We start from the raw sequence: 181,889 nt of genomic DNA, 5'->3' as shown, positions 1-181,889 counted from the left end.
CTCGAGCGGCTCGTCCCTGAGCCGGCGCTCCAGATTGACCAGCTTGCCCTCGGCGCGGCGGCGGCCAAGCTCGCCCTTCTCGATGGTGGCGACGCCGGCCGAGTCATAGCCGCGATATTCGAGCCGCTTCAGTGCATCGACGATGAGCGGCGCAACCTGCGAATGGCCGATGATTCCAACGATACCGCACATGCAGACAGTCCCCGATTCCCCATGGAAAACCAGCGCTATTTAGGGATGGCCGGCCTGCCGCGGAAGTCACATTGCATTTCGTCCGCTGTAACGGACGCTCCTGCACGCATGCACCATGACAGACCGCTCTTGCAATCCGGTTACTGCAATCGTTCGGTTTTTCGATTGCTTCGACAAGGAGCAAATCCGCCGACCAATCGCTAATGGTCGGCGTTGGCTGCCTTTTTCTTCGCAGCCGCGGCCGAGGCAAAGCGCTCGCGCAATTCCTTGCCCTTGCCGGGGATGGTCTTCTGGCGAGCACGGCCGAAGGCCAGCGCATCGTCCGGCACGCTTTCGGTGATGACGCTGCCGGAAGCGATGTAGCCGCCGTTGCCGATCGTGACGGGTGCCACCAGGGAAGAATTCGAGCCGATGAAGGCGCCCTCGCCGATATCGGTGAAGTGCTTCAGATAGCCATCATAATTGCAGGTGATGGTGCCGGCGCCGATATTGGCGCCCGCTCCCACACGGGCATCGCCGATATAGGTCAGATGGTTGACCTTCGCGCCCTCCTCGATGACAGCCTGCTTGACCTCGCAGAAATTGCCGACCTTGGCTTTCTGCCTGAGATCGGCGCCAGGCCGCAGCCGCGCGAACGGCCCGACATCGCAATTGGAAGCGATGGTGGCGCCTTCAATATGGCTGAAGGCATGGATCTTGGCGCCGCTCGCGATCGTCACGCCCGGACCGAACCAGACATTGGGCTCGACGATCGTGTCGGCGCCAATTTCGGTGTCGTACGAGAAATACACCGTCTCGGGCGCAAGCAGCGTCACGCCGGACAGCATCGCCTCCTGGCGCCGACGCTGCTGCCAGATGCCCTCGGCCTGCGCCAGTTCGGCGCGGTTGTTGATGCCGAGCGCGTTCTCGAAACTGGCTTCGGTGGCGACGACATCGAGGCCTTGCGCGCCCGCGATCTCGACGATGTCGGTCAGATAATATTCGCCCTTGGCGTTCTTGTTGCCGACCGCGTCGAGCAGCTTCAGCGCATGGACGCCGGCCACCGCCATCATGCCGGCATTGCAGAAGCCGATCTTCTTCTCCGCCTCGGAGCAGTCCTTTTCCTCGCGGATGGCGATCAGCTTGCCGCCTTTTTCGACCAGCCTGCCATAACCGTTTGGATTGGGCGTTCGGAAGCCGATCACCGCGACGGCCGCGCCTTCGGCGAGTTTCAGCCGCGCGAGGGTCAGAGCCTCGGCATCGATCAGCGGCGTGTCGCCGAACATCACAAGGATGTCGTCATAACCCCTTGATATCGCTTCACGCGCGGCAAGGACGGCATGCGCCGTACCCAAGCGCTCTTCTTGCACGAAGGTCTCTGTCTTCGGTGCAAACTTCGTCACCGCCTTGCGCATCTCTTCCGCGCCATGGCCGATGACGATCGCCTCGCTGCTTGCACCGGCGGCTTCAGCGGCCTTCACCACATGCGCGACCATCGGTAGCCCGGCGATCTGGTGCAGCACCTTCGGCAGCGCGCTCTTCATGCGCGTGCCTTCGCCGGCGGCGAGAATGACGGACAGGCAGGATCTCTGGCTCATGGATGGACAACCATATGAAAAGCGTTGGGAATCAAATCATGCTAGCAGTGGCGCCATGCTGCACCAATGCGGTTAAATTCCGGTGAGATGGGCCGGAGCAGTTGACTCTTAATCAGCGGGTCCACAGCCCAATCTTACACATGCAATGCTGCGCCGTGACGCCTACCCCAGTCGCCCCAGCACCGGAAAATTCTCCAGCAGCCAGTAGGACACCGCCTGAACGCCACCGGTCAGGAAAAACACGCCGGCGACGACCAGCAGCGCGCCGATGGCCTTTTCGACGCGGCCGAGATGGACGCGGAATTTGCTGAGGAAGCGCATGAAGGCGCCGGAGAACAAGGCGGCGATCAGGAACGGGATGCCGAGGCCGAGCGAATAGGCGGCCAGCAGCAGCGCGCCCTCGCCCACGGTTTCACGGCCACCGGCCAGCGTCAGGATCGGCCCCAGCACCGGGCCGATGCACGGCGTCCAGCCGAAGGCGAAGGCCAGTCCCATGACATAGGCGGCAACGACGCTTGCGGGCTTGCCCTGCGACTGGAAGCGGGCCTCGCGCGACAACAGCGGGATGCGCAGGATGCCGAGGAAATTCAAGCCCATCAGGATGATCAGCACGCCGGCGCCCATCGCCAGCGGCTCCTGCCAGACGCGCAGCAGCCGGCCGATGGTCGATGCGCCGGCACCGAGCGCCACGAACACGGTCGAGAAACCGAGCACGAAGGCGATAGAGGAATAAAGCAGCGCGCCGCGTATGCCTTCACGTGCCGTCACGCCGGCATTGCCGCGAAAATCATCGACCGAGACGCCGGCCATGTAGCAGAGATAGGGCGGCACCAGCGGCAGCACGCAAGGCGACAGGAACGAGATGGCGCCCGCCCCGACCGCGCTGACATAGCCGATGTCCAATGCCATTCCCTGAGCTCCGACCGTTTGGCGACGATATAACGGCAGGCGGGTTTGTCCGCCAATCACCATCGTGTGGCAAGTCATCGCGGCCGGGAAGAAAGCACCTTTGCACGGCGTTGACATAACGAGGCCGCGGTTTCCCGTGCGTCTCCGCATATCAGCCAGGGAGATTTCCATGAAAACGATAGCCACAGGGCTGGCCGCACTGCTGCTCAGCACCGCCGCATCCTTCGCCGCCGAGGCGTGGAAGGAAGCCGATGTCGGTGGCACCAAGATCTACACCGACGCCAAGGGCATGACGCTTTACACTTATGACAAGGACAGCAAGGGGGAGTCGAACTGCTACGACAAATGCGCCGCCAACTGGCCGCCGCTCAAGGCCGCGGCCGGCGCCAAGGGGGACCACGAATGGAGCGTTGTCAAACGCACCGACGGCACCAAGATGTGGGCCTATGACGGCAAGCCGGTCTACACCTTCATCAAGGACAAGAAGGCTGGCGACATGAGCGGTGACGGTGTCGGCGGCGTCTGGCACGTCGTCAAGGCCGATTGATTGAGCCTCCTTCCTGCCCGCTGGCGGGACATCAGCTGGCCGCCGGCGCCCTTCAGGCAATGGCGGCCAGCTTTTTTGCGCTGCGTGGCACGGCCAGGGTCCGGCACGCAACGCAATTCCTCGACTCACCTGAAAGAAGGCGGTCGTTTCGTCGCCTGGCGGTCATCATCTCCCCTGATCGAAATTCTGTGATCTTCTCCATACACTCTAAGAGTGTATTGCTGCCGGCGGCCTCGCAATTTGGGGCGCTTCCCCTTGACCGGATGCAAAAGCGCGGCCATGTGAGCGACAAACAGAAACGAGATTTCGTCGCGCGCAGCGGAATTCTTCTGGCGCATCACAGCAGATAAGAGACCTCATGGACGTCGTCGTCGTCGAATCGCCGGCCAAAGCGAAGACAATCAACAAATACCTCGGCAGGAACTACAAGGTTCTGGCCTCGTTCGGCCATGTCCGCGATTTGCCGGCCAAGGACGGCTCGGTGCGTCCGGATGAAGATTTCGCCATGTCCTGGGCGGTTGACACCGCCTCGGGCAAGCGGCTCGCCGACATCGCCAAGGCGGTCAAGGATGCCGACGGCCTGATCCTCGCCACCGACCCGGATCGCGAGGGCGAGGCCATATCCTGGCACGTGCTGGAAGTGCTGAAGCAGAAACGCGCGCTGAAGGACAAGCCGGTCAGCCGCGTCGTCTTCAATGCCATCACCAAGTCGTCGGTGCTGGAAGCCATGGCCAATCCGCGCCAGATCGATGCGCCGCTGGTCGATGCCTATCTGGCACGCCGGGCGCTGGACTATCTCGTCGGCTTCACGCTGTCGCCCGTGCTGTGGCGCAAATTGCCCGGCGCCCGCTCCGCCGGCCGCGTTCAATCCGTGGCATTGCGTCTGGTCTGCGACCGCGAATCCGAAATCGAACGCTTCATCCGCGAGGAATACTGGCAGATCGCCGCAATCCTCGGCACGCCGCGCAACGAGACCTTCGAAGCGCGGCTGACCGCGTTCGAGCGCAAGAGGCTGCAGAAGCTCGACATCGCCAACAAGGCGCAGGCCGACGACATCAAGGCAATGCTCGAGGGCGCGATCTTCAAGGCGCTGTCAGTCGAAGCCAAGCCCACCAAGCGCAATCCAGGCCCGCCCTTCACAACTTCGACGCTCCAGCAGGCCGCCTCGTCGGGCCTCGGTTTTTCGGCCACCCGCACCATGCAGGTGGCGCAGCGACTCTATGAGGGCATGGACATTGGCGGCGAGACCGCCGGTCTGATCACCTATATGCGAACCGACGGCGTGCAGATGGCACCGGAGGCGATCTCGGGTGCCCGTGACGCCATCGCCAAGGAATTCGGCCCAAAGTACCTGCCCGAAAAGCCGCGCCAATACACCGCCAAGGCCAAGAACGCCCAGGAGGCGCACGAAGCGATCCGTCCGACGGATTTCATGCGCACCCCGGCATCGGTCAGGCAATATCTCGATGCCGACCAGGCGCGGCTCTATGAACTGATCTGGAAGCGCGCTATCGCCAGCCAGATGCAGCCGGCCGAAATCGAGCGCACCACCGTCGAGATCGAGGCAGTCAACGGCGCCCGCACCGCCGAACTCCGCGCCATCGGTTCGGTCGTCCGTTTCGACGGTTTCATCGCCGCCTACACCGATCAGAAGGAAGACGATGCGGAAGACGAGGAAAACCGTCGTCTGCCGGAAATCCGCGCCGGCGAGCAGCTTGCCCGCAAGGCGATCAATGCCACCCAGCACACGACCGAGCCGCCGCCGCGCTATTCCGAGGCGACGTTGATCAAGAAGCTGGAAGAGCTCGGCATCGGCCGCCCCTCGACCTACACCGCTATCCTGAAGACGCTCGAGGACCGCGATTACGTCACCATCGACAAGCGCCGGCTGGTGCCGCAGGCCAAGGGTCGCCTGCTATCGGCATTCCTGGAAAGCTTCTTCGAGCGCTATGTCGAATACGACTTCACCGCCTCGCTCGAGGAAAAGCTCGACGAGATTTCCGACGGTAAGCTCGCCTGGAAGGACGTGCTGCGCGATTTCTGGAAGGATTTTTCCGGCGCCGTCGCCGACATCAAGGAACTGCGCGTCACCGACGTGCTCGATGCGCTCAACGAGGAACTGGCGCCGCTGGTGTTCCCCGCGCGCGAGGATGGTTCGAACCCGCGCATCTGCCCGAAATGCGGCACCGGCAATCTGTCGCTGAAGCTCGGCAAGTTCGGCGCCTTCGTCGGCTGCTCGAATTATCCGGAATGCTCCTTCACCCGCCAGCTCGGCGACGCCGCCAATCCCAACGGGGAGAATGGCGGCGGCGATGACGGCACCAAGGTGCTCGGCAAGGACCCCTACACGGCGGAGGAAATCACCCTGCGCAGCGGCCGCTTCGGCCCCTACATCCAGCGCGGCGACGGCAAGGAAGCCAAGCGTTCGAGCCTGCCCAAGGGCTGGACGCCGGAATCCATCGACCACGAGAAGGCGCTCGCCTTGCTGGGGCTGCCACGCGACGTGGGAAAACATCCCGAATCCGGCAAGATGATCTCGGCCGGGCTCGGCCGTTACGGCCCGTTCGTGCTGCATGATGGCACCTACGCCAATCTCGACAGCATCGAGGATGTGTTCTCGATCGGCCTCAACCGCGCCGTCACGGTGATTGCCGAGAAGCAGTCGAAGGGCAAAGGCGGCCGCAATGGCGGCACGCCGGCAGCCCTGAAGGAGCTTGGCGATCATCCGGATGGCGGTGGTAAGATCGTCGTGCGCGACGGCAAATACGGGCCTTACGTCAATTTCGGCAAGGTCAATGCCACGCTGCCCAAGGGCAAGGATCCGCAATCGGTGACCATCGAAGATGCGCTAGCGCTGATTGCCGAGAAGGAAGCCAAGGGCGGCGGCGGCAAGAAGCCGTTCCGCAAGGCGGCGGCAGCGGCCAAGACCCCAGCGGCCAAGAAAACAGCGGCCAAAAAGTCGGCCGCGAAGAAAAAAGGGTAGGACGGCGTGGCGCGCAGGACGACCGGAAGAAAGCACGGCGATCCGCGCACCGCCGACACCAGGGCCAAGGTCAAGGACGACTACCGGCCGTCCCGCGACGAAATCCTGCGCTACATAGCCGAAAATCCCGACCACGCGGGAAAACGCGATATCGCCAAGGCATTCGCACTGCGCGGCAACGACCGCATCTGGCTGAAGGATCTGCTGCGCGACCTGCAGGATGAGGGTGTCCTGACCAAGGAGCGCAAGCGGCTGGCCCGCGTCGGTGCCCTGCCCCATGTCGCGGTCCTCGATATTTTCGACCGTGACGCCGATGGCGTGCTGCTGGCGCGCCCCACCGAACACGGCCCCAACGGTCCGCCACCCATTGTTTCCATCCGCCTTTCGCGCAGTGGCAGTGGCCCGGCGCCTGGCATCGGCGACCGCGTGCTGGCCAAGACTTTTCCTGCCGACGAGACCAATGTCGCCCTGGGTGGCCCCGCCTATACCGGCCGGGTGATGAAGATCTTCGAGAAACGCAGCGAAGCGGTTCTCGGCGTCTTTCGCGTGCTCCAGGACGGCACCTTTCGCATCGAGCCGGTGGAACGTCGTCAGCCCGAACTGATCGTCGACAAGGAATTCCAGAACGGCGCCAGAAACGGCGACCTGGTCGAGGTCGAGCCAGCGCGCGCCTCGCGCTACGGTCTGCCCCACGCCAAAGTGCTCAACGTGGTGGGTTCGTTGACCAGCGAGAAGGCGGTCTCGATGATCGCCATCCATGCGCACGACATTCCGCACATTTTCCCGGCCGATGTCATCGCCGAATCCGAGGCCGTCAAACCAGCGACGCTTGACCATCGCGAGGACTGGCGCGACCTGCCGCTGGTCACCATCGATCCGGCCGACGCCAAGGACCATGACGACGCCGTCTTCGCCACGCCCGACCTCGACGAGAAGAACCCGGGCGGCATGATCGCCACCGTCGCGATCGCCGATGTCGCAGCCTATGTCCGCTATGGCACCGCGCTTGACCGCGAAGCGCTGAAGCGCGGCAATTCGGTCTATTTTCCGGATCGCGTCGTGCCGATGCTGCCGGAGCGTATTTCCAACGATCTCTGTTCGCTGCGCGAGGGCCAGGATCGGCCGGCGCTGGCGGTGCGCATGACCTTCTCCGCCGATGGCCACAAGATCAGGCATTCCTTCCATCGCATCATGATGAAGTCGGCGGCGAAGCTCGCCTACCCGCAGGCGCAGGCGGCGATCGACGGCGTGCCGGACGACAAGACCAGCCCGATCCTGGACACGGTGCTGAAGCCGCTGTGGGATGCCTATGCGATCCTCAAGCGCGGACGCGATGGCCGCCAGCCGCTCGAGCTCGACCTGCCGGAGCGCAAGATCCTGCTCAAGCCGGATGGCACGGTCGACCGCGTCACCGTGCCGGAGCGGCTCGATGCCCACAAACTGATCGAAGAATTCATGATCCAGGCCAATGTCGCCGCCGCCGAGTCGCTGGAGGCGAGGAAGCAGGCGCTGGTCTACCGCATCCATGACGCGCCGTCGCTCGCCAAGCAGGAATCGCTGCGCGAATTCCTGCAGACGCTTGGCCTATCGCTGGCGCGCGGCGCGCAGATGCGGCCCAGCCAGTTCAACGGCATTCTGGAGCGTGTGCGTGGCGCCGATAATGAGGGGTTGGTCAACGAAGTGGTGCTGCGTTCGCAAAGCCAGGCCGAATATTCGCCTGGGAATATCGGTCATTTCGGCCTCAATCTGAGGCGCTACGCGCATTTCACCTCGCCGATCCGCCGCTACGCTGACCTGATCGTCCATCGCGGGCTTATCGGCGCCCTTGGCCTCGGTCCGGGCGGGCTGACGCAGGACGAGGAGGCTCGGCTTGAAGACGTCGCGGTGCTCATCTCCGGCACCGAACGGCGCGCCATGGCGGCCGAGCGAGACACGGTTGACCGACTGATCGCCGCCTACCTCGCCGAGCGCATCGACGACCGCTTCGACGCCCGCATCTCCGGCGTCACCAAATCAGGACTCTTTGTCCAATTGCCGCAATATGGCGCCGATGGTTTCATCCCGGTGTCAACTCTGGGCGGCGACTACTATATATACGACGAAACCGCCCGCTCCCTGTTCGGAGAACGCTCGGGCAAAGGCTATCAACTGGCTGACCGCGTCGAGGTCCGGCTCGTCGAGGTGGCGCCGATGGCCGGCGCGATGCGCTTCGAGATGTTGACCGACCCGAAGCCCCTGCCAGGCTCTGTCAGGTCGTTTCACAAGGCTAAGGGCCGCGCCCGTGCGTCGCAATCGCGACCGGGTTCGCGCGGCAGGAGACGATGATGGAACAACAGGCTTTTGGCGGCGAACATCACACGGGCCGCATTGCCCGCCCCTTGTGGACGGCGATGAAGCGCGGCCTGCTGGGCCGATGCCCGAATTGCGGTGAAGGCAAGCTGTTCCGCGGCTTCACCAAGACCGTCGAGACCTGCAGCGTCTGCGGCGAGGAGATGCATCACCATCGCGCCGACGACCTGCCGGCCTACCTGGTCATCGTCATAGTCGGCCACATCGTTCTCGGTGCCTTCATGGCTGTGGAAGCGACGTCGACCTTGTCCACCTGGCAACACATCCTGATCTGGGTGCCCCTGACCATCATTTTGTCGGTTGCGCTGCTGCAGCCTGTCAAAGGCGCCGTCATCGGACTGCAATGGGCATTCTATATGCACGGATTCGGTGGCGAAAAGGATGTAGTAGAGCCGCATCCCGGGGCCTGAGGTGCTGGCTGGCGCAATATGCCAATCGTCAAGGCCACTTTCACATGCAAGAAGTTTCCGCTAGGTCCAGCGCATGGATGGTATGACCAAGGCGGAAGTCGACAGGATCGAGCGGAGCATGGTCGCTCATAGCGATCGGCCCATGCGCCCACGCGACGCGGCGACCCTGATCCTTCTCGACCACAAGGGCGATGAGGTGCAGGTGCTGATGGGCCGCCGTCACGCCGGCCACGCCTTCATGCCTGGGAAATTCGTCTTCCCCGGAGGCCGTACCGACCCCGCCGACAGCCGCATCCCGATCGCCGCCCCCCTGCACCCGGAACAGGAAGCAAAGCTCGTTGCCGGCCCCGGCCGGACCAGCGCCGCGCGAGCCCGCGCCATCGCGCTGTCGGCGATCCGCGAGACCTATGAGGAGGCGGGGCTGCTGATCGGCCGCAAGGGTGCCTTCGCCACCGCGAGGCGCGACTGGCAAGGCTTCGCCGATCACGGCGTGCAGCCCTCGCTGGACATGCTGCGCTTCATCGCGCGGGCCATCACTCCGCCCAACCGGGTGCGCCGCTTCGACACCCGCTTCTTCAGCGCCTGGCGCAGCGACGTCGCCGTCGAACTGCCCGGCGGAGGCCCGACCAACGAACTTGAGGAACTGGTCTGGCTGCCGCTTGCCAAGGCAAGGGAAGCCGACATTCCCGACATCACCCGTATGATCCTGGACGAGCTCGAAAAGCGTCTCGCCCACGATCCGCAGTTGCGTCCGGGCAGCCCCGTGCCCTTCTACCGGCTGATCCGCAATCGCTTCACCCGCGAAATTTTGTAAAACATCGAGTACTCAGACATCCCATGACGGTCGATACCCAACAACAGGGCGACGAATGCGTACACTGGTTGCCGATGGTCGCGGCGATCTCGTCGATCAGCGTCGTCGGCATTGCGATCGGCCTCGGCATGCCGCTGCTCAGCGTCATCCTGGAGACACGCGGGCATTCGGCCTCGATGATCGGCCTCAACACGGCGGTCGCCGGCCTGGCCTCGATCGCCGGTGCGCCGCTCGCCACGCCGCTCGCCATGCGCTTCGGCGTGGCCTGGACCATGATCGCCATGATCGCCGCCGGTGCGCTAGCCTTCGTCGGCTTCCATTTCGCACCCGACTTCTGGATGTGGTTCCCGCTGCGCATCGTGCTCCACATAGCGCTGACCGTACTGTTCATCCTGTCGGAATTCTGGATCAGCACCTCGGCGCCGCCGCACCGGCGCGGCCTTGTCCTCGGCATCTATGCCACCGTCCTGTCGCTCGGTTTTGCCGCAGGGCCGTGGCTGTTTGCCCATCTCGGCAGTTCCGGCTTCAGGCCGTTCGGCGTCATCATCGCACTGGTGGCGCTGGCTGCTATACCGGTGCTGGCCGCGCGCAACGAAAGCCCCACCATTGTAGCGGATGGCGAGACCAGCAATTTCCTGCGCTACATCTGGCTGGTGCCGTCGGCGACCGCCGCCGTGCTGGTGTTCGGTGCGGTCGAAACCGGCGGTTTCGCGCTGTTCCCTATCTACGGCAACCGCATCGGCTATTCCGAAGCCGACGCCGCATTGCTGCTCACCATGATCGGACTTGGCAACGTGCTGCTGCAGATCCCGATCGGCATGATCAGTGACCGCGTCAGCGATCGCCGCTATCTGCTGCTTGCCTGCGCCACAGTCGGCCTCGCCGGCACGGCATTCATGCCCTTCTTTGCGGCGAACTGGCACCTGATGGCCGCTCTGCTTTTCGTCTGGGGTGGCGTGGTCGCCGCCATGTACACGATCGGCCTTGCCCATCTCGGCTCGCAGCTTTCCGGCCATGAACTGGCGTCAGCCAACGCCGCCTTCGTGCTGTGCTATGGCGTCGGCATGGTGCTTGGCCCGCAGGCGATCGGCATCGGTATGGATGCGTTCGGTCCGTCCGGTTTCGGCTGGTCGCTCGGCCTGTTCTTCGGCGCCTACATGGCGCTGGTCAGTCTCAGGCTCGTCCGCAAGATCCTGCTGTAGCGCGCAACGAGCCCTTTATCGCCGCGGTGCGGCAGCAGGCTGCTGACAGAACCATGTCAGCAGCCCCGCGTTAAAAAGGGTGTCCCAAAACATCAGACGTTGAGGACACTCCCATGATCGACAGCGGCTTTGAAACCACATCCCTCCGAATGACGCTTCTGCTGCTTGTGACCTTCCAGGTCCCGGCCGCGGATGTCGACCGCATCATGGACGCCGTGGTGGCGATCGCCCCGCTTGTCATGGGCAAATATGACCGCAACGCCTATCAGTCGGCGCATGGCATCGAACGCTACCGGCCGCTTGAAGGGGCCGCGGCCGGCGCTGAAACCGAATTGCGCCGCCGCCCTGGCACGGTCGAGGTTTCATTCGAACTGCCCGATGACCAGGCGCTGGCCAGCCGCGTCGTCGAGGCGATTTTCCAGGCACACTCCTATCAGGAGCCGGTGATCCGCATCCAGCCGATCCTTGCCAGCCGCTCCAAGGGGCTGGACGACCGCGCCAATCCGAATCGCTGGTGGAACACGACCGGAGATTGGAAGAAGGTTGCGACAATTAAGGAAGAAGCATAGATCGGCCTTCCCTTCTGGGCCCCCTGCGGGAGAAGGAAGAGACGGTGGTGCTGCCGGGCTTGACTTTCCAGGCACGTTCTTTATGTGTCGCGGCAAGTTTCCCGCGTCCGGGTGTTTTCCCCGTGCTCCAGCGGCCAAAACTCCACGAACAAACGGACTGATACCATGGCCAAAGCCGCAAACATCAAGATCAAGCTTCTGTCGACCGCCGACACCGGTTTCTTCTACGTGACCAGCAAGAACAGCCGTACCAAGACCGACAAGCTGTCGTTCCGCAAGTACGACCCCGTCGCCAAGAAGCACGTCGAATTCAAGGAAACCAAGATCAAGTAATCTGGGTTTTCCCTTTGCAAACAAAAGTGCCGCCCATCGGGCGGCACTTTTGTTTGCAAGGTAGAAGCCCCAGCTGAATTTCCTTCAACCGATCCGATCGCCGCTTGTCGGATCGAACAGATGCAGCGACACCGGGTCGGCTGCCAGCCGCACGATGTCGCCGGGCTTCACGCCAGCGCGCCCCATGGCAAAGACGCAAAGCTGCTGGGCGGCCAGTTTGACATAGAACTGCGTCGAAAGGCCGAGCGGCTCCACAACCCCCACTTCGCCCTGCAGCGCACCGTCGTCGGCCAGCCGGATATGCTCTGGCCGCAGACCGATGGTAATCGCATCGCCGCCCTTGAGCGGCAGTCCGTCCGGCAGCTGCAGCGCCTGGCCATCGGACAGCACCGCTTCCAACACACCGTTCTTGCGGACCGTGGCCGGCAAAAAGTTCATGCCCGGTGAACCGATGAAACCGGCAACGAACATGTTGGCCGGACGGTCATAGAGATCGAGCGGCGCACCGACCTGCTGGATCAGCCCGTCATGCATGACAACGATGCGGTCGGCCATGGTCATGGCCTCGATCTGATCGTGGGTGACGTAGACAGAGGTGGTCTTCAATTGCTGGTGCAGCGCCTTGATCTCGGCGCGCATATGGACACGCAGCTGGGCGTCGAGGTTGGACAGCGGCTCGTCGAACAGGAAGACCTTGGGATCGCGTACGATGGCGCGGCCCATGGCGACCCGCTGGCGCTGGCCGCCGGACAGTTGGCGCGGCAGGCGTTGCAGATACCTGTCCAAGCCCAGCCGTTTGGCGGCACCGTCCACCCGCGCGTCGATTTCCGGCTTCTCGGCTTTGCGCAGCATCAGGCTGAAGCCCATGTTCTTCGACACGTCCATATGCGGATAAAGCGCGTAGGACTGGAATACCATGGCGATGTCGCGGTCCTTGGGCGCGACGTCGTTGACCAGCCGCTCGCCGATTCGGATCTCGCCGCCGGAAGCTTCCTCCAGCCCGGCGATCATGCGCAAAAGCGTGGACTTGCCGCAGCCGGACGGACCGACCAGGACGACGAACTCGCCATCGGCGATTTCAAGGTCGACCGCGTGCAGCACGCGGACGGCGCCATAATCCTTGCGGACCTTTTCGAGCGTAACTGAGGCCATCGATCTATCCTTTGACGGCGCCGGCGGTCAGGCCGGTGACGAGATAGCGTTGCAGGAAGGCGAAGAAGATGCAGACCGGGATCAGCGCCAGGATGGACGCCGCCATCATCTGTCCCCAGTCGACGGCGAATTTGCCGATGAAGGTGAGCAGGCCGACGGCGAAGGTCTTCTGGTCGTCGCTGGAAATCAGCATCAGGGCGAACAGAAGCTCGCTCCAGGCGGCGGTGAAGACGAAGCCGAGCGTAGCGCCCATGCCGGGTAACGTCAGCGGCACGATCACGCGGCGCATCGCCTGCGCCCGCGTGCAGCCGTCGATCATCGCCGCTTCCTCCAGGTCCCTGGGAATGCCATCGAAGAAGGATTGCATCAGGAAGGTGGCGAAGGCCGTGTTGAAGGCGGTGTAGATGATGATCAGCCCGGTCAGGCTGTTGATCAGGCCGATCTGCCCCATGACGCGGTAGATCGGCGGAATGACCATCACCAGCGGGAAGGTCTGGGTCAGAAGCAGCATCAGCGCCAGTGTCGCCTTGCCGCGAAAGGTGAAGCGCGACATGGCGTAGCCGGCGAGCGTGGCAATGACTGTCACCAATGCGGCCGTCGACACCGAAACGATGACGCTGTTGAGGAAATAGCGCGGGAAATCGGTGGCCTCGAGCACGGTGACGAAATTCTGCAACGTCATGTGCGACGGCCAAAAGGTAATGCCTTCGGAATAGAGCAGCCGCTCCGGCGTCACCGAGATCTTCAGAGTCCAGTAGATCGGGAACAAGGCGAAGACCACATAGGCCGCGATTGCCGCGTAAAGACCGACACCGCCGAAAAACCGTTGTGAAGCAGAGCGTCCCGCGATCATCAGACGTGCCTCACAAGAGAGCGACGGATGGCGATCAGCGCGATCGCATAGGCGATCAGCAGGACCAGCAGCAACACGGCCACCGCCGAGGCATAGCCCTTGTCCAGCGACTTGAAGGCACTGACATAGATGTAGACCGGCACCGTGTTGGTCGAGCCGGCCGGCCCGCCCTCGGTCATGACGAAGATCAGGTCGGCGAAGGTGGCGATCCAGATGGTGCGCAGCATCACCGTGATGGCGATCGTCGGCGCCAGGAACGGCAGCGTCACCTTGGTGAAGCGCTGCCAGGGCGAAGCGCCGTCGATCGCCGCCGCCTCATGCAGTTCCGACGGAATCGACTTCAGCGCCGCCAGAAGCGTGATGGCGAAGAACGGAATGCCGAACCAGACATTGGCAATGATCGGCCCCCACATCGCAGTCGCGGGGTCGGAGAGCACATTGGTCGGCTCCGCCTTCAGCCCCAGCGCGAACAACCAGTGCGGCAGCGGCCCGACAATCGGGTTGAACAGCCAGGCCCAGGTCAGGCCGGACAGGAAGGACGGCACTGCCCAGGGCAGAAACACCAGCGCCTGGACAAGCTTGCGACCCCAGAACGGCTTGTCGAGCAGCAGCGCCAGACCAAGGCCGAGGAAGAACTGAAAGAACAGGCTGGCGACGGTCCACCATAGCGTGTTGACCAGCGCCTGCCCCAGCACCTGGTCCGACAGCATCGCCTGATACTGGCCGAGCCCGATATATTCCGACTTGAAGGCCGAGAATTTGCGGAAGGAGTAGCTGATGCCGATGACCAGCGGCACGAGCAGCACGACGACCAGCAGGATGATCGCCGGGCTGAGATAAAGCCAAGGCTCGATCGCGGCATGCGACAGCCGCTTGCGACGCGGCTTGCCGGCGGATCTTATTTCGGACACGGCGTAGGTCATTGACTGTGGACGGCTCCAGGAGGCAGCGGATGGGCAATGAGCGTCCTTCTCCCCGTTCACGGGGAGAAGATGCCGGTCCACCCTCCGAAGCTGCAGCGCAGCTGCTGCGGAGGACGGGCAGGCAGATGAGGGGCAGCGCGAACCTATCGAGGCATGGCGCCGCCCCTCATCCGTCACTTCGTGACACCTTGTCCCCGTGAACGGGGAGAAGGGAAGAAAAACTACTTCTTGTTCTTCGCCATCCAGTCCTGCTGTTCCTTGGTCAGGAAGGCAGCCCATTGGTCTGCGACTTCCTTGGCCGTCTTCTGGCCAAGCAGCACTTCCTGAAAATTCTTGATCGCCACCTGGTCGACGAAATTGCCGAGGTTCTCCAGATGCGTCGGCGGGGTCACCATTTCATATTTGGAGGTGTCGCTGAGCTCCGTGAACCAGCCCTTGAACTGCTCGGTCTTGAAGTGGGGATCCTGGTCGGCGCCTTTGTGGATCGGGACGACGCCGACTTCCTTGGCCCATTCGAGATTGTCCTTGGGCGACAAAAGGGTCGACATCAGCTTCCAGGCGTCGTCCTTGTGCTGGGAATTGGCGAACATCGCCCAGCCGGCATAACCCAGCGTCGGATAGGATTTGCCGCTCGGACCAACCGGCAGCGGCGCGACGGCGAAGTCGTCGGCGCTCATTTTGTCGGCGATGCCGAGCAGCGCGTCCGGATCCTGGTTGAGCATGGCGCAGGTGCCGGAATAGAAACCGGTGACCGTCTCGTTGAAGCCCCAGCCTACCGCGTCCTTAGGCGCCAAGCCTTCCTTATACATGTCGGCCAGCATCTGCAGGCCCTTGACCGAGCCCTCCTCATTGATGGTCGAGGTGCCGTCCTCGTTGAAGTAGCCGCCCTTCCCGGCCGCAATGTTCATGAACATGTGCATGCCGTTGAAGGCGCCGGGACCGCCGCGCAGGCAGTAGCCATACTTGCCCGGAATGGCCGAGATTTTCTTGGAGTCGGCGACGAACTCGTCGAGCGTGGCCGGCGGGCCGTCGAGGCCGGCTTGCTTGAACAGCTTCTTGTTCCAGAACAGCGCATTCACATAGTAGCCATAGGGGATCATGAACTGGGTGTTGTTGACCGTCGAGCCGAACTGCTTGGCGCGGTCGCCGAGCGTCTTGGCATCGTCCCATTTAGCCATGTAGGGACCGAGATCCTCGAGCTGGGCGTTGTTGGCGTAGAGGCCCATCCAGCGTTCCGGCATCTCGACGACGTCGGGCGTATCGCCGGCCTGCACCATGGTCAGGAATTTCTCGAACGCCTGACCCCAGGGCAGCGAGATCAGTTCCACTTTGACGCCGGGATTGGCCGCCTCGAACTCGGCGATCTGCTTTTTCAGGAACTCGGTGCGCGGCGGGCTGGTGATGACTTCGACCATCTTGAGGGTCGAATCGGCCAGCGCGCTCCCGGCGGAAATCGCCAGCCCCGCGACGGTGGCAAGCATGACGGTCAGTTTCTTCATGTTCAAGACTCCCATTTTGAACCCGCTTGTTATTTTCTGGCTTTTTCGAAGGCCTGGGCCACGTCGGCCCACAGGTCTTCGACACTTTCCAATCCGACATTGAAGCGGATGGTTCGGGGGCTGACGCCGAAGCGCGCCATCGAATTCAGTCCCGGCGTCTGCTCCAGCGACGCCTTGGCCGGTACCACCAAGCTCTCGTGCCCGCCCCAGCTGACGCCGATGCGGAAATATTTCAGCGCGTCGACGAAGACGGGGATGTCGATATCCTCCGTCACCTCGAAGGAGAACAAACCGGCATAGCCGGCCAGCGTCGCCTTGCCCGGATGGTTCGAATAGACAGGATGGTTGACCCGCTCGACACTGGCATGCGCCTTCAGCCGCTCGGCGATGATGAGGCCGCTTTTCATATGATGCGGCAGGCGCAGCGGCAGCGTGCGCAGGCCGCGCAGCAACAGCCAGGCCTCGAAAGGCGACAGCTTGCCGCCAAGATAGGAATAGGTCTGCTCGTTTATGTGCTTGATATGAGCGGCCGAGCCCGCCACCACGCCGGCGACAGTGTCGCTGTGGCCGCCGAGATATTTCGAGGCCGAGTGCAGCACCAGATCGACGCCGTGCATGATCGGCTTCTGGAACACCGGCGTCGCCCAGGAATTGTCGATGGTGGTGACGATGCCCTGCTCCTTGGCCAGCCGGGTCAGATGCGGCAGGTCCTGCAGCTCGAACAGCATCGAGGTCGGGCTTTCCAGGTAAAGCAGCTTGGCGCCGGGTAAGGCCGCGGCGACCGCATCCGGGTCTGAGCCGTCGACATAGTCGACCTTGATGTTGAGCCGCGGCAGGAGCCGCTCGAACAGCCGGTAGGCATCGCCGTAGCAGTTACGCACCGCAACGATGCGCTCGCCGGCACCGACAAAGGCAAGCACCGTGGCGCTGATCGCCGCCATGCCGCTGGAAAAGCCGCGTGCGGCCTCGGCGCCCTCCAGTGCGGCGACGCGGGCCTCGAACTCCATCACCGTCGGATTGTCGCCGCGCGAATAGATCGGCTGCTTTCGCTTGCCGGCAAAAGTATCGGCCATTTCGGCATAATTGGCGAAGGTGAACAGCGAAGTCTGGTAGATCGGCGGCACCACGGCGCCGCCTGGGAACGGTTCGTCATGCGCCAAGAGCGTCGCCGCCTCGGCGAGATAGTCGTAATCGAAACCTGATGGGTGCTCGTTCATGTCTGGCTCGAAAGTTTGAGTTTGGCGGCACCGCGCTTCAAATCGTCCTCGACGGTGGCGATCAGCTTCAGCGCCTCGGCGCGGGCACCTTGCGGGTCGCGCGCGGCGATGCATTCGTAGATGGTGCGATGGTAGGGGAAGCTAGCGTGGCCGAAATCGCGCACACCGAGCGGATGCTCCCAGAAGCGGTGGAACAGTTCGTGCATGGCGGCGATGATCTGTTCGAACAGCGGATTGCCGGAGACCCGGTAGATCGCCTGGTGGAACTCCCAGTCCTCTTCCGACGACATGCCGTCACGGGTGCGAAACGCCTGCTCCATGATGTCGAGCTTGCGCTCGATCTCGGCGACGTCGGCCGGGCTTGCACGCTCGGCACAAAGCGCCGCGGCCTCCGCTTCCAGGGCCCGGCGGATTTCCAGTGTCTGCATCAGGCTGGTGAAATCATTGCCGCCCGCAAACGTCAGCGGCATGTGCAGCATGTCGGGTGACACGGCCGCCTTGAGATAGGTGCCGCTGCCTTGCCGACGCTCGACGAGACCAAGCCCCTCCCAGCGCGTCAGCGCCTCGCGCACCGTGTTGCGGCTGACCTTCAGGCGCTCGGCCAGAATGCGTTCGGTCGGAAGCCGCTCGCCCGGCTGCAGGGCTTCGGCACGAACAAAGCCCACCAACGCCTTCAGCACGGCGTCATCGCGCGCCGTCGTCTGAATGGGTGGCAGGCTGTTCTGGTCCACACTTCCTCCCGACGTTGCGCAAGTGGTCCAATGGTCCAACCAATTTCTGCACGGATGGAAACTCCTGTCAATCGCCTGTCAGGAGATCACCCGTCCTCAAGCTGTTGAGGATCGCGACGTAATGTGTTGCAGGGTCGGGCCAACCAGCTTCGAACCGGTCGGCAATTCCACGTTGATCGAGCACCTCTATGGTGCGTGCGTGCAGACCACCCGCGCGCAAGCCGATCAGCTGCTGGGTCGCCAGCATCAACCCCGTCGGGCCACCTCCGGCAATCACCACCGCATGATCTCGTCGCGATCCGTCTACTGGCGATACGATACGCATTCTCATCACTCCCGTTTCCGCTGGCTTGGCCCGCGGTTCTACGGGAGGTACCGGGCCTTGAAGCAAGTCCCCTGTGCGCCATATGTATGAAGTGGAGGGGGGCACCTTCTCCAGATGGCCGATTGCAAGGGCCACTGCCTAGCAGCGTGCAGAGCCCAATTAGCGGGCAGGCGTCGCGCAAAATCCGTTACGCGGCTATTCCGATCTCAGCACATGAAAAGAAAAAACCCCGAACTTCGGGGGCTTGGCACGGAATCCTGATGTCATCTGAGACAAAGGGGGCCGGTCGGCGTTTGGCAGCGGTACGAGGAGGCCACTATGTGCCAGCGCCGGCCGGCCGACCCCACGGACCCAGGAGATGCGGCGGACCTGAGCATCATGGGGTATTCCCAGGATCGAGCCGGCTATCTACCCTCGTGCCGGCTTCGTCTTGCCAAGCACATTTGCGCAAGAGCTTTTGGAAATCAACAGTTTCTTAACCAAGGCTCGTGAATCGCTTGGATTAAGGTAAACGGGTAACCCTGTCGGATTGACAGAATAATCGTGGCTTGACGGTCAAGCGGCCTTGGCGACGACACGATTGCGACCGCCACTCTTGGCTTCGTAGAGTGCCAGATCGGCGCGCTTCATCAGGGCCGCCACCGTATCCACGCCCTTCAGCACCGACGACACGCCAACGCTGACGGTCACCTCGATCGTCTTGCCGTCCTGGCCGATGGCGAAAGGCGCCTGGGCGATTTCGACACGGATGCGTTCGGCCACCTTCTCCGCCACGGCGCCATCGGTGTCGGGCATGACCACCACGAATTCCTCGCCGCCGAACCGGCAGGCAAGATCGATGCCGCGAACATTCTTGCGCAGCCGCCGCGCGAATTCCCGCAACACCTCGTCGCCGCCGTCATGGCCGTGCGCATCATTGATCGACTTGAAACGGTCGAGATCGGTGATCATCACCGACAGCGGCCTGCGCCGCGCAACGGCGCGGTCGAACAGCGTCTGCAGATGGCTGTCGAGATAGCGGCGGTTGTGCAGCCCGGTCAGGCCATCGGTCACCGCCATTTCTATGGTCTGGGTGACACTGGCGCGCAATTGGTCGTTGTAACGCTTGCGGCGCACCTGGGTACGCAGCCGCGCCGTCAGTTCCTGCTGGTCGATCGGCCGCATCAGATAGTCGTTGATGCCGAGTTCGAGGCCGCGGATGATGCGCTCCTCCTCGCCCTCCTCCGCCAAAAGGATGATCGGCACGAAGCGGGTGCGGTCGAGCGAACGCAGCTGCGAGCAGAGCCTGAGCGGATCGAAATCGGCGAACGCCGTCGAGATCATCACGCATTCATAGGACGTCTCGGCGGCCTGGAAAAAACCGGCATGCGGATCGCTGTTGACGTCGAGGTCGGCGCGGTCGCGCAGCATCTTCTGGATGCGCTCCACGGACGATTTGCGCTCGTCGATCAAAAGCACTTTCGGCGCGGTGTCCTCGGACGCGAAATTGCGGCTGAGCAGCTCCTCGATGCCGATGTTGCGCGTAGTCGAGGCGCGCAGCCTGAGTTCGTCGGTAAGGGACTTCAACCGGACCAGACTCTTGACGCGCGTCATCAGCTGCAGGTCGTTGACCGGCTTGGTCAGGAAATCGTCGGCGCCGGCCTCGAGCCCGCGCACGCGGTCGGACACCTGGTCGAGTGCGGTGATCATCACCACCGGAATGTGCGACGTCGCTGGATCGCTTTTCAACCGCCGGCATACCTCGAACCCGTCCATATCGGGCATCATCACGTCAAGCAGCACGACGTCGACCTTGCCGTTCTCGCAGGTCTCGATCGCGTCTGGCCCGTTGGTGGCGGTCAGCACCTCGAAATACTCGGCTAGCAGCCGCACCTCCAGCAGCCTCACATTGGCAGGGATGTCGTCGACGACGAGGATCCGCGCGGTCATTTCACAAGGCTCCGGCTCGGCTGGAAAGGCACATCAGGCATCGCCCAGGTAGGATTTGATGGTTTCGATGAAACGCGGCACCGAGATCGGCTTCGAAATATAGGCCTCGCAGCCGCCCTGGCGAATGCGCTCCTCATCGCCCTTCATCGCGAAGGCGGTCACCGCGATGACCGGAATGACGTGTAGATCGTCGTCCTCTTTCAGCCATTTGGTCACTTCCAGCCCCGATACCTCGGGCAACTGGATATCCATCAGGATGAGATCGGGCCGGTGCTGACGCGCCAAGTCGAGCGCCTCAAGACCGTTACGGGTGCGCACTGTCTCGTAACCGCTGGCTTCGATGAGGTCCCGAAAGAGCTTCATATTGAGCTCATTGTCCTCGACGATCATGACCTTCTTAGGCATCGATATCCCGTCCCGGCCGGCCCTCCGCTCGAAGGCGGCCGTCATGCGCTCTTCCCTAGACGCACCAAACCCTGCTTCACTATACGGCAATATGATTGACGAAACGGAAACCACGGCTGGGAAAGCAGCACGAATTCCACCTCGCCTCACTGCGCGTCCAAAAGGCGCGCCGCGCTGTAGAGGCTTGCCGCAAGCAACTCTTGCCATTACTGCGGAAGAGACTCATTCCGCATACCGAAGGTAGTGATGGCAAACGCGGCGTCAATGCGCGAAGAGGCGGAAACCCTTGCCGTGAAGGCCCTGGGCTTCGTCGCCTCCGATCCGGAGCTGTTGCCGCGTTTTCTGGCGATCACCGGAATAGAAGCGCATTCGATCCGCAAGGCCGCCGGCGAGCCGGGTTTCCTGGCCGGCGTCCTGCAGTTCATTCTCGCCCACGAGCCGACCCTGCTGCGCTTTGCCGAGGAAACCGGCACGCCGCCGGCAGCCGTCGGCAGGGCATTGCGCGCCTTGCCGCTCGGCGACGACGACCATGAGCATTCCATATGAGCGATGATCCGGAGACCGCGCGCCAGATCGAGGAACTGGCGGCCGATGACAGGCCATTGCTGGTGCTCGACGTCGACGACGTGGTGCTCGAATTCATCCGCCCGTTTCCGCATTTCCTCAAGGCGCGCGGCTATGGCCTGACGCTGGCCTCCTTTCGCCTGACCGGCAACATTGCCGAAATGGCCAGCGGCCGCCTGATCGAACAGCCCGAAGTCACAGCACTCCTGGGCGAGTTTTTTGACGCGCAAGCCGATTGGCAGAGCGTTACCGACGGGGCCGCGGAAGCCCTGGCAGGGCTTGGGAACCGCGCGGAAATCATATTGCTCACGGCCATGCCGCACAGGCATCGTGCCGTGCGCCGGGCCCATCTCGATGCCCTGGGCCTGCATTACCCGCTGCTGACCACCGAGATGGCCAAGGGACCGGCAGTGGCCACGCTGCGCGGAAATAGCGGCCGGCCGGTGGTCTTCGTCGACGATCAGCCGCACAATCTGGCGTCGGTGCGGGAATCGGTGGCCGACGCAGGTCTTTTCCACCTGATAGCCGACAATTCGCTGCGCGCGTTCCTCCCAGCGGTCCCGGACGATGTCATTGTCGTCCAGGACTGGCACGAAGCTGCACCGAAGATCGCCGGCGCGCTGGGGCTCTGATTTAGACGTTTTGACGCAATTCCGGACGGAAAACCGCTCTATGCATTCCGGGAATTGCTCGAGGTCTGAACCCTCATGGATTCAGTTTCGCCCCTGACCCGCCATTATCGCTACCGCCGTCGTCGCCACCACCGCTAGCGCCACCATTGTCACCGCCACCGCTAGCGCCGCCATTGTCACCGCCACCATTGTCACCGCCACCACTAGCGCCGCCGCCGTCGTCCCCGCCGTCACCATCGTCGACGCTGTCGTCCACCGCCGGATCGGCGGGCTTCAACATGACACCATTGACGGCGACGGAGCCGTCGGCCTTAGTGTTGACCACCCATTCGAGGCGACCGTCCGAAAGCGTCTTGGCAAAACCCTTCACGACGAGAGCAACAGGCACGTACTGAGCGATTTCGGGTTCGGACTTTGCCGCTTCCTGCAGGCTCGCGACCATCTTGTCGAAACCGGCGACATCGACCGTGAGATTTGCGTCGGGCTTCTGGCCGAAGCTCGTCATCTCACCTTCCAGCGCGATTTCCATGTCCTTGTTCTTCACGGTGCTGTGGCCGATGACGACCTTCGGCCCCTTGGCCAGGAAGTCGGCTTTGAGCTGATCGCCGAACTCGGCCGACAGCGGCGGATTCTGATGGAGATCAAAGGCTTCGATTGCCTTCTTCGCCATGCTGTCGAGATCGATGTTGGCGCCGCCGAAATTCAGGTCGATATCGGTGGGCAGCAATGCCACGCTCCAGCTCGGCAAAAGCTGCTGCGGCACGGTCAGCCCCGTGGCCTTGATGCCATAGCTGACCTTGCCGCTCTGGGCGACGCCGTCGCTGCCGAACGCGGTGCTGAGCTGGGTCGCCCCGAAAGTGCCGATCGGGCTCTCGACCGCGAAATCCTTGAAGGCGTAGGTGCCGTCGATGCGTTCCCACACCGGAAGCGCGGCGAGCAGAAGCGACTTGAGCTGCGCCTGGTTTGCCTTCAGCGTTGTCTCATCTTCATTGGCAACGGCAAACGCCAGGAGATCGAGCAGTGGCTTGGTCTGCACACCCTTGCCGCTGGCCTCCACTGAAAATTCAGGCGACCTGACGGTGACCGGGAAGTTCAGCCCGCTCTCGGGATCGTCGAATTTGATCGCTTCGACAAAGTTGGATATTTTCTGCGACGTCGTGAAATCGACGCCGCCATTGGCGGCTTTGGTGCCGACCAAGGTCGCGGTCGCAGCGCCGGCGCTCATATCCAGGCGCTGCTTGGCGTCCTGCGACGACATCGTCATCCCGGCCATCGAGCTTGTGCCGCTGGTGAAGGCCGCCAGCTTCGGATCGTAGACGCCACTGCCCTTGCCGTCCTTGATCGAAAACTGCGTGCTTTGCTGCCCTTCAGGCCCCTTGAACTCGAAGGAGGCGCTTTGCGAAAAATCCATCGAGACATCCCAGGATCCGTCGCTGCGCGGCTTCACCAGCAGGGCGTAGGGCGCAAAGTCGAATTTCACCAGCTTCTGGTCGGGAAAGGTCCCGGCCAGCGCCTTCAAATCAAACACGATCTTGTAGGCGTTGCCTTCGACCGAAACCTTCAGGATGCCCTTGTCGAGCGCCTGCCTGCCGACATAGCGGGACAGATCATTGGACAATTGCTTCGCGCCCTGGCTGTCGACGGTCTGGCCGAAGGCGGGCGCGCTGAGCAGGAGCGCGGTAAGGGCAATTGGCAACATACGGGTCACGGGAACTCTCCGTTGGGTCGAAAGGCAAAAAACTTTTCACACTTCTGGTAGGGAAATACCATCGCAACTGCAAGATGATGACGGTCAGGCAACCGGCTTCAGCACCAGCCGCATCAGCGGCCGCCCCGCCTTGCGCTCCACCAGCCTCTCGAAACCGGCCTTCTCGAAAACCGCCGACGAGCCGACGAACAGACCGATCGAGCGCGAATCGCGGGACAGGTCGATCGGGCAGGCCTCGACAAGCCGTGCCCCGTTCTTGCGGGCGAAATCGATGCCGCCTTCGACGAGCCGATGCGTGATGCCCCTGCCGCGCGCCTTGGCGCGGATGAAAAAGCAGGAAATCGCCCAAACGGCCGGGTCGGCAGCGTCGGCGGGATCGATCGGCGCCGAGCCCCTGCCCTTGTTGTTCCATTCGGGCACGTCGGCGCGCGGTCCGATCTGCATCCAGCCAATCGCCTTGCCGTCCTCGAATGCCAGCACGCCGGGCGGCGGGCCGGCTTCGATACGCGCCTTGATGTGGTCCTTGTTGCGTTCCCGGCTGCTCTCGCGCCGCGCCGCCGGGGCCAGCCGGAAATGCGTGCACCAGCAGCCGTAGCAGGCGCCCTGCTTGCCGAAAAGGTCCTCGAATTCAGGCCAAAGCTCAGGCGCCAGCGGCACTATGGTCGTGCTCATAAGGTTCTCCCCAGGCCCAGCTTGTCGCTGGCCCTGCACTGTCGTACCATTGCTTCTGTTCTCTTTATGTTCGCAGCGATGGCGGCCCCTGTCAACAATCCCGATCACGGTTTTTGCCGTGACTGCCTGAGCTTTCAGCGCAGTGAAACGCGCCGCTGCGAACGCTGCGGCAGCCCTCGCCTTGCCCGCCATCCAGAGCTTTACCGGCTGCATCTGGCTCATATCGATTGCGATGCCTTCTATGCGGCGATCGAAAAGCGTGACAATCCGGCGCTCAAGGACAAGCCGCTGATCGTCGGCGGCGGCAAACGCGGGGTCGTCTCCACCGCATGCTACATCGCCCGCATCCGGGGCGTGCGCTCCGCCATGCCGATGTTCAAAGCGCTCGAGGCCTGCCCCGAGGCGGTCGTGATCCCGCCCAACATGGAAAAATACGTGCGCGTCGGTCGCGAGGTGCGCGCCATGATGCAGGCGCTGACGCCGCTGGTCGAGCCGCTGTCGATCGACGAGGCGTTTCTCGACCTCGCCGGCACCGAACGCTTGCACGGACTGCCGCCGGCCGTGGTGCTGGCGCGCTTTGCGCTCGCCGTCGAAAAGGAGATCGGCATCACCGTTTCGGCCGGCCTCTCCTATTGCAAATTCCTCGCCAAGATAGCGTCGGACTTCCGCAAGCCGCGCGGTTTTTCGGTCATCGGCGAGGCCGAGGCGGTCGATTTCCTGGCGGCGCAGCCGGTGACCATGATCTGGGGCGTCGGCAAAGCGTTCAACGCCACGCTGGAACGCGACGGCATCCGCACCATTGGCCAGCTACAGAAGATGGAGCGCGCCGACCTGATGCGCCGCTATGGCGTGATGGGCGACCGGCTCTACCGGCTATCACGCGGTGAGGATGTCCGCCGCGTCGACCCCGACCAGGACGCCAAGAGCGTATCGGCCGAAACCACTTTCGACACCGACATCGCGTCGCTGGAAGAGCTCGTCTCCGTGCTGAGAGGTCTTTCGGAAAAAGTCTCGGCGCGGCTGAAAAAATCAGGCATTGCCGGGCGCACCGTGGTGCTGAAGCTGAAGACCCAGGATTTCAAGCTGCGCACGCGCAACCGCCAGCTCGGCGACCCGACCAGGCTCGCGGACCGGATCTTTTCGACCGGCGTGGAACTTTTGCGCAAGGAAACGGACGGAACAAAATTTCGATTGCTCGGCATCGGCGTCAGTGACCTCTCCGATGACGACAAGGCCGACCCGCCGGATCTGGTCGACATCCAGTCGCGCAAGCGCGCCATGGCCGAAGGCGCCATCGATGCGTTGCGCGACAAGTTCGGCCGCAAGGCGGTGGAAACCGGCTACACCTTCGGCAGGGGCCGAGATGCCCACCCACCGGAGCCACTCGAAGACTGATCTCCGTCAGCTGGGCTTGGTGCGCTGCAGATCGATCCGGCTCAGCACCACGTTCTTGCCGGTTTTCAGGTCGGTGTCAGTGACTGTCAGCCGGATCTGGTTCTCGCCCCTCTTCTCGACCGTCATCCGCGCCTTTCGATCGCCGTTGACGTCCTTCGCCCAGCCGATGCCGAGGTTGATCGCATTGCCCGAGCGGCTGCCGTTCAGCCGCGCCGGGCCGGTGCGGGATCCGATGTAGGTGCCGCTGTATTTTGCGCCGGTGACCTTCAGGTCGGCACTGACAGCGCGCGTCATCACGATGAGACCACGGCAATTGCCGTCGAGCGACAGAGACGTCGACGTCGCGTTCGACTTGAACGTGCAGGACACATTCACAGTTGGCGCCTCTGTTGTCACTTTGAGGATGCCTTGGCCGGCGAAATTGCCTTTGAACGATTGGAGAAAGTTGGCCTCGTCTGCATGTGCTATCCCTGCAGCAATCGACAGACAGCCGGCAAGCAAGAGTGGAGCAAATGATTTCATCGAAGCTCTCCTTGTCGATGTTGGGATGTTCTGCAAAGCCCGGCTGAACATGAATTCAACGCCCCTTGCCGCATCGGGTTCCTCCGCCAAACCAACAGTTCCGTAACGCTGCCGTTTCAACTGGCCCAGAAGAATGAAGCAGCTAGTGATTGCGGCAAAAGCCGAGGCCTGTGAGATAAAGGACATGGCACCCACCCCTTCCATCCCCAAGGCAGCGTTCTGGATGGCGCTATCGATCGCCTCGTTCCTCGCGATGTCGGTCGCCGGCCGCGCCACGACCGCCGAACTCAACGTCTTCCAGGTGCTGGAACTGCGCTCGGTGATCGGCTTCTTCATTCTCTTGCCGCTGGTGCTGACGAGCGGCGGCTTCGCCGGGATGCGTACGCAGCGCCCCCTCGCCCATATCGCCCGCAACGTCGTCCACTATAGTGGCCAGGCGGCATGGCTCTACGCCTTGACGCTGATCCCGCTGGCAGTGCTGATCTCGATCGAATTCACCACCCCCATCTGGACCGCGATCCTGGCGGTGACGTTTCTGGGCGAAAGATTGAGCCGGCCGAAAGTGGCGGCAGTCGTGCTCGGGCTGATCGGCGTGGTGGTCATCGTGCGTCCGGGCGTTGGCGCGGTCGATCCGGGACATCTGGTCGTGCTGGGCGCCGCGGTCTGTTTCGGCGTCTCGGTGGTCCTGGTCAAGTCGCTGACGCGCACCGACAGCGTCGTGCGCATCATCTTCTGGATGCTGATCATCCAGTCGGCGTTGGGCCTGATCCCTGCGCTCTACGAATGGCGCACCCCATCGATCGAACTCTGGCCATGGATCGTACTGATCGCCTTCACCGGCATGTCGTCTCATTTCTGCATGGCCCGCGCGCTCACCTATGCCGACGCAACCGTCATTTCGCCCATGGATTTCCTGCGCGTGCCTTTGTCGGCGCTGATCGGCTGGCTGCTGTATCAGGAGCAGATCGACGCCTTCACCGCCGGGGGCGCGCTGCTCATCCTGATGGGCAATCTGCTCAATCTGCAGCGCAAGCCGGCAAGGCCGGACGAAGTGGCGGCATCGTAGCGCACCGGCTGGGCGTATTGAGATTCAGGTCAGGCCGAGTGCCGCTGCAGCCCTTCATGCGGCTTGCGGGAGCGGCAACTGCCGCCAGGCGAATCGCCAAAATCCGGCAATCGCGATGATCACACCAACTCCACTTCAACCACGCCGGGCACGGCGCGCATCGCCGAGGCGATCTGCGGCGAGATGCGATAGCCGCCCTGCAAGGCGATCTCGACCTCGCCCTGCGCCTCCTCCTTGATGACGATGATGCTCACCTGGCTTTCGCCGCGCTGGGTGAGTTGGGATTGGATTATCGAGGCTGGTCCATCGTTCCTGACGAAAATGCGCAGGGCCTTCTGGATGCGGCTTGCCTCGTCCTCCAGCGACTGCACGGAGTTGATACGCAAATTGACGCCCTCGGGCCTATCCTCGGCGGCGACGGTGATGACGACGGAGCGGCCGGCTTCCAGGAGGTCACGATATTGCGCCAACCCTTCCGAAAACAGCACGGCCTCGTACTGGCCGGAGGTGTCGGAAAACGCCACCACGCCCATCTTGTTGCCAGTGCGCGTCTTGCGCTCCTGCTTGCTGGTCACCGTGCCGGCAAGCCGGCCAGCGGTGGCGCCCCGCTTGACGGCGGCCGAGAACTCGCCCCAGTTCTGCACCCGCATCTTTTGCAGGGCCGCCTTGTATTCGTCGAGCGGATGGGCCGAGAGATAGAAGCCGACGACCTGGAATTCGCGGTGCAGCCGGTCGGCCGCAAGCCACGGATCGGTTGCCGGCAGGTTGAGCGCCTGAGACTGGGCGCCGAGCGAGGCGCCGAAGATATCGGCTTGGCCGGAAACGGCGTTCTGCTGGGCGAGTGAAGCCAGCCCCATCATCCGTTCGACGCCGGCCAGCATCGCTGCGCGGTCGTGGCCGAAGCAATCGAGCGCGCCGGCCATGATCAAGCTTTCGAAGACACGCTTGCCGACGATCTTGGGATCGACCCGCTCGCAGAAATCGGCGAGGTTCTTGAACGGTTTTTCGCCCCGCACAGCGACGATGTGCTCGACCGCCGCGTCGCCGACGCCCTTGAGAGCGGCCATCGAATAATAAATGCGGTTCTCTCCGACCTCGAAAGCACGGAAGCTTGTCATCACCGATGGCGCCAGCACCTCGATGCCGAGGCGCAGCGCATCCTGGCGGAAATCGGCGAGCTTGTCGGTGTTGCCCATGTCGAGCGTCATCGACGCCGCCAGGAATTCGACCGGATAATGGGCCTTGAGATAAGCGGTCTGGTAAGAGACGACAGCGTAGGCGGCGGCGTGCGACTTGTTGAAACCATAGTCGGCGAACTTGGCCAGCAGATCGAAAATGAAGTCGGCTTGCGGCTTGGCCACGCCGCGCTCGACCGCGCCGGAGACGAAGCGTTCGCGCTGCTTGTCCATCTCGGCGCGGATTTTCTTGCCCATGGCGCGGCGCAGAAGGTCGGCTTCGCCGAGCGAATAGCCGGACAGTTCCTGCGCGATCTGCATCACCTGTTCCTGGTAGACGATGACGCCTTGCGTCTCCTTTACCAGATGATCGATCTTGGGGTGGATCGATGCCATCTCCTCCTCGCCATGCTTTCTGGCGTTGTATGTCGGGATGTTCTCCATCGGGCCCGGCCGGTAGAGCGCGACCAGCGCGATGATATCCTCGATGCAGTCGGGCCGCATGCCAATCAGCGCCTTGCGCATGCCCGCGCTTTCCACCTGGAACACGCCGACCACCTCGCCGCGCGACAGCATGGCGTAGGTGTCGGGATCATCGAGCGGTATCGTCGCCAGATCGATCTCGATGCCGCGGCGGCGGATCAGTTTCACCGCGGTTTCGAGCACCGTCAGCGTCTTCAGGCCGAGGAAGTCGAACTTCACCAGCCCGGCCTGCTCGACATATTTCATGTTGAACTGGGTGACCGGCATGTCCGAGCGCGGATCGCGGTACATCGGCACCAGTTCCGACAGCGGCCGGTCACCGATGACGATGCCGGCGGCGTGCGTGGACGCATGGCGGTAAAGCCCCTCCAGCTTCTGCGCCATGTCGAGCAGCGTCTGGACGATCGGCTCCTTCTCGGCCTCCTCGGCAAAGCGCGGCTCGTTGGCGATGGCGTCGGCGAGCTTCACCGGATTGGCTGGGTTCTGCGGCACCATCTTGGACAGCTTGTCGACCTGGCCATAGGGCATCTGCAGCACGCGGCCGACGTCGCGCAGCACCGCGCGGGCCTGCAACGTTCCGAACGTAATGATCTGGCCGACCTGGTCGCGGCCATATTTCTGCTGGACATAGCGGATCACCTCCTCGCGGCGATCCTGGCAGAAGTCGATGTCGAAGTCGGGCATCGACACGCGGTCCGGATTGAGGAAGCGTTCGAACAGCAGCGAGAAGCGCAGCGGATCGATGTCGGTGATCGTCGTCGAATAGGCGACCAGCGAACCGGCGCCCGAACCGCGGCCGGGCCCGACCGGAATGCCTTGAGCCTTGGCCCATTTGATGAAGTCGGCAACGATCAGGAAATAGCCCGGGAATTTCATCTTCTCGATGATGCCGAGCTCGAATTCGAGCCGCTCGCGATATTGCTCGACCGTGTAGCCGGGGGTCGGCCCGTGCAGAGCGAGCCGCGCCTCGAGGCCCTCGCGCGCCTGGCGGGCCAACTCCTCGGCCTCGGCCTTTTCGGCGGCGTCCTTGTCGGTGATATCGCCGCCTGTGAAGCGCGGCAGGATCGGACTGCGGGTTTTTGGATAGTAGGAGCAGCGCAGCGCGATCTCGACCGTGTTGTCGATCGCTTCCGGCAGGTCGGCGAAAAGCTGCGCCATATCGGCCTGACTGCGCAGGAAATTGTCCGGCGACAGCCGGCGGCGGGTATCAACGGCGACGACCGAGCCCTCGGCGATCGCGATCAGCGCGTCGTGCGCCTCATAATCGTCGCGCGACGAGAAGAATGCCTCATTGGTGGCGACCAGCGGAAGTTCGTGCGCATAGGCGAGATCGATCATCGAGTGCTCGATGATCCGATCGTAGCCCGCAACCCGCTCCAGCTCGACATAGAGCCGATCGCCGAACAGCGCTTTCAAGATCAATAGCCGCGTCTCGGCCAGATCGCGGCGATCCTCCTTCAAGGCGTTGCCGATCGGGCCGCGCGGCCCGCCGCTGAGGCAGATCAGTCCGTCGGAGTGACCGCCCAACATCTCGGTGGTCAGGTGCACGGCTTCGCCGGGCAATGTTTCCAGGTAGACGCGGCTCACCAGCCTGACCAGATTGGAATAGCCGGCTTCGGTCGCGGCGATCAGCACGACTGGCCGCATCTCCGGACCTTGCCGCCGGCGGTCGCGCTGGCCGTCGCTGTTTTCGCCGGAAAAGGCGAGCGCGATCTGGCAGCCGATGATCGGCTGAATGCCGTCCTTGACCGCCTTCTGCGCGAACTCAAGCGCACCGAAGAGATTGTTGGTGTCGGTGACGGCGATGGCCGGAGCTTCGTCTTTCACGGCGTGGCCGACGATCTTGCCAAGCTGAAGCGCGCCCTCGAGCAGCGAATAGGCCGAATGCACGCGCAAATGGACGAAGGGCCGCGCCGGTACCTCCGGGCGCGCGGCCGCGATCGCGGCTTCGCGCTTCAGGGGATCGCGTGGAAGTCTGTCATCCGCCATGGTTTCTCGCGCTGCCTAAGGCCTTGAGTCGATGGAGATGTATTGTCCGGGACAGCGCGATACCAGTCCAGCACAAACGACCGCCGACCACAGGCTTCCAGCCTGCTCAGGCGAATTCCATGATCACCGCATCCACCGCCAGGCTGTCGCCCGGCTTGGCGTTGAGCTTCGACACGACGAGATCGCGCTCGGCGCGCAGCACGTTTTCCATTTTCATCGCCTCGACCACGGCCAAAGTCTCGCCGGCCTTGACCTCCTGGCCCTCGGCAACGGCGATCGACACGACGAGGCCGGGCATCGGACAGAGCAGCAGTTTCGACGTGTCGGGCGCCACCTTCTCCGGCATCAGCCGTTCCAGCTCGGCGGTGCGCGGCAGCATGGCGCGCGCGGTCACCGACATGCCTTTCCAGGCAATGCGAAGGCCATTGGCGACCGGCCGGATCTGGGCGGCAACCCTGCGCTTGCCGACCCTTCCCCGCCAGATCAGGTCGCCCGGCCGCCAGTCGGATGAAACGGTCAGCGCCTTGCCGCCATCGACCGACAGATCGATCTCCATCGGGATCGAAATCATGCCCTCAAGAATTGACGCCGACAGATAATCCTCGCCGATCTTCACCACCCAGTCGCGCTTGAGCGCCCCCGAATGCGGCGCCAGCCGCCCGCCGAGCCGGTCGAGCCGGTCGCGGCGCAGCAGTTCCACTGCGGTCACGATCGAAGCCAGAACGGCCTTTTCCTCGCTGTTCGGAACGATTGGCGCAAAACCGTCGGGATATTCCTCCGCAATGAACCCGGTCGATATCAGCCCTTCCCGCCAGCGCGGATGCTGCATCAGCGCCGCCAGGAACGGAATGTTGTGCTCGATGCCGTCGACCACGAAACTGTCCAGCGCTTCCGACATGGCGTCGATGGCTGCGAGCCGCGTCGGCGCCCAGGTGCACAGCTTGGCGAGCATCGGATCGTAGAACATCGAAATCTCCGAGCCCTCGGTGACGCCGGTGTCGTTGCGGATGACGATATCGCCGAACCGTCCTTCCTCCGGTGGCCGATAGCGTGTCAGCCGGCCGATCGACGGCAGGAAATTGCGATAGGGATCCTCGGCGTAAAGCCGGCTTTCCACTGCCCAGCCGTTCAACTTGATATCGCCCTGCTTCAAGGCGAGTTTTTCGCCGGCGGCGACGCGGATCATCTGTTCGACCAGATCGATGCCGGTGACGAGCTCGGTTACCGGGTGCTCGACCTGCAATCGTGTATTCATTTCAAGGAAATAGAAGTTCTTGTCCTTGTCGACGATGAATTCGACGGTTCCGGCGCTCTGGTAGTCGACGGCCCTGGCCAGCGCCACCGACTGCTCGCCCATGGCCTTGCGCGTCTTGGCATCGAGGAACGGCGACGGCGCCTCTTCGGCGACCTTCTGGTTGCGACGCTGGATCGAGCATTCGCGTTCACCGAGATAGAGCGCATTGCCATGCGCGTCGGCCAGCACCTGGATCTCGATATGACGCGGATCGACGACGAATTTTTCGATGAACACGCGGTCGTCGCCGAACGAGCTCTTGGCCTCGGAGCGCGCCCGATCGAAACCATCGCGCACTTCCGACTGGTTCCAGGCGATGCGCATGCCCTTGCCGCCGCCGCCGGCCGAGGCCTTGATCATCACGGGGTAGCCGATCTCGCCGGCGATCTTCTCCGCATGATCTGCATTCTCGATGACACCGAGCCAGCCGGGCACAGTGGAAACCTTGGCGGCGTTGGCGAACTTCTTCGATTCGATCTTGTCGCCCATCGCCTTGATCGCTTTGGGCTTCGGGCCGATAAAGATGATGCCTTCCTTCTCCAAAGCTTCGCAGAAGGCTGCCCGCTCGGACAGAAAGCCATAGCCTGGGTGCACGGCCTGAGCCCCCGTTTCCTTGCAGGCGGCGATGATCTTTTCAGGCACGAGATAGCTCTGCGCGGCGGGTGAAGGGCCGATATGCACCGCCTCGTCGGCCATCTCGACATGCACGGCATCGCGATCGGCATCGGAATAGACGGCGACCGTGGCGATCCCCATCTTGCGCGCCGTCTTGATGACGCGGCAGGCGATCTCGCCACGGTTGGCGATCAGGATTTTCGTGAACATGCGGACGACATTCCCCTCCGGCGGAAGGCTCAGTTCTATGAATTATGCAGCCATGTCTCAAGTGCCGGGGTGAGCGACACGCCGGTCGCTTCGCCGGAGACCTCCCTGCACCGCGTCGGGTGCGCTCAGGGGTATGCTATCTGCGTCAAGAAAGCCGCTATTTCGTCTCATCTGACGGTTGATGAGCAGGCCAAAACCTGAAAGCTTGAGCAAAAAATAGCCTTTGGAGGAATTGCCCGATGAAAACCCGCGCCGCAGTCGCCGTCGCCGCCGGAAAGCCGCTGGAGATCGTGGAGGTCGACCTCGACGGGCCGCGCGAGGGCGAGGTGCTGGTCGAGATCAAGGCGACCGGCATTTGCCACACCGACGAATTCACCCTGTCGGGTGCTGATCCCGAAGGCCTGTTTCCGGCGATCCTCGGCCATGAGGGTGCCGGCGTGGTGGTCGATGTCGGCAAGGGCGTCACCTCGGTCAAGAAGGGCGACCATGTCATCCCACTCTATACGCCGGAATGCCGGCAGTGCCCGTCCTGCCTGTCGCGCAAGACGAACCTGTGCACCGCGATCCGCGCCACGCAGGGCCAAGGGCTGATGCCGGACGGCTCGTCGCGGTTTTCGATCGGCAAGGACAAGATCTTTCACTACATGGGCTGCTCGACCTTCTCCAACTTTACGGTCTTGCCCGAGATCGCCGTCGCCAAAGTCAATCCCGACGCCCCCTTCGACAAGATCTGCTACATCGGCTGCGGGGTGACGACCGGCATCGGCGCCGTGATCAACACCGCCAAGGTCGAGCAGGGCGCCACCGCGGTCGTCTTCGGCCTCGGCGGCATTGGCTTGAATGTCATCCAGGGGCTGAAGCTAGCCGGCGCCGACATGATCATCGGTGTCGACCTGAACAACGACAAGAAGGAATGGGGCGAGCGGTTCGGCATGACGCATTTCGTCAATCCGAAGGAGATCGACGGCGACATCGTGCCTTACCTCGTCAACATGACCAAGCGCGGCGCCGACCAGATCGGCGGTGCTGACTATACATTCGACTGCACCGGCAACACCAAGGTGATGCGCCAGGCGCTGGAAGCCTCGCATCGCGGCTGGGGCAAGTCGGTGGTCATCGGCGTCGCCGGCGCCGGCCAGGAGATCTCGACCCGGCCGTTCCAGCTGGTCACCGGGCGGAGCTGGATGGGCACCGCCTTCGGCGGCGCGCGCGGCCGCACCGACGTGCCGCGGATCGTCGACTGGTACATGGACGGCAAGATCGAGATCGACCCGATGATCACCCATACGCTGAAGCTGGAAGACATCAACAAGGGGTTCGATCTCATGCATGAGGGCAAGTCGATCAGGAGCGTGGTGGTTTACTGAGGAAGATCATACGCCGCCGGCCGACCGGCCTGCGGCCTCTGTGGTCCAAACAAGGGAGGAGAAAAGAATGGCAGAGAAACTGCATCCAAAAATCGACAATGGCCTGCCCAGGGAAAGCGCGAGCTTTGCCGGCGGCACGCTGGTCTGCGCCTGCACCAGCAATCCGGTCAAGGTGAAGGTGAAGGGCCAGATAGCCCACAACCATGCCTGCGGCTGCACCAAATGCTGGAAGCCGGAAGGCGCGATCTTCTCGGTGGTTGCCGTGGCCGGCACCGGCGACGTCACCGTCACCGAGAACGGCGACAAGCTGAAAGTCGTCGATCCCAGTGCCCTCATCCAGCGCCATGCCTGCACCGGCTGCGGCGTCCACATGCATGGACCGGTCGAGCGCGACCATGCGTTCAAGGGCCTGAGCTTCATTCATCCGGAGCGTTTCGTCGAGGATGGCTGGTCTCCTCCTGGCTTCACCGCGTTCGTATCGTCGATCATCGAATCGGGTGTCGATCCGAAGCGAATGGACGGCATTCGTGCCCAATTGAAGGGAATCGGGCTGGAACCCTATGACTGCCTCAATCCCGGCCTGATGGACTATATCGCCACCTGGACCGCCAAGAGGTCCGGGGCCTTGCCGGCCTGACAGCTGTAAGATTTCAGGGTTGGGGCCGGACATGTTTCCGGCCCCTGTCCATTTTGGAGAGACAATGCAGGCACCCGCCATTTACGTCGACGCCGACGCCTGCCCGGTCAAGGCCGAGGTTGAAAAGGTCGCCGAGCGTCATGGCGTCGTCGTCACCTACGTCTCCAATGGCGGCTTGCGGCCTTCGCGCGACCCGATGATCCGCAATGTCGTGGTGTCCAAGGGCGCCGACGCCGCCGATGACTGGATCGTCGAAAACGCCAAATCCAATGACATCGTGATCACCGCGGACATACCGCTTGCCGCCCGCGCGGTGGCGCTCGGCGCGCATGTGCTTGGCCCCACCGGGCGCCCGTTCACGCCGGAAACGATTGGCATGGCGGTGGCCATGCGCGACCTCAAGCAGCATTTGCGCGAGACCGGTGAAAGCAAGGGCTACAATGCCAGCTTCGCGCCGCAGGACCGTTCGCGTTTCCTCGGCGAACTCGACCGTATCTTGCGGCGCGCCCTGAAATCCGCCACACCGGGCTAGCAACAAAAGCGCCGTCCAGGTGGAGACCGCCATGGCCGCCGAAGCCCCGATCGAGAAACCCATCCACCGCCATAGGCTGTTCGCGGTGTCGGCGTGTCTCGGTGTCTTTGCGCTCCTCGTGGCGTTGCTGCTCCACGCCCCGCTCGCCTATTCGATCGGCGCCAACGCATTCTTTGCCGCTTACGTCATTCTCGTCGTCTCTCAGATGCCAAAGTTCACCGGCAGGTATCTGAGCAAGAATGCGCGCGACACCGACCAGCCTGTGCTGGTCATCTTCGCCGTAACGCTCGTCGTCGTCATTGTTGCCATTATCTCATTGTTCCTGCTGATCAATCAGAAGGACAAAGGCCACCCAATCGAGCTCGCTTTCGCGCTGCTGTCGATCCCGTTGGGCTGGTTCACCATCCACGCCATGGCAGCGCTCCATTATGCCCATGTCTACTGGATGGACGGCGACGAAGTCGATGCCGGCACCAAGAAGAAAATTCCGGTCGGCGGACTGCTGTTTCCCGGCGACAAGCGGCCGGAAGGCTGGGACTTCCTCTACTTCTCAACGGTTATCGGCATGACGGCGCAGACCGCGGACACCAACATCTCGACGACCCATATGCGCCGTGTCGTGCTTGTCCATTCGATCCTGTCGTTCTTTTTCAACACGGTGATCGTTGCTGCCGCCGTCAATCTCGCCGTCAGCCTGGGCGGCCCATAATAATTCCGTGATCGGGTGAAACATTGGTTTGGATCGCGACGTATCAGGAGGACAATGAACGCGCAGGCCAAGCCGCCAGGCCGGGAGACGAGACAAGATGGAATCCGTTGCCAGAAGCCAATCCGCGACCGGACCGGATGCTCCGGCGAGCGAAAGAACATTGATCTACCGGCAGTCGCGCTGGACGCGCCTGACGCATTGGCTTTGGGCCATTTCCTTGTTTTTCATGCTGCTTTCCGGCCTGCAGATCTTCAATGCCCGCCCGCAGCTCTACATCGGCAAGCAGTCGGGCTTCGGCTACAACAACACCATCTTTGAAATCGGCGCCGAGAACACGAATGCCGGACCGCGCGGCTACACCGAAATCTTCGGGCATCGCTTCGATACGACCGGCGTGCTCGGCTGGTCAGGCCCGGCAGGCAACGAGACGGCGCGCGGCTTTCCATCCTGGGCGACCATCCCGTCCTACTACGACCTCGGCACCGCCCGCGTCATCCATTTCTTCTTTGCCTGGATACTGACGACGACCCTGCTCGTCTGGCTGGTTGCCAGCCTGATCAACGGCCATATCCGCCGCGATCTCGCCCCGCGCCTTGATGACCTCAAACGCCTGCCGCGGGACATCGTCGACCACGCCAAGCTGAAATTCCACCACACCCGTGAGTATAACACGCTGCAGAAGATGGCCTATGGCGGGGTGCTGTTCGTGCTCTTGCCGCTGATGATCATCACCGGCCTTGCCATGTCACCCAGCATGGATTCGGTGCTGCCGTTCCTCAACGAATTGCTTGGCGGCCGGCAGACGGCACGCACCATCCATTTCACCGTCATGGTGCTGCTGGTCGCCTTCTTCGTCATCCATATACTGATGATCCTTGCCGCCGGCCCGATCAACGAACTGCGCTCGATCATCACCGGCTGGTACCGCATCGACCCTCCCAGTCATGACGACAAAGCCGCCGAGAGGAGTGCGTGACATGGCCAAATTCGAAATCAGCCGCCGCAAGTTCCTGACCGCCGCCAGCCTCGGCGCCTCCGGCATCATGCTGTCGGGCTGCGACGCCTTCGACAACCAGTTGAGCATCGGCAGCGGCCTGCGCGGTTTCCTCGAAAACGCCAACGGCCTGACCTACCGCGCGCAGCGCCTGCTCGCCGGCCGTGATGCGCTGGCGCCAGAATTCACCGAAGCCGACATCCGCCAGCCGCAGCGTCCGAACGGTGTGACGGCGCCGGACGACGATGTCTACAAGGGTCTGCTTGCCAACAATTTCGCCGACTGGCGGCTGGAGGTTTCAGGCCTCGTCGAAAAGCCGCTGTCGCTCAGCCGCGAGCAGTTGATGAACATGCCGAGCCGCACCCAGATCACCCGCCATGACTGCGTCGAAGGCTGGAGCTGCATCGCCAAATGGACCGGCACGCCGCTGTCGCTGGTGCTGGACCAGGCGGTGGTCAAGCCGCAGGCGCGCTACGTCATGTTCCATTGCCTCGACACGATCGACCGCAGCCTGTCCGGCGACGTCAAATATTACGGCAGCATCGACCTCATCGATGCCCGCCACCCGCAGACAATCCTGGCCTATGGCCTGAACGGCAAGCCGCTGCCGGTCGAGAACGGCGCACCGCTGCGCGTCCGCGTCGAGCGCCAGCTCGGCTACAAGATGCCGAAATATCTCTACAAGATCGAGCTTGTCGACGGCTTCGCCAATGTCGGCGGCGGTCGCGGTGGCTATTGGGAAGACAATGGCTACGACTGGTACGGCGGCATTTGATGGCCATTCGGATGGAGGCTGAGCACGACCTGTCGCCCGTCGAGCTGAGTGCGCTGGAGGATCATCTGTACAACGAGAACCGGCGCCTCACAGCCCGTGACGATGACCGGGGACTAGCCTTCGTCATCCGCGACGATGCCGGGCGGGCAATTGGCGTAGCGGCCGGCCATTCCTGGGCAGGCACGTCAGAACTCAAATTGATGTGGGTTGACGGGGCCTATCGAGGTCGAGGCCACGCAGGGCAGTTGCTCGATGCTTTTGTCGCGGAGGCTGCCAGTCGCGGCGCCCGTCGGATATGGGTATCGAGCCACGACTTCCAGGCGCCGGGCCTATACGAAAAGGCCGGCTTCGAGCGCATGGCTGAGTTTGCAGGATGGCCTGAAGGCCATTCCAACATCATCCTCTGCAAAACGATCGCAGCGAACAGCTCAGCCTAGGCAACCTTGTCGAGCAGCGGCTTGAGGGCCGGATGGATCTCCGGCGAGGCGTGCTTGATCAAGGTCAGCAGCGCGCGTTCGTTCTCGTATAAAGGCCTGTTGGTGCCGATATGCTCGACCAGCCATTTGGCTTCTCCGGCATCAATCGTCTCGGCACGACGGGCGAGTGCTTCGGCTGCCCTGTTCCTGGCTTCCCACTCGGTCTCGACATCGTCCGGGGACCGGTAGGCCTCGATGATGCCGGCGAGGCCACCGGAGACCATGCGGCTGAAGAAGCCGCCGATTTCCGGATCGGCGTGATCGAGGAAGGTTTCCTGGCGCAGCGCCACATCGCGGGTCGGGGCTTCATAACCGGCCGAGCACATGACGAAATTGGCGATCGCCTTGACGAACAGGTCGTTCCAGGACGGATCGTTCTTGGCCTGGCCGGTCCGTTCATTGATCCTGAACAGCACCTCGGCCTCGCCGCGGGTGATGGCGATATTCCCCTCGCCGCCATGGGCATGGAGGATGCGGCGCAGCAGCTCGACCTCCGCCTTGGCGATCAGTCCGGGCACCAGCGCACCGCCCAGCATCAGCGGCCCTTTGCCGTCGATGACAGCGTGGGCGACCTGCTCCAGCGCATAGGCGCAAAGCCGGTTTGGCGAGGATTTCGCCTCTTCCAGCACATGGACCAGCAATTCGAGTTCGGTCCGGCTGTCGACCATGCCGTCACGCGAGATCGTGCGGATCAGCCAGTCGGCGTTTTCCTGCGAGATATAACCCGAGGGCTTTTCCTGATGGACGATATAGTCGGTGACCGCCTCGACGAAGAACGGCGCCCAGTCCGCGCATTTCTCTCGCGCCGTCTGGTCGAGCGCGAACAAGGCCTCGGCCTCGCCTCGGGTCACCACGCCGTCGGCGAACACGTCGCGGCGCAGCATCACCACATCTTCCGGAGCAATGCGATTTTTCGACGTCAGCCCCGCCACCGGCGCGCTCATGATCAATTCGCCCATTTGTCGTCCCCATCCGCCGGCAAGCACCGCCCCAAAACGTCACATCAGCCTGCTATATCAGGAGTGTCTTGAAAAACCGGCAAACGGCGTGGTTAGCGAAGACTTGTCGCGCGGCGCTCTTTAGGTGTGTTGAGATTCAGGTCAGGCCGAGTCGAAAATGGTGGGTTCCGAGAACCGGAGCGAAGCGTACTTAAAGTACGTGAGCACCGGAAGCGCAGGAATCCGCCATTTGCAGGCCGGCATCACCTGAATATCAATGCACCTTTGATGTCGCTGGGAGGTGACAAGGTGTCGCCGACGGGCTATGGATGGCGCGTCGAGGGCTCAAGCTTTGAGTCCTACCTGTTTGCGGGAGAGAGCAGCGAGAGCTGCCGCCGAAGGGGAAATCGCCCGAAATCTCTCAGGCAAAAGAACCGTAGACGGGAAAGACACTCTGGAAAGTCGGGGCTTGCCCCCGCGCCGAAGGTGTAAGCGCCGCTGACAGAGTTCCGGCTGCGCGAGTCTCTCAGGCTTCAGACAGAGGGGCACGGACTGGTCGCCATTCGCGGCCGATTGCGTGCGACTCTGGAGACGACATGACGGGCGACGACAGCAAACACCTTCCCCTCGAAGATATCCACGCAGCCGCCGGCGCGCGCTTCGGCGCCTTTGCCGGCTGGTCGATGCCGCTGACCTATCCGGCCGGCGTCATGAAGGAACACCTTCACACCCGCGAACATGCGGGTCTCTTCGACATCTCTCACATGAAGCTGTTCGAGATCAGCGGGCCGCAAGCGGTCGCGCTGCTTAACCGCGCCTGCCCTCTGGATGCCGGCGCGCTCGAGGTTTCGCAATCCAAACTGACGTTCTTCCTCAACGAAGCCGGCGGCATTCTGGACGATTTGATCGTCACCCGGCTCGGCGAAGAGCGTTTCATGGTGGTCGCCAATGCCGGCAATGCCGTCACCGACGAAAAGCATCTGCGTGAGCTGGCAGCCGATTTCGACGCCAAGGTCGAGCCGCTCGACCGTGTCTTCCTGGCCATCCAGGGGCCCGAAGCCTGGGCTGTGCTGTCCCGTGCCGGCATCGAGACCGGCTCGCTGCTGTTCATGCACGGTGTCGAACCGCGCAGGAACTGGTTCATGAGCCGGTCGGGCTATACCGGCGAGGACGGCTTCGAGATCGGCCTGCCGGAGGCCGATGCGCGGGATTTGGTCACGAAGCTACTCGAAGATGAGCGCGTGCTCTTGATCGGCCTAGCCGCCCGCGACAGCCTGCGGCTGGAGGCGGGACTGTGCCTGCATGGCCAGGACATCACGCCGGAAATAGACCCGGCCGCGGCAGCGCTGATGTGGGCGATCCCCAAGGATATCAGGGCCGCCGGCGCTTTCATCGGCGCCGATGCCTTGCGCGCCGCCGTGGAGCGGGGCCCGGCGCAAAAGCGCGTCGGGCTGAAGCCGGAAGGCCGCCAGCCGGTGCGCGCCGGCGCCGCGCTCTTTGACGACGACGGCAATCCCGCCGGCCATGTCACGTCGGGCGGCTTCGGGCCCTCGGCCGGCCATCCGGTCGCCATGGGCTATGTCGCCGCATCGCTGGCAAAACAGGGAATAAGGGTTTTCGCCGATGTGCGCGGCACGAAAATTCCCGTCGATATCAGTTCCCTGCCCTTCACCCCTCATCGCTACCGCAAAGGATGATCTCCATGGCAACAACCTATTTCACATCAGATCACGAATGGCTGCGCGTCGAGGGCGGCATCGCAACTGTCGGCATCACCGACTATGCGCAGGAGCAGCTCGGCGACCTCGTCTTCGTGGAACTGCCCGAGAAGGGAAAGAAGCTCGCCAAGGGCGACACCGCCGTCGTGGTCGAATCCGTCAAGGCCGCCTCCGACGTCTATGCGCCGGTCGACGGTGAGATCACCGAGGCCAACGGCACGCTGTCCTCGGACCCATCGCTGGTCAACTCGGCGGCGACCGGCGCCGGCTGGCTGTGGAAGATGAAGCTGGCTGACGAAAGCCAGCTCGCCGGCCTCATGGATGAGGCTGCCTACAAAGCTCATATCGGCTGAAATCAGGACTTAAAGACGATGACCACAGCACTCACTCCCTTCTCGGCCCGTCATATCGGTCCTGATGTCAACGATGTCAGGGCCATGCTTGCGGTGATCGGCGTTCCATCTGTTGAGACGCTGATCAGCCAGGCGGTGCCGAGATCGATCCGCCTCGACACGCCGCTGACCCTGCCCGCACCGGCCAGCGAAGCCGAAGCGTTGGCCGAATTGTCGGAGATCATGGCGAAGAATACGGTGCTGAAGAGCTTCATCGGCGCCGGTTATCACGGCGTCCACGTGCCGCCGGTCATCCAGCGCAATTTGTTCGAGAATCCGGCCTGGTACACGGCCTATACGCCCTATCAGGCCGAGATCAGCCAGGGCCGGCTCGAAATGCTGTTCAATTTCCAGACGTTGGTCACCGAACTGACCGGCCTGCCGGTGGCATCGGCCTCGTTGCTTGATGAGGCAACCGCGGTCGCCGAAGCGGTCGGCATTGCGCTGCGCCACCACCGCGACAAGCGCACCAAGGTGGCTCTTGCCGGCACGCCGCACCCGCAGACGCTGGATGTCGTGCGTACCCGCGCCGAGCCGCTCGGCATCGAGATCGACGGCGAGGAGATCGACGGCAACACGGCCGCTTTGCTGGTCTCCTGGCCGGACACGTTTGGCGTCTATGGCGACCACAAGGCGGCGATCGACAAGGCCCGGGCGACTGGCGCGCTGGTCGTCTTCATCGCCGATCCGCTTGGCCTGACGCTGACCGACGCCCCGGCAAAGCTCGGCGCCGACATCGCTGTCGGCCCGATGCAGCGCTTTGGCGTGCCGATGGGTTTTGGCGGCCCGCATGCCGCCTATTGCGCCGTCTCCGACAGACTGACCCGGCTGATGCCCGGCCGCTTGGTCGGCCAGTCGACCGACAGCAAGGGCCGACCAGGCTACAGGCTCGCCTTGCAGACGCGCGAGCAGCATATCCGCCGCGACAAGGCGACTTCCAACATCTGCACGGCGCAGGCGCTGCTCGCCAACATGGCGACGGCCTATGCCATCTGGCACGGCCCAGTCGGGCTGCAGGCGATTGCCGGCCGCATCCACGCGCTGGCCAACCGTCTGGCAAGCGGCCTCAAGGCCGCAGGTGTTTCAGTGCTCGGCGCCAGCCGTTTCGACACAGTGACAGTGGAGACGAAGGGCAAGGCCGCGCAGATCGCAGCCGCCGCCGAAAAGAGCGGCCGACTGCTGCGCGTCATCGATGCCGACCATGTCGGCATCAGCTTCGACGAGACTTCGACCGATGCCGATCTGGATGCGATCGCGGCCCTGTTCGGCGCCAAGGCTGCTCCCTCGGCCGACAGGGCAGCCCCCGGCAAGCCGCGTGGAAAAGAGTTTCTGACCCAGCCGGTTTTCCATGAGAACAAGTCGGAAACCGACATGATGCGCTTCCTGCGCCGGCTGGCCGACAAGGACCTGGCGCTCGACCGCACCATGATCCCGCTGGGCTCCTGCACCATGAAGCTCAATGCCGCAGCCGAAATGATGCCGGTGAGCTGGCCTGAAATCGCCAATTTGCATCCCTTCGCACCGGCCGCGCATTCGGCCGGTTACCGCGCCATGATCGGCGAACTCGAAGGCTGGCTATCGGAGATCACCGGCTTCGACGCGGTCAGCCTGCAGCCCAATGCCGGCAGCCAGGGCGAATATGCCGGTCTGCTCGCCATCCGCGCCTATCACCGTGCGCGCGGCGAAGGCCATCGCACCGTCTGCCTGATTCCCTCCTCGGCGCATGGCACCAATCCTGCGAGTGCGGCAATGGCTGGCATGAGCGTTGTCGTCGTGCGCTGCCTGGAGGACGGCAACATCGACATGGACGATATGAGGGCCAAGGCCAACGAGCATTCCAAAGATCTCGCGGCGCTGATGTTCACCTATCCGTCGACGCATGGCGTCTACGAGGAAGGCGCGCGGCACCTCTGCGCCCTCATTCATGAGCATGGCGGCCAGGTCTATTTCGACGGTGCCAACCTCAACGCGCTGGTCGCCCTTGCCCGCCCCGCCGACATCGGCGCCGATGTCTGCCACATGAACCTGCACAAGACCTTCTGCATTCCGCATGGCGGCGGTGGTCCAGGCGTTGGTCCGATCGGCGTCAAGGCCCACCTGAAGCCCCATCTGCCGGGCCATGTCACCGAGGGCTCGGCGCACGCCGTTTCGGCTGCCCCATTCGGCAGCGCCTCCATCCTGCCGATCACCTGGATGTACATTCGCATGATGGGCGCTGCTGGCCTGAAGCAGGCGACGGAGACTGCCATCATCTCGGCCAACTATGTGGCGACACGGCTCGCGCCCTACTTCCCGCTCCTCTACAAGGGTCGGCACGATCGCATCGCGCATGAATGCATCCTCGACACCCGCGTGCTCAAGGAGAGCGCCGGCATCAGTGTCGACGATATCGCCAAGCGCCTGATCGACTATGGCTTCCATGCGCCGACAATGTCGTTCCCGGTCGCCGGCACGCTGATGGTCGAGCCGACCGAATCCGAGCCCAAGCGCGAACTCGACCGCTTCTGCGAGGCGATGATTGCGATCGCGGGCGAAGCGGCGAAAGTCGCCAAGGGCGAATGGCCTTTGGCCGACAATCCGCTGGTCAACGCACCGCACACCGCCGCCGAGGCGCTGGCCGGTCAGTGGACCCATCCCTATTCGCGCCTGGAGGCAGCCTATCCCGCCGGCGACGCCGACACAGCGGCAAAGTACTGGCCGCCGGTGTCGCGCATCGACAATGTCGCCGGCGACCGCAACCTGGTCTGCTCCTGCCCGCCGTTGTCGGATTATTTGGGTGCCGCGGAATAATTACGCTGAGCGCAAGGCCGGCTTCACCGGTTCGGCCTTGCCCATCCTCTTGCGGCTGATGACGCAATTCCGGCCGGCGCGCTTGGCGGCGTAGAGTGCCGCGTCCGCCTCGGCCAGCACCTCGTCGAGGCTGCTGCCGTCGGCGCCGCCAAAGCCGATGCCGCCGCTGACCGTGCTGCGCAAGGGACCGTGCGGGGTGGCAACGACTTCGGTGCCGAAGGCAACACCGATCTTGCTGGCGAGATCATAGGCTCGCTCTTCCGTCATCCGCGACATGACGATGGCGAACTCCTCGCCGCCCAGGCGAAAGGCATCGACGCCGGTCCTGGCATATTTCCTGATCACGGCGGCGAAGCGGCACAGCACCTGGTCCCCGACGGGATGACCATAGATGTCGTTCGTCCTCTTGAAATGATCGAGGTCGAACATGACGATCGCCATGAAGGGACCGAAGGGCCGCTCGCCATGGAGCGACGTCAACCCGCGACGGTTCATCAGCCCGGTCAACGGATCGGTCATCGTCTCGGCCTTCAGCTCGATCTGCGCCTGCAGATGGTGAAGGGAGAGCGTAAGGGCGCCGAGACCGGTCATGCAGGCCACCGCCACGACCGAATTCAGGCGCTCGGCCCAGTTGTCGGGCGCCGCCCCGAGTGTCCATTGCCCCTTGGCCAGCAGAACCACGCCGCACAGCACAAACGACACCGCACAGGTGCCGCTCAGGAACGAAACCACCAGCAGGATCCGGCGATCGTGACTGCCATTGACCCAGAACATGACTCCGATCGTGGAGAGCAGTGCGGTGACCGTCGCGTAGGTGACGACGAAGCCGACGCCGTCCAGGCCAAGGAAGGTAACGGCCGCGCAGACAGCCATGACGGCAAGCGTCGGCACAACCACGCGCCTATGGTCCGGCACGCCGAGATACTGCATGGCCGAGATGCATAGGATCAGGAAGCCCAGGCTGAGCAGCGCAAGCGCGATCTGGCAAAGCAGCGGATCAGGGTCCCTGGTGTATCGCCAGAACAGGATCACATGCGCGACAAGCACGAGAATGCCGCACGCCACCGTCAGCACGAAGCCCGCTCGCGGCGCGGTGAACCAGATGGCAAACATGGTGCCGGCCAGGCAGGTACCCGACAACGCGGCTGCGAGCAGGAGCGAACTGAAATCCAACATATCGGGCGGCGGCCTCTCGAGCGTCGGCGGTTGCTCTGCATTCTAGGTCAGCGGCAGCCCTCGAACATGGTTTTCAGCCGATCTTTCGACCCAAGCTGCGGTTACGGTTTACAAAGCGTCGATACCACCTGTCCCGAAACCGCACCCTGGCCGGCGCGAGGATCAAACGGGCATCAACCCTTGTCGAGCAAGGCGAGATTGGCGTTGACGACCGTGGGGTCGGACATGCCGGCCCTCGCCTCGAGCAGCAGCGCCCTGGCCTTCTTCTTGTTGCCGCGCAACAGTTGCGAATAGCCCATATTGTTGACGATCTGCGGTTTGCGGCCGGCGACCTTCAGGAGCTGGCCGTAGGCGCGGTCGGCAAAGTCGAAGCGGCCGAGCTCGTCATAGGATGCGGCGAGCCCCATCCAGGCCTCCGCATTGTCGGCCTTCATCTCGACGGCCTTGCGGAAATGCTGTTCGGCGAGACCATAATTGGCGTCGCGAAACTGCGCCTTTCCTTCCGCCAGATCAGAGGTGTCGACGTTTTTTGCCACCGGCGGAATGGCCGTGGTCTTGGTCGTGTCGACGCTGCTGTTCGTCGTGCACCCGGTGATCGTCAAGACGGCCGCCATCATGGCCACCGCCGCAAATTTCGTCTGACGCATGCCCTGCCCCGTCGCCCGATTTGTCGGGTCGTTCTTCAGCAAAGACAATACAGCACAGCGATTAAGCTTCGGTGCCGAAATGCATCTAAGATTTGGTTTCCGGTATACCTGCCATTAACCATGGGCTGCAACACCTCCATCCGGCAGACGCAAGTGCATCCTCACGGCTCCAGGGCCTTGAGCTCGTCCGGAACCGGATAGCGGCCGCCGTCATAGCGCAGCCGGTAGGTCCGGCTCACGGACTTGCCGGGATGGGACTGGCACTCCCCATTCTTGTCGACAGATGGGTCGTCCGTATCCGACCGCTCGACCACGACAATGTCGTGATAGCCATGGTGGCTCGCCGGGCTCATCGTCAGGCTGACCTGGCTCGAATGAAAGGATCCAGCGCAATTGGTGTCGCCTTCACCGCCATAGTCGGCCACCACAAGGCCGTCGAGCACCGCATGAAGGGCGCCGCCGGCAATGGCGTAGAGCCTCAGATCGGTTTCGCTGAACGGATCGGGCTGCGAGTGATTTGCCATGTCGATACGCAGCCCAAACGCGGTGACACCGGACGCCAGGACATAGCGGCCAGTATCGAATTCGATCTTGCGGATCGCGATGGCATCATCGTTCATCAGCCTGGGCTGAAGCAGGCGCTGGTGCACCTGCAGGGTCTTCCTGTCGACGACCAGAAGCTCGATATCGCCATAATGCTCGTCGTCGCTGGATTTGGCGCTATCGATCAGCGGCACGGAGACCAGCAGCAGATCGTCATGAGAGGGCCAGACCTTGCAGACCACGCCCGGCGTATCATCCAGCGGGAGCAGGACAATGCTGGTATGGGGGTCGAGTGTGAACGAGGCACCGTCGGTGCTCTTTCGAGCCTTGGGATAGGCCTGCTGCACCATGGCGGCGGCATCGCCGCAATCGCCGGCCGCGTGGGCGGGCCATAGGCTGGCGGCGAGAGCGAGGGAGACGGCACACAGCAGTATTCGCATGGAGTTCTTCACGATGGCGGCACCCTCGGTCTGCGAATTCGGCACGTGAACAAAATGCCGGCGCGTGACACGCCTGCCTGGGACGAACTCATACCCTAGCTTTCTCACTTCTTTCGAAATGGGAAGAATTGATTCACGATTATAAGTATGACCATCAGGATTCCCGAAACGATCAACACGTATCGGAAAATTGATATTACCTCCATCTGCCATGGAGTTATGTAAACAACAATACCCTTGACGCTATATGGCATGACAAGATGCCTGACAGAGTCAGGCTCCCTAGGATACCCCACATATGTATTGTCAAGGATGGCATTCGAAAAGCTAGCGGAAATCCAAGTTGCAGCGATTGCTACGACGACGAAATCCCGAAACCTTTTGAGCATGATTCACTCTTATTCGAAGGATCGTAGACGTACGTATAGGTCCCTGCGGCCCCAGTCTAAAAGATGCTCCCGCTGCGGCCCCTAGTGTTACTCCCCCACCTGTCACCGGACCATGAGGACTCGGAATTACGGTGACAGTGCACTTTAACCCCTCGTTGGAAGCAGGCATTATTCCAGGCACGCTGGCGCATCTTAATGCGCGCCCGTCATTTTGACGATGATCGGAATGATCGCGATCATCAGCACCACCGGCAGGATGCACACGGTCACAGGTATCGACATCTTGGCCGGCAGAGCATGTGCCTTCTCCTCGGCCAGCGACATGCGCTTGTGGCGCATCTCGTCGGAGAATACGCGCAGCGCTCCTGACAGGCTGGTGCCGAGTTCCTTGGATTGCTGCAACAGCGTGGCAAAGGAACGAACCTCGTCCAGGCTGAGGCGGTCCGCGAGCGCCTTCAGCGCATCGTCGAGGCTGCGCCCTGCCCTCAGTTCCAGCGATACCAACTGCAGGTTCTGGCTGAGTGCCGGATAGGTCTTGGCGAGTTCCTTGGAAACGCGCTCGATGCCGGCCTCCATGCTCATGCCCGCATCCGAGCAGACGATCATCAGGTCCATGAAATCGGGAAAGCCGTTGCGGTATTCACGCATCTTCTCCCGCGTCTTCTGGGTCAGCACCAGGCCGGGCAGGAAGTAGCCGGCCACGCCCGACAGGATGACGAACGCCCAGCGGCTGGTCATCGTCGCGTCGGCACTGGCCAGCCACTGGTTGAGGACGAAAGCGCCAAAGGCGCCGCCGATCAGCGCCGAGAAGCGGATGATGAAGAACATGCCGACGGCGCGCGGCTCCATGTAGCCGGCCTGGATCAGCTTCATGCGCAGCCGGGCGACATTTTCCGGATCGCTCTTGGCGTAGAATTCCTGCGCCCGCTTCACCGCCTTCTCGCGCACGACATCGGAATTCTTCTTCTGCACCGGCTCGGGTTTGGCGGCCACCGGACCATGGTCGACCTTGAGCCGGCGCTTCACTTCATTACGGTCGCCCTTCGCCGCCACCATCGGCCAGCCGACCGCGACGGTGCCCAGGGCCAAAAGCAGGATGGCCACCGGCATCAATGAAGTCGGTGCGAGCGAGGCAAGGAACTCGATGAAGCCCTGCATGTCAGAACCTGAAATTCGACATTTTGAACATCATCAGATTACCCAGCATCAGCCAGGTGACCGACCCACCGATCAAATACCAGGTTTTCGGCTCGCCCCAGACATCGCGATAGAAGCCCGGCATCAGCGCCATGATGGCGGCGAACAGCAGCGCCGGTATCGCCGTCAGGATGTAGGCCGACATGCGGCCTTCGGTCGAGATGGCGCGGACCTTGCGGCGCAGCTTGCCCCGATCGCGGATCGTCAACGCCAGGCCGTCGAGGATCTCGCGCAGATTGCCGCCCGAACTGGACTGGATCGAGACGGCGGTGATGAACAGCGGCAGGTCCTCATGGCCGACCCGCTCGAACAGCGAATTCAGTGCCGAGACCAGATCGGAACCATAGGTCACCTCATCGGCGATGACACCGAATTCAGTGCCGATCGGATCGGGCATTTCGCGCGACACCATGGCAATGGCCACCGGCACCGGGTGACCGGCCTTGAGGCCGCGCGTGATCAGCTCCAGCGCCTCGGGCAGCTGCATGCCGAAACGCTTGAGCCGACGCTTGCGCATGAACCGCATCGCCATCACCGGCACCAGCGGCACCAGCACGACGAACAGGATGAGCCCCATCAGCAGCGGCAAGCCGTACCAGATGGCGAACAGGGTGATGGCAATCGCCACGCCTGAGGTAATCATCAGGAATTTCGGCAGCGGCATGATCATGCCCGACTGCGTGCGCAGTGCCCGGAACCGGTCCGGCGAGAACAGCGAGGTGCCCGCATCGAGGCCGCGTTCCTTGCGCAGCTGGATCAGCACCTGCTCCTGGCTGATCTTGTTTTCCTGCAGCTTCATGCGCCGGTTGATGGCGGTTCGCTTGTCGCTGCGGCCGGCGTAGAGGAGATAGCAAGCTTCGGCGATCATGATGCCGGTCAGCGCGGCTCCGGCATAGACGACATAGATCGCGCTCAGCCCGTCGAACACCTGGCTACTCCTGCGGCCGGCCGGGTTCGAAATATCGTCCGGGAAACTCGATGCCCATGGCGCGCAGATCCTCCAGGAAGCGCGGCCGAATGCCGGTCGCTTCGAAATAGCCGAGAATCCCGCCATCGGCGTCCATGCCGGTGCGCACGAAGCGGAAGATCTCCTGCATCTGGATGACGTCGCCTTCCATGCCCGTCACCTCGGCGACGCTTGTCACCTTGCGCTTGCCGTCGGACAGCCGGGTCAGCTGGACGATAAGGTCGATGGCACTGGCGATCTGGCTGCGGATCGACTGCACCGTCATCGGCATGCCGGTCATGCCCAGCATCTGCTCGAGGCGCGAAATGGCGTCGCGCGGCGTGTTGGCATGGATGGTCGCCATCGACCCTTCGTGGCCGGTGTTCATCGCCTGCAGCATGTCGAACGCTTCCTCGCCGCGGCACTCGCCAAGAATGACGCGGTCGGGGCGCATGCGCAGCGCGTTCTTGACGAGATCGCGCTGCTTCAGTTCGCCATGGCCCTCGATATTGGCGGGCCGCGTCTCCATGCGCGCGACATGCGGCTGCTGCAGCTGAAGTTCGGCCGCGTCCTCGATGGTGATCAACCGCTCATCTTCGGGAATGAAGGCCGACAGCGCGTTGAGCATCGTCGTCTTGCCGGTGCCTGTGCCGCCCGAGATGATCGTCGTCTTGCGGGCATGCACCGCCGCCGCCAGCACTTCGGCCATGTTCTGGGTGATGGCCCCGAACTCGACCAGTCTGTGCAGGCCGAGCTTGTTCTTGGAGAATTTGCGGATCGACACCAGCGGCCCGTCGACGGCCACCGGGCGGATGGCGGCGTTGAAGCGCGAGCCGTCGAGCATGCGCGCGTCGACCATCGGCTGCGATTCGTCGACGCGGCGGCCGACGGCGGCGACGATCTTGTTGACGATCCTAAGCAGATGCGCCTCATCCTTGAACGGAATATGGACCTGCTGCAGCTTGCCCTTCTTTTCGACGAAGCAGTTCTGGTGGCCGTTGATCAGGATGTCGTTGATATCAGGATCCTTGAGCAATGGCTCGAGCGGACCGAGGCCGACCATCTCGTCGACGATATCGTCGACCAGCGCATCGAGTTCGGCGGCGTTGATCGCCATCCGCTCCTGCTTGGTCTTTTCCGATACGAAATCATGCACTTGCCGGCGCATCTCATCCTTGGGCAAGCGCTCTAGCGCGACCAGATTGATCTCTTCGAGCAACAACCGGTGGATGCGCACCCGGGCATCGAGCACCTTGTTGGCATTCTTTGCGGCTGGCGCTTCCGGCTTTGCCGGCAAAGCCTTTCGGCTGGTCGGAATGACGACCGCGTGATGCGCGACGGTCGTTGATTCCGCTGCACGCTGCGGGCGCGCGTCGCGGTTCTGCAGGGTCGAAAAACGGCTGGTCATCCGGCCTTCCTCTTCAACAGGCCCCTACCGAGGCCGAACAGCGACTTCGACTTGGCTCCAGTCGCGGCCGCCTCCTCCGGAAGGATGATCTTCTTCAGGTCGTTGACGACATTGGCATTGGGATCGATCTCGTGCAGCGGCACGCCACGGTCGACCGCCTCGCGCACGAGCCGGTAGTTGTTGGCGATGCCGCCGACGAAATGCTCGCCCAGGATTTCCTGGACGTCCGCCTGCTTGATGCCGTTGTCGAACATCTTCTGCTCGAAACGGTTGACGATGACGTTCGGCTTCACTTCCTTGCCCGCGGTCTCGTAGACCGCCTGGATCAGCCTTTGCGTGTGGCGCAGGCACGGCACCGTCATTTCGGCGACGATATAGAGCTTGTTGGAGCCGAGCAGCACGGTCTCCGTCCATGGAAACCAGGTGCGCGGCATGTCGATGACGACATTGTCGAAATAGGCCGAGACGAGGTCCAGCATGCGCACCACGACATCGGTCTTGAACGAGCGCATCTCCGAGGGATGTGTCGGCGCCGCCAGCACGCAAAGCCCGCTGGCATGCTTGGACAGCATGACATCGAGCAGTTGCCGGTCGAGGCGTTCTGGCTGGTTCTCGATCTCGGTGATGTCGAAACGCGGCTCGAGGTCGAGATATTCGGCGCAGGCGCCCTGCTGGAAATTGAGGTCGACCACGCAGGTCGAGGCGCCGCGCGTCACCGAGTGGTGCAGCTGGAACGCGGTCTGCAGCGCTAGTGTCGTGGTGCCGACGCCGCCGGCTGCCGGCATGAAGGTGTAGATCTGCGACTCGGTGTTTTCCTCACGCCCCGGCCCTTGCAGGGCACGCACGACCGAGCGCACCAGATCGGCCGTGGTGATGGGCTTGACCAGGAAGTCCGCGACCTTGAGCTGCACCAGGATGCGCACGGCGGCGGCATTGAACTCCTGGGTGACCACGACCACCGGCGCCTTGCCCTCCAGCCGGCGCATGATGCGCTGCAGCGACTCGACCTCCTCCAGCTTCGCCGCGTCCATGTCGACGATGATGGCGCCGAAATCGGTCTCCTGGACCTCGCCGCGCAATTCGGTGACATTCTTTTCCACCGTCGACAGCTGGATGATCTCGGAGGCGGCGAACGCGGTCCGCGTATCCTGCGCGAAGGTCCTGTCCGTCGATACGAGCAGGATCTTCCTGGTCTTGATGCCGTTTGCCATTCTCGCCGCCTGTAGGTCGATCGCCTTCGATCAGTTGCCCTTTTGGATCAGTTACTTGAGCTTGTCTGCGATGCCTTCGCGCCCGCCGCTTGATCGGGTGTGACGGGTCCGGCATCGCCGCGCTTGGCGGGCACCAGAAGCCTGGTGTTCTGGACACCGTACTTCCACGGGTCGACCATCTGCATGACGGTGTTGGCGGCCTGGGCCTCGCCCGCGCCCGGCGTCACCCCTTCGCTGCGCACATAATCGTCGCTGGTGCAGCCGCCGGCCAAACCGGCAAGAAGCAAGGCGATGCTCGATCTCAGGACCAGACGACGCATGGCTTCAGTCCTTCGGCAGGTCGAGGAAATGCCCGACCGTGGTGGCGGGAGCGACCCGTGCGGCACTGCCATCGGCCAGCGCCAGTGCGCGGTTGGTGTCCGGCCCCTTCACTTCCTCGGTGTTGTTGAGGAAATAGTCGACGTTGCTGGCCGGCTGCGTGCCGTTGGTCGGCTCGGCCATCTTCTTCGACGGATCGACCGGCTTGACCAGATAGGGCGTGACAATGATGACCAGGTCGGTCTCGCGCCGCTGGTAGGATTTCGACGAGAACAGGGCCCCGAGCACCGGCATCTTGCCGAGGCCGGGAATGCGCGACGTGGTGATGTCGTTTTGCGACTGCAGCAGCCCGGCGATCATGAAGCTCTGGCCGTTCTTCAAGTCGACCGAGGTCTTGGCGCGGCGCACGATGAAACCGGGCACCGAAATGTTGCCGATGTTGTAGGAGGCCGACGCGTCGATGGAAGACACTTCCGGCGCGATGTCGAGGCTGACCAACCCGTCCTTGAGCACTGTCGGCGTGAAGTCCAGGCTGACACCGTATTTCTTGTAGCTGACCGAGATCTTGCCGTTTTCCTCCGAAACCGGGATCGGGAATTCGCCGCCGGCTAGGAAGCTCGCCGTCTCGCCGGACCGGGCGATCAGGTTCGGCTCGGCCAGCCGACGGGCCAGGCCACGTTCTTCCAGCGCCTTGATGGCGATATCGATCGACACACCATTCGAAAGCAGCCGGCCGATGATCTCGCCGGTCCCGGCCCCAGGCACGGTTCCCGGATCGATGGTGACGTCGCGCCCGCCAAGGCCGTAGGCGAAATTGGCGCTGTATTTGGCGCCGAGATCCTGGCCTGCCTGGCGGTTGATCTCGACGAAGCGGACATTGAGCTGGACCTGCTGCGAGGACGAGATGTTGACCGAGTTGATCACCTCCTCGTTGCCGGAAAAGCGGGTGGCGATCTTGTTTGCCTTTTCGGCGGCGACCGCGTCATCCGCCTCGCCCGACAGCACGACGCGGCCATTGGCCGAGCCGACCTTGATCTTGGCATCCGGCACGCTGGCGCGGATTGTGCTGGCCAGTTGGTCGGTGTCGAGCGTCACCTCGATGTCGATGGTGCCGACAAGCTGCTTTTTGTCGTCGAACAGCGCGATGCCAGTGGTGCCGAGATTGTTACCGAGCACATAGAAGGATTTGTCGGTCAAAGGGTTGACGTTGGCGATCTCCGGATCGCCGATGACGATCTGGTAGAAGGCGGCGCTCGTCACGATCGTCTTGGGCTTGCCCTTGGCGACCTTGATCGACGCATTTCTGGTCGACGAGACATAGACCACTTCGTTGTCGGCCTTGGCAGCGCCAGGCAAAGCGAGCATCCCGCTCGTGGCCAGTGCAACCGTCATTGCCAGGGCGCGCACAAAGCGCGACCGGTCCGTCATTCGAAATAGGCTACGCATCGGCATTGTCCCGTCCCGCCTGGTCCCCACCGGCTTTACTTCTGGTCCTTCGAAGGAACCTGATATTCCTCGGCTGTCGTCCCACGTGTCACGATGACCGTCCTGAACTTCGGCTTCTCAGGCTCCTTGATCACCGCATCGAACAGCGAGCCGGCCGCGGCCTGGGCTTTGCCCGCGACCGATCCGCCGAAGGAAGAGATGGTGGTGACGCCGTTCTTGCCGTCGCCGCCTTCGCTGGCGGAGCGCAGCGACAACGACAGCGTGCCGACCGTGCGGGCAAGCGCCACTTTCTGCGCGCCCTCGGTCGTCACCTCGAGGGTCACGGAATTGGCCACCTGCGGCGTGGTCTGGCGCACGTCGGCGCCCTGGCCGACGCTCAGCACCTTGGCGTCGGCGACGACGATTTCGGAGGTGATGGTCGAGCCGGCTGCCCCTTGCGCGTTCTTGGCGACTTCCTGGATTTCACCGGCATCGCGTGTCAGCACGACATCGACGCGGTCGCCCGGCGTGACGAAACCTCCGACGCCGGCGATCTCGTCGGTGCGGATTGTGACCGCCCGCATTCCGGGCGTCAGCATGTTGGAGAGCGTCGCGCGGCCGTTAGGCCCCGACAGCTTTGTCAGCAGCACCGGTTCGTTGACCTCGATCGGCGACAGCACAACGCGGCCACCATCGCCGAGCAATCCATCGATGGTGGCAAAGGCACCCTGCGGCAGCGAATCCTGCGGCCAGGGGATTTGGATCAGCTTGGCGCGGTCGAGTTCCATGCCATAGCGCAACGGCGCGCTCGCCACCACGATGGTCTTGAACTCGATCCTGGGCGCGGCCGGAGCAGCGATCGAAGCCGTTTTCTCCCCGGCATCGGCCTTGGCCTGGCTCTTGACCCAGAAATCCGCGGCAAAGATCGAGATCGCGCCGAAAACGGCGGCGATACCGATCATCGTTATGGCCTTGCCCCTCACGCCGAAACCCCTGCTGCCCGTCGTTTTCTTGTTATGTTGGGCTCACGCTAGGCGTCATTGTTAAAGAATCAGGAATCTTGCGCGGCGGCATTTGACCTATTTCGGCCGCCTTGGTTATCGAATGGTTTTAAGATAAGAGGGTTCAGATCCCCGAACGTAACAGGAACCTCCGTCGCTTGGCGCTGAAAAGCGTGGCAGTATCGGCGAGTGATTCGCAGCACCGGACTTATGGCAGGCATGGACGACAGCAACGACCTTTTCCGAGATCTGGACAAGCAGCCGCAGCCGGTTCGGGCGGCGGCGCGCCCGGCCGATCCACTGGTGAAGGCGGCGGCCAGGCGCCCCGCCGCAAGTCGTGACGGCTCGGAAGGCTACAGTGCCGCCGACATCGAGGTGCTCGAAGGGCTGGAGCCGGTGCGCCGCCGGCCGGGCATGTATATTGGCGGCACCGACGACAAGGCGATGCACCATCTGTTCGCCGAGGTCATCGACAATTCGATGGACGAGGCAGTCGCCGGTCATGCCACCTTCATCGATGTCGAACTCTCGGCCGACGGCTATCTCTCTGTCACCGACAATGGCCGCGGCATCCCGGTCGATCCGCATCCGAAATTCAAGAAGCCCGCGCTCGAAGTGATCATGACGACGCTGCATTCGGGCGGCAAGTTCGATTCCAAGGTCTACGAAACATCAGGCGGCCTGCACGGCGTGGGCGTGTCCGTGGTCAACGCCCTGTCGGACCATCTCGAGGTCGAAGTCGCGCGGGGCCGTCAATTATACCGTCAGCGCTTCTCGCGCGGCGTTCCGGTAAGCGGCCTGGAGCAGCTTGGCGAAATCCACAACCGGCGCGGCACCAAGATCCGCTTCCATCCGGACGAGCAGATCTTCGGCAAGGGCGCCGCATTCGAGCCGGCGCGGCTTTACCGCATGACGCGCTCGAAGGCGTATCTGTTCGGCGGCGTCGAGATCCGCTGGACCTGCGATCCCTCGCTGATCAAGGAAAAGGACCAGACGCCGGCGAAGGCGGAGTTCCATTTCCCTGGCGGCTTGAAGGACTATCTCAAGGCATCGCTGGGCGACGATTTCCAGGTGACGCGCGAAATCTTCGCCGGCAAGAGCGAGAAGCAGGGCGGCCATGGTTCGCTTGAATGGGCGGTGACCTGGTTCGGCGGCGACGGCTTCATCAATTCCTACTGCAACACCATCCCGACCGGCGAAGGCGGCACCCACGAAGCCGGCTTCCGCAACGTGCTGACGCGCGGTTTGCGCGCCTATGCCGACCTCGTCGGCAACAAGCGCGCCTCGATCGTCACCTCGGAAGACGTCATGATCTCGGCGGCGGGCATGCTGTCGGTGTTCATCCGCGAACCTGAATTCGTCGGCCAGACCAAGGACCGGTTGGCGACGATCGAGGCCATTCGGATTGTCGAGACCGCGATCCGCGATCCGTTCGACCATTGGCTGGCCGACAATCCGCAAGAGGCCTCGAAGCTGCTCGAATGGGTGATCGCGCGCGCCGACGAGAGGGTGCGCCGCCGCCAGGAAAAAGAAGTGTCGCGCAAGAGCGCCGTGCGCAAATTGCGCCTGCCGGGCAAGCTCGCCGACTGCACGCAGAACGCCGCTGCCGGCGCCGAACTCTTCATCGTCGAAGGCGACTCGGCCGGCGGCTCGGCCAAGCAGGCGCGCGACCGTGCCAGCCAGGCGGTGCTGCCGCTGCGCGGAAAAATCCTCAATGTCGCCAGCGCCGGCAACGACAAGCTGGCTGCCAACCAGCAGATATCGGACCTGATCCAGGCGCTCGGCTGCGGCACGCGCTCTAAGTACCGCGACGAGGATTTGCGCTACGACCGCGTGATCATCATGACCGACGCCGACGTCGACGGCGCCCACATCGCCTCGCTGCTGATCACCTTCTTCTACCAGGAGATGCCGGCGCTGGTGCGTGGCGGCCATCTCTATCTGGCAGTGCCGCCACTTTACTCGATCAGGCAAGGCGGCAAGGTCGCCTACGCCCGCGACGATGCCCACAAGGACGAGCTCCTGCGCACCGAATTCACCGGGCGCGGCAAGGTCGAGCTTGGCCGTTTCAAGGGCCTGGGCGAGATGATGGCGGCGCAGCTCAAGGAGACCACCATGGACCCGAGGAAGCGCACGCTGCTCAGGGTCGACGTGATCGACGCCGAGGCCGCGACCAAGGACGCGGTCGATGCGCTGATGGGCACCAAGCCGGAAGCCCGCTTCCGTTTCATCCAGGAACGCGCCGAATTCGCGGAGACGGAAGTGCTGGATATCTAGCGGCCAGCCGGTCCATAACACAGGCTCCAGTTGCGGAGACGAGTATGTGACCTGGGTGCGGCTGAAGGGCTACTTCGAGGCGAGTTTAGCCGGATTGACGCTGCCGACGCGTTCGGACTGGATTTTCGCGCTTCGCACTGTTTCGGCCGGCCTGATCGCACTTCTGGCTGCCTACGCCCTCAAGCTCGACCACCCGCAATGGGCGATGATGACGGTGTTCATCGTCGCCCAACCGGTCGCCGGCATGGTGCTGGCCAAGGGTTTTTACCGGTTGCTCGGCACGCTTGCCGGCGGCGTTGCGGCCATAGGGATCACCACCGTGTTCGGCACCAATCCATGGCTGCTGGTGACGGTGCTCGCCGTCTGGATCGGTATCTGCACCCTCGTCTCGTCGCTGCTGCGCAATCCCGAAGCCTATGGTGCGGCGCTTGCCGGTTACACCGCCATGATCATCGGCCTGCCCGCCTTCGGGCAGCCGCATCTGGTCGTCGACCTTGCCGTCGCGCGTTGCGCGGAGATCGCGCTCGGTATCGTCTGCGCCGGCCTGACCAGCCGCCTGATCCTACCGAAACTGGCCAGTGACGCCATTATTTCGCGGCTGAAACGCTGCATTCTCGATCTCGCTACCTATGCCGGCGGCGCGTTCTCCGGCGGCGATCCGGCAACGCTTTCCGGCCTGCACCGGAAGCTGGTCGCCGACACCCAGACGCTTGGCGAGATGCGCGCCTATGCCAGGCTCGAGGCACCGAGCTTCGCGCCCCGCGCCCACCCGGTGCGGCGCACCATCGGACAATTGCTCTCGGCGCTGTCGGCGGCACGCGCCCTGCATTCGCACGCAGCGCCAAAGAACGCGGCACTCATCCCGGTACGCGGCGAACTGCACACACTTGTCAGCGAACTGGCGGCCAAGCCCGGCGCGCTGGACGACACTGCCCCCTGGGTGGCACGGCTCGACGCGATTTCGGCGAAGGCCCGGCAAATGCCCGATGCCTCGACCGACCAGGGCGACGACAGGGTTGGCACCATCACCCGCCTCACAATCGCCGCGGATTTCGCCGAGGCGCTGAAGCAGGCGCTGCGCGGGCTCGATGCCCTACGCGCGCCGGTAACGCGCCGTCCGCGCCCCGGCAGCCGGCAGCCCGCGCTGGTGGTGCATCGCGACTATCCCGGCGCGGTGCGCAACGCCATCCGCGCCGCCCTTGCCACGCTGCTGGTCGCGGCGTTCTGGCTGACGACGAAATGGTCGGAGGCGGCCGGCACCGTCATTCTCGTTGCCGTCGTGTCGAGCCTGTTTGCCTCTCGCCCCGACCCTGTGCAGGTGTCCTGGGGTTTCTTCAAGGGAACACTGCTCGCTCTGCCCTTTGCCTTCCTCGTCGGCCAGATCGCGCTTCCCGCTTTGCCCGGCTTCGGCTGGTTCACGCTTTTTGTCGTGCCGATCCTGGTGCCGGCGGCGCTCGCCATGGCCAATCCGCGCTACGTTGGCGTGGCAACGGCCTTCGCCATCAACTTCCTCGCCTTCCTCAGTCCGCATCAGGCGATGACCTACGATCCCGGCCCCTTCCTCGCCGGCTCGGCATCCATCCTGGTCGGTATCCTGCTGGCGATCGGTGTCTTCATCATCGTGCTGCCTGCCGACCCATGGCTTGCGGCCAACCGCATCGTGCGGGCCATGCGCGAGGATTTGGCGAGGCTTTGCCTGCACGAGCGCGTGCCGAGACGTTCTGCCTTCGAGAGCCTCGCCTATGACCGGATCAACCAGCTGATGCCGCTGGTGCAGAATTCCGGCAGGACGGGCGAGGCGGTCCTGGGCGGCGGTGTGGCGGCAGTCACGGTCGGTCTCGAAATCCTGCGGCTGCGCGGTGCGAGCCGGAGCCACTCCATCCCGCCCGAGACCGCGCTTTCAATCGCCAACTTCCTGAGGGGATTGGCGCGCGAACTGCTCTTCCGCGCGCCCGGCGATCCAAGGACATCCACCGTCGCCGTCGCCCGGCATTACGCGGCAGGCATCGCCCAGCGAAACGCCACCGGCGAATTGCTGCAGGTCGCGGCATCGCTGCGCATTATAGCCGCCGCAATGGAAGATTTTCCGGATTTTTTTGCGAGAGATAAGGCTTAGGCCGCCGCGATCGCCAGCGCGTGGCCGCGCGCGTTCTCGCGCAGTGCGTCGAGATGGATCGACTTAACCAGAGCGGCAAGATCGCCTTCCGCGGATTGCCCGCCCAAGTCCTTGAGCATCAGCCAGCTGACTTCCTGCACGCCGGCGACGCGCTTGCCATTGGCGACCTCCCGCCAGATTTTCAGCGCACGCAGGATGATCGCATGTGTGGCGGCAGCCAGGCCGGCGCTGCGGAACAGCGCCTGCAAGGCGACATCGTGCCCGCCGGCCAGCAGCGCTCTCACCCGCTGCTCGGATTGCTGGCCGAGCGCCACCAGCGTCGAGCCGAAGAAGTCGACCTTGCCATGCGCAATGGTGCGGATGAGGAAGCTGGCGGTGAGATCGCCGCGCAGCCTGAGATGTTCGATCAGCGCCGCGTGTTCTTCCTGGCGCGTGCCTTCGATCAGCGTCACGGAAGCCTTGACGCAGGCGTCCCGCATGACGCGATCGGCACGCGCTGCTCCCATCAAAGCCATGACCAGCGGCGATGTCTTCAATGTCTCGCCGAGTTTGATGAGCAGCATATGACGGCAGTCGGCCGGCAGCCTGATATCCGATATCAGCGCCTCGCGCACCAGGGGGAGATGCCCGTGGCGTTCGGCCATGCGGCGGAAGCTCAGCGAAGCGATCGCGGCACCGCTGTTGGCCAGCAGAACCGCGCAGGCTTCCGCCTCGCCGATCTCGGCGATGGCCGCCGACAACGCCATCGAGACGAGCGGACGGTCGGCGATCAGCTTCTGCGTCGCCTTCTGGCTCGCCGCCACGCGGCTGATCAGATCGGCGTCGGTAAGCAGCGGCGAGCGCGCCAGCACCACACCGGCGACCTCCGGCTGGTCCGACGCCAGCGCACTGATGATCTGGAGCGGCGCGTGGTGGCTCATCGAGAGCGCTTCGGCCATTGCCAGCCGCACCTTCGACGAGGCATCGTCGAGCAGCAGCGTCAGCGCCGCCTCGGCGGCGCAGCGGTCCTCGAACGGCAATTCGGAATTGACATAGGCCCGGGCCAGTGCGCTTGCCGCGGCTGCGCGCTCCGACACCCTGGCCGTGTAGATCCATTTCAGGAAATGCGAAACAACTACCATGCCCGTCTGCTAACGCCCCTTGCCGGAAGGTTTCCGGCCCCGTTGGAGACGGTAGGCAGAAATGGTTTACGAACGGTTCACCATGTTCATTAACTGGCTTGCGAGCGCCAGATGCAGCGCCTATCAACCGTCGATCAATGGAGGAAACAGAAAATGGCCGGGCTTTATCTCGAAGAGTTCGTCGTCGGCCATGTCTTTCAGCACACGCTGCGCAAGACCGTGACCGAGAGCGACAACATGCTGTTTTCGGTGATGACGCTGAACCCGCAACCTCTCCATATCGACTTCGATTTCGCCGCTAAGAGCGAGTGGGGCAAGCCGCTCGTCAACTCGCTGTTCACGCTGGGCCTGATGATCGGCATTTCGGTCAATGACATCACCGTCGGCACGACGGTCGCCAATCTCGGCATGAAGGAAACCGTGTTTCCGCATCCGGTCTTCCATGGCGACACCATCCGCGTCGAGACCACAGTCATCTCGGCAAGGGAATCGAAATCGAAGCCGGATCGTGGCATCGTCGAATTCGAGCACCGCGCCTACAACCAGCATGGCGACCTCGTCGCCAAATGCGTCAGGCAAGCGATGATGCTGAAGAAGGCCGCCTGATGCGCTCGATGCTGTTTGTCCCCGGCGATTCCGAGCGGAAGCTGGAGAAAGGCTTTGGCGCCGGTGCCGACGTGATCATCGTCGATCTCGAAGACTCCGTGGCGCCGCAGAACAAGGCAACGGCGCGCGAAATCGCGGCACGCTTCATCATCGAACGCAGGGGCCAGACCAGCCCGGCAATCTATATCAGAGTCAACGACCTCTCGACCGGGTTGACGGACGAGGATCTTGCCGCGCTCGTTCCGGCGAAGCCGCACGGCATCATGCTGCCGAAGTCGAACAGCGGCCAGGATGTGCAGCACCTCTCGGCAAAGCTCCGCGTTCACGAGGCTGAAAGCGGCCTGACCGACGGAACGATCAAAATCCTGCCGATCATCACCGAAACCCCCGCGGGCGCGCTGGCCGCCGCCACCTATGCCGGCGCAAGCACACGGCTCGCCGGCGTCACGTGGGGTGCGGAAGACCTGTCGGCGGCGATCGGCGCTCGCGCCGCCCGCGACGAGCATGGCCGCTACACCGACGTCTTCCGCTTCGCCCGCACCATGACCATCCTTGCGGCCGGCGCCGCGGAGGTGGCGGCAATCGACACGGTGTTTCCGAATTTTCGAGACATGGCGGCCTTCTCCGCTGAGTGTGCCGAGGCCGAGCGGGATGGCTTCACCGGCAAGATGGCGATCCATCCCAACCAGGTGCCGGTCATCAACAAGGCCTTCACACCGTCGATCGAAGCCGTGAGGCAATCGGCGGCCATCGTCGCCGCCTTCGAGGCGGCGGGAAATCCCGGCGTCGTCGGCATCGACGGCAAGATGTATGACCGGCCGCATCTGCGGTTGGCCGAACGGCTTCTGGCGCGCGCCAAGGCCGCAGGGATTTCCGGCTAGACTTCGGAATCGCTACCAGACCATCGGGATCAGGCGGTAGCGAACATTGGCTGCGTAGTCGTCATAGCCGCGCAGGCCAGTGCGAAGCGTGTTCTCTTCGATGAAGATGCGGATGGCCAGGAGAACGATGAATACGAGCACCAATGCCAGTCCCCACCAGGAGCCAAGCAGGAGTGCCGTGCCGGCGAAGAAGAGAATGGCGCCGGCATACATCGGATGGCGGACGTAGCTGTACGGACCCGTGCTGATCACGTGCTGTCCACGCTCATCCTGGATCTTCACGACGGGCGCCGCGAAGCTGTTCTCCAGCATGGTCAGGTAGCAGATCCAGATTCCGATCAGCAGGATCAGCGCGCCGACAACCTGCGCCCAGACGGGAACCGGCGACCAGCCGAAACGGAAATCGAATCCCATGAAGATCTGCCACCCAAAAATGGCGAGCAGAAGTATGGACAGCAGGACCTTGTCGGCAGCGGTCTGATTCTTCTGGATGGGAGAACTCAGCCGCTCATTCATCAGGCCAGGATCGCGCCGCGCCATCGTCACGCCCAAGGTGAAACTGAGCCCGACCATCACGACCAGATAGACCCACGCCGCCGGCCAAGCAAGCGTGCCGGCCGACAGGAAGAGCAAGGCGCCCATGACGCCGAACCAGATGAATGTCTGAAGGACCAATTTCGCGATCATGATCGACCTTCCACGATATGCCCCCCGCAGGCATAGACCAGTAGTCTAGTGCGGGCCGTCATGATCGCCAGGCGGCGAACAAACGCCGGCAAGGCCGGACGAGTGCGGAGCCCTTATTCCTCGCCCCAGCGCGGCCGGCGCATCGAAAAGACCTCGTTGACGCTGGCATAGTCCATATAGCCGAGACGAGCCACGTTGCCGGCCTTGGTGATGTCGAACAGCCCCTCCGTCAGGAAGGCATCGTCAATGTGCACGCCGACCACTTCGCCGGCGACGACGACGGCACTGGTTGGCGTTCCGTCCAGCGCCTTTGGGCGAAAGACTTCCGTCACCCGCCATTCGAGCGCGGCAGGCGCTGCCGCCACGCGCGGCGGCCTGACGAGGCGCGAAGGCGCCATGGCGAGGTCGGCATAGACGAACTCGTTGACGCCGCGCGGCGCGTTGACGGACGTGTAATTCATCTTCTCCGCAAGGTCGCGGCTGACCAGATTGGCGACGAACTCGCCGGTCTCCTGGGCAAAGGTCGCGCTGTCCTTCTCGCCCTCCGAGGAGAACCAGACGATGAAGGGGCGCGTCGAAACCGCATTGAAGAAGGAGTATGGTGCGAGATTGATCTCGCCCGCTCTGTTCAGCGTCGATATCCAGCCGATAGGGCGCGGCGCCACGATCGCCTTCGACGGATCATGCGGCAGCCCGTGGCCCTTGGACGGCTCGTAGAACATTCAGCCGGCCCAGGGCCCCGAGTAATCCGCGTAGAGCTTTGCCGGATCAGGCCGTGGCCGCTCAGGCGCCGGGCCGGCATAAGATCCGATATGGATGAAACCGATAACGCGCTCCTGCGGCGCCAGTCCGAGCACCGCCCTGCCCTCCGGCACGTCGGAATACCAGTTGCTGATCATGTTGGTGCCATAGCCCAGCGCATTGGCAGCAAGCATCAGGTTCATCGCCGCCATGCCGCCTGACAGGAACATCTCCCATTGCGGGATTTTTGGGTTGTCCTTCGGCACCGAAACGACGCCGATCACCAGCGGCGCGCGCGAGAACCGAGCCAGTTCCTGGTTGCGGCGGCCCTCGGGCAGCGGCCCTTCCCGCCGTTCGGCAAGCTCCGCCAGCTTCCTGCCGATCTCGACGCGGGCATCGCCGCGATAGAGGATGAAGCGCCAGGGCTCGAGCCGGCCATGATCGGGCACGCGCGTGGCGGCGGCAATCATCATTGCGATATCGGCATCGCTGGGCGCCGGCTCCTTGAGATCTGGAATCGGGGCTGAATTTCGGGTCAGCAGGAAGTCGATGATCGGCGACGCCATGGACGCAAGTCTCCTAGACACTCTGTTTTGAGCTGAAGCGCACCATCGCGAAGTCGGGCGGCTCGGGCAAAGGCGCGCAAGCGCCAGCTGAAGAGTCACGGATCGGACTCTTAAGCCTTGAAATTGCCACCGCCATGGGCTTCAACGCAAGGCATGTTTGAGGGGCGACTGCGTCTTTTCCTGGTCCGGCTCTGCGCCGCGCTGTTCCTGCTGCCGGTCTCCATGGCTGTCGCGCAGGAAAAGGACGGCGTCAGCGACCTGAAACTTCCCGGAATTTCGAGCTATGCGACGCCCAAGAGCGAAACGTCGCTTGCGCTAAGCGGCGGCGGCGCCATCACGCTTTCTGCCCAGCTGACCGACAAGGGCGCCGACATCACCCGCGGCCTCGTCTGGCGTGTCTTCAAGCCCGAAGCCGTCAACGGCAAATTACCGATGGTGGCGTCCGCGCATGGCGGCACGGCCGTCTTCCAGCTCGAACCCGGCAGCTATCTGGTTCATGCCTCCTATGGCCGCGCCGGCGCCACCAAGCGCATCACAGTCGGCAAGGATACCAAACGAGAAAGCGTCGTGCTCGACGCCGGCGGCCTGAAGCTCGACGCGGTTCTGTCCGGCGGCGTGCGCATACCGCCGAAGAAACTGCGCTTCTCGATCTATGAAGGCCATGCCGAGCCCAATGGCGATCGTGCCCTGATCATTCCGGACGTCGAACCCAACAGCGTCGTACGGCTCAATGCCGGCATCTATCACGTCGTCTCGACCTATGGCGCGGTCAACGCGGTCATCCGCTCCGACATCCGCGTCGAGGCCGGCAAGCTGACTGAAGCCACCGTCGAGCATCACGCCGCCGAGATCACGATGAAGCTGGTGCGCGAAGCCGGCGGCGAAGCGATCGCCGACACGTCGTGGTCGCTGCTCAACGAATCCGGCGATCCGATCAAAGAGACCGTCGGCGCCTTCGCCTCGATGGTGCTTGCCGAAGGCGACTACACCATCATCGCCAAGAACCGCGACCGCATCTACCAAAAGGATTTCACGGTCGTGGGCGGACAGAACCAGGAAATCGAGGTTCTGGCGACCGAGGCGGCGGCGATGGATCCTGAGGAAGGCGCGGACTAGCCTCAGGCAGCCAGCTTGATCCGCGCCGGCAGGAATCGGAGCCGGCGGCGCGGCAGGGCCGGCGCCAGATCGAACACCCCGCGGTAAAGGCGATCGAGCAACGCCTTGCGCTCGCGCAGCGGCTCAAGCTCGCTCCAGCTCAGCACGTCGCCGACGCGCACGTCGATCGCCTTGCCGGACAGCCGTGCGAATTCTCGGATCAGCAGTGACGTGCGCAAGGTCAACGACGCCTTGCCGACAAACCTCGCCACGCGTCCGTCGCGCTCAGCCATGTTCATAGGCCCGCTGACCAGATGGAACAGCCTGCCGTTCTGTCCGGAAAAATGCATGGGAACGACCGACGCCTTCGCCTCTTGGACGAGACGGGCCGGAAACATCTTCCATGGCAGATCGCGCGCCCGGCCAAAGCCCTTTGGCGCGGTGGCGACGCCGCCAGCCGGAAACACCACGATGGTGACGCCTTCCCTAAGCAGCCGCACCGCTTCATGGCGCACGGCCATGTTGTTCCTCAGCGCGTCCTTGGTCTCGGAAAAGTCGATCGGCAGCGAATAGGGTTCCATCTCACGGATCTTCAGCAGATCCTTGTGGATCATCACCCGGAACGGCCGCCCGAGCTGCTCGGCGAGCGAGAGGACGGCGATGCCGTCGCCAATGCCGAAGGGATGATTGGCGACGATCACAAGCGGGGTATCAGGCAGTTGTGCGGGCGGCCATTGGTCGGGAGTTCGCACCCCGACATCGATCAGTTCGAGCATGCGGCTGAACACGCACTCGCCGGTCGGCACGACCTGGCGGCGCCAGAAATCATAGAGCGCGGCAAAGCGATCGCGGCCCGAAAGGCCTTCGACCGAATGAATGAACCAACGCGTCAACGCCGGCTGGCGCGGATTGGCATAGGAAAGCTCGGGAAAGGGTCGTTCGCGCAATTTCAGCTTGAGCATGGGGGCTCGTTACAAGGTTGGCGTGACAGGGATATGAAAATGGCGGTGGATCGCTCCACCGCCATTCGATCGAAAACGTATTGAATCAGGCCGCGCGCTTGCGCCGGCGATCGGGTGTGACCGCTTCTTCGGCCAGCCGTTCGACCGCCTGGGCGAGGCCAAGCGACTCCTGGTCACGCGATCCCAGGCGGCGCATGTTGACCGTCTGCTCCTCCGCCTCGCGCTTGCCGCAGACGAGGATGACCGGAACCTTGGCCAGCGAATGTTCGCGCACCTTGTAGTTGATCTTCTCGTTGCGCAGATCCGCTTCCGCCAACAAGCCGGCGGCCTTCAGTTTTGCCACCACCTCGGTCGCATAGCCGTCGGCGTCGGATGTGATCGTCGCCACCACCACCTGCAGCGGTGCGAACCACAGCGGGAAATGACCCGAATAGTTCTCGATCAGGATACCGAGGAAACGCTCCATCGAACCGCAGATGGCGCGGTGCACCATGACAGGCTGCTTCTTCTCGGAATCTGAGCCGATGTAGAAGGCACCGAAGCGTTCGGGCAGGTTGAAGTCGACCTGCGTCGTGCCGCACTGCCATTCGCGGCCGATGGCGTCCTTCAGCACATATTCGAACTTCGGCCCGTAAAAGGCGCCCTCGCCCGGATTGATCGAGGTCTTGATCCGATTGCCGGACCTTGTCCTGATCGTCTCCAGCACGCTGCCCATGATCGCCTCGGCATGATCCCAAGCCTCGTCGGTGCCGACGCGCTTGTCCGGTCGCGTCGACAGCTTGACGCTAATCTCGTCAAAACCGAAATCGGCATAGGTCGACAGGATCAAATCGTTGATGCGCAGGCATTCCGACGCCAATTGCTCCTCGGTGCAGAAGATGTGGGCGTCGTCCTGCGTGAAGCCACGCACGCGCATCAGCCCGTGCAACGCGCCCGACGGTTCGTAGCGATGCACATTGCCGAATTCCGCAAGTTTTACGGGTAGATCGCGATATGACTTCAACCCATGCTTGAAGATCTGCACGTGGCCCGGGCAGTTCATCGGCTTCAGCGCGAAGACGCGGTCGTCGTCGGTATCGTCGCCGGCAACCGTCACCTTGAACATGGCGTCGCGATACCAGCCCCAATGGCCTGACGTCTCCCACAGGCTTTTGTCGAGCACCTGCGGCGCGTTGACCTCCTGATAGCCCTGCTCGTCGAGGCGGCGGCGCATGTAGTTGACCAGGTTCTGGAACATCTTCCAGCCCTTGGCGTGCCAGAAGACGACGCCCGGACCCTCTTCCTGGAAATGAAACAGGTCCATTTCGCGGCCGAGCTTGCGATGGTCGCGCTTCTCCGCCTCCTCCAGCATCATCTGGTAGGCGTCGAGCTGCGCCTGGTCGGCCCAGGCCGTGCCATAGATGCGGGTCAGCATCGGGTTGTTCGAGTCGCCGCGCCAATAGGCCCCGGCTACCTTCATCAGCTTGAAAGCGTTGCCGATCTGGCCGGTCGAGGCCATGTGCGGACCACGGCAAAGGTCGAACCAGTCGCCTTGAGCATAGATCTTGAGATCCTGGTCCTCGGGAATGGCGTCGATAAGCTCGAGCTTGTAGCGCTCGCCCTTGTCGGCGAAGACCTTTTTTGCCTTCTCGCGCGACCAGGCCTCCTTGGTGAACGGCTTGTTGCGCGCGATGATCTCGCGCATCTTCTTCTCGATCACCGGAAAGTCGTCGGGCGTGAACGGCTCGTTGCGGGCGAAGTCGTAGTAGAACCCGTTCTCGATCACCGGCCCGATGGTCACCTGCGTCCCCGGCCATAGTTCCTGCACGGCTTCCGCCAGCACATGTGCGGTGTCATGGCGAATGAGCTCCAGCGCGCGCGGATCGTCGCGGGTGATGATCTCGACCTTGCCGGACTTGCCGAGCGGGTCGCTGAGGTCGCACAACGTGCCGTCGATGGCGTAGGCAACGGCCTTCTTGGCCAGCGACTTCGAGATCGATTCGGCGAGACCGGCACCGGTCATCGCCGCGTCGTAGTCGCGGACGGAGCCATCGGGAAATGTCAGGGAAACAGAATTCAGCATGCGTATCTCCTATCCAGTCCCACAAACGAGCGCGGGTGGTCGTGGGGTAAAGCCGGATGCGCCAATCTCATGGACAAACGGCAGCGGGCGGGTTTTAGAGGCAGTGCCGGGCCAGGTAAAGAGCGCCGAATGGCCTGGCTGTCAGGAAATGTCGCCAGAGATGTCGCACGCCCGTCGCCCAAGCTTGCGAATATTCCCGCAATAGCCTGGAATTGTCGATATGGAAGACGCAATACCCAGCCGAACCGCCCTCCGCGTCGCGCGCTTAAGGGCACTCCATCAGTTTTCACCGCAGGCGGGGCTGTTTCGCGATCGCTACGCGATCGCGATTCTGGGCGAAGCTGCGCCCGTGGCACAGGAGCTCGAGCAGGAAGACGAGCGCAGCCGGCGCATGCGCCTGTTCATGGCGGCGCGCGCCCGGATCGCCGAGGATTGGCTGGCGGCGGCGGTGCGTCGCGGCATCCGGCAACTCGTCGTGCTTGGCGCCGGACTCGACACGTTTTCGCTACGCAACCCATATTCGGATCTGAGCGTGTTCGAAGTCGACCACCCGGCCACGCAGGCCTGGAAACGCAAGTGCATTGCCGATGCTGGTCTCGCCGAGCCTCCCGCCACCAAATTCGTGCCGGTCAATTTCGAGCGGCAAAGCCTGTCCGTGGAACTGGCACAGGCCGGTTTGCGGTCAACCGAGCCAAGCTTCTTCATCTGGCTGGGTGTCGTGCCTTATCTGACGCAAGATGCGATCTTCGGAACGCTGTCGTGGATTGCCGGCATCCCCGGCTCGGAGGTTGCCTTCGACTATAGTGAACCGGTTGAGAACCGCGATCTGGCAGGACAGGCAACCCTGGCCTTCCACGCGGCTCGCGTAGCTGCGGTCGGGGAGCCGTGGATCAGCTTCTTCGTTCCCGCCGAGCTGGCGAAATCCCTGACTGACCTAGGCTTCGACGAGATCGAAGATCTCGAGAGCGGCGATATCGCCGCCCGCCTTTCCAGGGCCCCGAAGAGAAAGGCGAGCAATTCCGGCGGCCACATCATCCGTGCGCGCCGGAGCGCCTGACCAAACTATTTCACCAGCAGCGGCAAGTCCTTGAGGAACTCGGCGCGCGTCTTGAGACCCTTGGGCATGTCGGTGCGCATGCCGTCGACAGCGAGCCTTGCGAAGACGATCTGCCGGCCGTCCTTTTTAGCCCAGCCGACGAACCATCCGAGCGAGCGCTTGTCCCTGATCTTGTCGGCATCGTTGGCCAGGCTTGTGCTGCCGGTCTTGCCTTGGACGGTCCAGCCTCCCGTCTGGAATGTCGGGATGATGGCTGATGTCATCTCATATGCCTTGGCTGAAACCGGCAGCTTGCGAGCCAGCAGCTTGCGCAGGAAATCGACCTGCTCGACAGGCGTGATCTTGAGTGATGAGTTCACCCAGGAATGGGTCAACCCATCATCCTTGCCCGGATTGCCTGAAACATCCTTGTTGCCATAGTCGAATTTCGAGACATAGCCGGCAAAATTCTCAGCCCCCAGCCGGCGCGTGATCTCGCGGGAATACCAGAGGATCGAATCGCGTTCCCAGATCACCGGATCGACGCTTTTCCGATCCCGCTTCACCGCATTGAATTCGGGTTTGTAATCCCAGCTCGGCGTGTGCTCGTCGCTCAGGATCCCGGCATCATAGCCGATCAGCGAGAGCGGTACCTTGAACGTCGAGGCCGGGCTGAACCGCTGGTCGCATGTGCCGTCCTGGTAAAGCGTCTTGCCGCTCGCCGCATCGGCGATCAGCGTGCACTGCACATCCCCGAGCGGGGCCGATTGCGCGCGCATCGGAAATCCCAGCAGCCAGGCGAGCAGGAACAGGACTCCAGCCAGGATAAAAGGAAGACGGTCGAAATTGCGCATTTTCTGCTCGCTCCAGAAGGGGTGTTCGCGAGCGGCTTAGCGAGGTCTCTTGTCTCGATTTTGTCTCAAATGCGCAGTCTTTGTGCAGGCTTGCGTTAACCCTACCGGATCGTAAAAGCGACCCCTGGCGCGTCGGCACAATCAGCCCTGCGCTTGACCGTGCTTGCGGCCGATCCGCCAATACCTCCAGGGCATGAACCAGACGTAACGATCGGCCAGCACCTCCGGCACGAGGTCGATGCCGTGCGTGCCGAACGGCCCGCAGCGCAGCACGCGGAAGAATCCCATCCAGCCGCCGGCCCACAGGCCATGACGGGCGATCGCCTCATGCGCGTATTCGGAACAGGTCGGCAAATGCCGGCAGGAATTGCCGACAAAGCCGGACAGCGTCAGCTGGTAGAAGCGCACGAGCGCCGTGCCGAGAAGACGGCCCGGCGTCTTGCGCCAGGGGCCGGGCCAGTTGCGGCCGCGCCTTGGCGGTCGGGCGCTATGCGCATGCCCATGCGATTCCACCGCACTCTCCGTATCGCGTGTTCAACGCGATAGATGTGAGCTTCGGCAGAAGAACGCAATCCCCGCCCCCTATCCGCCGTGATGTCACGGGCGGGAACGGCGAAACGGCTGCCTGTCAACCGGAGGCGTCCGCCGCTCGGGACTTGCCGGCTCTTCGCTGCGCTTTGCATGATGCCTTTCGGCACGCCATTGAAACGTTGCGATCCGAATCACATCGCCGAAGATGTCCAGCAACTGGATCATGGTCATGTCTCCTTTGACGCGATTAGACCGCCGCTGGCCTTCGCCTTCAAACGAGTATAATTTCCGCTTCGGATAATCTTGGGTTATGCGAAAATGAAGCGCGGACGCCTGCCGTTGACGGCATTGAGGAGTTTTGAGGCGGCGGGCCGGCACTTGAGCTTCAGCCGGGCCGCCGAGGAGCTTTTCGTCTCGCAGGCTGCGATCAGCCGCCAAATCCGCGAACTCGAAACCTTCCTGCGCCAGCCCTTGTTCGAACGTCACCATCGCCGCGTCGAACTGACGGATGCGGGCCAGCGATTGCTCGCCCAATTGGTCAGAAGTTTCGACGCTATCGATCGGCTGCTGGGCGAACTCGTGGCCGCCCCGGCACAGTCCGTGGTTCGTGTCAGTGTCGAGCCGTCGCTCGCCTCCGTCTGGCTCGTCCCCCGGCTCAACCGGTTTCGCCAATTGCGCCCCGATATTGACGTGTCCCTCGAAGTCGACCCCAGGCTGATCGAATTCCGCGGCGATCAACCCGAGCTTGCCCTGCGCTTCAGCGCGCATGCAATCTCGTGGCCCCGCGCCGAGGCTGAGCGGCTTGCCTCGACAGTCGATTCCCCAGTTCTGTCGCCGGCCCTGCTCGCCTTGGGCCCTGCCCTCGAGAAGCCGATCGACCTTGCCCATTACACGCTTTTGCATGAGGAAAACCGCCAGGGCTGGGCACGCTGGTTCGAAGCGGCCGGCGTGCCGGCAGATGCCGTGCCCGCAAGGGGGCCTATGCTGGCAGACATATCGCTTTCAAAGCAGGCCGCCCTGCTCGGGCATGGTGTTGCGCTCGGCGATCTCTTGCAGATCGGTGGGGAAGTCGCATCCGGCGCGCTGATCAAGCCATTCGACATCGACGTCGCGTCAGGCGCCTACTGGCTGGTGGCCAGAAGTCTGCGCGATCTCTCGGAGCCGGCCTTGGCCTTCGCCGACTGGATTAGAAGTGAATTTGCCGAAAGCAGACGCGCTTCTGGCGAGGCCTAGGCGGCTTCTTCGGCCCGCTTCTTCTCGATCTGGCCGATGGCGTCCACCACGGCGTCGAAAGTCAGCATGGTCGAGGCATGGCGTGCCTTGTAATCGCGCACCGGCTCCAAATATCTGAGATCGCCGAAGCGTCCCTCCGGCGGCGCCCCATTTTCCTTCAGCATCTTCAGCATGGTGTCGCGCACCGAGCGCAATTCTTCGGCGCTAGCGCCGACGACATGCTGCGCCATGATCGAGGACGACGCCTGGCCGAGCGCGCAGGCCTTCACGTCATGGGCAAAGTCCGTGACCACGCCATCCTCCATCTTGAGGTCGACGGTAACGGTCGAGCCACACAGTTTGGAATGCGCCCTTGCGGTCGCGTCAGGATGATCGAGCCTGCCGATGCGGGCGATATTTCCGGCGAAGCCGAGAATTTTCGCGTTATAGACGTCGTTGATCATTATTTTCCAATCCGTCGCCGCCAAGCGAACAGCGATTGCCGCTGCCGTGTCTTCCTTTCGCTCGTCATGACCTTATATAATGCTGGCAGTCCGGTATCGACAAGGCGACGAGAGCCACTGTCCTGGCCGGGAAGTTCACGCCGCTTACGGGGCTGGAAACGGGGCGAGTTTCCGACACCGAAAGGTCGTGGTCCGTTCAACTCGTTCCTCCCTGGAGGGGAACTACGGGAGACGCCTTTATGGATGCCGTCATCAAGAAATTCATGCCCCAATCCGCCTATATGGAAAAGCCGGTCACCGACCGCCCGAGCGAAGCCGAAGTCGAGGCCGCCGTGCGCACGTTGCTGCGCTGGACTGGCGACAATCCTGACCGTGAAGGGCTGATCGATACGCCCAAGCGCGTGGCCAAGGCCTTCCGCGAGATGTTCGGCGGCTACGACATGTGCCCGGCAGATGAACTCGGCCGCACCTTCGAGGAAGTCGCCGGCTACGATGATCTGGTCATCGTCAAGGACATCCAGTTCCATTCGCATTGCGAGCACCACATGGTGCCTATCATCGGCAAGGCGCATGTCGGCTATCTGCCCGACGGCAAGGTCGTCGGCCTGTCGAAGATCGCGCGCGTCGTCGATATCTTTGCCCATCGCCTGCAGACGCAGGAAGCCTTGACCGCGCAGATCGCCGGCGTCATTCAGGATGTGCTCAACCCGCGAGGCGTCGCCGTCATGATCGAGGCCGAGCACATGTGCATGGCCATGCGCGGCATCCGCAAGCAGGGCTCCACCACGCTGACCTCCACCTTCACCGGCGTCTTCAAGGACACGCCCGAAGAGCAGGTTCGTTTCGTCACCATGGTGCGCGGCCTCGGGGCTTAACCCCCTCACCGGCATCGCTAGATAAGGACCGGCGATGTCGGTACTGGAATTTCCTAAAGCTCCGTCAGACAAGAAAGCCCTTGAAGAAGGTGCGGTGTTCTCACCGCGCTTCGATGCCAATGGCCTGGTCACCGTCGTTGTCACCGACGCCGCCGACGGCATGCTTCTGATGGTCGCCCATATGAATGCGCAGGCTTTGGCACTGACGCTGGAGACGGGCATCGCCCATTATTGGTCGCGCTCGCGCAACGCGCTTTGGAAAAAGGGCGAAACGTCGGGCAATCTCCAGCACGTCGTCGAGATGCTCACGGATTGTGACCAGGACGCCATATGGTTGCGCGTCAAAGTGTTGGGCCACGACGCAACTTGTCACACCGGCCGGCGTTCCTGCTTTTATCGGACGGTGGGGCTGATCGACGGCAAGGGGACGCTTGCCGACGACGGCAGCAAGCCGCTGTTCGATGCGGAAACCACCTATCGGAAACCACCAGCTTGAACCTTCTGCCTCGCACCAACCACACAGATTCATCATTTCGATACGGCCCGCCCGTATATTAGTTTTGGGACAAGGGAGATCATGATGCTCGAGTGGGCGTCATTGCGTAACAGACCGGATGTCAGGGAGGCCAACGGCGTGTCCTCCCCCGGCGGCGCGTCCGAAACGAAATCTGGAAAAACAGGAATTTCGCTGGCGCTCGGCGGTGGTTGCGCCAGGGGCTGGGCTCATATCGGCGTGCTGCGCGCGCTCGATGAAGCCGGCATCGAAGTTTCTATGATCGCCGGCACCTCGATCGGCGCACTGGTCGGCGGCTGTTATCTTGCAGGCAAACTGGATGAGCTGGAAGAGTTCGCCCGCAGCCTCACCAGGCGGCGCCTTTTCGGCCTGCTCGATCTCAATTTGCGCGGCAGTGGGCTGTTCGGCGGCATGAAGCTGGATGCTCGTCTGCGCGAACATGTGGCCGGCATTCGTTTCGAGGATCTGGCCAAGCCGTTCGTCGCGGTCACGTCCGAAATCCGCACCGGCCACGAGATCTGGCTGTCCAGCGGGTCCTTGATCACGGCCATGCGCGCCTCATACGCACTGCCTGGCGTGTTCGAGCCAGTGAATTGCAACGGCCGCGTGCTGGTCGATGGAGCGCTGGTCAATCCGGTGCCGGTGTCGGTCTGCCGTGCCTATGAGCAGCCGCTCGTGGTGGCGGTCAACCTCCACTACGACCTGTTCGGCCGCGCCGCCGTGATAAAACACAGCGCCGGCGAGCTGGTCATCGAAAAGGACGCGCCGCGCCCAGGCCAGCTGAACCCAGAGCATCAATCCCATCAGACGCGGCTTGGCATAACCGGCGTCATGGTCGAGGCCTTCAACATCATTCAGGACCGCATCTCGCGCGCCAGGCTTGCCGGCGATCCGCCCGACATGTCGCTGCAGCCCAAGCTCAGCCATATCGGCCTGACCGAGTTCCACCGTGCCGACGAGGCGATCCAGATCGGCTACCAGGCGACGATGGCGCAGATCGGCGAACTGACCCGGCTTCAGACGGTTCTCGCGTAGAATATTTCCATCGTTTGAAAGGCGCCGCTGCATCCCCGCATTGACGGAGATGTCGCGTTGCTTCGCGCGCGACTATGCCCGCGCCGCATCGATCATGCGAAACTGCACGGTGCGGTTGCCGTTCCAGTGATTGCCCGACAACGAGCCGGCGACGTGCACGGTCTTGCCCCGGTTCTTGAACAGGAATTCGCCAAGTGCGGTGTCGATAGCCCGAAACGCGATCGCCTGGATGCGGCCGCCGCTCTCCGACTGCAATTCGCAGCGGATATGGTTGGTGCCGACCGGCCGGGCGTCGGCCAGCCTATGGCGCGGCAGCGCGAAAACCGGCGCGACATGTCCGGCGCCGAACGGTCCCGCCTTTTCCAGCGCATCGAGCAGGCCGAGCGTCGCGCCTTCCGCGGCAAGCGCGCCGTCGATTGCCAGGCTCTCCTCATCCTGCAGCCGAAACACATCGGCAGCCGCCCGTTCCTCGAAGAACGCCCTGAGCTCGCCGAGCCTGGCGCGTTCAACTGTGATGCCGGCCGCCATGCCATGGCCGCCGCCCTTGACGATCAGTCCGGCGATTGCGGCTTCGCGAACCAGCTTCCCCAAATCGAAGCCCGACACCGAGCGGCCCGAGCCGGTGCCGGTGCCATTGGCGTTGAAAGCGATGGCGAAAGCCGGCCGGCGCGCATGATCCTTCAGCCGCGAAGCAAGCAGGCCGACAATGCCCGGGTGCCAATTGTTGCTGGCGGTGACGACGATCGCCGGACCGTTGCCGCCGGCAAGCTCGGCATCGGCTTCCGCACGCGCCGCGGCCAGCATCTCCTGCTCCATCAGCTGCCGCTCCTGGTTCAGCCGGTCAAGCGTCTCGGCGATGGTCCGCGCCTCGACCGGATCGTCTGTCGCAAGCAGCCGGCTGCCGAGAGCGGCATCGCCGATGCGGCCGCCGGCATTAATGCGCGGGCCGATCAGATAGGCGAGATGGAAGGTGCTGATCGGCTCGCCGATGCGGGAAACCCGCGCCAATGCCGCAAGCCCTTCATTCTTCTGCTGGCGGGCCACCTGCAGGCCCTTGATGACGAAAGCGCGGTTGACGCCGGTGAGCGGCACCACGTCGCAAACGGTGGCAAGCGCCACGAGATCGAGCAGCGAAAGCAGGTCGGGCGGCATGGCGTCGCCTAGGCCGCGTAGGACCTTGGCAGTCTGCACCAGGGCGAGGAAGACCACGCCGGCGGCACAGAGATGGCCCTGCCCGGAAAGATCGTCGTCACGGTTCGGATTGACCACGGCAATTGCGGCCGGCAGGGCGCCGCCGACCTGATGGTGGTCGAGCACGACTACATCGGCGCCGGCCGCATTGGCCGCATCGACGGAAACGGCGCTGTTGGTGCCGCAATCGACGGTGACGATCAGCGTCGCGCCGCGCGAGACGAGTTCGCGCATGGCATCGGGATTGGGACCGTACCCCTCGAAGATGCGATCCGGGATGTAGATTTCCGACGGTACCGAGAAATGCGCCAGAAACCGCTTCAGCAGGGCCGACGAGGCGGCACCGTCGACATCGTAGTCGCCGAAGATCGCCACCTTTTCCTTGGCTATCACCGCAGCCGCTATACGGGCTGCCGCCTTGTCCATGTCGGTCAGCGAGGCCGGATCCGGCAACAGGTCGCGGATCGTCGGGTCGAGAAACCGCTCGGTCTGCTCGGCGGCAACGCCGCGTCCGGCAAGGACGCGCGCGACGACGTCGGGCACGCCATGGCCTTGCGCGATGGCAAGCGCGATCATGTCCTGCCGTTCAGTCAGCCGGTGCTCCCAGGAGAGACCGGTCGCCGACTGCCTGACATCGAGAAAGAGGCGCCGTTCGCCCATCATGCGCTTTGCCGACTCATAGTTGGCCGCAGAATAGGCCGAAGACGGGCAAAACCAAGCTTCACGGCGGCAGACGTCGCGGGACAATTCAAGAAAAACTACGCTTTCCGCTTTTCAGCCTGGCGCCGGATCCATTCGTCGGCTGCGTCCCCCATCGTCTTTTCCCGACCGTCCTTGAGCCAAGCCATGAAAGGCCTATCGAACTTGAACGCATCGCCGCATTCGCGGGTTAGAAAGCGGCGCACATTCTGGGTGTTGCGATAGGATTTCGTAATGGGAGTGGCACGCGAAATTGGATCCGCGTGCCAGTCGAACGCATTCATCGTCAGTCCTTGCGCGGCCAGGTTCAGATGCAGCCAATGGCTAGCAACTGCGGTGCGGCTTCGCAAGCGCGTCTAGAACTTGTCCAGATCCTGGTGCCGGGCCTTGATCTCCCGCACAGTCCGCGATGACGAGCGCAGCACGATCGTGTGCGTGGTGATGGTGGTGCGCCCGAACTTGACTCCGGCCAGCATGTTGCCATCGGTGACGCCGGTGGCCGCGAACAGCACATCGCCCCGCGCCATGTCTTCGGCGCGATAGACCCGCTTCGGATCGGAAATGCCCATCTTCGCCGCGCGTGCGACCTTTTCCGGCGTGTCGAGGATCAGCCGGCCCTGCATCTGGCCGCCGGTGCAGCGCAGTGCGGCCGCGGCGAGCACCCCTTCCGGCGCGCCGCCAGTGCCGAGATAGAGATCGATGCCAGTCTCGTCGGGATCGGTGGTGTGGATGACACCGGCGACGTCGCCATCGCCGATCAGCCGGATCGCGGCACCCGTGGCGCGTACGGCATCGATCAGCCTGGCGTGGCGCGGCCGGTCGAGAATGCAGGTGGTGATGTCGGACACCGCGACGCCCTTGGCCCGGGCCAGGCTGGCGATGTTCTCGGCCGGCGAGGCATCGATGTCGATGATGTCTTCGGCATAGCCCGGACCGATGGCGATCTTGTCCATATAGACGTCGGGCGCGAACAGCAGGCTGCCCTTCTCCGCGATCGCGATGACGGCAAGCGCGTTCGGCAGGTTCTTGGCGCAGATCGTCGTGCCTTCGAGCGGATCGAGCGCTATATCGACCGCCGGACCTTTGCCGGTCCCGACCTCCTCGCCGATATAGAGCATCGGCGCCTCATCCCGCTCGCCCTCGCCGATCACCACAGTGCCCTTGATGGCAAGGCGGTTGAGCTCCTGGCGCATGGCATCGACGGCGACCTGGTCGGCAGCCTTCTCGTCGCCGCGGCCGCGCAGCCTGGCGGCCGCGACCGCGGCCCGTTCGGTGACGCGCACCAGTTCCATGGTGAGTATCCGGTCAAGGCCGGCGACGATGTTCTGGGCCACATTCATTTCGGCAAATCCTCGTTTATAGGCCACCTCCCGCCGGAGGCGCGCCTGTTTTGTCAAACGAGCATGACAACGGCAAGACCTGCCGGGCGTTTTATCGAAAGGCCAGCAATATCAATCGATTGAACCGTATTCTCAACAAAGATTGCGGTTCGGTCGGCCCGTTGTCGACGCGACGCGCTTTAGAAAACCGCGAGATATTTGAGCAGCGAAACGATGCCGATGATGATGACGATGATCTGGACGAGTTGTCTCATTCTGGCATCGAGCGGCAGGCGCTGCACCAGATAAAGAACGAGAATGATAACGAGGAATGTGATCAGGATGCCGATCAGCACGGATGAAGCCATGGTGCCCTCCTTGAAATGATTTCCTGAAACGGGAAACGAGCCGGCGACGCCGGCTCAGTCCGGCGCGTCAATACCAGCGCCGCGACGTGTCGTTCGTCGACTGGCCGACGACGAAGCCGGCAAGAAAGCCGAGCAAGCCGATGACGCCGACCACGGCGGTCATCGTGCCCGGGTTTTCGCGGGCGACGTCCGAAACCGCCTGAGCCTGGCTGCGCAATTGCTGCGCGGTTCGCGTCGCGCGCACCGAGGCCGTGTCGTAGAAATCGGAAGCTTGCTCGCTGGCGTCGTCGAGCATTTCCGCACCCCGAGCCGCAATGCTCTCGTTGATCTTGCTGATCTCCTTGCGCAACCCGGCGATCTGCTTTTCCAGTGCTTTCCGGACGTCGTCGATCTGGGGGGTGTCGGGCTTGTTGGTGTCGGCCATGAAGCGGCTCCCTTGGTTGCTGACCAAGAGAACGGCGTTGACACGAATTCGTTCCGGTATCGCCCACCTGCCGGCGCAGGCCTTGGGGCCCACGCGATTCTACCTCTGCCCGGCGGCTCGTCGGGGAATTATCCCGCCCGCTCGATGCGGATGACCTGGGGCTTGTCGGTCAGGTGCCCGTCCTTGGTGATGCCGTCGACAGCCTTGCGCACGGCGGCCTCGGTGGTCTCATGGGTGACAAGGATCACCGTCTTCTGCGCCGCCGCCTCGCCGTTGACTGCATGCTGGACGATCGATTCCAGCGAAATATCATTGTCGGCCATGCGCTTGGCGATGGCGGCGAAGACGCCGATGCGATCATGGACGGTCAGCCGGATGAAGTAGCCGCCGGCATGGCTGCGCATCTGCGCTTTCTTGTACGGCCTCAGCTCCTTCGCCGGCCGGCCGAAGACCGGACCATGCTGGAAGCCAGGCCGGCTCTTGGCGATGTCGGCGACATCGCCGATGACGGCCGAAGCGGTGGCATTGCCGCCGGCGCCAGGGCCTGAAAGCAGCAGTTCGCCCAAGATGTCGGTCTCGATCGCCACCGCATTGGTGACGCCATGCACCTGCGCGATGACGGAGGCCGTCGGCACCATGGTCGGATGCACGCGCTGCTCGATGCCGCTTTCGGTGCGCTGGGCGACGCCGAGCAGCTTGATCCGGTAGCCGAGATCGCCTGCCGCGCGGATGTCGGCCTGGGAGATGTTGGAAATGCCTTCCATATAGATGTCGTTGGCGGCGATTTTCGTGCCGAAGGCAAGACTGGTCAGGATCGACAGCTTGTGCGCGGTGTCGTGGCCTTCGATGTCGAAGGTCGGATCCGCCTCGGCGTAGCCCAGCCGCTGCGCATCCTTCAGGCATGCATCGAACGAGATGCCCTCGGCCTCCATGCGGGTCAGGATATAGTTGCAGGTGCCGTTGAGAATGCCGAACACGCGGGTGACCGAGTTGCCGGCCATCGCTTCGCGCATCGTCTTGATCACCGGGATGCCGCCCGCCACGGCCGCCTCGTAGTTGAGCAGCACGCCCTTCTTCTCGGCGATCTCGGCAAGCGCCACGCCATGCTTGGCGAGCAGCGCCTTGTTGGCGGTGACGACATGGCGGCCGGCTTCGAGCGCCGCCTTCACCGATGACCGCGCCGGCCCCTCGTCACCGCCGATCAGTTCGACGAACACGTCGATATCGGCGGTCTGCGCCATCTGGACCGGATCGTCGAACCATTTCGCCGAACCGAGATCGACACCACGGTCGCGTTTCCGGTCGCGCGCCGAAACCGCTGAGACGGTGATGTCGCGCCCGCATTGCCGGGTCAGTTCCGCGGCCTTGTCGCGCAGCACCCGCGCCACCGACGCGCCGACCGTGCCAAGTCCGGCAATTCCAACACGCAGTGCTTCAGCCATGGAAGGCGACGTCCCTCAAATCAGATCGGAATTGTATTTATCGGTGGGCGGAAAGCGGCACCACATTGTTGGGCTGCTTGGCGCTGGTCGACAGGAAGCGCTTGATGTTGCGCGCCGCCTGGCGGATTCGGTGCTCGTTCTCCACCAGCGCCACGCGCACGAAATCGTCGCCATGTTCGCCAAAGCCGACACCCGGCGCCACCGCCACGTCGGCGTGCTCGATGAGCAGCTTGGAGAATTCGAGGGAACCGAGATGCCGGAAGGGCTCGGGGATCGGCGCCCAAGCGAACATCGAGGCCGCCGGGGCCGGAATGGTCCAGCCGGCGCGTCCAAAGGCATCGACCATCACGTCGCGGCGCTTGTGGTAGATGTCGCGCACTTCGGCGATATCGGCGCCGTCGCCATTCAGCGCATAGGCCGCCGCCACCTGGATCGGCGTGAACGCGCCGTAGTCGAGATAGGACTTCACCCGGGTCAGCGCCGAGATCAGCCGCTCATTGCCGACCGCGAAGCCCATGCGCCAGCCGGGCATGGAGAAGGTCTTCGACATCGAGGTGAACTCGACGCAGATATCGATGGCGCCCGGCACCTGCAGCACCGAAGGCGGCGGATTGCCGTCGAAATAAATCTCCGAATAGGCAAGGTCGGACAGGATGATGATGTCGTTCTTCTTCGCGAAGGCCACCACGTCCTTGTAGAAATCGAGCGAAGCGACCAGCGCCGTCGGGTTCGACGGATAGTTGAGGATCAGCGCCAGCGGTTTCGGGATCGAATGGCGGATGCCGCGCTCGACCGCCGGGATGAAGCCGTCGTCGGGCTCGACCTGCAGCGAGCGGATGACGCCGCCCGACATGATGAAGCCGAACGCGTGGATCGGATAGGTCGGGTTCGGGCACAGGATGACGTCGCCGGGCGCGGTGATCGCCTGCGCCATGTTGGCGAAGCCTTCCTTCGAGCCAAGCGTGGCCACCACTTGCGTGTCGGGGTTGAGCTTCACACCGAAGCGGCGTTGATAATAGGCGGCCTGGGCGCGGCGCAGCCCGGGAATGCCGCGCGAGGAGGAATAGCGGTGCGTGCGCGGATCGCGCACCACTTCGCACAATTTATCGACGATGGCCTTGGGCGTCGGCAGGTCCGGATTGCCCATGCCGAGGTCGATGATGTCGGCGCCGCGCGAACGGGCGCTGGCCTTGAGCCGGTTGACCTGCTCGAAAACGTAGGGCGGAAGCCGGCGGACCTTGTGAAATTCTTCCATGGCAGTTCCAGACATCGAAGGGCCCTGGACATCCAGGGGTGTTGGGCGCGCGCTATATACTCATTTGCAGGTAGGGTCGAGGGCGGGATCGCATTTGCCTTCGATCTGCTTCAGCGTCTGCGGCCCATGCTTCTTGGCCAGATCCGTCAGCGCCGCCTGATTGGTGACCTTTGGGGTGCCGCCTTTGGTGCCCTGCGCATTCTCGTCGGCCTTGAGTTCGGCGAGCTTGGCGTTCTTCTCGGCCTCGGTGAACTGCTTCGCCGCCACTTTCGGCGGGATGTTCAGGTTCGGAAAGGTGCCGGTATCCTTCGGGCCCGCATTCTCGGCCATCGGCACCGGACCGCTGGTGTTCGTGCTCGAACACCCGGCGATCCCCACGAGGACGATCGCCGCGCCGATGCGGCAAAAGCGTGCGGCACCAAAAAAAACAGTCTCGCCAATATTAATCGTCATATTGTTTCCTTGGCAGCCGAGGTAGAGCGAGATTGGACCCTGTCGGATGTCCCATGTTAATATGTCAAGAAAACGCTTCGGGAGGAACCCCGCGAACCATGTCCAAAACACCCGATTCGGGCAAAGCGGAAGATGACGAGCCTTCGACCGTCGAGCAATATCTGGTGAAGGACCCGGAACGTTTTGCCTTGAATATGGCGCGCATGATCGAGCAGGCCGGCAAGGCGGCATCCGCCTGGGCCGAGCCGCGCGAACGCGGCGAAGTGCGCGACCATGTCGCCGAGCCGGTGGTCGACATGGTCAAGACCTTCTCCAAGCTCAGCGAATACTGGCTTGCCGACCCGCAGCGCGCGCTCGAAGCGCAGACGCGGCTGTTCGCCGGCTACATGACCGTGTGGGCGAATGCCATCCAGCGCGTCAGCCCGAGCGCGGAGGGCACCGACGATGCCGTCAAGCCGGAGAGCGGCGACAAGCGCTTCCAGGATCCGGAATGGGGCCGCAACGCCTTCTTCGATTTCCTCAAGCAGGCCTATCTTGTCACCTCGCGCTGGGCGTCCGAACTGGTCGAGCACGCCGAAGGTCTGGACGAGCACACCCGCCACAAGGCGAGCTTCTACGTCAAGCAGGTGTCCAACGCCATCTCGCCGTCGAATTTCATCCTGACCAATCCGGAACTGTTTCGCGAAACCGTCGCCTCCAACGGCGAGAACCTGGTGCGCGGCATGAAGATGCTGGCCGAGGACATCGCCGCCGGCAAGGGCGACCTGAAACTGCGCCAGGCCGACTATTCGCCCTTCGAGATCGGCAGGAACATCGCCACCACGCCCGGCAAGGTGGTCGGCCGCAGCGACGTCGCCGAGATCATCCAGTATGATCCGGCGACCGAGACGGTGCTGAAACGCCCGCTGCTGATCTGCCCGCCATGGATCAACAAGTTCTACATACTCGACCTCAACCCGCAGAAATCCTTCATCCGCTGGGCGATCGAGCAGGGTCACACCGTCTTCGTCATCTCCTGGATCAATCCTGACGAGCGCCACGGCGCCAAGAGTTGGGAAGCTTACATCAGGGAAGGCCTGCAATATGGCCTCGACACGATCGAGAAGGCCACGGGCGAGCGCGACGTCAACGCGATCGGCTACTGCGTCGGCGGCACGCTGCTGGCGGCCGCATTGGCGCTGATGGCTGGGGAAGGCGACGACCGCATCAAGTCGGCGACCTTCTTCACCACGCAGGTCGACTTCACCTACGCCGGCGACCTGAAAGTGTTCGTCGACGAGGAGCAGGTCGCGGCGGTGGAAAAGTCGATGAACGAAAAGGGCTATCTCGACGGCACCAAGATGGCGACCGCCTTCAACATGCTGCGCTCCGGCGACCTGATCTGGCCCTATGTCGTCAACAATTATATGCGCGGCAAGGATCCCCTGCCCTTCGACCTTCTCTACTGGAATGCCGATTCGACCCGCATGGCGGCGGCCAACCACTCCTTCTACCTGCGCAACTGCTATCTCGAGAACAACCTCTCGCGCGGCACGATGGAACTCGCGGGCCACACGGTGTCGCTAGGCGATGTCACCATCCCGATCTACAACCTCGCCTCCCGGGAAGATCACATCGCGCCGGCACTGTCCGTCTTCCTCGGTTCGAAATATTTCGGCGGCAAGGTCGAGTATGTGATGGCGGGGTCCGGCCATATCGCCGGCGTCGTCAATCCGCCCGCATCCAACAAATACCAGTACTGGACCGGCGGCGAGCCGATTGGCGATTTCAACCAATGGTTAGCCAACGCAACCGACCATCCCGGATCCTGGTGGCCGCACTGGCAAAGCTGGATCGAGGCCAAGGACAACACCCGCGTGCCTGCCCGCAAACCCGGCAAGCATATGAAAACCTTGGGCGATGCCCCCGGCACCTATGTGAAGGTGCGTGTGTAACGGACTGTAATGTCTGGTGAGTTGACGGCCCGGTAAAAGCGGGCGAAATGGTGTCGTCAACCTTCAAGCGGCCGTAATTCGGCAATCCTGCAAAAATACTTCCAGGCTTGCGGATTTGACACAGGTCTCGTTTCCGGATCGGAGACAAAGGTCACCTCGACGCAGGCATCCTGGTTCTGCGCCAAGGACATACCGACCGGACATCGAGGGGGAATTTGACTTTGAAATCAGCAGGATGGAGCCTCGCAAAGAGAGAACGCCGCGCCATTGTGGCAGCGCTCTGCTCCGTGCTCCTGGCCTCCTGCACCTCGGCCGGCGACCCGACAATGTCGGTCGGAATGCCCGGCTACAACGCCTCCGCCTCGGACATCAATGCGGCCGCTACCGGCAAGCCGGTCGCCACCGCCGATTCGTCGTCGCAGACGACGACCACGCAGACGACCGTGATGAGCGAAGGCGATACGGCGCTTCCCGAAACGGTGGCCTATGTGCCTATCGCCAAGCCCGGAGCCGCATTTCCGCTCACGGTGCCGGCCGGCGCCGAAACGATCGCGGCACAAACGCCGCAATCCTTGCAGCAACCAAGCCAGACGGCGCAGCAGACCGACGCGGTCGCCCAGAAGATCGCCGCTGCCGATGCCGCCGCGACGGCGCCAAAACCGGCTGCCGCGCCGGCGATGAACAACCCGGTCTATGTGACCGCCAGTGAGGCGCCGCCAGCCGAGGCGCCGAAGAAAAGAGGCTTCCTCGCCTCGATGTTCGGCGCCACGCCCGCTTCGGCGACGCCAGCTCCTCTGGTCAATACGAAGACAGGCGAACAGCCGGCCGTACAGGCCAAGCCCGCGCCGGCGGCAAAACCGATCATCACGCTGGCCTCGGCCGATTCCACGGCAAAGCCGGTGCAACTGGCGTCGCTCGGCGGCGATGCCGGTCACATCACCGGCAGCGATGCCCTGCCCGGCGTGCGCCAGACGGCGCTGTTCGAGATCAAGCGCAAATCCGGCCTTGACGACGAAAGCGACGTCGACCTCAACGAGGACGAAGGCTCGGGCGGCTCCTATCAGGTCGCGTCCGCCGCCGGCATGGCTCGGCTGGCGCCCAACGGGCTGCTGAAGCAGAATGAGAGCGTCGACGTCGCTTGCCTGAAGCCGTCGCTGGTGCGTGTGCTGAAGACGATCGAAGGCCACTACGGCCGCAAGATGGTGGTGACCTCGGGCTATCGGGACCCGGCCCGCAACCGCCGCGCCAATGGCGCCAAGAATTCGCTGCACATGTACTGCGCAGCCGCCGACATCCAAGTGCCCGGCGTCTCCAAATGGGAGCTGGCAAGCTACATCAGGACCATGCCCGGCCGCGGCGGCGTCGGCACTTATTGCCATACCGAATCGGTCCACGTCGATGTCGGTCCCGAGCGCGACTGGAACTGGCGCTGCCGCCGCCGCAGCGGTGGCGACGACGGCTAGCGCTGCACGATTTGAAGGGCTGTGCATGTTAGCAGCCATGATCGTTCCGGCGGACAATTCTAAACTTTCGAGATTGGCCGAAGCCTCCTTTACTTCGTCATCCACGGGCGGAGCAGGAGCGAAGCTCCGTCGCGGAGACCCGAGGATCCATGCCGAAACCCTGGTCGAAGAGCGCAGCGGAGCAGAATTCCGCACCGCTGCGGAGTTCGAAGGTCGCGGCATGGATTCTAGGATCTGCGCAGCGTCGCTTCGCCCCTTGCTCCGCCCTAGAATGACGAAACGAAGGGCGTCTTCGCCAAATGATCGAGCAGTGCGGCCGTGTTGAAATCCCTAATTCCAATGGCCCGCAAAAAAGTTGTACAAGGCGGCGCCTGACGGGTTGCCGGTTGCGCACAACGCCAGTATAAGCCGCTTCGTCTGAGCGCGCCCATCGTCTAGCGGTTAGGACACCGCCCTTTCACGGCGGTAACAGGGGTTCGATTCCCCTTGGGCGTACCAGAGATTTCGACCATTTGTCGACCTTCCCGTCCTTACTGTCCAATTTTTGGCCAATATCGCCCGGAGTTGGTGATTCCGAGGGAAGGTCCAAATTTCCAAGCAGAAATTTCGCGGGCTCGACTGATTACGCGACGAACATTCCCATTTCTTGGAGTCATAGGCGGCCGCGTTTGACGCCGGCTACCTTGGCGAGGCTAAGCGACTAGCCGTGTCGCTTCTTCCATGAGACCGCGCAGTCTCATTCGATATTGGCTCAGTGGGCGCACGGCAAAGGGATGTGACATGCGCAATCGAGTCGTCGCAACCGGCGCTGCTGCTGTCCGGCCAATTGGCCGGGAGATTATTCGATGCAGGAATTCTGCATCAACAACCAGATCGAATCCTACAACCACCTTGTCCAGACCCACAATGGGAGCCAGAATGGCGACGAGAAGGCCATGCTGGTAAAGTGCCTTGGCGACTGGAAAACTGCTGCCGGCTCTGACTGGAGCATGGTGGAATTCTGCTACAAAGATCAGCACGAGGCGTATGAGCGTGAGTTGTCGCCTTTGGCGACGCAGGGGATGACGCCGCTGGGAAAGACCTCCGCATGATCGCCACCATGTTCCGCTGGGGGATTATCCTGGGCGTCCTCGGCTTCGTCGCCGGGTTCGTCGGGCCAATCATCTTCACGCCCGAGGCGAACCAGGGCCCGCTGCTCGGTATCTTCATAACCGGTCCGCTCGGCTTCATTCTAGGTCTGATCGTGGGGCTGGTGCTCTCGTTTCTGCCGAGCCGGTACTGAAATCGTAAGGCGCCTACAGTTTGACGTTAGGGGCATGCCATTTACCTTGAAGGACATCCTGGACGCGCTGCTCATTTTCCCTGTCGTTGCCGTAGGTTATCGCTTCCGTCAAATCAGCGATGACGTTCTGCGGTAATTCTGGAAGGCGGGGACCGACTGTCGAGCGCCGTTGCTGGAACTCGCCCAGCCATCTTTAGATTCTCGATTTCCCACCATCAAAATAAGAAAGCCCGCCGGTCGGAGCCAGCGGGCTTCCGGTTGTGGTCGAGATCGGTTCAGGTCACAGACCGGACACGACGACGATTTGCGCCGTAACAGAGGCAAGACTCCCCCGCTTGGTCAGGACGGGTTTTTCATAGGTCCTTTTCATTTAGGATGCTCCTCACTTTTCCCCTCGGCACCAAAGGTGCCTTGCGGCGATCAGAGTTGTCAAGCTTACGCTAATATGCCCGCCACCTTTTCGGCGTCGGGCCCAGTCCAACAGACAAGGGAGGCACTGAGAGAGGGAACAGTGCAACGCCGCAAACAATTGGGCGCGACAAAGCTCCACGGACACCTGTCGGACCGGCCCTTGGTATGAATGCGTACATTGTGTTGAAGGCGCGCGGTTTGGGGCGCATGTTTCAGCGCCCGGCCCATCCCACCTTTGTCCGGTGCATGGCCCGGCCTGCGAAATCCTGTGTCACATTTGGTACGCAGACCGGGCTATCTAAGCAGCCCCGTTGCTTGGGTCTGCACCGGTGCTCGCTGCCTGGCATGTCCACATATGAGGCTGCGCTAATATCGTGAATGAGTGGCAAACCGCACGATCGGCCTCCCAGAACACGCGCCAGAGAATCCGATCAGTGAGGCAGTGATGGGCCAAGCCAGTGCACCACGCTCGAAAGCGTTAGGTGCAACCCATTCAAAGACCTTCAGGTTGCAGTGAGCTTAACGGATCATTGACCGCGCTGTCCTATTCTGAGACAGCGCGGTCAATCCCAACCGGACTGCGCAGGCGGCTCCGACGCTCCAGCTCGCCGCTCAGGTCGGAGCCGCCACGCCACTATTCCGGGAATATACCAGCAATGGTTGAACCAACCGTTACCGGAAACAGTGGGATTCACATCGAATCCTGTTTGGTCTGGAATCGGCCAGTGGACACGATCTCTAAAGGATTGTTCGAGTCACTGTAGTGATCGTATGTGCGCTAAGCGATGCTCTTGCTACTGCCGCGCTCGATCACCTCTAGTCCGCAGGCGGCGACTCTTCGCTCGGTGCCGACAACACGGTGATATCCATCCTAGCGATTTTCGATGCGGCACTGCCCTGGGCGTTGGGATCTGCGTCGCCCGTTTCGGCAATCATGGCCTTGGCGCGATGTCCTACGCTGTCTGCGCTTTTGCCCGGCTCAAATCCTTCGCCGGTTTGTGGCTTTGCAGGTTTCAGTTGAGTTTCCGGTACCTGCCGATGTTGATTTCCAATCGCCGAGACCATTGATACCTCCGCTTGTGAGGCCCTGTCGTACCTGGGTAGGCTGTAGCGAGACTGACCACGTCAAAAGCCAGCCACTTTCGAGATCAAGCGACCACGACCAAGTGCTTAACTGCCGACCAGCGGCACGGTAACGGTCGTCGCGTAATTGACCGGGAAGTTGCTGAAGTATGGGAAATCGATGACGAAGGCATAGGTGGCGGTCAGGTGCGCCATGCGAAAGCCGCCGCTAGCCGGGTCGGTGGTGATCGTGACGTTCACATCCTTCAGACCCAGGGCCTGTAGTTTCTGCGTCGCGATCGATTGGATGTCGGCCTGGGTCAAGGTGTTCTGAAGTTGCAGCGAGCGTGACGACGTCTCAAGCGCATAGCGAACGCTGGAGACGGCGTTCATCGACCAGCCGAAGGCGAAGATGCCGAACAACAACATGATGAGGAAAGGCGCGATGAGCGCGAATTCCAACCCGGCCCCACCTGACCGATCCCGCCTGAATACGCTTGCTCCACAGCTTTGTTTCGACGCAATTCCAGACGGAAGAACGCCACGCATTCCGGGAAATGCCCTAGCGGACACGGATCACCTCCACGTGGCCGATAGTGCTGGACGCGGAAAAGACGCCGAAGCTGACAGGCGGCACCCAGGTCGCGGATGCCTGGATCTGAACATAGATCGACGGCACCTTCGGCCCGCTGCACAAGGTCGAAGCGACGACCACGGTCGTCCCGCACATGTAAATCCGGCTTAGTGCGACCTGGCCGTCCGCCGGCCGATTCTCCCAGCTCGCAATGGCAGCCGCTTGGGTCACCGTATCCTCGGCCGATCCTTCCATGATGAGATTCGCGGCGGTCTTCACGCCGGCACGCATCGACAGCGAGCTGGTCACATAGGACCAGCCGTCCAGAATGCCAAGCAGCACCACGCAAAGGATGGGGAGGACCAATGCGAACTCCACCGCGGCGATGCCCCTGTCATCGCGAATGGCTTGAATCAATCGACGAGCCATGGGGTTCATTCGACGATCGCGACCGACTGCGCCGCGGGAATGTCCTTCATCCCGAGACTCGAGCAGTCCTGGTTGATCGTGGCATTGCCCGACCACTGGATGGTGTCGGCCACGACCTGCGTGCAACCGCTCTCGCCTGAGAAGTTGCCCAGATAGTTGACCTGCTGCTTGGGGAAATATATGGCGCCGGTCAGCAACGACGTTGCAGTACCGTTGAACGTGCTCTGTGCCGCAGTGCCTGTCCTATCGCCGTAGAACAGCATGCCGGAATAGGTACCCGAGGTCGGCGCGCTGAGCGTCACAGTGGCGTTGCCGTTCATGCTGACGGTGTTGCTGCCCGCCATGTAGATGGTGACTCCGCTACCCGATATGACCGCACCCGCATTGATCTTCAAATTGCCCTGGAGCACGTAAACGCCGGGCGAAAGCGTGACATTGCCGTTGAGGTTCATGCCGCCGCAATAGGTTCCAGGCTGGATTGTTTGAGCCGTTTTGTTGCCGTTGACATTCTGGCACGGGTTGCCAGCCACGGGCGCCGGCAGGTCGGCAAATGGATCGGCGGCGGGCAACGCCTGGGTGATCGGCGCGGCGCAGACGGTGGTGACAGGGTTGCTGAGAGAGACGCCGCCCGCCGATATCAGGCAATCGACCTGGAGGGCTGCCGAGCCCTGAAGCGTGATCGCATCGGCAGCGATCGAATTGGCCATTACCACGCAGCCCGAGACCTTCACGCTGGTGTTGCCGGAAAACCGAACAGCCTGCGGGGCGGTCGGATCGAGCGCGCGCATGCAGGCCTTCGAGGCATCGGTGATGAGCGCCACGGCCCTCGCCTGTTCGGGAACCTGGCCTTGCGTGAAAATCGATGTGAATATGCGGTCGAGATTCTGGCGGACGATGACCTCGACCGCCTTCTTGGCCGTGTTCGGCCCGGACGCGGGAGGCGTGTTGACGACGATCGTGCCTGAGCCAAGCCCGTTCGTCGACGCCGACTGGGTCGCCGACGCGATGACTGTCGGCTTGTCGGAACCCGAGATTTGCTCAAGTGCGCCGGCATAGGCCGCGGCATCCGCCGTGGCCTGCAACTTCAGGCTGTTATAGTACCAGTAGGAGGTTTCGACGCCGAAACCCGCCGCACCGACGACGATCGGCAGGGTAAGCGCGAAGATGGTGGCAACGTTTGCACTTCTACCCCGGCATATGCCGGTCGCCATGAGCCAAATTCGGGTGAAGCAGTTGCAGGCCATAGCGTAAATTAGAAAGCACGCATCTATGAACGAACGGCTAAAAAGTTCGAATCATTTGTGATCAGGGGCGCTCATTGGTCTCAAAAAGCCAGCCCTTGGCTGATCCGTGTGCGTAGATACCCCGACGAACAACAAGCTCGCGCCCGCGCGGGTGCCGGGGATGGTCCGCCATTCCTTGACGACACAATTGCGCTGCCGGCGACGCGTGACCCACGATGCAGGCAGCGTAGGCAAGCGCGAGGCATCCCTGCGATGGAACCGCCGGCGAGCGGTCCATGCCCGCCCTTTACCAGTTCACCCTGAAGCCGACATTGCCGCCATAGGTCTGCACGCGGTCGGCGCGGGATTTGCTTCAGGCGGAAAGAATTGGGGTCGCTTGGACGACCACGTCTGCTACAAGTTCTCTTTGTACAGCAAGGAAAAACCTGCGTACTTCCTCATTGGCTGCCGCTCTGTCCCTGCCCGACCTGACAATGAGGTCAAGCAGCTCCGCTGCTTTGGCCTTCCAGAACGAGGTAGCAGTCTCGCCGTGCAGATTGTCGAGCTTGGCGGCAACTTCTCTGACCAAGAATACCTGACGGTCGATCGGGAATGCACGGACTTTTTCTGGGGACATCTTCCGAACCATGAGACTGACGCAACGAATCAACCATTGCTGAACAAGCAATGGCGTAGCCGCCAAAGTGGAAACGGAAGCTTAACGCCGCTGTCGATGCATCGCCGTGGGAAGAGATGCACGTAATGGTCGCTCCACATCCTCACATGCGTTCAAGCAGAGTTGGATGAGAAGCGGAGCTGGTCGATCGGGATAGCGAAGCGGCCCTCAAGCCTGCAGCGGCCTCGCCTCGCCGCCACGTTTGCGCGGCGCCATCATGTCGCTGGCCATTAGTCCGGTGACACGACAGAACGCCATGAACGCCCGGCAGGCATCCTCGGTCTTGACCACGTCCACCGTGGCGCCAAAGCAGGCATTGAAGGCTTTCTGATACACCGGTCCTTGCCGGAGTGCCGGCCAGTCCTGTAGAAAATCCAGCGCCTGCTCGACGCTGTAAATCTCCTCGACGGGCAAGCCGGAGCCTGGTGCGATGCGCACCGGCACCTCGAATTGCAATCTGTCCATCCGACATCTCCCGAACCGGCGTCGCCCAGGCAACGCCGTTCGTCGTCAAAAAGGTGCTTTGACGGGTTTTCTGCCACGGAAATGTGTCGTCACTGCGGAAGCGGCCGTCTTGCCGCAACCGACCGGGGAAAGCCTGCCGGCACCAGACCCGGCAGAACTTGTCCGACGCCCGGCAGCGCGATCATTGGTTGGCCGGATCGGTCTCCGCGTCGAAGGCCATGCGCACCACGGCCAGCAGGACATAGGCCGACGGCAAGGCGAACAGGGCGCCGAGGACGAGCGCTCCGGCCCCCGACAGATAGAGTGTCTCGGCAATCGCCCATTAAACCGTCCCGATACAGATGAGAGCCTGGACGGAAAGAAACGAGGCGGCCGAAGCCGCACGCGACAGGCTTTTGAATGTCTTGATACGTTGTTGCATTGAAATGACCCGAAAGATGACACGCCGCGCCACCAATGCGCGGCTGACGGCCGCCGCACGGGTCGCGACGCGAATGGCAGGGAATGAAGGTGACGTGGTCGGTCCTGGACCTCAGGCCCGCGCGGATGGCGGTGCACGCGGCTGGTTGGCGCTCGCGCAGCGAGCGGAGCCCGCCCCGTGGCCGGCAACAAGCACGGCCGGCGACGTCGGATCGAGGCGAAGGAAAACAGCCTGTGGAGCCGGCAAGGCCGGATGGCCGCCGGCGAATTTGGCCAGCACCGGCTTGGCGGTGCGAACCTCCACTGCCTGTGCTTTGTTGGTGACGCGCAGCAGCGCCGCGACCTCGCCCGATCGTTCGACGCCGATGCCGGCACCGCGGTGCCCAGGGTCTGCGACGGTCGGCACATCAGGCCGGCCGAGGCACAGCATCGCCAGCAGCACCAAGCCCATCAGACATGAGCATGCTGCCGTCAGCTGCGCTTCAAGCGACCTGGCGCTTTTGGCAGTCGGAAACGGAGGCGATCTCCAAAACATCACCCGGCCCTAGCGCATGATGCACAGAAAGGAAAGCAAGCCGTGCAAACCGACAAGCAACCGGCCCGACGAGACGAATATCCGAGGGGCTTGACCCGCATCCGGCAGTTCTTCCTTGAACCTTTTGCCCCCAAGTGCCAAATCTGTTGGGATATTCGTGCCTGCGCTCCTGCAGCCCCACCTTCTATACGGACAAAATGGTCACCTATCTCGACGCCGCGACGGCCCCCCTCAGAAACACCGGCCAGATCCGCCTCTACGGCGAGGAAGGGTTTGCCGGCATGCGCAAGGCATGCGACCTCACCGCGCGCTGCCTGGACGAACTTGTGCCGATGGTCAGTCCCGGCGTCACCACGGACACCATCGATCGTTTCGTCTTCGAATTCGGCATGGATCATGGCGCCCTGCCCGCGACGCTCAACTATCGCGGCTACACCAAATCGTCCTGCACCTCGATCAACCATGTCGTCTGCCACGGCATTCCTGACAACAAGCCGCTGAAGGATGGCGACATCGTCAACATCGACGTCACCTACATTCTCGACGGCTGGCATGGCGATTCCTCGCGCATGTATCCGGTCGGCACCATCAAGCGCGCGGCGGAACGCCTGCTCGAGGTCACCCATGAATGCCTGATGCGCGGCATCGCCGCGGTCAGGCCCGGTGCCCGCACCGGCGCCATCGGTGCCGCCATCCAGACCTATGCCGAGGCGGAGCGCTGCTCGGTGGTGCGTGATTTCTGCGGCCATGGTGTCGGCCAGCTGTTTCACGACGCCCCGAACATCCTGCACTATGGCAACGCCAATGAAGGCGTGGAAATGCGGCCTGGGATGATCTTCACCATCGAGCCGATGATCAACCTCGGCCGGCCGCATGTGAAGGTCCTGTCGGATGGCTGGACAGCGGTGACGCGCGATCGCTCACTGTCGGCGCAGTACGAGCATACGATCGGCGTGACCGACGCTGGCTGCGAGATTTTCACGCTCTCGCCCGGAAAACTCGACCGCCCTGGCCTGCCGGCCTGATATTTTGACATGCCGGGCGACGGCCTTGCCCGATTGAATACCGGATGCGGGGGCGGATGGGGAAAGCCAACGAAGACGACGAGCGGAGTTTCTTCTCCGAAGTCCCGGTCCGGCCGGCCGCGCAGGCGAGGCCGGCTCCAGCTGAAAAACCGCATTATCTCGGCCATCGCGACCGCTTGCGAGAACGCTTTGGCTCGGCGGGTCCGGATGCCCTGCCCGACTACGAACTTCTGGAGCTCTTGCTCTTCCGGCTGATCCCGCGCGCCGACACCAAGCCGGCGGCCAAGGCATTGCTGGCGCGCTTCGGCACGTTGGCCGAAGTGCTCGGCGCGCCCATCGCCCTGCTGCAGGAGGTCAAGGGCATCGGCCCGGCGGTGGCGCTCGACCTGAAAATCGTCGCGGCGACAGCGCAGCGCATGGCGCACGGCGAGGTGCACGAGCGCGAGGTCCTGTCGTCCTGGACGCAGCTTCTTGCCTATTGCCGCTCGGCCATGGCCTTCGAGGCGCGCGAGCAGTTCCGCATCCTGTTCCTCGACAAGAAGAACGCGCTGATTGCCGACGAAGTCCAGCAGACCGGCACTGTCGACCACACGCCCGTCTATCCCAGAGAAGTGGTTAAACGCGCGCTCGAACTGTCAGCCACCGCGATCATCCTGGTCCACAACCATCCCTCAGGCGACCCGACGCCGTCGCGCGCCGACATCGAGATGACGAAAGAGATCATCGACGCAGCCAAGCGGCTGGGCATCGCCGTGCACGACCACATCATCATCGGGCGCAAAGGCCATTCCAGCATGAAGGGCCTGCTGCTGATCTAACGGCGCGAAAAAGGTTCACCCGGTCACGGCGGATTGGCGGCGACCTGGCCGACCGCCCAGGTGCCGATTTCTCGCAATTATTCGACTGCCGGTGCGCTGGTTCCGTTGAACGGAAAGGCATAGCAAGCCATGCTATGGGGCGGACTGGAACTCTCGACGCCAGATTACTGGCACACGATCACGGCAGCTTGGATCATTCAAAATTCAATTCACTTCGACGGCAACTTCGGGTTCGTCGCCAACCCGTTGGCCTTGAGGAATTGGCGAACCGATGGCATCGCGTTGTGCTGTCGCCAAGCCAGCCAGTAGTCGACCGTGTGCCTCCACCACGGTAGTGACCGCAGGACCACGCCCGGACTTTCAACCCGCGAAACGCTGGCCTGTGCGAGCCCGCGCCCCGCGCCTGCCTCCACAAGTCCGAGCAGCGCTGAGAGTTGCGCGACCTCATAGCGAATGTCTGGCCGGAACCCGGCCGTTGCGCATTGCTGCAGGAAGCGGTCGCGCCAATACGCATCGCCCTCTCTGGGAAGCGCAATCCAGGGACTAGCCTCGAGATCCTTCGGCGCAATCGTTCGTCTTGAAGCCAGGACGTCCTCGGTGGACACAACAAGCCGCATGCCATCCGAAAGAAGCTTGAAGCTGACGATGTCCTCAGGCCACTCGCGGGGTGCGTAAATGATCGCGATGTCGAGCTGGTTGTTCGCAAGTGCCTTAAGCTGCGTTTCCGTGCTGGCAGCGACGAGATCGACGACAAGTCCGGGACAATGGGTCCGAAGATTTCGTAGATGGGCACTGAGTACCCCACCCTGCATGGCACCATCGACGTAACCCACGCGGATACGCCCGCCTTCACCGGCTGAAATCGCACGTGCGTAGCGCATTAGGCCATCCGCCTTGGCGACAACAGCCCTTGCCTCCTCTGCTATTGTCGAGCCAGCCGGCGTCAGGGCGATCCGCTGCCGTTCACGCACGAACAGTTCGACCCCGAGCTCCGCTTCCAGTTCGCGTATCGCGCGGCTCAAGGGAGGCTGAGAAATGTGCAGGTGTTGCGCCGCGCGAGTGACGTGCCCGAACTCAGCGACGGCTAGGAAGTAGCGCAGATGGCGAAGCTCCATCTCATACTCACTGAGTATCATCTGATCCAAAAACGGTCTTTGACTGTATCAATTCCAGGCGCGACCTTCCACCCGCAAATGATCGCGGATGAGGTGTTCGATGAAGGCAGTGGCGTTTGACAGGCCCGGACCGGCCGAGGATGTGCTCAACTACCGGGAGGTCCCTTTTCCCACATACGGTCCAAAACAGGTCCTGGTGCGCGTCACGGCCCGCGTTGTTCAGCCGGCCGACTGGTTGTTCATCGCCGACAAATATTCGACAAAGCCGTCTTATCCGCAGGTTGCTGGATTCGATGCGGCCGGAATTGTCGAAGCAGTCGGTGCCGACGTGCGCGAATTGGAGGCAGGGCGGCGCGTTGCATTCCGAAGCCCGGGGGCCTGGGCCGAGTATGCGGCCGTGCCGGCTGAGCGAATCTATCCGGTGTCGACTGAGTTTGCCGAACGGCTTTCCGACGAGGTCGTTTGCCAGTTCCCGCTCAATCCGTTGACCGCGTGGGGTCTGCTGGATCAGGCCATGCTCAAGCCTGGGCAACGGGTTCTGCTCACCGCAGCGCGGTCGGTCGTTGCCGCCGTGGTCGACCAGTTGGCCAGCGAACGAAAGGCGATCGTCGAACGACTCTATCGGGACAACGGGGGCTATAGACTGTGCGACTCGGGAAATCGGACAATCGGCATCGGCGGCAGCGTCGCCGATGCGCTTGCGGACGCTAAACCCTACGACCTGATCCTCGATCCAGTTGGCGGTCCCGACACGCTAGCCCTTATCGCGCGCGCAGCCCCAGGGGCGGCCCTGTTTTCCTACGGCGTTCTCGACGATCGGCCGATGGAAATCAAGGCATCGAGCCTGCTTTACAAGGCACTCCACTGGCGGGGATTTGCCTTAAGCATCTGGCAAAATAAGGCAAGTACGGAAACGCTGGCGGCTGCCGCGAAGGACTGTTGGTCCATCCTTTCACGGTACCCCGAAAAGCTGCCCGTCGTTGCCCGATACGGCCTCGAAGACTTCGCCACAGCGTTGCCGCGCGCGCGCGCGAGCGCCGGCGAAGGCAAGGTCGTGCTCATTTGATGTTACGATTGAACTGAAGAGCCGGCACGATGCACAATCCAGTCAACGAAGAGATCATCGACGCAGCCAAGCGGCCGGGCATCGCCGTGCGTGACCACATCATATCGGGCGGAAAGATCATTCCAGCATGAAGGGTCTGCTGCTAATCCGGGGGGTGACAATTTGCGGATGAAGCCGTCTTAGCTGAGACCAACGCCAGGGCTTATGCTCTCGTCACCGGCTTATCGACGCCTTTCCGATGAACCCAGTCGACCACCGTTGCAGGCTCCGCTGGTCTGCACCAGACTATGGTCTGGTCGGCATGGGACTTCAGTGCCATCGCCCTCTCGCAGCGTTGATCTCCATGTAATATCAAGGGTTTAACTGGCCTGCGGCAGGCGGGCTCGCGCATTGCGACCGCATTTGTCTAAAGTTTACTCTGTATGATTAGGGATTTCTCATATGAGGCTGTCTTAGCGGTCGGGCAGAGGGTAGCGATTCCCCGAGGAGACACCATGACAAACCGAAAAACTATGCTCGCGGCGCTTGCCGCATTGGCGCTTTTGGCGTCGCCGGCGCTCGCCGGAGCCGGAGGCAACGGACACGGTGGCGGCAACGGGCACGGCGGTGGTAACGGGCACGGCGACGGCGGCGGCAACGCCGGTGGCGGCGGCAATGCTGGCGGCAATGGCAAAAGCGGCGCTTCGCATGGCAAGTCCGCGTCGGCTCCAGGACAGGTAGCCAAGGCGGAAACGGACACAACGACCGACACCACGGTCGACACGACCACTGAGGTCTCGTCCGTGCACAAGGACAAGAACATCCATGCCAAGCTCGGCCGGCTGAACTCGCTGCAGCGCAACATCAACGCCTATATGAATTCCAAGAGCAAGAAGTTCGCTGCCATTCAGGCGTTTGTGACGCAGTCGGCGAAAGCCAAGAACGCCCAGGCTGCGGCTGACGCGGCTGCAGCGACAGCCGCCGCCGCCCAAGCCCAATTGGATGCCCTGAATGGGCAGCTGACCGCGCTGCAGGCTGATCCAACGGCAACGACTGAACAAATCCAGGCTGTGACGGATCAGATCGCTGCTCAGCAGGACGTGGTCGACGCCGACAACGCGGCCGCCGCCGACGCCGAGGCTGCGGCTACCGCGGCCACAGTGGGCACCGACCAGGCGTCGCTCGACGCGGCGCTGACAGATATGGCCAACAAGCCCGTCGACGCGGATGTCACGGCTTGGGCCCAAGGCGTCCTTGCCGGCAAGATTGACCAGATGGCCGCGATTCAAGCCGGAACGCCGTAGCGAATAGCGACCGAAACAGCAGTTGCAGCCAGTCAAGATGCCGCCGGGTCCCACCGGCGGCATTGCGCCGTCGAGCTATTGAGAGACAACCGCCTGTGGTGGTCCAAAAGGCGGCATTTTTCCCGTCAAGATAGTCGGCTCTAGAATTACGACCCCAAATCAAGCTATGATGGGCTTGGTATTTCTCGGGACGGCTTCGCGCCCCTCGGAATGCCGGGAGGAACGGGACATGGCCGTAGCGCTTGTACTCGTTTTGATCGTCGTGGGCTCGGTGTTGTTTCACCTCCTGAGCCCATGGTGGTGGACGCCCATTGCCTCGAACTGGGGCTATATCGACAACACCATCATCATCACCTTCTGGATCACCGGCGTCGTCTTCTCAGCCGTGGTTCTATTCATGGCCTATTGCGTCTTTCGCTTCCGTCATCGGGAAGGGAGCCGGGCTGCCTACGAACCGGAGAACAAACGGCTCGAATCGTCGCTCACGATCATCACCGCGGTTGGTGTCACGGCGTTGCTGGTCCCCGGCCTGTTCGTCTGGAGCCGGTTTGTCAACGTCCCAAGCGACGCGACCGACGTCGAAGTCGTCGGCCAGCAATGGCAGTGGAGTTTCCGCCTGCCCGGCAAGGACGGCAAGCTCGGCATATCCGACACCCGCGACGTCAGCGCCGAGAATCCGCTGGGCGTGATCGCCAGCGATCCAAATGGCCAGGACGATGTCGTGGTCGAAGCGGCTGATCTGCATCTGCCAGTCGGCAAACCGGTAAAGATGCGGCTCCGCTCGATCGATGTGCTGCATGATTTCTACGTGCCGGAATTCCGCGCCAAGATGGACATGATCCCGGGCTCGGTCACCTATTTCTGGTTCACCCCGACCAGGACCGGAACCTTTCAGGTCTTGTGCGCCGAACTTTGCGGCCAAGGCCATCCTTTGATGCATGGCGTGGTCATGGTCGACACGCAGCAAGACTACCTGGCCTGGCTTGGCCAGCAGCAGACTTTCGCACAGCTGTCGGCACCCCAGCAGACAGGCTCGGCAGACCAGGCGCCGGGCACGATGGCGTCAGGTTTGAAAACTGCAGCAAGGCTCGAAACGGTCGGGTCTCGCTGAAAAGGACACGGAGGTGTTCCTATGGTCGACATCACGCCTGCAGATGGCATCCCGCCGGCCGAAATCGCGGAAGTGGAACTCTACCATCCGCACAGTTGGTGGACGAAATACGTCTTCTCGCAGGACGCCAAGGTCATCGCCATCCAGTATTCGGCGACAGCAACGGGAATCGGCCTGGTCGCCCTGGTGCTGTCCTGGCTGATGCGACTGCAACTCGGCTTTCCCGGCACGTTCGACTTCATCACCCCGGAAGCCTATTACCAGTTCATCACCATGCACGGCATGATCATGGTGATCTACCTGCTCACCGCCCTCTTTCTCGGCGGCTTTGGCAACTATCTGATCCCATTGATGGTCGGCGCGCGCGACATGGTCTTTCCCTATGTCAACATGCTGAGCTACTGGGTCTACCTGCTCGCCGTGCTGGTTCTGGTCTCGAGCTTTTTTGCGCCCGGCGGACCGACGGGGGCCGGCTGGACGCTCTACCCGCCGCAAGCTATCATGAGCGGCACGCCAGGCGGCCAGGACTGGGGCATCATCCTGATGCTCTCCTCGCTGATCCTGTTCATCATCGGCTTCACGATGGGCGGCCTGAACTATGTGGTGACGGTGCTGCAGGGCCGCACACGCGGCATGACAATGATGCGCCTGCCGCTGACGGTCTGGGGCATCTTCACCGCGACCGTCATGGCGCTGCTCGCCTTTCCGGCGCTGTTCGTCGCCTGCGTGATGATGCTGCTTGACCGCGTCCTCGGCACCAGTTTCTTCATGCCGGCGATCTCCGAGATGGGTGCGCAACTGCAGCACAATGGCGGCAGCCCGATCCTCTTCCAGCACCTGTTCTGGTTCTTCGGCCATCCCGAGGTCTACATCGTGGCGCTGCCGGCATTCGGCATCGTATCCGACCTGATCAGCACCCATGCGCGCAAGAACATCTTCGGCTACCGGATGATGGTCTGGGCCATCGTCGGCATTGGCGCGCTGAGCTTCGTGGTCTGGGCGCACCATATGTATGTCAGCGGCATGCATCCCTATTTCGGCTTCTTCTTCGCCACCACGACGCTGATCATCGCCATTCCGACCGCCATCAAGGTCTACAATTGGGTGCTGACCCTATGGCGCGGCGACATCCACCTCACCATACCGATGCTGTTCGCGCTGGCCTTCATAGTCACCTTCGTCAATGGCGGGCTGACCGGCCTGTTCCTTGGCAATGTCGTAGTCGACGTGCCGCTGTCCGACACGATGTTCGTCGTCGCCCATTTCCACATGGTCATGGGTGTCGCCCCGATCCTGGTGGTTTTTGGCGCGATCTACCATTGGTACCCGAAGGCCACCGGCCGGATGCTCAACGAGACGTTGGGCCGGTTCCATTTCTGGGTGACGTTCCTCGGCGCCTATCTGATTTTCTTCCCCATGCACTATCTCGGCCTGATGGGCATCCCGCGGCGCTACGCTGAACTGACCGACATGACGATCATGACGGAGTCGGCCCACCACCTGAACTCGTTCATCAGCATCATGGCCTTCATCGTCGGCTTCGCCCAGATGGTGTTCCTGTTCAACCTGATCTGGAGCATCCGCCATGGCCGCGAGGCCGGTGGCAATCCGTGGCGGGCAACAACGCTGGAATGGCAGACGCCGCAGACGCCGCCGGCCCACGGCAATTTCGGCAAGGACCTGCCGATCGTCTATCGCTGGGCCTATGACTACAGCGTGCCGGGCGCCAAGGAGGATTTCATCCCGCAGAACATGCCGGGCTCCTTCGGGCCCTCAAGGGAGCCGGCATGAGCGTCATCATAGTCTTCCTGCTCGTCATCGCCGGCTTTGCCGGATGGTGGCTTTCGCATCAGGGACTGATGACGAAGCCATGGCTCGAGCAAGGCGTGGCCAGCGATCTTGTCGGTTTCGACCGATCGGGGCTGCCCACCGCCAAGATCGGCCTCGGCGTCTTCCTCGCCGTCGTTGGCTGCCTGTTCGCGCTCTTCACCAGCGCGTATTTCATGCGGATGGCAGTGTCGGACTGGCAGCCGCTGCCGTTGCCGCGGCTGCTCTGGCTCAACACCGGCGTGCTGGTCCTGAGCAGCATAGCCCTGCAATGCACGTCGGTCGCGGCGCGCAGGGGCCAGATCGATACGGTCAGGCTCGGCCTTGCAGTGGCCGGGCTCACTGCGCTTGCCTTCCTGATCGGACAGCTCATGGCGTGGCGGCAACTGACCGAAGATGGCTATCTGCTGAGCTCCAATCCGGCCAACAGTTTCTTCTACCTGATAACCGGCATGCATGGCCTGCACATAGTGGGCGGGATGGTGGGTCTCGGCAGAACGACCGCCGGCGCCTGGAGCGGAGCGCGGCGGGAGCGGCTTCGCCTCGGCGTCGAACTGTGCGCCATGTACTGGCATTTCCTGCTTTTCGTCTGGCTTGCCATCTTCGCCCTGCTGGCTGGCTGGGCCGCGACGTTCATCGACATTTGCCGACAGTTGCTGACCTAGGGGATCAAGCGGATGGCAGAGACACTGACGCATACCGGCCAAACGGAGCCACGGCCCGCAGGCTGGCGAGGCATTGCCGCCGATTGGTCCTCGGATCAGCGTGCGTTCAAGAACGTGTCCTGGGGCAAGGCCATGATGTGGATCTTCCTGCTCAGCGACACCTTCATCTTCGGTTGCTTCCTGCTCTCCTACATGACCGCGCGCATCTCGACACGTGTGCCGTGGCCCAATCCGAGCGAGGTCTTTGCGCTTCGCATCGGCGGCTCGGATATTCCGCTGATCCTTATTGCCATCATGACGTTCGTGCTGATCTCAAGCAGCGGAACGATGGCCATGGCGGTCAATTTCGGCTATCGCCGTGACCGCCGCAAGACGGCAATCCTCATGCTTCTGACCGCGGCACTCGGCGCGACCTTTGTCGGCATGCAGGCCTTCGAATGGACCAAGCTGATCACCGAAGGGGTACGTCCCTGGGGCAATCCCTGGGGTGCCGCGCAATTCGGCTCATGCTTCTTCATGATCACCGGCTTCCACGGCACCCATGTGACGATCGGGGTGATCTTCCTGATCATCGTGGCGCGCAAGGTCTGGCGCGGAGACTACGACGTCGGACGGCGCGGCTTCTTCACCAGCCGCACGGGTCGCTATGAGAACGTCGAGATCATGGGGCTGTACTGGCACTTCGTCGATCTGGTCTGGGTATTCATCTTCGCATTCTTCTATCTTTGGTGAGAGGCAGGCTTTCGTGAGAGGAAGACTTTCGTGAGAGGAAGACATGGCTGAAGCAACCGCAAACGGTCTCGGGCAACACGCACTTCACGCGCATGAAGCGCCGGCGAGCGGCATCGCCCATGCAGAGGTTCACCAGGAGCACCCGATCAAACTCTATCTGGTGGTCTGGGCATGGCTGTTCATCCTCAGCACCTGTTCCTACCTGGTCGACTATTTCGGCCTTCACGGCTATCTCAGATGGTCGCTGATCCTGATCTTCATGATCCTCAAGGCAGGGCTGATCGTTGCCGTCTTCATGCACATGGCCTGGGAACGGCTGGCACTCGCCTATGCGATCATCCTGCCGCCGATACTGGTGCTGGTGTTCGTGACGATGATGGTCTTCGAAGCCGACTACACGCTTTTGACCCGGCTGACATCTTTCGGAGCCGGGCCCTGACGCGCAACCCGGATTTGCCTGTGGCATCTCGGGTCAGGACCCACACGCGGCGTGCATCCAGTTCGGTTGCCGGCGCCTTGAAACACTCGGCAGCTGGTCCATTTTTGCTAGAGCATGATCCCGAAAGTGGATCCGGTTTGTGCCTGCACTGACCTTCGGTTCGACGAGATCATGCTCAGACAAAAAGAAAGAGCCGGTCCCGATCGGGATAGAACAGGCTCTGGTACCGGAAACGACGTAAGCAGAATGACTGCCCTCGTTTCCCCGTGCGTCGCGAACTCAGGCAAGGGAGGCCAAGATGACCATCGCGAACAGACTGAAGCACTTCATCGATGGCAAGGGAATTTCCTACGACACCGTCGCTCATCATCGCACTTCAACAAGCCGGCAGGCGGCAATAGCCGCCCATGTGCCCGGCAGCATCATGGCGAAATCCGTGGTCGTTCACCACGAGCTTGGCTATACGCTGGCAGTGGTTCCGAGCACCCACCGGATCGAACTTGGCAGGTTGCAAGATGTCATGGACAAGCGTCTCGGACTGGCTTCCGAAGACGAGGTGATTTCGCTCTTCGATGATTGCGACACCGGCGCCATCCCGCCGATCGGCGCGGCTTACGACGTGCCGGTGATTGTCGATCAAAGCCTTAGCGATGCTGACGATGTCTACTTCGAAGGCGGCGACCATAGAACACTGGTGCACGTCAGCGGCAAGGACTTCCGCAGCCTCACCATGGGCGCATATCAAGCCCGCTTCAGCCACCCGGCTTACTGAGGGCATCGATCAAACCGCACCGGCAATCCTCGCCGGTGCGGTGAGACCGGCGTCCTCAACCCGCCGGTCTGGTGGGCGACTCCACGACTTTGCGGTAGACATGCCAGGTGGCGTGACCGAGGATCGGCAACACGACGGCGAGCCCGACGAACACTGGCAGCGAGCCGATGATCAGGCCGACGGCGACGATCAGCCCCCAGACAGCCATCACGATCGGGTTCGCCAGGACCACGCGCACCGAAGTGTGGATCGCCTCATAAGCGCCGACATCGCGGTCGAGCAATAACGGGAAGGCGATGACCGTCGTGCACAAGACCACCACAGCAAAGACGAAGCCGATGGCGTGCCCCAGGACAATCAATGTCCATCCGCGTCCGGTGGCAAATATTGCATCGATAAAGCTGGATATCGATTCCGGCGGAGCCGGGCCGAAGAGATATTGGTAAAACAGCTGGGCCGTCAAAAGCCAGGCGATGAAAATTGCAAACAGCATGATCCCGACCGCCGCGATGGCCGGCAGCGCCGGAGAATTCCTGACTTCGAAAGCGTGCTTCCAGGAGGTGTCGAGTCCGGCTTCCCGCCTGCGGCTGATTTCATAGAGGCCTATGGCCGCGAAGGGGCCAATCAGCGCAAAACCAGAAACCAGCGGAAACAGCAGGGGCAGCGCATTAGCGCCCGATGTCCAGGCGGCAAGCACGACACCAACAAGCGGATAGATCAGGCAGAGAAAAACGATATGCGATGGTTTGACCATGAAATCGTCGACGCCCCGTTTGAGCGCGTCGAAAAGGTCGGAAACACTGATTTTCCGAATTTTGGTATGTTCCAGCGTCTCGCTGGCGCCTGCTATCACATGAAAGCTTGCCATGACCACTCCTCCAGACCAGGCCCGGTAAGGTCGCGGTTTCGCGGTGCTGCGTTCTGCGTGACTGGCCACGCAAAACCGCGACCTGCACCGCAATCAACATACTCTCTTGCCAGAGACTTGTCGCCCTTTGTCGGAAGGGCTCCGGTGGTCTGGCTAGCTCTGATGGTCTTTTTTCGATATCCTTGTACAGCACCGCGCTCTGTTTCTGAACGCTCAAAGGACGCTTTCAGGGTCATGCGACGGGGCAAAGGTGAAGGTCATGGACGGAAGGACGCTTCTCATACTCGGCCTTGGCATAGTCGCCCTGCTGATCCTGGGATTCTGTGCAATACCATCGTGATGTTCGAGTCGATCCTGGTCTGCCACGTCTTCAATGCGGTCATGCAGTCACCCTGTGGCTGACATGAACCCTCGCATTGCGATGGTGTCGGCAAGCAATATTGCAAAGATCGCGAAAAGATAGAAAATCGAGAAGGCAAACAGCGCCTTTGCAGCCTTCATCTCCTTGTCTGGAACGACCAGAACCTGCCAGGCGTGCCAGATGAAACCCGCGCCCAAAGCAACCGAAGCAATTCCATAGAACCCGCTCGCGAATCCGAACGCCCAGGGCAGCACGCCGATTGGCGCCAGGAGCAGTGAATAGGCGAATATCTGTTTTCTGGTCGATGCCTGGCCGGCCACGTTCGGCATCATCGGGATGCCGGCAGCGGCGTAATCGCCGACTTTGAACAGCGCGAGCGCCCAGAAATGCGGCGGCGTCCACAGAAAGATGATCAGAAACAGGATGAGACTTTCAACGCCAATGGCGCTAGTTGCAGCCGCCCAACCGATGACAGGAGGAAGGGCACCCGCCGCGCCGCCGATGACGATGTTCTGAGGCGTCGAGCGCTTCAGCCACATCGTATAGACGACGACGTAGAAGAAAATGGTGAAGGCGAGCAGCGATGCGGCAAGCCAGCCCACCAGCACGCCAAGCGTCATGACCGAAAGCGCTGAAAGCACGAGGCCGAAGCCGAGAGCTTCGCCCGGCGTGACGCGGCCCGATGGAACCGGCCGCTTCGATGTGCGCGACATCAGCGCGTCGATGTCCGCGTCGTACCACATGTTGAGAGCCCCCGCCGCTCCTGCTCCGACCGCAATCGCACCGATCGCAATCACGGCGATGATCGGATTCATCGCGCCAGGCGCCACCATCAGGCCGACGAAAGCGGTGAAGACGGCAAGTGCCATGACCCGCGGCTTCAAAAGCGCAAAGAAATCACCCGCCGTCGCTTCCGAGAGGCGGATGGCGGTATCCTTGGGGCGGCTTTCCCCAGTCGACATCTCAGACGACCACCGATGGAAGCAGGCAAGCTGGGCCATGATCCTGAACTGAACGCCGGCACGAGCGAGACCGCCGGCGGAGAGGCCAGGTCATTTGGAAAACGTTTTGAGATAGGCAATGACGTTCGCCACGTCTGCATCGTCCTTGAGGCCGGGAAACGCCATCTTGGTCCCCTTGACCATGGCTTTGGGATCGTGAAGGTAGGTCGTCAGTGTCGGTTCGTCCCATTTGACGCCGGATTTTCCGGCCGCGATCATGGCATCGGAATATTTGAAATCCGGATGCGTACCGGCGGTGCGGCCGATGACACCATGCAGCGATGGACCGATCTTGTTCTTGTCCTCGTCAGCGATGTGGCAGACTTTGCATTTGGTGAAGACCTTCTCACCGGCCGCGGCATCCTGAGCCTGCGATGGATTGGCGACAAAGGTTGTAATAGACACGACGGCGAAAAACGCGACCAAGCGCATGGCATTTCCTCCCTGATCGTCAGATGTGCCTGAGACGATCTGCGCATGCCGGTACCATGCGCATTGCACGGCAGAACGATAATTCGCTTCTCCCCAATAGAATTGCGGCATCTATATACCACAGAATCTGGCGAGCCGGTAGAAGAGGTCTGACGTACAAAGTTTGGGTGGCAAGCAGTGGCTTAGGGTGCATCCGTGTTGCAGTTGCCGGCGATCTGCTCGACCGCCTCTTCAAGCCCGGCAAGGTCGAAATCCGCCTGACCGCGCCCCGAAAGCAACCCGAACCGCCAGGAAAGCGACAGCCGGCTTGCGGGAACAAGGCGCTTGATGCCGTCGGCGCCGTCGCGCATCAGCAATCGGCCGCGCGACCCGACCGACCAGCTCTCGTCGAACTTGTTGCCGCCGTCGACGGTGACCGACATGGTGATCTTGCGGCTGGCCGAAACCGCGTCATTCAATTGCAGCCATTCGGTCCAGCGCGGTTCGCCGGCTGTCCGGCAGGCAATGGTCAGGACCGGACTGTAGCTCAACGCACCGCCGCCGGTGATCAGCTTGCTGGTGGCATGGAGCGAAGCCGTGACGAGACCACCGTCGCCCGTGCCGAAGCGCCAGTCGCCGGCAAGCGCGTCGGCTTGGGCAAGATCACAGACGAAGGCCAGAACGAGCGCCAGGGCGACAGCACGCCCCGTTTCGAAGAATAGGCTCAACGCCCCCTCCAGGAACCATACGGTTTGCAGCAGAAGCGCAGATAATGATCAACGCCTGGTATCGCCAAGTGCCACTGCCCGCGAAGCGGACCGGCTGTTGCAGTTTCGCAACGAAAAAGGCCGCCTCGAGGGCGGCCTTCGTCGATTCCATCAAATGCCGAAACTTATTCGGCGTCCTTGGCGGCAGCCTTTTTCTTCGGCGCAGCCTTTTTCTTCGGCTCTTCCGCGTCGTCGGCCTTCTTGTCTTCAGCCTTCTTGGCCGCGGCTTTCTTTGCCGGCTTGGCCTTGGTCGCGGTTTCCGCTTCCTCGTCGTCGGCCATCAGCTCTTCTTTGCTGACCTTGACGTCGGTGACCGAGATTTGGCCGAGCAGGTGGTCAACGACCTTCTCCTCGAACATCGGCGCCCGCAGCGCATTTAGCGCCTCGGGGTTGTTGCGGTAGAACTCGAAGGCTTCCTGCTGCTGGTTGGCCGGGAAGCGGCGAACCTGCTCGAACAGGCCGCGCTGCAGCTCTTCGTCCGACACGGTGACGCCGGCCTTTTCGCCGATCTCGGCCAGCACCAGGCCGAGGCGCACGCGGCGCTCGGCAAGACGCATGTATTCGGCGCGAGCCTCTTCCTCGGTCGTCTCTTCGTCGGCGAAGGTGCGGCCGGCCGCCTCCAGATCGCGGTTAACCTGCGCCCAGATGTTGTTGAACTCGGCCTCGACAAGCTTTGACGGCGCCTCGAACGAATAGGCCGCATCGAGCTGGTCGAGCAACTGGCGCTTGACCTTCTGGCGCGTCATCGAGCCGAACTGGTTCTCGATCTGGCCGCGCACGATCTCCCGCAGGCGCTCCAGCGACTCCAGGCCAAGGTTCTTGGCGGTCTCGTCGTTGATTTCGAGTTCGCCGGGCTTCGACACTTCCTTGACGGTGACGTCGAAGGTGGCTTCCTTGCCGGCCAGATGCGCAGCCTGGTAGTTTTCCGGGAAGGTCACGGTGACCTGCTTTTCGTCGCCGGCCTTGGCGCCGACCAACTGGTCCTCGAAGCCCGGAATGAATTCCTTGGAACCCAGCACCAGCGGCTGATCGGTGCCGGCGCCGCCGGCAAAGGCCTCGCCGTCGATCTTGCCGACATAGTCGATGCTGACGCGGTCGCCTTCGGCGGCTTTGCCGGTCTTCGGTTCATAGCTGCGTGCCGATTCGGCGACCCGCTTGACCTGCTCGTCGATCTCGGTTTCGGGCACGTCGAACACCTGACGCGTCACCTTGATATCGGAGAAGTCCTTGATCTCGATCGCCGGGATGACTTCATAGTTGAGGCGGAATTCGAAATCGGCGCCGCCGGCCAGGATCTTCTCGGCTTCCTTCTCGTCCTCGGTCATGATGACTTCGGGCTGCATGGCGGCCTTTTCGCCGCGGCCCGTAATGATCGATCGGGTCGAATCGTTGAGGATCTCGTTGACCACTTCGGCCATGAACGACTTGCCATAGACCTTGCGCAGGTGCTGCACCGGCACCTTGCCCGGCCGGAAGCCGTTGATGCGAACCTTGTTGCGGGCATCCGACAGCCGCGCCATCAGCTTGGCTTCCATGTCACCGGCCGGCACGGTGATCTTGATCTCGCGCTTGAGACCGGAATTGAGAGTTTCGGTGACCTGCATCGTAAAACCTTTGTTTTCACCAATGAGACTGCCAAACGGCTCCCTGCCGTTTACAGCCTGCCGGTATAATCTTGCCGGAAATGGCTTTTGGTACGGAACCTGGCGATTTGACCGAAATTACGGCTCAAACTCTCCCAAACTGCGTTCCAAAATGTGAATAAGTTCTTGTTTTTCCTACTTCTTATCACATTCTGCAGAAGCGGATCGTCGCGTCCCGTCACATTTGACACGCCTTTTGTCACAGGCGAGCCTAATTTTCAACAGTCTTCGCGCTTAGGCGAATAACCAACATTTCGACCCTGGCCGACTTCTCGTCTCTGACATTGACAGAATGATGGCTACATGGGATTGCCGGGCGATGCGGATGTGGCGGAACTGGTAGACGCCCTGGATTTAGGTTCCAGTGCCGAAAGGCGTGGGGGTTCGAGTCCCTTCATCCGCACCAATTTTTTTCGGCCAGTGACCGCTCTGAATGAAATCCAACTTTCAAAGAAGGCCCTTGAAATAGTTCGTTGACAGGTTCTTACTTGCAGCAGGCAGGTTGGGGCTCTGTCGGGTTGTGCGTGTAGTTTCTCTAGTTCTGGCGGTAGGGTCAATTGTCGCGGCAGCAACATGCAAGGTTGAGGCCCTAGAATACACGCCTGTTTCGTCTCCAGGGCAGCAGCCGTTTCTTGTTGTTTCCGGCGAGTTCAAAGACAATGAACCCCTGAACGCCTTTAGCAACGCGGTTGTGAGCAGCGGGGCCCGGATGATCGTATTCAACTCCCCCGGCGGCAACGTCGGCAGCGCGCTTCGGTTGGGGCGTATGATCCGCGCGGCAGGGTTGGATACGCTTCAGGTTCGCCAATTTCAGTGCGCCTCAGCCTGCTCACTGGCCTTCTTGGGTGGCGTCCATCGTGTTGCCGAACCAGGTTCAATCGGCGTTCATCGGGCTTGGTTGAAACCGGCTGACGGGATCTCCAGAGAAGAAGCAAAGGCCCGTGTCCAGCTCGGAACAGCCGCAATCACATCCTATGTAGTCGAGATGGGAGTGGACCCCAAGCTGATGGAATTGGCTTCGAGCTATGACAAGCATGACATAAGATACTTATCGGCCAGCGAAATGGCAGAGTTGCGTGTGACCAATGTCGCAGCGAACCAATCGCCTGCAGATACATCGCAGGTGTCGACGAGGCCAGATCCTGCGCCCGTGCCAGTGCCTGCACCCGACGCAAGGCAACAGGCGGAGAGCGCTGCGGTCGCCTTCGTCAAGGATCTGGTCGAGCATCATGGCGACAACGACGATTTCGCTCTTGCTCAAGTTCAGGCGTCCTACGCTCGCACAGTCGACTATTATGGCAAGTTGACGAACCTGAGTTCGATCATTCAGGACAAGAGGAACTATTACCGGCGATGGCCTGAACGCGTATATAACCTCCGCAATGACAGCATTGTGGTCACCTGTGCAAACGATCGCTGCATGGTTTCGGGCGTCTATGACTGGGCTGTGCGGAGCCCCTCGATACACAAGCAGGAAAAAGGCGTAACAAGCTTCAGCTACACGATTTCGATCGGTCCCTATCCCAAAATCATCGCAGAGACAGGCAGTGTTCAGCGATAACAGGACCATCGTTAACGCGGACCGTCGCGCTGACGCCAAGGCCTTATACACTCTCTAATAAAGCGGTTCCTCGAACAGCGTCTTGTCGCCGTCGACCAGCGCCTTGATCTGGGCGGTACCGTGGCCGGAGAGCGCGAGCCGTATGCCGAACGGGCGAACCCGCATGTCGTTCTGGATCGCCATGCCCTGGCCTTCGGGCAGATAGAAGCGCTCGATGCCATAGTCCGGCGCGATCGTCACGCCCTCCCCGCGAAGATCCCACCCTTCGCCGACATGGCCTGATATGTCGGCCTCGTCGGCAGCGGCTGGCGTCGGCGCCTTGCCGAACCAGGCGGTGATCGGCGTCCAGTAGCCGTCGGCACCCTTCTTCAGCCGGACCACGATCGACGTATCATCGCTCGAGAATTTGCCGTCGGGAATGTTGGCGATCATTTTCACCGGGATGCGCGAGATGTCATAGCCGAGGATGATATAGTCGCCGCGCAGCAGATCGCGCGGATCGACAGGTTCGATCTTCAACAGCACTTCCTTGCCGTTGCGCAAGATCGCCGCGCGGCCGGCGATGATCCAGCTCAGGAAGCCTATCTGGACAAGCGCCAGCACCAGCGCCGAGATAACAAGCCTCTTTCCGGTCATCATGTCGTGGCTCCTGCGGTGGCCGGGCTCTTCATGCGTTTTTCGACGCGGATGATGACGAGCGCAAGGATGCCGAGCAGCACCGCGGCGGCAAGGAAGAAACCGGCGGTGTCGAGCATCGATTGCAAGGTCACGACATAGATCATGGCGAGTTCGAAGCCGAAGCCGAGATAGGCAAGCCAGCGCAACCCGCGGCTCTCACGCCCCGCCAGGACGATAGCCGCGACGGTGCCGGCGAGCGCGACGACCGAGGCGATGGTGAAACCGCTGTTGTAGGTGCTTTCGTCGGCCAGTTCGAACTGGATGATGGCCAGGCCGGTCAGGAAGCCAAGCAGTGCGTGCAGCGGCAAGCGGCCGCCGAGCTGTACGATCCTGTCGACCGGTTCCGGCGCAAGGACGGCAGCCCCGAAAAGCACGACGGAGACAATGACCAGGGGAACCGCCACCGGCAGCGTCGCGTGATCCATTGCCAGCAGCACGAGATAGAAGAGCAGCGACAGGACGATCAGATGCCGCGCGGCCTGGCTGCGGGTCCAGAACGAGACAGCAAACAGCACCACCGCCATCACGACGAAGGCATGCGGAAATTCGCTGCGATTGAAATGGTCGAACCCCTTCAGGAACAGCCAGGCATCTGCGATGCCGACCGAAGCGACGGTGAGCGGGTTCGACCGCAGCGCTACCGCCGCCAGCGCCGTGCCGGCGCCCCAGGTGACAAGGGCCGAAGCCCCGTCGCCGGACAGGTGATACATCTGGCCAATCAGCGCGATCGAACCGCCGAAAGCCGCGGCCGCCACGATCCACAGGGCCTCACCGATCGCCGCATGGTCGCGTGTCTTCAGCACTGCGCCGCCGACATAGCCGCCAAGGATGATGGCAAAGAGGGCCGCCACCCGTGCCAGCCGCGGGATCGCGTCCCAGTTAGCGGCAACGAAGATCAGGATGGCCGCGCCAAACAGCAGTGCCGCCATCATCGCCAGGATCGAGCCGAAGCTGAGTGATTTGCGCTCGTTGGCTTCGACGTCACGCGTCAAGGAAGCGGCCGTAGCGGCGTCGATCAGGCCTGCCTGAAGCCACCGCGCGATATCGGACCTTACTCGTGACGAATAGCCCGCCATTCCGCTTCTCCCCCGCTTGGTCATTTTTTCAGCCGGCCCGGCCAAACCGTTGACGTCACGGCACTTTCTGATTCTGGCTTCTTTGTGTCAGGTCCGTGAAGGCGCGTTAATGTTGCATTGCACAATTTGCATTGCTGCCATGCAGCCATAGCGCTTTTAAATCGATATGGGTCCGCCTATTTCTAGTTCGTACACAAACGGAATGATCCGCAAGAAAGACGAAACGAGAACTACCATGAACCTGATCCGCAACTACCGCAACTGGCGCCGCTACAGGGACACCGTGTCCGAGCTGAGCCGCCTGAGCAACCGTGAACTGACCGACCTCGGCATCAGCCGCAGCGACATTCCTTACGTCGCTCGCAAGGCGGTCTAATTCTTCGGGCCGCGAATGGTCCGAACCAGTTTCTGAAAAGAGAACGACAATGAACCTGATCCGCAACTATCGTAACTGGCGCGTTTATCGCGAGACGGTTACCGAGCTGGGTCGCCTTTCGAACCGCCAGCTGCATGATCTCGGTATCGTCCGCGACGAAATCAAGATCGTCGCCCGCAAGGCGATCTAACGGAATTTCGCGGGGGTCGACCTCCTCCCCGACCCAAGCGAAAACGGTCAGCCCTTATCCTCCTCCCGAGGGTTGACCACCAAAACGGCGCCCGCCGCACCTCCTCCCGCGGCGGGCGCTGTTTCCCCGGAGCAAAATGAATTTTGCTCCAAAAGGGTTTTGCCCCTTTTAAAAGATAGCAAAAGAGATTTCGTCAAAGCCGACCTCCTCCCCGGCGATGACGAATATGGTTGGCCTTCACCTCCTCCCGAGGGTCGACCCCCAAAACGACACCCGCCGGACCTCCTCCCCCGGCGGGTGTTGTTGTTTTAGGGCAGGTTTCCCGACCGGGTGTTTTCCATCGCCGCCGCGCGACAATTGCAATCGTGGCGGCAAGCGATTATTCCGGCGCCCATGAGCAAAAATCCAATCCACATCATCGGCGGCGGTCTCGCCGGTTCGGAAGCCGCATGGCAGGCGGCGCAAGCCGGCGTTCCCGTCGTGCTGCATGAAATGCGCCCGGTTCGCGGCACGGACGCGCACAAGACCGATGGTCTGGCCGAGCTGGTCTGTTCTAATTCCTTCCGCTCCGACGACGCCGAAAACAATGCCGTTGGACTGCTGCATGCCGAAATGCGGCTGGCCGGCTCTTTGATCATGAGCGCCGGCGACGCCAACCAGGTGCCGGCAGGCGGCGCGCTGGCGGTCGACCGCGACGGTTTCTCCGAAGCGGTAACGAAAAAGCTCGAAGCGCACCCGCTGATAACCATCCGGCGCGAGGAAGTGCCCGGCCTGCCACCGGCGGACTGGGACCAGGCGATCATCGCCACAGGGCCGCTGACCGCACCCGCGCTTGCCCAGTCGATCGCCGAGGCAACCGGCGCCGATGCGCTGGCTTTCTTCGATGCGATTGCGCCGATCATCCATTTCGACACGATCGACATGGACATTTGCTGGTTCCAGTCGCGCTACGACAAGGTCGGGCCCGGCGGCACCGGCAAGGATTACATCAACTGTCCCATGGACAAGGACCAATACCTTGCCTTCGTGCAGGCGCTGGTCGAGGGCCAGAAAACCGAATTCAAGCAATGGGAAGGCACGCCCTATTTCGACGGCTGCCTGCCGATCGAGGTGATGGCCGAGCGCGGCGTCGAGACCCTGCGCTACGGACCGATGAAGCCGATGGGGCTGACCAACGCGCACAACCCGACTGTGAAGGCCTATGCCGTCGTCCAGTTGCGGCAGGACAATGCGCTGGGCACGCTCTACAACATGGTCGGCTTCCAGACCAAGCTCAGGCATGCCGAGCAGGTGCGCGTCTTCCGCACCATTCCGGGCTTGGAAAATGCCGATTTCGCCCGCCTCGGCGGCCTGCACCGCAACACCTACATCAACTCGCCGACGTTGCTCGACGCTTCACTGCAGCTGAAGTCGCGCCCCGGCCTGCGTTTCGCCGGCCAGATCACCGGCTGCGAAGGCTATGTCGAAAGCGCTGCCATCGGCCTGCTCGCCGGGCGCTTCGCCGCCGCCGAGCGGCTCGGCCACGCACCCTCGCTGCCGCCGCTCACCACAGCCTTCGGCTCGCTGCTCAACCACATCACCGGCGGCCACATCGTCTCCGACGACGAGCCGGGAAAGCGCTCTTTCCAGCCGATGAACGTCAATTTCGGCCTGTTCCCACCGGTGGCAGCGCCGAAGGCCGAGGGCAAGCGCCTGCGCGGCAAGGACAAGACATCAGCCAAGCGGCATGCGATCACATCGCGTGCACGGGCCGATTGCAGGGAGTGGCTGGGGCTGGCGTCCCAGACGGAAGCGGCAGCGTAATTTATGCCTGTCCACCCCGCTGCCCCCAGATTTGCCACCTGGGCTTCCGGCAAGCGAAGAGCCTTTTGGCGGCTGATATGGAGTCGGGCGGATCAGGGCGCGGGGTTGCAAGACTCGAGCGCGCACCGCAATATCCAAGGTGCGCATCAAGGAAGTGGTACCTTTAGCGTCCTACTCGCCGGGAATAATCGAGAAAGTGCCGGAGCTGGCAAGCCATGGCCATTGCAACTAGGCATCAATACTTCGCCGGGCTCTCGCGAAATACGTTTCTTCTGGCCTTGGCCAGCCTGTTTGCGGACATCTCGACCGAGATGCTCTATCCAGTGCTGCCGATTTTCCTGACGCAGACCCTGAAGGCAAACGGAAGTGTCGTCGGCCTTGTGGAGGGTGTCGCTGACGCGACGCAGAACATCGTCCAGGGCTTTTCCGGCTCGCTCTCGGACAAACTGCAAAGGAGAAAGCCCATCGCGCTGGCGGGTTACCTGCTGGCCGCGATCGCCAAGCCGGCCATGGGCTTCGCCACGGTCTGGCAAGGCGTTCTGGGCGGGCGGTTCCTGGATCGGCTCGGCACCGGTGCTCGCTCGGCCCCTCGCGATGCGCTCATCGCCTCCTCCGCGGACGAGGCGAACAGGGGAAGGGCCTTCGGGCTCGAAGGAGTTGGCGACAACGCGGGCGCCTTCCTGGGGCCGCTGCTCGCCGTCTTACTGCTCGTCGTGTGGCATCTCGACACACGCCTGATTTTCTATCTCGCCGTCATTCCCGGCGTTCTCGCCTTCCTGATGGTCCTGCTTGTCGAGGAGCGGCCCGTCGAACTCGCGGCGAAGGCGAAGATCGACATCGGCTTCAGGCGATTTCCCGGGGTCTACTGGAAATATCTTCTTGCGACGGCCTTGTTCGGCATCGGCAATTCCAGCAATGCCTTCCTGATCCTGCAGACCAAGGATATCGGCGCCTCGCTGACGACGACGATCCTGATCTACGCGGGCTTCAACCTTGTCGCCGCGCTGATCTCCTATCCGGCGGGATTTCTGTCGGATAGATTTGGCCGCAAGAACATCCTGCTCCTGGCATTCGCCATTTTCCTGGTCGCCTATCTAGGCTTCGCCCTGACAAGGAACGTCGCCCTCATCGCGATGCTTTTCGTGTTTTACGGACTCTACCAGGGGATATTCCGCTCGGTCGGCAAAGCGTTGGCGAGCGACCACGTACCGGAGCAGCTTCGCGCCAGCGGTGTCGGCTGGTACAACACCACCGTCGGGTTGTTCGGTTTGGCAGCGAGCCTTATCGCTGGATGGCTCTGGGACGGGGTCGGCCATGCGGCGGTATTTCTCTTTGGCGCGGCTTGTGCGGTTGTAGGCAGTCTCGCTCTGCTGATGTTGGTTTCCGACGTACGCAGCAACGGTTTTTACTGACGATGCAACCCAATTCCACGGGAGCAATTGCTCTCAGCAAGGCGCCCTTCACCGGAGGGGTACGTTCGAGCGAACCTTCTTAGCGCTACTCGGCCGGCTCGGCGCTCGCCATCGGCAGCCCCGGCTTGCCCGCCTCGCCGGGATTTCGCCTGACATACGCCGCCTTCAGGCTCTCCGAAGTTTCGCGCGAGCCGTCATGGCTCCAGCCGGGCGGCTTGATCAGGTAGTTCAGGCGATCGCTGAGCGTAAGCCCCGGCGCAAAAGCATCCCTGAACATGCCGATCCATTCGTGGAACGCCACTTTCAGCGGATTGAAGGTGCCCAGATTCTTGACGATGCCATAACGCGGGCGATCCTCTTCCAACTCCTCGACGAAGGTACCGAACATGCGGTCCCAGATGATCAGCGTGCCGGCATAATTGGCGTCGAGATAACGCGGATTGGTGGCGTGGTGGACGCGGTGATGCGAGGGCGTGTTGAAGATGAATTCGAACCAGCCCCACATCTTGCCGATCGTCTCGGTGTGGATCCAGAACTGCCAGACCAGGTTGAAGCCGAAGGTGAAGGCAATCACCGCCGGGTGGAACCCAAGCAGCACCAGCGGCGCCTGCAGCACGAACATGAAGGTGAACAGCCCCGTCCAGCTTTGCCTGAGCGCGGTCGACAGATTGTAGTGCTGGCTGGAGTGATGGTTGACATGCTCCGCCCACACCCAGCGCACCCGGTGCGCGATGCGGTGATAGACGTAGTAGCGCAGGTCGTCGAGCAGGAAGGCGGCCAGGAACACCCAGACCGACAGGCCGAGATTGAAGACGCGGAACTGCCACAGCCACAGCAGCGCCCAATAGGACACGACGCCAAGCAGCAGCCCGGCGACGACATTTCCGGTGCCCATCATCAGGCTGGTCAGCGTGTCACGCGTCTCGAACGTGCCCTTGGCGCGCCCACTGCGCACCAGCCAAAGCTCGATCAGGATCGCGGCGACAAAGAACGGAATGGCCAACTGCGTGACCTGCGGGAAATCATAGCTGTCCATCACGCGGCCTCCCCAGCGGAATTTGAACGATGCGACCCGAAAGCATCGAGCAAGGCCTGGGCATCGGCGGCACTGGCGAACCGGAAGCGGCCACCCTTCCAGGTAAAATCCATCAGCCGCATCAGAATTGTATTCGTCTCGTCAGAATGAGACACCGCGACGTCCGCGGCGGTGACGATACGCGTCAAGAAACAAGCGCCGATGCTGTTTACGATGCCGATGCGCCCTCGCCCGACATCCAGAAAAGCCGTCCGGGCATCGGCCGTGAGGCGCACTGCCGTGGCCATCTCGTCAGGAAAATCCTCGGCGAAGCGGCTCAACGCCTGATCGGGGTTGGCCAGCGTCGCCGTCTTGCTGCCGCCGGTGAAATGCACTGCGGCAACAGACAACGCGATGCCCAGCACAACGATCGCAACCAGTACGGGCAAGCTCATGGATTTCCTCCGGCCGGCCTGTCGTCTATGGCAACAGTTTCGGCTCGCCGAATCCTTAACACGATTGACGTTTACGTCAAAGTGCCGGCCACCCCTTGCCTGCCCGACGCAACAGCAACCAATGCCGGCGCAGCGCCGACAGCCGCGCGACGCCGTCGAACGGTGAATGGCGCGCGCCTTCCATCCTGTCGAGATAAGCGCGCGGGAGCGTCAGCGGCAGAAACGCCGCACGCAACGACACCGGCAGCGTCGCGGCGCCTCGCTCGAAAGCGGAAAGGTGTTCGCGCGCCAGCGCGATCATCGCCGCCACGGCGCGCTGCGCCCCAGGCCCGCCATCGCCAGCGACAAACTCCTCGGGCGATGAGCCCGCCGCCCCCAGGATGTCGGCCGGGACAAAACACTGCCCTCGCTTGCGGTGCAGCGGCAATAGCAGCAGCAGACCGGTGATGGCCTGCGCACAGCCCGCCCTGCCCGCGAGTTCGGCGAACCTCGGCGCCTCGACGGGATCGAGCACCATCGCTGCAAGTTGGATGAGTGCCGCTGCCGTCTCGCCGCAATAGCCTTCCAGATCGGTGCGCGACGGCATCGGATCGTCGTAGAGGTCGAAGATGCGGGCTTCGAGCATGTTCTCGAAGGCCAGTTTCGGCAGCTTGGACGCAGCTATGGTGGCGTTCAAGGTTTCGGCAACAGGATGACCCGCACCCGCCTCACCGCCGGCGGCAATCACATCACGCCACCATTGCAGCCGAACCTCGCCCGGCAACGGTTCGTGGATGCGATCGCGGATGCCCGCGATTTCGGCATTGAAAGCATAGAGCGAAAACAGCGCATCGCGCTTGTCGGCAGGTGCGTAGAGCGCCGTGAGATACCGGTCTTGGTCGGCGGCGCGCACCTGATCCATGACGATTTTGGCATTCCGAGACATGTCAGTCGACGGCGATGAGCGCGGCAGCCACGGCGCGGTCTTCCGCCAGCAGGACATTGTAGGTCCGCACCGCGGCCCCGGTCGACATCGGATCGGAAGCTATGCCTGCATCCTTCAGCGCCGCCCGCAGCGCCGCCGGCAATGGCCGGAGATCCTTGCCCATGCCGACGAGCAGGATCTCGACCTTGTCGGCCTCGGCCAGCAGCCTGTCGAAATCCGCCACCGTCAGCGCCAGGGGATTTGCCGGTTCCCAGCCATGAATGCCGGTGGGCAGGCACAGCAGCGAGCCACGATGCGACATATCGGCAAAGCGGAACCCGCCATTGCCATAGGCCTCGATCGGCGCGCGGCCCGGGAAATGCGCCTCGCGGATGACGATTCCTTTGCCGGTCACCACTTTGTCACCCCTTCGGGGCCGCGCGTCAGGTCGCGACCGCCTTGCCGCCATTGACCGGCTTCTCCTCGTCGGCCGCGGCCTGCGGCCGCAGCTTGAACAGGATCAGCAGCGGCGCCGCGATGAAGATCGACGAGTAGGTGCCGAAGACAACGCCGAACAGCATGGCCAGCGTGAACGAGCGGATCACCTCGCCGCCGAACAGCACCAGCGCCAACAGCGCCAAGCTGGTCGTCACGGAGGTCAGCGTCGTTCTCGACAGCGTCTCGTTGATCGCGTTGTTCAACAGCTGCGGCAACGGCATCTTCTTGTATTTTCGCAGATCTTCTCGAACGCGGTCATAGACGACGATCGTGTCGTTCAGCGAATAGCCGATGATGGTCAGGATTGCCGCCAGCGATGACTGGTTGAATTCGAGTCCGCTGATGACGAAGAAGCCGAGCGTCATGACCACATCATGCACCGTTGCCACGATGGCGCCGACCGCGAACTGCCATTCGAAACGGAACCAGACATAGACCAGGATGCCGACCAGCGCGACCAGCATGGCGATGGTGCCTTGTTTGGCCAGCTCGCCGGAAACCGTCGGTCCCACCACTTCGACGCGGCGGAAATCATATTGGTCCTGCAACTCGCCGCGTACCTTGTCGATGACGGTCTGCTCGGCATTCTCGCCGCCATCCTGCGTGCCGACGCGGATCAGCACGTCGTTGGGCTCGCCGAATTGCTGCACCTGCACTTCACCGATGTTGAGTTCCGACAGCCTGCCGCGGATGTCGGCAAGATCGGCGTTGCCGCTCTTGGCCTTCACCTCGATCATCGAGCCGCCCTTGAAGTCGATGCCGTAATTGATGTCGACGGTCATGAACAGCACGACCGACAGGACCGACAGGAAGCTCGACAGTGCGAATGTCCAGCGGCGGAAGCCCATGAAGGGGATCTTGGTGCCTGGTGGAATGAAGGTTATCGGCGCCTTCGGCAACTCCTTCGGACGAGCCCGGCGCAGCCAGATCGACACCAGGAGACGGGTGAAGGTGAAGGCGGTGAAAACGGTGGTCAGAATGCCGATGGCATAGGTGATGGCAAAGCCCTTCACCGGGCCGGTGCCGAGATAGAACAGCACCACGGTGGCGATCAGCGACGTGACGTTGGAATCGACGATGGTTGCCAGCGCCTTCGAGAAGCCGGTATCAATCGCCTGGATCACCGAGCGGCCGGCGCGTCGTTCCTCGCGGATACGTTCATAGATCAGCACGTTGGAATCGACCGCCATGCCGATGGTCAGCACGATACCGGCAATACCGGGCAAGGTCAGCGTCGCGCCGAGCAGGGACAATAGCCCGACGATCATTGCCACGTGCACCGCCAGCGCGATGTTGGCGAGGAAGCCGAGGAAACCATAGGCGACGAACATGAAGGCGACGACGAGGATCGAGCCGATGATGCCGGCGACCTTACCGGCATGGATGGAATCCTGACCAAGGCCCGGACCCACGGTGCGTTCCTCGATCACGGTCAGCTTGGCGGGCAACGCGCCGGCACGCAGCAGCACGGCCAGATCGTTCGCGCTTTCCGCGGTGAAACTGCCGGAAATCTGACCGGAGCCGCCAAGGATCGGTTCACGGATCTGCGGCGCGGAAATCACCTGATTGTCGAGGATGATGGCGAAGCGCTTGCCGACATTCGCCGCCGTCGCCTGGCCGAAGCGTGTTGCTCCTCTCGAGTTGAAGGTGAACGAGACTACCGGCTCGTTGGTTCGCGAATCGAAGGTTGCCGTTGCCTTGGCGAGGTCCTCGCCCGAAACGAGTACGCGATTCTCGATCAGATAGGGGACTGGTGGATCGTCCTGGGAATAGAGGATCGATGAACCGCTCGGAGGACGATTTTTCAGCGCATCCTGCACCGGCATCGACTCGTCGACCATCTGGAAGGTCAGCTTGGCGGTTTGGCCAATGATTTCCTTCAGCCGCTGCGGATCCTGCAAGCCCGGAACCTGAACCAGGACGCGATCATCGCCCTGCCGCTGCACGATCGGCTCGGTGGTGCCGAGTTCGTTGACCCGGCGCTCGACGACTTCGATCGATTGCGCCAGTGCTGACGAGGTGCGGTATTTTATGCCGGCGTCGGTGACGCTGAACTTGAGCAGGCCCGGCTCGGAATCGTCCAACGACATTTCCTGGATGGAGCCGCCGGTAAAGAGGCCCGCGGCGACCGGATCGGTCAGCGACTTCAATGCCTTCTTGGCTGCATCGATCTGGGTTGCATCCGTTATTCGCACCTGCACGGTCCTGCCAGTGCCGGTAAGTCCGGTATAGCCAACCTTGGCGTCGCGCAGCAGCGTCCGGATCTCGTCGCGCGTCGTCTCCAACTGCGCCTTGATCAGGTCGTTCTGATCCATCTGGAGCAGGATGTGCGAACCGCCCTGCAGGTCGAGGCCGAGCGTCATCTGCCGCTTCGGCACCCAACTGGGCAACTGGGCCAATGTACTTGCGGGGATGAGATTGGGCGCGGCGAGGACCACTGTGGCGGCCACGGCCAGCCAGATCAGGATCATCTTGAAGCGCGAAAAATAAAGCATATGGCGTCGTCCGTCAGAGCGTGTCCGCGGATCGCTCCGCCTGGAATTGGGTTATTTCTTGGCGTTCTGGTTGGCCACCGGTTCGCCCTTGACGCGCACATCGGCGATCGTCGAGCGCAGCGCCGTCACCTTGGTGCCGCCTCCGAGGTCGATCTCGAGTTCGTTGTCGTCGATCACCTTCGTCACCTTGCCGACGAAACCGCCGCCGGTGACGACCGTGTCGCCGCGACGGACCGCCGCCAGCATCTCGCCACGCTTCTTCAGCTGCGTGCGCTGCGGGCGGATGATCAGAAAATACATGATCACGAAAATCAGGACAAACGGCAAAATGCTGATCAACATATCGGGAGAGGCGCCGCCGATGCCTTGGGCGTATGCCGGTGTCACGAACATCGAGGTACTCCTGAATTATGAAAACGGCCGCGAGCGGCCCCCTTGAAATTTGGCCGGAATATAGTCGGTAAAGTTGTCAATGCAACTGCGCGGCCAGGCAAATCGGCTGCTTTTCCGGCCTGTTGAGCCGTGTTAGAGCATGATCGCGAAAAGCGCGAGCCGGTTTTCCGAAAAGATCACGCTCGAACAAAAGGTTGGAGCCGGTTTCGAACCCGACGAAATCGAACGGTCCTCACCTGCCCACCCTACGGACACGAACCAAAAAGACCAGAAATGACCGACAGCACCATCGACGCCCTCAACAAGAAACTTGACCGCCTGATCGAGGCTGTCAGCCGCCTTGCCCCACCGCCGGTGCCTGAAACCGACCTCGCAGAAGCCGACTGCTTCGTCTGGCAGGCCGATCCCGGCTATCTGGAGCCGGTGCGCAAGGTCAATCGCGTCGACATCGGCCTGATCCGCGGCGTCGACCGGGTCCGCGATATCCTCGTCGACAACACCGAGCGCTTCGCCGCCGGCCACCCGGCCAACAACGTGCTGTTGTGGGGCGCGCGCGGCATGGGCAAATCGTCGCTGGTCAAAGCCGTGCATGCCGAGATCAATGCCAAGGCCAAGTCCGGACTGCCGCTCAAGCTGATCGAGATCCACCGCGAGGACATCGACACGCTGCCGAAACTGATGGGTCTGCTCAAGGCCGCCCCCTACCGCTTCATCCTGTTTTGCGACGATCTGTCCTTCGACCATGACGATACGTCCTACAAGTCGCTGAAGGCGGCACTCGAAGGCGGCGTCGAAGGCCGCCCGGCCAACGTCATCTTCTACGCCACCTCGAACCGCCGTCATTTGTTGCCGCGCGACATGATCGACAATGAGCGCTCGACCGCCATCAACCCGTCCGAAGCGGTCGAGGAAAAGGTCTCGCTATCCGATCGTTTCGGACTTTGGCTCGGCTTCCACAAATGTTCGCAGGACGACTATCTCGAGATGATCAACGGCTATGCCAGCCATCACAGCCTCGACCTCGACCCCGAGCAGCTGCGCGCCGAAGCGCTGGAGTGGGCGACGACACGCGGCAGCCGCTCGGGCCGCGTCGCCTGGCAGTTCACCCAGGACCTGGCTGGCCGGCTAGGCAAACCGCTGAAGGATTGATGCGGCCGGTTGCGTCGCCAACGCCATCAAACATCAAGATCATTTGGGCGGCTGCGCCCGTCGCAAGTCACGCGGCGTTTGGCCGATTTCGCGGCGCATCCAATGCGCCAGGTGTGATTGGTGTGCGAAGCCCGTCAATTCCGCTACCTCGCTTGTGCTGAGATCGCCTCGCTGCAGCAGGTCGCGGGCGCGTTCGACGCGACGTCGCAACACGTAGCGGTGCAGGGTGAAGCCCGTCGCCACCTTGAACCATGTCCGCAAGTGCGAGCTGCTGGCGCCGGCAACCCGGCTTAGTCGTTGGATCGAAAGGGGCTCGTGGAGTGCAGCCTCGATGTGCGCCAACACCCGCTTGAGCTGGATATCCGACAACCGGGTCGTTCGATCGATATCAGGTTCACCGAGGCCAAGCAGCCTCACCGCGAGTGCGGTGCCGATGCTGTCGGCAAACAAAGAGCCGCTCGGCGAATTCGCATTGAAATCGCTCTCGAGTGCTCGTGCGAGATGTTCGATGCGCTGGTCACGAAGCAGGTGGCGCGTGTCGAGCCGCGAGCCCGGCGCCTTGCCGCCAAGTTCCGCCGCCACCCTTTCCATCAAGGCTGGCTGCAATGCGATCTCAATCGTGTCGAACGGGGTTTCAGCCTCGAACCCGCCCTCCTGGCCGGCGGGCACCAGGTCAATATCGCCGGCGCGCCTGACGAAATATCGTCGAACCTCACTGCAGTAGGAGCGCGTCGCAGCACTTGCATGCACCATGATGCGATGGTGTGGCGCCCGGGGCAGACGATGGACACCGGCTTCAATATGTCGGGAAGCCATTGTTACGTCGGACAGGGATTGGGCCGGAGCGAATTGCGAACGCATGCTTTCTCGATTCATGGCAAAACCTGTTCAAGACTTGGCAATTCCCGCGCGATTTTCAATGCCGTCGCTATGTACCTACGCCTCTCCATCAAACTTGGATGAGAGGTTATGCCATGAGTTTCTATGTTGTTGTCGGAGCAGGCCCGGTTGGTCGCGAGACCGCTCGCCTTCTTGGCGAAGAAGGACATGATGTTGTTCTCACAAGCCGAAGTGTCGGTTCGAACGGACTGCGGAACGTGCGGGCCGTGCAGGCCGACGCCACCGATGCCGCGGAACTATCCCGTATAAGCCGAAAGGCCGATGCCATCTTCATGTGCGCCATGGCCACCTATCATCGGTGGCCGACCGACTTTTTCCCGATCATCGACGGTACCGTGCGCGCCGCGGAAGCGGTCGGCGCGAAGCTGATCGTGCTCGGAAACCTTTACGGCTATGGGCAAAATGCCGACAGCCCGCTTCGCTCCGATCTGTCCCTGGATCCAACTTCGAGGAAAGGAACCGCCAGGACGATCATGTGGCAGCGGGCGGTCCGTGCCGATGTACCGGCGATCGAGGTGCGGCCCAGCGATTATCTGGGGCATGGCGCGATCAGCTATTTCTCATTGGTCGCCCTGCCCTCCATAATCGAGGGCAAGCCTACCGCCTTCATTGGAGACCTCGACGCAACCCATGCCTGGACCTTCACCAAGGATGTCGCCAAGACGCTTGTCGCGGCTTCCCGCTACACGGGTGAATGGGGACGGGCGTTCCATGTTCCCTCCCAACACGCCTCACCCCGGGAGCTTATCCATAAAACCGCGGCGATGCTTCGCCGAGAGATACTGGAAACACGTTCCTATTCCATCCCCGAGATGGAAGCCTTGGGCATGCATGAACTCATCGAGATGAGCTACCTCTTCGAAACCCCCTTGCTGGTCGATTTCTCCGACGCCGAGACGCTTCTCGGCATGAAGGCCAGCAGCCTCGAGGTGATGATCGCCGACACCCTCCGTGATCATCTTTGAGCCTTGAGGGAATAGGTATTGGCAGACAACTGAAAAAGCCCGCTCCTTGCGGGGCGGGCTGAGCCGGCGGGCTGGACTGGAGGTCAGGCGGCCCGCAAATCGCTTTTTTTATTCTATTCGAGATAGCCCGACGGATCGACCGGGGCGGAGTTCTTGCGCACCTCGAAGTGCAGCTTCGGCGAGTCCGTGGTGCCGCTCATGCCCGACAGCGCGATTTCCTGGCCGCGCTTGACCTTCTGGCCGCGCTGCACCTCGATCGAACTGGCATGGCCATAGACTGTGACCAGACCGTCCTCATGGCGCACCAGCACCGTATTGCCGAACTCCTTGAGCCCGTCGCCGGCGTAGATGACGACGCCGTTCTCGGCCGCCTTGATCGGCGTGCCGGTGGGCACGGCGATGTCGACGCCGTCCTTGCCGGACCCGAAACCGGAGATCACCCGGCCGCGCACCGGCCAGCGCATCTTGCCGACCCCCGTGGCATCCGGCGCCACCGCATCGTCGTCCTCTGCCTGCTGGATGACCTTCGAATCTTTCTTCGGCGGCGTGTAGGATGCCAGCGTTTCCGAAGGCGTGGCCTTCGCCGCGGGCTGCGTGGTTGCCGTGGTCACCGGATCGATCTTCGCCGGCTTGGCGCTGGCGACCGTCGCTGTTCCGCCAGCCGGCAGCTTCAGCGTCTGGCCGATCTTGAGCAAGCCATCCTTCATGCCGTTGGCCTGCTTCAGCGCAACGACGCCGATGCCGGTCTTGCGGGCAATCGAGGACATCGTGTCCCCTGACTGGACCGTATAGGTGCCAGCGGCGCCGGTTGCCCTGGCCACCTGCGCGGGCTTGGGCTCCTTGGGCTGGCTTGCGGCGGCCGAGGCATCGACCTGAGCGGCGGACTTTCCCTCCTTGAGCTTCGGCTGCTGCGGCAGGACGGCGACCTTGTCCGGCGCGGTGGCCGGCAGATCGTGCTTGCCGTCCTTCGCCGGTTTTGCATCGGCGAGCTTCGGTTCGGCCTTGCTCGAATAGGCATAGGCCGGGATGATGATCTTCTGGCCGGTCTTCAGTCCCTTGGTCGCGCTAAGCCCGTTGACCTTCATGATGACGTCGGCCGGAACCTTGTAATGCTGCGCCAAGCCGTTGATCGTTTCGCCGTCCCTGACGACGATTTCGGTCGCGTGCGGCCTGCCCGCCTCTGCAATCTTCGGGGCATCGGGCTGCGCTTCCTTGAAAGGCTTGGCCACCGGCGCGACGGTGCCGGTCGTCGTCCTGTCGACATGCGGTGCCGGGCGAACCATGGCCGGCGCCGATGCGACACGCACAGGATTGGCGGCGGGCGCGAGTGCCGGCGCGCCCTGGGCTGAAGCGGGCGGCGGCAATGGCCGGCTCGAAACAGGCTCGAGGCTGGAGCGGCTCACCGACTGTGTGTGGCTGCCGTCGAGCGGGGCGGCGGAGACATCGCCCGGATAGGGCTGCACGGCATCCTGCTTGTTGATGATGGCGCGCTGATTGTTGGTCGAGGACGTGAAGACGTCGTCGACGCTATTGAACCGCGACGCCTGGGAACTGCACCCGGCCGCCGCGCCTGCAATCATAAGAACAGCGCAGCCCCGCGCCAGATTGCGACTATTTGTCTTCAAAACACTGAGTTGCATCGCACTAACCCGCACAAACTCTGCACCAACTGGACAGGATTAAAGCGCGTTAATGTTACTGGCCGGTTAACCCATTAGAATCCGACGAAAATTTTCTTAAAACATTTGGGGACGGCTGGCCGCACGGATCGGCAGGCCGAACCGGCGCCGACGACAAGCGAAAGCTAGAGCACGGCAGCGACGCTGCGCAGGATCGGCTGCAGGCGCACAAGACCGATATCCTCGCGCTCGAAACGGCTGCCGACCTTGGTCAGCTTGGCCAGCACCTGCTCGCCCTCCTCCGGTCCGATCGGTGCGATGACGATGCCGCCGCTCGACAATTGGTCGAGCAGGAAGCGCGGCAGGCTGTCGAAGGCGGCCCAGGCGACGATGCGGTCGAACGGCCCTTCGTTCGGCAGGCCGCCGGAGCCGTCCGCCTGGCGCACGATGACATTGCCGATGCCGAGCGCCTCGAAACGCTGCCTGGCTTGTTCGACAAGCGTCTTGTAGCGATCGACGGTCACGACGCGCGCCGCCAGCCGCGACATCACCGCCGCCGTATAGCCGGAGCCGGTGCCGATCTCGAGCACCCTGTTTCCCGCTTCGATGGCAAGTGCCGCGATAACCGCCGCCTGCATGTCGGCACCTTCGATCGCCTCGCCGCATTCGATCGGCAGCATGCGGTCGGACCAGGCGATCTGGTGGAACCGCGCCGCCAGGAAGCCGCGCCGCGGTGTCGCCTCGAATGCCGCGATCAGCGCCTTCGGCACGGTTCCCCTGCCGCGCAGGCGCAGCAGGAAAGCGGCAAATCCTTCGCGGTCGTCGATTGGGAAGTTCATGCAAGCGCCTTGCTTAGCTGGTCACGGATCTCATGCGCGGTGAGGTCGAGCTGCAACGGCGTCACCGACACCAGCCGGTTACGCAAGGCATAGAGGTCGGTGCCTTGCTTGCCTTCGACCGGCTCGCGGCCGAAACGCAGCCAATAGTAAGGCAGGCCGCGCCCGTCACGGCGCTCGTCGACCCACAGGCTGTGGACGAGCTTGCCCTGCGTTGTGACCACCGTGCCGGCGACTTCCTCGGGAAGGCAGTTCGGAAAATTGACGTTGAGCAGCACGCCGTCCGGCAGCGGCGTCGCGACGAGCTTCTTCAGCAGCGCCGGCGCCAGCGCCTCGGTGGTCTCGTAAGGAACGACGCGATCCTCGCCGACATAGCTATACCCCTGGCTGAGCGCGATCGAGCGGATGCCGAGCAGCGCGCCTTCCATGGCGCCAGCGACGGTTCCCGAATAGGTCACGTCGTCGGCGATGTTGGCGCCCGAATTGATGCCGGACAGGATCAGGTCGGGTGCGCCGGGCAGGATCTTCTTGACGCCCATGATGACGCAGTCGGTCGGCGTGCCGCGGACGGCAAAATGCTTTTCGCCGATCTTGCGCAGCCGCAGCGGTTCCGAGATCGACAGCGAATGCGCATAGCCGGACTGGTCCTGTTCCGGCGCCACCACCCAGACATCGTCGGAGAGCGTGCGGGCGACGCGTTCGAGCGACGCCAGGCCCTCGGCATGAATGCCGTCGTCATTGGTCAGAAGAATGCGCATTATTTCGCTTCGATCTTTTCCAGACTGCCCATGTAAGGCCGCAGCACTTCAGGAATGGTTACGCTGCCATCCTCATTCTGGTAGTTTTCGATGACAGCTATGAGGGCGCGGCCGACAGCCGTTCCCGAACCGTTGAGCGTATGGACGAAGCGGTTGCCCTTGCCGTCCTTGTCCTTGTAGCGGGCGTCCATGCGGCGCGCCTGGAAATCGCCGCAGACCGAGCAGGACGAGATTTCGCGATAAGCGTTCTGGCCGGGCAGCCAGACCTCGATGTCATAGGTCTTGCGCGCGCCAAAACCCATGTCGCCGGTGCACAGCACCATGGTGCGGAACGGCAGGCCGAGCCGCTTCAGCACTTCCTCGGCGCATTGCGTCATCCGCTCATGCTCGGCGAGCGAGGATTCCTGATCGGTGATCGATACCAGCTCGACCTTGTAGAACTGGTGCTGGCGCAGCATGCCGCGCGTGTCGCGCCCCGCCGAACCCGCTTCCGAGCGGAAGCACGGTGTCAGCGCGGTATAGCGTAATGGTAGTTTATCGTGGGCAATGAGCTCCTCGCGCACGAGGTTGGTGAGCGGCACTTCGGCCGTGGGGATCAGGCCAAGCCTGCCCTCCCCGTGCGGCGTGAAGAACAGATCCTCCTCGAATTTCGGCAGCTGATTGGTGCCGAAAAGCACCTCGTCGCGGACCATCAGCGGCGGGATCACTTCCTCATAGCCATGTTCGGTCGTGTGCAGGTCGAGCATGAACTGGCCGATCGCGCGCTCCATCCGCGCCAGCCCGCCCTTCAGCACGGTGAAACGCGAGCCCGACAGCTTTGCCGCCCGCTCGAAATCCATCATGCCGAGCGCTTCGCCGATCTCGAAATGCTCCTTCACCCAGTTCGGCCGCGCCGGCACCTTACCGACGATGTGCTTGACCACATTGTCGTGCTCGTCCTTGCCGACAGGCACATCGTCGAGCGGCACGTTGGGCAGTACCGCCAGCACGTCGTTAAGCGCCTTGTCGAGTTCGCGCTCCCGCGCCTCGCCATTCTGGATGAAGGTCTTGATCTCGCCGACTTCGGCCTTCAGCCTTTCGGCAAGCGCGGCATCGCCCGAACGCATGGCGTTGCCGATCTCCTTCGAAGCGGCGTTGCGGCGCTCCTGCCTGGTCTGCAGCTCGGTGACATGTTCGCGTCGTGCCTCGTCCCTGGCGATCAAATCATCGACCGTGGACTGCGCCTCAACCGCCGACCACGAGCGCTTCACCAGCGCCTCGACAAGGGCCTTCGGGTTGTCGCGAATCCATTTGATATCGAGCATGGTTTATCCGTCCTCAGGTAGCATGTCGCCCAAAAGTGCGCAGCGGTTTGGGACAACGACATGCTCAAAACAAAAACTGAAACGCACCGCCTTGATGGCGATGCGTTTCAGCCAGAGGGGGTAAACCGCATCCTTGATCGATGCAAGATGGGCCGGTTGCTGTTTTCCGCCGCTGCCGCGGCTCGATAGCCTTACGATGCAGCCGGCGTTGGCGGCTCGTCCGGTGCCTTGTCCGCCACGGTCTCGCCTGCTTCCTGCTTCTCGCGCGCCAGGCGCTCGCGCTCCTGGCTGCGCTCGATCAGCCGCGCCGACCAGATAGCGACCTCGTAGAGCAGGATGGTCGGGATGGCCAAGCCGATCTGGCTCATCGGATCGGGTGGCGTCAGCACCGCCGCGACGACGAAAGCGATGACGATCGCCCATTTTCGCTTCTCGGCCAGCGCCTTGGAGGACAGCATGCCGACCCGCGTCATCAGGCTGGTCACCACCGGCAGCTGGAACACCAGGCCGAAGGAGAAGATCAGCGTCATGATCAGGCTGAGATATTCCGACACTTTCGGCAGCAGCGAGATCTGCACCTGCTCATCGGTGCCGGCCTGCTGCATGGCGAGGAAGAACCACATCACCATCGGGGTGAAGAAGAAATAGACCAGCGAGGCGCCCATCAGGAACAGGACGGGCGACGCGATCAGGAACGGCAGGAAGGCGTTGCGCTCGTTCTTGTAGAGGCCGGGCGCGATGAATTTGTAGATCTGCGTGGCGATCAGCGGAAACGCGATGACCATGCCGCCGAACATGGCGAGCTTGACCTGGGTAAAGAAGAATTCCTGCGGCGCGGTGTAGATCAGCTCGACCTTGTGCGGGTCGAGCCCGGCCCACTTCGTCGCCCATTTGAAGGGGACGACCAGAAGGTTGAACAGCCTCTTGGCGAAGAAGAAGCAGACCAGGAAGGCGACGAAGAAGCCGCCGAGCGACCAGATCAACCGACGGCGCAACTCGATGAGATGCTCGATCAGCGGCGCCGACGATTTCTCGATCTCGTCTTTTTCCTTGTCCGAAACGCTCACTTGGCGGCTCCAGCCGTCTTCTTGGTCACCGGCTTCCTTGCCGGAGCAGGCTTCGATTCGGTTTTCGCCGCAGTCTTGGCAGGAGTTGTCTTGGCAGCAGTCGTCCTGGCAGCAGCCGTCTTGGCCGCGGCAGGCTTCTTCACAGCGGCGGTTTCAGCCTTTGCCGCTGTCAGGGCCTTTGTCGCAGGTGTGGTTTTCGTCACCACTGGTGCGGATTTCGCCTTGGATTGTGCTTTCGATGCCGGCGCGGCCTTGGTGGCTTTCTTGGCCGCCGATGCCTTCGGCGCCGCGGCGGGTTCCGTGGATGCCGTGACCACAGATTCGTCGGTCATCGCCGGGAAAGTCGGTGCTGATGTCGTAGCTTCCGGACCGTTGACGCCGGGCATGGTCGTTGCACCATTCTTCAACGGCTCAGCTGTCTGTGGCGTCGAAGCGGCGGGGGCCGACGGATCAGCGGCGGGCTTGGGCTTCATCGCTGCGTCGACACCGGCGCGCACGTCGGCCGCCGCCTGCTCGAACGGATTGAGCTGCTTCCGGATCTCGGCAACCGGGCTTAAGCCCCTGAGTTCGTCGACCGACTTCTTGACGTCTTCGAGCTCGGCTTCCTTCAGCGCTTCGTTGAATTGTTTCTGGAAGTCAGCCGCCATGGAGCGCAGCTTCGCCGTCGTGCGGCCGAAGGTGCGCAGCATGTTGGGCAAATCCTTCGGCCCGACGACCACGATCATGACGATCGCGATCACCAGCATTTCGGTCCAGCCGACTTCAAACATGGCAATCTGTTCCGACTAGAACTTATGGCTCAGCTCTTGCTGGCTTTTTCCTTCGCCGCCGAAACGGTTTCATCGGCGCGATGCTCGACGGTACGCTTGTCGTCGGCAACGTCGTCGTCGGCCATGCCCTTCTTGAAGCTCTTGATGCCCTTGGCCATGTCACCCATCAACTCGGGAATCTTGCCGCGGCCGAACACCAGAAGCACGATCACCAGCACGATCATCCAGTGCCAAATCGAAAATGAACCCATAGCAAATCTCTCTCGAACGTTTTCCCTGGCGATGATCTATGCGTTTTCGCATTGGGATTCAAACACAACAGCGACAGAGTTTATGAAAGGGTGGCGGATGTCACGCTTTTTCAGCGTGATGGGCCGCTACGAATCCGCGCATGTATAGCCCGCCGGCTGCTTTTGAAACAGGCTTTGCGGTCAATCTTCCGTGACGCGCGGCGTCAGCAGGCCGAGTTCCTCGAGATCGATGTCGGTCAGCGGATCCTCATCCTCGGTCAGCGCGTCCGGGTCGGCCGGCGGTTGCGGGATGGAGAAATTCGACGGCATGCGGCCCGAAAGCAGGCCGGCGCCCTTCAGTTCCTCCATGCCGGGAAGATCACGGATTTCCTCGAGCGCAAAATGATCGAGGAAAGTTTCGGTGGTGCCATAGGTGACGGGACGGCCGGGCGTTTTGCGGCGGCCGCGCATGCGCACCCATTCCGTCTCGAGCAGCGTGTCGAGCGTGCCTTTCGAGGTTTCGACACCGCGGATGTCCTCGATCTCTGCTCGCGTCACCGGCTGGTGATAGGCGATGATCGCCAGCACTTCGAGCGCCGCCCGCGACAGCTTGCGCTGCTGCACCGTGTCGCGGCTCATCAGGAAGGCCAGGTCGCCAGCGGTGCGGAACGCCCAGCCGTCGCCGACCCGCACCAGATTGACGCCGCGCCGGGCGTAGACCTGCTGCAACTCGGTCATTGCCAGGGCGATGTTGATGCCGTCGGGAAGGCGTGCGGCAAGCTGCTTTTCGCTGACGGGTTCGGCACTGGCGAAGACAATCGCCTCGGCCATGCGCACGGCCTCCGCCATGTGCAGCCGCTCGGCCGGATTCTGTGTCGGATTCTGGCCCGCATTTTGGGCCGAAGCCTGGTCGAGCTCGCCCTGTTCCAGTTCATCGTCCACCTTGAAGGGGATAACTGAAGCGTTGGCGCGTTCGCTCATGATGCCACCTCGACTGCCTTGATTGCCTGTGCGCGGTGGTCGCGCAAATAGATCGGTGCGAACACCTCGTCCTGCCGCACATCCATCTTGCCCTCGCGAACGAGCTCCAGTGTCGCCGCGAACGAGCTGGCGATCGCCGTGCGTCGCTCTTCCGGGCTGGTCAGATATTGGATCAGGAAGCTGTCGAGCGCCGTCCAGTCCCGCAGCGAGCCGATCAGCCGGATCAGGATGTCGCGCGCGTCCTTGAGCGACCAGACACCGCGCCTGGCGATCGTCACATTGGTGATCGCCTGCTTCTGCCGCTGCTGTGCATAGGCGGTCAACAGATCGTAGAGCGACGCCGAATAAGTGTTGCGCTTCTCGATAATGACCATTTCGGGCATGCCTCGTGCAAACACGTCGCGGCCGAGCCGGTTGCGGTTGACCAGACGTGCCGCCGCGTCGCGCATGGCCTCGAGCCGCTTCAGGCGGAATTGCAGCACCGCCGCCAGTTCCTCGCCGCTTTCGCCCTCTTCGCCCGGCTGCTTGGGGATCAAGAGCTTCGACTTGAGGAAGGCAAGCCACGCCGCCATCACCAGATAGTCGGCGGCAAGTTCGAGGCGCAGCGTCCTCGCCGTCTCGACGAAGGCCAGATACTGCTCGGCCAGCGCCAGGATGGAAATGCGCGCCAAATCGACCTTCTGGTTGCGGGCAAGATGCAGCAAGAGATCGAGTGGGCCTTCGAACCCGGCCACGTCGACGACCAGCGACGGGTCGCCGGTCAGCCGCGAATCGTCGTTCTCGGCCCACAGGCGGTCCATCGGTGCGGCCTTCGCGGCCTTGCTTTCCAATGTTTCCGCCACTGCCTCTGTCACTTCCCCTTGCTAGGCCACCGCATCGAAATAGGTGGCGAATTCGGCACGTATCTCGGTTTCCTCGACCGCGTCGCGTTTCTTTATATAGGTCATCGCCCGCTTTGCACGCTCCAGCGACTTGCCCTCAAGCCCCCTGGTGCGCGACGCGATGCCCGCCATCTCCTCGAAAACGCCGTTGCAGTGAAGGACCAGATCGCAGCCCGCCGCAAGGATCGAGGCCGCCTTTGTCGGGAAATCCCCAGAAAGTGCCTTCATCGAGGTGTCGTCGCTCATCAGGAGCCCGTCAAAGCCGATGTCGCGGCGGATGATCTCGTCGATGACCTTGCCCGACGTCGTCGCCGGGTTCTTGGGGTCGATGGCGCTGTAGACGACATGCGCGGTCATCGCCATCGGCAGGTCGTTGAGCTCCCGAAACGGGGCAAAATCATGCCGCTGCAGGTCGCTGAGCGAGGCGTCGACGACGGGCAGTTCGAAATGCGTATCGGCAAAGGCCCTGCCATGGCCCGGAATGTGCTTCATCACGGGCAGCACGCCGCCGGACATCAGGCCTTCGGCGGCGGCGCGGCCGAGTTCGATGACCGCGCGTGGCTCCTTGCCATAGGCACGCGCACCGATCACGTCGCTGGCGCCTTCGATCGGCACGTCGAGCACCGGCAGGCAATCGGCCGATATGCCGTAGCGCAGCAGGTCGAAGGCGTGCAGGCGCGCCATCAGCCAGGCAGCACGGGCGCCGGCGTCATGATCGTCGCGCCACAGCGCGCCAAGCGCGCCGCCCGCCGGATAGTTCGGCGCCAGCGGTGGCCGCAGGCGTTGCACCCTGCCGCCTTCCTGGTCGATGAACACCAGCGCGTCGGGGCGTCCGATACAGTCGCGCATCTCGGCGACCAGATCGCGGATCTGCTCGGCCTCGCCAATGTTGCGGGCAAACAGGATGAAGGCCCACGGGCATTCATTGCGATAGAAATTGATTTCTTCGCGGGTGAGCGATTTCCCGGCACAGCCGAGGATCATGGATTTTGATTCGGTCATATCAGGAGTCTAGGGCTTCGCGCGGCCAAAGGGAATCGTCTCGGGTCACATGAAAAAGCCGGCGCGACCTTGGACCGCGCCGGCTTTGATTGATCGAACCGCGTCTAGCGCGACACGAAGCAGTTGCCGCCGGCGGCCTTGTAGCTGGTGCACAGATTGATGGCATCGTTGCGCGACTGGGCCGCAACGCGGACGCGGTAGAACGTGCCCTTGCCGGCAATCTCGGCCTTGACGATGTTGGCCGTGCGGCCGGAAAGCACGCTGCCATAGCGGCGTTGCAGATCCTGGTAGGTCGACTGGGCGCTTTCCACCGTCGGCTGCGAAGCAACCTGCATCGACCACGAACCGCCACCGGTCGCCGTCGTTGCCTGATCGATGGAAGCGACCTGATCGGGCTTGACCTCGCCGACGACGTCGACCGGCTGGTCGGACGGACGCTGCGGCGCGATCGCAACCTTGGCCGGGGTGTTGGCCGACTGCTTGGCCTCGGCCTTGGGAGTGGCTGCCGGCTTGGCGGTAACCGCCGGCTTGAGTGCCGGCTCATCGTCTGCCTGGGCGGCGGCGGGCGTCACGGTGCCGGTCTGGTCGGCATCGGCCGAAGGCGCGACATGCTGCGGCGCCGGATCCGCCGGTTCGGCGGCCGTCACTTGCGGTGCGGCCGGCGCTGGATCCTCGCGCGGCACCAGCGAGCCATCGGATTTGACCACCATGGTCCTTACCTTGCGCGGCGCGACGGCCACGACATCGGCATTGGTGCCCTTGTCGGCATCCTGCAGCACCTGCGCGATGCGATCTTCGGACTTGGGCGCCGGTGCCGCATTGTCAGCCGGGTTTGCATTGGCGATCGGCGCCGCATTGGCCGCCAGCGCGGCTTTGGCGGCCAGCGCGGCATTGGCGGTCGCCGCGGCATTGCCGTCGTCCGCTCCGCCGACGGCAGCGCTCTGGTCAGGAGAAAGATCAATGGCACGGGCCGGATCCTTCGCCTGCACATCCACCGGTTCCTCGGTGTTGGTGACAAGCTTCTGCTGCACCGGCTCGGCGGGCTTGGCACCCTTGACCACCGCGTCGTAGACCTTGTTGTCCTGGTTCGGCACCACGGCGCCGCCCGGGTTTTCCGGCTTGACCTTGATCGGCGAATTGTCGGCCTTGACGATCACCGGAGCTTCGCTGCCGCCCTTGCCGCCCAGGGAGAGGGCAAAGGCGCCAAGGCCGCCTGCGACCGCCACGGCACCGACAATGGCGGCAATGAACAGGCCGCGACGGCCCGGAGACCTGGCCGCTTCCCGCTCGCCAAGACCGGGAACGGCCATAGCCTCGTCCAGTTCGGGGTCATAGTCGAGTTCATCGACCGTGAAATCGTCCGCCTGCGAGACCGGCTGGCTGCCAGGCAAACTGTCGAGGTCGAAGCCGTCGGCGGCATCGGCATAGGCTGAATTGGCCGCCGCACGGGACGGCGTTTCCGTCGGCCGGGCCGCATAGGTCCGCGCTTCCGGCTGATAGGCCGGTTTGACGCCGTCATAACCCGGTTTGACCCCGTCATAATAACCCGGCTTAGGCTCTTCATACGCGGGATTGAGCGCTGCATATCCCGGATTGAGCCCTTCATATCGCGGATTGAGCGCCTCATATCCCGGATTGAATCCGGTGCTGCTCGCGGGAGCAGCCGGAGCAGGCGCGACCTCCACCGAATTCATTTCCGTCAGAAGACTGGCGAACTCGGCGTCGAGATCGTCATAACCTGGCGTGGCCGGCTCATCTTCCTCGAAATGCAACTCCGGAATGTCGAGATCGTCTGCCAGCGCCACGACGCGCTCCGGTACATCGACCGTCTCGACATCGGGCATCTCTTCTTCGTAGCGCGAGGACTGTGGCGGCTGCGATGCGGGTACAGGGGCTTCATAGGAGGCGGTCGCAACCGGCTCGGGCGCACGGTAGGACGGCACCGCGTCCACTTCCGGAGCGGCGGTTCTGGCCACTATCGAAGCGGCCGGCTGCGCGGCATATGCCGGCTGCTGGGGAACCGGCGTCACGCGGCTCCACGAACGGGCCGGCTCCGCCGGCGCGGAGCGTTCGGCCAGCCAATCGAGAGAGTCGGCCTGATCCTGCGGGGAAGCTGTCCCGTCATGTGGACCGAGGCTCTTGGCCAAAGCAGCATCGAACGCATCATTGTCCAAATCGATGTCGACCTGTTCGGCGGCATTCGAACCGATATCCTGACCCTGAACTTCATCGAGCAGCATGTCGTCGAGATCGGCATCGGCGGCGTGGGCGGCACTGGGTTGATGCGGCTCCTCGGGCGCATGTTCGTCGAGATCCCAGTCGAGATCGCCGACAAGATCGGCAGGTTCTTCGGCGGCTTCTGCAGGCGCGGCGACAGGCGGCTGGACAGGAGCGGCTTGCTGAGCGACGACCGGTTGAGCCATCACAGGCTCCTTGGCCGACGGCAGCGTGCGAGCGCTCATGGCGCCCAGAAGCGCATTCAACTCGTCCTCGAGGCTCCGTTCATCCGCAACTGGAGCTGCTTGCTCCGGTTCGGCCGCAGCGATCACCGGCGCCATCGGCTGGACGGGAGCGGCGACAATCTCGGCCACCGGCTCTTCGGCAGGCTCGGCAAACGCGTCGTCGAGATTTAGATCGAAAGCGTCATCCGACACGGCTTCAGGCTTTGATGTCTCGTCCTCCACGGCATCGACGGGCACTTCGTGGGCTTCCGCCCCGTCAAAGGCCACCGGCTCGTCTGCCTGAAAATCCACATCGACATCGGTCATGGCGTCATCGAAGTGACCGACGAAATCCTCGTCGGTCATCGCCTGGGCCTCACTCGTGGCGACCGGCTCCGGCTCTGGGTCGTCGGCCGCGCTCGCAACCGCGTGGCGCTGATCCGCCGAATCGTCGTCAAGCATCAGCTCGTCTTCGAGCGAAAGCGCGACCGCATCGTCGAATTCATGATCGGAGGCTGGCTCGACAGCCACCGGTTCTTCGGCAACGGCGTGCTGGGCCCCGGCGATCTCGTCCGCGGTCTCGTCCTCGATGTGAAAATCCCGATCGAGCGACGCGGCAAGCTCGTCGTCCATCGGCAGATCGTCTTCGAAGGGCGAAACATCTTCGAGCGAACTGGCGACGGCATTGTCGAAATCGGCGTCGAAGGCAGGTTCGACGGATGGCGCGGCTTCGGCAGCACCGGGATTCGCAGGACTGGCGACGGCCGCATGGTCATCGTCACCCGTGAAATCCATATGGAAATCGTCGTCGAGCGAAAGGGCAAGATCGTCGTCCGCGGCATGAGCGGCAGCCGGTTCGAATGCCGGCTCATGAACCTCGACAACGGGAGCGGCGATACTGTCGCCGGCGTCGAACTCGCCCATCAACTCCTTTTCGAGGTCGATGTCGAAATCGGGCTCTTGCACGGACTGACCGGCAGCAGGGGCCTGGGGCTGGCCCGGCGCCTGCTGCTTGACCGGCTGGCGCGGGTCAAATCCCATGATCCTGGTCAGTTCCGCGAAGGGATCATCGTCAGCGACGTCGTTGTTGTCGGCTACTCTCAGCTGGGTTCTGTCTGCCATTATTGTTCCCGAACTCGCACTCATTCGGACGCCATGGACGTCGCGCAGGGTTGGCCCTTACCAGCGCAATGTGGGCAAAAGGTGACAGGTTTTTTAGTCAAACCTAACGCATTTCGGTAGGCGCTGCGGCCCCGATCAACGTCAGGCCGGACGTCAAAACATCCGAAACAGCCTGCACCAGCCCTAGTCTGGCATGCGTCAATTGTCGGTCGTTAACCTTAACAAAACGTAAGTCCGGATTATCCGTGCCCCGGTTCCAGTGCCCGTGGAAACTGGACGCCAGGTCATAGAGATAAAATGCCAGCCTATGCGGCTCCAGCGCAAGAGCGGCGGACTCGATCAGGCGTGGATATTCGGCGAGTTTGCGGATTAGGCCGATTTCGCCCTCGTCGGTCAGCAACGTTACCGCCGCCGCCAGGCTGTTGCGATCGAAATTCGCCTCCCCCAGCTGCTCGCTAGCCTGCCGGAACACCGAATGGCAGCGCGCCGAGGCGTACTGCACATAAAACACCGGATTGTCCTTGGACTGTTCGGTGACCTTGGCGAAATCGAAATCGAGCGGCGCGTCGTTCTTGCGATAGAGCATCATGAAGCGGATCGGATCGCGCCCGACTTCTTCGACCACCTCGCGCAGCGTCACGAAATCGCCGGACCGTTTGGACATGCGGACCGGCTCGCCATCGCGAAACAGCTTGACCAGATTGCACAGCAGGACGGTGAGCTTGACATCGTCGCCGGCAATTGCCCGCGCCAGCGCCTCCAGCCGCTTGACGTAGCCGCCATGGTCGGCGCCAAGCACGTAGATCAGGTCGACGAAGCCGCGATCGACCTTGTCCTTCAGGTAAGCCACGTCGGCGGCGAAATAGGTGAACGAGCCGTCGGACTTGACCAGCGCCCGGTCCATGTCGTCGCCGACCGCGGTCGAGCGGAACAGCGTCTGTTCGCGGTCTTCCCAGTCGTCCGGCTTCTCGCCCTTGGGCGGCGGCAGCTTGCCCTTGTAGATATGGCCCTTCAGCGTCAGGTCATTGATCGCCAACCGGATCTTCCTGGCATTGTCGGCGTGCAGCGTGCGTTCGGAGAAGAACACGTCGTGATGCACGTTGAGCAGCGCCAGATCATCGCGGATCATCGCCATCATCGCGTCGATTGCGCGGTCTTTGACGATGGCCAGCGCCTCTTCATCAGGCATTTGGAGCAGGCTGCGGCCGAACTCTTTCGCCAGCGCTTGGCCGAGAGGAACCAAATAATCGCCTGGATAAAGGCCGGGTGGAATCTCGCCGATCTCGTCGCCGAGCGCCTCCCGATACCGCAGTATGACTGAGCGGCCGAGCACATCGATCTGTCCGCCGGCGTCGTTGATGACATATTCCTTGGTCACGTCGTAGCCGGCAAAGGCCATCAGATTGGCAAGCGCGTCACCGACAACCGCGCCCCGGCAATGGCCGACATGCATCGGCCCCGTCGGGTTGGCCGAGACATATTCGACATTGGTTTTCCGGCCGGTGCCGATCGTCGAGCGGCCATAGTTGCGGCCCTCGCCCAGGAGAGCGGACAGATGCGTCTGCCAGAAGCCGTCCTTGAGCCGGAGATTGACGAAGCCCGGGCCGGCAACCTCGGCGGCTGCAACATCCCCGTCATCCCGCAGCGCCAGCGCCAGTCTTTCTGCCAGCGCGCGCGGGTTCTGGCCGGTGGGCTTGGCCAGCACCATTGCCGCATTGGTCGCGAGATCGCCATGGCTGGCGTCGCGCGGCGGCTCGACCGCAATGCGCGACAGGTCGGGCGAAACGCCGTCCTTGTCTTTCAGGTCAAGCGCTTCGACAGCCTTTGTAACTCGCGCGGTGAAATCGGCGAAGATGTTCATGGGTATGCTCTGGCGGCTTGTGACGAATCCGGCGCGTTGGCCGGCAAATCGCGCCCGCCCTAGCTCAAATCCGGGGTGCGGTCAAACAAACGCCGATGTTCCTTGAGCGCGTAGGTGTCGGTCATGCCGGCCAGGAAATCGGCCACGCTGCGCGCCTTGATGCGATCGTCGGCCCGGTCCAGCCCCTCGCGCCAGCCGTCCGGCATGGCGCGCGGATCGGCGAAATAGACGTCGAACAGGTCCCTGACGATCTGCTCGGCACCGGCGCGCACGCGCATCACCTCCTTGTGCCGGTAGAGATGCTTGTAGAGAAAGGTCTTCAGTTCCTTCTCGGCCGCGGCCATCTCGGCGGAGAAGGTCACCATCGTCTCACCCGCCATCCTCACCGCGTCTGCGCTCCGCGGCCCGACACGCTCCAGGTTGGCGGTCGCGGAGACGATGACATCCTCGACCATGGCGGTGATCTGCCGCCGCATCAGCTCGTGGCCGGTGCGCACATCATCGAGCCTGGGGTAGCGCTCGCGCACACCCGCCAGGATCGTCCCCGGCAGCGAGACTTTCTTCAGCATATCGAGGGTAAGCAGCCCTGACCGCAATCCGTCGTCGATGTCATGCGTGTTGTAAGCGATGTCGTCTGCGATCGCAGCACACTGCGCCTCGATGCCGGCGAACCGGTCCAGTTCGAGGTCCTGCAGTTCCGAGTAGTCGCGGATCGCCTGCGGCACAGGTCCCTTCAGGCCCTTGCCGCTGCTGTCCGTCAGCGGACCATTGTGCTTGACCAGCCCTTCCAGCGTCTCCCAGGTCAGGTTCAGCCCGTCGAATTCGGCGTAGCGCGCCTCAAGCCTCGTCACGATGCGCAGCGACTGCGCATTGTGGTCGAAGCCACCCCAGGCCGCCATCTTCTCGTTCAGCGCGTCCTCGCCGGTATGGCCGAATGGTGTGTGGCCGAAATCATGCACCAGCGCCACCGCCTCGGCGAGATCCTCGTCGCCGCGCAGCGCCCGCGCCAGCGCACGCGCGATCTGCGCCACTTCGATCGAATGGGTCAGGCGGGTTCGATAGTGGTCGCCCTCATGGGCGATGAAGACCTGTGTCTTGTGCTTCAGCCGCCGGAACGCGGTCGAATGGATGATGCGGTCACGGTCGCGTTGGAATGGCGTTCGGGTCGGGCTTTCCACCTCGTCGAACAGCCGTCCTCGCGAGCGCGCCGGATCCGTGGCATAGGCCGCGCGTGGTCGATAACCAAATCCGATGTCGCCAAGCTCATTTGTCATGGCTGATGCCGCCGCAGTTGACTTGCCCCGTTGCGCTTCATACCTATCATGTGAAACCGAAAGCAAGGTGACGCCCATGGGCGCGGATGCCAAGACCACGATGAAAGTCGATATGACCGAGGCCGCCGCCAGGCGGATCGCCAAGATTGTCTCTGGCGAGGCCGGCAAGACGGCACTGCGCGTTTCCGTCGAAGGCGGCGGCTGCTCCGGCTTTTCCTACAAGTTCGATCTGGTCGACACGCGCAACGACGATGACGTCGCCATCGAAAAGGATGGCGCCACCGTGCTGATCGACGATTTGTCGTTGGTCTATATGGGCGGCTCGGTGATCGACTTTGTCGACGATCTGATGGGCCAGTCCTTCCAGATCCGTAACCCGAACGCTGTCGCCTCCTGCGGCTGCGGCACCAGTTTCTCCATCTAGCGGCATTGCCATGCCTGCCTTAGGCGCGGTCCGTCAGGTCGCGCTGTCTGCCGGACGCGACCTCGACGCGACGCTGGCCTTCTGGCGCGATGTGCTCGGCATGACCGTGCATGCCCGCTTCGATCCGCCGGGCATCGCCTTCATCATGGCTGGCGATGTGAGATTGCTGTTCACCGACGGCATACCGGCTGGCACCATCTATCTCGACATATCGGATCTCGACGACTTTTATGCGCAGGCGAAAGCCGCGGGTATCCCGTTCACCGCGCCGCCGACGCTCGTCCATCGCGATACCGAAGGCCAGTTCGGGCCGGCGGGGGAAAACGAGTGGATGGCCTTTCTAAAGGACCCGGCTGGCAATACGATTGGTCTGGTCGAACGCCATCCCCCGCAGGAAGAATAGACCGTTATGAAAATCGTCACCTGGAACATCAATGGCGTGCGCGCCCGCATCGGCAACCTCACCCATTGGCTGACCGAAAGCGCGCCCGACATCGTCTGCCTGCAGGAGATCAAGACGGTCGACGATCAGTTCCCGCGCGCCGAGATCGAGGCGCTGGGCTACAATGTCGAAACCCACGGCCAGAAGGGTTTCAACGGCGTCGCGCTGCTGTCGAAGCTGCGCTTTGACGAAGTTGTCAGAGGCCTGCCCGGTGACGATGTCGACGAACAGGCGCGTTTCATCGAAGGCGTGTTCTCGACCGACAAGGGCGCCCTGCGCGTCGCGTCGCTCTATCTGCCGAACGGCAACCCGATCGATGACGACAAGAAGTTCTCCTACAAGCTGTCCTGGATGGCGCGGCTGGAACGCTGGGCCGAAGAGCGGCTGAGGCTGGAAGAGGCGCTGGTGGTGGCCGGCGACTACAACGTCATTCCTGAGCCGATCGACGCGCGGTTTCCGGAGAACTGGCTGGGCGACGCGCTGTTCCAGCCGCAGACGCGGCAGGCCTTCCGGCGGCTGCTCAATCTCGGCTTCACCGAGGCGGTGCGCGCGGTCACCGATGCGCAGGACACCTACACCTTCTGGGACTATCAGGCCGGCGCCTGGCAGAAGAACAACGGCATCCGCATCGACCATCTGCTGCTGTCACCGGAAGCCGCCAATCGGTTCTCGTCGGCCTCGATCGAAAAGCATGTGCGCGCCTGGGAAAAGCCGTCCGATCACGTCCCGGTGGCGATCGACCTCGCGCTGCAGCCGGCCTGACGGTCCCTGCGGCCTGATGGACACGCCGCCGCTGGACCTCATGTCGCCACATTCAGGCGCATGATGGGAGATCATCATGGCGGCCGGGGTTCCCATGACCATTCGACTTATTCTTTGTCCGATCGGCTTGGCATTCGCCACGGCTGCGATCGTGCCGGCTTTCGCCGCCCCGGAATGCCTTGCCAATGGAAAGTCGTATCCGGTCGGCCAGGTCGCCTGCCTGACGATTGCCGACCAGAGCCATCTGGCCCGCTGCGACATGGTGCTCAACAACACGTCCTGGACGAAGGTCGCCGACAACTGCCCCGCAAACACGATGGCGCCGCAACCGCACGTGACGCCGATCTCGACGCCAGCGCCAAGCATGGTGCCGACGGAGCCGACCGAGAACTGATTTTTCGGTGGATTTTCTTGTCGCCAAAACTCGGACTAAATTAGCAACGTTTGCGCCGCCCCTCACCTGCCTGCCGGCATCCTCTCCCCGTATAGCGACGGGAAGAGGGGCGCTGTCATCGATGGTTTCGCCAATTGCCGGCGTTGCAAGAAAGGCGCCGGCGTTGCAGCCAGCCTCTTTCTCCCCGTCACTATACGGGGAGAAATGCCCGGCAGGGCAATGAGGGGCGGCGCAGAGTGTCGAAATTTGAATGCCCGCAAAGCGGGTGATACATCTTAAGCACGCACCAATGCCCTTACTGCTCCGCGTTGGTGGTGCCCTTGGTCAGGATGTCGTCGGCGAGCGAAATCGCGGTGCGCCTGTCGGCTTCGCCGGCGGCGGCGAACGCTTCTTCCTGCATGCCGCGGATCCAGGGCTGGTCGGTGGGCGACGCGCGTTCGAGTGCTGCGGTCATCATCGCCAGGCCACGAACGATCTTGCCGCTCTGGAACAGCAGATGGCCGAGCGTCGCCTGCGCGCCGGCATGGCCCTTCTCGGCGGCGAGCTGGAACCAGCGCCCGGCCTGCTTGACGCTGGCCTTCACGCCGCCCTCGCCCTTGAGGAACATCTGTCCCATCTCGAACTGGGCGTTCGGGTTGCGGTAGTTGGCGGCGGCGCGCATGTAATATTCCTGGGCCGCCACCTCGTTCTCGGTGACCGGGCTGCCGGGAATGCCCTTGCGCAGATAATCGCCGAGCGCCACCAGCGCGTCGGAGACATAGCTTTCTTCCGGCGAGCCGGGCTCGACATCCTGGTCGACGATCTCCGAGAAGAACTTGAACGCCTCATAATCGTCGCGCGCCACGCCGTCGCCCTCGGCATACATGCGGGCAAGCTTCCAGGTGGCGCCGATCTGGCCGTTTTCGGCGGCGTATTTATAGGCCTCGGCGGCCTGTTCCTTGTGGCCGTTCTTGTAGGCGGAGAAGCCGAACTGGAACACCGCCCAGGGGCTCGACTGCGGCTTCACGCCGGTCTTGTCGTCGAACACCTTGTCGTCGAAGGCCATGGCCTGGCCCACGGCGCCAAAGATCGCAAACGCGACCAGTGCCGGCAGGACAGATGACCTCAACAACTCAGATATCCGCATAGCAGTGTGTTTCTTTCGCACCGCCGGGGTGAGTGACCGCGCCGTCGCGGGCAGACCCGACCGTCTGTGCGTATTTCCATATCGCGCCCGACTGGTAATCGGTCGTGCGCGCCTTCCAGGTCTTGGCCCGCGCCGCCAGTTCGGCCTCGGTCAGCGCCACGTCGATCGTGCCGTTCACCGCGTCGATCGAGATCACGTCGCCATCCCTGATGAGGCCGATCGGACCGCCAACCGCGGCTTCCGGCCCGACATGGCCGATGCAGAAGCCGCGCGTCGCGCCCGAGAAGCGGCCGTCGGTGATCAACGCCACCTTGCCGCCCATGCCCTGGCCATAGAGCGCCGCCGTCGTCGACAGCATCTCGCGCATTCCGGGACCGCCGCGCGGCCCTTCGTAGCGAATGACGAGAACCTCGCCTTCCCTGTAGTTGCGATGCGTCACCGCTTCGAAACATTCCTCTTCCGAATCGAAGCAGCGCGCCGGACCGGAGAATTTCAACTCCGCCATGCCCGCGACTTTCACGATCGCGCCTTCGGGGGCAAGGTTTCCCTTCAAGCCCACGACACCGCCGGTTTGGGTAATTGGTCTGTTGGCCGGGCGGACCACATCCTGGTGTTCATTCCAGGCAACATGCTCCATATTTTCGGCCAAAGTGCGGCCAGTGACCGTCAGGCAATCGCCGTGCAGATAGCCGTGGTCGAGCAGCGTCTTCATCAGCAGCGGAATGCCGCCGGCCTCGAACATGTCCTTGGCGACATATTTGCCGCCAGGCTTGAGGTCCGCGATATAAGGCGTCTTCTCGAAGATCTTCGCCACGTCGAACAGGTCGAATTTGATGCCCGCCTCATGCGCGATCGCCGGCAGATGAAGTGCCGCGTTGGTCGAGCCGCCGGTGGCCGAGACGACCGTCGCCGCGTTCTCCAGCGCCTTCAGCGTGACGATGTCGCGCGGCCGGATGTTTTTTGCGATCAGCTCCATGATTTTTTCGCCGGAGGCGAAATTGAAGCGGTCGCGCATCTCGTAGGGCGCCGGCGCGCCGCAGGAATAGGGCAGCGCCAGGCCGATCGCCTCGGCGACCGTGGCCATAGTGTTGGCCGTAAACTGGGCGCCGCAGGAGCCGGCAGATGGACAGGCCGCCTGCTCGATCTCGAGCAGTTCGTCATCGCCGATCGTGCCGACCGAATGCTGGCCGACCGCCTCGAACACATCCTGCACGGTGATCTGCCGGCCTCGATAGCTGCCGGGCAGGATCGAACCGCCATAGATGAAGATCGACGGCACGTTGAGCCGCACCATGGCCATCATCATGCCAGGCAGCGACTTGTCGCAGCCGGCAAGGCCGACCAGCGCATCATAGCAATGGCCGCGCATGGTGAGCTCGACCGAATCGGCGATGACCTCGCGCGACACCAGCGACGACTTCATGCCCTGATGGCCCATGGCAATGCCGTCGGTGACGGTGATGGTGCAGAATTCGCGCGGCGTGCCGTTGGCCGCGGCGACGCCCTTCTTGACCACTTGCGCCTGGCGCATCAGCGAGATGTTGCAGGGTGCTGCCTCGTTCCAGCAGGACGCGACGCCGACCAGCGGCTGCGCGATCTCGGCCGCCGACAGACCCATGGCATAGAGATAGGAGCGATGCGGCGCACGCGCCGGACCGACGGTCACATAGCGGCTAGGGAGCTTAGCCTTTGAAATGACTTTGGCGTCCATTTCTCTTCCTTGCCGCGGGCGGTGCGGCCTCTCCCATCGCCGAGCCTTTTGGCGCGTGTCCCGAGACAAGATCGAGGTGCGCCGGGTTTATGGCGGGAAATGGGCAATTCCCTCGGCCTGACTTCTAGCGCAGGGCTTGTTCAGAAAGTGTTGCCAAAACGTCACAATTGCATGAGGTGGCTATGGTGCGGCTTATATGCAACGCAGCTTGGATGACCGAGCCGGCGACAACATCGGCGCAAACGAGAAAAGGCCGGGCGATGCCCGGCCTTTTATCATAATATTCAGTCGCTTAGAACTTGATCTTGATGCCGCCGGAAAACGCCGTGACCAGATCGTTGCCGAAGTCGTAGCTGGCGTCTTCGCCAGCAACATAACCATTTTCTCCAGCCAACGTACCGGAATGGCCGCTGGTCAGCACGCCGATCGCACCGGCCAGTCGAACCTCGATGTTCGGCCGGGGGGTGTAGGCAACGCCGCCGCCCAGTGTCCACGTATCGGTCTGCGCTCCATAGCCATGCGAGGTGCCCCGATCCCAGGAAAGCTGGCCGGCGGCACTCCACTGATCGTTGAACTTGTGGCCGACGCCGCCAGTGACGGTCCAGCCATCACGATACATCAGATCGAGCGACGTCACTTGACCCGGACCGTTCGTGAAGCATACCGCAGACGGAGCTTGGGGGGTCGGGCAGATCGGAACACTTTGCAGCACACTCCAGTTGACCCACTTGATCGAGCCGAAGGCAAGCCAGCCGGGCGCGATGCCCGATTGAACCTTCAACTCCAGCGAGTCGGGCATATACTGCGTCGAGCCATAAATCGCCTGAGATCCACGTGGCGTCGTAAGTGTGCCGGAGATGTTGTCGAGTTTGACTTGCGAATTGTAGACCAAGCTAGCGCGAAGCGCGATCTCAGGGATTTCATAAGCCACGCCTGTGCGCCAGCCCCAGCCGTTAGCCTCCAGATCGACACGACCAATCGGTCCCGTTCCCGTCATGGGATTGAAACCCACCAAGCTTTCCTTGAAGCCTGAAATATCCTGGTAGAACACGCCGCCGATAAAACGGAGCTGGCCCTTACCGACATCGAACTTGTAGGAGCAGGTGCCGGCGTAGTTATTGCTCTTGATATCCGTTTCGACGTTGGAAAACGCGCCATTCCACGACGCGCCAGGGGCTGTGTGGGCGCCCCACGGCTGTGAATAGTCAACCATACAGTCGACGCCCTGCACAACCTGAACCTTCACACCAATACGGGGTACCCAATAGCCCTCGGCCCCATCCGCCGTGGATTTGAGGAAATTGAAGCCGCTTGGCCCAGTCGCATTCTTGTACTTACGGTCCGGCATGACATAGGTTGCTTCAGCCTCCGTCGCGAACGGCGCCGGATCAAACAGCAGGTCGATATCGTAGCCGCCGCGCTCCAAGCCGCCGGCATGCGCTGAACTCATCGCCGTCCCAATCAAAGCCAGCGAAAAGCACCCTGCCCCCAGCAGTGCTTTCAGACGCAAAATGTTCATGAAAATCCTCCCCGAATAACTAGTGCATCAAGCTAGAACCAATTCAGGTTAACGGTGCAACAACGAATTGCCGGGGCGTACATGTACATGCTCGCCAGACGCATTTTCGACAAAGTGCAGGCCGGCGCCAGCACGCCGAAAATCGGTTTTGCAGGGCGCAACGGGGCTGAAAAAGGATAAAATCCAGTCGAAATGCGCAAAAACAAGCGCATTTGGCGAGTATAGACCCGCATTGTTACATTAAGGCAACAATGGGGCAAAAACTTCCGTTTACGTCAACATTAACGTGACGGAATGCCTATTTTGGGGGCGCAAAGCCACCTTTTTTAGGGGCGGCTAAAACACTGCGAATCCCTCCCTCAGCCGGCATCGCGGACCCTGGTCAAAGCCACCGAAAGCTTGTCCTGCGCGTCGCGATATTCGGCGAGCTTTTCGCGCTCGGCTTCGACGATCTCGGCCGGTGCGCTGGCGACGAATCTTTCGTTGGACAGCTTCTTGTGCAGGCGTGCGATCTCCTCGGTGACCTTGACCAGTTCCTTCTGCAGCCGGAGAGCCTCGGCGGCAAGGTCGATCAGGCTGCCGAGCGGCAAGCAGATCGTCGCCTCGTTGAGCACGATCTGCGCCGAGGCCTTGGGTGCCGCGTCAGCCAATGAGATGTCGCCGACGCGCGCCAACCGCTTGATCGCCTGCTCCTCGCGAACCAGCCGTTCCCGCGTCACGCCGTTGGCGCCGACCACGACTAGTGGCGCGATCGCCCCCGGCGGCACATTCATCTCCGAGCGCACCGAGCGGATGCCGGAAACGAGGTCGACCAGCCAGTTGATGTCGGCGGCCGCTTCCGCGTCCTCGAAATCCGGCGACGGCCAGGCTGCATGGCATAGCAGCGACTCGCGCTCCTTGCCCTCGCCCGCCGTCTGCGCCCATAGCTCTTCGGTCATGAACGGCATCATCGGATGCAGCAGCTTGTAGATCTCGTCGAGCACGAAGGCGACGCAGGCGCGGCTTTCGGCCTTGGCCGCCTCGTCCGTGCCCATGAACACCGGTTTCAAGAGTTCCAGATACCAGTCGCAGAACAGGTTCCACACGAAGCGGTAGGCCGCACCTGCCGCCTCGTTGAAGCGGTAGGAGGTGATGCCGTCCGTGACCTCGCGGGCAGCGCGTGTCAGCTCGGTCAGGATCCATCGGTTGACCGCCAGCTTGGCGTCGTTCAGCCAGAATTCGTCATTGCGGGCGACCTCGTTCATCTCGGCAAAGCGCGTGGCGTTCCACAGCTTGGTACCGAAATTGCGGTATCCGGCGATGCGTGCCGGGTCGAGCTTCACGTCGCGCCCTTGCGCCGCCATCACCGTCAAGGTGAAGCGCAGCGCATCGGCGCCATACTCGTCGATCAGGTCGAGCGGGTCGATGACGTTGCCTTTCGACTTCGACATCTTCTGCCCGTTCTTGTCGCGCACCAGCGCGTGGACATAGACCGTGTGGAACGGCTCTTCGTCCATGAAGTGCAGGCCCATCATCATCATGCGGGCAACCCAGAAGAAGATGATGTCGAAGCCGGTCACCAGCACGTCGGTCTGGTAGTAGGTCTTCAGTTCGGGCGTCTGGTCCGGCCAGCCAAGCGTCGAGAACGGCCACAGCGCCGACGAGAACCAGGTGTCGAGCACATCCTCGTCGCGGGTCAGGATATCGCCCGGCTGGAAATTCTCGAGCTTGTCCTCGACCCACGCCTTCCACGGGCCTTCGAGAGCCAGGTAATATTCGATCGCAGCGGCGAGCGCCTCCTCTTCGGACTTCTCGACGAAGACGCGGCCGTCCGGCCCATACCAGGCCGGTATCTGGTGGCCCCACCACAGCTGGCGCGAAATGCACCAGGGCTGGATGTTCTCCATCCAGTCGAAATAGGTCTTTTCCCAGTTCTTCGGCACGAAATTGGTGCGCCCCTCGCGCACCGAGGCGATCGCCGGCTTGGCGAGTTCGGCGGCGTTGGCATACCACTGCTCGGTCAGGAACGGCTCGATCGGCACGCCGCCGCGATCACCATGCGGCACGGCATGGCGATGCGGCTCGACCTTGTCGAGGAAACCGCCTTCCTCCATCAGCTCGACGATCTTCTTGCGCGCGACGAAACGGTCGAGCCCGTTGAGCTCGTCCCAGACGGCCTGGCGTTCCGGTGTCACTTCAAGACCGGCAAGGAAATCCTCATTGTCCTTGAGGTTGATGGCGGCTTCGATGGTCAGGATGTTGATCGCCGGCAGCTTGTGGCGCTTGCCGACCTCGAAATCGTTGAAATCATGCGCCGGCGTGATCTTGACCGCGCCCGAACCCTTTTCGGGATCGGAATACTCGTCCGCCACGACAGGAATTTTCCTGCCGACGATCGGCAGGACGACCTTCTTGCCGACCAGATGCCGGAAGCGCTCGTCGTCCGGGTGCACGGCGACGGCGGTATCGCCCAGCATCGTCTCCGGGCGTGTCGTTGCCACGGTGATGAAGGTTTTTGGATTTTCCGGATCGAACGTCACGCCCTCGATCGGATAACGGAAATGCCAGAGGTTGCCGTTGACCTCCTGCTGCTCGACCTCGAGGTCGGAGATCGCGGTCAAAAGCTTCGGGTCCCAGTTCACAAGGCGCTTGTCCTTGTAGATCAGCCCTTCCTTGTAGAGGGTGACAAAGACTTCAAGCACGGCCTTGGACAGGCCTTCATCCATGGTGAAGCGTTCGCGCGACCAGTCGGCCGAGGCGCCGAGCCGCTTCAGCTGGTTGAAGATGGCGCCGCCGGATTCGGCCTTCCACTCCCACACCTTCTCGATGAACTCTTCTCGCGAAAGATCGCGGCGATGGATCTGCTTTTCCATCAGCTGGCGCTCGACCACCATCTGCGTGGCGATGCCGGCATGGTCCATGCCGGGCTGCCACAGCACATTCTTGCCGCGCATGCGCTCGAAGCGCACCAGAATGTCCTGCAGCGTGTTGTTGAGCGCGTGGCCCATATGCAGCGAGCCGGTGACGTTGGGCGGCGGGATGACGATGGTGAAGGCCTCGGCCCCCTCCTCGGCGCCTGCGCCGGCGCGAAACGCATCGGCATCTTCCCAGACTTTGGCGATCTTCGGCTCGACGGTCTTTGCGTCGTAGGTCTTTTCAAGCATGGGGAAACGGTCCGCGCTGTCGGGATTTTGCTGTTCGGTGTAAATCGGAAGGCCTTGGCCAAGTCAACCGCAAGGGCCGCCTCGGTCCATCACAAGCAAATAGGCGCGGCCTTGTTCTTTTCAACGGAAGGCGGTGGGAAGGCCATGCCCGCATTCGGCGCAAGACCGTGGAGCGCCCGCACGTTCATCCATCCGGAATCCGGCGCAAACCTTGTCTGCTTCGCGGCCAGCGCAAGCCAGCGGCCACAACGAAAACGCCGCCTCTAGGGGCGGCGTTCGCATCGGCAATTGCCCTGGAGGTTACTGCGCCCCGCGTGCGACGCGCTCGATCTCCTCGCGCACCAGCCTTTCGACCAGCGTCGGCAAATTGTTGTCCAGCCAGTCCTGCAGCATCGGCCGCAGCATCTCCTCGGCCATCTCGTCGAATGTCTTCTTGCTGCGGCTGGCAAAGGCATCGGACAGCTCGCCAAAGGCCGCAGCGACCTGGCGGCCCGTGTGCTCGGAAAGGATTGCCGGACGAGCCGTGGGCGCTTCACTTGCCGCCGCGCGCGCCTCAGCGGTGTCTGCCGGAGCGCCACTTGCGGAAGGTCGCTCGAACGCAGGCTCCGCCACCGGTTCGTTCGTCGGCGCCTCGGACTGGGCCACCGGCTTGCGGATGCTCCTGTCCGATATGGCTTTCGCCTGCTCTCCGACCGCCGCGATCTCGCGCCGCCAATCGGCAACGATGGCATCGCTTGTCGCGCCGGCTTGCGGGGCCTCAACTTGCAGGCCCCTTGGTGCGTCGGTCCTGGAGGCTGGCACCGGCTCGGCGGCGATCCTGGCGCTGACCTCGGCAAGCGTCATCGACGCCTTGGCCGGAACAGGATCGACGCGCGCCTGCGATTCCATGCGCGCAATCACCGGCTCGGGCGACGGCGCCTGCACTTCGGCAAGCGTGACCGGTACTTCCGCGAGCACGACCGGCTTCCTGACTTCGGGGGCGGCATGCAGCTCGGCGCGAAACGCGTCGACATCGGCGGCTGGAGCCTCGCTCGGCTCCAGATCCTGCCGCAGCTCATCGGCCTCGCCCGGCTGCTTGCGGCCGTTATCACTGTCCTCAATGATCCTCCTGATGGAAGCCAGTATCTCTTCCATGGAAGGTTCGCGCTGCGCGCTGCTTGCCGTCGCCATCGTCACATCCGCCGCCCTTGTGACCTCTGTGGTCTTTCCGCTCCGGCAACAGCCGGATTCGAATCATGGCAACAGCGTAACCGACGGATCGCCGCACGAGAATCCCCAATCTGGGGACATGTGGGATTTCAACAGATTAGAGCACGAAGCCGAAAAACCGGGGCGGTTCTCGAAAAGACCCGCTCGAGCAAAGAGGGTCGAAATGCAACCCGGCGGCGCCTAGCGGCCGTCCGGAGTGCGCAGGCCGATCCACTTGTCCTTGACGGCGTTGTAATGCTCTTCGGGCTTGTACTTGGTCACCTGCAGAGCAAGCCGGTCGACCGACAGGCGGCCCATGGCCGACAGTATGGCGTAGCTAGCCACGACCACGTCGTGTTCGGAATTGGCCTGGTTGATCTTGGCGGTGATCACGGCGGCCTGGGCGTTGAGCACGTCGAGCGTGGTGCGCTGGCCGACGTTACGCTCTTCGATGACGCCGTTCAGCGCCAGTTGCGCGGCGTCGATCACCTGTCTGTTGGCGGAGACGCTCTGCTGCGCGGCGGTGTATTGCGACCATGCCGTGGCGACGGCCTGACGCACCTGGTCGCGGCTGACGTCGACCTGGATGCGGGCCTCGCCCAGCGATTCCTTGTGCTGGCGCACGAGCGCGGACGTCCGGCCACCCGAATAGATCGGAACGGTCAGCGTCGCGCCGATATTGGCCGAGGTCGAATTGCCATTGGTGCCCGAGATGTTCGGGATGGCGTTGCGGTAGTTTTCCGAAACACCGGCCGACGCCGACAGCTGCGGCAACAGAGCGCCCTCGGATGATTTGACCGAAAACGCTGCCGCGTCGACGAGATGCTGGGTGGCGAGAATGGCTGGATGTTCGTTTGCCCCGATCGCAATCGCCGCGTCGAGGCTCGACGGCAACAGCCTGCCCAATGGCGAAGCAGGCTTGAGCTTGCCCGGCTCGTCGCCGACGACCTGGTGATAGGTCGCCGCACTGGCCTGCGCCTGCGCGCGGGCGGAGCTGAGCGAGGCCACCGCCGAGGCGCGCGACGCATCAGCCTGCGCGACGTCGGTGCGCGTGCCCTCGCCAACCTCGAAACGCGAGCGCGCGGCGCGCGCCTGCTCGGTCAGGAACTGCAGGTTCTGTTCGGTCAGCACCGCGATCTGCCGATCGCGAATCACATCCATATAGGCCGTGGCCGCACTGAACAGCGTGTTCTCCTCGGTGTTGCGCAGGCTTTCGACCGACGCCTTGACCTGGGCTTCAGCCGCCGCCACGTTGTTTTTCGTCTGGAAGCCGTCGAACAGCAACTGGTTGATCTGTATGCCGTAGCTGCCGGACGTCAGCTTCGAGCTGCCGCCGCCATTTGCCAGGCGCGTGTTCGTATAGTCGATGGAGGCCGATCCCGTGACCGTTGGGCGCCAGCCCGACTTGGCGATGGCGACGCCCTCGTCGGTGACGCGGACGCCGGCGCGAGAGGAATTCAGCGTCGAATTGAACTGATAGGCCTTGGCGAGCGCGCCGGAGATGGTTTCCGCCGAGGCGGCCAGCGGAGACAACGCGGTCGCGGAAACGAGGATGGCGGCGAAAAGTGACTTGGATACAGACGGCACGATATATCCCTCATTCGTTTTCCATGGGAACCGCGCCGCGCCGGCTTCTTCTTTGAGCAGCCGGTGCGGCGTGTTTGATTCCCTATCGCTCGGTCCCAAAGTGCCCCCAGTCTAGGATCAGCAACGATTGTTCAAATGCAAGCGACCATGACAAAGCCTCTGCTGCAAGGCCAAATCATTCAGAATTCGAAAGCATGCTCACGTTCGAACCCGGGTAGTGGCTTAATTGCCGCATTAAATGCCCTTCTCCCGGTTACAACCCCCCCTGCCTTGAAAAAAAGTCGCGCCACGCCGGAATTGCCCTGCCCTTCGACCGCGACGAGTCGGCCGCCTTCGGCGAGCTGGTCGAGCAGCGCAGCCGGCACTTTTCCGACGCTGCCGCCGATGAAGATGACGTCATAGGGAGCGTTGGCCGCATGACCCTGCGCCAGCGCGCCCTGGACCACGGTCACATTGCCGCAGCCAAGGCCGGAAAGGGTCGACGCAGCGGTTTGCGCCAGCGCCGAATCGCTTTCGAGCGCCACGACGAACCTCGCCAGCCGCGACAGGATGGCCGAGGCGTAGCCGGTGCCGCAGCCGACATCGAGCGCCGAATCTGTCGGGTTGATCTCGGCCAGCTGCATCAGCTTGGCCAAGGGCGATGCCTCCATCAGGTAACGCGGGCCATCGGCGCTGTTGGCGATGCGGATATCCTCATCGATATAGGCGAGATCGCGCTGGCGATCGCCGACGAAAAGCTCACGCGGCACGGAAAGCATGGCGCTTAGCAGAGGCGCGCTGGTCACGTCGGTGGTGCGAACCTGACCATCCACCATCTTGACGCGAAGTTCGGAGAAATCAGCGCTCATGTCCCAACCAATCTGCTTGCCGCGCTAAGCCGCGGTTCATTTCGACCGGAATTTCGGGCTCCTGCGCTGACGCGCGGGAGCCCGGGCATTGGAGGCCTCGCCCGGAATCGAACCGGGGTGCAAGGATTTGCAGTCCTCTGCGTAACCACTCCGCCACGAGGCCTCGTTGCTCCCGGCGTTCCACCCGGTTCCAATAGGTTGCGGCGAAAAAGCCGTCAAGCGGCCACCGCGCATTCTGCGCGGTTTCCCTCTGCATCAATCCAACCCTCCGCATCGCGCGTCGCGGCATTGCGCTCACAACGCACATTAGCATGTCGTTAAGTATAGCAGGCGATCGCGAGAAACTCCACGCCCCGGCCGCCGTTGAAAAAAGAGGAGGACTGCGTCATGCGGTCGGCACGCCCGAACAATGGAACGAACGCCTGGGACGGCTTGTCGCGATCGGGATGCGAGGAGTTGTTGCGGTACGCCATCGACTGCCTTGCAATAGAGGGCGCGGCCAAGCTTTCGCCGCGCGACCGCGCGCGCCTTGCCTCGGCTGCCGCCGTTCTCAAGGAAATACGCGAGGACCTGGCGAGGGGTACCGACCGAAACGCGGTTTCACGAAAATCCGAAACCCGACCAAGGGCGTGACGCCCGGCAGAACGGCGAGCCGGCGACACGTCTTCGTGCCTGTCGCTCAATCCGGACGCCGCCTCCGCTCCCACCAGACGACGAAGCGGCGGCGATGGCGGCGGATCATGGCGAACTCATAGGAGAGCACCAGCAATCCGATCGGAACCATCCAGAACCCAAGAATCGGCAGAAACCCGAGAATGCCGCCGATGGTCAAAAGAATGCCGATCGCGATTCTGAGGCCGCGCGACCGCGGCATGGTGAATTCGCGCCCGAAAATCGAGATCTTCCGTGCCGGTATGCGGTTTTCGTCTGCTGCCGTCATCGCGAATGGCTGTCCGTCTGGTGGCTCGAGAATGCCTGCTTACGAAAGCCGCGATCGCCATTTCGGTTCCGCGCCCATCGCCAAGACGGCTAATATGAGGACGCACCCCGCCGATTGCGAGAAACGCCTGAGCGAAAAAGTCTCGGAAAAATATGAAATGCTTCTTTGCAAAGCCGAAAGGGGTTTGCTATAGGCTGCGCCACTTGCTCAAAGAGCCTCCGTTCCCCGGTAGCTCAGTGGTAGAGCAACCGGCTGTTAACCGGTTGGTCGCTGGTTCGAATCCGGCCCGGGGAGCCAATCATTCAAAAGTCCGACCTGGAAGTATCTACCTGCGCCTGGCAGTGCTTGCGCGCGGTTGTCCGCCGCGCGATAGATGCGGCGGTTCAGGGAGGAATCATGCGCAGAATCCTGGCATCGGTACTGCTGCTCACGGCGTTCGCAACCGGCGCTCATGCACTCGACAGCGGCGGCACGCCTGTCGTCGTGACGCCGCTGGCATCACGCACGACAACCGCTTCCGGTCAGCCGATCACGCTGCCGCGGAAGAACGTGCAGGTGCTGGTGTCGAGCTATGACATTGCGCCGGGCGCGACTTTGCCGGTGCACCGGCACCCCTTCCCGCGCTACGCCTATGTCGAGGCAGGGACGCTGAAGGTCACCAATGTCGAGACAGGCAACAGCAACACCTACAAGACAGGCGATTTCATCGTCGAAATGATCGGCCAGTGGCATCAGGCCACCAACATCGGCGACGGTCCGGTCAAACTCCTGGTGATCGATCAGGTCGAGGAAGGCGCCAAGAATACGGAATTGCGCCAGTAGCCAAGGCCATGCCCGCGCCCTGAAGGCGGGAACGCGATGCGCCGCCCGCCTTCACGTGCGGTCCGCCGGCGATCAGCCCGCCTCAGCGCTCAGCCCCAGGAGCCGACCATCTGTCGCGTCGTGGCGTTCAGCCGGTTGAAGGCGTTGATCAGGGCGATCTGGACAACCAGCGCGGCAAGCGCCTTTTCGTCATAGTGCCGGGCGGCTTCGTCCCAGACATCGTCCGGCACGGCGTCCGCGCGATCGGCGAGCCTCGTGCCAGCCTCGGCCAGCGCCAGGGCCGCGCGTTCGGCATCGGTGAAGTATGGCGTCTCCCGCCATGCCGCCAGCGCAAAGATGCGCTCGTCCTTCTCGCCGGCCTTCTTCAGTTCGCGCGCATGCATGTCGACGCATAGGCTGCAGGCATTGATCTGGCTGGCGCGCAGATGGATGAGCTTGCGTGTCACATAGGGCAAGTCGGCCGCCTCGGTCGACTTGTCCAGCGCCAGCAATGCCTGCAGGGCGCCTGGGATGAGCATCACCGGGTTCTTGATTCTCGCTTGCATGGTCTTTCTCCTTTTTGAACATGTTTCGGCAGAGCGTGTTTTGCCGAGCCCGGAAGCGGAGCATCCGGAGCGAACTGTTGCGATCGGCGGCGGTGCCGACCGTTTGGTCGAGGAAAGTTCGGCTGTCAGCCTTGCTTTGCGGCCACCTGCTCTAGCCGCTCGAGGATACGCGGCCAGCCGCTTCCCATGCCGACATATCCGCGCTCGTCGGCGGGCCGGAATCCCGAATGCTCCATCCGCACCCGGGTCGCCGCACCCTCGGGCGTGAGCGACCAGGTCACCACGGTCTTCAGCCCGCTGTCGGATTCGCTTCCGTCGCCCCAGCTATAGGCCAGCAGGCGCGGCGCCTCGACTTTCAGCACCACGCAGTTCGTCAACCCGGACCAGCCCGGCACAGGTGCCGCCCGGAAGGTGAAGCGATGCCCCTCTCGCGCCGCGAAGTCGTTCTGCATGAGCCATTCGGCAACGAGTTCAGGCACAGTCAGTGCGCGCCATATCTTCTCTGCCGAATGCGGAATCAGCCGCTCGACAACGATCGATTTGGTTTGTGTCATGCCTTGTTCCTCCTTGTCGTGGTCGCGCTGCTCATGCGAAATCGATAACTCGACAGCTATGAATTAACCCATAACTCCACAGTTATATAACTGTCAAGCCGGGAAATGGCCGCTGGTCCAAATGGCGGCTTGCCGTTCACGCTTTCGCGCCGGCCGCCCGGGTGCTAGGGCTTTCGCGACATTATGGACTGGATCGCCCCTTGACCGCTGAAACTCGCCCGCCCCTGATCGAAATTTGTGTCGAAGGCATCGATGGCCTGCTCGCCGCGCAAGCCGCCGGCGCCGACCGAGTCGAACTGTGCGCCAGCCTGATCGAAGGCGGCATCACGCCGAGCCTCGGCACGGTACGCGCCGCGCTGGACCAGGCGACCGTGCCGTTTCATGTCATGGTGCGGCCGCGCGGCGGCGATTTTCTCTACAGCGAGATCGAGTACCGCTCGATGCTCATGGACGTCGCGGCGCTCAGCGACCTTGGTGTGCCGGGTGTGGTGTTCGGCTGCCTGAACGCCGACGGCACCATCGACGAGAAGCGCATGGGCGAACTGACGCAGGCCGCCGGCCGCCTGAACGTCACCTGCCATCGCGCCTTTGACATGACGCGTGATCCCAGCGAGGCGCTGGAAGCGCTGATCCGCTGCAAGATAGGCCGCGTGCTGACCAGCGGCCAGCGCGACACCGCCATCGAAGGTTTGCCATTGCTGGCGGACCTGGTGCGGCAGGCCGGCGACCGCATCATCATCCTCGGTTGCGGCGGGCTCGACCTCGGCAACATCGCCGAGGTGCGCACAAAGACCGGACTGGCCGAAATGCATTTTGCCGCTCTCAAGGACGTGCCGAGCGCCATGCGCTACCGCAATCCCAAGGTCGGCATGGGCGGCTCCGATCTCGATCGCGAATACCGCAACACACTGACCGACACACCGCTGGTCGCGGCGACGATCACGGCGGCCAAGGCATGACCTCTCGCATCAGCCGCATATCACAAAGCGACGAAGCGGCTATACTCGCGCTCAACAATGAGCATGCAGCGGAATTGTCCTGGCTCGAAGCCGAGCGGCTGTCGTTCCTGCTGGGCGAGGCGTTTTACACCAAGCGCATCGGCGATCTCGAAGCCTTCATCATGACCTTCGACCAGGAGGCGAACTACGACAGCCCGAACTTCATCTGGTTTTGCGACCGCTACGAGCGCTTCATCTATGTCGACCGCGTGGTCGTGGCGGCGCACGCAAGAGGCCGCGGCCATGCACGCCGGCTTTATCAGGACCTGTTCGAGCATGCAGAGCGGGCCGGTCACACGCTTGTCACCTGCGAGGTCAATACCGATCCGCCCAACCCCGCCTCGGACGCCTTCCACACCGCCCTCGGCTTTGCGGAGGTGGGTGACGCCGTAATCCATGGCGGCAAGAAAGCGGTGCGTTATTACGCCAGGCAGATTATCGCCTGACCCTGTGGCGTCTACCGTGTGGATGGCCCGGGACTGGTCCGATCCTGACGCCGCTGCGTTGCCTTCACCAGTTGCGGTTGAGCCATTCGCGCGCCGGTCGCTCGATGAGGTAATAGCTGCACAGCGCGCAGGCAAAGACCCCGGCCAGCATCGGCCATGGGCTGCTGCCTTGGTCATAGACGAATTTGTAGAAGGGCTGCTGCCACAGATAGAGCGAGTATGACCACAGACCCAACGTCGCCATCGGCCAGGACGACAGCAAATTGGAAAAAAATGCGGTGCTGAAATCGAGCGCGTTGACGGCCAGCGCCAGCAGCGGCACCGCAACGAGATAGTGAATCGGCGTCGGCACAGGGTCCATGAACAGGAGAACCGCGGCGGCCGCAGCTGCCAAGGCGACATAGGGCCCCTTCAACACGGCCGGCAGCCTGCCGCCGGCCTTGAGCAGGCAGATCGAAGCCGACAGCAGGATCGATGCGATATGCACATCGGTGCGCCAGTAACTGGCCTCGTAGTCCAGTTTGAAGACCCAGTACGACACCGCGCCATTCGCCATCGCAAGTACGGCCAGCACCAGCAGCAAAGGGATGACGCGGTTGCGGCTGATAACCGTGGCGCTGATCAGGGCCAGGATGATGTAGGCATGCTCCTCGATGCAGAGCGACCAGATATGGTCGAGCGCCCCGGCACGGGTCACGAGAATACCGGCGTAATTGTAGGTGAATGTCAGCGCCGTCACTGCCGCCTTCCATTTGAAGGCGATGAAGGTGCCGGAAAGCGCGACCATGGCGATGATGACGAAGACCAGAAGCGCCGGGTAAATGCGCGAGAAACGGCGCTTGAAGAACTTCTTCAGCGGATAGCGTTCGATGAACAGGATCTCGGCCATCAACCGGCCGCTGAGCACGAAGAAGAATTCGACGCCCAGCACACCCAGATTGATTCCAGGAACCGGGAAAAAGTGGCCGATCAGCACCAGGGCGATCGACAAGCCACGCCAGCCATCGAGGTAGGCCAGTCTTGTCCTGGCCGATCTGTCGACGACGGATCGGGACGGAACCATCTGGGTGGCGGAAATTTCGGACATGCCGATCCTTTCGCATTGGTCATGCGAAAGGGCACGGCGGCGACACGCGTTCCGAACCCGGCTCGCATTCCCGCCCCAGTTCATACTGCAGTGCAATATGAGTTTGTGCAAGTGCGAGATTGCCACCAGGCAGTTCCAGGAGAAGTAGCTGGCCGGAATTGATTCAAAGCAGAGAGCGGTGCCGGGGCGGGCTCCTTCATACGAAGAGGGGCCGCAATGGCTCCTCTCCCTGTCCTTAACTGATAGCGTCAGGCGTTGGCTGCCGCCACCGCACGCTTGGCCATGACCGTGATCAGATTGGCGCGGTAGTCGGCGGAAGCGTGCATGTCGCTCATCAGGTTCTTCGCCGGAACTTTCACGCCATCGAGCGAAGCGGCATCGAAGCTCTTGGCGAGCGCTGCCTCGATCTCCTTCGAGCGGAAGACACCGTCGTCGCCGGCGCCGGTGACGGCGACGCTGACGCCATCCTTGCCCTTGGCCACGAACACCCCGACAATCGCGTAGCGCGAGGCCGGGTTGCGGAATTTTTCATACGCAGCCTTTGCCGGTGCGGTGAAGCTGACCGCCGTGATGATCTCCCCATCCTTCAATGCCGTTTCGAACAGCCCCTTGAAGAACTTGTCGGCTGATATCTCGCGCTTGTTGGTGACGATGGTTGCGCCCAGCGCCAGCAACGCCGCCGGATAGTCCGCCGCCGGATCGTTGTTGGCGATCGAGCCGCCGATCGTGCCCTTGTAACGGACCGCCGGGTCGCCGATCAGCGACGCCATATGGGCAAGCGCCGGACAGACCTTCCGCAGTTTCTCGTCATTGGCGACATCATGATGGGTCGTGCAGGCACCGATGGTGACCGTCTTGCCCGACACCTTGACGCCTTGCAGCTCCTTGATGCGCGACAGGTCGACGAGATCGGAAGGGGCTGCCAGCCGCGTCTTCATGGCGGGGATCAAGGTCATGCCGCCGGAGAGCAGCTTGGCGTCGCCGCTCTTCACGAGCTTCGCGGCTTCACTGACGGAGGCGGCGCGGTGATAGGTGACCGAATACATGTATCTTTCTCCCTTCGGGGAACGAGCGAATAGGGAGTAGCGAGTAGCGAGTAGATCCTTCGCACCGCTATTTTCCCCTATTCGCTACTCCCTATTCGCTATTTGCTTTTCAATGCTTCGTCGCGCGGATCGCGGCCCATACTGTGGACGGCGAAGCAGGCATGGCGATATCGGCGATGCCGATCGCATCGGTGATGGCGTTGATCACCGCCGGCGGCGAGCCGATGGCGCCGGCCTCGCCGCAGCCCTTGATGCCGAGCGGATTGCCAGGACACGGCGTGTTCGACGTCGAGACCTTGAACGATGGCAGGTCGCCGGCGCGCGGCATGGTGTAATCCATATAGCTCGCCGTCAGCAGCTGCCCGCCGGCATCGTAATGGGCGCCTTCCAGCAGCGCCTGGCCGATGCCCTGGGCGATGCCGCCATGCACCTGGCCCTCGACGATCATCGGATTGATGATGTTGCCGAAATCGTCGGCGGCGACGAACTGTATGATCTCGGTCGTTCCGGTCTCCGGATCGATCTCCACCTCGCAAATGTAGCAGCCAGCGGGGAACGTGAAGTTCGACGGATCGTAGAAAGCGGTCTCCTTCAGCCCGGGTTCCATGCCGGCCGGCAAATTGTGGGCGGTATAGGCGGCAAGCGCCATCTGGAACCACGGCACGTTCTTGTCGGTACCGGCGACCTTCAGCGCGCCGTTCTCGATGATGATGTCGCCCTCATCGGCTTCGAGCAGGTGGGCGGCGATCTTCTTGGCCTTGGCCTCGACCTTGTCGAGCGCCTTGGCGATCGCCGACATGCCGACGGCACCCGACCGCGACCCGTAGGTGCCCATGCCCATCTGCACCTTGTCGGTATCGCCATGGACGATCGAAACCGAATCGATCGGCACGCCGAAGCGCTGGTTGACCAGTTGCGCGAATGTCGTCTCGTGCCCCTGGCCATGACTGTGCGAACCGGTCAGCACCTCGATCGTGCCGACCGCATTGACCCGCACTTCGGCCGATTCCCAAAGGCCGACGCCGGCGCCGAGCGAGCCGACCGCCGCCGACGGCGCGATGCCGCACGCCTCGATGTAGCAGCTCATGCCGATGCCGCGCAGCTTGCCCTGCTTTGCCGCATCCGCCTTGCGCTTGGCGAAGCCGGCATAGTCCGACGCCTTCATCGCCGCATCGAGCGATGCGCCGTAGTCGCCGGCGTCATAGTTCACAATTACCGGTGTCTGGTGCGGGAACGAGGTGATGAAGTTCTTGCGCCGCAGTTCGGCCGGGGACACGCCAAGTTCGCGCGCCGCGGCTTCCATGGTGCGTTCGAGGAGATAAGTGGCTTCCGGCCGCCCTGCCCCGCGATAGGCGTCGACAGGAGCGGTGTTGGTGTAGACGGTGCGCACATTGGCGTGGATGGCCGGAATGTCGTACTGCCCCGACAAAAGCATCGCGTAGAGGTAGGTCGGCACGCAGGAGGAAAACAGCGACATGTAGGCGCCGAGATTGGCGATCGTGTCGACCTTGAAGCCGGTGATCCGGTTGTTCTTGTCGAACGCCATCTCGACGGTCGAGACATGGTCGCGGCCATGCGCGTCGGTGAGAAAGCTTTCGGTGCGGTCTGCGACCCATTTGACCGGCACGCCGGTTTTCTTCGAGGCCCACAGGCAGACGATCTCTTCGGGGTAGATGAAGATCTTGGAGCCGAAGCCGCCGCCGACGTCAGGCGCGATCACGCGCAGCTTGTTTTCCGGTGCGACATTGTAGAAGGCGCTCATCACCAGCCGCGCGACATGCGGGTTCTGCGACGTCGTCCAGCAGGTGTAGTGGTCCTCGGCCTTGTCGTAATGGCCAAGAGCCGCGCGCGGCTCCATGGCGTTCGGCACCAGCCGGTTGTTGACGATCTTCATGCGGGTGACATGCGCCGCCGCCTTGATGGCGGCGTCGGTCGCCTTGGCATCGCCGATCTCCCAGTCGAAGATCAGGTTGTTCTCGGCCTCAGGATGGATCTGGGGGGCGCCCTTTTCGAGCGCCTTGGTGGCGTCGACGACAGCCTTCAGTTCCTTGTAGGTGATTTCGACGGCCTCGGCGGCATCACGCGCCTGGCCCTTGGTCTCGGCCACGACGATGACGACGGCATCCCCGACATAGCGCACCTTGTCGACGGCCAGCGGGGACCATGCGCCCATCTTCATCGGCGAACCGTCCTTGGAATGGATCATCCAGCCGCAGATGAGATTGCCGATGCCGTCGGCCTTGAGCTCCTTGCCGGTCAGCACGCCGATGACGCCCGGCATGCCCTGCGCCTTCTTCACGTCGATCTTCTTGATCTGCGCGTGCGCGTGCGGACTACGCACGAAGGCCGCATGCTTCATGCCAGGAACCACCATGTCGTCGACATAGCGGCCGGCGCCGGTGATGAACCTTTTGTCTTCCTTGCGCGCGACCCGAGCGCCAACACCTTCAATGCCCATCAGAAATTCCCTCCCGAGATTTTAGGGGAGTAGGTGAGTAGGGCAGTACGGCAGCAGGGAAAAACTGGCTCCGGTTCCCTACTGCCCTACTGCCTTACTGCCCTACTGCCTCGTTCATGCCGCTTGTTTCGTCTTGCCCTTGGCCCCCTTCGACATCGTCTTCGAAGCGGCGAGGATCGCCTTCACGATGTTGTGGTAGCCGGTGCAACGGCAGATGTTGCCTTCCAGTTCGGCGCGCACCGTCGCCTCGTCGAGGCCCTCGGGATGACGGTTGACCATGTCGGTTGCCGCCATGATCATGCCCGGCGTGCAGAAGCCGCATTGCAGGCCGTGATGTTCCTTGAACGCCGCCTGCATGGGATGCAGGTCGGCGCCGTTGGCAAGGCCTTCGATCGTCACCACGCTCGAGCCGGACGCCTGTACCGCGAGCATGGTGCAGGACTTGACCGCCTTGCCGTCGACATGGACGACGCAGGCCCCGCATTGCGAGGTATCGCAGCCGACATGCGTGCCGGTCAGGCCGAGATTCTCACGCAAGAAGTGAACCAGCAGCGTTCGGTCCTCGGTGGTGCCGCTCACCCGCTTGCCGTTCACCATCAACGAAACGTCCGACATGATCCCTCCCTTGGTACAACCTTGGTCATCACACTGCCGACATGCCGCTGGCACTTCGGCCATGCATTATTCGTACACCGCACAACGCGCAAAAAACAGCGCGACGGAAAAGGCGGATCATTGTACTTTCGGTCATGGCCACGGCCAAAGGTGAATTCCCTCGCCCCATTGCCAAAACGCCGATTGGAAGCAACAATATCCCTCGACGCCCGCGCGCCAGAAGCTTGTAAAAACAGCCGCGCATAAAAAGCAGCGTCGGAGGAAATGCGGGAGAACGCCGCTGACCAGTTCACTGACGCGTTACGCATGCGGTTTGTCGGCGCTGACCACGGACGAGCCGGACCCGGATATTTTCGCACGCGCGGTGGCCGCTGAGGCCGCCGCAATCGACGCCGGCTTTGTCCTCCTGTTCTTTTCCCAGAGCCTTGTCGAGGCAGGCGCCCTGTCACAGGCACTCTCGAGCCATGCGCCGGGGCTCCACCATGCCGGCTGCTCCACCGCTGGCGAGATCACCCCGCAGGGGCTCGAGGAAGGCCATATGCTGGCGATGCTGCTGCCCTCGGCGTCGTTCACCGCGGTCAGCACCATGGTCGACAACCTGTCCACATCGGGCATGGACAGGATCACCGGCGAGGTCGAGGCCTTGCGACGCATGCTGCGCGGCCGGGTCGGCGGCGAGCAGACCGGAAATACCTTTGCGCTCTGCTTCATCGACGGGCTGTCCTATGCCGAGGAAGCGGTAAGCTCGGCCATCCACTGGGGTCTTGACGATATACCGCTGCTCGGCGGCTCTGCCGGCGACGATTTGAAATTCGAGACGACGCGCCTGATCTCGAACGGCAGGGTCACCTCGGACAGCGCCATCATCGTGCTGATCGCCACGGAAATTCCGTTCCACGTCTTCAAGACCGACAATTTCGTTCCGACCGACGAGAAGCTGGTGGTGACGGCGTCCGATGCCGATCACCGCATTGTGCGGGAGTTCAACGCCACCAATGCGGCAGAGGAATATGCCGCTTCCGTCGGCATCGTCCCGCAGACTTTGACGCCGTTGAGCTTCGCCTCGCATCCGGTGGTGGTGAAGGTGGGTGGCGAATATTACTGCCGCTCGATCCAGAAGATGCATCCGGATGGCTCGCTGTCGTTCTTCTGCGCCATCGACGACGGTGTCGTGCTGTCAATCGCCCAACCCAAGGACATGGTGGAATCGACACGCGCGGCGCTGCGCGAAGTCGAGGAGAGGCTGGGCGGCATCGACCTGATCCTCGGCTTCGACTGCGTGCTGCGCCGGCTCGATGCGCGCAACCGGCAGGTATTTCGTGATATTTCCGAACTCTACCGGGTCAACAATGTCATCGGCTTCGGCACTTATGGCGAACAGTACCGGTCGATGCACCTCAACCAGACTTTCACCGGCATCGCCTTCGGCGAACGGCAAGCGGCGGAATAGGGCGGCGGAATAAGATGCCGCTCAGGGATATAGACGACGTCGAAAAGCTGAAGAAGATCAACGCCGCCCTGGTCAGCCGCGTCGAGCGGTCGATGGACCAGCAAGGCAACGCCTTCTCATTGTTCCAGACCGCGATCTCGCTGGAAAATCGCGTGCGTACGCGCACGGACGAGTTGCACTCGACCTTGCGGCGGCTGGAACAGTCCAACATCGACCTCAGCGCCGCCAAGGAAAATGCCGAGCTGGCGAACCTCTCCAAGACAAGGTTTCTCGCCGCCGCCAGCCATGACGTGCTGCAGCCGCTGAACGCGGCCCACCTCTCCGTCTCGGCGCTCGCCGAGGTGCAGACCAGCGACGAAGGCAGGAAGCTGGTCCGCCAGGTCGAGCGCTCGCTGGAAACGATGGAGGACCTGCTGCGCACCCTGCTCGATATTTCCAAGCTCGATGCCGGCGTGGTGCAGCCCGACATCGGCGACGTCAGCCTGGAGGCGCTGTTCTCGTCGCTGCGCTCGGATTTCCAGCCGGTAGCGGAAATAAAGCGGCTGTCGCTGAAATTCCGGCCGGTCAACGCCGTGGTCCGCTCCGACCGGACGCTGCTGCGCCGCATCCTGCAGAACATCCTCGCCAATGCGCTGGGCTATACCCGTTCGGGGGGTGTCCTCGTCGGCACCAGGCATCGCGGCGACACGATCCGCATCGATGTCGCCGATACCGGCTGCGGCATTCCCGAGGACCAGCGCGAGGCGGTGTTCGAGGAGTTCCATCGCGGCACCTCGCCCGCCAATGCCGAGCGCGACGGCGGCGGTCTTGGGCTCGGGCTTGCCATCGTGCGCCGCATGGCCGGCGCGCTCGGCCACCCCGTGACCTTCTCGTCGAAGGTCGGGCGCGGCACGATCTTCCACATCGATGTCCCGGTCGGCATCGGCGCGCCCGCCGACGCCATCGCCAACGCCACCGGCCTGGAGCGCTCCCGCGGCTACGGCCTGTTCGGCACCAAGGTGCTGCTGGTCGAGAACGATGTCGAGGTGCTGGAGGCCATGACCTTCCTGCTCGAGCGCTGGCAATGCCTGGTGCGCGCCGCGACCTCGACCGACGATGCACTGGATTTGCTCGGCGACACCGACTGGGTGCCCGACATCGTCATTGCCGACCAGCATCTCGACGGCGGCGATCTCGGCACCGCCACCATATCGGAGGTCCGCGACTATCTTGGCCGCGCCGTGCCGGCGCTGATCGTCACCGCCGACAGTTCCGAGGAAATTGCCAGGGCCGCCCGCGGGAGTGGCATCGAGCTGATGCGCAAACCGCTGAAACCGGCACAACTGCGAGCGCTTCTGGCGCATCTGCTGGCTTAGTACCCTCCCCTTGATGGGGAGGGTCGGCGCGAAGCGCCGGGGTGGGGTGCGGCGCCAAGCTCCCCCACCCCGCTCCGCCTCGCGGATCGACCCTCCCCACAAGGGGGAGGGTAAAAGCCTCAAAACCCCGCCTGATCGCGAAACAGCTCGGCATTGTCGAGCTTCGAAACCTCGATAACCGCTTGCGTGCGGCTGTAGACATTGAGCTTGCGCAGGATCTCGGAGACATGCGCCTTGACGGTTGTCTCGCCGACCTGCAGCTCATAGGCGATCTGCTTGTTGAGCAGGCCCTGGCGCAGCATCTGCAGCACCCGTAGCTGCTGCGGCGTCAGTTTGGAAAGCCGCTGAACCATGTCGGCGCGGTCGGTGCTGTCGGCGTCCGCCGGCTGTCCTTCATAGGTTTCCGGAACATAGATCGCGCCGTCCATCACCGAGCGGATCGCGGCGGCCAGATCGCTCTTGCGCGCCGATTTCGGAATGAAGCCGGCGGCGCCATAGGACAAGGCCTCGGAAATGATCTTCGGCTCCTCATAGCCCGAGACGATCACCACCGGCAGGCGCGGATAGCGGGTCCTGAGCTGCAGCAGCCCGTCGAAGCCGTGCACGTCGGGCATTGAGAGATCGAGGAGCGCAAGGTCGAAGGGCTTGGCGTCGGCCAGGAGGTCGAGCGCCTCGGTGATCGAGCGCGCCTCGACCGTGTCGACATCGGGATAAGCCATCTGCACGGCGCTGTGCAGCGCCTCGCGAAACAACGGATGGTCGTCGATGATGAGGAACCGGGCGCGATCGTTGGATGGTGTCATGTGGCTCGTTCCGGTTTACCGGCAACACCATAGTCCCGCGACCATGGCTGGATTATTGGCAAATAGTCTATCGCCGATCGACAGGATGCACCGATGCAAAAGTGATGGGAACCCTGAATTGCCTATACAGCCGGCAAAGCCCTTGCTTTGTGAAATGCGACGTCTTGCCCGGTCCTGGAATTCGGCCGAAGGTGCCCGGCATTCCGACGTCCAAAGCAGAGACCGCCATGACCGCCTTCGCCCTTCCCGCCCCGCCAACGCCTTCGATTGCCATTTCGGGCTCCAGCGAACGCTTTGCCGTGCGCCGGATCTTCTGCGTCGGCCGCAACTATGCGGCGCACGCGCGCGAATTCGGCAATGATGAGCGCGATCCGCCCTTCTTCTTCACCAAGCCGGCCGACGCGGTGGTCGATTCCGGCGCCGCCATCCCCTACCCGCCGCTGACGGCCAATCTGCACCACGAAATCGAACTGGTGGCCGCCATCGGCAGGCCGGGCTTCCGCATCCCGCGCGAGCGGGCGCTGGATCATGTCTGGGGTTATGCCGTCGGCATCGACCTCACCCGCCGCGATCTCCAGGATGAGGCCAAGAAGGCGGCCCGGCCCTGGGACTGGTCGAAGGCATTCGACCGTTCCGCCCCTTGCGGCCCGCTCGTCCCGGCGCGAAAAACGGGCCACCCGTCAAAGGGCCGCATCTGGCTCGCCGTCGACGGCAAGGTCAGGCAGGATGCCGACCTCAATGAGCTGATCTGGCCAATTGCCGATATCGTCTCGATCTGCAGCGAGGGCGTCGAATTACAGGCCGGCGACCTGATCTTCACTGGCACGCCGGCCGGTGTCGGCGCGGTCAAGCCGGGCGAGACGATGACCGGCGGCGTCGACGGCATCGGCACGATCGAAGTGACCATCGGCCAGCCCCAATTATGAGCGACGCAGTCATGAGCGACATCGTCCTGCACAATTACTATCGTTCCTCCACCTCCTACCGGGTGCGGATCGCGCTGGAGATGAAGGGGCTGAGCTATGACTACGTCCCGCATCACCTGCGCCATGGCGAGCATCTGGAGCCGGCCTATCTCGCGGTCAATCCGCAGGGGCTGGTGCCGGCACTGGTGCTGGATGACGGTACGCTTTTGACGCAGTCGCTGGCGATCATCGAATATCTCGACGATATCCACCCCGCACCGCCGCTGCTGCCGAAGGATGCGCTGGGACGCGCCCGCGTCAGGATGCTGGCGCAGATGATCGCCTGCGACATCCATCCGGTGAACAATCTGCGCGTGCTGACCTCGCTGCGCGCCCTGTTCGGCGCCGGCGACCAGGACATCACCAACTGGTTCCGCCACTGGGTGAACGAAGGCTTCCAGCCGCTTGAAAAGATTCTGGTTTCCTCGCCGCAGACAGGAACATTCTGCCATGGTGAAGCACCGGGGATCGCCGATATCTGCCTGGCGGCACAAATCACCAGCAACGCCCGCTTCGGCGTCGACCTGACGCCCTACCCGACGATCGCACGCATCAACGATGCCTGCATGGCAGTGCCGGCCTTCCAGAAAGCCGCGCCTGAGAAACAAATCGATGCCGAGTAGGCATCATCTGTGCACGTCTGGCCGACTCGATTTCCTCTTGACCGGGCAAGGAATCGGCTATCGTTTCCTGCAGCGCGAGCCGTGTGAAGGGTGGAGTTACCGATGAAAGCCGTCGTCTTCGAGAAATTCGGCGAAGCGCCGACGATCCAGACCGTTCCCGATCCGAAACCGGCCGCCGATGGCGTCGTTATCAAGGTCGAGGCGACGGGGCTCTGCCGCAGCGACTGGCATGGCTGGATGGGCCATGACGACGGCATCACACTGCCGCACGTGCCGGGTCATGAACTGGCAGGCATCGTGGTGGCCGCCGGCAAGCACGTGACCCGCTGGAAGGCCGGCGAGCGCGTCACCGTGCCTTTCGCCGTCGGCTGCGGCCGCTGTTTCGAATGCAACTCGGGCAACCACCAGGTCTGCGAACACCAGACGCAGCCGGGCTTCACCGCCTGGGGCTCGTTCGCCGAATACGTTGCCATCGAGCACGCCGACACCAACCTCGTGCGCTTGCCCGACGAGATGGAATTCGCCACCGCCGCCAGCCTCGGCTGCCGCTTCGTTACCTCGTTTCGCGCCATCGTCGACCAGGGCCGGGTGACGCCTGGCGAATGGGTGGCGGTGCATGGCTGCGGCGGCGTCGGCCTGTCGGCGATCATGATCGCCAGTGCCATGGGCGCCAATGTGATTGCCATCGACCTCACCGAGGAGAAGCTGGAGTTCGCCAAAAAGATCGGCGCCGTCGCCACCATCAACGCGTCCACGACGCCAAACGTGGTCAAGGCGGTCAAGCAGATCACCAATGGCGGCGCGCACATGTCGATGGACGCGCTCGGCCACCCCACCACCTCATTCAACTCGATCGCCAATTTGCGCCGCCGCGGCCGCCATGTGCAGGTCGGGCTGATGCTGGGCGAGCACGCCCGGCCGCAGGTGCCGATGGACAAGGTGATCGCCTTCGAGCTCGAGATCCTCGGCAGCCACGGCATGCAGGCCTACCGCTATCCCGCGATGATGGAGATGATCCGCCACGGCAAGCTCAAACCCGAACTGCTGGTCGGCAAGAAGATCAGCCTCGACGAAGCGCCCGCCGCGCTGATGGCGATGGGCGGCTTCGAGGGGATCGGCATTGGGGTGGTGACGAAGTTTTAGGGAGGAGAATTACTTCCCGACCTAGCGCGCAAACTTCTTCGCCCCGAACACGCAGGCCACCACGCCGAGCGTGACCGCCACCATTAGCGGACTGACCTGCTCGTGCAGCAGCGTCGCCGCTAGCGCCAGGCCGAAGAAGGGCTGCAGCAGTTGCAATTGCCCCACCGCGGCGATGCCGCCCTGCGCCAGGCCGCGATACCAGAACACGAAGCCGATCAGCATGCTGAACAGCGAGACATAGGCCAGCCCGATCCAGGCGTGGGAGCCGACGCCGGTAAAGGACGGAGGCAGCGTCGCCAAGGTCAGCACCAGCATGATCGGCAGCGACAGCGTCAGCGCCCAGCAGATCACTTGCCAGCCACCGAGCTTGCGCGACAGCGCGGCGCCCTCGGCGTAGCCCAGGCCGCAGACGACGATGGCGGCGAGCATCAGGCCATCGCCGATCGGCGAGGCGGTCACGCCCTGCATCAGCGCGAAGCCCGCGACCAGCGCGCTGCCGATGCACGAAAACAGCCAGAACGCCGGCCTCGGACGATCACCGCCGCGCAGCACGCCGAAGATCGCGGTCGCCAGCGGCAGCAGCCCGACGAAGATGATGGAATGGGCCGTGGTGACGTGCTTCAGCGCCAGGGCGGTCAGCAAGGGAAAGCCGACAACCACGCCAAGTGCGACGATCACCAGCGACAAGAGATCGCCGCGCCCCGGGCGCTTCTGCCGAAACAGCAGCAGCATTGCCAGACCAAGCAATCCGGCAATCGCGGCGCGGGCCGATGTCAAAAATGTCGGATCGAAATCCACCACCGCCACACGCGTCGCCGGCAGCGAGCCGCTGAAGATCAGCACGCCGATAAATCCGTTCACCCAACCGCTCGCGGTCTTGTCCATTCCAGGCTCCATTTCTTTCGCCCTCTATCGGGCCGACACCCATGGCAGAGCTAGAGACAATGGGGTACAATTTCGCAGAACTGTAATGGTGGATAGAGCAGTACGGATGACAGACTTCGCCTTGGAAACGGATGGTGCTCGCACCATGGTCGCTCCCACACTGGTTGAAAGCGTCATGGCGACCATTCGCCAGCGGATCGCGGCACGCAGTCTGACACCGGGAGCGCGATTGCCGTCGATCCGCGCTTTCGCCAAATCCATGCAGGTGTCGAAGTCCACGGTGGTCGAAGCCTATGAACGGCTTGCCGCCGAAGGCGCGATCCGCTCCCGGCCGGGTTCCGGTTTTTATGCCGCCGGCTCACTGGCGCCGCTGTCCCTGGCCGAGATCGGTCCCCGGCTCGACCGTGCCGTCGATCCGCTCTGGGTCTCGCGCCAGTCGCTGGATGCCGGCGACGAGATCCTGAAACCAGGCTGTGGCTGGCTGCCGGCCTCCTGGATGCCCCAGGCCGGCCTGCGTCGCGCACTGCGCACGGCGGCGCGTGCCGATGATGTCGCGCTCGCCGATTACGGCACGCCGCTTGGCCTGCCGCCGTTGCGGCAGTTGCTGGCGCGGCGCATGGCCGGGCATGGCATCGAAGTCTCCCCCGAACAGATCATGCTGACGGAATCGGGCACGCAGGCCATAGACCTGTTGTGCCGGTTCCTGATCGAGCCCGGCGATACGGTGCTGGTGGACGACCCCTGTTACTTCAATTTCCACGCTTTGCTGCGCGCCCACCGCGCCAAGGTCGTCAGCGTTCCCTACACGCCGTCGGGACCGGATATCGAGCTGTTCGCGCAGGCGCTCGCCGAGCACCGGCCGCGCCTCTACATCACCAACTCCGCCATCCACAATCCAACCGGCGCGATCCTGTCGCCGGTCACCGCGCACCGCTTGCTCAAGCTCGCTGACCAGTCGGACCTGACCATCGTCGAGGACGACATCTTCGCCGATTTCGAACATGCCCCCGCCCCAAGGCTGGCGGCGTTCGATGGCCTCAGCCGTGTCGTCCAGATCGGCAGTTTCTCCAAGACGCTGTCTGCGTCGGTCCGCTGCGGTTTCATCGCCGCACCCCGCGACTGGATTGAGGGCCTGACTGACCTCAAGATCGCCACGACCTTCGGCGGCGGACGGCTGGCGGCCGAACTGGTGCTGACGCTGCTGAAGGACGGCAGCTACCGCAAGCACATGGATCTGCTGCGCGCGAAGCTTGCACGCGCCATGGTCGAGACCAGCGCCCGGCTGAAGGCGATCGGCATCACGCCCTGGATCGACCAGCCGGCCGGCCTGTTCCTGTGGTGCAGCCTGCCGGATGGGGTTGATGCCGCCGAAGTGGCCCGCCGCGCCCTGGCCGACAATGTCGTGCTGGCGCCCGGCAATGCGTTCAGCCTGTCCCAGACGGCTAGCCGGTTCCTGCGCTTCAACGTTGCCCAGTGCGAAGACGCCAGGATTTTCAAGGTGCTCGAAAACGCGATGTCGCGTTGATTGCCGGTCAGCGGCTCGCGCAGACCTCCCGCACGCAGTCGCGCAACCAGCGTTGCGCCGGATCGGCATCGAGGCGCGGATGCCAGAGCATGGAGATGGTGACTTCCACGGTAGCGACCGGCAGCGGAAAACTGTGCATGTCGGCGCGCGCGCCGGCCGTATGCCGCTCCGGCACGCTGGCGATCAGGTCCGAGGTACGCGCCATGGCGAGCGCGGCCGAGAAACCCGAAACCATGCACACGACCGTCCGCTGCAAGCCAAGCGCGCTCAAAGCCTCGTCGATCGGCCCCTTCTCGCGGCCACGCCTGGAAATACTGATGTGGCGGCCCGCCGCATAGCGCTCGGGCGTCACCTTGCCCTCGCTCAGGGGATGGCTCGCTCGAACGGCGCCAATGAAGCGGTCGCGAAACAGGGCCTGGATGCGCACCTCGGGTCCGGTTTCACCGGCAACACCGATTTCCAGGTCAATCGCCGCGTCGCGCAGCGACATCACATCCTTGTCGGATTTCGGCGCGAAACGCAGCCGCACGCCCGGCGCATCGGCCTCGATGCGGGTGATCAGACGAGGCCCGAATTCCTCGACGAAGCCCTCATTGGTGCGCAGCGTGAAGATCCTGTCCAGGCTTGAAAGATCAAGCAACTCGGCAGGGCGCAGCAGCGCCTCCGCGTCCTGGACGACAGAGCCGACCTGCAGCCGCAATGCCTCGGCGCGCGGTGTTGCCACCAGGCCGCGCCCGGCGCGAACCAGCAGAGGGTCGCCCGTTGCCTCGCGCAGCCGCGCCAGCGTCCGGCTCATCGCCGAGGGGCTGAGGCGCAGACGGCGCGCGGCACGTGCCACGCTGCCTTCGGCGAGCAGAACGTCGAGGGCAAAGAGCAGATTGAGATCAGGCGATGTCATCGGCGGATCATTAGCATGATGTGGCGCTTGATGCACTGATATGATGCAAATGCTGCGTCTTCCGCCATCTCAACCACAAGACTAGATCTCTCCGGCAGCTCCGGCTCCGGAGCGGACGACAAGGAGATCGCCATGGCCATCGCTGAGCAAAATGGGCTGATATCAGCACCGCAAAAACTCCAATCCACCGGCTGGGCACTCGCCAGCCTGTCACTCGCCACGCTGCTGTCGTCGCTCGGAACAAGCATTGCCAGTGTCGGACTGCCTTCGCTGATGCAGACGTTCGGGGCGTCGTTCCAGGCTGTGCAATGGGTGGTTCTCGCCTACCTCCTTGCCATCACAACACTGATCGTCAGCGCCGGGCGGCTGGCCGACATGTTCGGGCGCCGGCCCTTGCTGCTTGGCGGAATAGCCCTGTTCACATCGGCATCGGTGCTCTGCGGCCTGGCGCCGACGCTCTGGCTGCTGATCGCCGCGCGCGTCGTGCAAGGGCTTGGCGCGGCGCTGATGATGGCGCTGACGCTTGCATTTGTCGCCGAGACGGTGGGCAAGGACCGGACGGGAAGCGCCATGGGTCTGCTCGGCGCCATGTCGGCGATCGGCACCACACTCGGCCCTTCGCTCGGCGGCATGCTGATTGCCGGCCTCGGCTGGCGGGCGATCTTCCTGGTCAATGTCCCGCTGGGCATCCTGACCTTCGCCCTTGCCTGGCGTGCCCTGCCCGCTCGCAGCAACACGGCTCAGGCCGCTCAAGGCAAGTTCGACGCGACAGGCACTGTCCTGCTGGCCCTGACGCTGGCCGCCTATGCGCTGGCCATGACGCTTGGCCGGGGCAATTTCGGTCCGCTCAACGTCTGCCTGCTGGCCGCTACCGCCATCGGTATCGCTCTATTCGCCGTCGCGCAAAGGAGCGTGAAGAACCCTTTGATTCACCTCGCCAGCTTCCGGGATCTGAGGCTCAGCGCCAGCCTCGCCATGAGCTTGATCGTCGCCACGGTGATGATGGCGACCCTTGTGGTCGCTCCATTCTATCTGTCCCGTGGGCTTGGGCTCGATGCCGCGATGGTTGGCGTGGTGCTTTCGATCGGGCCGCTCGTGTCGACCCTGTCGGCGCTGCTGGCCGGACGGCTTTCCGATCGCTTCGGGGCCCACAGGATGATGGTCGCCGGCCTGTTCAGCCTCGCCACTGGCACATTCCTGCTGTCGCTTGCGCTGACCAGACTCGGCATCGCCAGCTATGCCGTTCCGATCACCGTTACCTGCTTCGGCTATGCCCTGTTCCAGACAGCCAACAATGCGGCCGTCATGAGCGGTGTCGGGGCCGGCGAACGCGGCGTCATATCAGGCCTGCTCAACCTGTCGCGCAATCTCGGCCTCATCACCGGCGCATCCTTGATAGGCGCCATCTTTGCTGTGGCATCGAGTGATGTGCAGCAAGGGATCGGCCAGCAGCTTTTGAGTTCCGAGGCCGCGGCCCAGGGCATGCAGGTCACCTTTCGGACCGCTACGGCCTTGGCGCTCGGGGCGCTGATCCTTGCCCTGTTCTCCGCCCGCGCCGGCCGCGCGGAAGCCGGCGTCTCGTAGGCACGACCTGTTTGGCAGAAGACGCCATCAGATGGCCGCTAGAGTAGAATTTCCAAACGGGCTCTCAGGCCCCTGCCCGCTTGCGGCGCTCATAGAGCATGACCAGCGTTTCCGCCGTCAGCGCCGGCTTTTCCTCGCCTTCGATCTCGACCGTGTTGGCTGCCTTCATCAGGTATTGGCCCGGCCCCCTGTCCTCCATGGAAAGCAGCGTGGTGCGCAGCCTGATGCGCGCGCCGACCCTGACCGGCGCCAGGAAGCGCACCTTGTCGAAACCGTAGTTGAAAGCGGCCTGTGTATTCTCCGGCACGATTCCCATGCCGAGCGCCAGCGCGCCGATGATCGACAGCGTCAGGTAACCGTGCGCGATCGTCGTGCGAAACGGACTTTGCCGCCGCGCCCGTTCGGGGTCGACATGGATCCATTGATGGTCGCCGGTGCATTCGGCGAACTGGTTGATACGATCCTGGTCGACCGTGGTCCATTCCGAGACGCCAAGCTCCTGCCCGGACATCGTTCTCAACTGCTCGAAGGTCGGCGGCGTTTTAGGCCGTACTTCAGTCATTCCTGGTTTCCCGATCGCTTTCAAAGCCTCCGGACCACGAACTGGCGGCCTCTGTCAATTCGCCCTGCATGAATCCGTTCCGCCGATTTCGGCCGCAATCAGGCGGTGTCTGCCGGCACAGCGGCAGATCAAGTTGGGGTTCCCTGGCTTTCAGGGTTGACGGCAGCGACAAGCCGGGCCTGCCGCAGGAGACTACTTCCCGTCATAGCCGGCGCGGATTTCCTCCATCGCCTCCTTGATGCGTGCGCGCAGGATGTCGATCGATTCGGTGCCGGATTTCCTGGCCAGTTCAGCCACCTCACCGGCATTCCTGAGCGCCGCCTCGAAGGATTTTCTGGCGAACTCCGTCTGCTTGGCCATAAGCTCTTGCGGATTGCCCGGCGCGCGGTAGCTCTGCGCCACCTTGGCAACCTCGCGCAGCGTGTCCTGCAGCATTTCGCGCTGCCTTGATAACAGCGACGATGCCCCGGCGGCGCTGGCTCGCGCCGCCTTCTCCAGCGCTTCGAGGTTCTTGCGGTGATGCGCGAGGATCGCCTCGACATCGACATTGGGCACCTTCAGGTCGCGGCCGAACCTGCCGAACATGTCCATGAAGGAATCGGATTCCGGTTGCTTGGCCATGATCTCTTCTCCCCTGTCGCCGCGGATGCGGTGCCCGCGCCGGGAGAATAGCACTCGGGTGCGGCGTGTCCATTTCGAACGCAGGTTTGGCGATCGGTGCGCATCAATTGACCGGGAGCAGCAGCTCGAGCGTATGGAGCACGACACCCGCCAACCCGCCGATGATCATGCCGTTGAAGCGGATATATTGCAGGTCCCTGCCGATGTTCATCTCGATCAGCCGCGTCAGTTGCGCCAGGTCCCAGCGCTTGACCTGGTCGGCGATGAATTTCGACACGCCGCTTTTCTGGCTTTCCACGAACGAGGCGAGCGCCACGACGAACCCCTGGTTCATGTCGGCCCGGATCTGCGCATCGCCGGCAAGATGGCGGCCGACCTCGACGAACATGTTGGCGAGATGCGCGCGGATCACCGAATTCGGCGCCTTGGCGTCCTGCTCGATGAACAGGCTGAGGCTCTCCCACATGTCGCCGGCCAGCGCCCTGACTTCGGGACGGGCGAGGAAATCGTGCTTCATCTTCTCCGCACGCTTGGCATACTGCTTGGACGTCCGCAGCCGCTCGACGAAGCTTTGCGCGAAACGGTCGAATTCAGCGCGCATCGGGTGGTCGGGATCGGCCCGCACCTCGTCAAGCAGGGAGCCCGCCGAGGCGACGATCTTCTTCAGGAGATAAGCGTCGGCTCTGAACAGGTTGAACAGCGACGGCAGCTCCTCGCGGATCTTCTCGCGCATCGTGGCCAGCGCCTGTTCGTCGTTGAGGAAGCGGCCGATCACCTTGATGAATTCATCGAACAGTTTCTGGTGGCGGCGGTCGTCTGTAAGAGCGGACAGCAATTCGGCCGCCAGCGGCGCCAGCGGCACCTTTTCGATCTGCTCCAGCATGCGGCTGGTGACGAAGCCGCGCAGGCCGGACTGCTCGACGGCTGCAAGTGTCTGCGGCACCAGCCGCACGACGAAGCGCGACAGGTCGGCTGCACGTTCGGGATCGGCCAGCCAATCGGCAACCAGCGCTGAAAAATCGACCTCGGCAAGTTTTTCCCGCACCGGCTCCGGCGCCAGGAAATTGGCCTCGATGAAGCGCCCAAGATTGTCGGCGATGCGGTTCTGGTTTTCCGGGATGATGGCGGTGTGCGGGATCGGCAAGCCAAGCGGCCGCCTGAACAGCGCCACCACCGCGTACCAGTCGGCAAGGCCGCCAATGGTCGCCGCCTCGGCGAAGGCAGCGACAAAGCCGAGCCACGGATAGGTCTGTTCGAACGACTTGGCCAAGGCAAACACCAGCACGCACAGCGCCAGCGCGGCCGTGGCGATGAATTTGGTCCGGCGCAGCGCCGAAAGCTTGGCGGCCGCGTCGACATCGAAACGGACCGGCGCGACGGACTGGGCCGATTGTGACATGGATGAGACGCTCCTCGTCGATCTGGGGTCGATCTCGAGCCTATCTAGTGTTTCGACCACCGAAATGCCCGCAACAGCCGCTTTAGCCTCGCGTTTTGCCGGGTCGCGCACATAAAGTTGACGAGAATATTCATCTATGACACGAAGCTAGTCTGGAATTATTCCAAGGTATAGGCCATATTCGGTCGAGGCCAGCGCGGCGAATCCGAAATTCCGGATCAGGGCCGTGCCGGCAAAGTTCAGGGATCTGGCGTCGTTACATCGCGCCGGCGCCTAGTGAGGACAAAAATGCGGCTTACGCGCCAGACCAATTATGCCATGCGCATCCTGATGTATTGTGCCGCCAACAATGACCGGTTGAGCCGCATTCCAGAGATCGCGGCCGCCTATTCCGTGTCGGAACTGTTCCTGTTCAAGATCCTTCAGCCGCTGGTCGAGAACGGCCTGGTCGAGACGGTGCGTGGCAGGAATGGCGGCGTCCGGCTTGGCCGCGCCGCGGAATCCATCAGCCTCTTCGACGTCGTGCGCGTCACCGAGGAAAGCTTCGCCATGGCCGAATGCTTCGAGAACGATGCCGCCGAATGCCCGCTGGTCGACAACTGCGCGCTGAATTCGGCGCTGCGCGAGGCACTCAACGCCTTCTTCGCCGTGCTTGCCCGCTACACGATCGCCGATCTCGTGGCGGCGCGGCCGAATGTGCGCAACCTGCTCGGCATCGACATGCTGGAGCGCCGCGCCCCGGCCGCCTGACTACAGGCCGCAGTGCGGCCTCACCTGAATATCAACTGACCGACGATTGCGGCAAGACGAACGGCATGTTGCCGGCCGGCAGCACGCCGACCCGGAGCCGGCAGTCGAAGACCTTTTCGATCAGGTCGTCGTTCAGCACGTCTTGCGGCTCGCCGGCGGCTGCCAAGCGGCCGCGGTGCATGACGAAGATCCGGTCGGCATACATGGCCGTCAGGTTGAGGTCATGCAGGATGGCGACCACGCCGCCGCCCCTCCTGGCGAAATCACGGGCGATGTTCATGATGATCAGCTGGTGCTTGATGTCGAGGCTGGAAACTGGCTCGTCGAGGAACAGGTAGCGCGGTCTGCCGTCGAGCACCGGCGCCCAGACCTGGCACAGCACGCGCGCAAGCTGGACACGCTGCTGCTCGCCGCCCGAAAGCTCCTGGTAGAAACGTCCGGCAAAACCGTCCAAATCGACACGGGCCAGCGCCCGCTCCGGCAGCCGCGCATCCTCGCCCGGCAAGACACCCGAACGGCCGCCGACAAGTCCGAGCTTGACCACTTCACGCACCGTGAAAGGAAACGACAGCGTCGTCGCCTGCGGCAGCACCGCACGATGGACGGCAATCTCGACCGGCTTCATCGCCAAGAGGTCGCGGCCGTTGAGCGCGACACGCCCGGTATAGGCAAGCTCGCCGGACAACGCTTTGAGGAAAGTCGTCTTGCCCGAGCCGTTGGGGCCGACGATGGCTGCTACTTCTCCGGGCCGCGCATCGAAATCGACACCGCCGACAATGCGCTTGCCGGCGATATCAACCGAAACATCCCTTGCCTCGATCATCCCAGCCTCACAAATCAATCACGCCGCGCTTGCGCAGCAGTATCCACAGGAAGAACGGCGCGCCTGCTATCGCCGTGACGATGCCGATCGGCAATTCAGCCGGCGCCACGATGATGCGCGCGACCGCATCGGCCAAAAGCAGCAGCGAGGCTCCGAGCAGCGCCGAGGCTGGGAGCAGGTAACGATTGTCCGGGCCGATCAGCAGGCGCAGCAGATGCGGCACGACGATGCCGACGAAGCCGATGCCGCCGCTGACGGCGACGGACGCACCGACCGCCGCCGAGACGCCGATGATGGCTGTGTATTTCAGCCGCTGCACGGGTATGCCGAGATGGCCGGCGGTCGCCTCGCCGAGCGCCAGTGCGTTGAGGCCGCGCGCCAGGAACGGCATCGCCGCCAGTGCCAGCACGATGATCGGCCCGACCGACGCAATTTTCGCCCAGGTCGCGCCACCCAGCGATCCGAGCGACCAGAAGGTCAGGTCGCGCAATTGGCGATCGTCGGCCATGAAGATGAGAATGCCGGTGAGCGCCATGGCCACTGCCGCCAGCGCGATACCAGCAAGCAGCATTGTGGCGACCGAGGTCTGCCCACGTCGCGTGGCAACCTGATAGAGCACAAGCGTCGTGGCAAGCCCGCCGAAAAAAGCCGCCAGCGGCAGCGCCAGCGTACCGAGCAAGGCGGTGACGGGCGCCAACATTGTCCCGCCCAGCACGATGACGGCCACCGCGCCGAGGCTGGAGCCGGCCGAAACGCCGATCAGGCCGGGATCGGCCAGCGGATTGCGGAACAGGCCCTGCATGACGGCACCGGAGACCGCAAGCGCCGCACCGATCAGCATGCCGAGGATGACGCGCGGCAAGCGGATATCATAGACGATCAGGCTGTCACGCGCGCCCAGCGCCGCATCACCTGGAACAGCTCCAGACAGCCAGTCCCTGATGACGTTGACGGCCGAAGCATCCGACGCCCCTGACGTGAGCGACAGCAACACGGCAATGGAGAGCCCCAGGCACAGCAGCAGGATGACGATGCGGGCGCGGCCCGAGCGGTCGCCTTCGGATGCACTCATCGCCGGGCCGGCGATCGATTGATCGACCATGATGCTCAGTCCGTGACCTGCGCGCCATAGAGCGAGACGGCGAGGTCGTGGATGGCATCGGCCGTGCGCGGCCCGAAGCCGAGCAGATAGGCGCCGTCGATGCGGACCAGCTTGCGCGCGGTTCCGGCCGGCGTCGAGGCGATCGACGGATTGCCGAACAATTCGTCGTCGGACACCGGCGGCCCGGCATTGCTCATCATCAGGATCACATCCGGCCTGGCGGTGATGATTGCCTCATCGGACATCTGCTTGTAACCGGAGAAGCCTTCGACCGCGTTGACCCCGCCCGCCAACTTGACCATGCCGTCGGCAGCGGTGTCGCTGCCGGCCGCCAGGATCCTGCCGCCCTGTACCGCCAGCACGAACAGGACGCGCTTGCGCTCCTTGATCGAGGCCGTCTGCTTTTCGGCGGCCGCCAGCTTGGCATCGAGTTCCCTAGCCAGCACCCCGGCCTTGGCGTCGGCGCCCAGCGCCTTGCCGACGATGCGAACCTTCTCCAGGATGCCTTCGCGGCTATAGTGCTCAGGCACTTCGATGAATGGAATGCTCGTCTTCTTCAGCACATCGACGGCTTCCTTGGGACCACTGCCCTGCAGCGCCAGGATGCCGGTCGGATTGACCGACAGCACGCCTTCGGGAGACAGCTGGCGCATGTAGCCGACATCAGGCAGATCAAGCGCGGCTGTCGGATAGCGGCTGGTGGAATCGCGCGCCACAAGATGCTTCTCCTCGCCAAGCGCATAGACGATCTCGGTGATGGAGCCACCGATGGCAGTTATCTTCGAGGGATCGGCAAAGACGGAAACACCTTCGGCGGCGCCAACCGGTTGCAGCGCGGTGAAAGCAAAAGCAAGGGCAACCATCGGGCCGGCAACGATCCGGGAAAAACAGCCCATTATCGTTCTCCTCAGGCTGCCGTCGGGCTTGGGATTCGCGGCAGGTTCTCGGCCAGGAAGCGCCAGTCGTCGCGCTCGCTTTCGCCTTCGTGACGCTTGCCGAAGAATTGGATGATCATCTCGCCGTCGGCTGCATAGACCTCGAGCGAGGTGACATGGCCATCCTTGGTCGGCTTGCGCACCGCCCAGACCTCATGGATGTGGTCGGTCCGCAGGTGCAAATGGAAGGTCTCGTCCAGCACGTCGATCCACGGCCCCATCGGCTTGATCGACTTGACCGGGCCGGAATGGATCTGGATGCAGCCGCGGTTTCCGACGAAACACATGATCGGCATCTCGCCTTCTGCGACGTGGTGAAACATGGCGCGGACCGCGTCATTGTCGAGCAGCCAGGCATAGTCCTGGCCGACCATGCGCACCGCCTGGCGGCGGCTGAGCTTCAACGTCTTCAGCATGCCGAAGAACTGGTGCACGTCGGTCAGCCGGCTCCAGCGGTCGCGCAGATCGTCAAGATTGGCGGTCGGCTCAGTAGCTTCGTCCTGCATGTCGAAGCTTTGCCCTGAAATGTCGATCGTCGGCTCCTGGTTCGACGATTCCAGCGCAGCGACCAGCTTCTGGTAGGCATAAAGGCTGGAAGCCGGCCGCAGATGCACCTTGTGCACCGCCTCGCCCGCCGCATCGAAGAACTGCAGGCTGCGGCGGATGTCGTCGCCGTCGCGCTTTTCCACGGCAAAGCCATGCGCCCAGATCTTTGGGAAAATGCGCAGGTCGATGTTCTCGCCGAGCACCATGGCGTTGTGGTTGCCGGTGACGACCTTGTCGTAAACGCCGATCTTTTCATGCACGGCGCTATCGTTGCGGGTCAGCGCCATCACCTCGCCGACAGCCTCGAGCCCGGTCAGGAGATCGTTGATACGCGGCTCGATGCGAATGACGCCGTCGCCGCAATGCGCGGCGACCAGCTCGGCCTCCGAAATGCCGAGCTGGCTGGCCAGGTCGCGCTCGCGCGTTTTCGGATTCTCGGTCCGTGCCCGCCGGATTTCGTGTGGGGCGGGTTTTACGCGCTGATCCATGTCTTACCCCTGATGCTTGTTACTTGTTGAGAATGAGTTTGCCCTGCCGGGTGATCTTCAGCCGGTAGAGCGCGCCATGGTGCTCGATACCGATCTCGTGCTCGCCCTGGAACAGCGTGTTGCTGGAGAGGGTCCGCACCGCCAGCGGAACCCGGTCGAAACGTACGGCGGTGTCGTCGGAACGGCGGACGCGATGGCGAAAGTCATTGGGATTGTGCGTGTTCATCTGGGTCGATCCCTTTCCTGTGCCGGGCATCTGGCTAGGCGTTGCGAAGATCCGATTCATTTCTTGACTCGAATAATCATGTTTACTAGTCAGTGCAA

At 62.7% G+C, this 181,889-nt stretch carries 175 protein-coding genes, 4 tRNA genes, 2 pseudogenes and 1 riboswitch; of the genes and pseudogenes, 73 read left to right on the top strand and 108 right to left on the bottom strand.

Annotated features, from left to right (window positions below; translation table 11 throughout):
* The 3 genes and pseudogenes from JT360_RS06270 to JT360_RS06260 all read right to left on the bottom strand — a co-directional run.
* A pseudogene (locus JT360_RS06270) lies at positions 1-192 on the bottom strand (glutamine--fructose-6-phosphate transaminase (isomerizing)); the annotation flags it as partial.
* A gap of 200 nt (positions 193-392) precedes the next feature.
* Positions 393-1,769 carry a bifunctional UDP-N-acetylglucosamine diphosphorylase/glucosamine-1-phosphate N-acetyltransferase GlmU gene (glmU, locus tag JT360_RS06265; RefSeq protein WP_214470737.1) on the bottom strand — a complete coding sequence of 459 codons (1,377 nt, stop codon included), beginning with the start codon at positions 1,767-1,769 and terminating at the stop codon, positions 393-395.
* Between the two features lie 162 nt (positions 1,770-1,931).
* Positions 1,932-2,678 (bottom strand): cytochrome c biogenesis CcdA family protein, encoded by a 747-nt coding sequence (locus tag JT360_RS06260; protein WP_214470736.1) that lies wholly within the window; start codon positions 2,676-2,678, stop codon positions 1,932-1,934.
* A gap of 169 nt (positions 2,679-2,847) precedes the next feature.
* Between JT360_RS06260 and JT360_RS06255 the strand changes: the two genes are divergently transcribed.
* From JT360_RS06255 to rpmG, 9 genes are all read left to right on the top strand, one after another.
* A complete protein-coding gene (locus tag JT360_RS06255; RefSeq protein WP_214470735.1) occupies positions 2,848-3,225 on the top strand; it encodes a COG4315 family predicted lipoprotein in 378 nt (125 codons plus the stop codon).
* Positions 3,222-3,575 (top strand): hypothetical protein, encoded by a 354-nt coding sequence (locus tag JT360_RS06250; protein ID WP_214470734.1) that lies wholly within the window; start codon positions 3,222-3,224, stop codon positions 3,573-3,575. The genes JT360_RS06255 and JT360_RS06250 overlap by 4 nt, the downstream gene beginning before the upstream one ends.
* Positions 3,576-3,583: 8 nt before the next feature.
* The gene (topA, locus tag JT360_RS06245) at positions 3,584-6,208 is read left to right on the top strand and encodes a type I DNA topoisomerase (protein ID WP_214470733.1); all 2,625 of its coding nucleotides are present in this window, start codon (positions 3,584-3,586) and stop codon (positions 6,206-6,208) included.
* Positions 6,209-6,214: 6 nt separating this feature from the next.
* Positions 6,215-8,533 carry a ribonuclease R gene (gene rnr, locus JT360_RS06240; RefSeq protein ID WP_214470732.1) on the top strand — a complete coding sequence of 773 codons (2,319 nt, stop codon included), beginning with the start codon at positions 6,215-6,217 and terminating at the stop codon, positions 8,531-8,533.
* On the top strand, positions 8,533-8,967 hold the full coding sequence (locus JT360_RS06235) for a DUF983 domain-containing protein (RefSeq protein WP_214470731.1): 435 nt from the start codon (positions 8,533-8,535) through the stop codon (positions 8,965-8,967). Before rnr ends, JT360_RS06235 begins: the two co-directional genes overlap by 1 nt.
* Positions 8,968-9,040: 73 nt before the next feature.
* Positions 9,041-9,781: an NUDIX hydrolase gene (locus JT360_RS06230; RefSeq protein WP_214470730.1), complete on the top strand. Its 741-nt coding sequence runs from the start codon at positions 9,041-9,043 to the stop codon at positions 9,779-9,781.
* A 23-nt stretch (positions 9,782-9,804) separates the two neighbouring features.
* Positions 9,805-10,983 (top strand): MFS transporter, encoded by a 1,179-nt coding sequence (locus JT360_RS06225; RefSeq protein ID WP_214470729.1) that lies wholly within the window; start codon positions 9,805-9,807, stop codon positions 10,981-10,983.
* A gap of 113 nt (positions 10,984-11,096) precedes the next feature.
* Positions 11,097-11,552, top strand: coding sequence for a YqfO family protein (locus tag JT360_RS06220; protein WP_214470728.1), 456 nt, complete (start codon positions 11,097-11,099; stop codon positions 11,550-11,552).
* 165 nt (positions 11,553-11,717) lie between these two features.
* On the top strand, positions 11,718-11,885 hold the full coding sequence (gene rpmG, locus JT360_RS06215) for a 50S ribosomal protein L33 (RefSeq protein WP_006201775.1): 168 nt from the start codon (positions 11,718-11,720) through the stop codon (positions 11,883-11,885).
* 84 nt (positions 11,886-11,969) lie between these two features.
* Here the strand turns inward: rpmG and JT360_RS06210 are convergent, their stop codons facing one another.
* From JT360_RS06210 to JT360_RS06170, 9 genes and pseudogenes are all read right to left on the bottom strand, one after another.
* On the bottom strand, positions 11,970-13,037 hold the full coding sequence (locus JT360_RS06210) for an ABC transporter ATP-binding protein (protein WP_214470727.1): 1,068 nt from the start codon (positions 13,035-13,037) through the stop codon (positions 11,970-11,972).
* A gap of 4 nt (positions 13,038-13,041) precedes the next feature.
* The gene (locus tag JT360_RS06205; RefSeq protein ID WP_214470726.1) at positions 13,042-13,890 is read right to left on the bottom strand and encodes a carbohydrate ABC transporter permease; all 849 of its coding nucleotides are present in this window, start codon (positions 13,888-13,890) and stop codon (positions 13,042-13,044) included.
* Positions 13,890-14,813 (bottom strand): carbohydrate ABC transporter permease, encoded by a 924-nt coding sequence (locus JT360_RS06200; RefSeq protein WP_214470725.1) that lies wholly within the window; start codon positions 14,811-14,813, stop codon positions 13,890-13,892. Before JT360_RS06200 ends, JT360_RS06205 begins: the two co-directional genes overlap by 1 nt.
* Positions 14,814-15,034: 221 nt before the next feature.
* Complete coding sequence (locus JT360_RS06195; RefSeq protein ID WP_214470724.1) at positions 15,035-16,312, bottom strand: ABC transporter substrate-binding protein; 1,278 nt, start codon at positions 16,310-16,312, stop codon at positions 15,035-15,037.
* A 29-nt stretch (positions 16,313-16,341) separates the two neighbouring features.
* The gene (locus JT360_RS06190) at positions 16,342-17,529 is read right to left on the bottom strand and encodes a PLP-dependent transferase (protein ID WP_214470723.1); all 1,188 of its coding nucleotides are present in this window, start codon (positions 17,527-17,529) and stop codon (positions 16,342-16,344) included.
* Positions 17,526-18,260: a FadR/GntR family transcriptional regulator gene (locus JT360_RS06185; protein ID WP_214470722.1), complete on the bottom strand. Its 735-nt coding sequence runs from the start codon at positions 18,258-18,260 to the stop codon at positions 17,526-17,528. The genes JT360_RS06190 and JT360_RS06185 overlap by 4 nt, the downstream gene beginning before the upstream one ends.
* 151 nt (positions 18,261-18,411) lie before the next feature.
* Positions 18,412-18,585, bottom strand: a pseudogene (locus JT360_RS06180) (FAD-dependent monooxygenase); the annotation flags it as partial.
* Between the two features lie 555 nt (positions 18,586-19,140).
* On the bottom strand, positions 19,141-20,514 hold the full coding sequence (locus JT360_RS06175; RefSeq protein WP_214470721.1) for a PleD family two-component system response regulator: 1,374 nt from the start codon (positions 20,512-20,514) through the stop codon (positions 19,141-19,143).
* Between the two features lie 33 nt (positions 20,515-20,547).
* Positions 20,548-20,964, bottom strand: coding sequence for a response regulator (locus tag JT360_RS06170; RefSeq protein WP_284731535.1), 417 nt, complete (start codon positions 20,962-20,964; stop codon positions 20,548-20,550).
* A 201-nt stretch (positions 20,965-21,165) separates the two neighbouring features.
* Between JT360_RS06170 and JT360_RS06165 the strand changes: the two genes are divergently transcribed.
* A complete protein-coding gene (locus JT360_RS06165; RefSeq protein WP_214470720.1) occupies positions 21,166-21,465 on the top strand; it encodes a DUF3572 domain-containing protein in 300 nt (99 codons plus the stop codon).
* Positions 21,462-22,115: a DUF2608 domain-containing protein gene (locus tag JT360_RS06160; protein ID WP_214470719.1), complete on the top strand. Its 654-nt coding sequence runs from the start codon at positions 21,462-21,464 to the stop codon at positions 22,113-22,115. Before JT360_RS06165 ends, JT360_RS06160 begins: the two co-directional genes overlap by 4 nt.
* A 73-nt stretch (positions 22,116-22,188) precedes the next feature.
* Here the strand turns inward: JT360_RS06160 and JT360_RS06155 are convergent, their stop codons facing one another.
* Positions 22,189-23,814, bottom strand: coding sequence for a hypothetical protein (locus tag JT360_RS06155; protein ID WP_250888647.1), 1,626 nt, complete (start codon positions 23,812-23,814; stop codon positions 22,189-22,191).
* Between the two features lie 93 nt (positions 23,815-23,907).
* Positions 23,908-24,495 (bottom strand): GNAT family N-acetyltransferase, encoded by a 588-nt coding sequence (locus JT360_RS06150; protein ID WP_214470718.1) that lies wholly within the window; start codon positions 24,493-24,495, stop codon positions 23,908-23,910.
* Between the two features lie 66 nt (positions 24,496-24,561).
* Here JT360_RS06150 and JT360_RS06145 point away from each other — a divergent pair, with 66 nt between their 5' ends.
* Positions 24,562-25,890, top strand: coding sequence for a DNA polymerase IV (locus JT360_RS06145; RefSeq protein WP_214470717.1), 1,329 nt, complete (start codon positions 24,562-24,564; stop codon positions 25,888-25,890).
* A gap of 6 nt (positions 25,891-25,896) precedes the next feature.
* Here the strand turns inward: JT360_RS06145 and JT360_RS06140 are convergent, their stop codons facing one another.
* Positions 25,897-26,412 carry a hypothetical protein gene (locus tag JT360_RS06140; RefSeq protein ID WP_214470750.1) on the bottom strand — a complete coding sequence of 172 codons (516 nt, stop codon included), beginning with the start codon at positions 26,410-26,412 and terminating at the stop codon, positions 25,897-25,899.
* A gap of 184 nt (positions 26,413-26,596) precedes the next feature.
* Here JT360_RS06140 and JT360_RS06135 point away from each other — a divergent pair, with 184 nt between their 5' ends.
* Positions 26,597-27,478, top strand: a complete 882-nt coding sequence (locus JT360_RS06135) for a DMT family transporter (protein ID WP_214470716.1) — start codon at positions 26,597-26,599, stop codon at positions 27,476-27,478.
* Positions 27,479-27,597: 119 nt separating this feature from the next.
* On the opposite strand, the gene dnaE is transcribed toward JT360_RS06135, so the two are convergent.
* Both dnaE and JT360_RS06125 read right to left on the bottom strand, forming a co-directional pair.
* The gene (gene dnaE / locus JT360_RS06130) at positions 27,598-31,125 is read right to left on the bottom strand and encodes a DNA polymerase III subunit alpha (RefSeq protein WP_214470715.1); all 3,528 of its coding nucleotides are present in this window, start codon (positions 31,123-31,125) and stop codon (positions 27,598-27,600) included.
* A 106-nt stretch (positions 31,126-31,231) separates the two neighbouring features.
* On the bottom strand, positions 31,232-33,244 hold the full coding sequence (locus JT360_RS06125) for an acetyl-CoA carboxylase biotin carboxylase subunit (protein WP_214470714.1): 2,013 nt from the start codon (positions 33,242-33,244) through the stop codon (positions 31,232-31,234).
* A gap of 239 nt (positions 33,245-33,483) precedes the next feature.
* Here JT360_RS06125 and JT360_RS06120 point away from each other — a divergent pair, with 239 nt between their 5' ends.
* The 7 genes from JT360_RS06120 (at position 33,484) to JT360_RS06090 (ending at position 38,695) form a co-directional block, all read left to right on the top strand.
* Complete coding sequence (locus tag JT360_RS06120) at positions 33,484-34,611, top strand: S-(hydroxymethyl)glutathione dehydrogenase/class III alcohol dehydrogenase (RefSeq protein WP_214470713.1); 1,128 nt, start codon at positions 33,484-33,486, stop codon at positions 34,609-34,611.
* A 67-nt stretch (positions 34,612-34,678) separates the two neighbouring features.
* Positions 34,679-35,248 carry an S-(hydroxymethyl)glutathione synthase gene (gene gfa, locus JT360_RS06115; protein WP_214470712.1) on the top strand — a complete coding sequence of 190 codons (570 nt, stop codon included), beginning with the start codon at positions 34,679-34,681 and terminating at the stop codon, positions 35,246-35,248.
* A 64-nt stretch (positions 35,249-35,312) separates the two neighbouring features.
* Positions 35,313-35,780, top strand: a complete 468-nt coding sequence (locus JT360_RS06110; RefSeq protein WP_214470711.1) for a YaiI/YqxD family protein — start codon at positions 35,313-35,315, stop codon at positions 35,778-35,780.
* Positions 35,781-35,811: 31 nt separating this feature from the next.
* The gene (locus JT360_RS06105) at positions 35,812-36,489 is read left to right on the top strand and encodes a DUF1345 domain-containing protein (RefSeq protein WP_214470710.1); all 678 of its coding nucleotides are present in this window, start codon (positions 35,812-35,814) and stop codon (positions 36,487-36,489) included.
* A gap of 97 nt (positions 36,490-36,586) precedes the next feature.
* Positions 36,587-37,465: a cytochrome b/b6 domain-containing protein gene (locus tag JT360_RS06100; protein ID WP_214470709.1), complete on the top strand. Its 879-nt coding sequence runs from the start codon at positions 36,587-36,589 to the stop codon at positions 37,463-37,465.
* Between the two features lies 1 nt (position 37,466).
* Positions 37,467-38,258, top strand: coding sequence for a molybdopterin-binding protein (locus JT360_RS06095; RefSeq protein WP_214470708.1), 792 nt, complete (start codon positions 37,467-37,469; stop codon positions 38,256-38,258).
* On the top strand, positions 38,258-38,695 hold the full coding sequence (locus tag JT360_RS06090) for a GNAT family N-acetyltransferase (protein WP_214470707.1): 438 nt from the start codon (positions 38,258-38,260) through the stop codon (positions 38,693-38,695). The genes JT360_RS06095 and JT360_RS06090 overlap by 1 nt, the downstream gene beginning before the upstream one ends.
* Here the strand turns inward: JT360_RS06090 and JT360_RS06085 are convergent.
* Positions 38,692-39,693 (bottom strand): hypothetical protein, encoded by a 1,002-nt coding sequence (locus tag JT360_RS06085; RefSeq protein ID WP_214470706.1) that lies wholly within the window; start codon positions 39,691-39,693, stop codon positions 38,692-38,694. The genes JT360_RS06090 and JT360_RS06085 overlap by 4 nt on opposite strands.
* Before the next feature lie 339 nt (positions 39,694-40,032).
* Positions 40,033-40,119, top strand: a riboswitch (glycine riboswitch).
* 149 nt (positions 40,120-40,268) lie between these two features.
* Here JT360_RS06085 and gcvT point away from each other — a divergent pair.
* Genes gcvT through gcvP form a run of 3 tightly spaced genes read left to right on the top strand, consistent with a single transcriptional unit; the run spans position 40,269 to position 44,572 of the window.
* Entirely contained in the window at positions 40,269-41,369 is a 1,101-nt protein-coding gene (gcvT, locus tag JT360_RS06080; RefSeq protein ID WP_214470705.1) for a glycine cleavage system aminomethyltransferase GcvT, read from the top strand.
* 5 nt (positions 41,370-41,374) lie between these two features.
* Complete coding sequence (gene gcvH, locus JT360_RS06075; protein ID WP_214470704.1) at positions 41,375-41,743, top strand: glycine cleavage system protein GcvH; 369 nt, start codon at positions 41,375-41,377, stop codon at positions 41,741-41,743.
* Positions 41,744-41,761: 18 nt separating this feature from the next.
* Positions 41,762-44,572, top strand: a complete 2,811-nt coding sequence (gene gcvP / locus JT360_RS06070; protein ID WP_214470703.1) for an aminomethyl-transferring glycine dehydrogenase — start codon at positions 41,762-41,764, stop codon at positions 44,570-44,572.
* On the opposite strand, the gene JT360_RS06065 is transcribed toward gcvP, so the two are convergent.
* From JT360_RS06065 to cpaB, 10 genes are all read right to left on the bottom strand, one after another.
* Positions 44,573-45,748, bottom strand: a complete 1,176-nt coding sequence (locus JT360_RS06065) for a GGDEF domain-containing protein (RefSeq protein WP_214470702.1) — start codon at positions 45,746-45,748, stop codon at positions 44,573-44,575.
* A 173-nt stretch (positions 45,749-45,921) separates the two neighbouring features.
* Entirely contained in the window at positions 45,922-46,395 is a 474-nt protein-coding gene (locus JT360_RS06060) for a tetratricopeptide repeat protein (RefSeq protein ID WP_214470701.1), read from the bottom strand.
* 161 nt (positions 46,396-46,556) lie between these two features.
* Positions 46,557-47,378: a PA3715 family protein gene (locus tag JT360_RS06055; RefSeq protein WP_214470700.1), complete on the bottom strand. Its 822-nt coding sequence runs from the start codon at positions 47,376-47,378 to the stop codon at positions 46,557-46,559.
* A gap of 581 nt (positions 47,379-47,959) precedes the next feature.
* A complete protein-coding gene (locus JT360_RS06050) occupies positions 47,960-48,925 on the bottom strand; it encodes a type II secretion system F family protein (RefSeq protein ID WP_214470699.1) in 966 nt (321 codons plus the stop codon).
* 1 nt (position 48,926) lies between these two features.
* Positions 48,927-49,892 carry a type II secretion system F family protein gene (locus JT360_RS06045; RefSeq protein ID WP_214470698.1) on the bottom strand — a complete coding sequence of 322 codons (966 nt, stop codon included), beginning with the start codon at positions 49,890-49,892 and terminating at the stop codon, positions 48,927-48,929.
* 4 nt (positions 49,893-49,896) lie between these two features.
* On the bottom strand, positions 49,897-51,318 hold the full coding sequence (locus JT360_RS06040; protein ID WP_214470697.1) for a TadA family conjugal transfer-associated ATPase: 1,422 nt from the start codon (positions 51,316-51,318) through the stop codon (positions 49,897-49,899).
* On the bottom strand, positions 51,315-52,529 hold the full coding sequence (locus JT360_RS06035) for a CpaE/TadZ family protein (RefSeq protein WP_214470696.1): 1,215 nt from the start codon (positions 52,527-52,529) through the stop codon (positions 51,315-51,317). Before JT360_RS06035 ends, JT360_RS06040 begins: the two co-directional genes overlap by 4 nt.
* Before the next feature lie 47 nt (positions 52,530-52,576).
* Positions 52,577-52,849 carry a hypothetical protein gene (locus JT360_RS06030; protein ID WP_214470695.1) on the bottom strand — a complete coding sequence of 91 codons (273 nt, stop codon included), beginning with the start codon at positions 52,847-52,849 and terminating at the stop codon, positions 52,577-52,579.
* A 4-nt stretch (positions 52,850-52,853) separates the two neighbouring features.
* Positions 52,854-54,299, bottom strand: coding sequence for a type II and III secretion system protein family protein (locus JT360_RS06025; RefSeq protein ID WP_214470694.1), 1,446 nt, complete (start codon positions 54,297-54,299; stop codon positions 52,854-52,856).
* A 29-nt stretch (positions 54,300-54,328) separates the two neighbouring features.
* Entirely contained in the window at positions 54,329-55,234 is a 906-nt protein-coding gene (cpaB, locus tag JT360_RS06020; protein ID WP_214470693.1) for a Flp pilus assembly protein CpaB, read from the bottom strand.
* A 258-nt stretch (positions 55,235-55,492) separates the two neighbouring features.
* On the opposite strand from cpaB, the gene parE reads away from it, so the two are divergent.
* Complete coding sequence (gene parE, locus JT360_RS06015) at positions 55,493-57,550, top strand: DNA topoisomerase IV subunit B (protein ID WP_214470692.1); 2,058 nt, start codon at positions 55,493-55,495, stop codon at positions 57,548-57,550.
* A gap of 46 nt (positions 57,551-57,596) precedes the next feature.
* Positions 57,597-59,666: an FUSC family protein gene (locus JT360_RS06010; protein WP_214470691.1), complete on the top strand. Its 2,070-nt coding sequence runs from the start codon at positions 57,597-57,599 to the stop codon at positions 59,664-59,666.
* Here JT360_RS06010 and JT360_RS06005 read toward each other — a convergent pair.
* Positions 59,663-60,787 carry a DUF2336 domain-containing protein gene (locus tag JT360_RS06005; RefSeq protein ID WP_214470690.1) on the bottom strand — a complete coding sequence of 375 codons (1,125 nt, stop codon included), beginning with the start codon at positions 60,785-60,787 and terminating at the stop codon, positions 59,663-59,665. The genes JT360_RS06010 and JT360_RS06005 overlap by 4 nt on opposite strands.
* A gap of 153 nt (positions 60,788-60,940) precedes the next feature.
* Between JT360_RS06005 and JT360_RS06000 the strand changes: the two genes are divergently transcribed.
* Together JT360_RS06000 and JT360_RS05995 are read left to right on the top strand one after the other, a co-directional pair.
* Positions 60,941-61,393 (top strand): MaoC family dehydratase, encoded by a 453-nt coding sequence (locus tag JT360_RS06000; protein WP_214470689.1) that lies wholly within the window; start codon positions 60,941-60,943, stop codon positions 61,391-61,393.
* Positions 61,393-62,274, top strand: coding sequence for an HpcH/HpaI aldolase/citrate lyase family protein (locus tag JT360_RS05995; protein WP_214470749.1), 882 nt, complete (start codon positions 61,393-61,395; stop codon positions 62,272-62,274). Before JT360_RS06000 ends, JT360_RS05995 begins: the two co-directional genes overlap by 1 nt.
* 12 nt (positions 62,275-62,286) lie before the next feature.
* Here JT360_RS05995 and JT360_RS05990 read toward each other — a convergent pair whose 3' ends face one another.
* The 3 genes from JT360_RS05990 to JT360_RS05980 form a co-directional block, all read right to left on the bottom strand.
* Positions 62,287-62,961, bottom strand: a complete 675-nt coding sequence (locus JT360_RS05990; RefSeq protein ID WP_214470688.1) for a methyltransferase family protein — start codon at positions 62,959-62,961, stop codon at positions 62,287-62,289.
* 113 nt (positions 62,962-63,074) lie between these two features.
* Positions 63,075-63,683, bottom strand: a complete 609-nt coding sequence (locus JT360_RS05985; protein WP_214470687.1) for a flavin reductase family protein — start codon at positions 63,681-63,683, stop codon at positions 63,075-63,077.
* A complete protein-coding gene (locus JT360_RS05980; RefSeq protein ID WP_214470686.1) occupies positions 63,684-64,268 on the bottom strand; it encodes a nitroreductase family protein in 585 nt (194 codons plus the stop codon).
* Positions 64,269-64,421: 153 nt separating this feature from the next.
* Between JT360_RS05980 and JT360_RS05975 the strand changes: the two genes are divergently transcribed.
* Positions 64,422-65,384, top strand: a complete 963-nt coding sequence (locus JT360_RS05975) for an RgsD C-terminal domain-containing protein (RefSeq protein WP_214470685.1) — start codon at positions 64,422-64,424, stop codon at positions 65,382-65,384.
* Positions 65,385-65,386: 2 nt separating this feature from the next.
* On the opposite strand, the gene JT360_RS05970 is transcribed toward JT360_RS05975, so the two are convergent.
* Together JT360_RS05970 and thrS are read right to left on the bottom strand one after the other, a co-directional pair.
* Entirely contained in the window at positions 65,387-66,325 is a 939-nt protein-coding gene (locus JT360_RS05970) for a lysophospholipid acyltransferase family protein (protein WP_214470684.1), read from the bottom strand.
* Between the two features lie 85 nt (positions 66,326-66,410).
* Complete coding sequence (gene thrS / locus JT360_RS05965; protein ID WP_214470683.1) at positions 66,411-68,387, bottom strand: threonine--tRNA ligase; 1,977 nt, start codon at positions 68,385-68,387, stop codon at positions 66,411-66,413.
* 220 nt (positions 68,388-68,607) lie between these two features.
* Between thrS and JT360_RS05960 the strand changes: the two genes are divergently transcribed.
* The gene (locus JT360_RS05960; protein WP_214470682.1) at positions 68,608-69,444 is read left to right on the top strand and encodes an SAM-dependent methyltransferase; all 837 of its coding nucleotides are present in this window, start codon (positions 68,608-68,610) and stop codon (positions 69,442-69,444) included.
* A 5-nt stretch (positions 69,445-69,449) separates the two neighbouring features.
* Here the strand turns inward: JT360_RS05960 and blaOXA are convergent, their stop codons facing one another.
* From blaOXA to JT360_RS33465, 3 genes are all read right to left on the bottom strand, one after another.
* Positions 69,450-70,277 (bottom strand): class D beta-lactamase, encoded by an 828-nt coding sequence (blaOXA, locus tag JT360_RS05955; protein ID WP_214470681.1) that lies wholly within the window; start codon positions 70,275-70,277, stop codon positions 69,450-69,452.
* Positions 70,278-70,418: 141 nt separating this feature from the next.
* Positions 70,419-70,790 carry a membrane protein insertion efficiency factor YidD gene (yidD, locus tag JT360_RS05950; RefSeq protein WP_214470680.1) on the bottom strand — a complete coding sequence of 124 codons (372 nt, stop codon included), beginning with the start codon at positions 70,788-70,790 and terminating at the stop codon, positions 70,419-70,421.
* 84 nt (positions 70,791-70,874) lie between these two features.
* Positions 70,875-71,033, bottom strand: coding sequence for a hypothetical protein (locus JT360_RS33465; RefSeq protein WP_250888636.1), 159 nt, complete (start codon positions 71,031-71,033; stop codon positions 70,875-70,877).
* Positions 71,034-71,126: 93 nt separating this feature from the next.
* On the opposite strand from JT360_RS33465, the gene JT360_RS05945 reads away from it, so the two are divergent.
* Entirely contained in the window at positions 71,127-72,041 is a 915-nt protein-coding gene (locus JT360_RS05945; protein ID WP_214470679.1) for a LysR substrate-binding domain-containing protein, read from the top strand.
* Here JT360_RS05945 and JT360_RS05940 read toward each other — a convergent pair.
* Positions 72,038-72,484 (bottom strand): iron-sulfur cluster assembly scaffold protein, encoded by a 447-nt coding sequence (locus JT360_RS05940; protein ID WP_214470678.1) that lies wholly within the window; start codon positions 72,482-72,484, stop codon positions 72,038-72,040. The two genes, JT360_RS05945 and JT360_RS05940, sit on opposite strands and share 4 nt — an antisense overlap.
* 239 nt (positions 72,485-72,723) lie before the next feature.
* On the opposite strand from JT360_RS05940, the gene folE reads away from it, so the two are divergent.
* The 3 genes from folE to JT360_RS05925 all read left to right on the top strand — a co-directional run bounded on the left by folE (position 72,724) and on the right by JT360_RS05925 (position 74,908).
* Positions 72,724-73,359 carry a GTP cyclohydrolase I FolE gene (gene folE, locus JT360_RS05935; protein WP_214470677.1) on the top strand — a complete coding sequence of 212 codons (636 nt, stop codon included), beginning with the start codon at positions 72,724-72,726 and terminating at the stop codon, positions 73,357-73,359.
* Between the two features lie 34 nt (positions 73,360-73,393).
* Positions 73,394-73,855: a phosphoribosyl-AMP cyclohydrolase gene (gene hisI, locus JT360_RS05930; RefSeq protein WP_214470676.1), complete on the top strand. Its 462-nt coding sequence runs from the start codon at positions 73,394-73,396 to the stop codon at positions 73,853-73,855.
* Between the two features lie 84 nt (positions 73,856-73,939).
* Positions 73,940-74,908 (top strand): patatin family protein, encoded by a 969-nt coding sequence (locus JT360_RS05925; RefSeq protein WP_214470748.1) that lies wholly within the window; start codon positions 73,940-73,942, stop codon positions 74,906-74,908.
* 72 nt (positions 74,909-74,980) lie between these two features.
* Here JT360_RS05925 and recJ read toward each other — a convergent pair whose 3' ends face one another.
* The 8 genes from recJ to JT360_RS05885 form a co-directional block, all read right to left on the bottom strand.
* On the bottom strand, positions 74,981-76,762 hold the full coding sequence (gene recJ / locus JT360_RS05920) for a single-stranded-DNA-specific exonuclease RecJ (RefSeq protein WP_214470675.1): 1,782 nt from the start codon (positions 76,760-76,762) through the stop codon (positions 74,981-74,983).
* 95 nt (positions 76,763-76,857) lie between these two features.
* A complete protein-coding gene (locus JT360_RS05915; RefSeq protein WP_214470674.1) occupies positions 76,858-77,082 on the bottom strand; it encodes a DUF6434 domain-containing protein in 225 nt (74 codons plus the stop codon).
* 72 nt (positions 77,083-77,154) lie between these two features.
* Positions 77,155-78,138: a class II fructose-bisphosphatase gene (gene glpX, locus JT360_RS05910; RefSeq protein WP_214470673.1), complete on the bottom strand. Its 984-nt coding sequence runs from the start codon at positions 78,136-78,138 to the stop codon at positions 77,155-77,157.
* 179 nt (positions 78,139-78,317) lie between these two features.
* Positions 78,318-78,485, bottom strand: a complete 168-nt coding sequence (locus tag JT360_RS05905; protein ID WP_214470672.1) for a Thivi_2564 family membrane protein — start codon at positions 78,483-78,485, stop codon at positions 78,318-78,320.
* Positions 78,486-78,552: 67 nt separating this feature from the next.
* Entirely contained in the window at positions 78,553-78,909 is a 357-nt protein-coding gene (locus JT360_RS05900; protein WP_214470671.1) for a hypothetical protein, read from the bottom strand.
* Positions 78,910-79,037: 128 nt separating this feature from the next.
* Entirely contained in the window at positions 79,038-80,351 is a 1,314-nt protein-coding gene (locus JT360_RS05895; RefSeq protein WP_214470670.1) for a homoserine dehydrogenase, read from the bottom strand.
* A 37-nt stretch (positions 80,352-80,388) separates the two neighbouring features.
* The gene (locus JT360_RS05890; protein ID WP_214470669.1) at positions 80,389-81,606 is read right to left on the bottom strand and encodes an LL-diaminopimelate aminotransferase; all 1,218 of its coding nucleotides are present in this window, start codon (positions 81,604-81,606) and stop codon (positions 80,389-80,391) included.
* Between the two features lie 60 nt (positions 81,607-81,666).
* The gene (locus JT360_RS05885; protein ID WP_214470668.1) at positions 81,667-82,059 is read right to left on the bottom strand and encodes a hypothetical protein; all 393 of its coding nucleotides are present in this window, start codon (positions 82,057-82,059) and stop codon (positions 81,667-81,669) included.
* Positions 82,060-82,157: 98 nt separating this feature from the next.
* Between JT360_RS05885 and phaC the strand changes: the two genes are divergently transcribed.
* The 5 genes from phaC to JT360_RS05860 all read left to right on the top strand — a co-directional run bounded on the left by phaC (position 82,158) and on the right by JT360_RS05860 (position 86,738).
* Complete coding sequence (phaC, locus tag JT360_RS05880; protein WP_214470667.1) at positions 82,158-83,993, top strand: class I poly(R)-hydroxyalkanoic acid synthase; 1,836 nt, start codon at positions 82,158-82,160, stop codon at positions 83,991-83,993.
* A 215-nt stretch (positions 83,994-84,208) separates the two neighbouring features.
* Entirely contained in the window at positions 84,209-85,456 is a 1,248-nt protein-coding gene (locus tag JT360_RS05875) for a D-Ala-D-Ala carboxypeptidase family metallohydrolase (RefSeq protein ID WP_214470666.1), read from the top strand.
* A gap of 423 nt (positions 85,457-85,879) precedes the next feature.
* Positions 85,880-85,954, top strand: a tRNA-Glu gene (locus tag JT360_RS05870).
* 347 nt (positions 85,955-86,301) lie between these two features.
* Positions 86,302-86,547, top strand: a complete 246-nt coding sequence (locus JT360_RS05865) for a hypothetical protein (protein WP_214470665.1) — start codon at positions 86,302-86,304, stop codon at positions 86,545-86,547.
* Entirely contained in the window at positions 86,544-86,738 is a 195-nt protein-coding gene (locus JT360_RS05860; protein ID WP_214470664.1) for a hypothetical protein, read from the top strand. Before JT360_RS05865 ends, JT360_RS05860 begins: the two co-directional genes overlap by 4 nt.
* A gap of 280 nt (positions 86,739-87,018) precedes the next feature.
* Here JT360_RS05860 and JT360_RS05855 read toward each other — a convergent pair whose 3' ends face one another.
* The 8 genes from JT360_RS05855 to JT360_RS05820 all read right to left on the bottom strand — a co-directional run bounded on the left by JT360_RS05855 (position 87,019) and on the right by JT360_RS05820 (position 92,449).
* The gene (locus JT360_RS05855; protein ID WP_214470663.1) at positions 87,019-87,108 is read right to left on the bottom strand and encodes a lasso RiPP family leader peptide-containing protein; all 90 of its coding nucleotides are present in this window, start codon (positions 87,106-87,108) and stop codon (positions 87,019-87,021) included.
* Positions 87,109-87,965: 857 nt separating this feature from the next.
* Entirely contained in the window at positions 87,966-88,214 is a 249-nt protein-coding gene (locus JT360_RS05850) for a hypothetical protein (RefSeq protein WP_214470662.1), read from the bottom strand.
* A gap of 105 nt (positions 88,215-88,319) precedes the next feature.
* Complete coding sequence (locus JT360_RS05845) at positions 88,320-88,673, bottom strand: TadE family protein (RefSeq protein WP_250888635.1); 354 nt, start codon at positions 88,671-88,673, stop codon at positions 88,320-88,322.
* Between the two features lie 100 nt (positions 88,674-88,773).
* Positions 88,774-89,223, bottom strand: a complete 450-nt coding sequence (locus tag JT360_RS05840) for a TadE/TadG family type IV pilus assembly protein (protein ID WP_250888634.1) — start codon at positions 89,221-89,223, stop codon at positions 88,774-88,776.
* Positions 89,220-90,458, bottom strand: a complete 1,239-nt coding sequence (locus tag JT360_RS05835) for a TadE/TadG family type IV pilus assembly protein (protein WP_214470660.1) — start codon at positions 90,456-90,458, stop codon at positions 89,220-89,222. Before JT360_RS05835 ends, JT360_RS05840 begins: the two co-directional genes overlap by 4 nt.
* A 352-nt stretch (positions 90,459-90,810) precedes the next feature.
* Positions 90,811-91,074 carry a DUF6074 family protein gene (locus tag JT360_RS05830; protein ID WP_214470659.1) on the bottom strand — a complete coding sequence of 88 codons (264 nt, stop codon included), beginning with the start codon at positions 91,072-91,074 and terminating at the stop codon, positions 90,811-90,813.
* A 207-nt stretch (positions 91,075-91,281) separates the two neighbouring features.
* Positions 91,282-91,578, bottom strand: a complete 297-nt coding sequence (locus JT360_RS05825) for a DUF982 domain-containing protein (protein ID WP_214470658.1) — start codon at positions 91,576-91,578, stop codon at positions 91,282-91,284.
* 532 nt (positions 91,579-92,110) lie between these two features.
* Positions 92,111-92,449, bottom strand: a complete 339-nt coding sequence (locus JT360_RS05820) for a hypothetical protein (protein WP_214470657.1) — start codon at positions 92,447-92,449, stop codon at positions 92,111-92,113.
* Between the two features lie 281 nt (positions 92,450-92,730).
* Here JT360_RS05820 and map point away from each other — a divergent pair, with 281 nt between their 5' ends.
* Together map and radC are read left to right on the top strand one after the other, a co-directional pair.
* Positions 92,731-93,558 (top strand): type I methionyl aminopeptidase, encoded by an 828-nt coding sequence (gene map / locus JT360_RS05815; protein WP_214470656.1) that lies wholly within the window; start codon positions 92,731-92,733, stop codon positions 93,556-93,558.
* A gap of 56 nt (positions 93,559-93,614) precedes the next feature.
* Positions 93,615-94,376, top strand: coding sequence for a RadC family protein (gene radC, locus JT360_RS05810; RefSeq protein WP_214470655.1), 762 nt, complete (start codon positions 93,615-93,617; stop codon positions 94,374-94,376).
* A gap of 209 nt (positions 94,377-94,585) precedes the next feature.
* Here the strand turns inward: radC and JT360_RS05805 are convergent, their stop codons facing one another.
* Positions 94,586-95,512 carry a LysR substrate-binding domain-containing protein gene (locus JT360_RS05805; protein ID WP_250888644.1) on the bottom strand — a complete coding sequence of 309 codons (927 nt, stop codon included), beginning with the start codon at positions 95,510-95,512 and terminating at the stop codon, positions 94,586-94,588.
* 79 nt (positions 95,513-95,591) lie between these two features.
* Here JT360_RS05805 and JT360_RS05800 point away from each other — a divergent pair, with 79 nt between their 5' ends.
* The 8 genes from JT360_RS05800 (at position 95,592) to JT360_RS05765 (ending at position 103,386) form a co-directional block, all read left to right on the top strand.
* A complete protein-coding gene (locus JT360_RS05800) occupies positions 95,592-96,557 on the top strand; it encodes an alcohol dehydrogenase catalytic domain-containing protein (RefSeq protein ID WP_214470653.1) in 966 nt (321 codons plus the stop codon).
* A gap of 494 nt (positions 96,558-97,051) precedes the next feature.
* The gene (locus JT360_RS05795; protein WP_214470652.1) at positions 97,052-97,840 is read left to right on the top strand and encodes a hypothetical protein; all 789 of its coding nucleotides are present in this window, start codon (positions 97,052-97,054) and stop codon (positions 97,838-97,840) included.
* A 229-nt stretch (positions 97,841-98,069) separates the two neighbouring features.
* Positions 98,070-98,951 (top strand): cytochrome c oxidase subunit II, encoded by an 882-nt coding sequence (locus JT360_RS05790; protein WP_214470651.1) that lies wholly within the window; start codon positions 98,070-98,072, stop codon positions 98,949-98,951.
* Positions 98,952-98,972: 21 nt separating this feature from the next.
* Positions 98,973-100,742, top strand: coding sequence for a cytochrome c oxidase subunit I (ctaD, locus tag JT360_RS05785; protein WP_214470650.1), 1,770 nt, complete (start codon positions 98,973-98,975; stop codon positions 100,740-100,742).
* Positions 100,739-101,443, top strand: coding sequence for a cytochrome c oxidase subunit 3 (locus tag JT360_RS05780; RefSeq protein WP_214470649.1), 705 nt, complete (start codon positions 100,739-100,741; stop codon positions 101,441-101,443). The genes ctaD and JT360_RS05780 overlap by 4 nt, the downstream gene beginning before the upstream one ends.
* 12 nt (positions 101,444-101,455) lie before the next feature.
* A complete protein-coding gene (locus JT360_RS05775; protein WP_214470648.1) occupies positions 101,456-102,175 on the top strand; it encodes a heme-copper oxidase subunit III family protein in 720 nt (239 codons plus the stop codon).
* A gap of 43 nt (positions 102,176-102,218) precedes the next feature.
* Positions 102,219-102,614 (top strand): cytochrome C oxidase subunit IV family protein, encoded by a 396-nt coding sequence (locus JT360_RS05770; RefSeq protein ID WP_214470647.1) that lies wholly within the window; start codon positions 102,219-102,221, stop codon positions 102,612-102,614.
* Between the two features lie 298 nt (positions 102,615-102,912).
* Complete coding sequence (locus JT360_RS05765; protein WP_214470646.1) at positions 102,913-103,386, top strand: aminoacyl-tRNA deacylase; 474 nt, start codon at positions 102,913-102,915, stop codon at positions 103,384-103,386.
* Between the two features lie 55 nt (positions 103,387-103,441).
* Here JT360_RS05765 and JT360_RS05760 read toward each other — a convergent pair whose 3' ends face one another.
* From JT360_RS05760 to tig, 5 genes are all read right to left on the bottom strand, one after another.
* Positions 103,442-104,254, bottom strand: coding sequence for a DUF2189 domain-containing protein (locus tag JT360_RS05760; protein ID WP_214470746.1), 813 nt, complete (start codon positions 104,252-104,254; stop codon positions 103,442-103,444).
* 387 nt (positions 104,255-104,641) lie between these two features.
* A complete protein-coding gene (locus JT360_RS05755) occupies positions 104,642-105,577 on the bottom strand; it encodes a heme o synthase (RefSeq protein ID WP_214470644.1) in 936 nt (311 codons plus the stop codon).
* Between the two features lie 90 nt (positions 105,578-105,667).
* Complete coding sequence (locus JT360_RS05750; protein WP_214470642.1) at positions 105,668-106,048, bottom strand: c-type cytochrome; 381 nt, start codon at positions 106,046-106,048, stop codon at positions 105,668-105,670.
* A 182-nt stretch (positions 106,049-106,230) separates the two neighbouring features.
* Positions 106,231-106,755, bottom strand: coding sequence for a hypothetical protein (locus JT360_RS05745; protein WP_214470640.1), 525 nt, complete (start codon positions 106,753-106,755; stop codon positions 106,231-106,233).
* Between the two features lie 164 nt (positions 106,756-106,919).
* Positions 106,920-108,398, bottom strand: a complete 1,479-nt coding sequence (gene tig / locus JT360_RS05740; protein WP_214470637.1) for a trigger factor — start codon at positions 108,396-108,398, stop codon at positions 106,920-106,922.
* A 360-nt stretch (positions 108,399-108,758) separates the two neighbouring features.
* Here tig and JT360_RS05735 point away from each other — a divergent pair.
* Together JT360_RS05735 and JT360_RS05730 are read left to right on the top strand one after the other, a co-directional pair.
* Positions 108,759-108,843: transfer RNA gene (locus tag JT360_RS05735), tRNA-Leu, on the top strand.
* A 303-nt stretch (positions 108,844-109,146) separates the two neighbouring features.
* A complete protein-coding gene (locus JT360_RS05730) occupies positions 109,147-109,998 on the top strand; it encodes a COG3904 family protein (RefSeq protein WP_214470635.1) in 852 nt (283 codons plus the stop codon).
* A 54-nt stretch (positions 109,999-110,052) separates the two neighbouring features.
* On the opposite strand, the gene JT360_RS05725 is transcribed toward JT360_RS05730, so the two are convergent.
* Together JT360_RS05725 and JT360_RS05720 are read right to left on the bottom strand one after the other, a co-directional pair.
* Positions 110,053-110,637 (bottom strand): GDYXXLXY domain-containing protein, encoded by a 585-nt coding sequence (locus JT360_RS05725; protein WP_214470634.1) that lies wholly within the window; start codon positions 110,635-110,637, stop codon positions 110,053-110,055.
* The gene (locus tag JT360_RS05720; protein WP_214470633.1) at positions 110,634-111,752 is read right to left on the bottom strand and encodes a DUF2157 domain-containing protein; all 1,119 of its coding nucleotides are present in this window, start codon (positions 111,750-111,752) and stop codon (positions 110,634-110,636) included. Before JT360_RS05720 ends, JT360_RS05725 begins: the two co-directional genes overlap by 4 nt.
* A 235-nt stretch (positions 111,753-111,987) precedes the next feature.
* Here JT360_RS05720 and JT360_RS05715 point away from each other — a divergent pair, with 235 nt between their 5' ends.
* From JT360_RS05715 to JT360_RS05700, 4 genes are all read left to right on the top strand, one after another.
* Positions 111,988-112,128 carry a DUF1127 domain-containing protein gene (locus tag JT360_RS05715; protein WP_013531315.1) on the top strand — a complete coding sequence of 47 codons (141 nt, stop codon included), beginning with the start codon at positions 111,988-111,990 and terminating at the stop codon, positions 112,126-112,128.
* A gap of 49 nt (positions 112,129-112,177) precedes the next feature.
* Entirely contained in the window at positions 112,178-112,318 is a 141-nt protein-coding gene (locus JT360_RS05710; protein ID WP_135904405.1) for a DUF1127 domain-containing protein, read from the top strand.
* Positions 112,319-112,711: 393 nt separating this feature from the next.
* Entirely contained in the window at positions 112,712-114,121 is a 1,410-nt protein-coding gene (gene trmFO, locus JT360_RS05705; protein ID WP_214470632.1) for a methylenetetrahydrofolate--tRNA-(uracil(54)-C(5))-methyltransferase (FADH(2)-oxidizing) TrmFO, read from the top strand.
* 215 nt (positions 114,122-114,336) lie between these two features.
* On the top strand, positions 114,337-115,533 hold the full coding sequence (locus JT360_RS05700) for an MFS transporter (protein WP_214470631.1): 1,197 nt from the start codon (positions 114,337-114,339) through the stop codon (positions 115,531-115,533).
* An 85-nt stretch (positions 115,534-115,618) separates the two neighbouring features.
* On the opposite strand, the gene JT360_RS05695 is transcribed toward JT360_RS05700, so the two are convergent.
* The 6 genes from JT360_RS05695 to yajC all read right to left on the bottom strand — a co-directional run bounded on the left by JT360_RS05695 (position 115,619) and on the right by yajC (position 121,293).
* Positions 115,619-116,569: a sterol desaturase family protein gene (locus JT360_RS05695; protein WP_214470630.1), complete on the bottom strand. Its 951-nt coding sequence runs from the start codon at positions 116,567-116,569 to the stop codon at positions 115,619-115,621.
* Positions 116,569-117,003 carry a hypothetical protein gene (locus JT360_RS05690; protein WP_214470629.1) on the bottom strand — a complete coding sequence of 145 codons (435 nt, stop codon included), beginning with the start codon at positions 117,001-117,003 and terminating at the stop codon, positions 116,569-116,571. Before JT360_RS05690 ends, JT360_RS05695 begins: the two co-directional genes overlap by 1 nt.
* 76 nt (positions 117,004-117,079) lie before the next feature.
* Positions 117,080-117,928, bottom strand: coding sequence for a phytoene/squalene synthase family protein (locus tag JT360_RS05685; RefSeq protein ID WP_214470627.1), 849 nt, complete (start codon positions 117,926-117,928; stop codon positions 117,080-117,082).
* A gap of 1 nt (position 117,929) precedes the next feature.
* Positions 117,930-118,322 carry an Mth938-like domain-containing protein gene (locus tag JT360_RS05680; RefSeq protein WP_214470625.1) on the bottom strand — a complete coding sequence of 131 codons (393 nt, stop codon included), beginning with the start codon at positions 118,320-118,322 and terminating at the stop codon, positions 117,930-117,932.
* Between the two features lie 28 nt (positions 118,323-118,350).
* Positions 118,351-120,900 (bottom strand): protein translocase subunit SecDF, encoded by a 2,550-nt coding sequence (secDF, locus tag JT360_RS05675; RefSeq protein WP_214470623.1) that lies wholly within the window; start codon positions 120,898-120,900, stop codon positions 118,351-118,353.
* A gap of 51 nt (positions 120,901-120,951) precedes the next feature.
* Positions 120,952-121,293 carry a preprotein translocase subunit YajC gene (gene yajC / locus JT360_RS05670; RefSeq protein WP_027043763.1) on the bottom strand — a complete coding sequence of 114 codons (342 nt, stop codon included), beginning with the start codon at positions 121,291-121,293 and terminating at the stop codon, positions 120,952-120,954.
* Positions 121,294-121,566: 273 nt separating this feature from the next.
* Between yajC and JT360_RS05665 the strand changes: the two genes are divergently transcribed.
* Complete coding sequence (locus tag JT360_RS05665; RefSeq protein ID WP_214470621.1) at positions 121,567-122,442, top strand: ATP-binding protein; 876 nt, start codon at positions 121,567-121,569, stop codon at positions 122,440-122,442.
* A 39-nt stretch (positions 122,443-122,481) separates the two neighbouring features.
* Here the strand turns inward: JT360_RS05665 and JT360_RS05660 are convergent, their stop codons facing one another.
* Positions 122,482-123,303, bottom strand: a complete 822-nt coding sequence (locus JT360_RS05660; protein ID WP_214470619.1) for an AraC family transcriptional regulator — start codon at positions 123,301-123,303, stop codon at positions 122,482-122,484.
* Positions 123,304-123,416: 113 nt separating this feature from the next.
* On the opposite strand from JT360_RS05660, the gene JT360_RS05655 reads away from it, so the two are divergent.
* A complete protein-coding gene (locus JT360_RS05655; RefSeq protein WP_214470745.1) occupies positions 123,417-124,307 on the top strand; it encodes an NAD-dependent epimerase/dehydratase family protein in 891 nt (296 codons plus the stop codon).
* A 113-nt stretch (positions 124,308-124,420) separates the two neighbouring features.
* Here the strand turns inward: JT360_RS05655 and JT360_RS05650 are convergent, their stop codons facing one another.
* The 11 genes from JT360_RS05650 to JT360_RS05600 form a co-directional block, all read right to left on the bottom strand.
* Entirely contained in the window at positions 124,421-125,947 is a 1,527-nt protein-coding gene (locus JT360_RS05650) for a peptidoglycan DD-metalloendopeptidase family protein (protein WP_214470618.1), read from the bottom strand.
* 164 nt (positions 125,948-126,111) lie between these two features.
* Positions 126,112-126,765, bottom strand: a complete 654-nt coding sequence (locus JT360_RS05645) for a protein-L-isoaspartate(D-aspartate) O-methyltransferase (RefSeq protein ID WP_214470616.1) — start codon at positions 126,763-126,765, stop codon at positions 126,112-126,114.
* A complete protein-coding gene (surE, locus tag JT360_RS05640; RefSeq protein ID WP_027039151.1) occupies positions 126,762-127,520 on the bottom strand; it encodes a 5'/3'-nucleotidase SurE in 759 nt (252 codons plus the stop codon). The genes JT360_RS05645 and surE overlap by 4 nt, the downstream gene beginning before the upstream one ends.
* A complete protein-coding gene (gene serS / locus JT360_RS05635) occupies positions 127,520-128,824 on the bottom strand; it encodes a serine--tRNA ligase (RefSeq protein WP_214470614.1) in 1,305 nt (434 codons plus the stop codon). The genes surE and serS overlap by 1 nt, the downstream gene beginning before the upstream one ends.
* 191 nt (positions 128,825-129,015) lie before the next feature.
* Positions 129,016-129,891, bottom strand: coding sequence for a twin-arginine translocase subunit TatC (gene tatC / locus JT360_RS05630; protein ID WP_214470612.1), 876 nt, complete (start codon positions 129,889-129,891; stop codon positions 129,016-129,018).
* Positions 129,888-130,661 (bottom strand): Sec-independent protein translocase protein TatB, encoded by a 774-nt coding sequence (tatB, locus tag JT360_RS05625; RefSeq protein WP_214470610.1) that lies wholly within the window; start codon positions 130,659-130,661, stop codon positions 129,888-129,890. The genes tatC and tatB overlap by 4 nt, the downstream gene beginning before the upstream one ends.
* 29 nt (positions 130,662-130,690) lie before the next feature.
* Positions 130,691-130,912, bottom strand: a complete 222-nt coding sequence (locus tag JT360_RS05620; protein ID WP_015317533.1) for a twin-arginine translocase TatA/TatE family subunit — start codon at positions 130,910-130,912, stop codon at positions 130,691-130,693.
* A 180-nt stretch (positions 130,913-131,092) separates the two neighbouring features.
* Positions 131,093-131,872, bottom strand: a complete 780-nt coding sequence (gene scpB / locus JT360_RS05615; RefSeq protein WP_214470608.1) for an SMC-Scp complex subunit ScpB — start codon at positions 131,870-131,872, stop codon at positions 131,093-131,095.
* Positions 131,869-132,672, bottom strand: coding sequence for a segregation and condensation protein A (locus tag JT360_RS05610; protein ID WP_214470744.1), 804 nt, complete (start codon positions 132,670-132,672; stop codon positions 131,869-131,871). The genes scpB and JT360_RS05610 overlap by 4 nt, the downstream gene beginning before the upstream one ends.
* Before the next feature lie 63 nt (positions 132,673-132,735).
* The gene (nagZ, locus tag JT360_RS05605; RefSeq protein WP_214470606.1) at positions 132,736-133,755 is read right to left on the bottom strand and encodes a beta-N-acetylhexosaminidase; all 1,020 of its coding nucleotides are present in this window, start codon (positions 133,753-133,755) and stop codon (positions 132,736-132,738) included.
* 104 nt (positions 133,756-133,859) lie between these two features.
* Positions 133,860-136,562 (bottom strand): SPOR domain-containing protein, encoded by a 2,703-nt coding sequence (locus JT360_RS05600; protein WP_352126996.1) that lies wholly within the window; start codon positions 136,560-136,562, stop codon positions 133,860-133,862.
* On the opposite strand from JT360_RS05600, the gene JT360_RS34030 reads away from it, so the two are divergent.
* Positions 136,536-137,438, top strand: a complete 903-nt coding sequence (locus tag JT360_RS34030; RefSeq protein WP_352126995.1) for a hypothetical protein — start codon at positions 136,536-136,538, stop codon at positions 137,436-137,438. The genes JT360_RS05600 and JT360_RS34030 overlap by 27 nt on opposite strands.
* Here JT360_RS34030 and argS read toward each other — a convergent pair.
* Both argS and JT360_RS05590 read right to left on the bottom strand, forming a co-directional pair.
* Positions 137,422-139,179: an arginine--tRNA ligase gene (argS, locus tag JT360_RS05595; RefSeq protein ID WP_214470602.1), complete on the bottom strand. Its 1,758-nt coding sequence runs from the start codon at positions 139,177-139,179 to the stop codon at positions 137,422-137,424. The two genes, JT360_RS34030 and argS, sit on opposite strands and share 17 nt — an antisense overlap.
* Positions 139,180-139,238: 59 nt before the next feature.
* Positions 139,239-140,453, bottom strand: coding sequence for a deoxyguanosinetriphosphate triphosphohydrolase (locus JT360_RS05590; RefSeq protein WP_214470601.1), 1,215 nt, complete (start codon positions 140,451-140,453; stop codon positions 139,239-139,241).
* 76 nt (positions 140,454-140,529) lie between these two features.
* Here JT360_RS05590 and erpA point away from each other — a divergent pair, with 76 nt between their 5' ends.
* From erpA to JT360_RS05570, 4 genes are all read left to right on the top strand, one after another.
* A complete protein-coding gene (erpA, locus tag JT360_RS05585) occupies positions 140,530-140,877 on the top strand; it encodes an iron-sulfur cluster insertion protein ErpA (protein ID WP_214470599.1) in 348 nt (115 codons plus the stop codon).
* A gap of 10 nt (positions 140,878-140,887) precedes the next feature.
* Positions 140,888-141,280, top strand: coding sequence for a VOC family protein (locus JT360_RS05580; protein ID WP_214470597.1), 393 nt, complete (start codon positions 140,888-140,890; stop codon positions 141,278-141,280).
* 6 nt (positions 141,281-141,286) lie between these two features.
* The gene (gene xth, locus JT360_RS05575) at positions 141,287-142,081 is read left to right on the top strand and encodes an exodeoxyribonuclease III (RefSeq protein ID WP_214470596.1); all 795 of its coding nucleotides are present in this window, start codon (positions 141,287-141,289) and stop codon (positions 142,079-142,081) included.
* A gap of 76 nt (positions 142,082-142,157) precedes the next feature.
* The gene (locus JT360_RS05570; RefSeq protein WP_214470594.1) at positions 142,158-142,475 is read left to right on the top strand and encodes a hypothetical protein; all 318 of its coding nucleotides are present in this window, start codon (positions 142,158-142,160) and stop codon (positions 142,473-142,475) included.
* A gap of 295 nt (positions 142,476-142,770) precedes the next feature.
* Here JT360_RS05570 and JT360_RS05565 read toward each other — a convergent pair whose 3' ends face one another.
* From JT360_RS05565 to JT360_RS05525, 9 genes are all read right to left on the bottom strand, one after another.
* Positions 142,771-143,601 carry a tetratricopeptide repeat protein gene (locus JT360_RS05565; RefSeq protein ID WP_214470592.1) on the bottom strand — a complete coding sequence of 277 codons (831 nt, stop codon included), beginning with the start codon at positions 143,599-143,601 and terminating at the stop codon, positions 142,771-142,773.
* Positions 143,588-145,312, bottom strand: a complete 1,725-nt coding sequence (ilvD, locus tag JT360_RS05560; RefSeq protein WP_214470590.1) for a dihydroxy-acid dehydratase — start codon at positions 145,310-145,312, stop codon at positions 143,588-143,590. The genes JT360_RS05565 and ilvD overlap by 14 nt, the downstream gene beginning before the upstream one ends.
* Positions 145,313-145,604: 292 nt before the next feature.
* Positions 145,605-146,831, bottom strand: a complete 1,227-nt coding sequence (locus JT360_RS05555) for an OmpP1/FadL family transporter (protein ID WP_214470588.1) — start codon at positions 146,829-146,831, stop codon at positions 145,605-145,607.
* A 359-nt stretch (positions 146,832-147,190) separates the two neighbouring features.
* Positions 147,191-149,974: a valine--tRNA ligase gene (locus tag JT360_RS05550; protein WP_214470586.1), complete on the bottom strand. Its 2,784-nt coding sequence runs from the start codon at positions 149,972-149,974 to the stop codon at positions 147,191-147,193.
* A gap of 300 nt (positions 149,975-150,274) precedes the next feature.
* On the bottom strand, positions 150,275-151,144 hold the full coding sequence (locus JT360_RS05545) for a PopZ family protein (RefSeq protein ID WP_214470584.1): 870 nt from the start codon (positions 151,142-151,144) through the stop codon (positions 150,275-150,277).
* Between the two features lie 219 nt (positions 151,145-151,363).
* Entirely contained in the window at positions 151,364-152,749 is a 1,386-nt protein-coding gene (locus JT360_RS05540; protein WP_214470582.1) for a TolC family outer membrane protein, read from the bottom strand.
* Between the two features lie 179 nt (positions 152,750-152,928).
* A complete protein-coding gene (locus JT360_RS05535; protein ID WP_214470580.1) occupies positions 152,929-153,597 on the bottom strand; it encodes a protein-L-isoaspartate O-methyltransferase family protein in 669 nt (222 codons plus the stop codon).
* 89 nt (positions 153,598-153,686) lie between these two features.
* Positions 153,687-153,760, bottom strand: a tRNA-Cys gene (locus JT360_RS05530).
* A gap of 516 nt (positions 153,761-154,276) precedes the next feature.
* On the bottom strand, positions 154,277-154,537 hold the full coding sequence (locus JT360_RS05525) for a hypothetical protein (protein ID WP_214470578.1): 261 nt from the start codon (positions 154,535-154,537) through the stop codon (positions 154,277-154,279).
* A 222-nt stretch (positions 154,538-154,759) separates the two neighbouring features.
* Here JT360_RS05525 and JT360_RS05520 point away from each other — a divergent pair.
* Together JT360_RS05520 and JT360_RS05515 are read left to right on the top strand one after the other, a co-directional pair.
* A tRNA-Asn gene (locus JT360_RS05520) sits at positions 154,760-154,834 on the top strand.
* 99 nt (positions 154,835-154,933) lie between these two features.
* Positions 154,934-155,359: a cupin domain-containing protein gene (locus tag JT360_RS05515; RefSeq protein ID WP_214470576.1), complete on the top strand. Its 426-nt coding sequence runs from the start codon at positions 154,934-154,936 to the stop codon at positions 155,357-155,359.
* Positions 155,360-155,448: 89 nt separating this feature from the next.
* On the opposite strand, the gene JT360_RS05510 is transcribed toward JT360_RS05515, so the two are convergent.
* Complete coding sequence (locus JT360_RS05510) at positions 155,449-155,904, bottom strand: carboxymuconolactone decarboxylase family protein (protein ID WP_214470574.1); 456 nt, start codon at positions 155,902-155,904, stop codon at positions 155,449-155,451.
* Positions 155,905-156,029: 125 nt separating this feature from the next.
* Complete coding sequence (locus JT360_RS05505) at positions 156,030-156,458, bottom strand: SRPBCC family protein (RefSeq protein WP_214470573.1); 429 nt, start codon at positions 156,456-156,458, stop codon at positions 156,030-156,032.
* Between the two features lie 200 nt (positions 156,459-156,658).
* Here JT360_RS05505 and JT360_RS05500 point away from each other — a divergent pair, with 200 nt between their 5' ends.
* Positions 156,659-157,417: a copper homeostasis protein CutC gene (locus tag JT360_RS05500; RefSeq protein WP_214470571.1), complete on the top strand. Its 759-nt coding sequence runs from the start codon at positions 156,659-156,661 to the stop codon at positions 157,415-157,417.
* Positions 157,414-157,902, top strand: a complete 489-nt coding sequence (locus JT360_RS05495) for a GNAT family N-acetyltransferase (RefSeq protein ID WP_214470570.1) — start codon at positions 157,414-157,416, stop codon at positions 157,900-157,902. The genes JT360_RS05500 and JT360_RS05495 overlap by 4 nt, the downstream gene beginning before the upstream one ends.
* Before the next feature lie 64 nt (positions 157,903-157,966).
* Here JT360_RS05495 and JT360_RS05490 read toward each other — a convergent pair whose 3' ends face one another.
* The 4 genes from JT360_RS05490 to JT360_RS05475 all read right to left on the bottom strand — a co-directional run bounded on the left by JT360_RS05490 (position 157,967) and on the right by JT360_RS05475 (position 163,108).
* Positions 157,967-158,989: an acyltransferase family protein gene (locus tag JT360_RS05490; RefSeq protein WP_214470568.1), complete on the bottom strand. Its 1,023-nt coding sequence runs from the start codon at positions 158,987-158,989 to the stop codon at positions 157,967-157,969.
* Between the two features lie 248 nt (positions 158,990-159,237).
* Positions 159,238-160,035, bottom strand: coding sequence for an FAD binding domain-containing protein (locus JT360_RS05485; RefSeq protein ID WP_214470566.1), 798 nt, complete (start codon positions 160,033-160,035; stop codon positions 159,238-159,240).
* 109 nt (positions 160,036-160,144) lie between these two features.
* Positions 160,145-162,493, bottom strand: coding sequence for a xanthine dehydrogenase family protein molybdopterin-binding subunit (locus JT360_RS05480; protein ID WP_214470564.1), 2,349 nt, complete (start codon positions 162,491-162,493; stop codon positions 160,145-160,147).
* 114 nt (positions 162,494-162,607) lie between these two features.
* A complete protein-coding gene (locus tag JT360_RS05475; RefSeq protein ID WP_214470562.1) occupies positions 162,608-163,108 on the bottom strand; it encodes a (2Fe-2S)-binding protein in 501 nt (166 codons plus the stop codon).
* 313 nt (positions 163,109-163,421) lie between these two features.
* On the opposite strand from JT360_RS05475, the gene JT360_RS05470 reads away from it, so the two are divergent.
* A complete protein-coding gene (locus tag JT360_RS05470) occupies positions 163,422-164,558 on the top strand; it encodes an FIST signal transduction protein (protein ID WP_214470560.1) in 1,137 nt (378 codons plus the stop codon).
* Positions 164,559-164,572: 14 nt separating this feature from the next.
* A complete protein-coding gene (locus JT360_RS05465) occupies positions 164,573-165,913 on the top strand; it encodes a hybrid sensor histidine kinase/response regulator (RefSeq protein WP_214470559.1) in 1,341 nt (446 codons plus the stop codon).
* Positions 165,914-166,032: 119 nt separating this feature from the next.
* Here the strand turns inward: JT360_RS05465 and JT360_RS05460 are convergent, their stop codons facing one another.
* Positions 166,033-166,716 carry a response regulator gene (locus tag JT360_RS05460; protein ID WP_214470557.1) on the bottom strand — a complete coding sequence of 228 codons (684 nt, stop codon included), beginning with the start codon at positions 166,714-166,716 and terminating at the stop codon, positions 166,033-166,035.
* A gap of 227 nt (positions 166,717-166,943) precedes the next feature.
* Here JT360_RS05460 and JT360_RS05455 point away from each other — a divergent pair, with 227 nt between their 5' ends.
* The 3 genes from JT360_RS05455 to JT360_RS05445 all read left to right on the top strand — a co-directional run bounded on the left by JT360_RS05455 (position 166,944) and on the right by JT360_RS05445 (position 169,447).
* On the top strand, positions 166,944-167,642 hold the full coding sequence (locus tag JT360_RS05455) for a fumarylacetoacetate hydrolase family protein (RefSeq protein ID WP_214470556.1): 699 nt from the start codon (positions 166,944-166,946) through the stop codon (positions 167,640-167,642).
* Between the two features lie 11 nt (positions 167,643-167,653).
* A complete protein-coding gene (maiA, locus tag JT360_RS05450; RefSeq protein ID WP_214470554.1) occupies positions 167,654-168,304 on the top strand; it encodes a maleylacetoacetate isomerase in 651 nt (216 codons plus the stop codon).
* 102 nt (positions 168,305-168,406) lie between these two features.
* Positions 168,407-169,447: a zinc-dependent alcohol dehydrogenase family protein gene (locus JT360_RS05445; RefSeq protein ID WP_214470552.1), complete on the top strand. Its 1,041-nt coding sequence runs from the start codon at positions 168,407-168,409 to the stop codon at positions 169,445-169,447.
* Positions 169,448-169,468: 21 nt separating this feature from the next.
* Here the strand turns inward: JT360_RS05445 and JT360_RS05440 are convergent, their stop codons facing one another.
* Positions 169,469-170,332, bottom strand: a complete 864-nt coding sequence (locus JT360_RS05440; RefSeq protein ID WP_214470550.1) for a DMT family transporter — start codon at positions 170,330-170,332, stop codon at positions 169,469-169,471.
* A gap of 106 nt (positions 170,333-170,438) precedes the next feature.
* On the opposite strand from JT360_RS05440, the gene JT360_RS05435 reads away from it, so the two are divergent.
* Positions 170,439-171,857, top strand: a complete 1,419-nt coding sequence (locus JT360_RS05435) for an aminotransferase-like domain-containing protein (RefSeq protein WP_214470549.1) — start codon at positions 170,439-170,441, stop codon at positions 171,855-171,857.
* Positions 171,858-171,864: 7 nt separating this feature from the next.
* Here JT360_RS05435 and JT360_RS05430 read toward each other — a convergent pair whose 3' ends face one another.
* Positions 171,865-172,755: a LysR family transcriptional regulator gene (locus JT360_RS05430; protein ID WP_214470547.1), complete on the bottom strand. Its 891-nt coding sequence runs from the start codon at positions 172,753-172,755 to the stop codon at positions 171,865-171,867.
* Between the two features lie 132 nt (positions 172,756-172,887).
* Here JT360_RS05430 and JT360_RS05425 point away from each other — a divergent pair, with 132 nt between their 5' ends.
* Positions 172,888-174,339 (top strand): MFS transporter, encoded by a 1,452-nt coding sequence (locus tag JT360_RS05425; protein WP_214470545.1) that lies wholly within the window; start codon positions 172,888-172,890, stop codon positions 174,337-174,339.
* Between the two features lie 64 nt (positions 174,340-174,403).
* On the opposite strand, the gene JT360_RS05420 is transcribed toward JT360_RS05425, so the two are convergent.
* From JT360_RS05420 to JT360_RS05410, 3 genes are all read right to left on the bottom strand, one after another.
* Entirely contained in the window at positions 174,404-174,901 is a 498-nt protein-coding gene (locus JT360_RS05420; RefSeq protein WP_214470544.1) for a MaoC family dehydratase, read from the bottom strand.
* A 192-nt stretch (positions 174,902-175,093) separates the two neighbouring features.
* A complete protein-coding gene (locus JT360_RS05415) occupies positions 175,094-175,522 on the bottom strand; it encodes a phasin family protein (protein ID WP_214470541.1) in 429 nt (142 codons plus the stop codon).
* Positions 175,523-175,625: 103 nt separating this feature from the next.
* Complete coding sequence (locus tag JT360_RS05410; protein WP_214470539.1) at positions 175,626-176,921, bottom strand: DUF445 domain-containing protein; 1,296 nt, start codon at positions 176,919-176,921, stop codon at positions 175,626-175,628.
* Between the two features lie 288 nt (positions 176,922-177,209).
* On the opposite strand from JT360_RS05410, the gene rirA reads away from it, so the two are divergent.
* The gene (rirA, locus tag JT360_RS05405; protein ID WP_214470538.1) at positions 177,210-177,671 is read left to right on the top strand and encodes an iron-responsive transcriptional regulator RirA; all 462 of its coding nucleotides are present in this window, start codon (positions 177,210-177,212) and stop codon (positions 177,669-177,671) included.
* A 31-nt stretch (positions 177,672-177,702) separates the two neighbouring features.
* Here the strand turns inward: rirA and JT360_RS05400 are convergent, their stop codons facing one another.
* The 5 genes from JT360_RS05400 to hemP are packed head-to-tail and all read right to left on the bottom strand — an operon-like array spanning position 177,703 to position 181,791.
* The gene (locus JT360_RS05400) at positions 177,703-178,494 is read right to left on the bottom strand and encodes a heme ABC transporter ATP-binding protein (protein WP_214470536.1); all 792 of its coding nucleotides are present in this window, start codon (positions 178,492-178,494) and stop codon (positions 177,703-177,705) included.
* Between the two features lie 7 nt (positions 178,495-178,501).
* A complete protein-coding gene (locus JT360_RS05395; RefSeq protein WP_214470534.1) occupies positions 178,502-179,596 on the bottom strand; it encodes a FecCD family ABC transporter permease in 1,095 nt (364 codons plus the stop codon).
* Positions 179,597-179,601: 5 nt separating this feature from the next.
* Positions 179,602-180,492, bottom strand: a complete 891-nt coding sequence (locus tag JT360_RS05390; RefSeq protein WP_214470533.1) for a heme/hemin ABC transporter substrate-binding protein — start codon at positions 180,490-180,492, stop codon at positions 179,602-179,604.
* Positions 180,493-180,503: 11 nt separating this feature from the next.
* Positions 180,504-181,565, bottom strand: a complete 1,062-nt coding sequence (locus tag JT360_RS05385) for a hemin-degrading factor (protein WP_214470532.1) — start codon at positions 181,563-181,565, stop codon at positions 180,504-180,506.
* 19 nt (positions 181,566-181,584) lie between these two features.
* Positions 181,585-181,791 (bottom strand): hemin uptake protein HemP, encoded by a 207-nt coding sequence (gene hemP / locus JT360_RS05380; protein ID WP_023780370.1) that lies wholly within the window; start codon positions 181,789-181,791, stop codon positions 181,585-181,587.
* Positions 181,792-181,889 lie beyond the last annotated feature (98 nt).

Source organism: Mesorhizobium sp. dw_380, from assembly GCF_018588885.1.
Taxonomy (GTDB): domain Bacteria; phylum Pseudomonadota; class Alphaproteobacteria; order Rhizobiales; family Rhizobiaceae; genus Mesorhizobium.
This window is presented reverse-complemented; position numbering and strand designations above follow the sequence as displayed.

Coding starts and splice junctions, on each gene's coding strand:
- xth (WP_214470596.1), top strand. CDS start 141,287: ATGAAAATCGTCACCTGGAACATCAATGGCGTGCGCGCCCGCATCGGC.
- JT360_RS06140 (WP_214470750.1), bottom strand. CDS start 26,412: ATGAAATCATTTGCTCCACTCTTGCTTGCCGGCTGTCTGTCGATTGCT.
- JT360_RS05400 (WP_214470536.1), bottom strand. CDS start 178,494: ATGATCGAGGCAAGGGATGTTTCGGTTGATATCGCCGGCAAGCGCATT.
- JT360_RS05390 (WP_214470533.1), bottom strand. CDS start 180,492: ATGGGCTGTTTTTCCCGGATCGTTGCCGGCCCGATGGTTGCCCTTGCT.
- JT360_RS05975 (WP_214470685.1), top strand. CDS start 64,422: ATGTTTGAGGGGCGACTGCGTCTTTTCCTGGTCCGGCTCTGCGCCGCG.
- JT360_RS05940 (WP_214470678.1), bottom strand. CDS start 72,484: ATGATCAACGACGTCTATAACGCGAAAATTCTCGGCTTCGCCGGAAAT.
- tatB (WP_214470610.1), bottom strand. CDS start 130,661: ATGTTTGAAGTCGGCTGGACCGAAATGCTGGTGATCGCGATCGTCATG.
- JT360_RS05570 (WP_214470594.1), top strand. CDS start 142,158: ATGGCGGCCGGGGTTCCCATGACCATTCGACTTATTCTTTGTCCGATC.
- rirA (WP_214470538.1), top strand. CDS start 177,210: ATGCGGCTTACGCGCCAGACCAATTATGCCATGCGCATCCTGATGTAT.
- JT360_RS05425 (WP_214470545.1), top strand. CDS start 172,888: ATGGCCATCGCTGAGCAAAATGGGCTGATATCAGCACCGCAAAAACTC.
- JT360_RS05385 (WP_214470532.1), bottom strand. CDS start 181,565: ATGGATCAGCGCGTAAAACCCGCCCCACACGAAATCCGGCGGGCACGG.
- JT360_RS06025 (WP_214470694.1), bottom strand. CDS start 54,299: ATGCCGATGCGTAGCCTATTTCGAATGACGGACCGGTCGCGCTTTGTG.
- JT360_RS05505 (WP_214470573.1), bottom strand. CDS start 156,458: ATGACACAAACCAAATCGATCGTTGTCGAGCGGCTGATTCCGCATTCG.
- JT360_RS05830 (WP_214470659.1), bottom strand. CDS start 91,074: ATGTCCCCAGAAAAAGTCCGTGCATTCCCGATCGACCGTCAGGTATTC.
- gcvH (WP_214470704.1), top strand. CDS start 41,375: ATGGCAACAACCTATTTCACATCAGATCACGAATGGCTGCGCGTCGAG.
- JT360_RS06095 (WP_214470708.1), top strand. CDS start 37,467: ATGGCCAAATTCGAAATCAGCCGCCGCAAGTTCCTGACCGCCGCCAGC.
- serS (WP_214470614.1), bottom strand. CDS start 128,824: ATGCTCGATATCAAATGGATTCGCGACAACCCGAAGGCCCTTGTCGAG.
- JT360_RS05700 (WP_214470631.1), top strand. CDS start 114,337: ATGGCCATTGCAACTAGGCATCAATACTTCGCCGGGCTCTCGCGAAAT.
- JT360_RS06050 (WP_214470699.1), bottom strand. CDS start 48,925: ATGCAGGGCTTCATCGAGTTCCTTGCCTCGCTCGCACCGACTTCATTG.
- thrS (WP_214470683.1), bottom strand. CDS start 68,387: ATGCTGAATTCTGTTTCCCTGACATTTCCCGATGGCTCCGTCCGCGAC.
- JT360_RS05485 (WP_214470566.1), bottom strand. CDS start 160,035: ATGTATTCGGTCACCTATCACCGCGCCGCCTCCGTCAGTGAAGCCGCG.
- phaC (WP_214470667.1), top strand. CDS start 82,158: ATGTCCAAAACACCCGATTCGGGCAAAGCGGAAGATGACGAGCCTTCG.
- JT360_RS05885 (WP_214470668.1), bottom strand. CDS start 82,059: ATGACGATTAATATTGGCGAGACTGTTTTTTTTGGTGCCGCACGCTTT.
- JT360_RS05510 (WP_214470574.1), bottom strand. CDS start 155,904: ATGCAAGCGAGAATCAAGAACCCGGTGATGCTCATCCCAGGCGCCCTG.
- JT360_RS05990 (WP_214470688.1), bottom strand. CDS start 62,961: ATGATCGCGAAATTGGTCCTTCAGACATTCATCTGGTTCGGCGTCATG.
- dnaE (WP_214470715.1), bottom strand. CDS start 31,125: ATGGCGGATGACAGACTTCCACGCGATCCCCTGAAGCGCGAAGCCGCG.
- JT360_RS05780 (WP_214470649.1), top strand. CDS start 100,739: ATGAGCGTCATCATAGTCTTCCTGCTCGTCATCGCCGGCTTTGCCGGA.
- JT360_RS05960 (WP_214470682.1), top strand. CDS start 68,608: ATGGAAGACGCAATACCCAGCCGAACCGCCCTCCGCGTCGCGCGCTTA.
- JT360_RS05550 (WP_214470586.1), bottom strand. CDS start 149,974: ATGCTTGAAAAGACCTACGACGCAAAGACCGTCGAGCCGAAGATCGCC.
- gfa (WP_214470712.1), top strand. CDS start 34,679: ATGGCAGAGAAACTGCATCCAAAAATCGACAATGGCCTGCCCAGGGAA.
- JT360_RS05915 (WP_214470674.1), bottom strand. CDS start 77,082: ATGAATGCGTTCGACTGGCACGCGGATCCAATTTCGCGTGCCACTCCC.
- JT360_RS05825 (WP_214470658.1), bottom strand. CDS start 91,578: ATGGACAGATTGCAATTCGAGGTGCCGGTGCGCATCGCACCAGGCTCC.
- JT360_RS06040 (WP_214470697.1), bottom strand. CDS start 51,318: ATGACCAGCCGTTTTTCGACCCTGCAGAACCGCGACGCGCGCCCGCAG.
- JT360_RS06105 (WP_214470710.1), top strand. CDS start 35,812: ATGGCCGCCGAAGCCCCGATCGAGAAACCCATCCACCGCCATAGGCTG.
- JT360_RS06055 (WP_214470700.1), bottom strand. CDS start 47,378: ATGCGAATACTGCTGTGTGCCGTCTCCCTCGCTCTCGCCGCCAGCCTA.
- JT360_RS06150 (WP_214470718.1), bottom strand. CDS start 24,495: ATGAGCACGACCATAGTGCCGCTGGCGCCTGAGCTTTGGCCTGAATTC.
- JT360_RS05395 (WP_214470534.1), bottom strand. CDS start 179,596: ATGGTCGATCAATCGATCGCCGGCCCGGCGATGAGTGCATCCGAAGGC.
- JT360_RS06175 (WP_214470721.1), bottom strand. CDS start 20,514: ATGACCGCGCGGATCCTCGTCGTCGACGACATCCCTGCCAATGTGAGG.
- JT360_RS06085 (WP_214470706.1), bottom strand. CDS start 39,693: ATGGGCGAATTGATCATGAGCGCGCCGGTGGCGGGGCTGACGTCGAAA.
- JT360_RS05970 (WP_214470684.1), bottom strand. CDS start 66,325: ATGCTCAAGCTGAAATTGCGCGAACGACCCTTTCCCGAGCTTTCCTAT.
- JT360_RS05460 (WP_214470557.1), bottom strand. CDS start 166,716: ATGACACCATCCAACGATCGCGCCCGGTTCCTCATCATCGACGACCAT.
- JT360_RS05420 (WP_214470544.1), bottom strand. CDS start 174,901: ATGACTGAAGTACGGCCTAAAACGCCGCCGACCTTCGAGCAGTTGAGA.
- JT360_RS05590 (WP_214470601.1), bottom strand. CDS start 140,453: ATGACAAATGAGCTTGGCGACATCGGATTTGGTTATCGACCACGCGCG.
- JT360_RS06110 (WP_214470711.1), top strand. CDS start 35,313: ATGCAGGCACCCGCCATTTACGTCGACGCCGACGCCTGCCCGGTCAAG.
- JT360_RS05860 (WP_214470664.1), top strand. CDS start 86,544: ATGATCGCCACCATGTTCCGCTGGGGGATTATCCTGGGCGTCCTCGGC.
- JT360_RS06135 (WP_214470716.1), top strand. CDS start 26,597: ATGGCACCCACCCCTTCCATCCCCAAGGCAGCGTTCTGGATGGCGCTA.
- JT360_RS05695 (WP_214470630.1), bottom strand. CDS start 116,569: ATGGACAGCTATGATTTCCCGCAGGTCACGCAGTTGGCCATTCCGTTC.
- JT360_RS05790 (WP_214470651.1), top strand. CDS start 98,070: ATGGCCGTAGCGCTTGTACTCGTTTTGATCGTCGTGGGCTCGGTGTTG.
- JT360_RS05655 (WP_214470745.1), top strand. CDS start 123,417: ATGAGTTTCTATGTTGTTGTCGGAGCAGGCCCGGTTGGTCGCGAGACC.
- JT360_RS06230 (WP_214470730.1), top strand. CDS start 9,041: ATGGATGGTATGACCAAGGCGGAAGTCGACAGGATCGAGCGGAGCATG.
- JT360_RS05475 (WP_214470562.1), bottom strand. CDS start 163,108: ATGTCGGACGTTTCGTTGATGGTGAACGGCAAGCGGGTGAGCGGCACC.
- JT360_RS06260 (WP_214470736.1), bottom strand. CDS start 2,678: ATGGCATTGGACATCGGCTATGTCAGCGCGGTCGGGGCGGGCGCCATC.
- JT360_RS05805 (WP_250888644.1), bottom strand. CDS start 95,512: ATGATACTCAGTGAGTATGAGATGGAGCTTCGCCATCTGCGCTACTTC.
- JT360_RS06225 (WP_214470729.1), top strand. CDS start 9,805: ATGACGGTCGATACCCAACAACAGGGCGACGAATGCGTACACTGGTTG.
- JT360_RS05430 (WP_214470547.1), bottom strand. CDS start 172,755: ATGACATCGCCTGATCTCAATCTGCTCTTTGCCCTCGACGTTCTGCTC.
- JT360_RS05905 (WP_214470672.1), bottom strand. CDS start 78,485: ATGGCTTCATCCGTGCTGATCGGCATCCTGATCACATTCCTCGTTATC.
- JT360_RS06255 (WP_214470735.1), top strand. CDS start 2,848: ATGAAAACGATAGCCACAGGGCTGGCCGCACTGCTGCTCAGCACCGCC.
- JT360_RS05410 (WP_214470539.1), bottom strand. CDS start 176,921: ATGTCACAATCGGCCCAGTCCGTCGCGCCGGTCCGTTTCGATGTCGAC.
- JT360_RS06210 (WP_214470727.1), bottom strand. CDS start 13,037: ATGGCCTCAGTTACGCTCGAAAAGGTCCGCAAGGATTATGGCGCCGTC.
- JT360_RS05710 (WP_135904405.1), top strand. CDS start 112,178: ATGAACCTGATCCGCAACTATCGTAACTGGCGCGTTTATCGCGAGACG.
- JT360_RS05480 (WP_214470564.1), bottom strand. CDS start 162,493: ATGGGCATTGAAGGTGTTGGCGCTCGGGTCGCGCGCAAGGAAGACAAA.
- JT360_RS05995 (WP_214470749.1), top strand. CDS start 61,393: ATGCGCTCGATGCTGTTTGTCCCCGGCGATTCCGAGCGGAAGCTGGAG.
- JT360_RS06030 (WP_214470695.1), bottom strand. CDS start 52,849: ATGCGTCGTCTGGTCCTGAGATCGAGCATCGCCTTGCTTCTTGCCGGT.
- JT360_RS05525 (WP_214470578.1), bottom strand. CDS start 154,537: ATGACGGCAGCAGACGAAAACCGCATACCGGCACGGAAGATCTCGATT.
- JT360_RS06195 (WP_214470724.1), bottom strand. CDS start 16,312: ATGAAGAAACTGACCGTCATGCTTGCCACCGTCGCGGGGCTGGCGATT.
- JT360_RS06100 (WP_214470709.1), top strand. CDS start 36,587: ATGGAATCCGTTGCCAGAAGCCAATCCGCGACCGGACCGGATGCTCCG.
- hemP (WP_023780370.1), bottom strand. CDS start 181,791: ATGAACACGCACAATCCCAATGACTTTCGCCATCGCGTCCGCCGTTCC.
- parE (WP_214470692.1), top strand. CDS start 55,493: ATGGACGACAGCAACGACCTTTTCCGAGATCTGGACAAGCAGCCGCAG.
- JT360_RS06170 (WP_284731535.1), bottom strand. CDS start 20,964: ATGACGGCCGCCTTCGAGCGGAGGGCCGGCCGGGACGGGATATCGATG.
- JT360_RS05985 (WP_214470687.1), bottom strand. CDS start 63,683: ATGTTCTACGAGCCGTCCAAGGGCCACGGGCTGCCGCATGATCCGTCG.
- JT360_RS05800 (WP_214470653.1), top strand. CDS start 95,592: ATGAAGGCAGTGGCGTTTGACAGGCCCGGACCGGCCGAGGATGTGCTC.
- JT360_RS06205 (WP_214470726.1), bottom strand. CDS start 13,890: ATGATCGCGGGACGCTCTGCTTCACAACGGTTTTTCGGCGGTGTCGGT.
- JT360_RS05750 (WP_214470642.1), bottom strand. CDS start 106,048: ATGCGCTTGGTCGCGTTTTTCGCCGTCGTGTCTATTACAACCTTTGTC.
- secDF (WP_214470623.1), bottom strand. CDS start 120,900: ATGCTTTATTTTTCGCGCTTCAAGATGATCCTGATCTGGCTGGCCGTG.
- recJ (WP_214470675.1), bottom strand. CDS start 76,762: ATGATGGGCGAACGGCGCCTCTTTCTCGATGTCAGGCAGTCGGCGACC.
- JT360_RS06090 (WP_214470707.1), top strand. CDS start 38,258: ATGGCCATTCGGATGGAGGCTGAGCACGACCTGTCGCCCGTCGAGCTG.
- JT360_RS05890 (WP_214470669.1), bottom strand. CDS start 81,606: ATGGAAGAATTTCACAAGGTCCGCCGGCTTCCGCCCTACGTTTTCGAG.
- JT360_RS05855 (WP_214470663.1), bottom strand. CDS start 87,108: ATGAAAAGGACCTATGAAAAACCCGTCCTGACCAAGCGGGGGAGTCTT.
- JT360_RS05895 (WP_214470670.1), bottom strand. CDS start 80,351: ATGGCTGAAGCACTGCGTGTTGGAATTGCCGGACTTGGCACGGTCGGC.
- JT360_RS05835 (WP_214470660.1), bottom strand. CDS start 90,458: ATGGCCTGCAACTGCTTCACCCGAATTTGGCTCATGGCGACCGGCATA.
- JT360_RS05730 (WP_214470635.1), top strand. CDS start 109,147: ATGATCGTATTCAACTCCCCCGGCGGCAACGTCGGCAGCGCGCTTCGG.
- JT360_RS05820 (WP_214470657.1), bottom strand. CDS start 92,449: ATGGGCTTGGTGCTGCTGGCGATGCTGTGCCTCGGCCGGCCTGATGTG.
- JT360_RS06145 (WP_214470717.1), top strand. CDS start 24,562: ATGTTCGCAGCGATGGCGGCCCCTGTCAACAATCCCGATCACGGTTTT.
- erpA (WP_214470599.1), top strand. CDS start 140,530: ATGGGCGCGGATGCCAAGACCACGATGAAAGTCGATATGACCGAGGCC.
- JT360_RS05645 (WP_214470616.1), bottom strand. CDS start 126,765: ATGAACTTCCCAATCGACGACCGCGAAGGATTTGCCGCTTTCCTGCTG.
- JT360_RS05685 (WP_214470627.1), bottom strand. CDS start 117,928: ATGTCTCGGAATGCCAAAATCGTCATGGATCAGGTGCGCGCCGCCGAC.
- JT360_RS05760 (WP_214470746.1), bottom strand. CDS start 104,254: ATGGCAAGCTTTCATGTGATAGCAGGCGCCAGCGAGACGCTGGAACAT.
- JT360_RS05545 (WP_214470584.1), bottom strand. CDS start 151,144: ATGGCGACGGCAAGCAGCGCGCAGCGCGAACCTTCCATGGAAGAGATA.
- JT360_RS05445 (WP_214470552.1), top strand. CDS start 168,407: ATGAAAGCCGTCGTCTTCGAGAAATTCGGCGAAGCGCCGACGATCCAG.
- JT360_RS06190 (WP_214470723.1), bottom strand. CDS start 17,529: ATGAACGAGCACCCATCAGGTTTCGATTACGACTATCTCGCCGAGGCG.
- JT360_RS05565 (WP_214470592.1), bottom strand. CDS start 143,601: ATGCGGATATCTGAGTTGTTGAGGTCATCTGTCCTGCCGGCACTGGTC.
- JT360_RS05770 (WP_214470647.1), top strand. CDS start 102,219: ATGGCTGAAGCAACCGCAAACGGTCTCGGGCAACACGCACTTCACGCG.
- JT360_RS06160 (WP_214470719.1), top strand. CDS start 21,462: ATGAGCGATGATCCGGAGACCGCGCGCCAGATCGAGGAACTGGCGGCC.
- maiA (WP_214470554.1), top strand. CDS start 167,654: ATGAGCGACATCGTCCTGCACAATTACTATCGTTCCTCCACCTCCTAC.
- JT360_RS33465 (WP_250888636.1), bottom strand. CDS start 71,033: ATGATCCAGTTGCTGGACATCTTCGGCGATGTGATTCGGATCGCAACG.
- JT360_RS05435 (WP_214470549.1), top strand. CDS start 170,439: ATGACAGACTTCGCCTTGGAAACGGATGGTGCTCGCACCATGGTCGCT.
- JT360_RS05465 (WP_214470559.1), top strand. CDS start 164,573: ATGCCGCTCAGGGATATAGACGACGTCGAAAAGCTGAAGAAGATCAAC.
- rpmG (WP_006201775.1), top strand. CDS start 11,718: ATGGCCAAAGCCGCAAACATCAAGATCAAGCTTCTGTCGACCGCCGAC.
- gcvT (WP_214470705.1), top strand. CDS start 40,269: ATGACGGGCGACGACAGCAAACACCTTCCCCTCGAAGATATCCACGCA.
- JT360_RS05765 (WP_214470646.1), top strand. CDS start 102,913: ATGACCATCGCGAACAGACTGAAGCACTTCATCGATGGCAAGGGAATT.
- JT360_RS05415 (WP_214470541.1), bottom strand. CDS start 175,522: ATGGCCAAGCAACCGGAATCCGATTCCTTCATGGACATGTTCGGCAGG.
- JT360_RS05580 (WP_214470597.1), top strand. CDS start 140,888: ATGCCTGCCTTAGGCGCGGTCCGTCAGGTCGCGCTGTCTGCCGGACGC.
- glpX (WP_214470673.1), bottom strand. CDS start 78,138: ATGAATGTGGCCCAGAACATCGTCGCCGGCCTTGACCGGATACTCACC.
- topA (WP_214470733.1), top strand. CDS start 3,584: ATGGACGTCGTCGTCGTCGAATCGCCGGCCAAAGCGAAGACAATCAAC.
- JT360_RS05650 (WP_214470618.1), bottom strand. CDS start 125,947: ATGCAACTCAGTGTTTTGAAGACAAATAGTCGCAATCTGGCGCGGGGC.
- JT360_RS06200 (WP_214470725.1), bottom strand. CDS start 14,813: ATGACCTACGCCGTGTCCGAAATAAGATCCGCCGGCAAGCCGCGTCGC.
- JT360_RS06235 (WP_214470731.1), top strand. CDS start 8,533: ATGGAACAACAGGCTTTTGGCGGCGAACATCACACGGGCCGCATTGCC.
- gcvP (WP_214470703.1), top strand. CDS start 41,762: ATGACCACAGCACTCACTCCCTTCTCGGCCCGTCATATCGGTCCTGAT.
- JT360_RS05900 (WP_214470671.1), bottom strand. CDS start 78,909: ATGGCCGACACCAACAAGCCCGACACCCCCCAGATCGACGACGTCCGG.
- JT360_RS05455 (WP_214470556.1), top strand. CDS start 166,944: ATGACCGCCTTCGCCCTTCCCGCCCCGCCAACGCCTTCGATTGCCATT.
- JT360_RS06005 (WP_214470690.1), bottom strand. CDS start 60,787: ATGGTAGTTGTTTCGCATTTCCTGAAATGGATCTACACGGCCAGGGTG.
- folE (WP_214470677.1), top strand. CDS start 72,724: ATGGATGCCGTCATCAAGAAATTCATGCCCCAATCCGCCTATATGGAA.
- JT360_RS06065 (WP_214470702.1), bottom strand. CDS start 45,748: ATGTTGGATTTCAGTTCGCTCCTGCTCGCAGCCGCGTTGTCGGGTACC.
- JT360_RS05555 (WP_214470588.1), bottom strand. CDS start 146,831: ATGAACATTTTGCGTCTGAAAGCACTGCTGGGGGCAGGGTGCTTTTCG.
- JT360_RS05660 (WP_214470619.1), bottom strand. CDS start 123,303: ATGCGTTCGCAATTCGCTCCGGCCCAATCCCTGTCCGACGTAACAATG.
- cpaB (WP_214470693.1), bottom strand. CDS start 55,234: ATGATCGGTATCGCCGCCGTTTTCGGCGCGATCTCGATCTTTGCCGCG.
- JT360_RS06155 (WP_250888647.1), bottom strand. CDS start 23,814: ATGTTGCCAATTGCCCTTACCGCGCTCCTGCTCAGCGCGCCCGCCTTC.
- JT360_RS05775 (WP_214470648.1), top strand. CDS start 101,456: ATGGCAGAGACACTGACGCATACCGGCCAAACGGAGCCACGGCCCGCA.
- JT360_RS05925 (WP_214470748.1), top strand. CDS start 73,940: ATGCTCGAGTGGGCGTCATTGCGTAACAGACCGGATGTCAGGGAGGCC.
- JT360_RS06125 (WP_214470714.1), bottom strand. CDS start 33,244: ATGTTCACGAAAATCCTGATCGCCAACCGTGGCGAGATCGCCTGCCGC.
- JT360_RS05865 (WP_214470665.1), top strand. CDS start 86,302: ATGCAGGAATTCTGCATCAACAACCAGATCGAATCCTACAACCACCTT.
- trmFO (WP_214470632.1), top strand. CDS start 112,712: ATGAGCAAAAATCCAATCCACATCATCGGCGGCGGTCTCGCCGGTTCG.
- JT360_RS06220 (WP_214470728.1), top strand. CDS start 11,097: ATGATCGACAGCGGCTTTGAAACCACATCCCTCCGAATGACGCTTCTG.
- JT360_RS06060 (WP_214470701.1), bottom strand. CDS start 46,395: ATGCGTCAGACGAAATTTGCGGCGGTGGCCATGATGGCGGCCGTCTTG.
- yajC (WP_027043763.1), bottom strand. CDS start 121,293: ATGTTCGTGACACCGGCATACGCCCAAGGCATCGGCGGCGCCTCTCCC.
- JT360_RS05755 (WP_214470644.1), bottom strand. CDS start 105,577: ATGTCGACTGGGGAAAGCCGCCCCAAGGATACCGCCATCCGCCTCTCG.
- JT360_RS06165 (WP_214470720.1), top strand. CDS start 21,166: ATGGCAAACGCGGCGTCAATGCGCGAAGAGGCGGAAACCCTTGCCGTG.
- JT360_RS05440 (WP_214470550.1), bottom strand. CDS start 170,332: ATGGACAAGACCGCGAGCGGTTGGGTGAACGGATTTATCGGCGTGCTG.
- JT360_RS05515 (WP_214470576.1), top strand. CDS start 154,934: ATGCGCAGAATCCTGGCATCGGTACTGCTGCTCACGGCGTTCGCAACC.
- hisI (WP_214470676.1), top strand. CDS start 73,394: ATGTCGGTACTGGAATTTCCTAAAGCTCCGTCAGACAAGAAAGCCCTT.
- JT360_RS06000 (WP_214470689.1), top strand. CDS start 60,941: ATGGCCGGGCTTTATCTCGAAGAGTTCGTCGTCGGCCATGTCTTTCAG.
- glmU (WP_214470737.1), bottom strand. CDS start 1,769: ATGAGCCAGAGATCCTGCCTGTCCGTCATTCTCGCCGCCGGCGAAGGC.
- surE (WP_027039151.1), bottom strand. CDS start 127,520: ATGCGCATTCTTCTGACCAATGACGACGGCATTCATGCCGAGGGCCTG.
- JT360_RS05945 (WP_214470679.1), top strand. CDS start 71,127: ATGAAGCGCGGACGCCTGCCGTTGACGGCATTGAGGAGTTTTGAGGCG.
- ilvD (WP_214470590.1), bottom strand. CDS start 145,312: ATGGACGCCAAAGTCATTTCAAAGGCTAAGCTCCCTAGCCGCTATGTG.
- JT360_RS05850 (WP_214470662.1), bottom strand. CDS start 88,214: ATGGTCTCGGCGATTGGAAATCAACATCGGCAGGTACCGGAAACTCAA.
- JT360_RS05620 (WP_015317533.1), bottom strand. CDS start 130,912: ATGGGTTCATTTTCGATTTGGCACTGGATGATCGTGCTGGTGATCGTG.
- JT360_RS05610 (WP_214470744.1), bottom strand. CDS start 132,672: ATGGACCGCCTGTGGGCCGAGAACGACGATTCGCGGCTGACCGGCGAC.
- JT360_RS05535 (WP_214470580.1), bottom strand. CDS start 153,597: ATGAGCGCTGATTTCTCCGAACTTCGCGTCAAGATGGTGGATGGTCAG.
- JT360_RS06120 (WP_214470713.1), top strand. CDS start 33,484: ATGAAAACCCGCGCCGCAGTCGCCGTCGCCGCCGGAAAGCCGCTGGAG.
- JT360_RS05840 (WP_250888634.1), bottom strand. CDS start 89,223: ATGAACCCCATGGCTCGTCGATTGATTCAAGCCATTCGCGATGACAGG.
- JT360_RS05495 (WP_214470570.1), top strand. CDS start 157,414: ATGACCTCTCGCATCAGCCGCATATCACAAAGCGACGAAGCGGCTATA.
- JT360_RS05665 (WP_214470621.1), top strand. CDS start 121,567: ATGACCGACAGCACCATCGACGCCCTCAACAAGAAACTTGACCGCCTG.
- JT360_RS05715 (WP_013531315.1), top strand. CDS start 111,988: ATGAACCTGATCCGCAACTACCGCAACTGGCGCCGCTACAGGGACACC.
- JT360_RS06035 (WP_214470696.1), bottom strand. CDS start 52,529: ATGGCAAACGGCATCAAGACCAGGAAGATCCTGCTCGTATCGACGGAC.
- JT360_RS05490 (WP_214470568.1), bottom strand. CDS start 158,989: ATGTCCGAAATTTCCGCCACCCAGATGGTTCCGTCCCGATCCGTCGTC.
- JT360_RS05600 (WP_352126996.1), bottom strand. CDS start 136,562: ATGACCGACGAGGATTTCGTCGGTCACTTCGATGACGCCATGACCGAT.
- radC (WP_214470655.1), top strand. CDS start 93,615: ATGGGGAAAGCCAACGAAGACGACGAGCGGAGTTTCTTCTCCGAAGTC.
- argS (WP_214470602.1), bottom strand. CDS start 139,179: ATGAACATCTTCGCCGATTTCACCGCGCGAGTTACAAAGGCTGTCGAA.
- JT360_RS05795 (WP_214470652.1), top strand. CDS start 97,052: ATGACAAACCGAAAAACTATGCTCGCGGCGCTTGCCGCATTGGCGCTT.
- JT360_RS05690 (WP_214470629.1), bottom strand. CDS start 117,003: ATGAGCTTGCCCGTACTGGTTGCGATCGTTGTGCTGGGCATCGCGTTG.
- nagZ (WP_214470606.1), bottom strand. CDS start 133,755: ATGACCGAATCAAAATCCATGATCCTCGGCTGTGCCGGGAAATCGCTC.
- blaOXA (WP_214470681.1), bottom strand. CDS start 70,277: ATGCGCAATTTCGACCGTCTTCCTTTTATCCTGGCTGGAGTCCTGTTC.
- JT360_RS05725 (WP_214470634.1), bottom strand. CDS start 110,637: ATGATGACCGGAAAGAGGCTTGTTATCTCGGCGCTGGTGCTGGCGCTT.
- JT360_RS05980 (WP_214470686.1), bottom strand. CDS start 64,268: ATGGCGTCGCCGATCATCGACTTCCTGCTGACCCGAAATTCAGCCCCG.
- JT360_RS05720 (WP_214470633.1), bottom strand. CDS start 111,752: ATGGCGGGCTATTCGTCACGAGTAAGGTCCGATATCGCGCGGTGGCTT.
- ctaD (WP_214470650.1), top strand. CDS start 98,973: ATGGTCGACATCACGCCTGCAGATGGCATCCCGCCGGCCGAAATCGCG.
- map (WP_214470656.1), top strand. CDS start 92,731: ATGGTCACCTATCTCGACGCCGCGACGGCCCCCCTCAGAAACACCGGC.
- tig (WP_214470637.1), bottom strand. CDS start 108,398: ATGCAGGTCACCGAAACTCTCAATTCCGGTCTCAAGCGCGAGATCAAG.
- scpB (WP_214470608.1), bottom strand. CDS start 131,872: ATGAGCGAACGCGCCAACGCTTCAGTTATCCCCTTCAAGGTGGACGAT.